The sequence below is a fragment of the Streptomyces sp. NPDC023527 genome (assembly GCF_055560115.1).
Window position 1 is genome coordinate 112,688 of the sequence record NZ_JBVHJJ010000008.1, and the last position, 227,540, is coordinate 340,227.

The window sequence follows — 227,540 nt, forward strand, 5'->3', positions numbered from 1 at the left end:
GCGTACCGCGCGTCGGCCATGGCGCGTACGTCCTCGGGGCCGGCCGCTCCCTTCACCCGCCGCCCGGCGTGGAGGGCGACGGCGTGCACCAGCAGGACGCGGGAGGAGTAGATCAGGTCACCGAAGTCGGGGTGGGCCAGGTCGACCGCGGTGTCGCGGCCCAGAGCCGTGTCCCGCAGGGCCCGCTCGATGCGCGCCGCGACCGGGTGGTGGCCTTGCACGTCGGCTGCCGAGAGCCATCGCCGGGCGCGGTCCACCGCCGCGGCGACGGCCCGGTGGGCACCGGCCGGGCCCTGGCACGCGGTCAGCGCGTGGCAGGCGAGGGCCGTCTCCAGGACCCTCGGATCCGGGGGCAGGGCCCAGCCCCCGGAACGGTCCTGCACCTCTATGCAATGGCCGACAGCCAGGTCGAGCACGGAAGCCAGACCCCTCGCGTCCCGCGTCTGCGTGTGCACCGGCGAGTCCCCCTCACCGCCACCCCGACGACCGCACCTTTGCGACCGTTCAGCCCTTGGCGGCGGAAAAGCTACTGGTGACCATGGTCCGCGGCAATGGTCGGGCTTCGACAGTGAGGGGAATAGTCAGCTTTTACGCTCGACAGTGCCGCTCAGGCACAGGAGACCGACGTACTAATCGCGTACTACCGCACGGTACGGCATGAGTGGGATCTGGCCGGTTCCGATTCGTCTGGGCCGGAAGTGGAAGGCGATCGCTCCACCCCCGGCCCGGAGCCCCGTCGTTACGGAGCCATCTCGTACGTCCCGGACAGCGCCTCGACGCGCTCCCAGACGCGTGCCGAGCGGGCGTCGTCGACGACCGGGCGGCGCACCGCGGCCAGCGCCCAGCCCTGCTGTGCGGCCGTGGCCGAGTCCTTGCCGTGCAGCTCGACGGCGTGCGCGGAGAAGTCGCGTACGAGAACGGCGAACAGCTCGTCCAGCACGTCCTCGTCGAGACCGGTCAGCCGGGCCTTCTCCAGGATCAGCTGGCCGTGCACGACGAGCGCGAACAGCTGGCCGACGGCCAGGAGGAGGTCGAGGTCACGGCTCTGCTCCTCGTCGGGGGCGGCGGTGGTGACGAACTCGCACAGGGCGTCCGCCTGCTCCCGGAAGCGGGCGACGTTGGGCACGGCGGCGTACGCGTCGTAGGCGGTGCGCCAGTCGTGGAAGCGGATGGCGCCGAGGCCGCGGGCCGGGCCCTGGCGGAAGAGGAAGTCGTCGTCGGCCGCGTCGAGGCGGGTCGGCACGGGCGCGTACTCGGCGGGGTTCAGCAGGTGGTTGCCCATGAACTTGAGGATCAGCGCGAGGTTGACGTGGACCGTGCCCTCCAGCTTCGGCAGGCCCCGGATCTCGGTGGCGGCCTGGGCGAAGTAGGTGTCCTTCTCGAAGCCCTTGGCGGCGATGACGTCCCACATCAGGTCGATGACCTTCTCGCCCTCCGTGGTCACCTTCATCTTCGTCATGGGGTTGAAGAGGAGGTAGCGGCGGTCGTCGGGGCCGGCGGAGCGGAAGTAGTCGACGGCGCGGTCGCTGAAGAGCTTCATGCCCACGAGGCGGACGTACGCGTCGGTCAGCTCGCGGCGCACGTGCGGGAAGGCGGTGACGGGGCGGCCGTACAGGACGCGGTTGTGCGCGTGGGTGACGGCCTCGTACATCGCGTGCTCGCAGATGCCGATCGAGGCGGTGCAGAGGTTGAACTTGCCGACGTTGACGGTGTTGAGGGCGGCGTCGAAGGCGGCGCGGCCGGTGTGCAGCACGTCCTCGGGAGCGACGGGGTAGTTCTCGAGGCGGAACTCGCTGACGTACTTCGAGGAGTCGACGACGTTCTTCACGAGGTGGTACGCCGTGTGGCGGCTGTCGGCGGCGAAGAAGACGTAGCCGTCGGGGCCCTCGACGTCGGTGCGGCGGCCGAAGACGGAGACGAGGCCGGCGGCGTTGCCGTTGCCTATGTAGTACTTCGAGCCGCTCGCCCGGAAGCCGCCGTGACCGTCGGGCTCCAGGAGCATGTCGGTGGAGTAGATGTCCGCGCCGTGGGTCTTCTCGGACAGGCCGAAGGCGAACACCTCGCCCTGGGAGAGGAGCTCCGCCGCGCGGCCGCGGGCGGCGGCGTTGTCGCTCTGCCAGACCGGGCCGAGACCGAGGATGGTGACCTGCCAGGCGTACCAGTAGTCGAGACCGTAGAAGCCGAAGATCTCGTTGAGGGCGGCGATCCGGGCGGTGTCCCAGCGCTTGTCGCCCTGCCCGTCGGCGGCGGAGGCGGGGGTGAGGAAGGTCGAGAACAGCCCTTCCTTGGCGGAGAACGCGAGGAAGTCCGCCAGCCATGCGCGGGAGCGGTAGTCCTCGATGAGCTTGCGCTTGCCGCGCGCCTCGAACCAGTCGACGGTGGCGCGCAGCAGCCTGCGGGTCTCGGGGTCGAAGTGCGCCGGGTCGTAGGTGCGCGGGTTGAAGAGGAGCGGGTCGGCCATGGGGTCCGCCTTTCCGGCTGGGGCTTGAGGATGGGGAGGTGTGGGGGCCGCACCGGCGCCGGGTTCAGCGCTCGGGGCGGAGCCGGTGGAGGGTGGCGAGTACGTCGTCGAGCCAGGCGAGGGTCATCCGCTCGTACGCGATGCCGCCGCGCAGGACGACGTGCTGCAGTTCCCGCCCGGCGTCGGGCGGGTCGGGCGCCTCGGGTCCGGTGAAGTCGCGCAGCTCGCCCGCGAGGTAGTGGGCGAGTCGTTCGGTGTGCGCGGCGTGGTGCCGTTCGACCTCGCGGATCAGCGCGGCCGGGTCGTCGAAGGCCGCGCCGCGGATCTTCACGGCGAGGTCGTGCCGGACGCTCTCGGGCTCGATCGGCTCGTGCAGCCACCGGGACAGCGTGTCCCGGCCGGGAGCGGCGACGGAGTACTCCTTCTTGTCCGGCCGGCCCTGCTGCGAGACCTCGCGCACGTCGATCCAGCCGTCGCCCTCCATGCGCTTGAGGACGCGGTAGATCTGCTGGTGCGTGGCGGCCCAGAAATACCCGATGGACCGCTCGAACCGCCGGGCCAGCTCATAGCCGGAGCCCGGCTTCTCCAGCAGAGAGACGAGGATCGCGTGCTCGAGCGCCATATCCCGATCCTTCTATGCAACTCGTTTCATAGACAAGTGGTACCGCGAGGGTGAGACGTGGCTCACCCATCGCTGTGGCCGGTGCCCGGCTCAGCTGCCGGGGCGGTCCGGGACCGCTTCGAGGGGCGTGCGGGGGTGCGGGATCACGGTCTCCCCGGTCTGCCCGGCCTCACCGGTCTCGCCGGTCTCACCGGTCCGCTGAAGGGAGACCGTCCGCGCCGGGGCGGGGATGCGGATGCCCTCCGCGCGGTACCGCTGGTGCAGGCGCTTGATGAACTCGTGCTTGATGCGGTACTTGTCGCTGTACTCGCCGACCCCGAGGATCACGGTGAAGCCGATCCGGGAGTCCCCGAAGGTGTGGAAGCGGACAGCCGGCTCATGGTCGGGGACGGCACCGGCGACGTCCTTCATCACGCTCTCGACGACCTCGTTGGTGATCCGTTCGACGTGTTCCAGGTCGCTGTCGTAGCCGACGCCCACCTGCACGGTGACCGACAGCTGCTGCTCGGGCCGGCTGAAGTTGGTCATGTTCGTCCCGGCGAGCTTGGCGTTCGGGATGATGACGAGGTTGTTGTTGAGCTGCTCCACCACCGTGATGCGCCAGTTGATGTCGCGGACGTAGCCTTCCTCGCCGCTGCTGAGCCGTATGTAGTCGCCGGGCTGGACCGTCTTCGACACGAGGATGTGCACGCCGGCGAAGAGGTTGGCCAGCGTGTCCTTCAGGGCCAGGGCGATCGCCAGACCGCCCACGCCGAGGGCGGTGAGCAGCGGGGCGATGGATATGCCGAGGGTCTGCAGGACGACGAGGAAGCCCATCGCCAGGAGCGTGACGCGCGCGATGTTGACGAAGATCGTGGCCGACGCGGCCACACCGGATCTGGACAGGGCCACGGACCGCACCAGCCCGCTGACGACCCGGGCGACGGTGAACGTCGCGGTCAGCATGATCAAGGCGATCAGCGTCTGGTTGACGGTGTGGCCGACGTGGCTCGTCAGCGGGAGGGCCGCGGCCGCGGCCGCCACACCGCCCGCCACGGTGGCCCAGGGAACGAGCGTGCGCAGCACGTCGACGATGATGTCGTCGCCGGCCCACTGGGTCCGGGCGGCCCGCTCGCCGAGCCAGCGCAGGACCACCCGCAGCACCAGGGCCACGGCCAGGCCGGCGGCCAGCGCGATGCCGGCGGCGATGATGTCGTGCAGCGTCAGATCCCGGTTCATCGGCGTCCTCCGTCCGTGACGGAGGACGGAGCGACGGCGTCGCACGCCGCCGGGGACCCGGAGTAATGATTCGTCACCTTGTACCTGCCTGTCCTGACGGATCGCGATCGCGCCGGACCACGGAAGTGACCCGGCGCGAAAGATCATCTTGCACCCGTCCGTTTTGCCCTCGCACGCCCGGGTGGCCCACGCGCTCGACGCCGGGCGGCAGGTGGTGCGGGCCCCGCTCGTGGCCGGGAGCCGTGCCTGCCGGCGGTTCGGCGCGTACCCATACGGCCGTCCCAGGACTGGCAGCCGAAATCCGGCACACGGATGCTTGAGCGTGCCGTACATGACGAAAGAGCGGGAGCGGGTACGTGAGGACACCGAGCGCGGGGCGCACCGCCGTGGAGCGCTGGTGCCTGCGCCACCTCCGGCTGCTGCCCGTCCTCCTGCTCCTGGGAGGGGCGCTCGTCGATTACCACACCTCGCCGCATTTCAGTTCCGAGGCGTTCTACACGGCCGCGCCCATGACGGCCGCCGCACTGCTGTCACTGCGCGCGACGGTCCTGGCCGGCATCGGCGCCTGTGCCGCGGATTTCGCGCTGCTCACGCACTTCGGCTTTCTGGGGGATTCCGGTGGGCGGAGCGAGCTGGCGGCGGTCGCGACCGTCTCCGCCCTCGCCGTCTTCGTCAACCGCCTCATGTACTACAGCGACGTGCGGCTGCAGTCCGCACGCGAGATCGCCCTCGCCGTGCAGCGCGCCGTGCTGCCGCAGCCGCCGGCCTCGATCGGGCCCCTGCGGATCGCCGTGCGCTACCAGTCGGCCGTGAAGGACGCCCAGATCGGGGGCGACCTCTACGGGGTGCAGGACACTCCGTACGGCGTGCGCTGCCTGGTCGGCGACGTGCGCGGGAAGGGCATGGAGGCGGTCAAGGCGGTGGATGTGGCGCTGGGGGTGTTCCGGGAGGCCGCCGACGAGGAGCCCACGCTCGTCGGGGTCGCGACCAGGCTGGAACGGGCGCTGCTGCGGGAGAAGGAGCGGCGGGAGGGACTGGAGCGGGACGAGGGGTTCGTCACCGGCGTTCTGGCCGAGATCCCGCCCTCCGGTGATGAGCTGCGGCTGGTCAACCGCGGCCATCCGGCGCCGCTGGTGCTGCTCGGCGGTGAGGTACGCGGCGTGGAGCCGTCCGAGCCGGCCCTCCCTCTCGGGCTGGCGGAGCCGGGCGCGGTCGAGGGTCGGATGGATACGGTGCCGTTCCCTCTGGGGGCGTCCCTCCTGCTGTACACCGATGGCCTCACCGAGGCGCGGGACCGCGCCGGGGTCTTCTACGACCCGTGCACCGGGCTGAGCGGGCGTGGCTTTCGCGAGCCGGACGCCCTGCTCGATGCCCTCCTCACCGATGTGCGCCGCCATACCGGCGGTCGCATCACCGATGACATGGCGCTGCTGGCGGTCACCCGGGGCGGGGACGGCGCGGAGCGCGTGTGAGCGTGTCGTCATCGGCGGGAGCGCTCCGGCATACGAGCCCGGGGACATCGGCTCGCCCGGTTCGCCAGCACTCGTTCGAGTGGCAGGCGGCGTCGGCCGGCGTAGCGGGTTGACGCGTGGGCATGGGCGGACCACCGGGCGGATCGCCGCTCGGAGAGGGAGCCGTGACCACGAAGGGTCCGCATGGAAGAAGATGACGTCTATGAGCCGCCCCTCGTGGTGGAGGTCGGCGATTTCCTCGACTTGACCCGTGGCGCGTGGCGGGGCACGTCGGGCGACTTCGGCGGCAGCCCGGGGGCTCCTCGTTGCTACGGACCGGCCGGCCAGGGCTGACAGCGCGTGACCGCCGAGGCGTGGTGCGCGGGGCCTGCACGGCACGGCTCCCGCGCCCGTCGACGGACACGGTGATCGATCACGCTGCGGGCGGCCGTGGCCTCTGGGCTCCCGGCCGTCAGCGCTTGGGCCAGTGCCACGCCGGCTCGTCCAGCGGGCCTTCGCGGCCCGCGACATCCGTCTGACCCAGGGCGTCCTTGACCAGGGCGATGGAGTTGACGTCGAGCCGGTGGCGTTCGGCGCCGCGGGTGAGGGCCTCGGCGAGCTCGGGCGCGTGGGTGACCACCACGATCTGGGTGTCGCGGTTCGCGGTGAGGATCAGCTCGGCCAGCGGAGCCAGCAAGTCCGGGTGGAGGCTGGACTCCGGCTCGTTGAGGACGAGCAGCGCGGGCGGACGGGGAGTGAGGAGCGCCGCCGTCCACAGCAGGTAGCGCAGCGTGCCGTCGGACAGCTCGGCCGCGCCGAGCGGGCGCAGCAGGCCCGGCTGGCGCAGCCGCAACTCGAACCGACCGCCCTCACTGACGATCTCCAGCTCACTGCCGGGGAAGGCCGCGTCCACGGCGGCGTCCAGGGCCTTGTGGTCGCCGATCTCGCGGATCGTCTGGAGCGCGGCCGCGAGATCCGAGCCGTCGTGGCCGAGCACGGGGGTGCGCGTGCCGATCTGGGCCCTGCGGGCGGGGGCGTGCGCGTCGGTGCGCACATGGTCGTAGAACCGCCAGGACCGCAGGTGCTCCCGTAGTCGCAGCAGGTCGGGGGCGAGCCGCGGGTCGGCGAGTTCGCCGAGCATGCTGTCGTACGGGCGGATGGCGTTCACGGTGCTGTGCCAGGTGCCGTCCGCGGCGCGGGTCCGCACGGCGGGGCCGGAACGGTCCGAGAGCAGCGCCGCCGGACGGAGCACGGGACCGGCCCATGTGCACTCCCGCTTGATCTCGGGGTCCCGGTCGAACATGGACGACCCACCCATGCCGCCCGAGGTCGGGACCGGGTGCCCGAAGTCGACCGCGTAACCGAACTCGTCCCCGGCGAAGCCGAGGCGGAGGCTGACGGCCGGGGAGCGGCCCGTGCCCCGCCGCTCCCCGGCCCACAGCGTGGAGGGCAGCCCACCCTCACGCGCCAACGCCGCGACCGCGCCGCCCCCGGCCGCGTCGGCGAGCAGCCGCAGCGCCCGGTACAGGCTGGACTTGCCGGTGCCGTTCGCGCCCGTGACCACGTTGAGCCGGTCCAGTGGGACGATCAGGCGGCGCAGGGAGCGGTAGTTCTCGACGGCGAGGGTGGTGAGCATCGGACCTCTCGGTGCATTGCCGTGGATCTTTCCCACAGTGTGCCAAGGGGGTCTGACATCGGCCGCGAGGTCCGGCGGCGGCAGTGGGCAGCGGCAAGCCTGCCGGGCGCGTCGGGCCGCGGTGACCGTGTTCACCCCACCGGCAGCTCCCTTCGGTCGCGGACCGGGCCGTGGAGGAGGAGCAGGGCGCACAGGGCGTTGCCTGTGTAGAGGGTCCATAGGGCGCCGCGGTCGCCCAGGGCGGTGGCGAGGGTGCCGCCCAGGAGGCTGCCGACCGGGACCGTTCCGTACATGATGAAGCGGATGCCGGCGCTGATCCGGCCGAGCATCTCGGGCGGGCAGTACGCCTGCCGGAAGCTGACGATGATGACGTTTCCGGCGACGATGCTCGCGGTGAGGCAGAAGTCCCCGACGAGGAAGGCCAGCAGACCCCCGCCGTCCGTGGTGAGCGGGATCAGCAGCCCGAACGGGCCGCCGCAGAAGGCGCAGAGCATGACGGCCCGGGCGGTGCCGACCTTGCGGGCCAGCAGGGGTGAGAGGACGGCGCCCAGCACCCCGCCGAGGCCGACGAGGGCGATCAGTACGCCGATGGTGGCGCCGTCGACGCCGACCGTGCGGCTCAGGAACACGATCGCGAGGGCCTGGGTGCCGGCGAGGAAGAGGTTCATGCCGGCGTCGCACAGCAGGATCGTCCGCAGGAAGGGGTCCCGGAGGAGGAAGGCGAAGCCTTCGCGGATCTCCGGGCCGAGGGCGGGTGTCCGGCGTCGCTCACCGCCCGGTGGGCCCTCGCGGGCCCGGATGCGGGTGAGCAGGAGCGCCGACGCCAGGAAGCTCAGCCCGTCCGCGAGGAACCCGAAGACCGCTCCCCCGGCCTGGACGAGCGCGCCGCCCGCGCTCGGGGCGACGACGTCGGCGGCCGATTCGCTGGTCTGGAGCTTGGCGTTGCCGTCCTCGAGGTCCTCGCGGGGCAGCAGGGCGGGGATGTAGGCGCTGTAGGCGGCGCGGAAGAAGACGTCGGCGGTGCCGGACAGGACGGCCACCATGAGGAGTTGGCCGACCGAGAGGACGTCCAGCCAGGCGGCCGCCCCCACGGACAGGAGCAGCACCGCCGAGACGGCGTTGCACACGATCATCACGGGGCGGCGGCGCATGCGGTCGACCCAGGCCCCGGCGGGCAGGCCGATCAGCAGCCAGGGCACCCACGCGGCGGCGTTCAGCACGCCCATGGTCATCGAGCTCGCGTGGAGGGTGCCCACGGCGATCAGTGGCAGCATCACGCGCGTCGCCGCGCTGCCGGCCTGGCTGATCGACTCCCCCGCCCACAGCAGCCGGAAGTCGCGGTGGCGCAGGGAGCCCTTCATCGGGCCGGCCTGTCCCGGAGGACCGCGCCGATCCGTGCGAGCGGCTCCTCGGCCATCATGTCGCCGTGGGCGCAGGCGAGGTCGTGCCGGTCGACGCGGCCCGTCACGTGGGGCCGCCACGCCTCGGGGCCGCCGTCGTCGGCGTCCGGGTCGAGTGCCGCCGTGAAGAGGGTGACGTCGCCGTGGAAGCGGCCCGGACGATGGTGGTCCGCGAGCGTGCCGTGGTGGCCGAACGCCTCGCCGACGGCCGCGATCACGTCCGTTCCGAGGCCGGCCAGCGGCCCGTCCGGGGCACCGGCCAGCCGGACGAACCCGGCCTCGTCGATGGCGGCGTCCTCCACCGGGCGGCCCAGGGACGCGAGGAGTTCGGCCCGCGTGTCCCCCTGGGGGCGTTCCGCCGCGTCCGCGTCGGCGGGGTAGCCGTCGAGCATCACCAGTTCGGCGACCTCCGCGCCCTGCCTTTGGAGATGGACCGCCATGGCGTGCGCGACGACCGCGCCGAACGACCAGCCGAGGAGGTGGTACGGGCCGGCCGGCTGGACCGTACGGATCAGGTCGGCGTAGTCCTCCGCCATGGCCTCGACGCTCACCGGCCGGGCGGCCGGGTCGCGCAACGCCCGTGTCTGGAGGGCGTACACCGGCCGGTCGGGGTCCAGGTGTCCGGGCAGCCCCGAGTACACCCAGCCGATCCCGGCCCCGGGGTGCACACAGAACAGCGGGGGCTTCCCACCGCCGGACCGGAGGGGGATCAGGGGCGCGAGCGAGTCGTGCGCGTCGTCCGCCGCGAGCCGCGCGGCCAGTCCGGCCGCGGTGGGCGCCTGGAAGAGGTCCTGGATGCCGAGCCCGGCCCCGAGCGCCGTCCGGGCGCGGGAGATGAGCCGGGCGGCGAGCAGGGAGTGGCCGCCGAGGTCGAAGAAGCTGTCGTCGACGCCGACTTCGCTCAGGCCCAGCACCTCGGCGAACAGGGCCGCCAGCGTCGCCTCCTCGGGCGTGCGGGGCGCGCGGGAGGGCGATCCTGGCGCGTGGTCGGGGCGCGGCAGCGCGGCCCGGTCCAGCTTGCCGTTCGGTGTCAGGGGGAAGGACTCCAGCACGGCGAACGCGGACGGCACCATGTGTTCCGGCAGCACGGACGCCAGTTCCCGGCGCAGGGTCGCCACGTCGACCGTACGGCCGCCCGCGGGTACGACGTGGGCGACGAGCCGCTTGCCACCGGGGCCGTCCTCGCGGACGCTCACCGCGGCCGCGGCCACTTCGGGGACCCGTACGAGAGCGGCCTCGATCTCACCGGGCTCGACGCGGAAGCCCCGGATCTTCACCTGGTCGTCCGCCCGGCCGAGGAACTCCAGGGCGCCGTCGCGGTCCCACCGCGCCAGGTCGCCCGTGCGGTACATCCGCTCGCCCGTGGCGAACGGGCACGCAACGAAACGCTCCGCCGTCAGGGCGGGCCGGTGGAGATAACCGCGGGCCAGTCCGGCGCCGGCGATGTAGAGCTCGCCGGGCACGCCGGGCGGCACGGGGCGCAGTGCCGCGTCGAGGACGTACGCCCGTGTGTTGGCGATCGGCCGGCCGACCAGGGGGTGGGCGCCGGCGGCCAGTTCCCACGACAGGGCGTCGACCGTGCACTCGGTCGGGCCGTAGAGGTTGACGCCGATCATGCCGTCCAGCTGCCGCAGCCGGTGCCACAGGGCGGGGCCGGCGGCCTCGCCGCCGAGCAGCAGGACCCTGGGGGGCCGGTCGGCCAGTCCTTCCTCCAGGAGTTGTTCGGCGTGGGTGGGCGTGACGTCGACGACGTCGATGCGGGCGTCGGCGATGTGGCGCACCAGGGCGCCCGCGTCCCTGCGGACGTCGTCGCCGATGAGGTGCAGTTCGTGGCCGGCGACCATCCAGAGCAGGTCGTCCCAGGAGGCGTCGAAGGACAGCGAGGTCGTCAGGGCCACGCGCAGCCGTCGGCCGCCGGTGGCTTCCTCGGCGCGGTCGATGATGCCGGCGCGGTGGAAGGCGTAGAGGTTGCGCAGTGCCGCGTGGTCGGTGACGACGCCCTTGGGTCGGCCGGTGGAGCCTGAGGTGTGGATGATGTACGCGGCGTTGCCGGGCAGCACCGCGCGTCCGAGGTCGCCCGGGGACTCGGCGGCGACGGCGGGGTCGTCCGCCAGTACCCGGGGGGTGTCGCCGAGCGGCAGGCGATCCGCCGTGGTGGTGTCCGTGACGACGAGGGCGGGAGCCGCGTCGGCCAGCAGGTGGGCGATGCGCTCCGCCGGGTAGCCGGTGTCGACGGGCAGGCAGGCGGCGCCGGACTTGAGGACGGCGAGCAGGGCCACCACCGATTCCTCGGACCTGGGCAGCGCCACCGCCACCACGTGTTCGGGCCCCGCGCCCACGCGCACCATGCGGCGGGCCAGCCGGTTGGCCCTGGCGTTGAGCTCGTGGAAGGTCAGCGCCGTCTTCCCGTGCACGACGGCCGTGGCCTGGGGTGTGCGTGCCGCCTGGGCCTCGAAGAGCTCCGGTACGGTCGCGTGGGGCACCGGCAGCCCGGTGTCGTTCCACCGCGCCAGCATCCGGTCGCGCTCCTCGGGCGACAGCGGGTCCGCCGCGCTCACCGGCCGCGCCGGGTCGGCGGCGAGGCCGCCCAGCACCCGCGCCAGGGCCGCGGCAAGGGCGCCCGCCGTCCGTGGGTCGAAGAGGTCGGCCGCGTAGTCGAGCGAACCGCTGATCCCGGCCGGCCCGCCCTCGGCGTCCCGCCGTTCCTGGACGTCGACGGTGAGGTCGAACTGCGCGGCGTCGAAGCGGAGGGGTTCGTCGCGCACGTCGAGGCCGGCGAGGGCCGGGGTGTCGTCGGCGGACTCCTGGAGCTGGAGCATGACCTGGAAGAGGGGGTGGCGGGCGAGGGAGCGGTCGGGGTTGAGGGCCTCGACGACACGCTCGAAGGGCACGTCCTGGTGCTCGTACGCCGCCAGATCCCCCTCCCGCACACGGGAGAGCAGGTCCACGAAGCTGGGGTCACCGGAGACATCCGTGCGCAGGACAAGGGTGTTGACGAAGAAGCCGACCAGATCGTCCAGCGCCTCATCCGCACGACCCGCCACCGGCGTACCGAGCGGGATGTCCGTACCGGCCCCGAGCCTCGACAACAGCACCGCCAGACCCGCCTGCAACACCATGAACAACGTACAGCCGCTCGACCGCGCCAACTCCACCAGCCGGCCATGCAGCGCGGCATCCAGCTCCACCGGCACCGAACCACCCGCATGACTCGCGACCACCGGGCGCGGCCGGTCGAGGGGCAGGGCCAGTTCGGCCGGAGCGCCCGCGAGTCGCTTCCGCCAGAAGTCGAGCTGCCGGGAGACGACGCTTTCCGGGTCGGACTCCTCGCCCAGCAGTTTTCGCTGCCACAGGGTGTAGTCCGCGTACTGCACCGGCAGCGGCTCCCACTCCGGGCCGCTTCCGCGCCGGCGGTCCTCGTACGCCCGCGCCAGGTCGTGGAAGAGCGGCCCCCACGACCAGCCGTCGAGCGCGATGTGGTGGACCACGAGGGCCAGTACGTGCTCGTCCTCGCCCAGCGCGAAGAGCGTGGCCCGTACCGGGGGCCGGTCGGCGAGGTCGAACTCCTCGGCGACCAGCCGCTCCAGGGCCTCGCCCGGCCCACCGTCCACGGCCTCGACGATGTCCAGCTCCACGGTGCCGGTGTCCGTCGGCAGCACCCGCTGGCACGGCTCGCCGTCGATCTCGGGGAAGACCGTGCGCAGGGCTTCGTGTCGGCCGGTGACGTCCGCGAGCGCCGCGCGCAGGGCGGCACGGTCCAGCGGGCCGCGCAGCCGCAGGGCGAACGGGCAGTTGTAGTTGACCCCCTGTCCCGTACGGCTCAGGAACCACAGGCGCCGCTGGGCGAACGACAGGGGCAGCACGGCCGGGCGGTCGGCGGCGCGCAGTGGCGGCCGGGCCGGGCCCGAGCGGTTCAGGCCGGTCGCCAGACCGGCGACGGTCGGGGTCTGGAAGAGGTCACGGATGCCGAGCTCCACGCCGAGCGCCGTCCGGGCGCGGGAGATGAGCCGGGTGGCGAGGAGCGAGTGGCCGCCGAGGTCGAAGAAGCTGTCCTCGGCGCCGACCTCGGGCAGCCCCAGGACCTCGGCGAACAGGCCCGCCAGAATGTCCTCGCGCGGTGTGCGCGGCGCACGGGAGCCCGCCCCCGCCGCGTAGTCGGGGCGCGGCAGTGCCTTGCGGTCCAGCTTCCCGTTCGGCGTCACCGGGAACGACTCCAGCACCACGAACGCCGACGGCACCATGTGGTCGGGCAGCGTCGCCGACAGCTCCCGGCGCAGACCGGCCGCCTCGACCGTACGGCCGGCCACCGGCACGACGTAGGCCACCAGCCGCTTCCCGCCGGGGCCGTCCTCGCGGGCCGTGACCGCCGCCTGCGCCACGCCCGGCATCCGGGACAGCGCCGCCTCGATCTCCACCGGCTCGACGCGGAAGCCCCGGATCTTCACCTGGTCGTCCGCCCGGCCGAGGAACTCCAGGGCGCCGTCGCGCCCCCACCGCACCAGGTCGCCCGTGCGGTACATCCGCTCCCCCACCGCGAACGGGCAGGCCACGAACCGCTCCGCCGTCAGGGCCGGCCGGTCGAGGTGGCCGCGGGCCAGGCTCACGCCGGCGATGTACAGCTCGCCCGCGACGCCGGGCGGCACGGGCCGCAGCGACGCGTCGAGTACGTGGACGCGCGTGTTGTCGAGGGGCAGGCCGACCAGCGGGGATTCGCTGCGGGCGGCGTCCCACCACAGGGCGTCGACCGAGCACTCCGTCGGACCGTAGAGGTTGTAGCAGAGCATGTCGTCGGCTTCCCGGACCCTCGTCCACAAGGTGGCTCCGGCGGCCTCGCCGCCGAGCAGGAAGACCCGGGGGCGGTGGGCGGGGTCGGCCAGCAGACCTTCCTCGACGAGCTGTTCGGCGTAGGTCGGCGTGACGTCGAGCACCTCGATGCCGACCTCGGCGATGTGCCGGGTCATCGCGCCCGCGTCGCGGCGGATGTCGTCGCCGATGACGTGCAGTTCATGCCCGGCGACCATCCACAACAGCCCTTCCCAGGACGTGTCGAAGGACAGCGAGGCCGTCAGCGCCACCCGCATGGGCCGGGGTCCGTACGTCTCCTCGGCGTGGGCCATGACGCCGGTGCGGTGGTGGGCGTAGAGGTTGCGCAGCCCGGCGTGGTCGATGAGGACGCCCTTGGGGCGGCCGGTGGAGCCGGAGGTGTAGATGACATAGGCGGCGTTCCCCGGCAGGACGTCGAGCCCGAGGTTCTCGTGCGGGCGCCGCGCCGTCGCCGGGTCGTCGACCAGCACCCGCTGGGCGCCGCCCGCCGCCGGGAGGGTCGCGGCGGTGGCCGAGTCGGTGACGACGAGCGCGGGGGCCGCGTCCTCCAGGAGGAGGGCGATGCGCTCGGCCGGGTATTCCAGGTCGACGGGGACGAACGCCGCGCCGGCCTTGAGCACGGCGAGCAGGGCCACCACCGATTCCTCGGACCTGGGCAGGGCGAGGGCGACGAGGCTCTCGGGCCGCGCGCCGTGCTCGACCAGGGCGCGGGCCAGGCGGTTGGCCCGCGCGTTGAGCTCGGCGAAGGTCAGCGCGGTGCCGCCGTGCACGACGGCCGTGGCGTCCGGCGTCCGCGCGGCGCGCTCCTCGAACAGCTGCGGGAGCGTCGCCTCGGGGACGGGGCGTGTGGTGTCGTTCCAGCCCACCAGGACCCGCTCGCGGTCCTCGTCGGACATCGGCTCGGTCGCGCCGACCGGGCGCAGCGGGTCGGCCGCCAGCTGGCGCAGCACCCGGGGGAGGCTAGCGGCCAGGCTCTCGGCGGTCTCCGGGTCGAAGAGGTCCGCCGCGTATTCGAGGGAGCCGGTGACGCCGGCCGGGGTGCCCTCGGCTGCCTGGTGCTCCTGGAAGTCGACGGTCAGGTCGAACTTGGCGATGTCCCAGCCGACCGGCTGCTCCTCGGCCACGACGCCGGGCAGGCTCAGGGCCGTGCCCGAGCCGTTCTCCAGCGTCATCATGACCTGGAAGAGGGGGTGGCGGGCGAGGGACCGGTCGGGGTTGAGGGCCTCGACGACACGCTCGAAGGGCACGTCCTGGTGCTCGTACGCCGCCAGATCCCCCTCCCGCACACGGGAGAGCAGCTCTACGAAGCTGGGGTCACCGGAGACGTCCGTGCGCAGGACGAGGGTGTTGACGAAGAAGCCGACCAGATCGTCCAGGGCCTCGTCCGCACGACCGGCCACCGGCGTACCGAGCGGGATGTCCGTACCGGCCCCGAGCCTCGACAACAGCACCGCCAGACCCGCCTGCAACACCATGAACAACGTACAGCCGCTCGACCGCGCCAACTCCACCAGCCGGCCATGCAGCGCGGCATCCAGCTCCACCGGCACCGAACCACCCGCGTAACTCGCCACCACCGGGCGCGGCCGGTCGTAGGGCAGGGTCAGTTCGGAGGGGACGCCCGCGAGTTCCTCCTGCCAGAAGTGGAGCTGCTGGGTGAGCACGCTGTCCGGGTCGTCCTCCGCGCCCAGCAGCTCGCGCTGCCAGAGCGTGTAGTCGACGTAGCGGACGGGCAGCGGCTCCCACAGCGGGGCGGTGCCGGAGCGCCGTGCCGCGTACGCCTGCGAGAGGTCGCCCAGCAGAGGCTCCCACGACCAGCCGTCGCAGGCGATGTGGTGGATGACGAGGGAGAGCACGTGCTCGTCGGCCGAGAGGGTGAAGAGCTCGGCGCGTACGGGCAGTTCGACGGTGAGGTCGAAGACGTGTCCGGCGGCCTCGGCGAGGGCGGTGGGCAGCAGGTCTCCGGTCGTCGCGACGGTCGCCAGGCGGGGCCGTCGGTCGAGGACGCGCTGCACCGGTTCGCCGTCGGACTCGGGGAAGACCGTCCGCAGGAGTTCGTGGCGGTCGGCGACGTCCTCCAGCGCGGCGGCGAGGGCGGCGCGGTCGAGCGGGCCGCGCAGGCGGACCGCCAGCGGGCAGTTGTAGGCGGCGCCCGTCTCGGCCATGCGGTTGAGGAACCACAGCCGGCGCTGGGCGAAGGACACAGGGAACACGGGATCTCCTTGGTGTGCGCGCACTCGACGGATCAGAGGGCCGAGCGGCGCAGCGCGGGGCGCGCCTTCGGTGCGGCGGTCAGGTGGGCGGCGACGCCGGCCGGGGTGGGGTGCTGGAAGACCTGGCGGATGCGCAGCTCCAGGCCGAGCTCCGCCCGGACCCGGCTGATGAGCCGGGTCACTTGGAGGGAGTGGCCGCCGAGGGCGAAGAAGTTGTCGTCGGGGGCGACGGAGTCGACCTCCAGCACTTCGGCGAAGAGTGCGCACAGCGCCTGCTCGGTGGAGCTGCCACCGGTGCGTTCGTCGGCGGCGGGAGCGGCGGCGGGCGCTTCTTCGGTGGTACGGGCGGCCGGGCGCGGGGCCGGCAGTCCGGTGAGGGCGCTGAACGGCCGGGTGGGGTCGGCGGCGACGGTGCCGAGCAGCAGTGCGAGGTCCTCGGCCAGGTGTCGTGCCGTGTCTGCGGTGAACAGCTCGGTGGCGTAGGTCAGTTCGCCGTGCAGCCCGTCCGGTGTCCCGTCGGCGCCGTGGCGTTCCGCCATGTCGAGGGTGAGGTCGAACTTGGCGACGCCGAAGGGAACCGGGTGGGGCGTGGCGGTCAGTCCGGGCAGCGTCAGGCCGTCGGCGGGCGTGTTCTGGAGCTGGAGCATGACCTGGAAGAGGGCGTGGCGGGCGAGGGACCGGTCGGGGTTGAGGGCCTCGACGACACGCTCGAAGGGCACGTCCTGGTGCTCGTACGCCGCCAGGTCCGCCTCCCGCACACGGGAGAGCAGCTCTACGAAGCTTGGGTCGCCGGACACATCCGTGCGGAGCACCAGGGTGTTGACGAAGAAGCCGACCAGGTCGTCCAGGGCCTCATCCGCACGACCGGCCACCGGCGTGCCGAGCGGGATGTCCGTACCGGCCCCGAGGCGTGACAGCAACACCGCCAGACCCGCCTGCAACACCATGAACAACGTGCAGCCATTCGACCGCGCGAGTTCCGACAAGCGCCCGTGGAGCTCAGGGCTCAGTTCCACCGGCACCGAACCGCCCGCGTAACTCGCGACCGCCGGGCGCGGCCGGTCGAAGGGCAGGGCCAGTTCGGCCGGAGCGCCGGCGAGCCGCTTCCGCCAGAAGTCGAGCTGCCGGGAAGCGACGCTTTCCGGGTCGGACTCCTCCCCGAGCAACTCCCGCTGCCACAGCGTGTAGTCCGCGTACCGCACCGGCAGCGGCTCCCACTCCGGGCCGCTCCCGCGCCGACGGTCCTCGTACGCCCGCGCCAGGTCGCGCAGCAGGGGTTCCATGGACCAGCCGTCGGAGGCGATGTGGTGCATCACCAGGAGCAGGACGTGCTCGTCCACGCCCAGGCGGTGCAGCCGTGCCTGGAGAGGTGGTTCGGCCGCCAGGTCGAAGCGGTGGGACGCCAGGGCCTCGGCGGCCCCGGCCAGCTCCGCCTCGGTGACGTCCGTGGTCCTGAGCTCGGGGCGGGCCTCGTCCGGGGACAGGACGCGCAGGGCCGGGCGGCCGTCCACCTCGGGGAACAGGGTGCGCAGTGTCTCGTGCCGGGCGACCACGTCGGCCAGTGCCGCGGAGAGCGCGGTGTCGTCCAGGGTGCCGTGCAGCCGGACGGCGAACGGCATGTTGTAGGTGGCGGCCTGTTCCTCGGCCTGGTGGACGAACCACAGGCGGTGCTGGGCGAAGGACAGCGGCGGGTTCTCCGGGTGCTGCCGGTGGGTCAGCGGCGGCCGGGCGTGTTCGGCGCCGTCGGCCAGTTCTGCGAGGGCGGCGGGGGTCCGGGCCCGGAACAGGTCGCGCAGGCCGATCTCCACGCCGAGCGCCGTACGGATCCGGCTGGTGAGCTTCGTCGCCAGCAGTGAGTGCCCGCCGAGGTCGAAGAAGCCGGCGTCGGCGCCGACGGTGTCGAGGCCGAGGACCTCGGCGAAGAGTCCGCAGAGGATCTCCTCGCGGGGTGTGCGGGGCGCGCGGCCGGTGGTGCCGGTCCGGTCGGGGGCGGGCAGGGCCCGGTAGTCGACCTTGCCGTTGGGTGTCAGCGGGAGCTCGGCGAGGGTGATGACGGTGGCGGGCACCATGTAGTCGGGAAGGGTCGCCGCGAGGCGGTCGCGCAGGTCGTCGGCCCGGAGGTGCTCGCCGACGGCGTAGGCGACGATCGCCTTGTCCCCGTCGGGGCTCTCGGGCGCGGTGACGACGGCCTGGCGGACGCCCGGGCAGCGGGCCAGCGCGGTCTCGACCTCGCCGGGTTCGACGCGGAAGCCGCGGATCTTCACCTGTTCGTCCGCCCGGCCGAGGAACTCCAGGAGGCCGTCGGGGCGTCGGCGCGCCAGGTCGCCGGTGCGGTACATGCGGCTGCCGGGCCGGCCGTGGGGGTCGGGGACGAAGCGTTCGGCGGTCAGGGCGGGCCGGCCGTGGTAGCCACGGGCCAGGCCGGCGCCGGCGAGGTGGAGTTCGCCGGTGGTGCCGGGCGGGACCGGCCGCAGGTGGTCGTCGAGGATGTAGACGCGGGTGTGGTCCAGGGGGCGGCCGATGGGGACGGGGCGTGTGGTGTCGTGGCTGTCGCGGTCCACGGTGTGGGTCGTGGCGCACAGGGTGATCTCGGTGGGGCCGTAGAGCTGGCGGATCGCGGTGTCGGGGCAGGCGTCGAGGACCCGCCGGACCGCGCCGGGGCTGACGACGTCGCCGCCGGTGAGGACCTCCCGCACGCCGGTGAACAGCTCGGGGCGCTCCTCGGCCACGACGCGGAACAGCCCGGCGGTGAGGTGGATCGCGGTGATGTCCTCCTCGTGGACGAGTCGGCTCAGTTCGGCGACGCCGAGGTCCCCGTCGGGGGCGACGACGACCTCCCTGCCGGAGAGCAGGGGCACCCACAGTTCGTAGTCGGAGATGTCGAAGGCGTGCGGCGCGTGGAAGAGGATCCGCTCGTGGCTGTCGTTCCGCCAGCAGGTGTCGGCCGCCAGGTCGAGGACGTCCTGGTGGGTGACGGCGACGCCCTTGGGGGTGCCGGTGGAGCCGGAGGTGTGCATGATGTACGCGAGTTGGGCGGTGAGCACGACGGGTGCCGGGGTGCCGTCGGCGGTGGGCGCGGGAGCGAGGTCGGCCCGTACGACGTGCGGGGCGTTCAGGCCGTCCGCGGCGGAGGGCTCGTCCACGAGGAGGACCGCGCAGCCGGTGGCGTCGAGGATGCCCTGCATGCGCGCGGCCGGGTAGCCGCCGTGCAGGGGTACGTAGACGCCGCCCGCCTTGAGGACGGCCAGCAGGGCGACCACGACGTGGGGCGAGCGCCTCATGTGCACGCCGACCGGGCTCTCGGCGGTGACGCCCAGTGCCCTCAGGTGGCGGGCGAGGCGGTCGGCGCGGGTGTCGAGCTGCCGGTAGGTGAGGGTGTCCGGGCCGGACCGGAGGGCGACGGCGTCCGGTGTCCGGGCGGCCTGTGCCTCGAAAGCGGCGGGGACGCCGCCGGGCCGGTGCACGGGCGTCCCGGTCGTCGGCAGCAGGTCGTCGCGCTCCTCGGGGGTGAGGATGTCGATGGTCGACAGCGGTCGGCGCGGCTGGTCGGCCGCCGCGCGGAGGATCCGCAGCAGCCGCCCGGTGAACGTCTCGACCGTGCCCGCGTCGAACAGCTCGGTGCTGTACTTCACGACGGTCCGCAGGCGGCCGTCCCGCTCGGTGAATTGGAAGGCGAGGTCGAACTCCGCGACGGCCACGTCGATTTCGGTGGTGGCGCAGTCCAGACCGGGCAGGGCGAGGTCCGGGCCGGGGCCGCGGTGCAGGGTGAGCATGACCTGGAAGAGGGGGTTGCGGGCCAGGGACCTTCGGGGGTTGACCTCCTCGACGACCCGCTCGAACGGCACGTCCTGGTGGGCGAACGCGGCCAGGTCCGTCTCGCGCACCCGGGCCAGCAGCTGGGTGAAGGCCGGGTCGCCGGAGACGTCGGTGCGCAGGACGAGGGTGTTCACGAAGAACCCGACGAGGTCGTCGACGGCCTCGTCGGTGCGGCCGGCGACGACGGTGCCGAGGGGGATGTCGGGCCCGCCGCCGAGCCGCGACAGCAGCACGGCGAGCGCGGCCTGGACGACCATGAACAGGGTGCAGCCATTGGCCTTGGCCAGCGCATCGAGGCGGTCGGCGAGTTCGGGGTCCAGGTCGGTGGTGTACGAGGCCCCGGTGTGGCCGGCGACGGCGGGGCGCGCCCGGTCGAGGGGCGGGGTGACCTCCTCGGGCAGCCCGGCGAGGGCCTCGCGCCAGTACGCCAGCTGGGTGCCGGCGAGGCTCTCGGAGGCGTCGTCGGCCAGGAGTTCGCGCTGCCACAGGGTGTAGTCCGCGTACTGCGCCGCCAGTGGCGCCCACCGCGGCGGGTGGCCCGCGCACCGGGCCTCGTAGGCCAGGGCGAGGTCGCGCAGCAGCGGTTCCCACGACCAGCCGTCGGTGGCGATGTGGTGGACGGCCAGGACGAGGCGGTGCTCGTCGGGGCCGGCCGTGAGCAGGGTGGCGCGTATGGGGGCCTCGACGGCCAGGTCGAAGGGGCGGGTGGCGGCGGAGGCGGCCGCGGTGGCGAGGTCCGGTTCGGGGCGGTCGACGACGAGGAGGTCGACACCGGTCGCGTGGGCGGGCAGGACGCTCTGGCGGGGTTCGCCGGAGACCTCCGGGTAGATCGTGCGCAAGGTCTCGTGGCGGGTGACGAGGTCGCCGAGCGCGGCGCGCAGGGCGCCGACGTCGAGGTCGCCGCGGAGTGTGGTCTCGACCATGCAGTGGTAGGCCGGGCTGGGGCCTTCGAGGCGGTTGAGGAACCACAGCCGGCGCTGGGCGAAGGACAGCGGCAGTTCCCCGGGCCGGTCGGTGCCGCGCAGGGGCCGCCGCGCCCGGCGGGCGCCGTCGGCGCGGGCGGCGAGTCCGGCGACGGTGGGGGTGGCGAACACCTCGCGGATGCCGAGCTCGACGCCGAGGGCGGTACGGGCCTGGGCGACGAGGCGCATGGCGAGGAGGGAGTTGCCGCCCAGAGCGAAGAAGTCGTCCTCGGCGCCGACCTCGGGCAGGCCCAGCACGGTGGCGAAGAGGCCCGCGAGGATCTCCTCGCGTCCGGTGCGCGGCCTGCGCCCGGTGCGGCCGGTGGTGTGGTCGGGGGCGGGCAGGGCCTTGCGGTCGAGCTTGCCGTTGGCGGTCACCGGCAGGGCGGCCATGACGACCACGGCGGACGGCACCATGTGTTCCGGCAGTCCTTCGGCCAGTTCGTCCCTGACCTGGGCGGGCCTGAGTTCGGCGCCGAGGGCGGGCACGGCGTAGGCGACCAGGCGCGGGTCGCCGGGCCGGTCCTCGCGGACGACGGCGGCGGCCCGGTCGACTCCGGTGCAGCGGGCGGTCGCGGACTCCACCTCGCCGAGTTCGATGCGGAAGCCCCGGATCTTGACCTGGTCGTCGGCGCGGCCGAGGTACTCCAGGGTGCCTTGTGCGGTCCAGCGCACGAGGTCGCCGGTGCGGTACATGCGGGTGCCCGGCTCGTAGGGGCAGGCGATGAATCGTTCCGCCGTCAGGGCCGGCCGGCCGAGGTAGCCGCGGGCCAGCTGGACGCCGCTCACGTAGAGCTCGCCGGTGACGCCGGGGGCGACCGGCCGCAGCAGGCCGTCGAGTACGTAGGCGCGGGTGTTGGCGGCGGGCCGGCCGATGGGGACGGTGGTGGCCTCGGGGTCGGGGCGGCAGGGCCACAGGGTCACGTCGACGGAGGTCTCGGTGGGCCCGTAGAGGTTGTGGAGCTCCACGCCGTCGAGGGTGCCGAAGAACGCGGCCTGGGTCTCGGGCGGGAGTGCCTCGCCGCTGCACATCACCCGGCGCAGCGCGGTCGCGGTCGCGGCGGCGGCCGGTTCCTGGAGGAAGGCGCTCAGCATCGAGGGGACGAAGTGGGCGGTGGTGACGGACTCGCGGCGGATGAGGTCGGCAAGGTAGGCGGGGTCCTTGTGGCCGTCCGGCTCGGCGACGACGAGTGCGGCTCCGGTGATCAGGGGCCAGAAGAACTCCCACACCGACACGTCGAAGCCGCACGGTGTCTTCTGCAGGACGCGGTCGTCGGCGGTGAGCGGGTACTCCTCCTGCATCCACAGCAGGCGGTTGACGATGCCGGCGTGGGTGATCTGGACGCCCTTGGGGCGGCCCGTGGAGCCGGAGGTGAAGATGACGTAGGCCGGGTGGTCGAGGGTGAGCGCGGTCGTGGGCGGGTGCGCGGGCAGGCCGGTGGTGGGGGCGTCGAGCGGGAGGACCGGTACGGCCGTGGCCGGCAGGTGCCCGGCGGCCTCGGTGGTGGTGAGCAGCAGGGCCGGCGCGGCGTCGGTGAGGAGGGCGTCGACGCGGCGTGCGGGCTGGCCGAGGTCGATGGGCAGGTAGGCGGCGCCGGCCTTGACCACGGCGTGCAGGGCGACGACGAGGTCGGCGGAGCGGGGGACGGCGACGGCGACGGTGTCCTCGGGGCCGACGCCGTGTGCGATGAGGCGGTGGGCGAGGCGGTTGGCCCGCTCCTCCAGTTGCCGGTAGGTCAGCCGCTCGTCGCGGAAGAGGACGGCGGGCGCTTCGGGGGTGCGGGCGGCCTGTGCGGTGAGCAGCTCGGGGAGGGTGGTGTGCGGTATGGGCCGGGTGGTGGCGTTCCAGTCGTGGAGGACCTGACGGCGCTCCGCCGGGCCGAGGGTGTCCAGGGCGCCGAGGGCGGTGTCGGGGGCCGCGGTCCACTGGTGGAGCAGCCGGGTCAGCCGGGCGGCGAGGGCGTCGGCGCGGGCGCGGTCGAGCAGCTCGGGGCGGTGGCTCAGGCGCAGTTCGAGGCGGGTGCCGGGCTCGACGACGAGGGTGAGCGGGAAGTGCGTGGTGTCGCGGAAGGTGATGTCCATGTCGGGGACGGAGCCCGGCAGGTCGAGGGTGTAGTCGTTCATCGGGAAGTTGTCGAAGACGATGTTGGTGTCGAACAGTGCCTGCGACGAGCCGACGAGGTGCTGGATGTCGGTGAGCCCGAGGTGGTCGTGGTCCATGAGGGAGGCGCGCTGGCGCTGGATGCTCTCGCACAGGGCGGTCAGGGACGCCCGGGGGTCGAGCCGGGCCCGGACGGGCACGGTGTTGATGAGCATGCCGATCATGGTGTCGGCGCCGGGTAGGTCGGCGGGGCGGCCGCCGACGGTGCAGCCGAAGACGACGTCGTCCTGGCCGGTGGCGCCGCCGAGGAGGACGGCCCAGGCGCCCTGGACGACGGTGTTGAGCAGCAGGCCGTGGGCGCGGGCCTGCCCGGTGAGGGCCGCCGTGGCCTCTTCGGTGAGGCGGACGGTGATGTCCTCGGGGGTGCTGCCGGCCGGTGCCGGTCCGGCGGGCGCGAGGTAGGTGGGTTCGCCGACCCCGTCCAGGGCGGCCCGCCAGGCGCGCTCGGCGGCGGGCCGGTCGCGCCGGCCCAGCCAGGCCAGGTAGTCGCGGTAGGGGTGGGCCGGAGGCCGCGCGGTGATCTCGCCCTGCCGGCCGTAGAGGGTGAACAGCTCGCGGAAGAGCAGGGCGAAGGACCAGCCGTCGAGGAGGATGTGATGGGCCGTCACCACGAGGCGGTGGCGTGCCGGGCCGAGGGCGATCGCGGTGAAGCGGAGCAGCGGCGGGCGCTGGATGTCGACGCCGCGGGCCCAGTCCTCGTCCGTGAGCTCGGTGGCGCGGGCCTCGGCCGCATCGAGGGTGAGGTCGGTGAGGTCGATGGTCTGCCAGGCCAGGGGCGCGTCCCGGCGGACGACCTGGATCGGCTCGCCGGTGCGGCGGTCGGTGAAGGTGGCCCGGAGGTTGGCGTGGCGGCGTACGACGGCGTCGGCGGACGCCTTCAGCCGTCCCGCGTCGAGGCTGCCGCGCAGGTCGACGGTGAACTGGGCGATGTAGAGGCTGCGGGCGTCGCGCTCGTACCGCGCGTGGAAGAGCATGCCTTCCTGCAAGGGTGTCAGCGGCAGGATGTCCTCGACGGCCGACCGGGTGTTCTTCATTGCTTCCCCACTCATCAGAATGCTTCCAGCGCGGCTTCGAGGTCGTCGATCTCGTCCTGACCGATGGAGGACAGGACGACATCGGAGGGCGTCAGCCCGCCGGCGTCCGGGCGGCGGGCGTGGGTGACGAGGGCGGTGAGCATGCGGAACCAGGACTCGGCCAGCTCGCGGACCGCCGCCTCGCCGAGCGCGCCCGGCGCCCAGGTCCAGTCGGCCCGCAACGCCGGTCCGTCCGGGGAATCCAGGGTGATGGCGCCGATCTCCACGGCGTGGGCCATGGGCATGCCGGGGGTGACGGAGTCCAGGCGGGCGCCGTACTCGGGCAGGATGTGCCAGTCGCGGTCGCGGTCCTCGGTGAAGCGGCCCAGGTAGTTGAAGCCGATCTCGGCGGCGTCCGCGCCGGCCAGCACCGGGCCGGAGGCCGGGTCGAGGTGGCGGAGCAGGCCGTATCCGATGCCCTTGTCGGCGATGCCGCGCAGGTGTTCCTTGACGCGCGCCAGCGCCTCCCCGACGGTGGGACCGCCGGCACGCACGTCGTGCGCGTCGAACCGGCCGAGGTCGAGGCGTACGGGGAAGACGCTGGTGAACCAGCCGACGGTGCGGGAGACGTCGGCGTCCTCGAAGAGCTCCTCGCGGCCGTGGCCCTCCAGGTCGACGAGGACGCCGGTCTCGCCGTCGGGCGCGTGGTGGTGGCGGTGTTCGGCCAGGGCGAGGGCGAGTCCGGTCAGGAGGATCTCGTTGACGTCGGCGTTCAGCCGCTCGGGCACCGTCGTCAGCAGGGGGCCGGTGGTGTCGACGGGGAGGGTGAGGGCGAGGTGGCCGGCCCGTTCCTCCAGGTCCTGTCCGGGGTCGAGCGGTCGGTCGGTGAGGCGGAGGGTGCCGGGCCGTACGGTGTCGGTCCAGCGCGGGAGTTCGCCGGCCCGCCGCGGTGTGGTCGCCTCCGCCGTGAGCAGGTCGGCCCAGCGGCGGAAGGACGTGGGGACGGGGTCGAGCCGCGGTGTGCGGCCGACCGACACGGCCTCCCAGGCGGTGGCGAGGTCGCCGGTCAGGACGCGCCAGGAGATGCCGTCCACGACCATGTGGTTGATCACCATCGCGAGACGACCGCACCGGTCGCGGCCGGCGTCGTACCAGACGGCCTGGAGTACGGTGCCGTCGCCGAGCGACAGCCGGTCCCTGGCCGCTTCGACCCCCCGCCGCACGAGGCGGGCGGTGTCGGCCTCGGTGAGCCCTTCGGTACTCATCCGGGTGAGGCCCGTATCGGCCCGCACGGCGCCGACGGGCTGGACCACCAGGTGATCGGTGAGGGCGCCGCCGGTCGCCGCGCGCCGCAGCCGCAGCGCGTCGTGGCGGTCGAGGAGGGCCTGGATCACCGTCAGCGCCCGCTCGTGGGTGAGTCCGGCGGGGGTGCGGACGACGACGTACTGGTGGTAGTGGTCGGCGGGGCCACCGCGCTCGCGCAGCCAGTGCATGATCGGGGTCGGCCGCAGCGGGCCGGCGCCGTCGTCGTCACCGGGGCCGGTGGCGGCCTTGGGGGCGGTCCTGGCCACGGCCGCCAGCGCGGCCACGTCGGGCTGGGTGAGGACGTCGCGCACGCCGATCCGCAGGCCCGCCTTGCGGGCTCCGCCGACCAGCTGGACGGCGATGATGCTGTCGCCGCCGAGCCGTACGAAGCTGTCGCCGGGGCCGACGGCGGGGACGCCGAACAGGTCGGCGAGCAGGCCGCACAGGATGGCTTCCCGGGGCGTCAGGGGCGTTGCCACAATGATCCGTTTCCTGTCTTCGATACGGGGATGTCGAGGCCGTCAGACCAGGTCCCGGAGCCTGGCCCGGTCGACCTTGCCGTTGGGGGTGACGGGCAGGGCGTCGAGCACGGTGAACCGCTTCGGCACCATGTACGCGGGCAGTTGGGCGGCGCAGGCGCGGATCAGGTCGTCGGTGCCGACGTCCGAACCGGCCTCGCGGAGGTAGGCGGCGGCCAGCTGGGTGGAGGCGGCGACCTTCACGCCGACGACGGCGGCGCGGCGGACGCCGGGGACGCCCGCGAGGACGGCCTCCACCTCGCCGGGCTCCACGCGGTGGCCGTTGACCTTGAGCTGGTCGTCGGCGCGGGCGAGGAAGTGGAAGGCGGTGCCGTCGAAGCGCACCAGGTCGCCGGTGAGGTAGCAGCGGCGCGTACCGCCGTCGCGGTGTGCGACCGTGCGGAACTTCCGTGCCGTCAGGTCGCCGTCGCCGAGGTAGCCCAGGGCCACGCAGTCACCGGCGATGACGAGTTCGCCCTCCTCGCCGGGGGCGAAGGGCCGCAGCCGGCCGTCGGCCAGGCGCAGCGGTTCCGCGTCGGCGACGGGGGTGCCGATGGGCGGGTGGTCGGGCCAGGAGGCGGGGTCGCCGGGCAGTCGGTGCTGGGTGACGACGTGGGTCTCGCTGGGGCCGTACTGGTTCACCAGGTCGACGGCTCCGTGGGCGCACAGCGCCCGGACCTCGTCGTTGACGACGAGCGGCTCGCCGGCCACGAGGATCTCGCGGAGGGTGGGCAGTTCCGCGTCCTCGACGGCGGCCGCCATCGCGAGTCCGTGCAGGCCGACGACCGGGAGGAAGGCGCGGGCCGCTCCGTGGTCGCGGATGATGTCGACGAGCGTGAAGGGGTCCTGTCGCTCTTCGTCTCCGACCACGATCAGCGCGGCTCCGGCGAGCCAAGTGGCGACGATCTCCTCGTAGCCGACGTCGAAGCCGACGGACGTGGTGTGCAGGGTGTGCGGGAGGCCGTTGTGACGCCAGTGGCGTACGTGCCACTGGCCGAGGTCGGCGAGGACGATCGGGGGCAGTGCCACGGCCTTGGGTTCGCCGGTCGAGCCGGAGGTGGAGATGACGTAGCAGAGCGGCCCGTCGGTGACCGGGTCGCGGCGGGGGCCGCGCACCTCGCCGATGGTGTGCTCGGGGAGGTCCCACGCGGCGGGGGGCAGGTCGTCGGTGCGCAGGACCAGGGCGCAGCCGGCGCCGTGCGCGACCTTGCGGGCCCTGGCCGGCGGCGTGCCGGGGTCGACGGACAGGACGCCCGCGCCGACGCGCCAGGCGCCCAGGAGCGCGGCGCAGCGCTCCCAGGAGCGGGTGGCCAGGACGCTTACGACGGCGCCGGGGCCGATGCCGCGCGCGGCGAGTCCGCCGGCGATCTCGGCGGAGGCGGCGTCGAGTTCGGCGTACGTGTGGTGCGTGCCGCCGTCGATCACGGCGACCGCGTCGCGGTGCGCGTGGGCGGCGCCGATGAGGCTCCGGATCAGGGAGGTGCCGTCGTTCATCGGCTCGGGCCGCCTTTCGTCAGGTCCATGCGCTCGGTGATCAGGGCGTGCAGCCGGTCCAGGCCCTCGCGAATCCGCTCCACCGTCAGCAGGGAGCAGGAGAGCCGGAGTTGGCGGCGGGCATGCTCGCCGGTGGTGAAGTGGCTCATGGGTGTCCACAGCACGCCGTGCCGGACGGCGGAGTGCTCCAGGAGCGCGTCGTCGACGGTGAAGGGCACGGTCAGGACGGCGAAGAAGCCGCCGTCGGGGGTGTTCCAGCGCACGCCGGGCACGGAGCCGAACCGCTCGCCCAGGCCCTGGATCAGGGCGTCGAGGTTGCGGGCGTACGTGGCGATCTGCCGCTCGTTGGCGCGTAGGAGGCTGCCGTCGTGCTCCAGCAGCATCCCGCCGACGAGGGCCTGGCTGACCGCCGAGGTGTTGACGGTGACCATGCTCTTGATCTTCGAGAGTTCGTCGGCGAACAGGCCCTGGCGGCCGTCGGCGAGGGCCACCGGCTGGTCGGCCACGGCGAAACCGACCCGGGCGCCGGGGAAGCAGCTCTTGGCCAGCGAGCCGAGGTAGACCACCTGGTGGGCGGTGTCGAGTGCCTTGAGCGTGGGCGGCCGGTCGCCGGAGGCGCGGAAGATCCCGTAAGGGTTGTCCTCCAGGATCAGCAGCCCCTCGTCGGCGGCGGTCCGCAACAGACCACGGCGGTTGTCGAGGGTCATCGTCGTGCCGGTGGGGTTGGAGAAGTCCGGGACGACGTACAGGGCGCGGGGCCGCTGTCCCGCCGCGCGGGCGGCCCGCAGCTGGGTGGTGAGGTCGTCGAGGTCGACGCCGTCGGGGCCCTCGGCGACGAAGCGCACCGGCATGTCGAGGAGCCGGGCGGCCCCGGTCAGCCCGACGTAGGTGGGGGCGACGGCGAGGACGACGTCGTCCGCGTCGGCCCGCAGGGCGCGCAGCACCAGCCACAGCGCCTCCTGCGCGCCGACGGTGACGACGAGGGACTCCGGGTCGGCGGTGACGCCCTCGTCGACGCTCAGGTGCCGGGCGATGAGGTCGTGGACGATGCCCTTGGTGCGCCCGTACTGGAAGAGGGCGCGCCGCACGCCGGCCTCGTCGTGGCCGCGTTCGTTCAGGAGGTGGTCGCGGTAGCGGTCGAGGTAGCGGTGGAGGTCCTCGACGGCGAAGGACTCCTCGCTGGGGCGGCCCGGTGCGAAGGAGACCGCGTCGGGGAAGCGGCCCGCCACCTCGTTGAGGAAGTTCATCGACAGCAGGGCCGGGTCGGTGAGGGAGCCGTGGAGGTCGGCGGGGTCGAGGACGAGGTGATCGGTCATGCGCGTGCTTCCTTCCAGCCGTCGGCGCGGCCGGTCGTGTGGAGGTCGCGGGCCGAGGCGGTGTCGGGGCAGCCCGACAGGGCCAGCGCGGAGCGCAGTTCGGCGGCCAGCAGCGCCAGGACGTCGCGTACGCCGTCGGCGCCGTCGGCGGCCAGGCCCCACAGGGCGGGGCGGCCGAGGAGGACGCCGTCAGCGCCGAGGGCGAGGGCCTTGAGGATGTCGGTGCCGGAGCGGATACCGCTGTCGAGGAGGAGTTGGCAGCGGCCGGCGACGGCGTCCACGGCCGCGGGGAGCATGTCGGCGGCGGCGACGGCGCCGTCGAGCTGGCGGCCGCCGTGGTTGGAGACGACGACGGCGGCCGCGCCGAGGGACGCGGCGCGCGCGGCGTCGCGGGGGTCGAGGATCCCCTTGACGATCAGGGGCAGGCGGGTGATGCCGCGCAGCCAGCGCAGGTCGTCCCAGTCCAGCCTGGGCGCGAACGCCTCCTTGGTGTGCTCGGCGACCGCCGACAGACCCGCCCGGCGCTCGTGCGCCCGGGTCGTGCCGGGCCCTTCGAGATGGGCGGCCACGACACCGGCGGGGAGGCTGAAGCCGTTGCGCAGGTCCCTCAGCCGGCGGGCCATCTCAGGTACGTCCACGGTCACCATCAGCGCGCCGCAGCCGGCGTCCTCGGCCCGGCGTACGAGCTCGACGACCGCGCCCCGGTCGCGCAGCCAGTACAGCTGGAACCACGTGACGCCGCCGGCGACGGTCAGTTCCTCGACGGGCACGCTGCTGAGCGTGCTGACGGTGAACGGCACCCCGGCCGCGGCGGCAGCGGCGGCGGTGGCGCGCTCGCCCTCGGGGTGGACCAGCCGCTGGTAGGCCATGGGCGCGATCGCCAGCGGCAGCGCGGCCCGCGATCCGGCGAGCCCGGTGCCGGTGGCGGGCTCGGCCGCGCCGGTGAGGACACGCGGGACGACGGCGACGCGGTCCAGGGCGGCGCGGTTGGCCGCCAGGGTCCGCTCGGCGCCGCTGCCGCCGTCGATGAAGTCCCACACCTCGCGCGGCAGCACCCGCTCGGCGACGGCCGCGTAGTCGGCCGGGGACACCGGCCCGGTCACGGCCGCGGCCCCTGGGGGGCGAGGCGCTCGGCCTCGACGGCCTCGTACAGGGCCTTGATGTTGCCGCTGCCGAAGGTGCGGGCGCCGAACCGCTCGATCACCTCGAAGAACAGCGTGCCCCGGGGGTGGGTGGAGCGGGTGAAGAGCTGGAAGAGCTGGCCGTCGTGGTCCTCGTCGACGAGGACGCCCAGCGCGCGGAGTTCGCCGGTGCTGTGCCGGGCGAGGTCGAGCCGCTCGCCGAGCAGGTCGTAGTACGCGCCCGGTACGGACAGGAACTCGACGCCGCAGTCGCCCAGTTCGGTGACGGCCCGGACGATGTCCGCCGAGCGGAACGCCACGTGCTGGACGCCGGCTCCGTCGTGCTCCTTGAGGAAGCCGTCGATCTGGCCGGGCTCGGCCGAGGTGTCGGGTTCGATGAGGGTCAGGGTGACGGTGCCGGAGGGGCTCTGGACGACCTGGGAGTCCATGGCCTGGGCGCCGACCGTGATCCGCTCCGTGAAGATCATCTCGAAGCCGAGGACGTGCGTGTAGAAGTCGACCGTGGGGGCGAGCCGCCCCGCTTCGAGGCAGACCGCGAAGTGGTCGAGCTCGGCGAGCGGTTGCCCCTCGCCGGGCCGGGGCCCGGTGTCGGGGAGGGCGGTGAAGCCCGGCGGCAGCGGGTTCTCGTGGGCCGGGTCGTGCTCGACGAAGGTGTGCGTGACGTCGCCGAAGCCGGCGACGGTCGCCGTCGTCCGCCCGTCGCGGTGGCGGCGGGGCGGGGCGACGGGGCGGGCGCCCCTGGCCACGGCGGCGGTGAAGGCGGCCGTGGCGTCCGGGGTGCTCAGGGCGATGTCGGCGACGCCGTCGCCGTGCCGCTGGACGTAGCCGCCCGCGGGGTGGTCGTCGCCGATCCCCTGGGTGAGCACGAGGGTGATCGCGCCCTGGCGCAGGGCGAGGGAGGCCGCGGCGGGCCCGTCGGCGGCGGGCTCGGAGCGGCCGACGGTCCGGAAGCCGTAGCGGGTCACGAACCCGTCGGCGGCCGCCGCGAGGTCCGTGACGTGGAACTCGACGTGGCTCAGCCCGAGGCCGGTGGGCGGGGAGGGGGTCGTCGTCATCACATGCGTCCGTTCGAAGGTGCGAGGGGTGCGGCGGCAGGGTGGAGCGCCGCGATGCGGTCCGGGAGGGTCCGCCAGATCCCGGGGGTGTAGAAGTGGCCGCCGGGCAGTACGTCGTGCCGGTGGGCGGCGGTCGTGAGACCGCCCCAGCGGGTTCCGGCGTCGTCGCCGACGACCGGGTCGTCCGCGCCGGAGAGGACCTGGAGGGGCACGGTGACCTTCGCCCCGCCGTAGGTGAAGGTGTCGCGGACCCGGATGTCGGCGCGCATCAGCTCCACGGCCATCTCCGTCAGGTCCTCGTCGCCGAGGACGTGCTCCGGCAGCAGCCCGTGGGTGCTCATCCACGTCAGGAGCTCGCCGTCCCCGTCGCGTTGGGCGGGGAACCGGTCGCGTGCGGTCAGCCCCTGGTCCGGGGCGTTGCAGGACGACACCACCAGGGCCTCGGGGGCCGGGTCGCCCGCCTTCTCCAGGCGGGTGGCGACGTCGAAGGCCATCCAGCCGCCCATGCTGTGCCCGAAGAGGACGTACGGGCCACCGGCCGCGGTGGCGGCGCGGACGGCGGCGGTGGCGTCCTCGGCGAGGGCTTCCCAGCTGTCGGCGAAGTCCTCGGCGAAGCGCCCCTCGCGGCCGGGGTAGCAGACGGCGAGGAGGTCGGTGGCGGCCGGCAGCGCCGCGGCCCACTCGTGGTAGGCCGCCGTGCCGCCGCCGCAGAAGCCGAGGCACACCAGCGTCCGCTCCGCGCCCTCGGTCCGCTTCAGCGCGACCACCGTGGTGGCCGGTGCGGCGCTCACGCCGTCCTCCCCGCGCGCAGCGACTCGGCGTGCCCGGCGAGGTCGCGCAGGCGCGGGTGCCGGTAGATGTCCTTCGTCGGCATGACCACGCCGATCCGTTTCTTGAGCCGGGAAACGACGCGCAGCGCCACCAGGGAGTGGCCGCCGAGCGCGAAGAAGTCGTCGTTCGGGTGGATGTCGTCGCGGCCGAGGACCTCCGACCACACGCCGGCGATCAGCTCCTCGATCTCGCCGTGGAGGCCGTCATGCCCGTCGGGTACGGGGCCGGGGCGTTCCGTCGCGGCTTCCGGCGCCGGCAGGGCGCGTACGTCGACCTTGCCGCTGACGGTCATCGGCAGGGCGTCCAGGGCGACGAACGCGGCCGGAACCATATAGCCGGGCAGGGCGGCCGCGGTGTGCGCCCGCAGCTCCCCGGGGGTGGGGCCCGCGCCGTCCGCCGGCACGTAGTGGGCGAGGAGTTCGGTCCCCTGGCGTACGGTCGCCACGGCGGCGGTGACGCCGGGGTGGGAGCGCAGCGCCGCCTCGACCTCGCCGAGCTCCACCCGGTGGCCGCGGACCTTGACCTGCCGGTCGGTGCGGCCGAGGAACTCCAGGGTGCCGTCGGCGCCTTGGCGGACCTCGTCGCCGCTGCGGTACATGCGCGTGCCGTCCGCGGCGAAGGGGTCGGCGACGAACCGTTCGGCGGTGAGCGCGGGCCGGTCGGTGTAGCCGTTGGCCAGGCCGGGTCCCGCCAGGTAGAGCTCGCCGGCGGTGCCGGTGGCGGCCGGGCGCAGGGCGCCGTCGAGGACGTACGCCCGTACCCGCGGCAAGGGGCTGCCCAGGTGCGGGCCCGGTCCCTTGATGCGGCAGGCGGTGGCGTCGACGGTGGTCTCGGTGGGCCCGTAGAGGTTGAACGCCTCGACGCGGCCCTCGGCTGACGCGTCGGCGAGCTCGCGCCACATGCGCGGCGGTACCGGCTCGCCGCCGATGAGCAGGCGCAGCATCCGCTCGGGGGGTGCCTGCGGCAGCAGGTGGGGAGCGAGGGCCTCCCAGTGGGAGGGGGTGAGGTCGAGGTCGGTCACCCGGTGCTCGGCGAGGAGGGCGGCCAGCCGGTGGGGGTCGGTGCGGTCCGCGTCGTCGAGGACGACCAGGGTGTCGCCCCGGCACACGCGGACCCACTGCTGGACGGAGGCGTCGAAGGACATGCTCGCGTTCCAGGCGACGACCCGGTGGCCGTCCGCGTACACGCCCCGCTGCTCCAGTCCGTCGATGAGCGCGGCGACGCCGCCCCGGCGGGCCTCGACGCCCTTGGGGGTGCCGGTGGAGCCGGAGGTGTGGATGACGTACGCCGGGTCCGAGGCGGCCGGTTCCCCGCGCGGCGGCGCGGTGGCGCCCGTGGGGCCGGGTCCGAGGACCGGCACGCCGGTGAGCCAGGTGGGTGCGGCGGTGTCCGTCACCAGGGCGCGCAGGCCGGCGTCGGCGGCGGCGCGGGCGAGCCGGGCCTCGGGGTGGGCCGGGTCGAGGGGGACGTACGCGGCGCCCGCGCGCCACACGGCGAGCGGTGCCACGACCCAGTCGACGCCCCGGGGCAGACCGACGCCGACCCGGTCGCCCGGGCCGATGCCCAGGGCGTTCAGGCGGCCGGCGAGGTCCGCGGTGCGGGTGTCGAGTTCGGCGAAGGTGAGGGTGCCGTCCGGTCCGCTGACGGCCGTGCGGTCCGGCATGGCCCGTACGGTCTGCCGGAAGCGGTCCACCGGGTCGGCGGGGAGCGGGAGTTCACGGGGGTCAGCCATGGGAGGTCACCGCCTCCGGCGCGGGGCGGGGCGCGTCGGCGGCGGGCTCGACGGTGGGCCGGCAGTCGGCGAGCGTCACGGGGGCGCCCATGGCGACCACGATCCGGCGGTCGCCGCGGAAGGGGTCGCGGCCGTGCGTGCTGAGGACGTTGTCGACGAGCAGCAGGTCGCCCGGTTCCCACGCCCGGCGGACGGTGGCCGCCTCGTAGGCGGCGTTGATGGTGTCGAGCTCGTCCCGGGTCAGCGGCAGGCCGTCGCCGAAGCCCGTGTTGAAGGGCAGGTCGTCGTGGCCGAGCTCGTCCACGAGGGTCTCGCGGACCTCCTCGTCCAGCGACCACTCGTTCCAGAACGCCAGGTGGTTGAACCACACCTCCTCGCCGGTCTCCGGGTGGTGGACGATGCCGGGGCGCAGCTGGCGGGTGCGGAGGGTGCCGTCCTCGTCCCAGGCGCAGGAGATGAGGTTCTCGGCGCAGTAGCGCTCGACCTCGGCTCGGGAGTCGGTGGCGAACGCGGACCGCCAGTCCACCGAGAGGTGGTCGGAGTAGGTGCGCCTGAGCAGCCAGCCGTGGTTCCGCGCCCGCTCCACGAGGTGCGGGGGGAGGTTGCGCAGCACGCTGCGGCAGTCGGCCACGGGGGTGGCGCCGCCCTGCTCGGGTGCGGTGAGGCAGCCGAAGAGCAGCAGTCCGGGGAAGGTGAGGGTGTAGCTGTTCTCGTTGTGCATCCTGATCGACTGGGCAGCCGGCAGGTCGGTGGAGGAGTAGACGTCACCGCCGAAGTCGCTGCGCGGCGTGGCCTTCTCGCGGTACGGGGTGCGCTGCGGTATGAGCACGTCCCGGACCCGCGCGAAGGTCTCCACGCTGTGCACGGGCAGGCCGCGTATGTACACGGCTCCGTACGCCCGCAGGCCGGTGCGCAGTTCGGTGTGCGTGTACTCCAGCCAGGCGAGCGCCTCGTCGACGCCGGCCAGGTGGGGGGCCACGAGGGTGGCGGGCCCGCCGGGCTCGACGGTCCAGTGGGCGATCACCGGCGGCCGTCCGTGGCGCGGTGGCGGATCTCCAGGGTGCAGCACTTGACGCTGCCGCCGCCCTTGAGGAGTTCGGACAGGTCGACGCCGATGGGCCGGAAGCCGCGGGCGGCGAGCCTGCCGGCGAGGGCGGTCGCGGCCTGCGGGAGGAGGACGTTGAGGCCGTCGGATACGGCGTTGAGGCCGAACACCTCGGCGTCCGCCTCGTCGGCGAGGATAGCGTCGGGGAACAGCTCCCGCAGCGTCCGCCGGCTCTCCTCCGAGAAGGCGTCCGGGTAGTACATGATCTCGTCGTCGTCGAGGACGGCGAGCGCGGTGTCGAGGTGGTAGAAGCGCGGGTCGACGAGCGTCAGGCTGATGACGGGGACGCCGAACAGCTCCTGCGCCTCGGCGTGCGCGGCGGGGTCGGTACGGAAGCCCGTGCCGGCCAGCACCCGGTCGCCGGCCACCAGGTAGTCGCCCTCGCCCTCGTTGGTGTGCTCGGCGGCCTTCACCTCGGCGTGGCCGGCGTTCTCGAACCACGCGCGGTAGGCGGGGGCCTCGGCGGCCCGCTGCTCGTAACGGAAGTTGGCGACCAGGACCCGGTCGTCGTGGACGGTGGCGCCGTTCGCGGAGTAGACCATGTCGGGCAGGCCGGGGACCGGCTCGATCAGCTCGACGGTGTGGCCGAGCTGCTGGTAGAGGTCGTACAGCCGCTCCCACTGGAGCACGGCCAGCGCGGTGTCGACCGGCTTGTCGGGGTCCATCCAGGGGTTGATGCGGTAGTCGACGGTGAAGTGCGTCGGACGGCACATCAGATAGTGCCGGGGACGGGCCGTACGGGTGGGCTGCTGCTGCGGATCGGGCATGGCGGATCTCCGGGTCGGGGGGGACGGGTGGGTGGGTACGGGTGCGGTGGAGCGGGGCGGTGTCCAGGCCCTGGTTGCGGCCGGGACTCGGCTTCGGGCTCGGGCCTAGGGCTCGCGGGTGAGGGCGATCAGGGAGGCCGGGCGCATGTCGGTCCAGGTCCGCTCGATGTGGTCGAGGCAGGCGGCCCTGGTGTCCTTGCCGTGGGCGACGGTCCATCCGGCGGGCACATCGATGCCCGCGGGCCAGAGCGAGTGCTGGTTCTCCTCGTTCGTCAGGACCAGGTACTCGCCGTCTTCGCCCTCGAAGGGGTTGGCCATGGGGAATTCCCTCTCTCGTGGATGGGTGGTGGTACGGGTTCCGGGTGCGGCGGCGCGCCGGCGCGGGGTGCGTGCCGGTGACCGACGACGGGTGGAAGGGGTGGCGGGTGGCGGCCATACGCGGGCGGGCGGCCGGTGACCGGCAGGTGGGTGAAGGTGGACGGGTGCCGGGCCACGCCGGTCCGACGGTCGGTGGCCGACCGGTGGAGGCAGGTGGGGGCCGGGCCTACGCGGGGCGGACGGCCCGGACGCTCCAGTCGCGCAGGAGGGGGGACATGGCCAGCGCGCGGCGGCAGATGCCGAGGGCGGCGGCCCCGGCGGCGGCCTCGGGGAGCACCGCGGTGAAGATCCCCAAGTGGAGGCGACCGGGGGCGCATCGGGTGCTGATGTGCTCCAGGCGGTCCTCGATGGCCGCCGCGGCCCACAGCACGGCCTCTACCTGCGCTCCGTCAAGGACCTGACGGGCACTGGTCCCGGTGGCGGCCAGGGTGATGACGGTCAGTCGCATGGTGGGTGGTACATCAGTCCCAGATCACAGCGGTCGCACCACCTGGGAGGTCGAGGGCTGCCGGGCGGCGGTGGCCGGGGCGGCCGGTCTGCCGGGGACGCGGGTGCGGACTGCCATGGGGAGTGCCTTTTCTGTTCGGGTCGATCAGGTCGATCGCGTTGATCAGGTCGATCGCGTTGATCAGGTCGATCGCGTTGATCAGGTGTCGGGCCGCTGGTGCGGCCGGGGCCGATCGGGAGGCCGGCCCATCCGCGCCGCCCCGGTGGAACACCATCTTGGTCATCGACCCTCGGCCCGGGAACCGGTTCAGGGCGGTCTAAACCGTCCAGGCCGGTTTGTGACACGGGCCCACGGAGGCGGCGTTCAATGCGCGTTGATCCGCTGTTGACCGCCTCCGCCCAGACTGTCCGGCACGGGGTACCAGCCACACAGAAAGGGGAACGCGTGTTCGTAGCACTCGGTCTGGAGACGACGGACGAGGCGGTCTACCGGGAAATGCTGGAATCCCCTGCCCTGGGGGTCGAGGAGATCGCGGCCCGCCTGGCGACCTGCCCCGAGCGCGTCCGCGCCTGCCTGGACAAGCTGTTCGAACTCCGGCTGATCCAGGAGTCCTTCGAGGCGCCCGGCCGCTTCCTGGCGGTGGAGCCGGCCATGGGCCTCCAACAGCTGCTGGCCCGGCAGCACGCCGAACTGATCGAGCGGCAGCGGCAGATAGCCGACAGTCAGGCCTCGTTCATCCGCATGCTCGCCGGCACGGGCGCCCGCACCCCCCGAAGCGACGGTGTCGAGCGGCTGGAGGGCATGGACGCGGTGCAGCGGCGGCTCCAGGAACTGGCCCGCGACGCGGTCCGCGAAGTGCTGACGTTCATGCCCGGAGGACCCCAGTCGGCGGCGGCCCTCCGGGCGGCGCGGCACAACGACGGACATGTCCTGGGACGCGGTGTGACGATCCGTACGATCGGCCTGGACGGGGTCCGCGAGGACGCCGCGACCCTGGACTACGCGCGTTGGCTGACCGAGCAGCGCGGCGAGTTCCGCACCGCGGCGAGCCTGCCGCCACGGATGATCCTGGTCGACGGGGCGTCGGCGCTGATCCCCATCGATCCGGGCGACACCCGCAGAGGCGCCCTGTGCCTGTCCGACCCGGCCATGCTGGCCCCCCTGCTCGCCCTCTTCGAGCAGACCTGGGAACGGTCCACCCCCCTCGGCACCGAACACACCCGCACCCTGTCCGACCATGAACGCGCCCTGCTCGCCTACATCGCCCAGGGTCATACGGACGAGTCCGCCGCCAAACAACTCCACGTCTCACCGCGCACCGCCCGCCGCACGATGGCCTCCATCATGGAGCGCCTCGGCGCCCGCAGCCGCTTCGAAGCGGGCCTGAAGGCAGCACGGCTGGGCTGGCTGTGAGAGCGGCGCCGGCAGCCCCACCGTGCGGAGGGCTGCCGGCGGGCCGGATGCGCGGGGGCGGTTCCCGGACCGCCCCGCCGGGGTCCACGCCGGGCACAGCGCCGAGATCGCCGACCGGGAGCGGCCGCGCGTGCCTTGCCGGACCCACGGCCCCTGCTCGACCACCCACCACTGACAGGAAACCCACCACCATGAGGCGCTTCACCGCTCTCCTCGCAGCCGCCCTGATCTCCACCGGCACCATCCTGACCACCTCAGCCGCCCCGGTCACCTCGACCACCCCGGCCACCCCGGCCACCGCCCAGGCAGCGCCCTGTCGCAGCGGCCACTCCTGCTCCCGGACGGACGCGCCTTCCGACAGCCAGAGGTACGGGCACGCCGGCGACGACCACCGGCGGCAGGGCGACACGTGGGAGCACGGCCCCTCCCGGGGCGCGCCACAGCCACCTCTCCGGACCGAACGCCCCCGACCACGCCAAGGCGCGCAAGGGGCACGAGCCGTTGGGACGTGTCACCATCCGCCCAGCTCCCGGGCAGGAAGTCGGTCACGCCCCGGGCGCGAACGACCGGGGCGGCACCCCCGGCAGATCGCCGCGCACTCCGCCTGCGGCAGCACCGTCGGCCACCCCGCACCGACGCGCGGTGGCGATTCGAAGTGACCGCACGGCGATCCGGTCGCCGGACCCGTCGATCTCGTACATCCGGACCACCCGGCCGCAGCCCCGGCCCCCTCAGCGCGCCGCGGCCCGAGCACGGACCCGGTCCGGATAGCGGGCCGTGAACATCGCGGGCAGGGCGAATCCGGCGACCTGGACCAGGGTGGACGCCCCGCCGCCGAGGCCGGTGGCGTCGAACGCGGCCAGGGCGGCGGCGGTCAGGGTGAAAGCACCGGCCCACGCGGCGGTGATCACGACGTTGATCCGGCGGAAGACCGGCGTGGCCCATACCTCGGGCGGCGCCTGCCGCTTGGCTATCCCGGTGGTGAAGGGCCGCCCGATGATCAGCGTGACCCAGGCGGTGAGGGCGAGCCAGCCCAGCGACAAGGCGCCGCCGTAGTGCCGCAGCCCGCTGTGCGGGAGGGCGAAGGCCAGCGCGGTGAGCGTGGCGAAGAAGACGACCGTGCTGCTCTCCAGGATCAGCGACTCGCCGGCCACCCCCGCCCTTCGGTCCTTGACCAGCAGCACGGCGCCGGCGATCAGCGCGGTGACCGCTCCCCACTGCCAGCCGCAGGGCGAGACGACCGCGAAGGCGATCCAGGGAATGAAGCCCCGCACGTAGTTCATGGAAATCTCCTCAGCCGAAGCGGTGCGCCCCCGATTGGCCGCGCCGACATTCCAACTATGACATGTCAGCTATGGAAGGTCCATCCTTGACGGGTCATTACTGGAAGGTAGTGTGGAGCCATGAGCCTGAGACACGCGTTGCTGGGACTGCTGGCCAACCAGCAGGCCAGCGGCTATGACCTGATGAAGCGGTTCGAGACCTCCCTCAGCAATGCCTGGCCTGCCACCCAGAGCCAGGTCTACGGCGAGCTGGGCAAGCTCGCGAAGAGCGGCCTGCTGGAGGTCGCGGCGGAGGGCCCCCGCGGCCGCAAGGAGTACGCCATCACCGAAGCGGGCCGCACCGAGCTGCACCGCTGGCTCACCGAGTCCGACCCGCAGCCGGTCCGCCGGAGCGAGGCGCTGCTGCGCGTGTTCTTCCTCAATCACCTCACGCCGCTGGAGGCGACGGCCTACCTCCTCGGCGAGGCGGACCGCGCCGCCAGGCAGCACGGCGTGCTGGAAGAGCTCGAGAAGAAGATCGACTGGGGCGACGACCCCCTGTCGGTGAACGGCCGACTGGCCATGGAGTACGGGCGGCGCTTCACCGCCATGCGCGAGGAGTGGGCCCGCTGGGCCGCCGACGAGATCAACGCGGCCGCCCGAAGCGACGATTGATCCAGGCGCCGACGCCCCCGGCCCCCGCCGTTCCGGCCGTATGCCTCACGCCGAGGGAGCGCCGTGGGTGATACTGGCTCTCGCCACGGGGAACCGAAGCGAGGTCGGTGGATGTGTCACATACGACAGGGGCGGCCGGAGGGCCGTCACGGCGGTGCGCTCTCGACATCCGCCCGCTGGTGGGCCGGTCCGGCGTGCGCGCCTCCGGTGAGATCGGCCTGACCACGCGAGCCCAGTGGGAGTACGCGCTGGAAGGGCTGCTCCAGCACGACGGGGACGCCTACCTGGAACTGTCGGCCGTCACGTTCGTCGATGTCGCCGGCACCTCCGCCCTGGCCCTGGCGGCCCAGCGGATGGGGGAAGCCGGGAGGCGGGTCGTCATAGACCACCCGCCGACCTCGCTGCGCCGCACGTTGGAGACGTTCTGGTCCGATCTGACAGCGATCGAGGTGACGGGGTGACGGGCATACCCGCCGTGGCCGAGGTGTTCGTCCACCCGGCACTGTTCTACCGGGACGAATGCGAGTATCTGGCCGGCACGGTGCCGTTCATCCAGGACGGGCTGGACGCCGGGGAGCCGGTGGCGGTGGCCGTTCCGGGACCGAACCTCGCCCTCCTGCGCGCCGCCCTGGGAGAGCGGGCCGCCGCGGTGCGTCTCATCGACATGGAGCAGGCCGGGCGCAACCCCGGCCGGATCATCCCCCGCGTACTGCGCGCGTTCGCCGACGCCCATCCGAGCGGCCATGTGCGGATCATCGGCGAGCCGATCTGGGCGGGCCGCACCCCGGCGGAGTACCCGGCCTGCGCCCAGCACGAGGCCCTGATCAACCACGCCTTCACCGGCCGTGACGTCACCATCCTCTGCCCCTACGACGCCGTCCGGCTGGACCCGGCCGTCCTCGCCGACGCCCACGCCACGCATCCCGTGATCATCGCCGCCGGCAAGGACCGGCCCAGCGACGCCTACGCTCCCGACCGCGTCGTCGCCGCGTACAACACACCCCTGCCCCTCCCCTCCGGCGCCGCCGCCTTCACCTTCGACGCGGACACCCTTCCGGACGCCCGGTACTTCGCCGCCCGGCTCGCCACCGGGCTCGGCCTGCCCCGGGACAGGCAGGACGACCTGGCCCTGTCCGTGGCGGAGCTGACCACCAACAGCGTCGTGCACGGTGGCGGTTCGGGCACCTTGCGGATCTGGTCCGAGGAGGGCCACGTGGTGTGCGAGGTCGAGGACGGCGGACACCTCGGCGACCCCCTGGCCGGCCGCCGCCCGCCCCCGCCCGGCCGTCTCGGCGGCCGCGGGCTCCTCCTCGTCCACTGCCTCACCGACCTGGTCCGTACGCACACCCGGGCCCAGGGCACCACCACCCGCTTCTACCTGCGGCAGTGAGCACGGCCTCCCTCAGACCGCCTGGACACCCACGAGGCACGTGTCGTCGTCCGTGTCGGCCTTGCTGTGGGTCAGCAGCCGGTCCAGTCGCTGCTCCAAGGTGACGGTCGGCACCTTCGCGGTGGCCATCAGGTGGTCCAGGGAGTCCTGGAGCAGGGAGCCCTTCCGCTCCACCAGCCCGTCGGTGAACATCAGCAGCGTGTCCCCGCTCGCCAGACCAGGGCGGCCTTCTCCTCCAGCTCCGCGTTGGACCGCTGGAGCTCCTCCTGCTGGACCTGTAGTTCCTGGGAGCGGGCCTGCAGCTCGGTGGCCAGCCGCTGGGACTCGCCCAGCAGTCCGTCGGTGCGGGCGTTGGCGAGGATGGTGTTGACGTTGACGCCGACCGTCTCCATGAGCTGGCCGACGAAGGCCCGGTGCACGGGGGTGAAGGGGGTGAAGGAGGCCAGCTCGATGACGTCGAGGACTTGATCCTCCGCGACGATGGGGAGCACGATCAGGCTGCCCGGGGAGCTCGGCGACGACGGCCAGGTCGCGGTGGCCCTGCATCAGGCCGGAGATGCGGGCGAGGTTGGACTTGAGCCAGTCCTGTTCCTGGTTGGCCAGGGTCGTCTCGCGCAGGGGCCCCACCATCGCGTTGATGTTGTCCTTGAGCTCGGCCACCTCGCCGGAGGCGTCCACGGTGATGGAGCGGGTCGGATCGCCCTCGGCGCCGGCGCCGGCGACCTCCGCGATGGCCCGCACCTGACGGGTGAGGTTGCCGGCGAGCTCGTTGACGTTCTCCGTCAGCCGCTTCCAGGTGCCCGAGACGCCTTCGACCCCGGCCTGGCCCCCAGGCGGCCCTCGCTGCCCACCTCCCGGGCCACGCGGGTGACTTCGGCGGCGAAGGAGGAGAGCTGGTCGACCATCGTGTTGATGGTGTTCTTGAGCTCCAGGATCTCGCCGCGCGCGTCCACGGTGGGGTACCGAGCCGTCGACCGTCGTGTCAGCCATGCCACCCTCGTTCCGCAAGGGCGCGGAGGCAGGTTGGCCCCGCTCACCGGGGGCGCGGTGACGGCCGTAGGTCCGACGGGCGGGCGTTCCGGCGCTCCCCGCCTCTCGTCCGGCACCGTTGGAAGCGGTGGTCGAAAATCGACCCTGTTACGCGCCATCTCGCCTCACACGCCCCCCAGTCGCCGCACCTCGGCGTAGGACCGTGCCCGCAGGTCCGCCGGCCGACCGTCCCGGATGGCGGTCGCGGTGGTCACATCCGGGTCCGACAGGCCCCCGGCACGAACGCCCTGTCCGCACCGGCCTGTTCGTAGAGCGCGAGACGGGTCGCGGTCTCCTCCTCCTGGCGGCCGAGCCAGTGGGTGTCGGTGCGCGCATTCGCGAACAGCGCGGGTACGGCGGCCTTGACGGCGGCCGCCCCGTCCGGCAGGCCGGCGGCCACGGCCACGGCCAGGCTGGTGGTGCCGCTGGTTGCCCCTGGGGTCGGTGGGGAGCACGATGGAGGAGGGGCGGAACTGCATGCGTGATCGGAGGAGATCGGAGGAGATCGGAGGAGGAAACCCTGACCGTCATCGGGGCGAGATCTTGCTTCTGCCGGACGGCCAGGCCGTACGGCCGGTGGACGACGGCATGAACAGTCAGTCGCCAGTCAGTCGGTAGGAGCGGCCCCCGCCGAGCCGCGACCGCCGCGCCGGCCTGTGAGCCGTGAGCGGTAGGAGCGCGTGGCCCCGGTGGGCGGCCCCGAGGCGGTACCGGATCCGCGGTGCGCCCGTTTCGGACGCATGTGCAGGGGCAGCCGCACCTATACAGGGCTCACTCGGCTACGAGCGGAGGACCCAATGTCCCTCATCACCATCATCATCATTGCCGTCGTGCTGGTGCTGCTCGTGTCCGCGGTGGCGGCATGGGCGGTCACGGCGCGCCGCCGGAAGCTGCGGGAGCGGTTCGGCCCGGAGTACGAGCGGACCGTGGAGGCCCAGGACAGCCGCCGAGCGGGCGAGCGGGAGCTGCGCGAGCGCCAGGAACGCCATGACGCGCTGGACATCAAACCGCTGCCGGCCCCTGTCCGGGACCGCTACACCCAGGACTGGACCCGGGTGCAGGAGGAGTTCGTCGACCGGCCCGACGACGCGGTCCACGAGGCGGACCGGCTCGTGACCACGCTCATGAGCGAGCGAGGGTACCCGACCGAGGGCTACGAGCAGCAGCTGAAGGACCTGTCGGTCGAACACGGGCGCACCCTGGAGCACTACCGCGCCGCCCATGAGGTCAACGCCCGCAGCAGCCGCCATCAGGCGACGACGGAAGAGCTGCGGGGCGCGATGGTGCACTACCGCGCGCTGTTCGAGGAACTGCTCCACAACGGCGACCGGCCGCGGCGCGAGAGCCAGGCGTGAGCCCGCGGCCGACGACGTGACGACGAGCGGCCCGGTCGGCACCCAGTCGCCGCCCGGCCGGAACACGTGACGGACGGAAGTGAAGAGATGCGTAACCAAGACACACCCCAGCCGGACGAGGGCGCTCTGTCCACGGAGGACCTGGCCGGTGCCCGGCAGGGCGCCGGAGAAGAGGCACCGGGCTCGGCCGACGCCCCGCCGCAGTTCCCCGGGGAGGCCACCACCATCGGCGGCGAGGACCGGGAAGGCGGCGGCCGGTCGGCCACCGGTGAACCCCGGGAGGCGGAGCTGGCCGAGGAGAACGAACCCCTGCTCGGCGAGGAACAGGAGGACTTCCGCGCCAGGTGGCAGAAGATCCAGAGTGAGTTCGTCGACGACCCGCAGGACGCCGTCAACGCGGCCGACCAGCTCGTCGCCGAGACGATGCAGGCACTGGCCACGACCTTCTCGGACCACAAGCGAGGTCTCGAAAACCAGTGGCAGCAAGGTGAGGAGGTGGCGACCGAGGATCTGCGCGTCGCACTCCAGCGCTACCGCTCGTTCTTCAACCGCCTGCTCAGCACCTGAGACCCCTCTCCCACCCACAGGAGGACGCTCGGTCCCGCCTTCGGGCCGTTCGGCCTGGTCGTCACCGGTGACGACCAGGCCGCGTGGCGGGCGGGATCATCCGTACCCGCCTCCAGCCGCTCGGTGACAGCGGCGTCGCCGCCGAGCCCGTACCGGAGGTCGGCGACCGCTACTCCTCGGCGGTGACCAGGGCAAACGCCCCGTCCCGGATGTCCGGGCGAGGGTGGCCGCGCAGTGCGCGCAGCCGCTCGCGCCAGTGCGCCGCCCACTCGGTGCGACGGCCGCCGGCGGCCGTGAGGGCGACGGCGAACAGCCCGGCGGCGTGGCCGCCGTCCTCGGACAGGGCACGGGCGGCGTGCCCGAACGCCCCGTCGTCGCCGTCGCGGGAGAACCGCAGCCGCTGGTCGAGCGCGTCGGCGGTACGGACCGCGAGCGCGGGCCTGCCCTCGTGGAGGTGGGCCAGGCGCGTCAGTTCCGCCGCCAGCGCGTCCGGCGCCGCGTCCAGGTCGAGGGTGTGGACGGACAGTTCCGCCGCGTCCGCGACGAAGTCCCCTGATGCGGCGAGGAGTTCGGTGGCCGCGTGGGCCACGGGCAGCGTGGCACGGCGGCTCCACCGGCTGTCCTGGACCAGTACGGCGACGATGTGCCGGACTCGTCGGCGGGCGGGCCGGTCGCGGCCGGGCTCCGCGTCGGGCGTTCCGCCGCGCGCGTCGGCGGCGATCAGCGTGGTGAGGGCGCGGGCCAGGGGCGTGACGTCCGGGGTGCCGGACGGGCCGGTGGCGACGACGCGGCACAGTGCGCCGGACGCGGCCTGCCAACCGGTGCGGTTCTCCAGGTCGACGACGACGTCCACGAGCGTGTCGGCGGCCTCCGGAACCCAGCGCGCCCAGTGTTCGAGCGCCCTGTAACCGGCTTCCGCGACCTCGGGGTCGTCCGCGCGGCACACGGCGTGGATCAAGTGCGCGTAGCGCGGGCGGTGCTCCTCCGGCAGCTCATAGGGCGAGGTACCGAGCACCGCCGACCGCGGCTCGCGCCGCCCGGTCACCGCGGTCTCCAGCAGCGTCCATGCCTCCTCGCAGCCCAGCAGGTCGGTCGTGACCGCCACACAGGCGGCCTGGACGTCATGGTGCTGCCCCGGTCGGGCGCAGGTCTCGGCGAGCAGGGCCGCCGCCTCCCGTACCGGCAGCGCACCGGCGGCGAGCCGGGCCGCTTCCTTGCGGCTGGTCACCTTCACGCCGCGCTCGGCGAGCAGCAGTCCGCGCAGCGCCCCGGCCAGGCGGGACGGCGCGACGAGGCGGCTCACGCGGGCCGCCGTGTGGACCGCGACGCCGGCGCGGTCCCCGCCGGCGTGGGCGAGCAGCTCCTCCAGGTGTTCCGCCGGGCGCTCCGCGTGCGCCATCGCGGCGAGCGCGGCTTCCGCGAGCGGCACCTCCGCGGAGTCGGCGTAGCGCCGCAGGAGCTCGGTGCCGTGCCCGGGAATCGCCGCGGACCGCCGGATCGCCTCGACGCGCTGGTGGGTCTTGAGCGAGGCGTCCGCCGCGGCGCGGGCCAGCAGCCGTGCGGCAGCGGCCTGTTGGCGTGGCGGCCAGCCGGCCGTGTGGGGGCCGACGGGCGGCAGCCAGTGGCTGCCGCGGGCCAGGAAACGCCCGTACGGCGGGGTGTCGCCCAGCGCGACGTCGAGCAGGTCCGTGCGCCGCCAGGCGAGGGTCCGGGAGACGAGGGGGTGCGTGGCGGACGAGGCGTCCAGGGCGAGGAGCGCGGGCACGCGGTCGCCCCGGGTCCCGGGGTCGTCCAGCCACAGCCACACGGCCTCGTACGCGGTCCTGTCCGCGCCGTGCCGGATCGCCCGCCACAGGAGGTCCTGCAGCTCGGGCAGGTCGCGTGCGCGCGGGCCGAGCGAACGGGCGAAGTCGAGCGCCGGCTGGTGGTCGGCTTTGTCCGCGGCCGCTTCGAGCGACGGCAGCACCGCGTCGAGCAGCTCGCGCTCCTGCCCGCGCCGCAGCGCTCCGGTCCACGAGCGGCGGGCGTCGGGGAACCGGTCGAAGGTGCGCAGCGCCCAGGCCCGCAGCCGGCGTTCGCTGCCGGGTGCGTACGCGCGCAGCACCGCCTGGGCCAGGCCGCACAGGGCCTGACGGCCGCCCGGGGAGAGGTCGCGGGCGGCGAGCGCGTCCGTCGTGATCCGCTCCAGGTGGGGTGCGGCCGCGTCCGTGAACAGCGACGGGTGGACGCGGGCGAGGGCGGTCAGCGCCGGGGTGCGTACCGGGTCCTGTTCGTTGCGCAGCCGGCCCAGGTCTTCCGCAAGGAGCGCGGTGACGGCGGCCGCCTCGCGCGAGCGGGCGGCGTTGCGCAGCAGCAGCTGGTAGGCGTACGCCCGGTCCTCGGCCGCGGAGCGGCGGGTGGCGGCGAGCAGCTCGGGCCGCGCTTCGTCCACCGGCAGGAACGAGACGGCGGAGAGGACCTTCTGCCAGGGGTCCCCGACCTCGCGGGCCTGCGCGGCCATCCGCCGCGCCTCGGCCTCGCGCCGCGCCCGCGGCAGCACGTCGAGGAGGTCCTCCGACAACACGGCGCGGTCGGTGGCGCGGCCGGTCATGGCGGCGTCGTAGCAGGCGGCGCGCCGGGAGGGGGCCAGCTCGCGCAGCAGGTGCGTCAGCGCGCGCTCGTCGGCGCCCAGCGCCCGGGCCAGCTCGGCGAGTTCGGGAGGGTCGTGGCGCACGAGCCTGCGGAGCACGGGTGGGCCGAGCCGGTGGAGATGCGCCGTGCCGCGTTCGGGTGCGAGCAGCAGCCGGATCGTGCGGCCCGGGTCGGCGGCCGCCAGACGGCCGATACGGTGCTGGATCCGCAGGGGCAGTTCCTCGTGGCACAGCCGCTCCAGCAGGTCGAGCACCCGCGGGGGCTCGGCCTCGACGGCGGCCGCCACGCTCGCCGCGTTCGCCTGCCACCAGCCGCGCCGCGCCGCCCGCGGGAGAGCGGTGAGCCGGCTCTCGGCCGTGTCGAGGATCGCGGTGGCGTGGTGGCGGGCGAGCCCGGTCCAGCCGGTGACGGCGTGGAAGAGGCCGGGCAGCAGCTCCGCGACGGTGCCGGTGCCGCAGCCGGGCAGCAGCCTGGCCGCCTCCGCGTCGCCCCAGCGCGCGCGGACGGGCCCGACGAGGGAGTCGGCGAGAGCGGTGCGCCGGCCGACGACGACGGCGTGCGTCAGCGCGCGCCGTACGACGGCCGGGGCGTCGTGCATCGCGGCCGTCACGGTGGCATCCGATATGTGCCCCCGCCGGACGGCGGAGAGGGCATGGTGCCGCACGATCGGGTCGGGGTCGGTCAGGCGCCCCTCCAGCCAGGCGAAGTCGTGGCCGGCTTCGGCGGCCAGCGCCGCGAGCCCCCGCCCGTACGCCCCGCGCCGCGCCAGCTCGGCCACCACCGCGCGCAGCTCCCCACTGGCGCGCAGTTCCCGGGCGTGGGCGGCCGTGTGGTTCAGGCGCCGGGGGTGCGGCATCGGGTCGAGGGTGGCGAGCAACTCGTCGACGAGCACGACCGGGGACTTCTGGATCATGCGGGGGATTCTCGCCGACGTTCTTCCCTTCGGCCGAATCCTTATCGAGGGCGCTATCGGGGGCGCTACGATCCGGCGCCGGTTCGGCCGGCCGGGCAGCCTGTGCCGGGTCTGGCCGGATCCCTACTCGAACATATTTCACTATAAGTGCTGAATCGATTACCTTTCGTAGGATCTCCTTCGGTGGGCCCACATCGGACCGTCGCGGGGTACGGACCCGTGTCCGCGCCCCGCGGCGGTCTCCGTCGCGAAGGACACGAAGGAGAAGACATGCGCACATGGAGGACGGCGGCCACCGCCGCGTCGATGGCGGTCCTGGCGCTCCTCGGCGGCACCTCTCCTGCCGCGGCCGGAGCAGCGGACGGGGACCCGTCCGCTCCGCCCGCCGCGTCCGCGGGGCGCGGAGCGGACACCGTGGAGGCCGGGAAGGCCGGCTCGGGCGCGGACGCCTCGGCGGTGATCCGTTGTGAGGGCCAGGTGCAGCGCCCGCACAACTCCACCCACGTGCCCGGCACGGTGAACGTCGTCGTGACCGTCTCGTGCACGGCGCCCGTGCCGCAGATCACCACGCGGGCAGCCCTGTACAAGAACGGGCAGCTCGTCAACCAGTCGTCGCTGCGGACCCAGACGAACACCCGCTCGGCGCAGAACAACGCGGCCGTGCGCTGCAGCCCGGGCAACTACCGCGGCTGGATGTACTTCAAGGTCGTCTTCCCGCCCGGTTACCAGCCGCCGACCGCCTCCGCCAACGGCCTCGGCCAGGAAGTGCGCATCGCCTGCTGACCCACTGCCACCGGAACGGCACCACCACGTTGCACGGGGGCGCCGCCGGGGAAGGAGTTCCGACGTGCGCCCCACCCCCGCCCGGATCCTGCGCCGGAGAGTGACGGACCTCGACGCGGCGGCGGACCCGGCCGCCGGCTCCGACGCGTGGCTGCGTCATTTCACCGCGGTCATGCCGCTGTGGACCGAGCCGGAAATGGCGGCCGCGGCCGGTGGCCCCGCCGTCGTCGACCCGTCCGAAGCGGACGGGATCGTGGAGAGCTGCCTGCTGCTGCGCCACCTCGCACGCGAGGAGGAAAGCCTCGTACGGGGCCCACTGGAACGGACGCGCCAGCACTGGATCGGCGCCGGCCCGCACGAACTGATGCCCTCCCGGCAGCCCGTCCTGGACCGGGCACGGTTCGTCGCACCCCTCGGGGACCCGATTCCGCCCAGCACGAAGCCGTTCCACCTGGGGCTCTACACCTCCACGGCGCGGCGCGGCGGCCCGAGCATGTGGCGGATGTACCTCGACCAGGGTTCGAGCCTCCACCCCTTGCCCTGGTACACATGGGAGTTGCGGGTCACGGACCCCACGGCCGAGGTCCTCGAGATCAGCGGCGCGAGCACCTGGGCGGCCTTCGTCGGGCGCTACCCCCTCGTGCACGACGGCTCCCTCTTCCCCGACTGGCGGAAGGTGGCCCAGGACTACGCCGGGGTGCACATGACGTTGCGCGCGATCGTCGCCACCCAGGGGTTCCGGATCCCCGTCGGGGTCGGCCTGGCCGCTGCCCCGTACTGGGACCTCGAATCGACCCTCTGGCTGCGCTGGTGCTTCGCCGACCCGCACCTGATCGAGACCCGCACCTGATCGAGACCGCACCACCGTCTCAGGGCCTCGCCGGCGCCGCCGGGGAGTGACCACCGGCAACGGTGCGGGAAACGTCTCGCGACCGCCGGGTCCAAGAGGCACAGGGATCAGTGTTTGAAGGCGTCCTTGGCCTTCTCGCCGGACTGCTTCAGGTTGCCTGCGACCCGGTCCGTCTTCCCTTCGGTCTGCAGCCGCCGGTTCCTGGTGGCCCGGCCGAGGCTTTGCTTGATCCTGCCGTGGAGTACCTGCTTCTTGTCCCTGATCTTCTTTGCGAGGTTCATGGCGGTCCCTTCTCTCGTCCGTCGGGTTCGGCTTCCTCATGCGTGCTCTCCGCGCAGGCCGCCCTTCCCGCAAGGGGGGCGGAGTCCGCCCGGTGCGGACTACCGGCGGTTCCCGGCGTACCGGCGTCCGCCGCCCTGGCGGCCACGACGGTGACGGGCGAAGCCCAGGATCCAGACGATCAGCACGACGACCGCGGCGGTCCACAGCAGGTGCATGCCGAAGCCGAACCCGAACAGAACCAGGGCCAGCAGGAGAAGGACGATCAACATGATCACGCCGGGCCTCCGGATGGGCCAGGGAGGATTCCCTGAGTTCCGCAGGGTCCGGGCGAAGCTGGACGGGGGCGCCGCCCCGGAGGATGCCGGAGCGTCGTAGCCCTATGCCGTGGTGTTCAGTCAACGCCCGGTTCCACTGCCTGTCAACAAGCTGGTGATACTGGCGTGTTCCGGCTCCGGGACGGGGACCGGCGGGGTTCGCGAGGACCCTTCGGCGGCAGTCTCCGCCGGGTCGGCCGGTGGCAGGACGTGGTCCTCCCACCAAGACAGGCCCATGACGGTCGCGAGCAGGACGAAGGGGGTCAGAGTGGAGATGATCAGCGCGTACATGAGTGCCGCCTGCCATCGGATGCGCGTGACACGGACGAGCGGCGGAATGCTGCCCGCGAGGGGCGCACCGAGGCCGTGCCGGGGTCGTGTGGCGACGGCAAGCGGGGGCCGGCCCCGATCGGGGAGGCTCCGGCACCGATGCGCAGCGTGCGCCCCGCAGGGGCGCGGTCAGTGCTCGCTGCTGCCGGGGTCCCGGGCGGCACCGTGCAGGTTAGTCCTCCCCGCATCATCCGAACAGGCGTATGGGATCGGCCTGTTCAAGTCCTGTCCGCGGTGGGCGGGCAGGACTACGCTGTGCGGTGAGGCCCCGGTCCCCGGCAGCGTGAGATCCCTTCCGCTCCGAGGAGGCCCATGGTGCATACAGGTGCCGGAATCTCCCGCACCACCCTCGGATGCCTTCCCTTCCGCGAGGGTCGCTGCCCGCGCCTCCGCCTCGTGCCACCGGCCCTGGTTTCCCGTCCCGGGTCCCTGCCAGGCGCCGGCGGCATGAGCCGCCCTTGACGCGCGAAAAGTGCCCGCGGGCCACAGGGCCGAAGCGGCACAAGACCGGCGAGTTCCCGAACAGCCACCGTCTCGATGAAGGAGCCTTCATGAATGACGTCTGGGGCTATCAGTCCAGTGCCGGCTACACGGCGGGCATCGACTTGACCGGATTCAAGGTCGAGGCCAGCGACGGCAGCATCGGCAAGGTCGACAAGCACTCCGACGATGTGGGCGCGGCCTGCATCGTCGTCGACACCGGCATATGGATCTTCGGCAAGCACGTCCTCATCCCGGCCGGCATCGTCACCAGGGTGGACAACGCCCAGCACACGATCCACGTCTCGCGAACGAAGGAAGAGATCAAGAACTCCCCGGAGTTCGACAAGGACAAGCACCTCGGCGACACCGACTACCACCGCAACGTCGGCTCCTACTACCAGCGCCCACGCGGCTGATAGCGCCCTCGCACCGCGCGGGGCGGCCGCGTGGCGGCAAGGACGGTGGGCGCAGACCGGGAACGCACCCGGTCTGCGCCCACCGCGTCCCCTCCCCCGTCCCCAGCTGCATCGGATGACACCACCCCACCACGAGAGCGACAACAAGACTGGGCCGCCCGCTGCCGACGCAGGCGGCCCAGCCAGAGGGCATCGTCCGGCCACTGGTCGCCGTCACCTCATCCCGGGGTCCATGGCGTCCGCTGCACGGGGCCGCTCGGTGTCCGCGTTGTGCGCCAGGCCGTCCGGCTTCGCCGCGCTCCGCTCGCCGATGGGAAGGACCAGTACCCGCAGCACGGTGGGGCCGGGCGGCCGGCGGAACTCTCCGATGTCCTGCCACCCCCAGGACCGGAAGGCAGCGCAGGCCGCTTGATCGGCCCGATCCACCAAGGTGGCCCCGAGCGATGCCTGATGGCTGGTGAGCAGCCGCTCCTGAAGGTGACCGGCGAGACCACGGTCGCGCTCATGCGGATGGATCACGATCTCGGTGATCGCGAAGACGTGCCCGGACGCGGTGAGCTGCTCGACGTCCTGCGGGAGCGCCCCGGAGAACCCCTGCCACCAGGCGCCGTCACGCCGCACGGGAAACCCGAAGGCACACCCCACCAAGGCCGGCGCCTGCCCTGCCTGCGTGGCTTCCGCGATCATCATGTCGAACCCGGGCCGTCGGACGTCATCGGCAAGGCGCCGCAGGAAGCTCTCGCGGCTGCGGTACTCCTCGCCGGGCTCGGTGTCGGCGGACTCCACGTACAGATCCGCCAGGTCCTCACGCTGGTCCTCGGCCTGCCAGCGGCTCAGCCCACGCACGTACACCCCGCCCTCCGCCGACGGTGCGTAGCCCTCCAGCTTCTGGGCCTGCCCCGGCCCGGAACGGGCCGTCACAGCACACCACCCGAGAGAGCGGGCATCAGGACACCGGACGGTCCGATGGCCCCGTACGTGCGAGAAGACTGTGGTGCCGGAAGGCTTCCGGCTGATCCTTCCGGGCAAGGAGGTGTCATGGCAGGGTCCGGGAGGTCGAGGAGCAGGGGACCGGCGCCGGTGAAGCTGAGGATCCGGGTCAGCGTAGGAGGCGGGTAGTGCAGGCGCAGGGACCCTCCGGCCGCGATGGTGTGGTGCGAGGCGCGGAGGAAGGCGTTGAGGCCGCTGCAGTCGCAGAAGGTGACAGGGGTGAGGTCGACGTCGATGGTGCGGATGCCCTCGCCCAGGCACCGCTCCAGTGTCTCGCTCACCAAGGGCGCCGAGACCTGGTCGATCTCACCGGCCAGGGTGATCAGCGCCCGGTTCTCCTTGTCGTGCCGGTAGACGTTCAGCATCTGAAGGGCGGGCATGGTGCCTCGGTTCAGGAGACTGGCCGGGGCATTGCCAGGTGAGGTGCCGGGCTTCGGCACTTCCTGCTGTGCTCCCGGTGCATGACTTTCGGGCAAGCAGGCGAACCACTGACCCAGCGGGCCGTGTTCCAGGGCCGAGGGCCCCAGCTGGTTCCCTGCGGGGATGCACTGAGCGAAGGGACGAACAGTCCGCTCCCCACAGGCACCGTGTGCCAAGAAACAGCATGCCGTCGGGGTCTGGGACGTCCACTCAGCAGCATAGACCCCGGTCCGACCCCAGGAGACGGCCGCAAGCCGACAAGTTTTCAAGACTGCGCAGTTCGTCCGCCCGCAGCTTGACAGCTCTGTCCGCCTCGTCAAAAGGACTGCGCCCGTCTAGCGGCCTCACTGCCGGCCGAAGTGAACGAATGAGTACTCCAACGCCGCCACATGCAATGACAGGCACTACGCGACGCCAACGTAGCCACGCACACGGGCGACCTGTCCGGCGCACGCCGTGCCCTGAGCCGCGCGGTCAGCCACCAGGGGCGCGCCCACGCTGACGCGGAGGTGCCGCGCTGGGCTCAGTTCGTCGGGCCGTTCGAGGTCGACTACGCCACGGCCGACATGTACGTACGAGCCGAGCAGCCCAAACGCGCCGTGCCGTTCCTGCGCGCAGCCGTGCGCGACATCGACGGCGACCTCGCGCGCAAACAACGCGTCGTACCGCGTCAAACTCGCGAGTGTGCTGCTTGCTGCCGGGGAAGTCGATGAAGCATGCGCGGAGATGAGCGCCGTACTCGACGTCTACAGCGGTATCTCCTCGCCACGTCTGGCGGGCAAGGTACAGGACTTCTGGCATGCCGTAGCCCGCATCGACAGCGTGACTGCCCGTGACTGCGCGGCGCGTATTCGCGAGACAGTACGAGGGACTGCCGTATGACAGAGCACGAGACAGTCACGGTTGAGCAGTTGGACGGTCCGGCCGCAGCGGAGGCCGAGGACTCGTTCCGTCTGGTCTACGCCGAGGCGTTCGCCGAACCGCCCTACAACGAGACGGGGGCCGACGTCGCGGCCGCCTTCCGCCGATTCCGCTCCCAGACCCGCAAAAGCAGCTTCCGCGGCGCCCTCGCCCACACGGACGACCGCGAGCCGGTCGGCATCGCCTATGGGTACTCTCTCGGACCCGACACCGGCTGGTGGGACCAGCTCGTCACACCCGTACCCGACGACATGCGGCGCGAGGACGGACACCGCACCTTCGGCTTGATGGAGCTTGCCACGCGCGGACCGTGGCGGAGGCGAGGTATTGCTCGCCGACTGCACAACGCCTTGCTCGAAAGCGCTGAGGCCGAACGTGTACTGCTCAACGTCCATCCGGACAGCAAGGCGGCACAAGCTGCCTACCGATCGTGGGGGTACCAGAAGGTAGGCGAAGCTCGCCCCTGGCCCGGCGCAGATCTCCACGACGTGATGCTATTCAGCCGGCGGTGACCACCCACTGAGCGCTACCACCGAGGAGGACCCAGCCAACTCGCGACACAAGCAGCGTATTTCGCCAATCGTTCACGTTCCTCCGAAGATTTCTTTCTTACACAGGCGGTTCACAGCGAAAGTGCAGGCGAGGCGGCGTTGCTACGCCGCGTGCGGCTGCACGACCTGCGCCATGGGCGGGCGTATTAAAAGTCCGTTGCCAGCCGGGAGTGAAGTTCGACGTCATAGCGGACGCCGTCGTATGCGAGCTTCTGGCGTTGCCGCCCCTCCACGGTGAATCCCGCGGCACGAGCCACCGCGCACGAGGCGGGGTTGTTCACCCGGTGTCCCAGCTCCAGCCGGAAGAGATCCGCGTCGTGGAAAGCCCAATGGGCGAGGGCACGGCAGGCCGAAGAGGCTGTGCCTCTGCCTCTTGCCGGCGCCGTGGTCCAGTACGACACCCATCCGACGGAGTGCCGCCGGTTCACCGCACCGACGGACACATGTCCGAGCACCGTGCCCTGGCCGTCGGCCACGGCGAAGGCGAAGGCCGAGCCCGCAGCCCACTGGTCGCCACGATCGGCAATCCAGCGCTCGGCAGCCCGCGCCGAGTCCACCGGCTCGTCGGCCTGCCCCCGCATGAGGGGATCCGCGAATGCGGCCATCACCGATGCGGCATCCCCGGATGTCCATCTACGCAGCACCAGGCCTGAAGAAGCTTCGACACGATCACGCACGACGCGAGTCTTCCTCCCGGGCGCCGCAGCTGTCACGCCGTTTTCCCCAGCGGCCTGGCACCGTGAGACGCAGGGGCGGCGACGCGCGTCCCCCGAAGGGGCCGCCCCGCCCCGGCTCCACGCCGGGGCCGCCGTTACCGTACATACGCGATCTTGAGGCCGGTACCAGCACGGGGCCGGGGCGGAAAGGAAACCATGCGCGCGGCAGCCGAGGACGAGGCACACGACGAGTTCTTCCCGCTCGTCCCGGCGCCGGAGGACGGCAGCCGCTGGCAGGCGCCCACCGACCTCGAACAACACCTGTACAAGCTGAGCCGGAAGGACGACGGCTACGCCTACTTGCGCACCCTCGCGATCGAGGGCGTGTACTACCCCGTACGCCTCGACCAGGCGCGGGCGGCCGGCGAGGACTCGTACCCCATGCTGACCACCGAGACGCCCGACGGGCGCGTCGTGGCGCAGGTCTACACGGCGGGCCTGCTGCCCCGGCCGCACCCCTTTCTCGTGTACGAGTACACGACCCTCGGCGCGCTCGCGCACATCCTCGCCGACGAGGTGGACGTCCTCGCCGTCAACCCGGCCACGCCCTGCGAGCACTACTTCCCGACCGACGACGACGAACGGGAAGTCTGGCTGGACCTGCACCACGAGCTGTTCTCGTCGGACGCGCTGATGGACCGGGTGGTGACCCGGCGGACCGGGGCGCCCGCGCCCGGCCCGTTGCTGCACGGCCTGGCCTGCGGCGCGCACCTGTGCTTCACCAACGGCGACGCGTGGAACACCGCGCACTGGCATGGCATGGGCTACCGCGGCGAGACCGAGCGGATCGCGGACGACTGGGGTGTGCACGGCCGTGAGGACTGGCTCGCGACGCAGGAGCGGCTGCTCGGCCAGGAGGTGAGCCCCTGGTACTGGGACTTCGTCCTCGGCGCGCGGACCGCGCTGATCCGTGCCCGGGGCGGTCGCGTCGACCCCGAGCGGTGGCGGGACACCGTCGAGTCGACGCTGCGCGCCCGCGCCCAGGAGAGCGACGCCGCGACCGACGACCCCGAGTTCGGCGAGTTCGTGGCGCATCTGCGCTCCCTGGTGGGCAAGGTGCTGCGCTACGAGGCCCGCTTCCGCGCCGATGGGCTCCTGCCGCCCGACGGTTTCGTACGCACGATCGCCGCCTGGGACATCGGCCGCGGCTCGAAGATGGCCCGCTGGGGTCGGGGAGCCCGCTATGCCACGGAGTCCGAGATGCACACGGCGATCGAACGCGCGGCCACGGCCGCGCAGGCCGCGTACGACTCCTGGGAGGAGTTCTCCGCCGGCTACGTACTCGGCCGCTGCCTGCACTTCGACGAGGAGGAGTTCGGCCCCTGGTACACCACGGTCCTCGACGCCCACCGGGCACTGACCACCGACCCGGACAGCCCCTGGCTGACGGTGCCGTTCACCGGTCACGCCTGAGCGCGGGCCCGGTACGCGACGGCCGTGCCCGCGGGGGGCTCCGCCGAAGCCGGTGGGCCGGCCACCCTCGCCGCCGCGACGGCGGGGGGCCGGACCGGCTCACACGTCGAGATCGGCGAAGACGGCGGCGTGGTCGGATGCCTGGTCGCCCTTCGAGGTGACGGTGTCGAACGACTTGCCGGGCCTGAAGATCCCGCGCCGCTCCACGTCCACCGCCTCCACCGTGTCGAACAGCTCGGGCGAGAACATCAGGTAGTCGATTTTGTCGGAGAGCGACGTGCCAGGGCCGTGGGTTCCGGGATCCCCCGTGAAACTGGGGTGGCTCATCGCGTCCTGCAACCCGGTGGCCAGGAGGGCCGCGAGCGGCTCACTGTCCGGCGTGTCGTTGAGGTCTCCGGCGACCACCACCCGCGCGGAGCGGTGGAGAGCCTCCTTGTAGATCGCCGCGACCCGCTCGGCCTGCCGATTGCGCTTGCGGAGGGTGTCGGCCGGGTTGCCGATCTTGCTCTTGAAGTGGTTCCCGAGGATCCACAGCGGCGCCGCGCCATCGAGCTGGATCTCGAATTCCGGGCAGTCCCGGCTGAAGATCTGCTTTCCGTCCTTGGTGTCGAAGATGTGCGAGCGTATCGAGTTGATGGGGTGACGGCTGAGCAGGCCGACATCGATGCCGCGACTGTCGTTGCCGTCGATCAGCAGGTTGAACGGATACGGCTGCGCACCCAATTGCCCTCCCAGCACTTGGTGGTTGAAGCGGTCCAGGGTGAGCCGGTCCTCGACCTCGACCGTCAGCAGCACGTCGGCGTTCACCTCGGCGATCACCCGGGCGGTGTTCTTGACGGCTTGCAGGTTGAGATCGTCACGGACCATCTCGGCCCAGCCCACCCAGTCCGGCCGTCCCTTGGCCTTGACCTCGACGGCGCTGCCCTGCCCCTTCAGCAGTTTCGCGCCACCGCGGGGCTCGATCACCGCGATCGTCTGGGTGGAGACCGCTTGGGCGCTGTCGATGCTGTGCGCCTTGAGTATCTCGACGATGTCCGCCTTGTCCTGCGACGTGTACTCGACGTGGCCGAGGAGTTCGACGAGCTTCTTGAAGGCGTCGAGGGCGCCTTGTCGTTCGGTGTCGTCCGCGATGCCGAAGACGGCCGGCCGCCGGAAAAGGTTCTCGGCGTTGAAGGTTGCGATGCGGATGGTCATAGCGCCTCCTCACGCGGCGCGGATACACGCTGCCGACGCAGCAGGCGCCGCCGAGGTCACTGCTCGCCGACACTTCATATTCTCCGAGGGTGGGAAACGCCTGTCCAACGGGGGGCGGACCGCTATCCGGGGGCGGCGCACGCGGGCAGAAATATGCCTGAGGCATCATGTTGCGGGCCGCTGAGCGAGGGCGGAAACTGACTACATAACACGAACACACCTGGATCGCATCCCAGTCGGACGATTCACGCGTTTCACCAGGTGGAACTGTTCGGCTTCGGCTTACGTGAAGATCTCTCCTCGTTCACCGGCTCCGGGTTCCGCCCACGACACCATCTCCATTTCCTCAGGAGCACCGTCATGACGGACTCTCCTTTCGGCACCGGCGCGACCCGCGCCTCGAACACCTCGTGGTGCGCGATCGTGCCGCCGTATCTGCTCACCAAGCTCGCCCAGTCCGGTGATCTGGACGTCAGACGGCGGGCCCGCCGTACCTTGGCGCTGGACACGGCAGAGCGGGTCCAGCGGCGGCTGACGACGGAACTCGGCCTTCTGGCCGCCCCGCCGACAGGTCCCGCCGACCGCCCCGACCGCACCGTCTACGATGCCGAGCGGGGCTCCGAGCTTCCCGGCACACCCGTGCGCAAGGAGGGGAGCAGCGACGTACAGGACGCCGCGGTGAACAACGCCTATCGCGGCCTGGGAGCGACTTTCGACTTCTACCTGAAGGTCTTCTCCCGCTCCTCCATCGACGGAGAAGGGCTCCCGCTCGACGCCAGCGTCCACTACGGCGTCGAGTTCGGAAACGCCCTGTGGAACGGCGAACAGATGATCTTCGGAGACGGGGACGACCTCATCGGCAATTTCACCGAATCCCAGACGGTCGCCAGCCACGAGCACACCCACGGAGTGACCCAGTTCACCGCCAATCTGGAGTACTTCGGCCAGTCCGGAGCCCTCAACGAGCACGTCTCCGATGTCTTCGGTTCCCTGGTCGACCAGTACATCAAGCACCAGACCGTGGCCGAGGCCAATTGGCTGATCGGAGAGGAAGTCCTGCGTCCCGGAGTCACGGGAGTCGCACTGCGCTCGATGAAGGCACCGGGAACCGCGTACAACGACGACGAGCTGGGCAAGGACCCCCAGCCGGCCCACATGGACCAATTCGTCAGGACGTTCCGTGACAGCGGCGGAGTGCATTCCAACTCCGGCATCCCCAACCACGCCTTCTATCTGGCGGCATCGAGACTCGGCGGTTACGCCTGGGAGCAGCCCGGCCGCATCTGGTACGACGCGCTCACCAGCGGGAGACTCGGCCCCCGAGCCGACTTCGCGGCATTCGCCCAGCTGACCGCGGAGATCGCCGAGGACTACGGACCGAGGGAAGGCGAAGAGGTGCGCCGGGCGTGGGCCGAGGTCGGCGTACCGACCACGGCCGGCTGAGGCGCGGCCACTCAGTCGAGGCAGAACTCGTTGCCCTCGATGTCCCGCATCCCGAGGCACGACTCGTCGACGCCATCGGCAAGCAGTAGTCGCTCGCGTACCGCGCCGAGCGCGACCAGCCGTGCGCATTCGGCCTCGAGTGCGGCCACGCGCTCTTCACCCACGAGCCCAGTGCCGACCCGCACGTCAAGATGCACCCGATTCTTGACGACCTTGCCTTCGGGAACGCGCTGGAAGAACAGTCGCGGGCCCACTCCCGAGGGATCGACGCATGCGAACTCCGAACCCTGACGCTCAGGCGGCAGGGCGCGATCGTAATCGTCCCAAGTAGCGAACCCCTCCGGTGGCGGCGGTACGACATACCCCAACACCTCGCACCAGAAACGAGCGACGCGCTCAGGTTCCGCGCAGTCGAAAGTGATTTGGACCTGCTTGATCGACGCCATCGGTCCATCGTAGAGGCGGGGTCATTCACCGTCTCCACGGGTCCGCCCTTGGCCCGGGGCGGCGTTTCCGAGGCCGGGGACGGGTCCGGGCTGGAGGTGCGCGTGGTTCCTCGCGCGTGCCCGGTCCGTCCCCGGTTGCGGTGTCGCGTACCCGTTCCGCTTGTCCCGACTCCGTTTCGCCGGGCCCGGCCCGGGACGGAACGGATTCGCCGGGCCCGGCCCGGGACGGAACAGAAGGGGCCCGGCCCGATCACGTGGATCGGGCCGGGCCCCTGGGTGTCGCGAGGCGTCAGGTCACCATCGATACCAGCGGCCACGGCTGCCACCGGCGCTCGTGGAGCGCATGAGGAAGCCGAGGAGCCAGATCACCAGAACGGCGACGGCGACCCACCACAGGATCTTCACCGCGAAACCGGCACCGAAAAGGATCAGTGCGAGGAGCAGTACGAGAAGCAGGGGAACCATAGTCATCAACCTCCGAACCGACGTATGCCCTGCGTTCTCCCTTTCACACCCACTCTGTTTCAGGGACGATTTTCGTGCGACAAAAGGCGGGTTCACGACCTTTCAGGTCGTGAACCCGCCTTCTGATGATTCGCCTGTTCTCCTACGAACTCCCCCGGCAGGCGGATCCGTCAGTCCTCGGCGGTCATGCCGGTACGGAGTTTGGCGAGAATTCGGGTGAGGAGGCGGGAGACGTGCATCTGCGAGAGGCCGAGCTCTTCCCCGATCCGGGACTGGGTCATCTCCTGGCCGAACCGCATGGCGACGATGCGGCGTTCGCGCTCGTCGAGCTGTTTCAGCAGGGGTGCGAGAGCGTGGAGGTTCTCCACGGTTTCCATGGCGGGGTCGAGTCCGCCCAGCGCCTCGGCGAATGTGCGCCCGGTCTTGCCCGCCGGGCTGTCGTTTCCGGAATCGCTGGGAATGTCGAGGGATCCGGCGGTGTAGCCATTGGCGGCGACAATGCCCTCGACGACCTCGTCCTCCCTGAGTTCCAGATGCGCGGCGAGTTCCGTGACGGTGGGTTCCCGGTCCAGGGCGGTGGAGAGGTACGCCTGGGCCTTGGCGAGTTCGACCCGCAGTTCCTGCAGGCGCCGGGGGACATGGACGGCCCAGCTGGTGTCGCGGAAGTGCCGCTTGATCTCCCCGACGATGTAGGGGACCGCGAAGGTGGTGAACACGACTTCGCGCGAGAGGTCGAACCGGTCGATGGCCTTGATCAGGCCGATGGTGCCGACCTGGACGATGTCCTCCATCTCGTCCGCGCCACGGTTACGGAAGCGGCTCGCGGCGAACCGGACCAGGGACAGGTTCATCTCGATGAGGGTGTTGCGCGCGTACTGGTACTCCGGCGTGCCCTCTTCCAGGACCTGAAGCCGGGCGAAGAACAGCTTCGAGAGCTCCCGGGCGTCCGTGGGGGCGACGCTTCCGGCATCCTCCACCCACGGCAGGCCCCCGGCCCGGGCCGGCGCGGCCGCCGACGCCACCGCCGACAGCTCCGCCTCCGGCGTACACACCGATTCCGCTGTCATCGGATCCGCCCTCCGTGGTAGTCGGCCGGTCACTGAACGCGTCTTCCCCGGGACGGCCCGTTCATTCCTCCGGTCCACCCGCACCGTGCGATCCGCCCTGCGGGCCGCGTCGTGCAAGTCCGGGGGCGGGCCGGTCACCAGCTGGTGACCGGCCCGCCCCGGGCGAAGGAAGCGACCGGCTCGGAAGGAATCGACCGGCTCAGAGGATGGGGAAGCCGCCGTAATATCCGCCGACCTGCTGGTGATAGTCCTTGTCGCCGTCGTGCCTGTCCCTGTCGAACTCGGGGGCGTCCTTGATCTCGGCCTTTGTCCGGCCCACGTAGATCTTCTCCTCCGAGGTATCGACACGAGTGATGGTTCCCACCGGAAGAAGCACGTGCTTGCCGAAGATCCATACTCCGGTGTCCACCACGATGTATGCCGAACCGGCTTCGTCCGAGTGCTTGTCGACCTTGCCGATATGACCATCCGTCGCCTCGACCTTGTATCCGGCCAGGCTGGTGCCCGCGACGTAGTTCGCGTTCGACTGGTAACCCCAGATGTTGTCACTCAACTGCTTGCTCCTTCATCCGTTCGGAAGTCACGAGAGGAGCACCTTCGACGAAATCCATCGGGATCCCGTGATCTCTTCTCATCGCCGCCGAGGTGCCCGGCTGCTCTACGGGACCGGCTTCCCGGGTCCGCGGAGAGCAAACCCCCGCCTCCTCCGGGAACGCCTTTTGGAAGGGGCGTCCGTGGGCAGGCGATTGGGTGACTCCGGCCGCGAAAATACCGGCGACCGAGAAGCGGGCATCAGACGCGGAAATGGGCCGGCGACGAAGAACGAAGGCAGGTGAGCGAGCGTGACCACACTTGGGAAGACGGAGCAGGGCGCGGCACAGCGGGTGGGTGTGCGGGCCTATACGGATGTCGAGCTGGCGAACAGGATCCTCGCGGCCCCGGACGCGGGACACAACCACTCGTCCCAGTTCTCTGTCGGTGCGTCGGCCGCTTATCAGTGGGCCGTCGGCCGCGCCGATCGATCGCCGGTCACCGGCGCGAGCACCCAAGGCGTACCCGACCTCGGCTCGCTGACCGCCGAAGTGGACTCGGCGGTGGTCCAATTGGCCGATCTCACCAGCCAGGGCGGGACCAGGGACTACATCCTGGGCGCACACGACGCTCTCGCGTGGGTCTGCGGATACAGCGACCAGCTTCCCTGACCCGCGTCCGCCCCGCGGCGGCCGGGCGACGGCGGCTGTTCGAGCTCAGGCGGCGGGCGTGGCACCGAAGGCGGTAGCGATGTCGCGGGCCGCACTTCCCCGCGGGCCCCATCCGGGACAGGGTGAGCCCTTCATGTGGCCCGGTGGCCGGCCGGTCCGCCGTCAGGCGGCCCGGGCCTGGCGGCGGTACCCGCCGGGGGCCTGGCCGTACTCGCGCTTGAACGCTTTCGCGAAGGCGAACTCGGAGCCGTATCCGGCCTGCGCGGCGACCGTGGTCAGCGGGGCGTCGGACTCACGCAGCAGCCGGGCCGCGGTCGTCATGCGCCAGCGGGTCAGATAGGCCATGGGCGGCTCCCCGACCAGCGCCGCGAACCGCCGGGCGAAGGCCGCGCGGGAGAGCCCGGCCCGCTCGGCCAGCGACTCGACGGTCCACTGGGCCGAGGGATCCTCGTGGATGGCCGCGAGCGCCGGGGCGACCGCCGAGTCGCCGAGCGCGGCGGCCCAGCCGTGGGCGGCCGCCGGAGGCTGGGCTTCCAGCCAGGCGCGCAGGATGTAGAGCAGCAGTGAGTCGATCAGCGTGGGGACGATGCCGGCCGAGCCGATGCGCGGGTTCTCCAGCTCCGCGCCGAGCAGTTGGACGGCGGCGCCGAGCTCGGGGTGGGAGCCGTGTCTCGTCCGCAGGTGGATCACCTCGGGAAGCTGCCGCACCAACGGGTGCGGCCGCCCCTGGTCCAAGTGGTAGTTGCCGCACAGCAGGCTGGTCAGCGCGCCGTCGCCGCCCACCCTCACCGAGCCGATCGGCGTTCCCGGGTGGAACTGCTCGGGCCGCTCCACCTCGGCCGGGGTGGACGGGTGGTCGGCGAGGATGTGGCCCCGGCCGTCGCGCAGGAAGACCACATCACCCGGGCTCAGCGCGATCGGCTCCGCCCCGCCGGGGGCGTCCTCCAACGGCACCAGCCAGCACGTGCCGTACAGCACCACATGGAAGCCCGCCCCGGCGACGGGCGGGAGCCGGAGCCCCCAGGGGGCTCGGCCGTCGGTGCGGACGGACGTGGGAAGCCCGGTCCGCATCGAGCTCAGCGCCTCGGTCAGGATGTCCACGCCGCTCACCCTACGGTCAGCACGACCTTGCCCTGCACCCGCCCGGAACCGACCAGTTCGTGCGCCTTGCCCGCCTCTTCGAGCGGGAACGTCTCCTGTACGTGGGGCCGGATCCGTCCCTCGTCGATCAGCTCGGCGATCGCCTCCAGGGAGGCGTAGTCGGGCTCGACCGACACCCCCGCGAAGTGCCGTCCGGCCGCCTCGGCCTCGGCCGCCAGCTCCTGGTTCCAGTGCTCCATGATGCTCACCAGCGTGCCGCCCCGCCGCAGCACGCTCAGCGAACGCGAGCCCTCGGCGCTCGAATCGAAGACGACGTCGAGGTCGCGCACCGCGTCCGTGAAGTCGGTGACCCGGTAGTCGATCACCTCGTCCGCCCCGAGGCTCCGTACGAACTCGTGCCGCGCCTCACTGGCCAGCGCGATCACATGCGCCCCGCGCGCCTTCGCCATCTGCACCGCGAAGTGGCCGACTCCCCCGGCGGCGCGGTGGATCAGCACGCGGTCGCCGGCCTTCACCCGCGCCGCGTCCACCAGCCCCTGCCACGCCGTCAGCGCGGCCAGCGGCACGGCGGCGGCCTGCACATGGTCGAGCGAGGCGGGCTTACGGGCGACCTGCCGCGAGGGCGCGGCGACGTACTCGGCGTACCCGGTCGCGGCGCGCGGGAAGAACGGCATCCCGTAGACCTCGTCCCCCACCTTGAACCGGGCTCCCGGGCCGGCCTCCTCCACGACGCCGGAGATGTCCCATCCCACTCCGAAGCTCGGCTCGCCCAGCAGCGGGTAGGCGCCCGACCTGACGGCGACGTCCACGGGGTTCACGCCGCTCGCCCGAACCCGGATGAGCACCTCGCCGCCGAGGGGCTCGGGCCGGTCGATCTCGACGGTCTCCAGGACCTCGGGGCCGCCGAAGGAATTCTGGACAACAGCACGCACGGGAGCTCTCCCTTGTCGTTCGGGCTTCTTGATGCACCCAACGTTAGAGAGATCGAATGAGCCGCGTAATGGCCTGCCGTCTTCGAAACATGTCCCATCGTCTTCCGGCCCGGTGCTCTCGGCCGTCCTCGCGAGGCGTCCGGCCGATCGGCGGCGCCTCGCGCCCCGGTGCGGGGATGTCGCCGAAGCGGACGAGCCCATACTGACCGCATGGCATTGAGCTGGAAACTGGTCATCGACAGCACGGACGCGGCCGCCCTCGCGGACTTCTGGGCCGCCGCCTTGGACTACGAGGTGGAGGATCCCAGCCCCCTCGTCGAGGGTTTGCTGGCCGCCGGCCGGATCGGCGAGGACGCGGTCGTCGAGCACCGCGGCCGCAAGACCTTCCGCGGCTACGCGGCGATCCGCCACCCCGAGGATCCGTTCGACGGGACCAGCGGCATCGGCCGCGGCCGACGGCTGCTCTTCCAGGACGTACCGGAGCACAAGTCCGGCAAGAACCGCCTGCACCTCGACGTCCACAGCGAGCCCGGCGACCGCGACAAGCTGGTGGCCCGGCTGGAAGCCCTGGGGGCGACCCGCGTCCGCGAGGTCGACAAGGGCCCGGCCGGGCACTGGTGGATCATGCGGGACCCGGAAGGCAACGAGTTCTGCGTGGCGTAGGACGGGACCGCTGGGAGCCGGTTAGCCACGGATCAGGTCCGCGCCAGGTGGTCGGCGGCCGACTCCGCCAAGGTGCGGATCGCCGGGTGCCAGGGGCGGGCACTCGGTCCGGTCAGTACGAGGCGGCGCGAGGTCCGGGGCTCCAGCGGCAGCAGGACGAGGTCGGGGGGAATGACGGAGCGGGAGACCTCGGACAGCACGGTCACGCCGATTCCGGCCTGCACCATGCTGATCAGGGTCGCCAGGTCCCGTACCCGGTGAGTGGGTGCGAAGCGCAGCCCGGCCAGGCTGTGGATCGTACGGATGCGGGTTTCGCAGCTGTTGGGTGAGATCAGGAACTGGTCGTCCTCCAGGTCGCGGATGTCGACGTGCGGTTCGCCCGCCAAGGGGTGGTCCCGGGGCAGCAGGGCCCGGTAGGAGTCCGTGGCGAGCTGGATGCCGGGGCCGGGCGGCGGGTCGATCAGTACGGCGGCGTCGGCCGTCCCGTCCCGCAGCCACGCCGAGACTTCGCCGCTGTCGCCCTCGAAGACCCGCACGGTGACCCGTGGTTGCTCCGCGCGCCAGTGCCGGAGCAGGCCGGGGATCAGCCCGTGGCAGACCGTCGGTGTGGCGGCCAGCCGCACGGTGCCGGTCATGGTCTCGGCGGCTTCTGCCGCGATCCGCTCCACGGAGCGGGCCGCCGACAGCGCGATGCGGGCGTGCGGCAGGACCCGCTCCCCGAGCGCGGTGGTCCGCACCGGGGTGGCGCGGACCAACAGCGGGGCGGCCAGCTCGCGTTCCAGGGAGGCGACGGCGTGCGACACCGCCGACTGGCTCAGGCCCAGTTCGGCGGCGGCCGCACTGAAACCGCCCGCGTCGACGACGGCGAGGAAAGCCCTCAGCTGGGGAAGATTCACGGTCATGCGTCGGCCTCATATACCTATGACACGTATGCGTTGGATCTATGGTGCCAGGTCGGTGACGCTTGCCCGGTGCCGCCGACTCCGGCGGCGACAACCCCCAGCGTGCCGAGGAGAGCCATGCCGTACTTCCGGGTCACCGTGACCGACACCGACCTCTCTGCCGACGTCCAGCGCGACCTCGCCGAGGGCCTGACCGGGCTGGCGGTCTCCGTGTTGCGCAAGGCGGCCGCGCGGACCATCGTCCACATCGACGTGGTTCCGCCCGGCAGCTATTACATCGACGGCCGCCCCCTGGCCGGCGGACGCGACGCGCACATCGAGGCGAGCATCACCGCCGGCACGAACAGCGCCGCGGAGAAGTCCGCCTTCATCGCCAGGGCCGGTGAGCTGCTGTCGGACGTGCTCGGCCCGCTTCCCCGGGCCGGCGTCGCCCTGCACGAGCTGCACCCCGAGAGCTACGGCTACAACGGGGTGACCCAATTCGACTACTACCGCCGGTCCGGGGACGTCCCGGCCGTCCCGGCCGCCGGCTGAGCCGCGCCGACTCGGACGGGCACTACGGCCACGCCACCCACCGGCATCCGACGCGTGGGCGGGGAGAGGGCGGATGACCCATGTGCCTGGGTCATCGGGGGGTCGAAGCTCTGGTTGTCCGGATCCGGCGGGCAGCGGTCGGCACCGCGGCCTCGCCGGGTCCCATCCACCGAGGAAGGAAACACCCATGAAGAGCAAGCGCGTCTCCCTCGCCGTCGTCGGACTCGCGGCCGTCGCGGCCTCGATGACGGGCGCCGGCATCTCCCAGGCCGTCGAAGGCGGCGCCCACGCGTCGCGGTCGGTCGCGGCCGTCGTCTCGCACGTGAACCAGGCGCCCGCCGACCTGCCGGTCCACCGGGGGAAGTACTGGACCCGCGGGGGCTGCATGGAGGCCGGCCAGGAAGGGGTCGACCGCGGTCACTGGTCGCAGTTCCAGTGCGCCAACGGTCCGGTCTTCTGGAATCTGTGGACCGACCGCTGAGGGTGGGATGACGAGCCGTCCTGCCCGAGGGGGATGACAGAGCGGGGGCGGCCTTTCGGCAGGCGTGTGTCGCCTGCCGAAAGGCCGGGGCTCTCCCCCGGGCGCGCGGCTCAGCCCGTTCCCAGGCCCGCGTCGCGGGCCCGCACGATCGCCGTGGCGCGGTCGTGGACCTGGAGCTTGGCGAAGATCGAGCCGACGTGGTTGCGTACGGTTTTGTCCGCCACGAACAGCCGCTGCGCGATCTGCCGGTAGCTCAGCCCGGCGGCCAGGAGGTCGAGGATCTCGCGTTCCCTGGCCGTGAGCGTCGGGAACGCCTCCTTGGCGGAGGCGCTGCCGAACGCGGCGAACAGGGCCCCGAGCCGTTCGGCCATCCGGGGGCTGAAGACGGCCCCTCCCCGGCCGACGGTGTGCAGCGCGTGCAGGATCTCCTCGCGGACGGCGCCCTTGAGGAGGTAACCGCGCGCCCCGGCCCGCATGGCCGCCAGCAGGTTGTCGTCGTCCTCGGACATCGTCATGACCAGGACGCGCAGGTCGGGGTGGCGTCCGCGGAGCTGTCGGGTGGTCTCGATCCCGGACTGCCCCGGCAGTCCGAGGTCCATGACGACAAGGTCGGGAGTGGTACGGGCGGCTTCGGTGAGGGCTTCCTCGCCGGTGGCGGCCTGGGCCACCACCGTGAAGCCCTCGTCCAGGTCGACCGCGGCCGCGAGACCTTCCCGGAAGAGGGGATGGTCGTCGACCAGCAGCACACGCCAGGGGCGCTCCTTGTCGGCACCGTCAGTCGCTTCGCTCATCGTCATCCTTCTGGGTCGTCGGGCCGGGGTGCGATGGGCAGGGTGGCGCCGACCGTCGTGCCGTCCGGGCCGCTGGTGATGGTGGTGGTGCCGCCGATCTCCTCGGCGCGTTCGACGACCGAGGCCAGGCCGGTGCCGGGCACGACGGCGGTGTCGAATCCCGAGCCGTCGTCGGTGACCGTGACCGTCAGCGCCGTCGGAACGGCGTCGAAGGCGACCGCCACGCGGCGGGCCCTGGCGTGACGGACGGCGTTGGTCACCGCCTCGGCGGCGATGCGGTAGGCGGCGGTCTCCACGCCGGGCGCCAGGGCGGGCAGCGGAGTGCGCGGCCCGGTCACCGTCACGCGTACGTCTTCGGTGGTGAGCCGGTGCGCGAGCGTCCGGGTGGCGTCGAGGAGGCCGTGCTCCACCAGCGCCGCGGGCGTCAGTCCCGCCGTGATGCGCCGCACTTCGGCCAGCGCCTCACCGAGACCTTCGGCGGCCATACGCAAGTGCGCCGTGGCCGCGGAGGACGGCGGGCCGCACGCCTGGGCGGTGCCCAGCCACAGCTGTGCGGCCGCCAGTTGGGGGCCGAGGCCGTCGTGGATCTCACGGCGCAGCCGGCGGCGCTCCTCCTCGCGGGCGAGCACCAGGCGTTCGCGGGCCGCCTGCGCCTCCTCGCCCAGGCGCAGGGCTGCCAGCGCCGGGCCGGCCTGGTCGGCGAGCAGCGACAGCAGGTCGCCGTCGCGTTCGGCGGGTGTGCTCGTACCGCCGCGTGCCACCTCCAGGCGGCCCACCACCTGGCCGTGGTGGCGCAGGACGAAGACCTGCTTCGGGTCGGTCACGGGGGCGCCGACGGCGGCGAGCCACCGGGGCCCCGAGCGGGTGTCGACGCCGATGGTCGCGCCGGCCAGCCCCAGGTCCTCCACCGCGCTGCGGCAGATCTGTTCGGGTACGTGGCCGGGGTGCGGGGCCTGTCGCAGCCGTACGGCCAGGGCCCGCATGGCCTCGTACGGCCGGGCGCGCGGTCCGTAGAAGGCCCGCTCCACCGCCAGGGAGGTGCGCAGTACGACGGGCCGTACGGTCCAGCCGGCCACCAGCGCGATCCCCGCGGCGACGACCACCGTCACGCTGCGGGCCGCCGGCAGGGTCGCCCACGCGGCCACGGCGGCGCAGACGGCCGCGGCGGCCAGGGCGGTGAGCACGAACGCGCCGGCCAGCCGGTGGCTGGTGACACGCTCCAGCCTCCACATGCCACCGCGGGCCGCCGCCAGGCAGATCACGGCGACCCACACCGCGCTGCCCGCCGCACGGGCCGCGACGGTCCAGCTCTCGCCCCACACGTCCGACAACAGCAGGCAGACACAGGCCGGGTAGGCCACGGCCAGCAGCGCCCACACGCGCCGGCCGTCCCCGGCGGGCTCCCGGAGGGCGCGGCGGACGAGGCCGGCCGTCACCACCAGGGTCACGGCCCGGCTCACCCAGTCCACGGCCTCCTCGCTCGGGTCCAGCAACCCCATGGCCCACTCGCTGGCGGGCGTCCCGGACCACGGGCTGGGAAACGGGTGCGAGCCGGGTGTGCCCAGCGCCCACAGCGCTCCGTATCCCAGGCAGACGGCTCCGGCGCCCACGATGACGCCCCATCGGCCCCGGCGGGACGTCGCGTCGTGGAGGAAGCACAGGGGCATGAGCAGCACGGTCAGGGGGTGGCCGGCGATCCCGGTGGCCGCCAGCAGGATCATGGCGGCGGCGACCGGCACCGGTTCGCTGCCGAGGAACGCGAACAGGTCGAACACGGCGGACGGCACGAGCCACACCGCCCCCGCCGCCAGCAGCAGTCCGCCCATCCGATGCCCGGAGGGGTCGGCGAGCAGCAGCACCGCGACCACGCAGAGGGGAAGGCCGACGACCAGGCGGGTCACCTCCGCGGACGCCTGTGGCGCGGAGTAGTTGACGGCGAGCCACTGGTCTCCGGCCAGGAACAGCACGACGGTGAGCTTCACCAGCAGGACGGCGAACAGCAGGGCCGCGGCCGTGCCCGCCACGCGCACCGCCCGGCCGTGCGACCGGACGGCGACCGCGACCGGGTCCGGGCTCATCGCACCCAGAGGTCGTAGGGGTCGACTCCGAGCCAGCTGGAGGGAAGGCACCGGTACTGCGCCCACCGCTTGGCGCGCCTGCCGTCCTCACCCGCCTCTTGGCAGCCCTGCTTCGAGTGGTGGGTGGCGATGTACTTCCAGGATCCGTCGTACGTCAGGGACCGCCGGGAGCCCTCGTACGTCCGGCCGTCGCTCGCCGCGGCCTCCCCCACCAGCAGGACCACCACCGCCACGGCGGCGGCCAGCACCGCCAGGGAGACCCGGAACCGTCCAGGTGAACAGCGCATTCTCTCTCCTCGATCGGACAGGTGGCGGCTCCGGTGAGCATCACCTGAGCCGCCACCTGTGACACGCGCTGGTCAACGAGTCGGTGATCCCCCTCGTTGCGGGTCGCCGGGGCGGTCGGGCCGCCGGAGCGCCGGTGGCAACCGCGGCGCGGCCGCCGGATCCCGCGTGGGGTTGCGGGTGCTCAGGAGGTGGGAACCTGCTGAGCACGGGCGCTACGGGCGCCGCGCGCGTCGCGGAGGTAGAGCAGTCCCGCGCAGACGATGATCCATGCGGCCAGGACGGCGATGCCGCGCCCCAGGCCGTCGTTGTGGAAGTACGCCAGTCCCTGGACGGCGCGCACACCGGCGCCGACGGGCAGGACTCCGGAGAGCGGGTGCAGCCAGCCGGGCAGGTAGGGGGCGGGCATGACGCCGCCGCTGGTGGCGTTGCCGAGGGTCAGCAGAACGACCGAGGCCAGTCCGGCGCCCGCCGATCCGGCCCACCTGATGAACACCATGGTCGCGCCGCCCGCCGCCATGGCCATCAGCGCGGTGATCCCGGCGATGCCGACGAAGGAGCCGGGCAGGGCGCCGAATCCGGTGCTGCCCGCGAGGAGGGCGATGATGATCCCGCCCAGGACGCCGAAGAGCGCGAGGCTGGCCATGCGCTGCCGGAAGCGCAGGGCGGGAGCGGCCTGGTAGGTCATCATGCCGAAGAGGTAGCCGGCGAGGACCAGTCCGAAGGCCGCGTAGAAGATCGACAGGCCGCGGGTGTCACCGGAGGACGCCGGGAGGACGTCCTCCTGGGCGAGCCGGTGCCCGCTCGCCCCGGCGGCGTGGCCGAAGGCTCCGGTGAGGGTGCCGGTGACGGAGGGCCCGTTGGCGCCCGCGTACAGCAGCTTCGGGGCGTCGTGGCCGTGGCCGGTGAGGTAGGCGGCGTAGACGTGGCGGTGTTCGACGGCGTCCCGGGCGGCGTTCTCGTCCGCGTAGGGCCGTACGTCGAAGCCTCCGGAAAGGGCGGATTCCAGCCCCTCCTCGACCCGGTGGGTCTCCTGCTGCGTGCCCACGACGGCGACGGGAAGGTCGTGCGGTCGGGGGGCGTGGAACGCGGCGAGGTAGACGCTCACGAAGATCGTGCCGATGGCGAGGACGACGGCCACCGGGAGGAGGACGCCCTTCAGGCCGCCCTTCGGGTGCTGTGGCGGTGCGGGATCCGGTATGTCGGGGTGCGAGGAGACCGGCCGCGGCCGGGTGGGGGTCGAGGAGGTGGGGAGTGACATGAGGACCATCCAAACTTGTAAGCTGCCTTACAACAGTAGCAGCAGTCATAAGGCGCCTTACAAGTGGTGGTCCCCATGAATGATCCGTTCTCCTACACCGGCTACCTCGCGTGGCAGTTCTCCCAGGCCATGGGCGCCCGCCTGGAGAAGGAGCTCCGCGCCCTGGACCTGACCCTGGCGCAGCACAACGTGCTGCGGAGCGCCCTCCGCGAGCCCGGCATCTCCAGCGCCGAGGCCGCCCGCCGCGCCGGCATCACGGCCCAGTCCATGGGGGCCGCGGTGAACGGGCTGGTCGACCGGGGGCTGATGGAGCGCCGCCCGCACGCCACCAACCGCCGCGTGCTGCGCCTGTACGTCACCGACGACGGCCGGGGCGTGGCGGAGCAGGCGACGACCGTCGTCGCCCGGGTGAACGACGACGCCCTGACCGTCCTCTCCCCCGAGGAACGGGCGACCGCGCACAGCCTCCTGCGCCGCCTGGTCGAACACCTCAACCCGGACGCCCTGCCGCCTTCGCCCTGACGCCGGGGCATGCGCGGTGCCAGCGCTGGGTGGCCAGGTCGAGCTGGGTCTGCTGCAACCGCGCCAGGTGGCGCAGACCGGCGATGGCTCTGGCGCAGGTGACCCAGCGCGTCAGGTTCCTGGAGACGGCGACCTTCGGGGCGCGGATAGAGCTGATGCCGCTGGGCGTCGGGCGGCTGGCGCACCACGCCGGTCACCATCCCGCCCTGTCCGACGGCTCCGCCGCGTCCGGCGAGTCCGCCGAGTCCGGTCGGCACGTGCTCTTCCTGCGGATCGGCGCCTTCATCGTCGAGCACCTGCGGGACCCCGCCCTCGGCCCGGAAGCCATCGCCTCGGCCCACCGCATCTCCCTCCGGTACCTGCACCGCGTCTTCCAGCAGAACGGCACCACGCCCAGGGCCTCCATCAGGCGGCAGCGGCTGGACCGCTGCCGCAAGGACCTGGCCGATCCCGGTCCGGACCACCTCACGATCCGCACCATCGCCACGCGCTGGGGGTATCCCCAGCCCGACAGCTTCTCCCGCGCCTTCCGCACGGACACAGGCATGTCCCCCAGCGAATACCGCGCCACCATGCGCGGGGCGTGACGCACGCGGCACCGCACGGGTTATCCGGGTGCGACGTCGAAGCGGGCCGCGCAACGCCTCCCCCGCCCCCAGCACGTCATGCCGCCCCCGGACAACAGCACATCCCTCTGGAGCACTGAGCAGCAGATGAGCAGCGACCCCGCCGACCCGCCGACTCCCCCGCCCACCGCTTCCCCCGACGGGCCGGCCGTCTCCCGCGCCGAGTTCGACTCGCTCTTCGCGACGCTCCGTACGTGGGGCCGCTGGGCGGCCGCCGACCGGGGTGCCTGGAACCGGGTGACCGCGGACCATGTCCGGCGGGCCGCCGCCCTGGTCCGGTCCGGGACCGTCGTCCCGATGGCGCGACCGTGGGACACCACGCCCGCAGCGGACAACAACAAGCCCGCCCTGCGCTACATGTCCGACCTCGGCGACGTCGAGGCGCCCGAGCCCTCCACCCACAAGGACTTCATCGGCGTCGACTACCACGGCAAAGGCGTCAGCCACCTGGACGCCCTGTCCCATATCGCCTACCGCGGGCAGCTCTACGACGGCGGTACGGCGCGGGAGCTCGTCGGGGCCGGCGGTGCCCGCTTCGGCGCCGTCTCGGCGCTCGGCCCGCTGGTGACCAAAGGCGTGCTCCTCGACCTCCCCGCCGTGCTGGGGCACCCCTGGCTGGAGCCCGGACAGGCTGTGCACGCCGCGGATGTCGCGACCGCGGAGACCGCGCTCGACGTCGAGATCGGTGAGGGGGACGCGGTGCTGCTGCGGGTCGGCCGGTTCCGCCGCCGCCGGGAGCTGGGCGCCTGGGACCTCGACGCGGCGAGCGCGGGCCTCCACGTGGACGCCATGCCCCTGCTGGCCGAGCGCGGCATCGCCCTGCTCGGCGGCGACGGCGACAACGACGTACGGCCCTCGCCGGTCGAGGGCGTGCACTCCCCGGTCCACGCGCTCGCCATCGCCGCGATGGGAGTGCCGCTGCTGGACAACCTGGACCTGGAAGCGCTCTCCGCCGCCTGCGCCGGGACGGGCCGTTACGAGTTCCTGCTCCTCGTAGCCCCCTTGAACGTACCGGGCGGTACGGGATCGCCCGTCACCCCGGTCGCGGTCCTGTGACGGTCACACCACCCGGGGCCACGTGAACCACGTACGGTACCGAACCGCCACCGTCGGCAATCGACACCGCTATGTCGACAAAGTTCTAAACTGAGAACGACAGTGCGGCCGCTCCGACCCGCGGCCGGCCATAGCCGCACGTACCCGCACGTACCCGCGAGGGAAGTGATCCGGATGGGGCTCGTGGCAGAGGACATCGGCCCCGCGCTCGCCCGTGAGCGATTCCTCCGCGACGGGTCGGTCGAGGGGTCCGTGCGAAGCCCGATCCTGAACTCCTGGCAGCGCAGCCGAGCGCTGGGGCTCTCACCGGATGGAAGCGAGCTTCCCTTCACGGAGGACCTCGATCTGGACGGCCGTCTCGTCCGCGCGGCCGGGCCGGTACTGGACCGGCTCGAGTCCGTGTTCGCGGGCAAGAACATGAACGTGTGCCTGGCGGACGGGCACGGTGCGGTGCTGCAACGCCGTTTCGGCAAAGCCTCCATGGTCAGGCAGCTGGCCCCGATCCAGACCGTCCCGGGCTTCGTGTTCGCCGAGAGGTTCGCCGGGACCAACGGCATCGGCCTGGCACTCGCGGAGAGGCAGCTGATCAATGTCTACGGCGCCGAGCACTTCGCCGAGCGCGCCCAGTCGAACGCCTGCGCGGCGATTCCCCTCCGGGATCTGCTCAGCGGGCGCATAGAGGGGGTCCTCTGCTTCGGATATCCGCGCACCGACGCGGATGTGGCGCTGAACGCCGTGATCCGCAGGGCGGCCGGGGCCATCGAACGGCGGCTGCTGGAACAGAGCTCGGCGCGCGAGCGCGCCCTGCTCCAGGCGTACCTCGATACCAGGCGCCACATGCCGGCCGGCGAAACGACCGGCGATGCGAGCGGCAACGGCCAGATGGGCGAGCTCGCCGCGAGCGGCCTGGACTGGCGTGACCGGATGGTCCTGGAGGAGAAGGCCACCGAGCTGATCTCCTCGGCCCAGCGGGCCGCCGTCGAGGTGTCCCTCCCCGGCGGTCGGCGGGTCACGCTGCTGAGCCGCCCGCTGACGAGCTCCTCCGGGGTGGAGGGCATCGCCATCGAGGCGGTCCTGCCCTCACGGCATCAACGCCTCGCCGTCCCCATCGAAGCCGCCGCGTCCGCCGAAGCCGGCGCGTCCCCCGAAACCGGTGCGTCCCCCGGCCTCCTGGAGCAGCGGACCTTCGCCCCCATCGCCCCGCCCCTCACCCCGCCGCCCGGGCACCTCCCCGGCACCGTACGCACCGCACCCACCCGAGCCGCCACCACGGCCCCCTCACCTGGCACACCCACCGTCCCCGGCACCCCTGGCCCCACCGACGACGGCGCGACCAGCGGGCTGGTGCTGCTGGGCGAGCCGGGCGTGGGGAGGTACGCGGTGGCGGCCCGGCGGCGCCTGGAGCTGTTGTCGGAGGCGAGCACCCGCATCGGCACCACCTTGGACGTGAGCCGCACCGCCCTCGAACTCGCCGAGATGGCCGTCCCGCGCCTGGCCGACTACGTCACCATCGACCTGCCCGCGGCGGTCCTGCGCGGTGACGAGCCGACCGACCCCCGCAAGGACCTGCACCGGACGGTGGTCCACGGCATCGACGAGGACTGCCCGTTCTACCCCGCCGGTGAGCGGGTCGACCTCAAGGCGACCACACCACAGCTCCGCTGTCTGACGGGCGGGGAGACCGTACTGGAGCCCGACCTGAGGGCTGCCTCCGGCTGGATCTCCCAGGATGCCGTGCGCGCCGAGCGCCTCCTCGCGCACGGCGTCCACTCCCTCATCACCGTCCCGCTCCTCGCCCGGGGCATCGTCCTGGGCATAGCGAGCTTCTACCGCGCGCGGGACCCCGCCCCGTTCGGGGACGACGACCGTTCGCTGGCCCAGGAACTCGCCACACGCGCTGCCATCTGCGTCGACAACGCCCGCCGGTACACCCGCGAACACGCCATGGTCCTCGCCCTCCAGCACAGTCTGCTGCCGCAGGGCTTCCCCGAGCAGAGCGCCGTCGACGTGGCGCACCTCTATATGCCCGCCGAATCAGGCGTCGGCGGGGACTGGTTCGACGTCATTCCCCTCTCCAGCACCCGCGTCGCCCTCGTGGTCGGCGATGTCGTCGGCCATGGGCTGCACGCCGCCGCCACCATGGGCCGGTTGCGTACCGCCGCGCGCAACTTCGCCGAGCTGGACCTCCCCCCGGACGAAGTCCTCACGCACCTCGACAATCTCGTGGGGCGCCTCGACCGGGAGGAATGCGGCGAGGACGCCTCCGCCGGCATGACCGGCATCATCGGTGCCACCTGCCTGTACGCCATCTACGACCCCACCTCCCAGCAGTGCGTCATGGCCCGGGCCGGCCACTGCCCACCCGCGCTGGTCCACCCCGACGGCACGGTCGTCTTCCCCGATCTGCCCGCCGGCCCGCCGCTGGGGCTGGGCGGCCTCCCCTTCGAGACCGCCGAATTCCACCTCGCCGAAGGCAGTCAGCTGGTCCTCTACACCGACGGGCTCATCGAGGACCGCCGCCGCGACTTCGACACGGCCGTGCAACAACTGCGCGAGGCCCTGTCCCACCCGAACCGCCCACCCGAGGAGACCTGCCAGGCGGTTCTGCGGAGCGTGGTGCCCGACCACCCTTCCGACGACATCGCCCTGCTCGTCGCCCGTACCCACACCCTGGACCCGGACCGGATCGCCACCTGGACCCTGCCCGCCGACCCGGCGGTGGTCTCCTCCCTCCGCCGCTCCGTCACCGAGCGGCTGGCCGAGTGGGGGCTGGACGAAGTCGGCTTCTCCACCGAGCTGCTGCTCAGCGAGCTGGTCACCAACGCGATCCGGTACGGCAGCGGTCCCATTCGGGTACGCCTGCTCCACGACCGCACGCTGACCTGCGAGGTCGCCGACGCCAGCAGCACCTCCCCGCATCTGCGCCACGCCGCCACCACCGACGAGGGCGGCCGCGGCCTGTTCCTCGTCGCCCAGCTCTCGCAGTCCTGGGGTACGCGCTACACCGCCGACGGCAAGGTCATCTGGGCCGAGTGCGTTCTGGAGGTGCCCGGAGGAAAGCTCGCCGCGGTCGAGGGTTATCCGAGTGTCGACGACATCGACGACATTCCCGCGATCTGACGGCTCATCCGGCATAGCGGTCGAAACGGGTCGTAGCATGACGGAAACGCGGTAGCCGGTCCTGACAGGTCCCGGAGAAGTCTGTGCACGACACTCCTGAAATCCCTCCTCCCCCGGGCCGTGGCTCACCGCCTCTCGTCCGCGTACGCGGTCTGGGCAAGCGGTTCGGCGGCACCCTCGCGCTGGACGCGGTCGACCTCGACATCGACTCCGGCAGCGTCCTGGCCATGCTCGGTCCCAACGGGGCCGGGAAGTCCACCCTCATCAAGGTGCTCGCGGGCGTCCACCACGCGGACGAGGGCGAGGTGACCGTCGCCGGACATCCGCTCGGCAGCGAAGCGGCCTCCCGCGCCATGTCCTTCATCCACCAGGACCTGGGGCTGGTCGGGTGGATGACGGTCGCCGAGAACGTCGCCCTGGGCACCGGATATCCGCGCCGCGCGGGACTGATCTCCTGGCGCCGTACCCGCCGGCGATGCGCCGAGGCCCTCGGCATCGTCGCCGCGCACCTCGACCCGGACGCCGTCGTCGCCGACCTCACGCGAGCCGAGCGCTCCCTGGTGGCCATCGCCCGCGCGCTGTGCACGCGAGCCGAACTGATCGTCCTGGACGAGCCGACCGCCAGCCTCCCGGCGGCGGACTGCGCCCGGCTCTTCGACGTCCTGCACACCCTGCGCGACCGCGGTCACGCCATCGTCTTCGTCACCCACCGGCTCGACGAGGTGTACAAGGTCGCCGACGCCTTCGCCGTCCTGCGCGACGGCCGCCTCATCAGCCGCGGCCCACTCGCCGGCCACGGCCCCGCCCGGCTGGTGCACGACATCGTGGGTTACGAACCGGGCGGCCACGGGATCGTGACCCCCGCCGCGGGGTCGACCGTCCTGAGCCTCGACGGCGTACGGACCGAGAACGCGGGACCGGTCGGCCTGCGCCTGCGCGCCGGCGAGATCCTCGCCATGGTGGGCCTCACCGGCGCCGGGCACATGGAACTGGGCCGTGCCCTCGCCGGCGCCCGGCCGATCCTCGACGGACGGGTCCTGCTGGACGGCCGGCCGTACCGGCCGGGCACGGTCGCGGCCGCCGTCGACGCCGGCGTCGGCTTCGTGACCAGCGACCGCCAGGAAGAGGGCTGTGCGGCCGAACTGACCGTACGGGAGAACTTCCTGGCCAACCCCCGGGCAGGAGGGCTGCGGGGCGCGCACTGGATCAGCCCCGGACGCGAGCGGGCCGAGGCCACCGCCCTGATCGAGCGGTTCTCGGTGCATCCACGGGACAGCGAGGCGCCGATCGCCACCCTGTCCGGAGGGAACCAGCAGAAAATCATGATCGGCCGGTGGCTCGGGCTGAGCAGGCGCCTGCTGATCCTGGAGGAACCCACCGCCGGAGTGGACGTCGGCGCCAAGGCGGCGATCCACCACCTGCTCCAGGACGCGCTGGCCGGCGGTCTCGCCGTCCTGCTCGTCTCCACCGACTTCGAGGAGGTCGCCAACGTGTGCCACCGAGCCCTGGTGTTCGTCCGCGGAACCCCGGCGGTGGAGCTGAGCGGCGAAGCCCTCACCGTCACCGCACTCGCCCGGGCCGCCTCCGACATGGACGCCCTCACCGGGACGCCGGGACGATGAGCCCCAGGCCCTCCCCCTCGCACCGTCCTCCGCCGGGCCGCCGCTTCGGCCACCTCATCGGTGCCTACGGCCTCCTGGCCCTGACCGCCCTGCTGTTCCTGGCCTTCTCCCTCGCGCTGCCGGACACCTTTCCCACCTTGGACAACATCTCCGCCGTCCTGTCCAACCATTCCATCCCCGCCATGCTCGCGCTCGGCGCGACGATCCCGATCGCCACCGGCAAGTTCGACCTGTCCATCGGCTACGGCCTCGGCCTCGCACACGTCATGACGATGCAGCTCATCGTCGTCGAAGGGTGGTCCTGGCCGCTCGCCTGCCTCGTGGTGGTCCTCGGTGGGGCGGTCGTGGGTGTCGTCAACGGCGCCGTCGTCGAATTCGCGAGGATCGACTCCTTCATCGCCACCCTCGGCACCGGCAGCGTCATGTACGCCTTCACCGGCTGGATCACCGACGGGGCCCGGATCGTCCCCGGCCCGCACGGCCTGCCGGCGGCCTTCACCGCCCTCTACGACTCCAGGTTCCTCGGCCTGCCGGTCTCCGCCTTCTACGTCCTCGCCCTCGCCGCCGTCCTGTGGCTGCTCCTCGAACGGCTGCCGCTGGGCCGGTATCTGTACGTCATCGGGTCCAACCCCCGCGCCGCCGAACTGGTGGGCATTCCCACCCGGCGCCACGTCGTGTACGCCTTCGCCGGATCGGGCCTGGTCGTCGGCGTCGCCGGCGTCCTGCTCGCCGCGCAGCAACAGATCGGCAACCCCAGCGTGGGCATCGACTACCTGCTGCCCGCCTTCGTCGGCGCGCTGCTCGGCTCCACCGCCATCAGACCCGGCCGCGCCAACGCCCTGGGCACCCTCGTCGCCGTCACCGTCCTCGCCATCGGCCTCGCCGGCATCGGCCAGCTCGGTGCCCAGTTCTGGGTCACCCCGCTGTTCAACGGCAGCACCCTGCTCATCGCCGTCGGGCTGGCCGGCTATGCCGCGCGCCGACAGCTGCGCCAAGGCCGTACGGAACCCTCCCGTACGCCCCATGAGGCGTCCGGAGTCACCCCGTGACGTCCGACTACCGCAAGACCACCCTGGGGAGCGCGGTCGCCCTGGTGGTGGCGGCCGCCGTCACCGTCGGCTGCGAGCGCGGTTCGTCGACGGGCGGCGCCGCGTCCCTCCCGCCCCCGTCGGCGGCCGGCTGCCCCACCGCTCTGGCCAGGGCCGAAGCGGCCGTTCGACAGGCGCAGAAGACCGACACCGCGTGGAACGGCCCCACCAGCGGCCCTGCGGCGATCCCGGGCAAGACCATCGTCTACGTCGCGCAGACCATGACCAACCCCGGCGTCGCGGGCACCGCCAAGGGCGTGCGGGAAGCCGCGAAGGTCATCGGCTGGAACGTCCGGGTGATCGACGGCCAGGGCACCCCCGCCGGGATCCAGGCGGCGTTCGGCCAGGCCATCGCCCTCCACCCCGCCGGCATCGTCATCGGCGGCTTCGACCCCCACCTGACCTCTCAGCAGGTCGCGCGGGCCGACGCGGAACACATCCCGCTCATCGGCTGGCACGCGGTCGACTCCCCCGGCCCGAGCGAGGACCCGAAGCTCTTCAGCAACATCACCACCAGGGTCGAGGACGTCGCGAGGATCAGTGCGGACTGGATCACCGCGCACTCCCGCGGCAACGCCGGAGTCGTCGTGTTCACGGACGCGTCGATCCCGTTCGCCAAGAACAAGTCCGAGCTCATCAAGAAGGAACTCGCCACCTGCTCCGGTGTGAAGCTCCTGGCGGAGGAGAACATCCCGATCTCGGACACGAGCAGCCGAACGCCCCAGGAGGCCTCCGGGCTCCTCTCCCGATTGGGGGAGAAGTGGACCCACTCCGTCGCCATCAACGACGTCTACTTCGCCGACGCCGCCCCGGCCCTGCGCGCGGCCCGCAAGAAGGGTGCCGGTCCCCCCTACAACATCGGTGCGGGCGACGGCGACCCGTCCGCCTTCCAACGCATCAACAGCGGCCAGTTCCAGACGGCCACCGTCCCCGAGGCCCTCACCGAACAGGGCTGGCAGATCATCGACGAGTTCAACCGCGCCTTCGCCGGCGACCCCGCCAGCGGATACGTCGCCCCCGTACACATCACCACGGCCGCCAACAGCGGCGGAGCCACCGCCTGGGACCCACCCGGGTATCGCGCGGCGTACCGAAAGATCTGGGCAAGTGAGCCCGCGTGAACAACGCTACGGGACAACACAGCTAGAGGGCGTGTCCGGTGGGTCGAGTGGCTGGACCCACCGGACAGGCCCTCGCCAAGGCGCCCGCGCTGTGGCTGAAAGACTCAGCTCAAGGGCAGCCGACGAGCACGAACCCACATCACCACAGTCGTGATCGCGGCGAAGTACGCCGTGCCCGCCACAAAAATCACGTCTTGGACGTACTGCTCGTAGCCTTCCGCGCGCAACTGAAACGCGAAGGATACAAGCGCAGTCCCGAGCACTGCGAGCGCAGCGAACATGACGCCAAACGGGACCTTTTTCATTCCATAACCTCCCAACGGTGAAACGACCTGGCCACCACCGACTCTACGTGTGCGCCGTCTCCGCACAACCGCCTGGTTCGGCGTCACCTCCTGTTGCCGAGGCCACCGTTGTATCCACAACCACCAGGCCGATCGCGCCACGCCCGCTCGACCAACCAGCCTGGGCACGCGCCAACCGACCTGTCGGAGTGTTGCCTTGGTCTTGTTGCCGCCACCGAACTGGGTGACGTAAGTGCCCTCTCGCCCGGCACGCCCTCTATTCGGGTCGCGGAGAAGCAGAACCCGGCGACCTCGCCGTATGAGTCGGGCAGCCGCTCACCGGTCCATTTCGCCGACGATTCCGCCCTGACTGGCGGCGGAGGGTTCTTCCCTCGGCCACCGGTTCGCCCGCCGCCTGCCCGGTCGGCAGACCGCCGCGCGCATCTCCCTCGGGGTACGCGGTCCAGGCACCGCCGCGGCTGCCCGGACGGTCAGGACCAGGTCGAGGCGTCTGGTCCAGTTCGAACCGGCCGTAGGGGTTCACGTGGGTCCGGAACAGCGGGGACAGCGCCCGCTGGCCGGCTTCGGTGAGGGTGTTCGGCCCACCTCGGCTCGGCGAGGACCTGCTGCACCAGCAAGGTGTTGACGTGGACCAGGGCGGACTGGAGCAGGTGGAGAGCGAGTATGGACACCTCCTGGGACTGCCGGTACCCCAGCTTCCGGCTGCCGCCCTTCCCTGGGTTCCAGCCCGCGCCGATCGCCAGGCCGACGCCGACGATCCGCATCCGCAGCCTCCGGTACTGTTGGTCATCCTGATCGGCGACATCACCTACCGGAGACAAGCTCGGCCAAGTGGCGCAGCGAGTTGGTGAGATGCTCAGGGCCGAACGGCGGGAACCGGAGGTACTCCCGGATGAACTGCGGCACCGCCGACCAGTCGTAGGTGAGCGTGACCTCGGTCTCGGACGGACCGAGCGGCGCAAGGTCGTAACGCCAGATCCAGCCGCCGAACTCCAGGTGACCGTCGCCCTTCTCCTGCCCCGTCAGCCAGCCAATGGCGTACGGCGGGTCGAAGACCTGGACCTTGTTGGCCACCCGGTAGTCACCGTTGGGATGGTCGGCGTGATACATCTCCATCCGGAAGACCTGCCCCGCCTCGGTCAGCGGCGCCCGGTCGACAGCTTCCTGAACCCAGCCGGTGCCGTCGATCGCGGAATGGGTCGTCGGGTCCGCCAGCACCGCGAATACCCTCGCGGCGGGCACGGCGACAGTCAGGGTGGCGCTCACGTTCTCCTGGTCCACGGTGTGCACGCTCCTTGTCATCTCGGCTCGGGCCTCCCGCAGGCGCGGAAGGGTGACGTCCCCAACATGAACATGCGGACGACGCGGCGAGGCGGAACTCATCGGTCGTGTGGGCGGAACCCGCACCCGTGCCACCAATGGCGGGCTTGTACGGGTCAAGTTTCGAGGGCCGGGGAGGCAGGGCCCTCCTCGCACACCCGGCGATGGCGGCCGGTGCTGGTACCGCTCGGTGCCGGTTCCGGCTCGGAGGGATGCGCTGCCGCGCGGCGGGGGAGCAGCAGCGGGGTCGTCAGCAGGAGCACGCCGGCCAGGCCGACGGCCGTACGCGGGCCGAGCAGGCCGCCCAGCACACCCCAGACGGCCGTCAGGAGCGCGGTCGTGCCCTTGGTCGTCACCGCCCATGCGGACAGTGTGCGGGTGACCCGGTCGGGTGCGGTGCGTTCGAGGCGGTAAGTGGTGTAGACGGGGTTGAAGACTCCGCAGCAGAAGATGAGTCCGAGCTCGACTCCCATCACCAGCAGCAGCCCGCCGGTGCCCGGCCCGAGGAAGGCCAGGCCGACGGGCCAGATCGCGCGCAGCGTCCCGGCCACGATGAGGACCTGGTGCTGCCCGAACCGGGTGACGAGCGGTCGGGCCAGCCGCGAACCGAGCAGCCCGCCGATCGAGGGCACGGCGAAGGCGAGGCCGTACTGCCACGGTGTGAACCCGAGTCGGCCGAGCATCATGACGGCCAGCAGTGGCTGGGCGGCCATCACCAGGCCGTTGAACAAGGCGGTGTTGAAGAACAGCGGACGCAGCGTCGCGTCGGCGAGGATGTACCGCCAACCGTCGAGCAGGTCCCCGGCCCGCATGCGCGCGGCCTCCCGGCGCTCGGGCGGCGGCTCGTGTCCGCCCGTCGCGCGGATGCCCAAGGCCGAGAGCAGGTAGCTGACCGCGTCGGCCACCACCGTCGCCACCGGACCGAGGAGCCCGATCGCTGCGCCGCCCAGCGGCGGCCCGATGATCGTGGTCGTCCAGGCCGTGGACTCGAATCGGGCGTTGGCGACGAGCAGGTCCTCGGCCGGCAGCAGCGTCTTCAGGTACGCGCCGGAGGCGGCGCGGAAGGTGATGTCGGCCGCCGCGACGACGACCGAGACCAGCAGGAGCTGAAGGAAGGTGAGGACGCCGAGCGCGAACGCGGTGGGGATCGTCAGCAGCGCCGCGAACCGCACCAGGTCCGTCGCGATCAGCACGGGCCGCTTACGGCGGAACTCCACCCACGGGCCGAGCGGAACCGCCACGGCCGCGCCCACCGCGGACCCCACGCAGGAGAGCGCGGCGACCTCGGCCGGTCCGGCGTACAGCACCCGGATGGCGATCAGCTCGAACGCGCCGAAGGCGAGCCACGTGCCGAGGGCGCTGGTCCCGTACGCTCCCCACAGCCACCCGAACCGCCGCCCCAGCCGGTGTCCGGGCAGATGACCCGGCCGGTGCCCGCTCCTCATGCCCGACGCCCCTCGCACTCACCCTGCACAACCGATCCGCGATCGGAAGCATCAAAGCGAGCACCACCACCAGGAATCAAACAACCACAGAGGCGACGGCCACAACCATCGGTTGTACCCGTACGGTATCGGCATGGACCTCGACACCGTCCGGACGTTCGTCGCCGCCGCCGACGCGGGGCAGTTCCAGGAGGCCGCCGCCGAGCTGGCGGTCACCCAGCAGGCCGTCTCCAAGCGCATCGCCACGCTGGAGCGCGACCTCGGCGTACGGCTGTTCACCCGCACCCCGCGCGGCGCCGAGCTCACCATCGACGGGCAGGCTTTCCTGCCCCACGCGCGCGATCTGCTGCGCGTCGCCGAGCGCGCGGTCGCGTCCGTGCGCACCGGCCGCCGTCCGCTGCGCGTCGATGTGATCGCCTCGCGCGTCGCGCCGTCGGGGCTGATGCGCGGCTTCCACCGCGCGCACCCCGAGATCGACCTCGACGTGGTGATGCTGTTCGACGTCGAGACGGCCGTCGCCGCCATCCGGTCCGGTGCGATCGACGCGTCCTTCCGCGCCGTCGCCGTGCCCGGCCGGCCCCTTCCCGAGGACATCGAGTCCGTCCGGGTGCTCGACGAGCCGCTCCAGCTCCTCACCGGCCCCGCCCACGCGCTGGCCGGCGCCCGGTCGGTGACCGTCGCCCAGCTGGCCGGGCACCGGATCTGGATGCCCGGCATCGTTCCCGGTACCGAGTGGGCCGCCTACTACGACGACCTCGTCGCCGAGTTCGGCCTCACCATCGAGGCGACCGGCCCCAACTTCGGCTCCGACGCGCTCCTCGACACCATCGCCGACACCCCGGCCCTGGCCACCTTCATGGGCGAGCGGACCAGTCTCGTATGGCCCGCCGGCCACGGCCTGCGCCGCATCCCGGTGACCGACCCGACGCCCGTCTACCCGCACTCGCTCCTCTGGCACCGCGACAACCCCCACCCAGCGCTGACCACCCTCCGCGCCCACCTCGCCGCCACAGCGACCGGCCACGACACCACCGGGACCTGGGCGCCGGGCTGGGTGGTTCCGCGCTGAACGCCGCCGCGTCCGCGATCATCCTGGCCGTCTCTACGGACGGCGGCTCCGGGGGCGGACGTGGCCATCGGCACACTCCGGCTCTCCCCTCCGCACCCCTCACGGTGTAACCGTCGACCGTAGGTCCGGGACGGCGCGGCGATCCCGCTGGGCTCGTACGACCCAGGTGTTCACGACGGCTCCCTTCATATGGCCGCTCCCCGCGGCCTGCGCCGAGGATGAGATACCCCTGGGGGGTATGAAGTCAACCACTCTGAAGCCTTGCCCAAGGATACGGGTAGGGGGTATACCTGAGACAGGCAGCTGCATACCCCCCTCGGGTATCTGACCTGATCGCCGCCTTCACCGGCAACTGCCTGGCAGTCCCGCACCCCCATGTCCCGGGGCCCGGCCGATCGCCGGGTCCCGGCGCCCCGCCCCCCCCCCAGTCCGAGGAGCAGCAATGTCCACCGCAACCACCAGGACCGTCGGCACCGCCGAGGTCGAACTCGCCATCGGCGGGATGACCTGCGCCTCGTGTGCCGCCCGTATCGAGAAGAAACTCAACCGCATGGACGGTGTGGAGGCGACCGTCAACTACGCCACCGAGAAGGCCAAGGTCAGCTACACCGGCGACATCGCGATGGCCGACCTGATCGCCACGGTCGAGGCCACGGGCTACACGGCCGCGCCGCCCGCGCCGCCGCGTGAGCCCGAGGCGGGTACGGACGCCGTGGGGGCGGACGACGAGCTGCGTCCGCTGCGGGAGCGGCTGGTCACCGCCGTGACGCTGGCCGTCCCCGTGGTCCTCCTGGCGATGGTGCCGGCCTGGCAGTTCGAGTACTGGCAGTGGCTGTCGCTGACCCTGACCGCACCCGTCGTCACGTACGCGGCCTGGCCCTTCCACAAGGCGGCGTTCACCAACGCCCGCCATGGCGCGGCCACGATGGACACCCTCATCTCGGTCGGCACCTCGGCCGCATTCCTGTGGTCGCTGTGGGCCCTGTTCTTCGGTGACGCCGGCATGCCCGGCATGACGCACGCCTTCGAGCTCACCATCGCCCGTAGCGACGGCGCCGGGAACATCTACCTCGAAGCCGCCGCCGGGGTCACCGCCTTCATCCTGGCCGGGCGCTACTTCGAGGCCCGCTCCAAGCGCAAGGCCGGCGCCGCCCTCAAGGCACTCCTGGAACTGGGCGCCAAGGAGGTCACCGTCCTGCGCGGCGGCCGCGAGGAGCTGGTCCCCACCTCCGAGCTGGCGGTCGGCGACCGCTTCCTGGTCCGCCCGGGCGAGAAGATCGCCACCGACGGTGTCGTCGTCGAGGGCGCCTCCGCCGTCGACGCCTCCATGCTCACCGGCGAATCCGTGCCCGTCGAGGTCGGGGCCGGCGACGGCGTCACCGGCGCCACCCTCAACGCCGGCGGCCGCCTCGTCGTCGAAGCCACCCGCATCGGCTCCGACACCCAACTCGCCCGCATGGCCCGGCTCGTCGAGAAGGCCCAGAACGGGAAGGCCGCCGCCCAGCGCCTCGCCGACAAGATCTCAGCCGTCTTCGTCCCCGTCGTGATCGCCCTGGCCCTCGGCACCCTCGGCTTCTGGCTCGGCAACGGCTCGGGCCTGACCGCCGCGTTCACCGCCGCCGTCGCCGTACTGATCATCGCCTGCCCCTGCGCCCTGGGCCTCGCCACCCCCACCGCCCTCATGGTCGGCACCGGCCGCGGCGCCCAGTTGGGCATCCTCATCAAGGGCCCCGAAGTTCTGGAGACCACCCGCAAGGTCGACACCATCGTCCTGGACAAGACCGGCACCGTCACCACCGGCCGCATGACCCTCCTCCGTACGCACACCGTGAGCGGCACGAACGAGACCGACGTCCTGCGCCTGGCCGGCGCCCTGGAACACGCCTCCGAGCACCCCATCGCCCAGGCCGTGGCCACCGGCGCCGCCGACAAGGTCGGCACCCTGCCCACACCCGAGGACTTCGCCAACATCCCCGGCCTCGGCGTCCAAGGCGTCGTCGACGGTCACGCCGTCCTCGTCGGCCGCGAGCGGCTCCTCACCGAGTGGGCCATGGACCTGCCCGCAGAACTGGCCCGGGCCAAGTCCCGGGCCGAGGCGGCCGGTCGTACCGCCATCGCCGTGGCCTGGGACGGCGAAGCGCGCGCCGTCCTGGAGGTCGCCGACGCGGTCAAGGACACCAGCGCCGAGGCCATCGAGCGGCTACGGGCCCTCGGCCTCACCCCGATCCTGCTCACCGGCGACAACAAGGCCGTCGCCGAAGCCGTCGCCGCCGAGGTCGGCATCGAGACGGTCATCGCCGAGGTCATGCCCCAGGACAAGGTCGACGTCGTCAAGCGCCTCCAGGCCGAAGGCCGTTCGGTCGCCATGGTCGGCGACGGCGTCAACGACGCCGCCGCCCTCGCCCAGGCCGACCTCGGACTCGCCATGGGCACCGGCACCGACGCCGCCATCGAGGCCGGCGACCTCACCCTCGTCCGCGGTGACCTGCGAGCCGCCGCCGACGCGATCCGCCTCTCCCGCAAGACCCTGGGCACCATCAAGTCCAACCTCTTCTGGGCCTTCGCCTACAACGTCGCCGCCCTCCCCCTCGCCGCGACCGGCCTCCTCAACCCCATGATCGCCGGGGCCGCCATGGCCTTCTCCTCCGTCTTCGTCGTCGGCAACAGCCTCCGCCTCCGCCGCTTCCACGCCGACGCCTGACGCCTGACGCCTGACGCCTCGGACCGTGCAGGACGGAGCAACGGCCGAATCCTGCTTTTCGCCGCGGCGTGGGGCGCTCCCCCTCGGCCACTCCCTCGGCAGCGCACTTATGAGAAGTCTTCTTATCTCTGCCGACTATGAACTCCTCATGCGATCCCTCACTTCACGTCACACCACCCGCACCGTGGCGACAGCCCTGGTCGCGTCTCTGTCCTGCCTCACTCTCGTCGCGTGCGAGCCGGCCCAGCCGCAGCTGGAGAACACGGCCGGTGTCGTCCGCGGCGACCTCGTCGACATTCCCGTGAAGGGCGGTACGGCCAGCGTCGACACCACCTCGCTGAAGGTCACCGCCCGCACGGGGAGTGGTCGCGGTGTCCTGCTCTCCGCCCCCGCCGCCCAGGCCCCCGGCGTGCCCGGCAAGCCGGTCGGCACGGCCAACGGCGCCAAGTGGTCGTACCCGGGCAAGGGCCTGACAGCCGAGGCGCGTTCGGAGCGCGGACGGCTGGTGATCACCTTGACCGCTGATGCGAACACGTCCGTGCAGTGGCCGGTGACCGGCACCGACCCGGACACCTCGGCCCTGCAACTCCCGCGGGGCGAAGGTCTGTCCATACCGGTCGGCGACCGGTTCTGGAACTCGGCCGACGGCGGCCTGGTGGGCGAGGAGCACGACGTGAGCTCCGCGCTCAGCATGCCGCTGTGGGGGCACTCGCTGGGCACCGCCGGGGTGGGCGTGAGCTATCTCGCCCCCACCGACATCGGGACCTCGCTGACTTTCGCCTCCTCCGGTGGCCGGCTGCGCGCCACGGCCAAGCACGAGTTCTCACAGGGGAACGACACCCGCACCTACACCGTCGCCTTCTCCCTCACCGACGGCTCCCCGGTCGCGCCGGCCGTCGACTACCGCGACTGGCTGTCCGAGCACGGGCAACTCGGCAGCCTGACCGAGAAGATCAGGAAGAACCCGGAGGCCGGGAAACTGCTGGGCGCGTTCCACGCCTACGCCTGGGCGGGCGCCCGCAAGGCGCCGTACATCCAGCAGCTACGCAAGCTGGGTGTCTCCAAGCTGTGGCTGGGCTACGACGCCGACGAATCGCCGATGAAGAGCGAGGACGTCAAGGCCGCCAAGGACGCCGGGTATCTGGTGGGCCCGTACGACTCCTACGCCAACGGCCGGGAGAAGTCCGCCGAGGCCCCGCCCAACTCCCAGTGGCCGACCGGCGTGTACCCGGAGTTCTGTGTGCGCAAGGCCGACGGCAAGCCGCAGCCGGGATTCCACAAGCAGGGCTGCTACCTCAGCACCCAGGCGTTCGAGAAGGCCGAGAAGGACAAGCACTACCTGGGCGACCGTACCCGCTCGCTGGTCGCCAACGGCGCCAGCAGCTACTTCCTGGACGTGGACGCGGCCGGTGAGCTCTTCCGCGACTTCGACACCAAGCACCCGATGACCATGGCCCAGGACCGGGCCAACCGCCTGGCCCGGATGAAGCGCCTGGCGGACGGCACCTACGACCCCACAGGAAAGGGGCGCCATCCGCTGGTCATGGGCTCGGAAAGTGCCGTCTCCTGGGCCAATCAGGTGCTGACCTACAACCACGGCTCCGCCACCCCGGTGGACAGCCGCCTGTGGCCCATGGAGACCGGTCACTTCGACACCAAGTCCGACCAGCCCAAGGACGACGACGCCTGGGGCGGCTACGCCCCGGAGGGCGCCGCCGACACCTTCTTCAAGCCCGTACGCCCCGACGACTTCAAGCCCGAGCACCGGGCGAAGGCGGCGGCCGCCCTCAAGGCCATGTACGACCCGGCCTACCGGGTGCCGCTCTACGAGACGGCCCTGCACGGCTCGCTGGTCAACGCCGAGCGCTGGGAACTTCCCTTCAGCAAGCTGCCCGAGCAGAAGCGGAACCGCGCCCTGCTGGCGATGCTCTACAACACCCCGCTGAACTTCGTGCTCAGTGACAAGGACAAGAACAACGAGCAGAACCTGCGCGAACTCGCCGCCCTGCAGAAGTACTTCGCTCCCCTGCACCAGGCGGCCGGCACCAAGGCCATGACCGGCTTCCGCGACCTGACCGGAGACCGGTCCGTCCAGCGCACCGTCTTCGGCGACGGCACCCTCACCGTCACCGCCAACTTCGGCACCAAGTCGTACAAGGGCCTGCCGGGCGGCTGCGTCGACGCCTCCCTGAAGAACGACAAGAAGCCGCGCCGCCTGTGCCCGGCCACGCTGCGGTAAGCAGCGCGCCACGCTGAACGGGCTGCGAGCAGGCACTCCCTCGGCGGCCCCCGACACCATGTACTCCGCAGCACCCGCCGGACCTCCGTCCGGCGGGTCGCTCTCGACCCCTGATTGGCAGCGAGGAACAGCGAATGGCACTGCCGCACACGCAAGCGACGGAACGCCCGCCAAGCGGTCCGCCGGCCGGGGGTCGCGAACCCGAGCCGGCCGGGTCGCGAGTCCGTCGCCTGATCGACCCATGGCGGAACGACCGGGACATCTGGCGGCGCGGCATCGTACTGGCAGGCGCTTCGGTACTGCTGGCCCTGACCTTGGCCTTCCCCGCGCAGATGCCCAACACCGTGGGCAACCTCGGCAGCCTGCTGGAGACTTTCCAGCCGTGGCTGGGGCTGTTCATCCCCATACTTCTCGCACTCGCGCTCCTCCGGCGCTCGGCCACCGCGCTGCTGGCCGCGCTCCTCCCGATCATCGTCTGGCTCGGCCTCTTCGGCGGAGTGGTCTTCACCGACAACTCCGGGCACCGTGGCGACCTCACTTTCGTCACCCACAACGTCAACGCGGACAACCCCGACCCGGCGGCCACCGCGCGCCGCCTGGCCGCCTCCGGAGCGGATGTGGTGGCTCTGGAGGAGCTGCGCGGCGCGGTGGTGCCCCAGTACGAGCGGGCGCTGGCAGGCACCTACCGCTACCACACCGTCCAGGGAACGGTCGGTGTGTGGAGCAAGCACCCCCTGCGCGACAGCCGCCCGGTGAACATCAAAATGGGCTGGACGCGTGCACTGCGCACCACCGTCGGCACCCCCCAGGGCGACGTCGGCGTCTACGTGGCGCACCTGCCGTCAGTACGGGTCAGGCTCGACGCCGGCTTCACCGCCGGCCGGCGCGACACCAGCGCCCAAGCCCTGGGCCGGGCCATCGCCGAGGAACGGCTCGACCACGTCATCCTCATGGGCGACCTGAACGGCACCATGAACGACCGCGCGCTCGCCCCCATCACCTCGCAGCTGCGCTCCGCGCAGGGCGCGGCCGGCGACGGCTTCGGCTTCACCTGGCCGGCGGGCTTCCCGATGGCCCGCATCGACCAGATCATGGTGCGCGGCATGCGACCGGTCTCCGCCTGGAACCTGCCCCGGACGAGCAGCGACCACCTACCGGTGGCGGCGTCGGTGAGCCTCCCACCGGTTCGACACTGATCGGCCGGAGCCTCAGCTGTCGGCCAGGGTGCGGGCGAGGAGGGGGAGCAGGCGGTCCCAGTGACGCCGCAGTGCCGAGGAGTTGAAGGCGTCGGTGTCGGACATGGTGAAGCCGTGGATGGTGTCGGGGTAGATCTCGGTGGTGTAGCCGACACCCGCGGCATCCAGGGCCTGGTTGAGCTCGCTGATGGTCTCGGGCGTCATGTCGTTTTCGGCGAGGCCGAGGTGGACCTGGGCGGTGAGCTCGGGAATGTGGCGGTGCGGGCTGTCGGGCGCGTCGGTGACCAGGAATCCGGGGTGGAATCCGGCGACGGCGGCCACCTGGTCGGGGTGGGCCGTCGCGGTGCGCATCGCCAAGGCGGCGCCCATGCAGTAGCCGATCACGGCGACCGGTCCGGCGCCGACCTCGGGCCGGGTGGTGAGGAACCTCAGGTAGGCCTCGGCGTCGCGCAGGGCACGTTCGGTGGTGTGCGCCTCGATCAAGGGCATCAGCTGGGCGATGACCGCGGGCCGGGCCTCTTCTCCGATGTGCTCGGGAAGTTCGATCACCGGTGCCGGGCCGTGCCGGTAGTAGAGGTTGGGGACGAGCACGTAGTACCCGTGCTCGGCCAGTTCGCGGGCCATCTCCTCCAGCACGGGCCGCACGCCGAAGGCGTCCGGGTACAGCAGCACTCCCGGGTGCCGCTCGCCGTCGTCGGGGAAGGCGGCGAAAGCTTCGGCCTGGCCGTCCGTGGTGGGTATTCGCAGAGTCTTGGTGGGCATGGCTGATCATCCTTGCTCGGACTCATGCCCGTGCACAAGGCTCTCTGCTTCCCAAGCCGCCGCGAAGCGACAGCCGGTCAGTGCGCGGGCAGTTGGTCGGCCGAATCCGTGGCGGTGGTACGCAGGGTCTGGCTGGCCGCCAGCTCCCGGTAGGTGGCGTTCCGGGTGAGGAGTTCCTCGTGTCGGCCGCGGGCGATGACGTGGCCGGCGTCGAGCACGACGATCTGGTCGGCGTGCTGGACGGTGGACAACCGGTGCGCGATCACGAGGAGCGCGCATTCCTGGGTGATGTCCTTCAGTACGCGGCTCAGCGCGGCCTCGTTGATGGCGTCGAGGTGTGAGGTGGGTTCGTCCAGCAGGAGCAGCGAGGGCCGGGTGAGGAGGGCTCGGGCCAGGGCGACGCGCTGCCGCTCTCCGGCTGAGAGGGTGCCGCCTCTCTCGCCCAGCATGCCGGTCAGCCCGCCGGGGAGGCGGTCGACCACTTGGTGGAGGTTGGCGAGTTCGATGACGCGCTGCACGTCGGCCGGGCTCGCGGCGGGGGCGGCGTAGGTGAGGTTGTCCCAGAGCGAGCCGTGGACGACGTAGGTGTTCTGGTCGACGACGGCGATGCGGGCCCGGCATTGCGCGCGGCTCAGTTCGGCTGCCGGCCGGCCGTCGAACAGCAGCGTTCCGGAGTCCGCTTCGTAGAAGCGGGCGGCCAGGGCGAAGATCGTGCTCTTGCCGGCGCCCGAGCTGCCGACCAGGGCGACTTGTCGCCGGTGCGGCACGGTCAGGGAGACGCCTTGCAGGACCGGCCGGTCGGGGTCGTAGCCGAACCGCACGTTTTCCAGGGCGAGGGCGGGTTCCTCACCGCCGTCCGGCGGCGGTGCCTTCCTCGCTACGGGGGGCGTGGTCCGGCGTGGGGACGAGCCCTCGGCTTGTCCGGTCGGGGGTTCGAGCGCAGGCGTCGGCTTCGCTTGCGCGGGTCCCGTGGGTTCCGCCTGGAGCGCCAGTGCTTCCTCGACGCGCTGGAAGGCGCCCATCCCCCGTTGGACGAGGCCGACGGCGCGGAAGACCGACGACAGGGGCACCACCAGGTAGGTGGCGTAGAGCAGGAAGGCCACCAGGTCGCCGAGGGAGTTGGCGTGGCCGTTGACCCGCATGCCCCCGATGACCAGAACGAGCAGGAAGGAGCCGTGCACCGCGAGTTCGACGGCCGGGCTCATCACCGATGCCAGTCGCGCGGTCCGGACCCCGGCTTCGTAGGCCGTGTCGACGCACTGTCCGATGCGCGCGGCTTCCCGCTCCTCGGCGCGGTGGACCCGCACCATGGGCAGTGCGCCGAGGGCCCGTTCGAGGTCGGCGGCGATGTCCCCCACGGCTTGCTGCATGCGCTCGGCGGCGGCGCGTATCCCGGTCAGCAGGAAGGTGACGATCGCCGCCGCCGCGACGACGGTCAGCGTCACCAGGATCAGCAGCAGGGGGTCGATCCAGATCATCAGGGCGACGGCTCCCACGGCGACGAGGGAGCCCGTCACCAGGTCGACCAGCGCCTGGGAGACGACCTCGCGCAGCAGGGAGGTGTCGGCGGTGACCCGGGATATGAGGTCACCGGTGCGGTGCTTGTCGTACTCCCGCATCTCCAGTCGCAGCAGGTGGCCCACCAGGCTGCGGCGGAGTCCGCGGACGATCCTCTCCCCCATGCGTTCCAGCACGAAGCGGCCCACCGCGCCTGTCGCCGCCTCGGCCAGGAAGAGGCAGGCCAGGAGCAGGAGCGGCCAGGCGATGCGGCCGCTTCCCGTCGCGTCCACGATCTTCTTGGCGAGCAGCGGCTGGGCCAGCCCCAGGGCGGACCCCACGAGGGTGAGCACGGTGGCGACGGCCATGGAGGAGCGGTGGCCGGCGGTGAGCCGGAACATCGTGGCGACGGCGCCCCGTGCGGAACGGTCGCCCTCGTTCCGTGTCTTCCTGTCCACCTCGCTCCCGGGGTTCGTCACGGGGCCGCCCGTTCCGTGGGCGGCACGGTGATGAGGCGGCTGAAGTAGTCGTCCGGTACGCCTTCGTCGACCGGGTGGCCGTCGATCTCGACCCAGGCGTGCGCGGTGAAGGGCGGCACCACGCGCACTCCGGTGCACCAGGTCGGCCAGGTGCCCAGCAAACGGCAGAGCAGGGCGGTGGCCAGGGAGCGCGGGAGGCAGCCGCGCGGGCCGGCGCAGAACAGGCTGACCGCGCAGACCGCCTCTCTGGCGGACCTCGTCTGCTCGGCGGAGGCCGGCACGGCTCCGCGGCGCACCAGGAAGAGCACGGTCCGGATCCGGCGCGGTGGCAGGAGCGACAGGGCGAAGGCCGCCGTCAGGACCAGCCGGGCTCCCAGCCGCCGTCCGAGAGGAACACCGGTCGGCCGGTGCAACGCGCTCGGAGTTGTCATAGGACGACCAACCCCGCCTGCCGCAACTGGCCGATGAGGGCGGAGACGTCCTGGGCGGCCCGGGGCCGGTCGATCGCGAATTCCGCGACGACCGCGTCGACCGCGTCCGCTTCCCCGCCCCCCTCCATCAGGGTCCGCACCACCAGGGTGCCGGTGGGGTTGAGTTCCCAATACTGGCCGCTGCGCTGGTCGAGCAGGACCGTGCCGTAATCGGTTTTCGCAGTGGAGACATCCTTGGCGAAGCGCACTGCCATGAAGCGTTTCCCTTTCCGCGAGGCACCGGTTCCGCGAGGCACCGGGGGATTTCGTCCCGTCAGAAGCCGATGGCTTTCTGCTGCGGCAGATTCCGCAGCCATACTTCGCAGGCGATCGTGGAATAGAGGATGGCGTCCTGGAGTCCCGGCGTCGAAGGTCTTTGAGCCAGCGCCCGCAGAGCCCCGGCGTCCACCAGTCCCCTACGGGCCAGGTGGGAGTCCTCCCACAATGCCATCAGGTCGCCCCGGTGCTCGCGCAGCCCGTTGGAGGCGTCCATCGAGGCATGTGCCTTGTTGGAGCGCTCCAGGCACACGTCCGGAACGACCCCGCGCATGGCGGTGGCCAGCAGGGGCTTGTACGTCCAGGGGGTGACGCGCTCGGCGGGATCGACCGCCAGGCATTCCTCGATCACCCGGTCGTCGAAGAACGGTGAGGCCATCGGTACCCCTGCCCGGGCGGCCATCCTGTCCCACTGGCGGACGATCCGCGTGCAGATCCGGATCTGCTCAAGGTCACCGTGCATGCCACGGTCGGAGTGAAGTGGCACGGCGTCCCGGGCGGCCTCGCGCAGGACGCGCGTCACCGTGTGTGCCGCCTCGGGCGTGACCCAGTCGAACAGGCGCGGCGGCGTTCCCCAGCCCAGGGCGCCACTGGCTCCTGGCGGCAGCGGGTCGCGCAACCGCCTGCCCGAGGAAGCGAGCCACTGGCCGTACGGGCGGGAGTCGGCCAGGACCCGTGCGGTGTCGCCCAGCGGCCACTGGAAGAGGGTTCTGAAACCGCGCAACTGCCGCAGGGCGAACAGCGGGCGGGTACGTATCAGGCGGTGGTAGTACGCCTCGGAGCACCAGGCCACGTGGTCGCCGCCGATGCCGGTCAGATGCAGTCGGCTGCCGCGCCGGGCGAGCCCCGGCAGGTGGTGGAGGGCCCGCGCCCGGTCCATCACGCCGATGGACGGCTCGTCCATGAGGTCGTCGATACCGAGCAGGTCGGTGTAGACCAGCGGGGCTTCGTCGGGGTCCCAGACGACGTGCTCGACGTCGGGGAGGAAGCCGGCGGCCTTCCGGGCCCAGTAGAGGTCGCTGTCCGCGGGGTCGCGTCCCGGCCAGGTGCTGGCCACCACGTGGGCGGGTGAGGCGGCCGCCAGGAAGCAGACCGAGGTGGAGTCGAGGCCGCCGGAGAGGTCGCAGCTGACCACTCCCCCTCCGCGCGTGCGGGCCTGGACGGCCTCCGTCAGCGCCTGCCGCACTCGAGGGGCCCCCTGGGCCAAGGAGCGTGTCGGTTCGGGCGGCGTCCACCAGCGCGTACGCCTGGCCGTCCGCCCGTCAGGGGCGATGACCAGCGCTTCCTCCGGGGGGACGGCTGTGACGTCGCGCCACAGCGACGTCTCGAACAGCGGGTAGGGGACGGGCCACATCAGCCGGGTGGCCAGCTGTTCCTCGTCCAGCTCCGACCCGATCGCGGCGGCGAGGACGTCGGCTCGGGTCGCGGCCGTCCGAACACCGCCGACCAGGGCGTGGAAGACCAGGCGCAGGCCGGACGCGGCCCCTTGCACGCGTAACCGGCCGTCGAGCGTCGCCACGAGATGGAAGCTGCCGGTCAATCGCCGGGCCAGCGTGTCGAGATCGGCGAGGTCGCGCATCCGGGCCGCGTGTCGCTCCAGCTCGGTGGGGTCGACCGGGCAGCAGCCCACGACCGCGATCGCGGCCCGGCCCGCACGCGCCGTGACGATCTCCTGGTCGCTCCACCGGCCGATCAGCCAGGGACGACCCGAGGCGTGATCGAGGGTTCGGGAGCCGGTTCGGGGGAAGGAGCGGGCCGCGGCGAGCGCGTCCGCGCAGTCCGGAAGGACCACGAAGTGCGCGTCACCGGGGCCCACTCCCCCCGTCTCAGAGGACGGTTGCATGGCGTCGAATCAGCCTGCCGACGCTCAGTTCTTGCTGAGGATCAGACGGTCGTTACCGCTGGACCGCAGCAGCCCGGTCTTCTTGCGGAAGGTGCCGAGCTGGACGAGCGTCGGTGCTTCGTACGCCTTCTTCATGACGTCTCCTCAGAGTCGGTGAACCTGTAGCCCTGATCGATTGAGGGGACCGACGTACCGACCCCCGAATCAATGAAACTCGCACTATTTGATCCGCGAGCCAGGGCGTTGAACGTATGAACATACTAACCGCACCCCTGAGAGGCACCGCAACCCCTGTCAGGAATTCGCCTCCTCAGAAAGTCCGAGCAACCTCCTTGGCGGATACGGCTGTTGCCAGAGCGATTTCCGGTCACTCACGGGATGGAAATGCTCGTACACCAGTACAGAGAGAAGCGGACGCGCATTCATTTCTGGATAACTTTTCGACATATTCGCGGCCACGCCTGGCCCGCCCCCGCGCGCGGCGCGCGGGAAGGGCGCCGCGGATCCGGGGCATGCACTGATCAGGAGGGGCGCTTCCGCGCGGTGACGTAGCTGAACGGCTCGGAGACTCCCGCGCTGTGGTGGCCGGCGGCCGCGAGAGCCAGGGCCAGCCGCCTACGAGGGTCGAGGCCCAGGCCCGCGGTGGCGTGCAGAGCGCCGAGTGCGAGTTCGTCGCCGCACCCCACGGCCGCGTATCCGTCGGCGGGCTCGGCTATCTGGTAGTCCTCGTAGACGGTGAACAGGCGGCCGTGCACACCGACGAGGAACGTCCCGGCCCGCTCCTGCTCGCAGTCCTTGCGCGACCAGCCGCCGTCCTTGAGACAGGTGCGCAGCTTGTCGACGAAGACGGTGGTCATGAACCGGTCCAAGTCCCCTTTTGGCTTGGGCGCCTTGAACGCGTGGTGCAGCAGCTGGCCCATGCGGAAGCTGGTGGTGAAGCCCATGGCGTAGGGGCCGTTGCGGAAGAGCTTCGGATCCCGGCGGACGGTGAGACTGAGGCCGGAGACACCGGCCGAGTCCCCGCCCAGATGCACCCGCGCGTTGTGTACGAGCCCGACGATCACGGTCATGATCTCCCCCTCCGCTGCGCCACCCTTCTCGATACTGCGCCCGAGGAGACGGACGGAAACCGGGCGGCGGAAGGCGGGAAGCGGCGAGGCTTCCCGCTTCCTCAGCGTCAGGCCCCTGCGGGCCCGGCGGCGAGACAGTCGGGGTGGCCCCATCCCCGCGGCCCCTTGGCGATCGCCTCCTTGGCGGCGTAGGACCGTCCGCAGTGGCACCGTCCGGCGAACTTCGCCTTGATGACTCCCCCTGTCGCGCGCCGGGCCTTCGGTGTCCTGTTCGCGGACCGGGGCGAGGACTGGGCGGCGCGGTCGGGGACGGGCAGCGCCAGGTCGCCGTGTGCCGTACCGGCCGCCTGCTGCGTGGAGGCGGCGTCGCTGGCGGCCCGGTCCGCGAGCGCGTTGAGGAGGTCGCCGTCCACGCGGTGCGCCGGGACGTACACGAACTCCACGGCGCGGGCGGCCAGGAGGGCGTCGATGCGCATGACGAGGTCCTGGTTGGCGACGGGCTTGCCCGCCGCGGTCCTCCATCCGTTGCGCTTCCAGCCGGGCAGCCACTTGGTGACCGCGTTCATGGCGTACTGCGAGTCCATCCGCACCTCGAGCGGCACGGTGGGATCGGTGGCTTCCAGCAGCTGCTCCAAGGCGGTCAGCTCGGCAACATTGTTCGTCGCCTTCCCCAGAGGTCCGGACTCCCAGCGCTGCGGGACCTCGTGGGCGTCGGCGACCACGTACGCCCAGCCCGCTGCCCCGGGGTTCCCCTTGCTCGCGCCGTCACACGCGGCGATCATGCGTTCAGACATCCTCCGATCATGCCAGGGCCGGCCTGCCGTCGCCGCGGCCCCGCCAAGGCGCCCTGTCAGCAGCCGCCCGACGCGGCCGGTGCGCCGAGCCCGATCCGGAGGGTGGCCGGTGCCGCGCAGCAGCCGGCACCGTCGGCCTGGTCGGCTTCGGGCTCGTCGAAGAGGCCGGCTCGGCCGCACACGCCGGTCTCGGGGAGGGTCAGCTCGACGCGTTCGGCGGCCGCGGTGTCCCCGGCGAGGTGGGCGGCGATGGAGCGGACCTGCTCGTAGCCGGTCATGGCCAGGAACGTCGGCGCGCGGCCGTAGGACTTCATGCCGACCAGATAGACGCCCTGTTCGGGGTGGGAGAGCTCGCGCACGCCGCGGGGGTGAACCGTGCCGCAGGAGTGCTGGTTGGGGTCGATCAGCGGGGCGAGCCCGGCGGGGGCCTGGAGGCGTTCGTCGAGGCCGAGGCGGACCTCGGACAGGAAGGCGAGGCCGGGCCGGAAACCCGTGAGCACGATGACCTCGTCGACCGCGTCGAGGCGGCGGCCGTCCTCGGCGACCAGGACCAGCCGCTCGCCGTCGCGTTCGACGGCGGTGGTACGGAAGCCGGTCACGGCGGAGGCGTGCCCGGCTTCGACGGCGGCCTTGGCACGCGGGCCGAGAGCGCCGCGGGCGGGGAGCTGGTCGGCTTCGACGCCGCCGAACGTGCTGCCGCTGATGCCTCGCCGCAGGACCCAGGCGGCATGCGTGCCCGGAGCGTCCTCGGCGAGGTCGGCGAGATGGGCGAGGGCGGTGAACGCGGAGGCGCCGGAGCCGATCACGGCCGTGCGCTTGCCCGCGTACCGGGCGCGGACGACCGGGTCGGTCGGGTCGGGGACGCGGTGGGTGATGCGGTCGGCGGCGCTCGTCTCGCCGAGGGCGGGCAGTCCGTCGCCGCCGAGCGGGCCGGGAGTGTTCCAGGTGCCGGAGGCGTCGATGACCGCGCGGGCGGTGATCCGCTCCTCGGCGCCGTCGATCGTGGTGAGGTGGACGTTCACCCGGCGGCTTCGGCCGACTCCCGGGTGGTGAACTTCCGCCGCCAGGCCAGGGAGACGTACACCAGGGCCACGAGGACGGGGACCTCGATGAGGGGGCCTACGACGCCGGAGAGCGCCTGCCCGGAAGTGACGCCGAAGGTGGCGATGGCGACCGCGATGGCCAGCTCGAAGTTGTTGCCCGCCGCCGTGAACGCCAGGGTCGCGGTGCGGTCGTAGGCCAGGCCGATGGCCTTGCCCAGGGCGAAGGTGCCGAACCACGTGATCGCGAAGTAGGCCAGCAGCGGCAGCGCGATCCGCGCGACGTCCCCGGGCCGGGAGGTGATCGTCTTCCCTTGGAGGGCGAAGAGGATCACGATCGTGAACAGCAGTCCGTACAGGGCCCACGGACCGATCTTCGGCAGGAACGCCGACTCGTAGCCGTCGCGGCCCATCCTCTTCTCACCGATGCGGCGGGTGAGGAAGCCGGCCAGCAGCGGGACGCCGAGGAAGATGACGACGTTGAGGGCGATCTTCCCCATGGAGATGTCGAGGTGCTCGCCGTTGCCGAAGCCGAGCCAACCGGGCAGCAGGTCGAGGTAGAGCCAGCCGAGCAGGCCGAAGGCGAGCACCTGGAAGACGGAGTTCAGCGCGACGAGGACGGCGGCGGCCTCGCGGTCGCCGCAGGCGAGGTCGTTCCAGATGACGACCATGGCGATGCAGCGGGCGAGGCCGACGATGATCAGGCCGGTGCGGTGTTCCGGCAGGTCCGACAGGAAGATCCACGCCAGGGCGAACATCACCGCGGGCCCGAGGATCCAGTTGATGACCAGCGAGGAGACCATCAACTTGCGGTCGCCGGTGACCGCGTCGAGCTTGTCGTAACGGACCTTGGCCAGCACCGGATACATCATGATCAGCAGGCCGACCGCGATCGGCAGCGAGATCCCGCCGATCTCCACCTTGGCCAGGGCGTCGTTCAGCCCGGGGATCAGGCGGCCCAGGCCCAGGCCGAGTCCCATGGCGATGAGGATCCACACCGCGAGGAATCGGTCGAGGGTGGAGAGCTTCGCGACGACCGAGGCTTCCTCCACGGCGGCGGAGGCTTCGGTGCGGGTCACGGGCAGGACCTCTTCCTGTCGGCGGCGGTACGGGCGTGCTCGGCCAGCTCGGTGAACTGCCCGGCAAGGGCGGCGATGACCTCGGGCTTCAGCTTGTAGTAGGTGAACCGCCCGCAGGGCTCGGTCTCCACGACGCCCGCCTCCCGCAGCACCTTCAGGTGGTTGGAGAGGTTGGTCTGCCGTGCGCCGGTCTCCTCGACCAAGTGCGTGGTGCACAGGGTCTCGTGGGCGAGCAGGGTCACGATCCTCAGCCTGAGCGGGTCCGCCAGCACCCGGATCAGATCAGTGTCGACTGATGTCATCATGGACTGATACTCTCACATCAGCCGCAGCTGAAATCAGTGGATACTGATCCCACACTTCCCTTCCCGCTGTGAGACAAGAGAGACCCCGATGTCCGAGAAGCCCTCCGTTCTCTTCGTCTGTGTCCACAACGCGGGCCGTTCCCAGATGGCCGCCGCGTGGCTGACCCATCTGGCGGGCGACCGCGTCGAGGTGCGCTCCGCGGGCTCCGCCCCGGCCGACAGCGTCAACCCGGCGGTCGTCGAGGCCATGCGCGAGGTCGGCATCGACATCACCTCTCGGACCCCCGAGGTCCTGACCGTCGACGCCGTACGGGCCTCCGATGTGTGCGTCACCATGGGCTGCGGCGACGTCTGCCCGGTCTTCCCCGGCAAGAGGTACCTGGACTGGAAGCTCGAGGACCCGGCCGGCCAGGGCGTCGAGGCCGTCCGCCCCATCCGTGATCGGATCAAGGTTCTGATCGAGGGCCTGATCGCCGAGATCGCCCCTGGGAAGACCCCGTGAGCGAGGACCTCCGCGACTCGTCGTCATAGGCGCCGGCCCTGCGCGACGGCCGCCCGCGCCTCGCCAGGCCCCAGGATCTTCCGGTGCGAGCGCGGCTGTTCTGGCGCGTAGTACTAACCGCGCCTCTTCGCCGCCGGTCTACTCCGGAGCCGCCTGCCGCAACGTCGATACGCACCCGGGCCACCCGCGTACGGGCTCGGTCGGGGGCAGAGCCACCCGGTCGGCGGCCGCCGCGTTTTCGACGATCGTGTAGGCGAGCCCGGCGTCCAGGCCGTCGGCGCCGAGCCCCGGCAGGGGGATACGGACCACCACCACATCCTCGCGGGAGACGCGGCCGACAGTGACCGTCGCGGTGTCCTGGCCGTCGGTGCCGACGTGCAGGAGTTCCACCGGCTCGGGCAGGTACGCGTACCAGGCGTCGCTGCGGCGGCCCAGTTCGTCCAGCAGCCAGGCGTGGCTGAGCAAGGGCGTACCGTCCGCTCCGCCAGGTGCCCAGAACTCGGTGTCGTGGTCCGTCGGCGCGTTGTGGGCGGGCCCCGCGCCGGTGATGTGACGGAGCAGAGCGGCGCGGTCGGCCTCCGGGGCCGGCCGGAAGGTCGTGTCGGTGCCGTCGGGCCAGTCGACGGTCACCGCGGCGCGCTCCGCGGAGAGGTCGACGGCCCGGACGCGGAGGCCCAGCGGCGCGCTGCCCCGCTGGACGGCCGCCAGGTCGACGAGGAGCGGGGCCCACCACTCGGCGGCGGGGAGCCCGGGGGCCGGCCGACGGGGACGAGACGTCATCGGGGGTGCCTTTCGGGAGAGCGCCGCTGTGCCGCCCGCCTCCGCGAACAGGCGGGCGGCACGGCCGGGTGCGTGCCGGGTCAGATGTTGATGGCCTTCCTGACCCAGTCGGGGCACCGTCCCGGAGTGTTCTCGCAGAACGCGGTGATGACGCCCTTGGACTTGCCGTCACCGCCCGGCGGGATACGGAAGTCCACGCCGGCGCGGATGGTCTTCACCTCGACGACCCGGCAGGTCCGGAAGATCCACCAGCCACTGCACTTCACGTGCAGGACTTCGGTGCGGTAATTGTAGGTGGTCTGTGACCCGGCGAGCGGTTCCTTGCCCGTGGGGCCGGGGCGCGGGTATTTCGTCGTCGCCTTGACGGCGCCGAGGCTGAGGTTGTGCTTCTGGTCGACCTTGGTGAGGCCGAAACCCTTGTCCGTCGTGGGGTCGTAGTAACCCCGGCGCATGACGGTGTTCCAGCCGTCCCTTTCCTTCCACTCACCCACCACGTCGTCCGGCCCCACCTGCGCCTGCTGCGACGCGGCTTGCGGACGGGCCTGCCGGCCGGCGGCGAGGTCCTCGATCGCGGATTTCGAGATGCCCTGCCGGCCCAGGTCGGCCAGCTGGAACGTCGAGCCCTCCGACATGCCGGCGCCTCTGTCGAACAGCGAGAACTCGACGTCCCCGCTCGAGCCCCGGGCCGCCGGTGCCGCCTCGGCCGCCGACGCCGGAGCCGCCGCCAGCAGCCCGGCCGTGGCCGCCAGGGCCGCGGCCAGAGCACCCCACTGTGCGTGTGTCCTACTCATGTTCCCCCTTGGAATGGCGATGGTGGAACTGTTCGGCCGGACGGAGGACGACCGGAGCGATGAGTGTTTCCGGCCGTTCGTCCGGCCTCAGCAAGCTAGGGGGCGGTTGATGGCGCCGTCGAGTCCCGGGAGTGCCGAACCGGCCATTCCGACGTCTCGGGCGGCCACCTGGTCAGCGGCGGATCGCGCCTGCCGCCGGGGCCGTCCGGCCACGGAGGGAGAGCCTCGCCGTTCCCCCGCCCACCGGTCTTCGGCCACAGCTCACCCGACTGCGGCCGCGCGGACCGGTGCGTCCGCTTCCGGTACGGCCCTTGGTCCCGATGTGGTCCGAAAGCACACCGCATTCCGAGCAACCAGCCCTCGACACACGCCAATTGGGACTCCGGAGTCCCATTTTCGGTAACCCGTATCCCGTTTCGGGGCAGCGCTGTTAGCTTGGCAGGGTGAGCGACTCAGCCCGTTCCTCCCTTCTCGGTCCCGCCTCGGGCGGTGCGCGGACCCGGACCCGGCGGACCATCCTCGGCGCCGCCGCTTCCGTACTCGCCCGCGACCGCGGGGCGACCCTGGCGGACATCGCCAAGGCCGCCGGCGTCGGCCGCAGCACGCTGCACCGGCACTTCCCCGACCGCCAGGAGCTGCTGGCGGCGACGGTCGAGGACGCCTGCGCGGCACTCGACCGAGCGGTCCTCGACGCGGCCCCCGACCGCGGGACGGTTCCCGCGGCGATGCGGCGGCTGATCGCCGGATTCGTGGGGGTCGGCGACCAACTGGTGTTCGTGTACGGCGACCCGGCCATCGTGGCGGGCCTCGGACAGGACGACGCTCACAATCCCGCCTACCGAGCGGTCATCGATCTGATCGAACGCGGCCGCGCCGAGGGCGTGTTCGACGCCGAGTTCGACCGGGAGTGGATCGAGCAAGTGCTCTGGGCGCTCGTCTACGCGGGCTGCGAGGCGGCCGCCAAGGGCGTACTCCCGAAGCATGGCGTCACCGACACGGTGGTGCGCACGTTCGAGAACGGCATTCACGCCCCGCGTCCACTACGCGGGGACCACCACGCCCGGCGGCGACCGGGTCCGTCCGTCGACGAAACGAGGGAATACACATGACCACTGTGGTGACAGGAGCGACCGGCAACGTCGGCAGGTCCCTGGTCGATCAGCTTCTGGCGGCCGGTGAGGAGGTACGGGCGGTGACCCGCCGCCCGCGAGAGGCCCGGCTCCCGGCGGAGGCGCGGGTCTTCCCCGGAGACCTGACGGAACCCGAGTCCCTGTTACCGGCGCTGCGCGGCGCCGACCGCCTGCACCTCTTCCCGGAGCCCAGCACCGTGCGTCAGGTCGTCGACCTGGCGAAACGGGCCGGTGTGCGCCGGGTGACCGTCCTGTCGTCCGGCGCTGTCGCCGCCGGCCTGGACACCGACTTCCAGCTGCCGGTCGAGCAGGCGGTGGAGGCGTCCGGCCTGGAGTGGACGCACCTGCACCCCGGTCAGTTCGCGGCCAACCTGCTGCACCTGTGGGCCCCGATGATCCGGGCCGGACGCGTGGTCCGGTACCCGGATCCGGACGCCATCGAACTGCCCATCCACGAGGCGGACATCGCCGCCGTCGCGGCCGTCGCCCTGCTGAACGACGGGCACGCCGGCAAGGCGTACCAGATGACGGGCCCGGAGCAGGTCACCCGCCGCCAGCAGGTGCTGGCTCTCGCGGAGGCGATCGGCGAGGAGATCCGCTACGAGGAGGTGACGCCCCGCGAGGCCCTGGACATCCTCAAGCGCCAGGGAGGCTGGGCCGCCGCCAACGCCGACTTCCTGCTGGATTTCGAGCCGTACTCGGAAGGGGCGCGGGAGTACACGGACGAGGAGCGGTCGGCCTGGCTGGTGCCCGTGCCCGAGGCGGTGGAGACGGTCACCGGACGGCCCGCCCGTACGTTCGCCGAGTGGGCCCGCGACCACGCGGCCGACTTCCGCTGAACCGCGCGTCCCCGGCGGGATCCGGCCGGGGACGCCGCCGCGCATCGCGCGTGACCTCCGCAAGCGGCTGGAGCAGCCGGTTCAGGATTGGTGGGTCGGCTCGATCAGCGTCGCGATGCCGGCGCAGAGCAGCCGTACGCTGCGGGCGAATTTCTCGTCCTCGTCGTAGGCGGAGGCGGCGGCCACCGTCATCGGGAAGCGCTCGTGGACCTCGGCGGCCTGCTGGGCGCTGACGGGGAGGGCGGGGGACTCGCTCTGCTCCTGGAGCACGAATCCGGTGATGTGGCTGAGCAGCGCGTCCGCGGCGACGCCGCGGTGCTCGTCGGGCACCCCGGCGTCGCTCAGGGTGTGCAGCAGCCGTTCCATCAGCGACAGCGCACCGCCGCTCAGCACTTTGGGGCTGTCGGCGAACATGACCGCTCCGCCCGGATGGCGCCGGATGCTCTGCCGCAGCGTGACCGCCTGAACCTCGACCCTGGCCTGCCAGCCCGCACCTTCGGGCAGTGCGGCCAGGGCGGCGCTGCCCGTGTCGTACGCCTGCCGGGCCACCCGATCCGCCATCAGCTGGAGCAGCGCTCCCTTGCTGGGCACGTGGTAGTAGAGGCTCCCGGCGTGCGCGTCGAGGCGCTCGGCCACTCGTCGCATGGACAGTCCGTGGTATCCGGATTCGGCGAACACGGCCATGCCCGCGTCGATGATCCGCTCTGCGGTCAGCTTCATGGAGCCAACCCTAGCCGCAGTTTTCAAACAGCGTTTGAAAACTGCGGTCACTGAGGCTAGTGTCACCATCAGCAAATTCAAACGCGGTTCGAAGGGGGGTGGTGACGATGGGCGGACTGCTGTTCAACGTGACCACGGCAGTACTGATGATGCTGATGCTCAACGGGGGTCTGGCCCTGATCGGTCAGGACACCGTGGGCCGGCGCCGGATCCCCTGGACCGCGGCCGGGCTGACCGCGCTCGCGCTCGCCGGGGTGGTGACGCAGCTCTGCTGGTCGGGCGCGATGGCCGCCTTCGACAGCGACCCCGGCAAGTCGGGTTGGTGGCGCGTCTTCACGTCGGTCTTCATGCAGAACGGGGGCTTCCTCGGGGCGGCGTGGAACATCGCCACCCTCGCCGTCGTCGCCGCTCTCGCGGAGTGGTTCTGGGGCGCGCCGCTGATGGCGGGCCTGTTCGTGGCGGGCATCCTCCTGCCCCAGTACATCGACTCCCTCTTCGGGCAGACGAGCCACAGCACCGACCCCCGCAACTTCGCCGGAAGCTCGGGAGCGACCTACTTCCTCGCCGCGACACTGGCCGCCGGCCTCCTGCTGCGTGGCGGTGACCCGAAGGCGAACCCGAAGGACATGCTCCTCGCGCTCAGCGCGCCGGTGCTCGGCCTGGCCGTGTGGTTCGCGCAGGCCAACGGGCATGGTCTGGTGACGGTTTACGGGTTCGCCCTGGGCGCCCTCGTCCGCCTCCTGGCCCGGCCGGTGCTCCACCCCGACCGCGACCTGGAGCGTCCGGCCCGCACGACCATGGCCTCGCTGGCATCGCTCGTCGGCAAGCGCCGCGCCCGGCAGGCCGGCTAGGACTCACCTCGGGTCGTGATCACGAAGCGGGGCGAGAATCCGGAGACGGATCACCGCCCCGCTCCGTGATCATTCGTGGTTCAGTGCGGGTGGGGGCTTCGGCGGCGGCTTTGAGGTCGCGCAGCCATGCTTCGAGGCCCTGGCGGAGGATCCGGGTCGCGGTGGGGACGTCCGCTTCCACCTCGGCACCGGTGTGGGTCTCTTCGGTGCTCACGCGGACGCCGCCCTTGACCTTGGTGAGGTTCCATACATGGACGCCGTCGATGCGCAGCCCTTCGCCGACCGCGGGGCCGGTCCAGCGGATGCAGGAGTTGTGCTTGAGCTGCTCGACGGTCGAGGTGATCTCCAGGCTGGTGGCGGGAGTCGTGGGGTTGGGAGGTATCGGGTCGTCCACCGAAACGCCGAACCCGTGCGGAACGGGCCGTGGTCGAGGCGCGAGCGCGTGTTCGCTGTCGGATGGGCGTCGGCCGTCGGGTGGGTGCTGGGCCGTCAGGCAGGTGCACGGCCGGAGCCGGGCCGGGCGTCAGTCTCATCCCCGTCGAGGCGTCACACTGAACAGATGAGTGTGGTGATCGACGTCTCGGACGTGCCCCTGGATCGCATCTCCTTCGCGATTTCTCCGCTTGCCGAGTTGGGGGCGGTGCTGCATGTCCTGGCCGAGCCGTCCCACCACCCCGGTCTCCTCGATTGGGCCGCGGAGACCAGGGGCGCCCTGCCTCCGGATCTGGCCGACAGGCTGTACGAGGCGGACATCCTCTGGCGCTCCACACGATCGGATCTGTTTCTGCCCGGTGTCGCGGCGGCTGACCTCAAGGAGGAACTGGACGCGTGGGACCGGCTGGACGACGACGCGTTCGTCGTCGCCGCGGTGGAGATCTCCTGCGCCACCTCGTTCGCCACTCCCCGGCCGTCCCCCCTGCACCGCGAGGAGGACCGCCGACGAGCCCGGGAGCTCGCCGCCGCGCGTGGCCTCCGGCAAGCGGCGTTCGCCGATCGGCTGCTGGAGGATCCGCAGAAGGTACGGGCCTGGCTTCGCCGGCTCCTGGAGGAATGCGACCAGGCGTTCTTCGGCGAGGTCTGGCAGCGGGTCCGCCCACAACTGGCTGCCGACGCCCGCCACAAGAACGAACTGCTCAAGCACCGCGGCCTGGAGCAGGCTGTCGCCGCGGTGTCCCCCGCCGTCACGCTGGACAGCGCGCACGGCCGCCTCGTGGTCGACAAGCTGCAGGACGGCTGGGTGAAGGGCTCCGACGCCGGATTCGTCCTCCTGCCCACGGCCTTCGGATGGCCGCACCTCGTCGTCCGGGACGCCCACCGCGACCGGCCGGTTCTCCAATACCCCGTCGCCGTCCCCGAGCTGCCGCCGGCCCTGTCACTGGCAACGGTCCAGCGGCGCTTGGAAGCCGTGGCCCATCCCCTTCGGCTGCGCCTGTGCCGCACTCTTGCCCGCGGACCCCACTCGACCACGGAACTCGCGGACGCCAACGGCCTCACCGCGCCGGAGGTGTCCCGCCACCTCGGCGTCCTGAAAGGGGCCGGTCTCACCCGCACCCGACGAGAAGGGCGATACGTCTTCCACGAACTCGACATCGAGCTGATCGGCCGCCTCGGCGCCGACCTGCTGGGGAACGCGCTGCGGTAGACCTGCCCAGCGGGTCACGTGTGAAGCCGGCACCATGTCGTCGCCGACTGCGGCTCTTCGAAGGGGCGTCGCCCGGCGCGGCGGACCGCTCATCGGCCCACGCCGCGTCCCCGACGCGCCCGATGTGAAACTCACGCGGCGTGAGGATGCATCGTTGACCCATGACCGCATCCGCGACCTGGAAAGTAGGTCCGCTCGCCGAGGCCAGTGGACTGACCGTACGCACGCTGCACCACTGGGACACCATTGGTCTGCTCAGCCCCTCCCGACGCACCGCTGGTGGACACAGGGAGTACACCGAGGATGACCTCGTCCGCCTGTATCAGGTGCTGGCCCTGCGTGGTCTCGGGCTGAGTCTGGAGACCATCGGCGCCTGCCTGGACACCGGAATCGACCCGGCGCGGCTGGTCCAGGACCACCTGGCGGGCGTGGAGGCTTCCATCGCCGCGCTCGACGCCGTGCGGCAGCGGCTCGTGCGGCTCGGCAGCGAGCTGGATTCCGGTCGGGCCCCGACGACTTCGATGCTGCTCGACGCGTTGCGGGCGATCGGCCGCACCGGGCCGGAGAGCGAGGAAGCGCTCCGTGATCACCTGGACGCCGACCAGACGCGGACCTTGCGGACACGCGCCGCGGGCCTGGGGCCCGCGATGCACTATCTGCTGGAGGTCGAATGGCCGGAGCTGTACCGCAGGGCCGACCGGCTCCGCGCGGCCGGGACTTCTCCCACTCATCCGAAGGTCCGGCGGCTGGTGGCTCGCATGGATGAGCTGAGCGCACTGTTCACCGGCGGCGATGCCGGCATCTCCACCGGGGTACGGAGCGCCTGGCATGACGATCCGGCCGCCATGTCCGGTGACCCCGGCGCCGCGGCCGACGACTGGCGGGAGCTGGCCGACTATCTGGACCTCGCCCGCCGAAGCCCGGCCTGACCGGGCTCCGCTGTCCTCCCTCGTCATCCACCGCATTCGCCCAAGGAGCCCGGCCATGGATCGCCGAACCCGTACCCGTACCGCCCTGAACTCAACGTTTCCCACCCTGCTCGCCGTTCCCGCCTGCTGCCTCCTGGCCGTGGTCGGCGCGGCGCCGTGGGACATCCTCCTCGCCCTGCCCGTCGCGCTCGTTGTGCACGCCGTCGTCAACTTCGTCCGGCTGCGGCCCGAGCTCCGACGCTGATTCCCGCACCAATTCCCGCGGCCGGTCGGACCGGTCGTCCCACCCGGCCCCACCGCCGGGCGCGTCACAGCCTCCACGCCCGGCGGCCAGGTGTGTTGCCCGGAGGGGACGGCGGGGCTCAGGCGTGGATGATGATCTGGGCGATCAGCGCTATCCACCACGCCAGGGGAATGATGGCCACCAGGGCGGCGGGGCGGCCGGTCATCGGCTTTCCCGGGTTGAACTGCGGTCCGGGCTGGCCGGGGGCGGGCTCCGGCAGCTTGTTGATCTTCGCTCGGGCGGCGAGGTTGACGCAGATGGTTATCGGGTTGAGCAGCACCAGGGAGAACGGGCTCCACCACCCCTGCCACAGGGTCTTGGTGGTCATGTCGCGGAAGACGGCGGTGCCGCACGTGCGGCAGTACGGCCCCTCCAGGCTGGAGAAGCGCATCAGCAGGACGAGGCCCTGGTGGCTGCGGATGGTCGTGCTGACGGCGGGGAAGGCGCCGCAGAACCGGCAGTGGGGATGCGGTCCGGCCGCATGCGTCGGCGCGGGGGCGACCGGCTGTCCGTACCCCTGGGGCGGGTAGGGGGACTGCTGAGCCGCCGACTGCCCGTAGGGGCTCGCCTGCGGGTAGGCCTGCGGCTGTCCGTAGGCCGGGGCGGCCGGCCCGGTGGGGTGGTTGCCGGGAACGGGCGGGGTGGGTGTCGTCACGAGTTTTCCTTGTTGCACGAGCGTCGGACGTTGGGCTGAGTGAGAGAAGTTACATGGTCAGGGCTGGTTCCACCGCCCTGAGGGGTGGCGGAGCCCGCCGGCCGGCCTGGAGTGGGTCGCCCCGCCCGGAGTTGACGGCGACCGCCGGACGGGCGTCGGGAAGCCGTGAGCACGGCGGCGGTCGCCGCTATCGCGCCGGGCGGATGGAGAGGGCGTGGCGGAACTCGTCGCGGGGGTCCCAGCGGGTCTTGATCCGTTGCAGGCGGGGGTAGTTGTCCTTGTAGTAGAGGGTGTGCCACGGAGTGCCGGAGGTGTTGAGCGCGGGGTCGGCGAGGTCGGTGTCCGGGTAGTTGATGAAGGAGCCGTCGCTCGCCTCGCCCGGGACGGGCACGCCGCCGCTGTCGGCGTACATGGACCGGTAGAAGTCGCGCACCCACGCGAGGCGCGGTGCGGGGTCGTCCTGCGGGGCCTCCCAGCCGGTCATGTAGATCGCCTTGAGGATGGAGTCCCGCTGCGCGACGGCCGTCGCGTCGGGCGGGGTCGTATTGACCTTTCCGCCGTAGGAGACCAGCCACAGCGATCCGTCGATTTCGGCGCCCGCCTTGCCGGACAGCCGACCGTGGACGACGTCGATCTGTCGGTCGGTGAAGCGCTTGCGGAGATAACCGGATTTGATTTTGAAGGGCGCCGGGGGCGTCTCCTGTACGTTCGCCGCGGCCTGGAGCCACGGTTGGCTCTCGTGCCCGCGAGTGGGCCGTGCCCCGACTCCCCGGCCGACCGCGGCGACGTAGTCGTCCATCAGCCGCAGCGCGCCGGGCCCGGTGGAGTCCAGGTGGCCGACCAGGGAGATGGTGCCGGTCTTGCGGGTGTTGAGCATCAGGACGCTGATGCCGCGAAGCCGACGCCGTCGCGGAGGGCGGGGGGTCAGGCGGAGGAGCAACCACCGCTGCTGCAACTGGAGCTGGAGCACGAGCTGCCGGAGGAGCAGCTCGAACCGGAGCAGCTTGTGCCGGAACAGCTGTAACCGCTCGAACAACTGGAGTGGCCGGCCCCGACGGTGGCATGGTTCGAGGAGCGCCTGCCACGACCGCGGCGGGAGGCCCCGCTCGAGCGCGTTCGGGCGGCTTTCCTGAGCTTCTGCCGCAGCAGTCCGTCGGGCAGGGCATCGACCCCCGACACGGCGATCACCCCCGCGGTCCCCGCCGGGTGGAGCTCCGGGGAGAGCACGCTCCAGGGGCCGTCCTTCCTGATGTCGCGGGCGAACTGCTCGCCCTGACGCGTCCGGTCGTCCCGCCGGGCCCGGGGGCGCCACTTGACCTGCCCGACCACTCCGGCGGCGACCAGCGCGAGCAGGAGGAACGGCGCGGGGTACGAGCGGGGCTGGAACAGCAGCACGAGCGCGGTGACGGCGGCGATCGCCAGGCCCACGATCTGAAGGTCGGCGGCGCGCCGCCAGCGGGTCCTGGCCGTCGGCGACATGAGCAGGCCCTGGCCGGCCAGCGAGGCTTCGACCGCGTCCACGGCGTCGTCGAACTGCAGCGACGTCCGCAGCCTGCGCAGGGAAACGGCCCAGTCGCCGCCGCAGCGCGCCAGAAGGGCGCGCTCCATGCCGTTGTGGGCGATGGCGCCGACCACTCCGATCCGCCCCTGCGGGTCCAGGGATATCCGCCCGTCCTCGTGCATGACGGCGATCACGGTGTCCGCGAGCCGACCGCGGCCGCCCAGCAGATAGGCGGTCTCCAGCAGGCCCGGTTCACCGCCCGGGGGTACGGGCGTGCCGGGGCCGTGGACTCGGCGGCGGGCGGTGAGCAACCACGCCGAGGAGGCGAGCAGGGACAGGAGTGCCACGACGATGGCGACGAACATGGGTCAGCCTTTCCGGTCACGCGTGAGGCGAACGCCGCGGAGTGCCGCCACGACGCGGCCGAGGACACCGGGCGCGGCAGGTGTCGCGGGCGCCGTGCGGTCGGCCAGCCAGCGGGCCAGCCGGCGCCGGTGCTCGGGAGGGATCTCGGGAGGGGTCGAGGCGTCGCCGGCCAGCAGGTGCCGGACGAAGTCCAGGGTGTCCTGGTGATAGCCGTCGGCCATGGGGCGATCCCGGGCGTAGGCGAGGAACAGGGGCCGGAAGTCCTCACCGAGGATGTCCGCCGGCTCCGGTGCCACCTTGGCGGCGACGTCGGCGCGCTTGGTGAGCAGTGCCCGCCGCTGGACCAACAGCCGTTGCCGGTCGAAGCCCTCGGGCGGCGGGGAGCCGGCGACGAGGGTGGAGAGCAGGGCGTGCTGGGCGAGGGCGAGCCGCTGCCGAGCAGCATCTGCGGTGGTGGGGAGGGCGTCAGACACGCTGCGCCCCGACGACCGTACGGATCGCGTCGAGTTCGGCGGCCAGCTCACCCGCCGTGGGGAAGTGGTCGTCGCGTTCGAGCAGGACGCCGGGCGGGGTGACGCGGGAGCAGAGCAGGTCGAGTACGTCGAGGACGGGCGGGCCCACGGGGTGGGCATGGCTGTCGTGCCAGAGCCCGTCGCGCTCGAAGCCGCCGGCCACATGGACGTAGGCGATGGCCTCGACCGGCAGCTCCGCCAGGGCGGTCTCCGGGTCCTCGCCCCGGTTGACGTGGTTCGTGTGGAGGTTGGCCACGTCGACGAGCAGCCGCACCCCCGTCCGCTCGACCAGCTCGGCGAGGAACCGCCCTTCGGTGAGCTCCTCGCCGGGCCAGGTCAGGAACGCGGCGATGTTCTCCAGGGCGAGCGGTACGGGCAGCAGGTCCTGGGCGATACGGACGTTCTCGCACAGCACGTCGAGGGCGTCGCGGGTGCGGGGCACCGGCAGCAGGTGCCCGGCCTCGACACGCGGGGAACCGGTGAGCGGGCCGCCCGCCCGTACGAAGGCGATGTGCTCGCTGACCAGGGGCGCGCCGAGTGCCTCGGCCTTCTCGGCGAGGGCCACCAGCCGGCCGAGATCGGGGCGGTCGGCGCCGCCGAGGCCGAGCGAGACACCGTGCGGGATCACGGTCGTACCGCGGTCCCGCAGGCGCTGGAGGGCGTCGGGGAGGTGGCCGGGGCAGATGTTCTCCGCCACGACCTCCACCCAGTCGACGCCGGGCAGGCGGGCGATGTCGTCGGCGATCTCCGGTCGCCAGCCGATACCTGTCCCAAGAGCGTGCATGGCCCCGTCCCCCCGTGCTCAATCCGTGGCCGTGTCTTCGATGGGCAGGTGATTCCCGCCGTGCACCTTGCAAAACCTTGATCGGCAGATCTAGGGGAGAGATCAGGGTTCAGGTCGTCCCACAGGCAGGGGAAGGGGCCGGGCAGCGCCGCTCACGCACTCGAACCGGTGGAGTCCGCCACTCGTAAGGGCGAGATCGCGTGACGGCCGGGCGCGGCGGCGCCACCCTCTCCCTGTGCACGCCCGTCACCGCGGGCCTCGCACCCCGACCGTGCCGGATCGTGCCCGACCTCTTCGACAAGGAGTCTTCCCATCAACGTTCGCCGTTCCCTGACCGCCGCCTTCGGCGCCCTCGCCCTCACCGCCGGGCTGTCCGCCGCGGCGTCGGCGGCCCCCGCCGCCGAGCGGATCTGCGGCTTCTACAAGACCGCCGGCGACGCGTACTACAACCACTGCACGCACGACGGCTCACGTGTGGTCATCAAGGTGAGGGCGGCTCACGCACCCGACTACGAGAGGTGCGTCGGTCCCGGCCGCTCCTGGCTGGGGAAGGCCGGCCGGATCCAGGGCGCGCACTACGCCGACCGCACCTGCTGACCCCGACCGCGACGCATCGATGCGCCACCCCCGAAGGGAGCGGCGCATCGATTCTTCTTAGGCCGTACGAGTGAGGGGACGGGTTTCCGAGGACGCGGCGGGCATGCAGACCTTCCGGGTCATCACGCCCCAGGAGGCTGAGATGAGACGCATCCGCTCGCGCACCCACATCCCTGTCCTGGCCGCCGCCGTACTGCTCACCATCGGCATGACGGCAGGAGTGGCACAGCTCCCCGACAGATCGACCGCACACGAACCGGCCCAGGCCGCCGCGCCGTTGGACGGCACCGGGCTCCGGGCCTCGTCGTGATCGCCCCGCCGTATGAGACCGCCGGCGGGAGGTGAGTCGCCCGGTCGGGCAGGGACCCGGCGCACGCGGCCCCGCGCCCGGTCCTCAGCCGCCCGGCCGGCAGCGACGGCGGTAGTAGGAGTAGGTCAGAGCCAGGACCAAAGGGCCCCACAGGACGAACAGGCCGCTGACCGTGACGGCCAGCATCTGCCACCACACGCTGCCGTACGCACCGTCGGAGAAGCCTGCGAGGTGGAACGTACAGAGGAACCAGTCGACCAGCAGACCGGTGAAGAAGAGACCGCCGAGCGTGCCGGGCACGATCACCGCGAAGGGCGGGACGCGCCTGCCACGGAGCACCGGCACCCAGCGGGGCACGATCTCGCCCCACTCGCGCACCAGGACGAGGCAGAGCAGCGCGAAGGTCTCGGACAGCAGACTGAGTCCGGCGACGTAGGACACATTGGCCCACCGTCCCCACGTCATGTGCGGACCGTCGATGCCCATCATGAAGTCGAACCCGATGGGCAGTCGCCACAGACATACAGGGAGGGCCAGCAGGGGCATGAGGCGGACCGCACGCACCGCCCAAGGCGGCACAGGCCGCTCGGTCCCTGTCGCCACCGTCGTCGCACTCATCTCGCTGATCGCCATGTGATCACTCTTGCGGGTCCCCGGCTCCCGAGGATCACGCGCGGGGACGAGCCACCTCCCCCGCGCGGTGGAGACCCGGCTCACCCGGCCGTCGCGGTGACGAGCACGTCTTGCGCACCCCTCCCCCGCAGCTGTGAAGGTGTGGCGGAGGAAGGGCCGTTCGGAGGTGAAGTGAGCGGTATCCGGACAGCCGCGGCCCTTCCTGTCCGCTCACCGCTCAACGGGGCGTCCTCGCCGGACGCGCCCGTTGACGAGGGCGACCATCGGAGCGCCCGCGGACACGGAACCCGGGCGGCCGGTCCGCATCCACGACCGAATGTCGCTCTTGAACACCGTCCGAACCCGTCGCGACACTGAGCGGTGATTGACATGGACGCGACCGACTCATCGGCGTCCCTCTCGCGCCCGTGCCCCCACCTCATCACACGGACGTCCACATCTCGCGTACGCCCTCCACGCCCGGACATGATGTCACCGGGCACTCCCCCACAGGAGGTCACGAGTGATCCACTCACGCATTCCCGCACGCCTTACGGTCCTGACCGGTACGGCTGCCGCGCTCCTGGCGACGGCGGCGCTCACGCTGCCGAGCGCCCACGCGGCGCCCGTGCCCGCCCCGCACCCGCTCTCCGCCACCCAGGCGGCCGAGCTCGGGCAGCGACTCACCGCGGATCTCGGCGCGGACGTCACAGCCGGCTCGTACTACGACGCCGCGGCGCGCAAGCTCGTCGTCGGCGTCCTCGGCGAGGCGGCCGCCGCGAAGGTACGGGCCGCGGGTGCCGAGGCCAGGACGGTCGCGCACTCGGCGGCCGAGCTCGCCTCGGCGCGCGACACCCTGAAGGAGAAGGCCTCCATCCCCGGGACCACCTGGGCGGTCGACCCGAAGAGCGACAAGGTCGTCGTCACCGCGGACAGCACGGTCGAGGGGGCCGGGCTGACGCGACTGGAGAAGGTCGTCGCGGGCCTGGGCGACAAGGCCACGCTCAAGAGGACGGCCGGTAAGCTCCGTCCGCTCATCGCCGGCGGCGACGCCATCTGGGGCAGCCGGGTGCGCTGCTCGCTCGGCTTCAACGTCACCAAGGACGGCAAGCCGTACTTCCTGACCGCCGGGCACTGCGGCAACGCGTCGCCGGACTGGTCCGCCTCCCAGGGCGGCGCGAAGATCGGCTCGACCGAGAGCTCCACCTTCCCCGGTCACGACTACGCGATCGTGCGCTACACCGCCGAGGTCGAGCACCCCAGCGCGGTGGACCTCTATGGCGGCACCCAGAACATCGCCCGGGCGGCCGAGGCGACCGTCGGCGAACGGGTGCGGCGCAGCGGCAGCACCACGCAGGTCCACGACGGCGTGGTCACCGCTCTCGACGTCACCGTCAATTACCAGGAGGGTGCCGTCGAGGGCATGATCGGCACCACGGTCTGCGCCGAGCCGGGCGACAGCGGCGGAGCGCTCTTCGACGGCGACGCCGCCCTCGGTCTCACCTCCGGTGGCAGCGGCAACTGCTCGTCCGGCGGTGAAACGTTCTTCCAGCCGGTACCGGCCGCCCTCCAGGCGCTCCAGGCCCAACTTCCCTGACACGCGGACAGCCTGGCCTCCCTGACGCGCGCCGACACCAGCACACGGCCCCCGCCGCCCGTCTCCGGGCAGCGGGGGCCGTGTCCGCGCGTACGGGCCTCGTGGTGCGGGGCCCGGGGCGCCGGGCGTCAGTTGACGCGCCCGTACCAGACGCCGCTCGTCCAGATCTTCTCCAGCCGGACGGACGCGCCGGGCTTGGGCGAGTGCCAGATCTTGTTGTCGCCGGCGTAGATGCCCACGTGGTAGACGTTGCTGCCGGAGTGGAAGAAGACGAGGTCTCCGGCCTGGCGGGAGCCGGCGGACAGGTGCCGGGTCTTGTTGTACTGCTGGGCCGCGGTGCGCGGCAGCGTCTTGCCGACCTTCTTGAAGGAGTAGAGCGTCAGGCCCGAGCAGTCGAACCGGTTGGGGCCCGCGGCGCCGTACTGGTAGGGCGAGCCCTTCTTGGAGGCCGCGACCTTCAGGGCGGCCTGGCCCGCGGTGGCCGCCTGCGCGTCACCGGACAGGCCGGGCAGCAGCATCGAGGCGGTCACGGTGGCGGCGGTGAGAACCGACGCGGCTCCGGCCCGGGAAACGAGCGCGGGTATGCGAGGGAACGCAGACATGACAAAACCCTTCGTCATCCGCCTGCGAAAGATGACCTGTCGGGTTCGGGCTGTCGAAGTTGCCCGGCCATGGATATGGCTTCACCCCAAGGACCACCGCGATCGTGGTCCGTCGTGCTTGGGTCTCCCGCTCCTGCCGATCCATTCGAATCTGCTCCGCACCCGTGCGGCGGCAGGACTCGGCGTCCGCCCGGGTCGCCCGCCTCGGTGACGGGATCTTGTGTTCGATCCAAGATCCTGCATCACGAAGTGCCGGAATCAGGCGTTCAGATGCCCTTCTGTGAACTTCTTCACTTCACGGCCATTCCCGGAACCGGGGTGCGCATTCACACCGCACGGATCGACTGAATCCTTTATTCGCAGCGGAGTTGGGAGATCTCCGCAGGCCGTCGCGCGGAGATCCTCGTAAGTCCTTCGAGAGATCTTCATGGCGACTGAAATCGAGTCACATGGCTTCACGGAAGACGGGTACGCGCAGGGGTGCGCGGCGTCTTTGCGTCAGAAACGGGCGGCGGGCGCGTCGGCGCGGTTCGCCGGAACGGCGTGGGGGTAGCCCTACGGCATGCTCACCCTAGGGATCGAGGAGGAGTATCTTCTGCTCGACCCGGCCACCGCCCTGCCCGTACCGATGGCAGAGCAGGTCTGTGCGGCGCTGGACCTGGAGCCGGTCGTATGCGAGCGGGAGATACAGGCGGAGCTGTTGCAGGCCCAGGTGGAAGTCGCCACCCCGGTCTGTGCGGACCTGGCCGAAGCGAGCAGGCACCTGCTGCGGCTGCGCCACGCGGTGAGCTCCGCCGCCAAGCGGACCGGTTGCCGGATCGCCGCGAGCGGGACGTCACCGCGCGCGGGCCTGGTGCCCGTCCCCGTGACGCGCAGCCCGCGCTATCTGGCCATGCACAGCAAGGCCCCGCAGCTGGTCGACGAGCAGTTGGTCAACGGGATGCATGTGCATATCGCCATCCCCGACCGCGAAATGGGCGTCGGCGTCCTGAACCGGGTCCGGCCGTGGCTGCCCGTCCTGGTCGCCATGGCGGCGAATTCCCCCATGTGGCACGGCCAGGACACCGGGTTCGCCAGCTGGCGCACCGTGGTCTACAGCCGCTGGCCCGTCTGCGGACCGCCCCCGCACTTCGCCGGCCTGGCCGACTACGAGGAGCGGATCGAGGCGCTGTTCGTCGCCGGGGCGATCACCGACCGGGGGCAGCTGTACTGGCAGGCCCGGCTGTCCGACCGGTATCCCACCATCGAGGTCCGGTGTCTGGACGTACAGCTGCGGGTCGACGACGCCGTCATGCTGGCCGGGGTCGTCCGGGCGCTGGTGGCGACCGCCATCCGTGAGGAGAAGGCCGGTCCGCTGACCTCGCACTGCAGCCCGGAGCTGCTGAACGCGGCGAACTGGCATGCGGCCCGGCACGGTCTCGACGGGGTGCTAGTGGACCCCGAGGGCAAGCGGCGCGACGCCGACGACGTCGTGTGCACCCTCCTCGGCCACATAGGGCAGGCGTTGGAGGAGGCGGGCGACACCCAGCAGGTGAACGCGCTGGTCCACCGGCTTCTGCGGCGCGGCACCCCGGCGGACCGGCAGCGCCGGGTGCTGGCCAAGGAGGGCCTGCGGGCGCTCACCGACCTCATCACCGAACCGTGAGCCGGCGGTAGGCATCACCTTCGGGCCCCACCAGGGACCCGGGGCTCATAACGCCGCTCTCGGCAGCTGCCTGCGGATGTTCCCCACCCACTGGGCGCCCGGACGGTCGGTCAGTGAACGAATGGTCCCTCTCCTTCGGCAGCCATTCGGCCCACGGTGACGTTGGCCAGGTCAGCGGCACCCCCGTGACTGCTGACCCGTTCCTCGATCATGCAGTAAGGATGCGATCATTTCTGCCGGGAACTTTTCACTGGAAAAAGTTGCCTATGAAATCGGCTTCCTCTGGCGGTGCCGGTCGTGATATTGGGGGAACACCGTTGGACAAGGAAGCGTTGCAGGCTCTGCTCCGTGAACGACGGGCGCACATCGCCCCGGAGGACCACGGGCTGGCCCGCCCCTCGCGCCAGGGCCGGCGGGCGCCGGGTCTGAGCCAGAGCCAGATCGACCAGCTGTTGCACCGCACCCACGGCACCTACAACCGGCTGGAGACGGGCTCGTACCCCAATCCGCCGGAGGACCTGCTGCGGGACGTCGCGCGGCTGCTGGCCTTCACCGAGCACGAGTGGACGTCGCTGTGGCTCTACGCCGTGCACCGCGACCCCCCGTACCCGCTGCACCAGCGGTCGGGGACGGAGATACCCCGGGCGTGGCAGGACGTCGTCGACGGGCTGTCCCACATGGCCTATCTCAACGACCAGTCCTGGCGCGTGATCGCGCACAACGACGCGTTCGCGGAGATGTTCCCGCGCGGCGAGGTGCCGGAGAACACCATGCGGTGGATGACGCTCCACCCCGAGGCCCGCACGGTGCTCACGAGCTGGCGCGAGCACTGGGTGCCGATGATCCTCCCTCAGATGCGGGCCGCGGTGGCCGCGCTGCCGCACGACGAGACCCTCGCCGAACTGGAGGCGGACATCCTCGCCGACCCGGTGGTCGGACCGCTGTACGAGGCGGGCGGGCGCGCGTACGTCCATCCCGACGGCGACGAACGTCCCCTGCTGCACACGACGAAGGGCCCCGGCTGGGTGTCGCTGTGCAGCGCCGAGCCCCTGGCGTCGCCCCGCGCGCGCCTGATGGTGCTGGTCTTCCGCCCCGGCGAGCGGGCCGCCCCCACCCGCCGGGCCATGCTCCACGCGTGATGACCTGATAGGAAGGCGGCGCCCGCACCCCGCGCACAGGCCGCCTGCCCTACTCAGTGGAGCCCTTCCGTGACACCGCACATATCCCGCCCCGCCATCGCACTGCCGAGCCACAGAGTCTCCACCGACGACATCTGTGACGACATACGGGCTCAGCATTCCCGCCACCCCCGCCTGGAGTCGATGGTGCGGGTGGCCCGGGCGACCGGGGTGCGGACCCGCCGCTTCACCCGGCCGCTGCACTCCCCCACCGTCTCCGGCACCGCGGCGATCGAGGAGCGCAACCGGGTGGCGTTCGCCGACTCGGCCCGCCTGGCCGAGCAGGCCGCGCGCACCGCGCTGGCCGGGGCGGGGCTGGAGCCGTCCGCGATCGACTGCGTCGTCACCAGCCACACCACGTCATGGGCCGTGCCCGGGCTGGACATCCACCTCATGGGCGCACTGGGTCTGCGCCCCGACGTCCGCCGGATCCCGATGTCCTCGCTGGGCTGCGTCGGGGGCGCGCAGGCCCTCGTCCGCGCCGCCGACCACGTCCGGGCGCACCCGGGCAGCCGGGTCCTGGTGGTCGTCGCGGAGACCATCAGCACCCTCTACAACCACCGGAACACCACCTTCGAGTCGATGATCTACAAGGCGCTGTTCGGCGACGGCGCGGGCGCCTGCCTGGTCACCGACGCGCCCCTGGGCCCCGGTCTGCGGGTCGAGGACACCTGGGAGTACCTGCTGCCCGACAGCCACGACTGCTACTGGGGCCGGCTGGACGGCGACGGGCTGCACTTCGACTCCACCCGCGCGGCGACGGAGGCCGCCGGCGGTGTGATGCCGGCGCTGCGCGGCTGGCTGGACCCGGAAGAGACGGCCGGCGAGCCGGCGTGGGCGATCGTCCACCCGGGCGGGCCGCGCGTCCTCGACGACTCCGCGCGCGGCCTCGGCCTCGACGACGAGACCCTGCGGCACTCCTGGAGCAGCCTGCGGGAGAACGGGAACCTGGGTGGGGTCGCGGTGCTGGACGTCCTCGCCCGTACGCATGACGACCCGCCCGCCGAAGGCGCGTCGGGGGTGCTCCTCGCCTTCGGGCCGGGCTTCATGGCCGCCGCGTGCCGGGGCACCTGGTGCGCCTGACGGGCCCGCCCGCCGTGCGCGTGGTCAGTGGGCGGAGTCTGCCCTGAAGCCGCCCGGCACCAGCACGACCGCCAGGACGACGGCCGCCGCCACGATGCCCACCGACACCAGGGCGGCGACGGACAGGGCGTCGTCGAACGCCGACCTCGCCGTCCGCAGGACGGCCCGGCCCGACTCGCTGTCGTGGCCGAGGGACCGGGCCACCTGGTCGGCGCCGCCCACCGATTCGCGCGCGCTGTCCAGGTCGGCGCCGCGCACCCGGTCCGGCAGGCCGGTCATCCGCGAGCGGTAGAGCGTGCCGTGGACGCTGCCGAGCAGGGCGACGCCGAAGCCGATGCCCAGTTCGTACGCGCTCTCGGAGACCGCGCCCGCCTGCCCGGCGCGCTCCGGGCGGACGGCCGCCACCAGCACCGCGGCCGAGGCGGTGATCGCCATGCCGTCGCCGAGGCCGAAGGTGACCAGGGCGACGGCGACCACCGGGTAGCCGAGGGGCTGCGGTGCGGCGGCCAGCAGGACGAAGCCGCAGAGCAGGGCGGTCAGACCCGCCGTCAGTACGGGCCTGACGCCCGTCCGGCGCAGCAGCCACGGCGTCAGCAAGGAGGAGGCGAGCGCCGCGAGGGCCACCGGCAACGTCCGCACCCCCGCCGCCAGGGCGCTGTAGCCGTGGACGTACTGCAGCCACAGGGAGATCAGGAAGAGGGCGGCGCCGATGGCCATCATGGCGATCAGCGTGGCCAGCGCGGCGGCCAGGAAGGTCCGGTCGGCGAACAGGCGGACGTCCAGCAACGGGTCCGCGCTGTCCAGCTGGCGGCGTACGAACCAGGTCAGCGCGGCCAGTCCGACCAGCAGCACCGCCAGGTCGGCCGGGCGGAATCCGCCGGCGAGGTGCTTGATGCCCCAGGCGGTGGCGATGACCCCGGCCACGGAGAGCACCGCGGAGGGGAAGTCGAGGGCGTGGTGGGAGGGGCTGCGGTACTCCGGCAGCAGCAGGACGGCCGCGACGAGGGTCACGGCCACCACGGGGACGTTCACCCAGAACGCCGCCGACCAGGAGTAGGCGCTCACCAGCACGCCGCCCACCAGCGGGCCGATCGCCGCGCCCGCCCCGGCCACGGCGGCCCAGATCCCGATGGCCAGGGTTCGCTCGTGGGCGTCGGTGAAGATGGTGCGGATCAGCGACAGGGTGGACGGCATGACCATCGCCCCGCCGATGGCGAGGAGGACCCGGCCGGCGATCAGTTGCAGGACGCTGTCGGTGAGACCGGCGGTGGCGGCGAGCACCGACGCCGCCCCGAACACGGCGAAGCCGAGGACGAACAGCAGCCTTCGGCCCAGCCGGTCGCCCACCGCGCCGGCGGTGACGAGCAGTCCGCCCAGCACCAGACCGTAGATATCGATGATCCACAACTGTTCCAGGGCGTCCGGCCGCATCTCCTTGATGAGCGACGGCAGGGCCACGTTGAGGATCGTGGCGTCCATGGCGACCAGCAGGAGGCTGGCGCACAGGACGGCGAGCATCGCCCAGCGCGCGGAGCCGGCCGGGTGCGGGTCGGCGGGGCCTGCTGCGGGGACGGGGTCCACGAGGGGGAACGTAACCCGCGCCCCGGTGGGTCGCATCCCGTGCACCGGGGGCTTCGCGCCACTGTCGGCCGGCGGGGTTCCGGTGCGCGGCCCGCTGGGCAGGGTGCTTCACGGCTCTACAGCCTCTGGGGGTGCGGTGGGACGGGATGTGGTCGTCATCGGCGCCGGTGTGGCCGGCACCAGTGTCTTCGTGCAGTTGGTACGGGGCCTCCCGGGCGCGCGGACGCCCTGTCCGGTCCGTTCCCTCCGGCTGGTGGACCCTCATGAGCCGGGGTGGGGGCTGGCCTTCGGGGACCGCGACCCGCTGCTGCTGTGCAACTCCGCCGCCGGGATCAACTCCCTGCTGCCGGACCGGCCCGACGACTTCGTCGCCCACCTGCGCGAGCACGGCTGGACGGGCGGCGGGCAGGACTGCGTGCCGCGGGCGCGGATGGCCGAGTACTGCCACGACCGGTACGTCCGGGCCCGGGAGCGGGCGGCGGCGCTCGGCGTCGAGGCGGGGCATGTGCGGGCCGCGGCCGAGTCGGTCGGCACCGGCGGCGATGGGTACCGGGTGCGGCTGGACGACGGCCGGGAGCTGCGCGCCGACGACGTCGTCGTCTGTGTCGGGGTGCACCGGCCGCGTGTCCCGGACGGCTTCGCCGCGTTCGTGGACCACCCGCGCTATCTGGACAGTCCCTATCCGGCCGCCCGGCTCCGCCGCCGGCTGCGGCCGGGCGGCCGGGTGCTGGTGCTCGGCAGCCACCAGTCGGCCGTCGACGCGGCGCTGCTGCTGTGCCGCGACGGTCATGAGACCACCCTGACCTCGCCGTCGGGCCTGCTGCCCGCGGTGCGGGTGTCGCTGGCGGCGCCCGTACGCGACTTCCCGCCGCTGGAGCGGATCGCCCGGCTCGACCCGGCCGATCCGCTCCTGGCGGAGCGGTTGCTGCGCTGCGCGGTGGAGTCGGTGCGGCTGCTGAGCCGGCTGCCGCTGCGCCGGCAGTCCTCCCGCGCGGCCGACCCCCTCCAGCGCCTGCGGGAGGAGACGGCGCTGGTGGAGGAGGGCCTCCTGGGGTGGCCGGGCGTCATGGTGCCGCTGATGGAGGCGTTCATCGCCCTCGGGCCGACGCTTCCCGCCGCTCGCCGCCGGGCGCTGATGGAGCGTTTCGCTCCGCTGATCGGGCGCTATGTCACGGCGTTGACCGTGGTCAACGCCCGGCGGCTGCTGGCGCACGCCGAGTCCGGCGCGCTGCGCCTGGCGCGCTCGTACCCCTCGGCCGTGGCCTTCGAGGAGGGTGCCTGGCGGGTGGAGCGGCCCGGGGCCGCGCCGGAGCGCTTCGACCACGTCGTCAACGCCACCGGTTTCCTCCCGCCGGTCCTGCGCTGGGACCGCGACGGCACCGCCCTGCACCTCACCGACCCACCCGGGGCGGGGGCGGCCGTCGACCATCTGGAGGCCGATCTACGGGTGCGGCGCCGGCCCGGAGCGGCGCCGGAGCGGATCCGGGTGGTGGGCGTCGGTACGCACGTACGCGTCCCGTTCGCGAATCATCTGCGCAATGTGGTGCGTCAGGCCGGGGAGGTCGCGGGCCGGTTGGCCGCCCCCGAGTGAGCGGTCGGCCCCGGGGTCACTCCAGCAGGCCGCGCCGCATGCCTTCCGCGACGGCGGCGGCACGGTCGGACACCCCGAGCTTCTCGTACAGCCGCTGTGTGTGCGTCTTCACGGTGCTGGCGCCCAGATAGAGCTCGGCGGCCAGCTGCGGAATGCTCTTGCCCTCGGCGAACCCGCGCAGCACCTGGCGTTCGCGTTCGGAAAGGATCGTAGGGTCGCGGTCGGCGCGCATCCGGATCTCGTCCACCAGCCCGCCGGTCAGCTCCTCCGAGACCACCTGCCCGCCGCTCGCGACCTTCAGCACGGCGTCCACGATCTCGGACCGCCGGGCGTCCTTGGCGAGGTAGCCGGCGGCCCCTTCCTGTACGGCGCGGTAGACCACGGCGGCGTCGGTCGTGGCCGACAGCAGCAGGATCCGGGTGGGCGCGTGGTCCCGTACGAGGGCGTGGATGACGGCGATTCCGTCCATGGAGGGGAGGCGGTAGTCGATGAGGGCGACCTGTGGTTCCAGCTCGCGGATCACCCGCAGGGCCTCGGCGCCGTCCTCGACCTCGGCGAGCACCTCGATGCGGCCGCTGAGCCCGAGCCCGCGGGCGATGCCCTCGCGGTAGACGGGGTGGTCGTCCGCCACCACCACGGTCACCCGCGCACCGGAATCGGACACCGTGGAACCGTCTCCTCCCTGCGCGTCGCCCGCCCGGCGGCGCTGCTCATGGGCACCACGATAGGTCGCTTCGGCCCGGACGGCCGCTCCACGGGCCCGGGCCGGCAACGACCCCGCCGTACGAACGGCCGTTCCCCCGATCGGCGCCCTCGGCCTCCTCCGGGGCTCCCCCGGCGGGCGGATTCCCCTGGTGGTGGGCGGTGCCCAGCGTCGGGGGGAAACGCCCGGCTCCGGAGGAGAGGTGAGGGGAGATGTCCGAGATGGTGCGGCGCGTGGTCGTCGGGCCGGCACTGTCCGAGGCACGCTCGCTGTCCGGTGCTCGTCGTCCCCACCGAGGAGGAGCCCGAGGAGGCGGGCGGATCGCCGGAACATCCGCGGGCCCGGGGCCGGCCGCCTTTCGTGGTGCCGGTCGGGCCCCCGGACGCCCGGGATCCCTACCTGGGCGGCTGAGGCCCGGGCACGGGTTCGGGGGTGGAGTCGGCGGTGGCCGGCAGTCCGACCTCGATCGTCGTGCCGCCGGGCGCGCTGTCCACGGTGAACCGGCCGCCCGCGCTCTCCACCCGCACATAGTGGCTGGCCAGCCCGATATGGCCTTCCTTGACGCGGCGTTGGACGACGCGGGGGTCGAAGCCGACTCCGTCGTCGCGGACGGTCAGGACGGTCGCGCCGTCCTCGTCGGCGAGCCGGACCCATACGTGCGAGGCCCGGGCGTGCTTGACGACGTTGCTCAGCAGCTCCCGGGCCGCCGAGTAGAGCAGGGCCTCGTGGCCTGCGCGGCCCGGCAGCCGCAGGTCGTAGTGGATGGCGAAGCCGCCGCGACGGGCGAAGCGGTCCCCCGCCGCCTCCAGGGCGGCGGCCAGCCCGGCCGTCGCCAGGATGTGCGGATGCAGATCGAAGATGATCTCCCGCATCTCCTTGACCGTCCTGCGCACCTCCGTCTCCGCGCGGCGCAGCGCGGCCGAAGCGTCCGGGCCGTCCGGGCCGTCCGGTGATTCCGCCTCCTCCAGGTCGTGGAGGGCGGCGAGCAGGGTCTGCACGGCGCCGTCGTGCAGGGCGTCGGCGAGGTCCGAGCGCTCGCGGGTCTCCGCGGCGAGGGCGTCGTCGAGCAGCAGCTCGCGGGTGTCGAGGAGGTCGGAGACCGCGCGTGTGCGCCGGCCGAGCAGGAGCGCGATCAGGGTGCACACGCCCGTGATCCACAGGACGTAGACCTCGTCCACGACGATCGCCCAGGTGTCCCGGGTGCGGTCGTCCAGCAGGTGCGGCAGCGACATCCCCGCGTAGGCCACCATGCAGACCAGGCCGAGCGCGGCGGTGACCTTCGGCATCTGCCACAGGACGGTGGCCAGGGGCCAGATGAAGTAGGCGTAGCGGGCCGGGGAGTCCTGGCCGCCGGCGGTCTGCGCGAGGGCGCTGATGATCAGGAGGTCGACGATCAGCGTGGCCACCGCGCCGCGGACCCCGGTCACCGGCCGTCGGTGGACCCACAGCAGCCTGGTGAGCGACCAGAGGAGATACACGCCGAGCAGAAGGTTGAACCAGAAACGGTGGACGTATTCGACCGTCGTCTGCTGCCCCGCCATGAAGAGCGGGATGAAGAAGGGAAGACGGCTCCAGGCGACATAGCGCGAGGATTGCGCGACCATCTCGCCGATCTGCTGCTCACGCCACCGTGTGGTCATCGTTTCGACATTACCCGGGGCCCGGCGGTGCCCGGTGTGGGCCGATCGGTGGAAAAGGAATTCCCCCACTCCGTGGGCCGGTCGAGGGATTTCCCGTGGCGGCCCACGCGTCCAGCATGAAGGGGCACGGGATCGAAGAGCGGGAAAGGAGCAGGAAATGAACCGGGGAATGAACCGCGCCGTACGGCGTGTCGTGGTCGGGGTCGACGGTTCGGCCGGGAGCCTGGTCGCGCTGCGGCGGGCCGCCGGCGAAGCCCGCCGGCACCGCGCCGAGCTGCGCCCGGTCCTCGTCTACTCCTCTCCCCGGGGCGACTACGTCGACACGCTGTGGCCGCCGGACCCGGAGGAGGCCCGGGAGCTGGACGGTCGGGCGCACGACACGCTGGTGTGCGCCTGTGAGCGGGCGCTGGGCGGCCTCCCCCGCGACGTGGCCTGCGCTCCCGTCGTCGCTCGGGGGCAGGCGGGGCCGCTGCTGGTGGAGGCCGCCGACGGGGACGGCGATCTGCTGGTGGTGGGCGGTGGCTCGCACGGTGCGCTGCACCGCTTCCTGTCGGGTTCGGTGAGCCGTTACTGCGTGCGGCACGCGCCCGGCCCGGTCCTGGTCGTCCCGCCGGAGAGCGCCGCCGGGCACGACGACTTGGGCGGGCCGGCCGCGCGCCTCAGCAGCCCAGAGGGAACGGGATGACCCGCTTGGTGGGGCCGGTGTTGCGGCACAGGCCGTAGCCCTGGCCCTTGAGGTCGTCGATGATGCCGGGCAGGGCGTCGGGGAAGCGGCTGAAGAGGTGGCCGAGGACGACGCCGCCGCGCTTGTCCGCCGCCGGCGCGTTCCGGACGCTCGCGCGGATCGCCTCGGGGCTGCGGTAACTCCCGCCGGTGCGTTCCCAGTCGAGGGTGTCGACGGTCCAGGTGCAGATGCGCTGGCCGAGTTCGGCGGCGATGCGGATCTCCCGGTCGCCGAAGTCGCCGTAGGGCGGACGCAGCAGGGTGCTGGAGAGGCCGCGCCGGATCTCCGTACGGGCGTCCTCCTCCGAGAGGCTTCGCAGGTGGGGGTGGGAGTAGGTGTGGTTGCCGACCCAGTGGCCCTGGGCGCGCAGGGTGTCGACGATGCGCGGGTACTGGGAGGCGTACTGGTTGATGAGGAAGAACGCGGCGCGGACACCGCGCTTCTTGAGGTCCGCGCCCACCCGGACGGTCCGCTCGGGGTCGCCTTCGGGCCAGTCGTCGAGGGTGAGCAGCACCCTGCTGGAGGTGTTGCCGCAGCGCTGGCGGTCGTACTCGGCCGGCTTGCGCGGTTTCGCCGGCTGTCCCGGTCCCGCCGTCGCGGCCGTCGCCGGGGCGAGGGCGAGGAGCAGGGCGGCCAGGGCCGCGGCCAGTGGGGTCAGGGTTCTCTTCCGGGATCCGGACATGCGCGAACTCCTCCTGTGGTCACCGTCCGGTCCGATCATCGTCGCGCCCGGCCCGGAGCGCGCGACCTGTCGGGCCGGTCGGGGTGATGTGGCACACACCCGCACCGGCGGTGCGGCCGTCGCCATCAGGTTCTTTGCGTACGGTGCAAGGGTTCCTTGAGCATTTCGCACTGGAGTGGGACGCGGCGGGCGCACAGGATGCGGGCTGTGAACACCGAACGAGACCATGACCTGCTGGCCGTAGTGAGCCAGTCCGGACCGACCGTCACCTTCTTCGACGCCGTCACCCATGAGCGGCTGGACGTCCTCGATGTGCCCGCCGAGCCGCACGAGTTGTGCTTCGACCCGGACCGGCGGCTGCTGTACTGCGCCACCACGTACGTCTCCGGTTACTACCACGCCCATCAGGGCCGCGCCAGGCTGATCAGCGTCATCGACGTGGACGCCCGCAAGGTCGTCGGCACCCTCGACCTCGGCCCGGACCACGCGCCGCACGGACTGGCCCTGGACCGGGAGCGGGGCCGGCTGTACATCAGCGTCGAGGCGACGGCGACCGGGCCGGGCGGCGTGGTCGTCCTCGACGCCCGGACGCACGAGCGGATCGGCAGGATTCCGGTGATGGCCGACGGTCCGCACTGGTTCGCGATCGCCCCGGACGGGCGCCGCGGGTGGTCCACCAACAAGGAGGCGCCGTTCGTGTCCGTCGTCGACCTGGAGCGCGATGAGTTCGCCGGGCGGATCCCGGTGCCGGGCAGCGAGGGGCTGGACGTCTCGCCGGACGGCCGCTATGTCTATGTCGCCACGCCGAAGGGTGACTTCGGGGATCCGGCCACCGCGCCGGTGGGCGTTCGGGTGATCGAGGCCGCGACGGGCGAGGTGGTGCGGGTCCTGCCGACCGGCGGTGTGGTCTTCCCCGTGCACACCACCGTCACGGGTGCGGTGCTCGCGGGTGAGCTGCGGATGGCGGAGACGGCCGACGGCGCGCTGGGCACGCACGCCGACGGGGTCCTGACGGTGTTCTCCCCGGACACCTTCGAGGTGGTGGGGCGGGTGCCGGTCGGCCGGTTCCCGCTGACCATCACCTCCTCGTCGGACGGTGCGACGGGCTATGTCTCCAACGTCGTGTCCAGCACCGTGACCGTGGTGGACCTGCGGGAGATGCGCGTGGTGACCACCCTGGAGGTGGACCGGGCGGGCGAGCCGGGCGCGCACGGGCTGGCGTACATCCCGGCGGCCGGCGGCCGGCTGACGGCTGACGGCTGACGGCTGACGGCTCAGTCGCTCCGGACCGTGGTCTCCCCCGCCCGGCGGGCGAGCGTGTCCATGACCTGCGCGTCGGCATGGAGGCCGAGTTCCCGGTACCGGGCGGCCGCCCGGCCCAGATGGTCCGCGGCCTCCTCGTGCCCGCCGCCGGCGCTCAGTGCCCGGCCGAGCGCTTCGTGGCTGCGGGCCATGAGGAGGTTCTCCTCGGTGAGCCGGGCGCCGTCGAGGGCGCGCCGTGCGTGGTCGAGGGCGGCCGCGGTGTCCCCGGCGGCCGTCAGCGTCTCGGAGAGCCGGTAGAGGCACTCGGTCTCGATACGGGTGTGGCCGCTGGTACGGGCGCGTTCGAGCACGCGGGTGTACAGCTGGACGGCGGCGGCGTGCCGGCCGTCGTAGGAGTGGCTGAGCGCCTCGGTCATCATCGCCGTGATCAGCCACTCGCGGTCCTCCTCGCCGGTGAAGACCTCCGCCAGGGCCCGGCATTCGGCGCCGATCCGGGCCAGTTCCGTACGGCGGCCGGGGTCGCGCACCTCGACCTGGAGGAGGACCGTGCGGCGCCGGGCGGTCAGCCGCCGGTCGCCGGTCGCCTCGGCGAGGGCGACGGACCGCTCGGCGAAGTCGCGGGCCGAGACGTGGTCCCCGCATTCGAGGGAGAGTTCGGCCAGCATCGACAGGGCGAACAGCACGGCGAGGAAGCGCCGGGTGCCGTCGGTGAGGGAGGGCGCGTCGCCGAAGAGCTCCAGCACTTTCAGCAGGTGGGCCCGGGACTCCTCGGAGGAGGAGTGCTTGCGGTGGATGACGCCGGCCGCGTAGTGGGCGGTGCCGATGGTGTCCTCGTCGCAGCCGGCGTGGGCGGCGGGCACCAGGTCGGTGGCCGCCCGTACGAGCGAGGCCAGCGGAAGCGACTCCTCGAAGCAGGGCATGAGGGCGAGGATGTCCACGCCGAGGGCCACGGCGTCCGGATCGCCCGTGGCGGCCGCCTGCTCGACGAGGGCGGTGAGCGCGGGCAGGGCGTCGCGCACCCAGATCACGGCGTCGGGGCCGGTGCCGACACCGGCGCCGGCCGTGCGCCGGGGGTGGGCCTGGCGGGTGAGCGGTTTGCCGAGCGGCTGGGTCGCCTCCACCGTGGAGATGACGCTCGCGCACATGAAGTCGACGGCCAGCAGGACCGCCTCGCGGCGCTGCCGCTCGGTCAGCTCCGTGCGGCCCTTGGCGCGCGCGTAGACCCCGACCAGGTCGTGGAAGCGGTAGCGGCCCGCCGCCCAGGTCTCCAGGAGGGCGGCGTCGACCAGTGCCTCCAGGATGTCCTCGGTGTCCTGCTCGGCGAGGTCCAGGACGGCGGAGGCGGCCGGTACGTCCCATTCGGCGCGGTGCGGGATCGACAGGAGCATGAACGCTCGGGCGTGTTCGGGGCCGAGCTGGGAGAACGACAGCTCGAAGGCGGCCTCGACGGCCAGGTCACCGGCGCGCAGCTCGCCCAGCAGCCGGGCCTCGTCCGACATCCGGGCCAGCAGCGCGGCGACGGTCCAGGCCGGGCGGGCGGCGAGGCGGGCCGCGGTGACGCGCAGCGCGAGCGGCAGGTGCCCGCAGGCGGCCGCCAGCGCCGAGACGGCCTCCCGCTCGTCCGCCAGGCGCCGGGGACCGGCTATGCGGCCGATCAGCTCGACGGCGTCGCGGTGGCCGAGCCCGTCGAGGGGCAGGGTGAAGGTGGCGGGCATGGCGGTCAGGGCGCGGGCGGTGATCAGCACCGCGCACCGCGGCTCGCCCGGCAGCAGCGACTGGAGCTGGGCGACGCCGACCGCGTTGTCGAGTACGACGAGCACGGCGCGGCCGGAGAGCGCGGAGCGGAAGAGGGCCGCGCGGTCGGCGAGCCGGGCCGGTATCCGGGCGGGCGGCACACCGAGGGCGGCGAGGAATCCGCTGAGGATGTCGGCCGGATCGGCGGGGTCGCCGTCGGCGCCGCGCAGTTCGGCGTAGAGCTGGCCGTCGGGGAAGGAGTCGGCGACATCGTGGGCCGTGCGCAGGGCGAGGGAGGTCTTGCCGACGCCGCCCATGCCGGTGACGACGGCGACGGCGTGGGTGCCCTCGGCGGTGAGCGCGGCGGCGAGGGCGGCCGCCTGGTCGTGACGGCCGGTGAAGTCGGCGGGCGGTGCGGGCAGTTGCGCGGGGACGCTCACGGAGTGGGCCGGGGCCGGCACCATGTCCGCGGGTAAGGACGCAGGTGTCGGGGGCGCCGTGACCCGGTCGCCGGCCAGTATCGCGGCGTGGGCGGCCTTGAGCGCGGGCCCGGTGTCGATGCCCAGCTCCTCCTTGAGCACTCTGCGGGCCCGGTCGTAGGCGGCGAGGGCGTCGGCGGTCCGCCCGGACCGGAACAGGGCGTGCATCAGCGCGCAGTGCAGCCGCTCCCGGTAGGGGTGCATGTCGAGGGCGCGCAGGATCCCGGGAATGGCATCGGCGTGCCGGCCGCACTCCAGGAGCAGTTCCAGGTAGTGCTCGACGGCGGAGGCGTGCTGTTCGGTGAGGGTGTGGCGCTGGGCTTCGGCGAACGGGCCGGAGAGCCCGGCCAGCGCGGGGCCGCGCCACATGCCGAGCGCCTCCTCCAGCACGGTCACGGCGACCGCGGGGGCGTCGGCGGCGGCGACGCGCGCCTGGGCGGCGAGGCGGCCGAAGCGCAGGGCGTCGACGGAGTCCGGGGGGAGCCGCAGGATGTAGCCGCCGACGGCCGATTCGATGACCAGCGGCGCGGTGGCCGGGGCGCCGCCCGCGCCGGGGGTGCGGTCGGGGGTCAGCCGGGAGCGCAGTCGGTGGACGTAGTTGACGACGACCCGCCGGGCGGAGGGTGGCGGCTCGTCGGCGTAGAGGCCGTCGACGAGCTGACCGGTGGTCACCAGGCTGCCGGCGCGCAGCGCCAGTGCCGCCAGCACCGCTTGGGGGCCGGGGGCGCCGGGAGAGAGCGCGGTCCCCTCCTCCACGGCGCACCGGACGGGACCGAGCAACTGGATCCGGATCCCACTGTTCAGAACGCCCAACGGTGAAATCTCCCCGCATATCGACTGATGAGTGGACCGGCATCATAGGCGAGCCTTCGTCCCCCGGACCAGGGCCGTCCGGTACGCGGGCACGGACGAGGCACAATCGGGGGGTGTCCAGAAACAAAGCGAACCGGCGGCCCGCCGTCACCGCCACCTCTCCCTGCCCCTGCGGGCTCGACGCCGCCTACGGCGACTGCTGCGGCAGCCTCCACGAGGGAACGAGGACGGCGTCCACGGCCGAGCGGCTGATGCGCTCCCGGTACAGCGCCTTCGCCGTCCACGACGCCGATTACCTGCTGCGCACGTGGCACCCCTCGACCCGGCCGGACGGCATCGACTTCGACCCGCGGCAGCGGTGGACCCGGCTGGAGATCCTCGGTACGCGGGACGGCACGCCGTTCCACTCCGAGGGCACGGTCGAATTCCGCGCGCACTACACCGTGCGCGGGCAGGCGGACTCCCAGCACGAGAACAGCCGCTTCGTGCGCGTCGACGGGCACTGGGTGTATCTGGACGCGCTGGACTGAGGGGGGCGTCGGGCCCCGGCCGGGCTCGCGAGGTTCAGCGGTGTTGTGCCGGCGCGGGTGCTGTCCGGGTCAGCAGGGCTGTCGCCACGCGTCCAGTTCGAGGCGTTTCCGCATCGAACTGAGGCCCAGCTTCCCGGCGGTGGCGCAGAAGTCCCCCGGCTTCAGTTCGTACTCGACGTGGAAGACGGCCTTCTTCGCCCGTACGAAGGGCGTCAGCCGCTCGCATTCGCCGTACTGCGCGCACTGCTCGTTCACGGCGAAGTCGAAGTCGGACACCAGCTGCGGGATCTGTTCGAGGTCGTTCTTCAGGCCGATGGACAGGCCCCGGTCGTGGGCGAGCCGGACGAGCATCCGGTTGAAGGCGAGCTGGTGGGCGGCGGTCAGGGGGAAGCCGGTGCGGTTGCGGAAGCCTTCGGTGAGGTCCGGTTCGACGGCGTCGAAGCCCTTCTTCCGGCACATGTCGAAACGGGCCGCCATGAGCGGTCGGAGGGCGTCGAGGCGGCGGATGTCCAGCCACTTCTCGCCGTCCCAGCCCTTGTTCCGCTCGCCGAGCAGCGCTTTGGGGAACGCGTCGTGGTCGGGGCGGAAGTCCTCCCAGGCACCGGCGTTGATGTAGCAGATGACCTTCCGGCCGCGGGCGTGGAGGCGCGCGACGGTCTCGGCGGAGTTCTCGAAGCCGTCGATGTCGTAGACGGGGACGTCCACGGAGGTGTCGACCCGGCCGTCGAGCTGCCACTGCCAGCGCGTTCCGGGACGCGGCTGCCAGCGGTCGCCCGACCGCGGGCCCTCCGACCGTGTGCCCTCCGGCTCGGGGCCCGCTTCCGGCTCCGTCTCCCCGGCATCCGTCGAGGAACATCCCGCGAGCACCAGCAGCAGCGTCGCCGCCAGCCCCGCGGCCGCGCGCCGCGCCCTCACCGTGTCTCCCCCCGCACCCCGGCCGTCCACGGGGCGCTCCGCCAAGGATTCTCCCCCACCCCGGGCACCGCGCAGTGCACTCCGGCACCCCGCCCGTCGGCGGTACGGGCCACCTGGCCGGCGTGCTCGGACGGCACTCCGTAGACGAGGTGGCAGAAGCGTCCCGGCGGGTGGTCGGCCGTCCAGGCGGGGACGCCGGCGCGCCGGTACTCCTCCCAGGTGCCCTCGAAGGTGACCAGGAGATCGGCGACGCGGGCGTAGCCGGGGTCGGGGTGGGTGCCGGGGTTGAGGACGGTCGTCCGCGCGCCCAGCGCCCGGGCGAGCCCGGCCAGCCGCCGGTAGTGGGGCAGCGGTCCGGCGTGGGCGGGCACCTGGTCGAGGAAGACGCCGTCGACCTCGTACCACCTGCGGTGCCTGCGGATGTCGCCGACGATCTCGCGGGCCGGGCGGCGGCCGTAGCCGGTGTCGACGTAGCCGAGCAGCGGCACGCCCGCGGAGCGCAGCCGCGCCGCGGCCTCGCCGAAGGCGGGGTCGGGCGCTCGGCCGGGGCCGTCCGCGACGTTGAGCACCACCCCGCGCAGGACGGGCGCGGCCGCCTCCAGCGCTGTCCACGCGCCGGGGTCGGCCGCCGGGTGGACGTACAGCGGTACGAGGAGGCGGGCTCCGGCGGCCGCGGCCGTGCGGGTCATCGCGCGGGCTCCTCGGGGCGGGCGAGGGTCTCGGCCCACAGGTCGGTGAGGGACTCGGCGAGGTCCCGGCGCGGGATCCAGTCCAGGGTGCGGGCGGCGAGGGAGATGTCGGCCTGCTGCCAGGGCACGGCGGCCGACCGCGGGGAGTCGCCGCCGTCCTCGTCGAGCCGGCCGCGGAAGCCGGCCGCCCGGATCAGTCCGTCGGCGATGTGCCGGGCCGGGCGGGCCGTGCCGCCGGCGATGTTGAGGACGGGTGGCAGCGGGCAGGGCGTGGTGACGGCGCGTGCGATGGCGTCGGCGACGTCGCGGGCGTCGACGAAGTCGCGTTGCGCGGTGAGGTCGCCGACGCGGATCCGGCCGTCGGTGCCGGCCCGGCGCAGTTCGGCGGCCAGTCGGCCGGGCAGGGAGGCCGGTGACGCGCCGGGGCCGACGGGGTTGAACACCCGCAGGACGACGGCGTCGAGGCCGGAACCGGTCACCGCGAGGGTGCCGGCGAGTTTGGTGGCGCCGTAGAGGCCCATGGGCCGGGTGGGGTCGGTCTCGGTGAGGGGGTGGTCGGTGGCGCCGTACTCCGCGGCGGAGCCGAGGTGGACCAGGCGGGCGCCGGGGGCGGCCTCGCGGAGGGCCTCGCACAGGACGGCGGGGCCGCGAGTGTTGGCGCCGGCGAGGGCCACCGCGCTGCCACCGACCGCGCCGGCGCAGTTGACGACGGCGTGCGGTGCGGCCTCGCGCAGTGCGGCGGCCAGTCGGCCGGTGTCCGCGGTGGCCAGGTCGACGGGGAGCGCGGCGCCGGGCGCCCGGCCGCCGTCGAGCACCCGCGCGCCCGGCAGGGCGCGCAGGCTCTCGACGGCGTGCCGGCCCAGGAAGCCGGTCGTGCCCAGGACGAGAATGCGCATGCGGACCGGTCACGCTCCCTTGATAAGCATGTCGCGGTGCATCGAGAACTCCCGGTTGGCCCGGTCGTAGTCGTCGGGACGGCCGATGTCGAGCCAGTAGCCGTCGAACTCATAGGCGTTCGGCGGGCAATTGTCCGCCAGCATGTCCAGGACCAGTTCGTCGAAGCCGAGGGGCAGGCCGGGGGTGTAGCGGGTCAGGGCGGAGCGGGAGACGCCGTAGACGCCCATGGACACGCGGTAGTCCATGCTGGGCTTCTCGGCGAAGCCGACGACTCTGCCGGAGTCGGTGGTCAGCACCCCGAAGTCGATGTTGACCTGGCGTGCGTAGGTGGCGATGGTCAGGGCCGATCCCGAGGTGACGTGGGTGCGGTAGAGGTCGCCGAAGTCCAGGTCGGTGAGGATGTCGCCGTTCATCGCCAGGAAGTGTTCGGGCAGCCTGTCGAGCATGGTGAGCATCGGGCCCATGGTGCCCAGCGGGCTCTCCTCGGTGGCGTAGTCGACCTCCATGCCCCACTGGGATCCGTCGCCGACGTAGGCGCGGATGATGTGGCCGAGGTGTCCTATGGCCAGGGTGCAGCTGGTGAATCCGGCGCCGGCCAGCTGACGCATCACGATCTCCAGGATCGCGTGCTCCTCGCCGATGGGCACCAGCGGCTTGGGCAGTGCCGTGGTGTACGGCCGAAGCCTGACGCCCTTGCCTCCGGCAAGTATGACTGCGTGCATGGTGCCGTCCTCTCTGCGTGGGTGACGCGGGGCGAGCGGTGCCGCCGCGTCAGACGTTGTAGATGCCCGCCTTGTACCGGGCGAGGTTCTGCGGATCGCGGAAGAAGGCGACGGTGTGGGCGAGTCCCTGTTCGAGGGTGTGGGCCGGTGCCCAGCCGGTGGCGTCGCGCAGCCGGGAGGCGTCGCAGACCAGCCGCATCACCTCGGAGGCGGCGGGCCGGATGCGCTCGGGGTCGGCGCGGACGTCGAGGTCGGCGTCCATGAGCTTGCCGATCAGGGTGACGAGGTCGCCGATGGAGATCTCCTCGCCGGTGCCGGCGTTGAAGGTGCGGCCGACGACGTCGTCGGCGGGCGCGGTGCCGACGGCGAGGAAGGCGGCGACGGTGTCCTTGACGTAGCTGAAGTCGCGGGTGGGGCGCAGGTCCCCGAGGGTGATCTCGCGCTGTCCGGCGGCGACTTGGCCGATGACGGTGGGGATGACGGCACGCATGGACTGCCGGGGTCCGAAGGTGTTGAAGGGCCGCAGGGTGACCACGGGGAGGCCGAAGCTGGCGTGGTAGCTGTCGGCGAGGCGGTCGCCGCCGGCCTTGGAGGCGGCGTACGGCGACTGGGTGTTGATGGGGTGGTCCTCGTTGATCGGCACGGTCTGCGCGGTGCCGTAGGTCTCGCTGGTGGAGGTGTGGACCAGGCGCGGTATGCCCTGGTGGCGTACGGCTTCGAGGACGTTGAGGGTGCCGGTGACGTTGGTCTCCACATAGCTGTGCGGCGCGCGGTAGGAGTACGGGATCGCGATCAGCGCGGCGAGGTGGTAGACCGCCTCGGCGCCGGCCACCAGGCCGTTCACCGAGCCGGGGTCGCGTACGTCACCGAGGACGACGTCGACCTGGGACATCACCTCTTCGTCGAGGGTCTCCAGCCAGCCGTAGGACGAGAAGGAGTTGTACTGCACCAGCGCGCGGACCCGGCGGCCCGAGGCGACGAGCGCCTCGACCAGGTGCGAGCCGATGAATCCCTCCGCGCCGGTGACGGCGACGGGTGCGGATGCGGGCATGGGAGATCTCCCTCGGGGTACGGGCGGTGCGTGAGCGGGTGCGGTGCGGGCGGTGCGTCAGCGGTGGGTCGTGAGCCGTCCGAGCTGGGCGGTGGCGACGGCGAGCAGAGTGGCCGCCGTTCCCGCGCAGACGAGGAGTTGAACGGTGGCGGGGGCGGAGATCCCCAGGGCGAGCGCGGCGGTCTCGGTCCCGGCCGCGGTCAGGCAGAGCGCCGCGGGTGCCCAGGCGGCGCCGAAGGCTTGCAGCAGCAGTCCGGTCCACATGACCGCTCCCAGCGCCAGCAGCGCGGCGAGCCGTGAGGCGGTCTGGGGCGGGTCATCCTGCCACAACACACCGGTGGCCAGGGCCAGAACGGCGAGTGCGCCGAGATATCCGGCCATGCACAGGGCGAGCACGCGGGTGACCGCGAGCAGCAGTCCGCCGGTGGTCGTGGTGCGGGCGAGTGCCTTGAGCGCCATGCTCCGGCAGCGGTAGAGCAGCCATTCGGCGGCTCCCATGCTGAGGGTGAGCGCGATGACGGCGGCGCCCGCGGTGGTGGCGCCCGGGCTGCGGCGCAGGATGTCGCCGAGCGCGGCCAACGTCGTCAGGACGCCGCAGCCCAGGCCGAACAGGGCGTACGGGAGCGAGGCGAGCGGCGCGAGGGCGGGCGGCGCGGCGCCGTGGTCGCCGTCCTCGCGGGTGCGCAGGATCTGGAGGGCCGCCGTACCGAGCACGCCGCCCAGGGTGGCGAGCAGCAGCAGAATCCTTACGGCGGGCGGTGGTTGGACGAAGAGGAGCAGGGCTCCTCCGACCGCGGTGGGGACCAGGGTGAGCAGCAGGAGCCGCTCGCGGCCCAGGACCAGCAGCACGGTGGCCGCCGCCAGGTACAGCGCCTGGCCCGCCGCGAAGAGCGTGACGCCTCCGACGCCGGGGGCCAGGAGCGCGGCGACGGTGGCGAGGAGCGCGCCGAGCGGGGCGCCGCCACGCAGGCAGCGTCCCGCCGCGGCCCGGCCGCCCGACGCCAGGCGCACATAGGCGCGGTGGGCCAGCCCCTGGTTCCAGGCCCAGGCCACGAGCGCGGAGACGACGAGCCCGCCGGTGCCCGTGGGCAGGCCGTAGCCGTCCCGGGCGCCGGTCATCAGCGGTGCGCCGAGGGCGTAGCCGCAGCCGGGCAGGGTGAAGACCAGCGCCCTGAGGGCGGACCGGGCGGGGTGCGCCTTCCAAGGGTCGGGCCGGGGGGCCGGTTCGGGGTGGCTGCGGGGCACGCGTGCGTACAGCTCCGCCGCCAGCTCGAACGCGTCGCCACGGCCGTAGCGCTCGGTGATCTGCTCGCCGGTCAGGCCGTCGGCCTCCAGGACGGCCGCGATCTCGTCGGGGTGCACGGCGACCGCGCACACCTCGGCGAGCTCCTCGGCGAGCGCGTCGATCGGATCCGCCGCCCATTGCGGCCTGGGCCGGGGGCGGGCCGCCACCGGGGCGGCGGCGAGATCGTGGGCGGGTTCGGGTTCGTCCGGTACGAGACGCAGTAAGCCGCTCATCCGGCACCGCCCGCGGCCATGGCCATGACGGGTGCGTCCGCCCGTTGTTGCGCCTGCTGCCGACGGCGCCAGGGACGCTCGACGGCCGGCTGCCGCCTGCTGTCCGCGAGGTCGCGGTAGATGTCCCGGAAGGCGCTGATCGTCTGCCGGAGGGTGAACTGTTCGATCACCCGGAGCCGGGCCTCCTCGCCCATGCGGGCGCGCGTCGCGGGGTCGTTGAGGAGGGTCAGGGCGGCCTTGGCCATGCTCTCGGGGTCGCGCGGCGGTACGACCAGCCCGCTGTCGCCGACCGCCTCGCGCACGCCGCCCACGTCGGTGGAGACCGTGGCGCGCCCGCAGGACATGGCTTCGATGAGGGTGAAGGGGAAGCCTTCGCTGATGCTGGAGAGCATCACGATGTTGCCCGCCGCGTAGGCGTCGCGGATGTCCTCGACCCGGCCCTCGAAGACGACGGCCTCGGCCACGCCGAGTTCGGCGGCGAGCTTCTCACAGGCCGTGCGGTAGCCCTCGCCGCCGCGCGGGGTGCCGCCGAAGAGCCGCAGCCGGGCGGCGGGGATCTCCGCCCGTACGAGCGCGAAGGCCCTGATCAGGGTCTCCAGGCCCTTGATCGGGTCCACGCGCCCGGCCCAGCTGAGCGTGGGGATCTCCGGCTCCGGCCCGGCGGGCGGGAACGCCGCCGGGTCGACGCCGTTGTAGACGGTGCGGATGCGGTCGGGCGGTGTGCCGCCGTGCTCCTCCCAGCGCCGGTTGTAGCGGTTGCCGGGGGTGACGAGCGCGGCGACCCGGTAGCTCTCCACGGCGAGCATCCGGAAGAACCCCAGCATCAGGGCCTTGACCGGCCAGCGGTACGGCTCGGCACGGAAGCCGAGGTAGCGCTCGCGGAGATAGATGCCGTGTTCGGTGAGCAGGAACGGGGTGCCGTGGCGGTGGTGGGCGATCAGGCCGGGCAGCGCCGCGAGCCCCCCGCTCACCGCGTGGGTGACCCCGTCGGCGGGCGGGTCGGCGGCGAGCGGGCGCAGCGCGTGCTCCAGCAGGTCGGTGGCCAGCAGCGCGTCGTGGAGCGTGGGGCGGGCGGCGGCCGTGGCGAGACCGGGCCGCCGCCACAGGCGTACGAGCGTGCGGGCGGCGGCCTCGCTGCGGAGCGCCGGGGCGAGGGTGCCGGCCGCGGCGTACTCGGCCAGCCGGTAGAAGGCCCGGGGGAAGTGGTGCTCCTGGGCCGGGTCGAGGAGGGTCAGCAGGAAGAGTTCGTAGGCGGTGAGGAGGGCGCGCAGGTCACGGCCGCGCGGGGTCCGCCCCTCGGGCGGCGGCCCCCACAGCGGGTGACATGTCACGCTCCGGACGTGGGGCGGCAGGTCCCAGGCGAGCGGTTCCCGGCCGGTTCCGGTCACCGCGATGATCCGGAAGTCGACGTCGGGCATGCCCTGGACCAGCTGGTCGCACCAGACGCTCACTCCGCCGTGGCTGTGCGGGTAGGTCCCCTCGGTGAGCAGGGTCACCGAGGAGGTGTCGAATCCCGTTTCGGCAAGCGGTCCGTGCATGAAATTCGGTTCTCTCCAAAGAGGGCGCGGCTTGGGGTGGTGCGCGGAGTGAGCGGTGCCGGGGTCATGGGCGTGCGGTCGCGGTCGGCCCGTAGGGGACGCGGTGGGCGACGCCCTTGGGTACGGGCAGCGAGGCGGCCGGTGCCTGGACCGGGGCGGTGCGCGCCGGGAGCGAACGGGCGGCGGACGTGGCGTCCGCCGGGAGCGTGAGGGCGAGCTGCGTCTGGCCGGCGGCGGGTGCGGCCCAGCCGGAGCGGGCTCCGGCGTAGGCGGTGCCGAAGTCGCCGGTGGAGCCGGTGCGCACGGTGCCGTTGGGCGCGGTCACGGCGGCCTGGGTGCCGCCCGGCGCGGTGACGGTGACGGCGGTGCCGACGCGGTAGGCGGTGACGTTGCCGGCGGTGAGCGCGGCCTTCCAGGCGGTCCGCTTGCCCATCTCGGTGCCGATGTCCCGCATGCGGAGGTTGACCAGCGGGGTGTTGTCGGCGAAGAGGCCCTTGTACTCGTCCAGGACCTTCTCCAGGACCGTGTAACCGATCCGCTCCTCGGAGAGGTTCGACTGGTGCATGAAGTGCGGGCGCGGGTCGTTGGCGAGGACGTGACCGAGCGCGATGCGGGTCTCAAGGGGCGCGATGTAGGTGGCGAAGCCGGTGTTGACGTTCAGCGGGGCCTTGAGGCAGGTGGTCGTCGTGGAGTTCTCGCAGGTGCCGCTGCCGCCGTCGGCCTTCTTGGTGTAGAGCCAGTTGTACTCGTCGGTCTGCTCGGCGGCCCTGCCCACGTTGTAGTAGACGTTCATGGGGTAGCGGGGCACGGTCAGGGCGGTGCCGACCGGGCGCTGCTGGGGCTCGCGGGAGTTGTCGCTGGCGATCCAGGCGACGCCGCTCTCGGCGAGGACGGGTGCGAGCTCGGGGTTGTCGCTCGGCTGTTGCGGCGTGGTCCGCAGACCGGAGTGCTCGCCGGTCACCAGCTCGTCCTTGTCCAGGGTCAGGCCCTGGCGGGCCGCCCAGACGAGGTTGTCGTTGACCTGGCGGCTGATCGTCTGGCGGGGGACCCACTGGGTGCGGCCGAGGAAGTCGGTGGCGCACTTCCAGGGGACGGCGGTGGTGTTCTGCACGCAGCCCAGGAAGGCGTGCGTGTAGGTGTGGTTGATCCAGCGGTAGGACTTCTGGTCGGCGGTGAGCTGCTGGAGGAGCGGGTCGGGCGCGCCGCCGTGCTCGGCCCGGTACTCCTCGCTGCCGACGCCGTTGTAGGCGAAGTCCAGGGGGAGGCCATGGCTCTGGGACCACTGCTTGGCGTAGGCCGCGTCGGCGGCGGTCATCCGGATCGACGGCTTGTCGGGGTCGGGGTTGCCGGGGCAGTCGACGTCGCCGGGGGTGCACTTGAGCTTGGTGTCCCAGCGGTCGTCGGCGGCGAAGACGTCGTCGACGTGCACCCCGAAGTAATTGCGCGCGGCGCCCAGGTGGACGCCCTGGGTCACCCACTCCACGATGCCGCGGGAGACCAGCCGGAACTGTGTCTGGTATTGGTTGGCGACGAAGGTGACGACCAGCTCGCTGCGGCCGTCGTGGTCGTACTGGCCGATGAGCGACCCGCGGGCGGTGCCGCCGGGGATGGGGGCGTCGAGGAGGCTGGTGTACTTCGCACCGTCCGCCTGCTTCTCCAGGGGCGTGGCGAGGTAGCCGTAACTCTCGTTGACCGAGGTGTCGTTGTCCTCGAAGGGAACGTTTCTCCTCAGGTAGCCGAACGGCGCGGTGGCGCCCTGCGGGGTCACCTGCGCGGTCTTGCCGTCCAGGGGGCCGCTGTAGCCGGCGTCCTGCGGGGTGTTGAGGCCGACGGCCGGGCGGGCGTAGGTGTAGGCGTCGACCTGCCGGACGCCGAAGCGCTTCTCGTACGAGGCCAGGGCCGCCATCTCGGGCGAACCAGCCCCGAAGGGGTTGTCGTTGGGCAGCACGACGCCCTGGAACTTCGCCCGGGGTCTGCCGTCCACGGTGTCGCTGAGGAACGCCTCGTCGACGCGCGGACGTCCGGACTCGGTGAGGTCGACCCTGGTGTACGGGGTGCCGGCCTCGTCGAGTTCGGCGCGTATCGCCTCGGTGGCGGGGCCGCCGTCGTCGACGACCAGCAGCCTCAGGTCGATCCTCGGTGGCGCATCGGCGGCCTGCGCGCCGCTGATCGGCACGGCCATCGCGAGCAGGACTCCGGCGGCGCAGGCCGCGGCAAGACGGGTCGTACGACCCATAGGATTCTCCCCCCAGAACGGCACGGCGCACGAGGTGCGCCGCCGTCCGGTCATGACGTGTACGAGCGCCGCCGGATCCGGCGGCCGCTCCGTACATCGAATGGTCCCCACAACACGGCCCCCAGCACGATCGCGCCTCCCCACGCGACCGTCCGCTCCCCCCGGATGCGTACACCGATGTCCGCACCCGAACCGTACGGCCGGAGCCGGGACCGCACGACGGTATTCGGGCGGCCCGGGCACGGCTGTGCCTCGGCTCCGGGAGACACCGCTGCCTCTCGACCGCCCAGCCATATAGTGCGCCATGCCCGGAGGTCTCGCTGGCTCACTGCCCAGTAGCCCGGGCGCTGTTCACCGCGTCCTGGCCTGAATTGACCGCGCCATGACGAGGCCGTCGGCGGCGTCCGCCCCCGTACGGTCGTGGACGCCGCTGTCGCCATCCGCGCGATGACCTGTGGCGACCTCGGGGGATGCCGGCGCCGGGGGCGAACCGCCCGCTCGAAACCACAGGAGCCACTCGAAGAACGGGCCGTCCGGAGATCGGCCTGATGACGGCTGTCCGGCTTGCCTGTTGCATCCCCTCATCACTGGATACATCACCCACCCCCGGCCCGCGGCCGTCGCCCCCTCGGCGACCGCCGCCCGGACCGCGACGCAACCGGAACCAACGGACTCCCCTCTAAGTAAGGTTGTCCTCGTTTCCGCGCGGGAGCGGTGACCGTTCCCGCCGCCGGTTGTCCGCTGTCGGCGATTCCGCCCAGAGCGTGGGGCGCTTCCCCAAGTGTGGGTCAGGGGGCAAGGTTTCCGGCATGAGGCTCTTGATATTGGGTGGCACGGAATTCGTGGGGTACGCCGTCACGGAGGAGGCGCTGGCGCGCGGCTGGGAGGTGACGGTCTTCCACCGCGGGCACCACGCCCCGCCCGCGGGCACGGCCGTCCTGCACGGCGACCGGACGACGGAGGACGGGCTCGCGGCGCTGGCCACGGGCGAGTGGGACGCCGTCGTCGACACCTGGTCGGGAGCGCCCTCGGCCGTACGGGACGCGGCCCGGGTGCTGGCCGGGCGGGCCGGGCGGTACGCGTACGTCTCCAGCGGATCGGTGTACGCCTATCCCTCGCCGGCCGGGCACGCCGAGGACCACCCCGTGGTGGACGGCTCGCCCGACGCCGGCGAGGTGGAGTACGCGCAGGCCAAGCACGGCGGCGAACTGGCCGCGGTCGACGCCTTCGGCGACCGGGCGCTGCTGGTGCGGGCGGGGCTGATCCTCGGCCCCCGGGAGAACATCGGGCGTCTGCCGTGGTGGCTGAACCGGATCGCCCGCGGCGGCCCGGTTCTCGCCCCCGGGCCGCGTGACCTGGGTCTTCAGTACATCGATTCCCGGGACCTGGCCGTCTGGACCCTGGACGCCCTGGAGAAGGGGCTCGGCGGCCCGTACAACCTCATCAGCCCGCCCGGGCACACCACGACGGGCCAGTTCCTGGAGACCTGCGTACGCGTCACCGGCTCCGACGCCGAGCTGCGCTGGACCGACCCGGAGCGGATCCTCGCGGCGGGTGTCCAGCCGTGGATGGACCTGCCGGTCTGGGTTCCGCCGGGCGAGCTGTACGACACGTTGCACCAGGGCGCGGTGGACAAGGCGCTGGCGAGCGGGCTGCGTTGCCGCCCCGTCGCGGAGACGGTGGCCGACACCTGGGCATGGCTGGGCGAACTGGGCGGCGTGGCTCCCCGGCGGCCGGACCGGCCCGCGCTCGGTCTGGATCCCGAGATCGAGGGGAAGTTGCTCGGGGGTGAGGGGTAACGTGTGTGGGCCACGTGGAAATAGGGGGAAATGGCGCATCAAAGCAATAAACCCATGACGGCCGGTTCCCGTCTCCTGGGGAAAGTATCCCCAAGGGAGTGAACCGCCGTGGGCCTTACGTCCCAGACGTTCCTGATGTTCCTCGTACTCGTCGCCATCGCGGTGAGCGCTCTGACGCTGTGGCTGTGGCCACGCGCCGCGAGGAAGGGACCTCTCGCGTGGGCCTCCCGCCTCGGGCTGCTCGTACTGACCCAGATCGGCGTGCTGTCCGTGCTGCTGGTCGCGGCGAACAACGAATTCGGCTTCTACTCCACGTGGAACGAGCTTCTCGGCCGCGCGTCCAGCCACCAGGAGTTGCGTGAGGGCGGGTCGGACGGCGAACGTCCGCCCGCCCTCACGGTGAAGGGCCAGGAGGAGTCCATCGGCCTGAAGGGCACCAGGGAAAAGGCCGGCCAGGTCGACCGGATCGAGATACGGGGGCCGGTCAGCGGATTGGGCATGGAGGGCTATGCCTATCTGCCGCCGCAGTATTTCCAGAAGGGGCACGAGAAGGAGAGGTTCCCGGTGGTGGTCGCGATCACCGGGCAGCCGGGGGTGTCGAAGAACCTCATCACCCAGCTGAAGGTCCCGCAGGCCGCGTCCGCCGCCATCATGGCGAAGGAGATCAGACCGACCATCTATCTGCTGGTGCGGCCCTCGGTCGTCGCCGACCGCGACACCAACTGCACGGACGTGCCCGGCGGTCCGCAGGCCCTGACCTTCTTCAACCAGGACCTGCCGCTGGCCGTCTCCGAGCACTACCGGGCGGCCGACGCCCCGGGGAGCTGGGGCGCCGTGGGCAATTCCACCGGTGGCTATTGCGCGTTGAAGCTCGCCATGACCAATCCCGCGCGGTACGGCGCGGGGGCGGGGCTGTCCGCCGACTACTTCGCGCGGCAGGACGGCAAAACCGGCGATCTCTACGCCGGCAGCAAGCAGTACAAGAACGAGAACGACCTGATCTGGCGCATGGAGCACATGCCCCGGCCGCCCGTTTCCCTGTTGCTGTCGACCAGCAAGTCGGGCGAGGAGAACTACCGGCCCACGTTGAGGTTCGCGGACGGCGCCAAGTCCCCGACCAAGGTCGGCAAGCTCGTCCGCGACGAGGGCGGCCACAACTTCCAGACGTGGCGCGAGGAGTACCCGGTCGTACTGCGCTGGCTGGACAAGGAGCTGGCCGCGAAGAAATGAGCGGCCGACCGCGACGGACAGGCCCTCCGACCGCGGGCCCACGAGGGGCATTCGCCCTGGCCATGACAACGATGGGATCTCAACTGGGCATCATTACGGTGGCCCAGGGCCCGCGGACCCGCCTCGGGCCACTGGGATGGGACCCCGTTGCTCCGGTGTGAGCCGTTATGCGCCCTGCTCAGGCGCTCCAGGGTGTGCGGATAATGGGGGCGCCGCTCCGGCGGCCGGGGCCTTCACGGGCAGGGGGCCGGCGGAGCGGCGGAGTACGAGACACCCAAGAGCACCTAGTGGGAGCGTGGATGAACGACCATCTGAAGCACGACGCGCGGCAGGGCCGCCGACAGACGGGGGCGACGGCGCCCGTCCGCCGGCGCCGGACCCGTCGGGCAGCGGTCCTCGCCGTGCTGGCCATGGCCGCGGCGCTGCTGGTGTCGCCGGCGGTGGCGGCCGAGGGCCCGGCCCGGCCGGCCGCCGCCACCGGTCAGGTGGAGGTGGCCGCCGGCACCGCCGCCACAGGGACCGTGGCGGCGGACAGCGCCGAGGCGGAGCAGGTCCTGGCCTCCTCGCACCACCAGCGGGCCGACAAGGACCGCAAGACCATGGCGGCGAAGCCGAAGAAGAAAAAGAAGAAGAAGGGCTTCTTCAAGAAGCTCGGAGTCTTCCTGATCGTGGTGATCATCCTGGTCGTCGTGTTCGTGCTGGTGCTGATCGCGCTGGCGATCCACTTCGTGCGGAAGGCCCTCAGGCGCCGCCGGTCCTGAACCGGAGGGCGGCCGGCGCCCCGTGAGCGGTCAGCCGCTCTTGCGGCGGAACGAGCGCTGGCCGCCCGCCTTGCCGTGGGTGCCGTGGATCTTGGAGCCGTCACGGCCCCGGTCGGCGGCGCCCCCGTCGGCCGACTGACCGCGCTTGCGCTCCAGGGCCTCCCGGAACTTCCGCTTCACGTCGTCCTCGGCGTCCTGGGTGTCGTTCTCGGGCACGTCCTGGGACGCGGTGCTGTCCGTCATCGGATACCTCCTGGTCATGGCGGCTGTCCGCCCCAGCTTCGCACGGTCGCGCGGCCGCAGAAACCAGTTATGCGGTCAGCCGCGCACGGTCTCAGGTCACCGTGATGTCCCCGTCGGGCAGGTCCTCGACCGTCACCGCCGCCCGGGGCCGCCCCAGCCCGTCCGCCACGGCCCGCGCGATCCCCTCCGGGTCGGAACCGGTGGGGAACGGCACGCTCTCGCCGTCCCCGTAGCTCTCGACGGCCTTCACGAAATAGCCGGGGTGCCAGGCGCCGACCGCGCCCCTGACCTCGACGGCGCTCACCGGCCGGTCGCCCACGCGGCGCCCCAGAGCGGCGAGGATCTCGTCGGACCGGTACTCGCCGGGCACCTGGAACAGGCTGGCGTGGGCTCCGACCTTGCCGCCGTCGCGCAGGCGTACGGTCACGGTCAGGCAGCTGGTCACGCTCGGGTAGTGGATCGTGCCGCCCGGCGCGACCTCCCGGACCTGTCCTTCGGTGATCCTCACCACGGCGGTCGCCTCGCCCGGGGCGGCGGCCACCGTCCGGGGCCGGGCCTCGGCCACGGCCCCGAGCTGCGGGGTGAGCAGGACGGCCACCGCGGCACACGACAGCAGCAGGGCACCGGGCAGAGCGCCCGATATGATCTTGGAGTTCATGCGGGGATCATCCCGCCGTCGGCGCCTCCGGACCAAAACGGCTGCGTACCGCGGTCTGCACCTCGACCTCCTCCGCCGGATCGGCGGCGAGTCGGCGCAGCCGCTCCACCACCCGGGCGTCGGCCGTGGCGGCGTGGTGGGCGGCGAGCTCGCGGGTGGTCTCCTCACAGTCCCACAGGCACTCGACGGCGAAGCCGCGGGCGAACGAGGGGTCCGTCGCGGCCAGCGCCCGCGCCGTGCGGCCGCGCAGGTGCGAGGAGGACGTCTCGCGGTAGATGTGCCGCAGTACGGGCGCGGCACAGCCGATCGACAGGCGTCCGGCGCCGGGGACGAGGTCCCACAGCACGGGCGCGTCGGGCCCCTCGGCCCGTACGGTCCGGCGCAGGGCGCTCAGGACGAGCGCGGAGTCGTACAGCCCGCCCCGGCAGGCGAGCATCCCGGCCGCGGCGGCGCCGAGGGCGTCGGCGCGGTGGATCCAGGCGCGGGCCCGTTCCAGGGCGGCCGTGGAGCGCATGCGCTCGAAGGCGGTGACGGCGGCCTCCGCGACCAGCCGGTCGGGGTCGCCGGCGGCCGCCTCGATGAGGTCGAGTGCCTGCGGGTCGTGGTGCTCGGCGAGATAGCGCAGCGCGGTGGCGCGGGCGGCCTCGGGGCCGGCGGTGGCGGCCTGGATGATCTCCAGACGGTCCTCGGGGCCGGCGACGGCGGTCAGGCAGCGGGTCGCGGGGACGTGGCGCAGCTGGGTGGGGTGCAGGGCGAGGCCCTGCTGGGCCCAGTCCAGGACCTCGCGCACGCTCCAGCCGGGCCGGGGGCCCGAGGGGCGCAGCTGGCGCTGCCAGCGGTCGAAGGAGCCCTGTTCCTGTGCGGCGAGCACGCGGGCCGCGGTCGCGGGGGACTGCTGCTCGTCGGCCCACAGCCGCCACGGGCGGGGCTCGAAGGCGTCGCGCACGGCGGCGGCGAGGGCGCTCTCGCCCTCCGGGGTGCGCGGGAAGCGGGCGAGGACGCTCTCGCCGAGGCCCAGCAGGCCGGTGTCGTCGTCGCGCAGGGCGAGCTCGTCGAGGGCCCAGGCCCAGTTCGCGCCGGATATGGCGTAGCGGCGCAGCAGCAGGAGGGCGTCCTCCCTGCCGTAGGAGGCGAGGTGGCCGAGGACCGCCAGGGCCAGGCCGGTGCGCTCCTCGGCGGTGTCGAGGAGGTCGTCGGAGGCGAAGAGGTGCTCGGCGATCTCGTCGAGCTCGGCGTCGAGGTCCAGACACAGGCGGGCGTAATAGAGCGAGCGGTTCTCGACCTGCCAGTCCCGCCTGGGGTCGTGCAGCACGCAGTGGTACAGCGCGGCGAGCGCCTCCGCCCGCGGCGCCGCGAGGGCATGCAGGGTCCCGTCGCCGCGGCCTCGCTGAAGGAGGCCGAGCAGGGTGCCGCTGGGCGCTATGTCTGGATCGAACATGGGGTCAGCATCCGGTGCGGGGAGTCGGCTGGCAACGGGATTTCCGTCGTCCGGCATTCTTGCCGGTGTCCATGGGGCTATGCCGGGTGAACAGGGGTAACTCGATGTCGTCCGAGCGCCCGCAGCCTACCTGGAGTGAAGCATTCCGCCGAGTCGTGCCCGAATTGCCCGCTCCGGCCCTCGCCCCACGCCGGAGGCAGCCTCCTTCTGGACCCCGGAAATACCGCCCGTCCCATGCCGAAGGCATGTGCCCTCGACACCACCGGATCGTGTGTTGCCAAACCACTTACGAGCCCTCGCTCACTGTGCAACAGTCGTTACCGGCCCTTTCCCCGGACCCAGGAGCCGGCCGCGCCGCGCCGGTATCGGAGTACGACATGCCGTCCCCTCTGCACGCTGACCGTTCCGCCGCTCGGCCCCCCGAGCACGGCACAGTCGACGCGCTCATTTCCCAGACGCGACGGCTGCGCGGCGGCGTCGACGCCGTACGCCGTGAGACGGCGGGCGAAGAGCTGTCGGAGGATCCGCAGCTGCGCTGGCAGCGCGCCCTGTGCGATCTCGCCGTGCACCACCTCGACAATCTCGGCGAGCACCTGGGACAGCTCCGCGAGGGCATGCCGGGCGCCGCCGATCCGTACGGGTCCGACGAGGTCCTCGTCGCCCCGGCCGGCGCCGTCGGCCCCGCGGACGCCCCCGGCGTCGGCCCGGACGCCGACGCGTCGCCCGGTCGGGTGGGCAGCGCCGAGTGGAATTTCCTCACCGACGACGTCACCTGGTCGGATGAACTCTTCGCACTCTTCGGCCGCCGTCCCGAGGACGGTGCCCTGACCCTCGACGAGCTCCCGTCCTGCCTCCTGGAGGAGGACCGGGGGCTGTTGACCGCGATGGTCACCGACTGCCTCGTGGACGGCAAGCCGATCGACGGGGAGTTCCGCGTCGTGCGCGGCGGCGACGGCGCCACGCGCACCGTGCACATGATGGGCCAGCCGGTGCTCGACACCGATGGCGCCACCGCCTCCATGTGGGCCGTCTTACGTGACGTCACCGAGGAGCGGCGCGGCGCGCGGGCGGTGCACGAGTCGTGCGACTCGCTGCACCGCCACCGGCACATCGTGCGCACCGAGCGCCGGCTGGCGGTCGAGCTCCAGGAGGCCGTGCTGCCGCCGTGGCGTGGCTCCCTGCGCTTCCCGCAGAGCGCCGGCGGTTCGGCCGGTGCCCTCGGCAGCCTCGACCTGGCCGCGCATTACCTCCCTTCCGCCAGCAGCGCCCTCATCGGCGGTGACTGGTTCGACGCCCTGCAGCTACCCGACGGGCGGACGCTGCTGAGCGTCGGCGGCCTCACCGGGCACGGTGTGACCGCCACGTCGACCATGGCCATGCTGCTCGGCGCGCTGCGCGGCATGGCCGTCACCGGAGCCGACCCGGGCCCGCTGATGGGCTGGCTCAACCACCTCCTCGACGCCTCCGCGCAGCCCGCCCTGGGCAGCGCGGTCTGCTGCCGGTACGACCCCGCCACCCGCGTCCTCAGCTGGTCGCAGGCGGGCCATCCCCCGCCGCTCCTCTTCCGCGCCGGGCGGGGCCGGGCCCTGCGACCGCCCGAGGGCGTGCTGCTGGGAGCGGTCTCCGATGTCACCTACGCGCAGGCGGAGGAGCCCCTGGAGCCCGGCGATGTGCTCCTTCTGCACACCGAGGGCCTGGTGCCGCACAGCGCGGAGCCTGGCATCGACACGGGCACCGAGCGGCTGCTGGGCTTCGCACCGCGGATCGCCACGGCCAGGAGTGCCCAGGAGTGCGTACGGGCCGTGCTGGAGGAGTTCGGCGCCAAGGAGCGCGAGGACGACGGCTGCGTCCTGATCGCCCGGGTCCCTTCCTGAGGACGACGGTCCTCGGACCTGCCGGAAGCGCGCCCCGGCCGCTCAGACCGCCGCGCTTCCGCCCTTACCCGCGCCGCCGCTCCTGCTGGCGGCGCTCTTGGGTGCCTTGGGCATCGCCCGCTGGATCTCCTCCCGCAGATCCCCGATCCGGACGTAGTCGGCGTACCTCCCCGTGAGCCGGTACATCTCACGCAGCCGGTCCCAGGTGCGGTGCGAGGAGGTCTCGCCGATCGACACCAGCGCAAGCCGGGCATAGGTGTCCGCCTGCTCGGGGTCGTTGCCGATGAAGCAGGCCGAGGCCATGGAGATGTAGTCGAAGATCTTCGACCGCAGGGTGTCGTTCCCCCTGAACTCCAGCGCCTTCTTGGCGTGCTGCTGGGCCATGGCGGCGGCCTTGGGGTCGTGCTCCGCGAGGGTGCGGTAGGCCAGCGCCTGCATGCCGTGGAGCTCCCCCTCGTGGAACACCTGCATCCAGCTCGGCGCCGGCACATCGCCCCGGTCCGACACGAACAGCTCCTCGGCCTCGCCGAGGGTGCGCCGCATGGCCTGGCCGCGACCCAGCGACGCCTGCGCCCAGGCCTCGATCGTGCAGAGCATGGCGCGGGTGCGCGGCAGGGTCTCGTCACCGGAGCCGGACTTGGCGAGATTCATCAGATCGAGCGCGTCGTCCGGGCGGCCCAGGTGGACCATCTGGCGGGCGGCGCGGGAGAGCGCCTCCCCGGCCCGGGGACGGTCGCCGCCCTCGCGGGCCGCGTGCGCGGCGATGACGAAGTACTTCTGGGCGGTGGGTTCCAGGCCCACGTCGTGGGACATCCAGCCGGCGAGCACCGCGAGATTCGCGGCGACCCCCCACAGCCTGCGCTGGAGGTGTTCGGGGTGGTGGTAGGCGAGCATTCCGCCCACCTCGTTGAGCTGGCCGACCACCGCCTTGCGCTGGAGCCCGCCGCCGCGGGCGGCGTCCCAGCGGCGGAAGACCTCGACCGAGTGCTCCAGGGCGTCGATCTCGGTGGAGCCCACGGGCGCCGCTTCATAGCGGTCGAGCCCGGCGGGGTCGGCATGTGCGGTGTCCATCCGCAGGTCGTCGAAACGGGGGGCGTCGGAGGCGAGAGCCGGATCGGTGTGCAGCCAGTCGCGCATCGCGCCGCTGAGTGCTGAGCCTGCGGCGAGCGCGGCGCCCGCGCCCACCAAGCCGCGTCGGTTGAGCATGAGGTCCATTCCCGTGAATTCGGTGAGGACCGCGGCGGTCCGCTCGGGCGGCCAGGGCAGTCCGTCCGCGGACTGCCCTTTACCCGCGCGCCCTCGCCGGCCGAACCCGAGGTCCTCGATGGTCACGACACGACCGAGTCGCTCGGTGAAGAGGGCTGCCAGCACCTTGGGCACGGGATCGCGGGGTGACTCCCCCATGTCGATCCAACGCCGTACCCGCGAGGTGTCGGTCGCCAGCTGTGGATGGCCCATGACGGCCGCCTGCCGGTTCACGAGTCTCGCGAGTTCGCCCTTGGACCAGCCGGCCAGGCCGAAGAGGTCCGCCAGGCGGGTGTTGGGTTCCCTTGTCACGTCAAGCCCCCAGGTTCTCGGCTGACTTGAAGGTATCGGGCCGACATGGGCCAAGCGAGTATTCGCCAGGGTTCGCCAGGGTGCGCCAGATGGTGTGCCACCCGCGGCCGGGTGTGATGTAGGAACGCGCCACCCCGGCCACCCGGCCGCCGGACCGCATTCCCCAGGGTGCTCCACTGCCGGGGGACCGGGGAGCGCGGCAATTCGTCGGCACACGAAGGGATCTGTACCGCCCATGTATGCAGCCTCGTCCTCCGTGTCCGCCCCGCCCCGGCCGCTCCGTCCGCAGCACGCCGGCGGCGGGCCGTACCTCGACCCCTCCCACGCCGCGGGAGCGGCCTTCGGGAGCGGGCGGGCCCGGCGGGCCCCGGGGGTCGGCGGCCAACCCCTCAGCGGGAGAATCGACTTGTCCGGCCCTCAGGGCGCGCAGCTGCGTACGGCGATCGCCGCCGTCCATCGCATCTGCCCGGAGTTCAACCCCGTCCAGGTGCTGCGGCACAGCGGGCGCTCGGCCCTGCTGGTCGGTTCCACCGGCCGCAGCACAGCCGTGGCCAAGTGTTTACTGGACCATTCGCCCGCGTGGGCCGAGCGGTTCCGCCACGAAATAGCTACGTACCGGGCGTTTGTCCGGCATCGCCCCCCGGTGCGGGTGCCGCGACTGATCGCCGCGGACCCCGACAACTGCACTCTGGTCATCGAGCGGATGCCGGGCCGCCCGGCGGCCGGCCGGCGCCACCCCGTGGACACCCCGCCCCGGGCGGACGTCCGGGCGGCGCTGGGCGCGATCTGCCGGGTCAACCTCTGGCGGCCCCCGGCCGGCATGTTCGACATGCCGCTCGACTACGGCAAGCGCATCGCCCGCTATCACGAGCTCGGCCTGCTCACCGACCGTGACCTGGGCGACCTCCAGAAGCTGCTGCACGGGCTGGCCCATGTCCAGGGTCAGTTCTGCCACGGCGACGCGCTGCTCTCCAATGTCCTCCTCTCCCCCGCCGGCCCGGTGCTGGTCGACTGGGACCAGGCCGGCTGGTATCTCCCGGGCTACGACCTGGCGACCCTGTGGACCGTCCTCGGCGACGCCCCCGTGGCGCGGCGCCAGATCAGCCAGCACGCCCAGGCCGCCGGACCCGCCTCCCGTGACGCCTTTCTGGTGAATCTGATGCTCGTCCTCACCCGCGAGATCCGTACGTACGAGACGGCGGTCCAGCGCTCCATGCACGACTCGGCGCCGACTCCCCCGGGCGCCGCCGAGACCGGCGAGGAGCAGCGGTTGCTGCTGCGCCGACTGCACGACGACTGCGCGCTCGCCAGGCGTGCCGTGCGAGCCGCGGTCGGCACCCGCTGACCGACGCCCGGTCCACCCCGACGCGCCGCGCCCCCAGCGCGGCGCGTCGCCGTGTCACCGGTACGGCCCAATGACTCTCCTCCGGCCGAACATCCGCGCGGCAATTTATCCGGGCGCGGGCGCTGACATGCGCGATACGCAGGGCACGAGCATGATTGACGGATCGTCATCCAGCGGATACCTCTGGTACGTCCGGTCCCGCACGCCCGATCGCGCACCGACCATCCCAGCGCGAGGCACTGCCGTCCCGAGGAGGCCGCATTGCGAGGATCCGCTTCCCACCCCCGGACCAGTCCCCCGAGAGCGGTGCGAAGAAGCCGCCGCACACGGGTGGCGGGCGCCGTCGCATCGGCCGCCCTGGTCGCGCCCCTGATCGCGGCCGGGCCGACGGCGACGGCCGGGCAGCCGCGCTCCGCCGCGCTCCAGCAGGCGTTCACGGACGCCTCGGCGAAGTACCACGTCCCCCAGAGCGTGCTGCTGGGGGTCTCCTATCTCCAGTCCCGTTGGGACGCCCACAACGGCACCCCCAGCGTGACCGGCGGTTACGGCCCGATGCACCTCACCGACGCCGCCACCGCCCTCGCCGCGTCCCCGCACCACGGCGACAGCCGCGAGGACCCCCGCGGCGACGGCGCCCGGCCGCTCACGGGCGCCCGTTCCGCCCGTACGACCGCCCCGCCCACCCCTGCCGAGCTCCCCCCGCGGCTGCGCACCCTGGAGCGGGCGGCGGCGCTCTCCGGCCTGTCCCCCACGGCGCTGCGCCGGGACCCCGCGGCCAATGTCCGCGGTGGCGCGGCCCTGCTCGCCGCCGAGCAGAAACGTCTTGGCCTGCCGCTGAGCGACGATCCGGCCGACTGGTACGGCGCGGTGGCGGGCTATCCGGGCGCCTCGGACAGCGCGACGGCGGCCACCTTCGCCAAGGACGTCTACGACGTGATCCGCGGCGGCGAGCGACGCGTCACCGACGCGGGCCAGGAGATCACCCTCCCGGGGGACCCCGGCCTCGCGGCCCGTACGGACCAGGTGCGCCGCCTGGGGCTCCCGACGCCGCCGGACGACGGTGTGGAGTGCCCCGCCTCGGTGGCGTGCGAGTCGATCCCGGCGCCGTACCAGCAGCTGGAGGGCGCCGACTACGGCAATCACGACCTCGGCAGCCGGCCGACGGGGCAGAAGGCCGACTTCATCGTCATCCACGACACCGAGGGTTCGTGGGAGACGACGATCAAGCTGATCAAGGATCCGACGTACGTCTCCTGGAACTACACCGTGCGCTCCGCTGACGGCCACATCGCGCAGCACGTGCCCACCAAGGACGTCGCCTGGCACGCGGGCAACTGGTACGTGAACGCCAAGTCGGTCGGCATCGAGCACGAGGGGTTCCTCGCCCAGCCGGACGCCTGGTACACGGAGGAGATGTACCGCACGTCGGCGCGGCTGGTGCGGCATCTGGCGGAGAAGCTGAAGATCCCGCTGGACCGGCAGCACATCCTGGGCCATGACAACGTCCCGGGCACGACGCCGGCGACCATCCGGGGCATGCACACCGACCCCGGCCCGTACTGGGACTGGGCGCACTACTTCGAGCTGATGGGCAAGCCCCTCCGCGCGACGGGCGGCATCTTCGGTGGCATGGTCACCATCCGGCCCGACTACGACTCCCACACGCCCGCCTACACCGGCTGCGCGGAGCCGGCGAAGCCCTGCGACGCGCACGGCTCGGGCGCGGTCCGGCTGTACACCTCACCCAGTGAGACGGCGCCGCTGGTGAAGGACATCGGGCTGCGCCCGGACGGCAGCGCCTCGACGATCGACGTCAACGACACGGGTGCCCGCGCCTCCACGGGGCAGCAGTTCGCGCTCGCCGACCGGCAGGGTTCCTGGACGGCGATCTGGTACCTGGGCCAGAAGGCCTGGTTCAAGAACCCCTGGTGGAAGCCGACCGCGGTCAACGCCTATGGGTGGGTGGTCACCCCGAAGGACGATGTGAACGACGTCCCGGTGTACGGGCGCGCCTACCCGGAGAAGGAGGCGTATCCGGCGGAGGTGCCGGTGCAGGCCGTGACGCCGCTGCCGTACAAGCTGCTCGCCGGGCAGAAGTACGTGGCCGGTCACCGGCTGCCGAGCGAGTATCTGTGGGCGAAGACCTTCGACCCGGCCGGTCACAAGGTCGTCCGGGGCAAGGACGTCTATTACGAGATCCAGTTCGGGCACCGGGTGGCCTTCGTCAGGGCGGCGGATGTCACCGTGGCCCCGTCGAATCGGTAGTCCGGACGTGCGAAGAGCCCGGTACGGCCGTCCGTACCGGGCTCCTGGGTGTACGAGGGTCAGACCTGCTGGAACATCTCGGCGGGCAGCGGCTTGAGGAGCTGGTAGAGCTCGTCGGTGATGGGCCGGTCCCAGCTGGCGATGGTGACGAGGACGCCGTCGCTGCGGTCGAACTGGGTGCAGGAGATGCGGCCCTCGGAGCACTTCACGCGCCGCACGATCAGGAGATTGTCCTCGTGCATGACCGGGATGTCCTCGGTCTCCAGGACGTGCACGGGCTCTTCGTTGCCGAGCGCCAGGAGGAGCTGGGCCACCTCGAAGGGCACCTGTCCCTCGTCCACCTCGCGCGCCGGGGAGCCCTCGGGAAGGTTGCCGATGATCATCGCCGGGCCGCGCCCGCCGAACAGGTCATAGCGGAGGAAGACGCCCTGACAGCTGCCGTCGGGGGCGGGCAGCAGCCCGGCCCCGAGGTCTCCCGGCCAGTCCCCCGGGTCCATGGCGAGGACGTCGAAGTCCGGCCCGATGGGCGTGGCAGCGCTGCGGCGGCGGAGGAACGACATGCCCACATCGTACGTGCCCGCCGCCGCCGTGTGACGTCGGGGAGAGCGGTGGGGCGGCGGCGGGTCAGGCGGGTGCCCGGAGGGTTTCCAGGTGGTGGAGGAGCAGCCGCCGGAGCTCCTGCGGGGGGTAGCCGTCCGGGCGCAGTACGGCCTGGAAGGAGAGGCCCTCGACCAGGGCGGACAGCCGGCGGCTCTCGGTGTCGAGGTCGAGGTCGGCGCGCAGGCCGCCGGTCAGCTGCCCGCCGCGCAGCACGTGCTCCATCAGGACCAGCTGGTTCTCCTGCAACTCGACGGCGCAGGGGCGCAGTCCGGGGCGGACGCGGGCGGCGGTGGCGAAGGCGATCCACAGGACGGCCTCCTCGTGGCGCGCCTCGTCCAGCGGGAGGAACTCGGTGAGCAGTTCCTCGGCGCGGGACCGGCGGTCGCCGTCGGGGCCGGGGTCGCGGAGGTAGTCGATATGGGCGCGGACCCGGCGGTCGATGCGGCGGACCAGTTCCTCCATCGCGAAGATCACCAGTGCGTCGTGGTCGCTGAAGTAGTGCCGGATCGAGCCGATGGCCAGGCCGGCCTCGTCGGCGACATTGCGCAGGGACGCGGCCTCCAGGCCGTCCCGGCCGACGACACGGAGAACGGCTTCGGCCACGGCCCGGCGGCGGGCTTCCGGGTCCACGATCTTCGGCATGTCGACTTTATAGCACGCCCGCGCTAATATCTTTTTGGCACGTCCGTGCCATAAAGTTTTGGCGCAGCCGCGCCACAAACGGGGAGGTAGCAGGCGATGAACGGCTGGCTGCTCGCGGCGATCATCGCCGTCGTGGTGATCGTCGTGGTGATCAAGCGGCTGAAGGGTGAGCCCCTCAACGCCCGCGACCTGCTGATACCGCCGGTCGTCCTGATCTGCGTCGGCGTCTCGGCCCTGACCCACGCCGAAGACCTGACGGGCACGGATCTCGCGTGGGTGATCGGGGGCGCGGCCCTGGGGGTCGCGCTCGGCGCACTGCGAGGTGTGACCGTCACGGTCTTCGAGCGGGACGGAGTGCTCTGGCAGCGCTACACCGGCCGGACCTTCCTCGTGATGACGGCGTCGCTGGCGATCACGGCCGGCTACGGCTTCCTCGCCGCGAAGGCGGGCATGCACCACGACGCGCGGCCGACGCAGCTGAACATCGGCGTGAGCTTCCTGGGCGAGGCCCTGGCGGTCGGCTTCCGGGGCTGGGCGACGGGGGTGCCGTTCGCGCCCGAGCGGGGACGGCGCTGACCCTCGACGACCCACCGGGCGGCGGACGGCGGAAGCCCGCCCGGACGCGGCTTGTGGGGGCGCTCTCCGGGCGGGCCGACGGCTCATGAACTCCGCCGCGCCCCGCACGCTACCAGCCGAAAAGCGCTCCTTCCGGTGGTGTCACCCGAATGCGCGCCAATAGCGGAGATATCGCCCGTAGAGCTGCCGACACTCCCGGTGATTTTCCGACCGGTGGCGCAATGGCGCAAATGAGTGAATGCCCGAAACTTCTGCAAATGGGGTCGAGTTACTCAGGTCGCTTCCTTGAGAAGAGGCGCTAATCGATCGAAAGGCACAGACGTGCTCAAGAAGGTACTCGCCACGGCCGCTCTGACGGCTTCCGCGGTCGGCACCGTCGCCGGCCCCGCGATGGCGATCGACAACAACCAGGACGTCGCCAACGGCAACGCCGCGAAGACTGGCTACGGCAACACCAAGACCGGTGGCAAGCAGAGCCCGCAGATGAGCCTGATCCAGGGCACGCTGAACAAGCCGTGCCTGGGCATCGGCAAGGTCGGCATCCAGTCGCTGATCGGCGTCCTCAACATCGGCCTGCAGGACGTGCCGATCCTCACGTCGCAGCAGCAGCAGCAGTGCGTCGACAACTCGACGATCAACGACGGCGACGACCCGCTGTCGCACATCCTCGACGAGATCCCGATCCTGTCGGGCAACGGTTCGGGCAACCGCGGTCTGGGTGCCTCGCACACGCACCTGCACCACCACAGTGAGCACCGTGGGCACCACGACGGTGGGCACCGTGGCCACCACGACGGCGACCACCGTGGCCACCACGACGGTCACGACGGGTGGCACGGGCACGACGGCGACCACGGCCACTGACGGTCGTAGCGCCGGCCGGAATTCCCCTCTCCTCGGGTGCACGGGCCCCGGGGAGGGGGGATTTTCCTGTGCTCGGGGGACCGGCGGAGCCCCGGTGCGGGGGGCTGCCGCGGACGGTTCCGGGCCGGGTCGTATACGATGTCGAGGTGACCATGCTCGTGAAACGCCGCCACGTGGACCTCCTCCGCGTCACCAGCATGTCCTGTCGCCGACACGGCTGACCCTCACCGCGCCCTGCCCTTTCTGTCCGGCAGCGGCCAGCGATCTTCGCTTTTCTGCTTTTTCTGCTTTTTTCCTGCCGCTTCCCGGTACCCGCACTGCCGCATACCCTGCCCAGCGGTGCGGGCCGTCCGGCGCATCGCCGTACGGAATTCCGGGCCTCACGCTGTGGACATCTCATGAGCAACAAGCTTCCCGTCCTCGACCTCTCCGCCGCCGCCGGTGACCCCGCCGCCCGTGCCCGCTTCCACCAGGAGCTGCATTCCGCCGCACGCGACGTCGGGTTCTTCCACCTGACCGGCCACGGCATCACCGAGGCCGAGACCGCCGACCTGATGCGCACCCTCCGCGCTTTCTTCGCCCTGCCCGAGGCGGAGCGGATGTCCATCAGCAACCTCAACTCGCCCCACTTCCGCGGCTACACCCGCATAGGCGACGAGCGCACCGGCGGCAACCGCGACTGGCGCGACCAGATCGACATCGGCGCCGAGCGCGCCCCCCACGTGCCCGGCCCGGACGAGCCCGGCTACTGGTGGCTGGAGGGCCCGAACCAGTGGCCGGCCGCCCTCCCCGAGCTCCGCACCGCCGCGCTGCACTGGATCGACCGGCTCAGCTCGGTGGCCCAGCGGCTGCTGCACGAGCTGCTCGCCGCGATCGGCGCGCCGCCCGCCTTCTACGACGACGCCTTCGCCGACCGCCCCCACCTGCACCTGAAGCTCGTCCGCTACCCCGGCAGCGCGCCCGACGGTGCCGCGCAGGGCGTGGGCGCCCACAAGGACTACGGCTTCCTGACCCTGCTGCTCCAGGACGAGGTCGGCGGGCTCCAGGTCGAGGGCCCGGACGGCACGTTCCTGGATGTGCCGCCGGTGCCGGGCGCGTTCGTGGTCAACCTCGGTGAGCTGCTGGAGGTGGCCACCAACGGCTACCTCAAGGCGACCAACCACCGGGTGGTCAGCCCGCCCGGCAACCGGGAGCGGTACTCCGTGCCGTTCTTCTACAACCCCCGGCTGGACGCGCGGATCGAGCCGGTGCCGTTCGCTCACACGGACCGGGCGCCGGGTGTCACTCAGGACTCGGCGAATCCGCTGTTCGCGGAGTACGGGCGCAATGAGATCAAGGGGTGGCTGCGGGCCCATCCCGGGGTTGCCCGCCGGTACCACGCGGGCTTGCTGAACGAGGGCGTCGCCGCGGTCTGACGCACGGGGCTCCGCCCCGGACCCCGGTGCCGCGAACCCACCGGCCGGCCCTACGTCAGGTCGAACTCGCCCTCGCGCGCGCCCAGTACGAACGCGCGCCACTCCGCGGGGGTGAAGACCAGGGCCGGCCGGTCCGGGCGGCGGCCGTGGCGCATGGCGATGAAGCCCTCCACGAAGGCGATCTGGACGTCGCCGATCCCCTGCGTACCGGACTGCCAGGCGGCGTTCGCCAGGTCGAGCTCGGGTGTCGCATCGCCCACCAGTCGTTCCGTCGTGCTCTCCGCCACGTCGTAGCTCCTCCCGGCTCGTCGTCCCGGCACCCCACACTAGCGACCGCGGCGGGTGCCGGACAGGCCGCGTCATCCGCCGTCAGGAGGTGGGCGGTTCGCTGCCCACCAGCCACATGGAGAAGAACTGCGCTCCCCCGCCGTAGGCGTGGCCCAGCGCCTTGGCCGCGCCCTCGACCTGGTGCTCGCCCGCCCGGCCGCGCACCTGGAGCGCGGCCTCGGCGAAGCGGAGCAGGCCCGAGGCGCCGATGGGGTTGGTGGACAGGACGCCGCCGGAGGGGTTGACGGGCAGGTCGCCGTCGAGTGCGGTGGCTCCCGACTCGGTGAGCTTCCAGCCCTCGCCCTCCGCCGCGAAGCCGAGGTTCTCCAGCCACATCGGCTCGTACCAGCTGAAGGGCACGTACAGTTCGGCGACGTCGATCTCCCGGCGCGGGTCGGTGATCCCGGCCTGGTGGTAGACGTCGGCCGCGCAGTCCCTGCCCGCGCGGGGCGAGACGAAGTCCTTGCCCGCGAAGAGCGTCGGCTCGCTGCGCATGGCCCCGCCGTGCATCCAGGCGGGGCGGTGGGGGGAACGGGCCGCGCCCGCGCGGTCGGTGAGGATCAGCGCGCAGGCCCCGTCGGAGGACGGGCACGTCTCGGAGTAGCGGATCGGGTCCCACAACATGGGTGAGGAGCGCACCTTCTCCAGGGTGAGGTCGTGTTCGTGGAGGTGCGCGTAGGGGTTCTTCAGGGCGTTGCGGCGGTCCTTGTGGGCGACGAGGGCGCCGATGCCGTCGGGTGCGCCGGTGCGGCGCATATAGGCCCGTACGTGCGGGGCGAAGAAGCCTCCGGCGCCGGCCAGCAGGGGCTGCTGGAAGGGGACGGGCAGGGACAGGGCCCACATGGCGTTCGACTCGGACTGCTTTTCGAAGGCCAGGGCGAGGACGGTGCGTTGGACCCGGGCGGCGACGAGGTTCGCGGCGACGAGGGCGGTGGAGCCGCCGACGGATCCGGCGGTGTGCACGCGCAGGATCGGTTTGCCGACCGCGCCGAGGGCGTCGGCGAGGTAGAGCTCGGGCATCATCACGCCCTCGAAGAAGTCCGGTGCCTTGCCGATGACGACGGCGTCGATGTCGGCCCAGGTCAGCTCCGCGTCGTCGAGCGCGCGCCGGGCCGCCTCGCGGACGAGCCCGGCGATCGAGACGTCCCGCCGGGCGGCGGCGTGCCGGGTCTGGCCGATCCCTACGACGGCCACGGGCTCCTTGTTCACCGGGTCTCCTCCTGAGGGTTCCGGCTGTCCGAGGTGCTCGACCGCTCCCCTTCCAGCACCGCGACCAGGTTCTGTTGCAGGCAGGGCCCCGAGGTCGCGTGGGCCAGCGCCCTGTCGGCCTCTCCTCGGTGGATGCGGGCGGCGGCCTCGCCGAGGCGGATCAGGCCCGCGGCCATGAGCGGGTTGGCGGCCAGTGCGCCGCCAGAGGAGTTGACCAGCACCTCGTCGCCCAGGCGCAGCGCCTTGCGCAGGATCACCTCCTGCGAGGTGAACGGCGCGTGGAGCTCGGCCACCTCGACGGGCGCGTCGAAGGCTCCGGCGCGCTCGGCGGCCAGCCGGGTGGAGGGCGAGTCGGTCAGGTCGCGGACGCCCAGGGCGTGCGGCTCGGTGCGGTGGTCGATGCCGCGGATCCAGGCGGGCCGGGCGCACATGCGGCGGGCGGTGTCCCCGGCGGCGAGGACGACGGCCGCGGCGCCGTCGCCGATGGGCGGGCAGTCGCCGGTGCGCAGCGGCTGCACGAGGTGGTCGCCGGGCGGTACCGGGCCGCGCAGTTGGGCGTACGGGTTGGTGTGCGCGGCGGCGCGGCTGCGGGCGGCGATGTGGGCGAGGGCGGTCTCGTCGGTCTCGCCCGCGTCGATGAGCGCCCGGGCCTGGAGCGCGGCCAGGGCGATGGGGTCGGGCCACAGCGGCGCGGTGAAGTAGGGGTCGAGCTGCCGGGTGAGGACGTCGCGGACGTCACCGGCCGAGGAGGTGCCGTAGGAATGGACGAGGGCGGTGTCGGCCTCGCCGGTGAGGAGCTTCACCCATGCCTCGTACAGGGCCCAGGCGCCGTCCATCTCGACGTGGGACTCGGCGATGGGCGGCCAGGCGCCGACGGTGTCAAGGGTCATGGTGAAGGAGAAGGGCCGGCCGGCGAGGTAGTCGCTGGATCCGGAGCAGGTGAATTCGGCCTCGCCGGGGCGCAGTCCGGCCCGGTCGAGGACCTCGGTCAGAACGGGCAGCAGCATTTCGGTCTCGGACAGCCCGGCGGTGGAGCGGCGGTGGTGGCTCTGGGCGAAGGCGACGATCGCCACGTCCCGCGGATACCGCGTCACAGCAGCTCCTTGTACGTGTCGTAGGCGGCGTCCGGCTCGCCGGTGGGCCGGTAGTGGTCGGGGTGGCGGCCGTCCTCGGTCCAGACGGGTTCGACACGCAGTCCCATGCGCACCTGGTCGTAGGGGATGCCGGCGATGCGTCCGTGGAGGGCGAGGCCGGCGCCGTCGAGGGCGATGTGGGCGTAGACGTAGGGCACGTCGATGGTGGTGTTCTTGGCCTTGATGTTGACGACGCAGTAGGTGGTGACGGTGCCGCGCGGGCCGACCTCGACCTGTTCGCCGGTGGCGACCGCGCAGGTGGGGCAGGTGCCGCGGGGCGGGACGTAGACCTTGCGGCAGGACGGGCAGCGTTCGCCGACGACGCGGTGGTGGGCGAGGGCGTCGAGGTGGCGGTTCAGGGCGCGGCCGGGTGAGTAGGTGTAGTCGAGGCGGGCGGGGGTGGTGATCCTGGTGACGGGTTCAGGGAAGGCGCCGTCGTGCGGGGCGGCGGGGCGGCCGGTGGGCGGGCTGTCGTGGGGTTCGAAGCAGGCGATGTCGGTGATCGCGCCCGTCCGCTCGCGGGCCCAGCGGACGCGGACGCGCATGCCGGTGCGTACGGCGTCGGGGCCGGGGGCGTCGAGGGTGTGCAGGAGGGCGGTGTCGGCGCCGTCGAGGCGGACCAGGACCCAGGCGAAGGGGGTGTGCAGTGGTTGGCCGCGGCGGGGGGCGGGGTTCCAGGCCCAGGTGGTGACGGTGCCGGTGGCCGCGACCTCGACGAGCTCGTGGAGGTCCTCGGCGGTGGTGGGGTCGTATTCGACGGGCGGCACGAGGACGCGGCCGTCGCCGGTGCGTACGCCGAGGACGACGCGTTCGCGCAGGCCGGTGAGGAAGGCGCTCTGCACGGGGCCGAGGGAGCGGGTGAAGGGGAATTCGACCACCAGGGGCGCGGTGCGGATGTCCGGCATGGTCGGTGGGTCTCCCTCGGTCAGGCGCGCCGGAAGACGGGCGGGCGCTTCTCGGCGAAGGCGCGGGTGCCTTCCTTGGCGTCGGCGGTGTCGAAGACGCGCATGCCGCGTTCGAGTTCGAGCGCGAGGCCGTCGGCCTCGGTCATCCCGGCGGTGTCGTAGGCGCTGGCCTTGACGGCCTCGACGGCGAGGGGGCCGTTGGAGTTGATGAGTTCGGCGGTCTCCAGGGCCCGTTCGAGGGCGGTGCCGTCGCGTACGACGTGGCCGACGAGGCCGATGCGCTCGGCTTCGCGGGCGGTGTACGGGCGTCCGGTGAGCAGCATCTCCAGGGCGTGGGTGCGGGGGATCTGGCGGGCTAGGCGGACGGTGGAGCCGCCGACGGGGAAGAGGCCGCGCCGTACCTCGAAGAGGCCGAAGGTGGCGCTCTCGCCGGCGACGCGCAGGTCGGTGCCCTGGAGGATCTCGGTGCCGCCGGCGACGCAGGGACCCTCGACGGCGGCGATGACGGGTTTGCGCGGGCGGTGGTGGCGGAGCATGGCCTTCCAGTGCAGGTCCGGGTCGGCCTCGAACCGCTTCCGGCAGGCGTCGTCGGTGGCCGTGCCGTGGCCCGCCAGCGCCTTGAGGTCCATGCCGGAGCAGAAGGCTCCGCCGGCGCCGGTGAGCACGATCGAGCGGACGGAGTCGTCCTCGTCGGCCTCGGTCCAGCCGTCGTGGAGTCCGACGAGCATCGGCAGCGAGAGGGCGTTCTTCGCCTCCGGCCGGTTCAGGGTGAGCACGAGTGTGGCGCCGGCGCGCTCCACGGTCAGGTGTTCGGTGCCGCCCATGGCAGTCCTCCCGTCGTGAGACACAACAGGGTGCAGGAGGCGCGGGTGCGGTTCAATAGCTTTCTGACAACCCGTCAGTTTTCTTCGAGCCCGGCCCTTCCCACCTCCGTGCGACGGCGCTGTAATGACGCCGTGGACTACAATCTCGCGGATCTGTTCGAGTCGGTCGTCGACACCGTGCCCGGCCGGGAGGCCCTGGTCCACCTCGACCACCCGGGCACCGGCGCCGAGCGCCGGCTGACGTACGCCGGGCTCGACGCGGCGGCCAACCGGCTGGCCCACCACCTCGTCGGCGTCGGCGTCCGGCCCGGTGACCACGTCGGGCTGCACCTCTACAACGGGGTCGAGTACCTCCAGACGCTCTGGGCCTGCCTGAAGATCCGGGCCGTGCCGGTCAACGTCAACTACCGCTACGTGGCGGGCGAGCTGGCCTATCTCTACCGGGACGCCGATCTGGTGGCGCTGGTCTTCGACGCGGAGTTCAGCGGGCGCGTGGCCGCCGCGCTGCCCCGGGCCGGGGACACCCTGCGCCATCTCGTGCGGGTCGGCACCCCCGCCGAGGGCCCCGCACCCCGCATCGAGCCCGTCCCGTTCACGGAGGCCGAGGCGTCCGGCGCGCCCTGGCGCGACTTCCGGCCCCGGTCCGGTGACGACCGGATCATCGTCTACACCGGTGGCACCACCGGCATGCCCAAGGGGGTCGTATGGCGGCAGGAGGACCTGTTCTTCTCCGGGCTGGGCGGGGGCGCGCCCACCGGTGAGCCGGTGAAGCGGCCGGAGGAGCTGGCCGAGCGGGTCGCGGCGGGCGGCGAGGGGCTGGTGTTCTTCCCCACCGCGCCGCTGATGCACGGCACGTCCACGCTCACGGCCCTCATCGCCTTCGACTTCGGCCAGAAGGTCGTGCTGCACCGCAAGTTCGCGCCCGAGGACGTGCTGCGCACGGTCGCCCGGGAGAGAGTCACCAGCGTCTCGCTGGTCGGCGACGCGATGCTGCGGCCGCTGGTGGACGCGCTGGAGGGTCCGCTGCGGGGCGTCGACTGCTCCTCGCTGCTGAGCGTCAGCAGCTCGGGCGCCATTCTCTCGGACACGGTACGAGAGCAGTTCACGGCGCTCCTGCCGCGGGTGGCGCTGCTGAACAACTTCGGGTCGTCGGAGTCCGGCTTCAACGGCACCGCCACGGACGACCGCGGCAGGGGCTTCCGGCTGCGGGTCAACGACCGTACGGCCGTGGTCGACCCGGTGACACACGCGCCCGTGCCGCCCGGCGGGACCGGTCGCGTCGCCCAGCGCGGGCACGTACCGCTGGGCTACTACAACGACCCGGCGAAGACGGCGGAGACCTTCTTCCGGGCGGGCGGCGAGCGGTGGGTGCTGCTCGGCGACATGGCGACGGCCGGCGCGGACGGGGTGATCACGGTCCTCGGGCGCGGCTCGCAGTGCATCAACACCGGCGGCGAGAAGGTGTACCCGGAGGAGGTCGAACAGGCGCTCAAGGCTCACCCGGACGTGTACGACGCGCTGGTCGCGGGCGTGCCGGACGCCCGGTGGGGGCAGCGCGTGGCGGCCGTCGTCCAGGTGCGGGAGGGCGCGGCGCCGCTGACGCCCGACGCGATCCGGGCCCACTGCCGCACCCGGCTGGCCGGTTACAAGGTGCCGCGCAGCGTCGTCCTCACCGAGCGCGTGCGGCGTTCACCCAGCGGCAAGGCGGACTACCGCTGGGCACGGGCGGTGGCCGGTGGAGGCGACGAAGAGGTCTTGACGTCCGGTTCCGACTGCTGATTACGTGACCGCCTAAACATCTACCGAATGATCGGTCGGTCGACGAGGCGGTGGCGGCATGGCGGGACCGGGCGTTGTCCTGGACGCGGCGGAGCGGATGTCGGGCGAGGAGCTCGCGGCGCTCCAGCTGGAGCGCCTGCGGGCGACCCTGCGGCACGCCTACGAGCACGTGGACTTCTACCGGAGGTCGTTCGACGCCGCCGGGGTGCGCCCCGAGGACTGCCGGTCCCTGGCCGACCTCGGCCGGTTCCCCTTCACCACCAAGGCCGACCTGCGCGACCACTACCCCTTCGGGATGTTCGCCGTGCCCGAGGGCGAGGTGCGGCGCCTGCACGCCTCCAGCGGCACCACGGGCACCCCGACCGTGGTCGGCTACACCGAGCGCGACCTCGACACCTGGGCCGATGTCGTCGCCCGTTCCATCCGGGCGGCCGGTGGCCGGCCGGGCCACAAGGTCCATGTGGCGTACGGCTACGGCCTGTTCACCGGCGGTCTGGGCGCGCACTACGGCGCCGAGCGGCTGGGCTGCACGGTGATCCCCGCCTCCGGCGGCATGACCGCCCGCCAGGTCAAGCTGATCCAGGACTTCCGCCCCGAGATCATCATGGTCACGCCCACCTACATGCTCACCCTCCTCGACGAGTTCGAGCGCCAGGGCGTCGACCCCCGGTCCACCTCCCTGCGGGTGGGCATCTTCGGCGCCGAACCCTGGACCGACGCCATGCGCCGGGAGATCGAGGAGCGCTTCGCCCTCGACGCCGTCGACATATACGGGCTCTCGGAGGTCATGGGGCCGGGTGTGGCGCAGGAGTGTGTGGAGACCAAGGACGGGCCGCACATCTGGGAGGACCACTTCTACCCCGAGATCGTGGACCCGGTCACCGGCGAGGTGCTGCCCGAGGGCGCCCACGGCGAGCTGGTGTTCACCTCGCTCACCAAGGAGGCCATGCCCGTCGTCCGCTACCGCACGCGCGACCTCACCCGACTGCTGCCCGGCACCGCGCGCCCCGCGTTCCGGCGGATGGCGAGGATCAGCGGCCGCAGCGACGACATGGTCATCCTGCGCGGCGTCAATCTCTTCCCGGCGCAGGTCGAGGAGGTCGTGCTGGGCGTCCCCGGCGTCGCGCCCCACTTCCAGCTGCGGCTGACCCGCGAGGGGCGGATGGACCACCTCACCGTGCGGGCCGAGGCGCGTCCGGAGGCCGGGCACCACCAACGGGCGGCGGCCGCCGGGGAGATCGCCGGACGGGTGAAGGACACCATCGGGGTGTCGGTGGGCGTCGAGATCGTGGATCCGGGGACGCTCGAACGGTCGATGGGCAAGCTCAAGCGGATCGTGGATCTGCGGGGTGCGCGCGACCCCGCCCCGGGCGACGCGCGATAGCAGAGGCTGTCAACTCAACCGTGCGCTCCCGGCGTCCTCTTCACCGCAGTCGACTTCTCTCATCCACTGTCGCACGGGGAGCCACATTGCCTCTTCGCCATAGATGGCGCGCTCTGACAGGCGCCTTCCTCGCGTCACTGACGTTACTGGCCGGCGCGGCCACGCTGCCCGGCCAGGCGGCCGCCGCCGCGCCGGACCGCGCGGACCGCCCGTCCGGGAGCGGGCTGTCCGCCACCATCAGATACACCGAGTACGGCATTCCGCACATCGTGGCCGACGACTATCCGGATCTGGGCTTCGGCAGCGGCTGGGCCCAGGCCGCCGACCAGGTGTGCAATCTCGCCGACGGATTCGTCACCCTGCGCGGCGAGCGCTCGCGCCGCTTCAGTGCCGACGCCGCTCCCGACGGTTCGCTCTCGTCCGCCACCACCAACCTCTCCAGCGATCTGTACTTCCGCGGGGTGAACGGGGCGCGGACGGTAGAGAAGCTCCTCGACCGGCCCGCCCCCGCCGGGCCCAGCCGGCAGGCCAAGGAGCTGATGCGCGGCTGGGCGGCCGGGTACAACGCCTGGCTGAAGCAGAACCGGATCACCGACCCGGCCTGCCGCGGCGCGGACTGGGTCACCCCGGTGACGGCCCTGGACGTGGCGCGCCGCGGTTACGCCATCACCGTGCTGGGTGGCCAGGGCCTCGCCGCGGACGGCATCACCGAAGGCCGGCAGACCCCGGCGGCTCGTACGGCCACGGCGGAGGATCCCGCGGCCGCCGCCCGTAAGGTCTTCGACCGGCGGGACGCCGACATGGGTTCCAACGCGGTCGCCTTCGCGGGCTCCACCACGGCCAACGGTCGGGGCCTGCTGCTCGGGAACCCGCACTACCCGTGGCAGGGCGGCCGCCGCTTCTGGCAGTTCCAGCAGACCATCCCCGGCGAACTGAACGTCTCGGGCGGGTCGTTGCTGGGTGTCCCGATCGTCGAGATCGGCCACAACGACCGCGTCGCCTGGAGCCACACGGTCGCCACCGGCGTGCCGACGAACCTGTACGAGCTGCGGACCGCGCCCGGTGACGCGTACAGCTATCTCGTGGACGGCAAGCGCGAGCGGATGACGGAGCGCAAGGTCACCGTGCCCGTACGGGGCAAGGACGGCCGCACTTCCCAGGTCACCCGCAGCCAGTGGTGGACCCGGTACGGGCCGGTCGTCACCTCCCTCGACGACCTGAAGCTGCCCTGGGCGGACGGCAAGGCGTACGCCATGGTCGACCCCAACGCACAGAGCCTGCGGTTCACCGACACCTCGCTCGCGCTGAGCAGGTCCGGCAGTGTGCGCGGGATCCAGGACGCGCTGCGCCGCACCCAGGGCCTGCCGTGGGTGAACACCGTCGCCGCCGACTCCGGCGGGCACACTCTGTTCACCCAGTCGCAGGTGCTGCCGCGGGTCACCGACGACCTCGCGAAGCGCTGCTCCACCGACCTGGGGCGGCAGACCTTCCCGGCCGCGGGCCTGGCGGTGCTGGACGGCTCCCGCGGCGCCTGCGCGCTCGGGAAGGACGCCGACGCCATCCAGCCGGGGATCTTCGGCCCGTCCGCGATGCCGACCCTCGTCGACGCCCCGTACGCCGAGAACTCCAAGATCCCCCACAGAGTCAAGCTCAGCGCGGGCAGGGCAGCGCCATTCCACGCGTCCGACACGAGAACCGGACGCGGAGGGAGGGGACTGGCTGGCCGGCCGTCGACCTGGTGAATTTGCTCGGGCCTGCGGCCCGTCAGTAGTACCGCGGTCCGGAGTCGGTGGCCCGCACGGGCTGCCCGTAGCCGGACGGCTTCTTCCCCTTGTCGACCACCTCGCAGACGTACTTGGACTGGGTACCAAGGGGCGCCAACACGGCCTTGGGGATGTTGTTGCAGAGGGCGTAGTCGATGTAGTCGCGGTAGTTGCCGTAGAGCAGGCGGGCGACACCGTCGCGGGTAAGGATCCCCTGGTGTGGGGTCGCCTTGTACTCCACCGTGTTGAAGACGGACTTCTCGCCGATGGTCACATCCCACTCCACCTCCAGGCCCTCGTAGGTGGTCTTGCAGGACACCTTCGTCCCACTCTTCGAGGAAACGTCCGCCGGGCACTCGGCGGTGATCTTGCCCGGCGCGTCGGCCATGTCCTGGGTCCTGCGGCGCAACTCGTACTGCAGATTTTCGCTGAACGGGACATCGGCGGCCGGGGACGGCTGCAGCTTCTCGTCGGGCATGGCCGACGGCTTCTCCAGCCTCTGCGGCAGCACGGTGACCGACGGCTTGGGCTTGGCGCTACCGCCTTCCCCGCTGGACTTCTCGCTCCCGCATCCCGCGGCGAGCAGGCACGCCGAACCGGCTATGAGCACTGACACGATCTTCGATTTCACAGCGCCACCCTAGCCAGACCCTGCCTGCGCCGGCCTCGCCCCTCATCGCCTACGGGCGAGTGGCATCCAAGAACCGAGGCCGCTGCATTGAGGGTTGCTTGACAGAGTTCGGCGCGCACCAGCGCAGCTTCGTGCCGTACGCCGGGGCGTTGGGAACGATGTCCAGGCGCCCGGTATCCGGGTCGAGCTTCACGGCCTGGACGTGCCCTGCGAGCCAGGCGAGACCGCGGCGAGGATGGTGTCGAACTCAGCAAGGACGTTGCCGCCAGTGGCCGGGACGGCCAGTCCGCGCTCAGTCATCATCATGCTGATCGCGACGCCGCCGGCGACCACGCGCGGCGCGTCTACCGGCACCGATGGTTCGTACGCCCCCACCCGGCGAATCCGTACTACCCCTCCACGGGGGAGAACAAGAGGATCTGGCGCGGCCCGCACCTCGCCGTCCCACCCGGCTGCGAGAACGCACCGATCCTGGGAGGCGACCGCGTCAACATCCTCCGCCGCTGAAGCGCCGGCGCAGACCGTGCCGGGTCGGGAGTCCTTGCTGCGGTTGGTGCGCGGCACTGCACCGGGGTCTTGGTGCGCTCGATATCCTGCGCCCCGCGCCTGCGACCTGGGTGTGAAGGAGCCCGCCGGTGGCGGCAGCTCGATGCGCACCTGGGAGGTAGTGGGTCGGTGGAGATGAGTCGTGCGGAGGCTGTTGCACTCGTGCAGCGGATCTTGGCTGTGGATTACGCCTCCGAGGAGGAGGCGGACAGGTGGCTGGACGTGCTCGACAGGGCCCTGGCCTGTCCGTCCGGTTACGTCGGCGACTTGATCTTCTGGCCGCCTGAGCGGGAGCTCTCGGCTGATGAGGTGGTCGCTCGGGCCCTCGCGTATCAGGCGATCGCGTTGTGAAACGTGGGCGCTCGGTGGCGTTTGCTACTGGTACCAGCCGTCGTCTTCGTCGGCGAGGGATCGGGTGAGGTAGTCCCGCAGGTCGCGGGCAGCCCACCGTCGGCTGTCGGTTTCGTGTTCCCACACGAAGATGTCGGCTCGGGCAGGGGTTCGGATGAAGGCGAATTGGTCGCCGGCCCCGTTGTCGCCGAAGAAGAGCAGCGGCTCGAACGGCATGTACAGGGTGGCGAGGGCACGGTCCGACCGGAAGTGGAGGTTGTCCTCGACGATCCGCTCCAGGGGCCAGATCGTGTCGACCCCGCAGGGTCCCACGATGCCGTCGGTCTCCTGGAGCAGGCTTACGAGCTCGGGCGGCAGATTGTGACCCAGCCGTTCCTGCGCGCCGGTCACCGCGGCCAGGTCGACGGGTCCGCTGAACTCGGCCTTGGTAAACGCCTGGCCTGCGATGTCTCTATGCGTGCGTGCATGGGAAGGGTGGGTCACCGGGTCGATCTCCTCGCTACGGGAGCAGATCGTAGCCTGGTGCCCCCGCGCCGCATCGGGGTCGGCCAGAGCCTCCCGGGCGGTGGGTGGCGGCAAGGAAGAGCCTGGCCGGACGTTCCGGGCGGCGCCGAACAGGCACCATCCCACGGTCAGCTCGGGCAGGCGGCTGATTGCGGTGTAGAGCACGAGACGGGGTCGTCGAATCCGCTGGTCTCGTACAGGTCGGCTTCGAAGTGGGCGGCGCGTCGGACGGAAGTTGTGGCGATCGAGGCGTTGGCTGGTGCCGTCTGGAGGAGGGATCTGGTCCTCAGTCGGACCGAGGGGAAGATCGATGGGGAGAACCGGCGGCGTATCCGGAGGATGGTCGCCCTCATGGACCGCCAGGATTCGGACCTGCTGTGGTGCGGGGTTGAGGTGACCATCCGGCCGGACGGCAGCGAGGAGGTCACGGTGCTCGCGGCCAACCGCTGACGACCGCCCCGCACCGCCCGCCCACAACCGCTCAATGTCGGGTAGCAGACCCAGCGGAAATGTGACTGGATTGCGAGCGGTTCGTTCTCTGGGGGGCCGGTCCTCACGGGTCATTTCTTCAGGGAGCGTCATGCCCGCCTCACGTACAGCTCGTCGTCTCACCGTGGTCACCGGGGTGGTCGCCGCCGGCGTCGCTGGCGCGGTGGGATCCGCCGCGGCCAGCGAGAACATTGTGGGCATCGGTAACGCTGCCTTCGGCAACACCATGATCAACGTGCACAGGGAGGTCACAGCCGTGGCTCGCACCACAGGGGGCTCCGGAGTGCTGAGCAACCTCGTCCAGCTGCCTCTGGACATGCCGCGGAACGGTGGAGCCGGAGGCGGCATGATGCCTGTCATGCCGGTCAACAACTGGGGGGCCGTGTGAGGTGGCTCCGTAAGCAGGGATTCCAGGCCCACCGCGCCCAGTTCGAGCTTGAGCGCGGCCAGCAAGGCGGTCCCCGCTTCGTTGTGCTCGGCCACCAGGGACAACAACCGAGCCGTGCCCGCCTCGCCCAGGCGGCCGATCGTGCGGTGGTCGAGCGCAGGTGCGCGACGGCGTCGGTGGACGAGTCGCCGACCAGTTCCGCAACCTCCCGCAGACCGAAGCCCAGCCGCCGGTAGGCCAGCACCTCCCGCAGCCGCTCCACGTCGCCCGCCGAGTAGGCCCGGTACCCGGCCGCGGTCCGCCCCGAAGGACGCACGAGCCCGATCTGGTCATAGTGACGCAGCGTGCGGACGCTCACGCCGGCCAACTCGGCCACGCGTCCCACGGTCCAGTGATCCTCCACGGCACCGACTATGCAACCTGACGTCACGTGAGGTCACGAGCCGCACTCATGACAGCAAGAGCCGAGGCGGAGGCCGTAGTCGCACGCCCACGATGGAGCTGTCCCGGCGGCCGCCCGGCTCTTTCCACGACGCGGACTCCTGTGAGCGCGGCTACGAGATCACCAGGCAGCAGGCCGGGCCGCGCGCATCGGCGCCGGGCTGCTGCCGCGGGATGAGGCCGACACCCTGCGCTGGGCACCTGGCCGGGTCAGCCGCGGCCGCGGCGCTGTCTGCCTCAGCGGACCATCCGGGGCGACACCGTCGGGCAGGGCGGCGGATGGCGCGGCCAGCGCGGACGTCGAGAACCTCGCCGGGCCTCCCTTGTGATGAACCGCGAGGCCGGCCTGGAACAGGTCGTCGTGGGGGGGGGGATCTAGCGGTGCGCCCCGAGCCACATGGCTCGGGGCGCACCGTCAAAAGGGGGGTGAAGCCGCCTTGAGTGAGGGGCGGCTTCGGTTTACCGGTCAGTGTCCGCGGTGGCCCCAGGACTCGGTGTCGATGACGCGGTCATGGTCGTTGCGGAGGGTGGCGGTGTCGTGGACACCAAGTCCTGGGGGCGCGGACACTGAATCGTGAGGTGACTCCACCCGCCTCAGGCAGGTGGAGACAGAGCAGTGCGTCATGGGGCCTGATCATCCTGTGGCACACTGCTGCGCTTAGCCCCGTGCCCACCGCACCCCTCTACATCGCATCGCCGGGCGTGTCTGGAGTACTGGGTCCTGCGAGGCCTTGCAGGCAGGGCGAATGCCTTCCTCGTCGAGGATCATTCGCACTTCCTTCGCTTGCCGTTTAACCTCTGCCGCCAGAGTTCCTTACCGTCAGTGACGGCACCGCAAGCATCTTTGACATCGTGGGCGTCATGAGCGAGTTGGTGGATCGTGTGGACGAGCAGGACCGGGTGCTGGGGATTGTCGACCGGGGTGAAGCCATCCGCAGGAAGTGGCTGCACCGGGTGGCGACGATTGTGTGCCGTGACGCTGAGGGCCGGATACTGGTGCACCGGCGGGCGGGGAACGTTTCGCGGTTCCCGGGCCAGTACAACTGGCTGCTCGGTGGCGCGGTGAACGCGGGCGAGACCTACGAGAGTGCTGCTGTCCGGGAACTGTCGGAAGAACTCGGTGTCCGTGCCCCGGCCCGGCTTGCCTTCACGTTCCTCTGCCACGGAGCGATCAGTCCGTACTGGCTCGGTGTGCACGAAGCCGTTATTGACGGGCCCCTGGCACCGGATCCGTCAGAGATCGCCTGGCACAGCTGGCTGCCCGAACCCGCTCTCCGGGACGCTCTGCAGCAGTGGCCGTTCGTCCCCGACTGTCAGGAAGTCTTCACGAAGTACGCCGCCCTGTGACCCTGCCAAGGCAGGCCTGGGTGGTCGAATGATCCCTCGAACTTGATCACTCGCGGAGGCAACCGCCGGACGTGAGGGCGGCCTTCGTTTGATCCTTTGCTCCGTCACAGAGGCATGGGATCAACCGAAGGCCGTATCAATGAGTGTGCTGCAACAGTCGGACCAGTGTGAGGCGTTCGCGACGGATGGCGTCCCACGGAGTGGTGTAACAGATCTTGGCTGGGAAGTGCGCCGCTTGTGTGCCCTCGCGTGCATCGACTGCTGGTGAATGCTCCCTAAAACGGGGCAGGCCGCCGTGCAACTGTCCTTGGTGAACTGCCAGTTCGTTCCAAGGGGGTGCCCGGTGGCCTTGTCCCAAGCATGACCTACTTCGCCTGTGCGACTGCCGCATGATCGTCCGCCGACGCGCATTGGCATTTTCTGTAGTAGAGGCCGCCACCAGTGCGCCCCACCGGTGAACCGTGCACGGCGCGCAGGTCGATGGTGCCGGCTCGGACGGCGTGACAGCGGCGTCGAGAAGCGCATTGTCCTGGTTGGCCTTCGGCTGGCCACGGGCCCATAGATCCGTCGATCAGATGTAGCCCCAGGCCGTGCAGCCGCACGGCCGCAGTGTCCCGCATCTTCGAGACTGTCGGGCGGTGCGGATAGGATCGTAGGTATGGGAATTGACTGGGAAAACATCCTCGGCACAAGCGGGAACGGCCTCAACGAGGCATACGACAGGGCGGTCTCCTCGGTCGTCTATAGCGAGACCCTGGAGGGCGACCACCAGCCACTCCCGGTCGGCGAAGAGTTCGACGACACAGATGGCCTGCGCTGACCTGAGAGCGCACACAGAAACTGCCCGACGAGCCGGGGTCTTTGTTGGGCTCGGTCCGCTTTGACGGGCATTGGAGATCAGAGGCTTCTGCCCCGGAGTGAACCGGTGGTCAAGCATGACATTGGATGGCGTCCCACGGAGTGATGTAACAGATCTTGGCTGGGAAGTGCGCCGCTTGTGTGCCCTCGCGTGCATCGACTGCTGGTGAATGCTCCCTGAAACGGGGCAGGCCACCGTGCAACTGTCCTTGGTGAACTGCCAGTTCGTTCCAAGGGGGTGCCCGGTGGCTTGCCCCAGCATGACCTACTTCGCCTGCTCGAGTCACTACGTTCAGCGGATGGTCTTGAACTCGTCCGCGAAGTCGCCGAAAGGCTGCTCCAGGAACTGATCGAGGCCGAGGCCACCGCCCGGATCGGTGCGGAGTGGGGCGAGCGGACCGACACCCGCACCACCTGGCGCAACGGGCACCGGGAGAAGGCCGTGACCACGCAGGCCGGAGACCTGGAACTCGCGATCCCCAAGCTGCGGGCCGGGAGCTTCTTCCCCAGCCTGCTGGAACGCCGACGCCGCATCGACCAGGCGCTTTACGCGGTCGTCATGGAAGCCTACGTTCACGGGGTGTCGACCCGCTCGGTCGACGACCTGGTGAAAGCCCTCGGCTCGGATACCGGCATATCGAAGAGCGAGGTCTCCCGGATCTGCGCCGGCCTCGACGAACAGCTCGACGCGTTCAGGGCCCGTCCCCTTGATCACACCCGGTTTCCGTACGTCTTCCTCGACGCCACCTACCTCAAGGCCCGCGTCGACCATCAGATCGTGTCCCAGGCCGTCGTCATCGCGACCGGTGTCACCGAGGACGGCGGCCGTGAAATCCTCGGTGTCATGGTCGGCGACAGCGAGACGGAGGCATTCTGGACCGAGTTTCTTCGCTCGCTGCGTGAACGCGGCCTGAACGGTGTCCGCCTGGTGATCTCCGACAGTCACAGCGGCCTGGTCAAAGCGATCCGCAGAGTCATGATCGGGGCCGGCTGGCAACGGTGCCGCGTTCACTTCGTGCGCAACGTGTTCTCCGTCATCCCGAAGGGGTCCGCGGAGATGGTCGCCGCCACGATCCGCACGGTCTTCGCCCAGCCCACCGCCGATGCGGTCCGGGCCCAGCTCGATACCGTCGCGGACATGCTCGGCCGCCAGTTCCCCAAGGTCAAGGAGATGCTGCTGGGGGCGAAGGAGGACCTGACCGCGTTCGCGGACTTCCCCAACCAGCATTGGAAGAAAATCCAGTCGACCAACCCGCTCGAACGTCTGAACCGGGAGATCAAACGACGATCAGATGTCGTCCAGGTTTTCCCGAACACCGCCGCCGTCACCCGCCTGGCCACGGCCGTCCTCGTCGAACTCCACGACGAGTGGATCGCCTTTCCCCGGCGCTACCTCTCCATCGAAAACATGGACAACCTCTATTCAGACAACGCCACCTGCCTGCCCGGCACTGCCGAATGATCCGTTACACCACACCAAGGGACATGACCTCGTCTTGGAACGGAGGCTCAGACAGGCCCACCGCACGGCCCGAGTAGGCCGCATGGCTGCCGGACTCCGGCGCTTGCAGGGTCGTCGCCGAGTACCGCCGGCGGCACCGCGATCCGTGATCTGCTGGCACCGATCACTCATCCGACCACCATGACCACGCTCGCCGCCGAACTAGCCTGCCGGTGACGCTGCGCGGCAGTTGTGACAGCGGCCCCCATCCACGTCACCCTCACCGGAAACACCTCACCGCGTACGGCGCAATGTTCGCCTCGGACGACCACACGGCCACCCGGATGCAGGCCCCGGGGCCGGATGCGCCAGGCCCACACCGTAGGCGGCCGGTTGGGTAAGAACAGGTGTCGTACCTCTGGATAAAGGCGGTTCTGCAGTAGCTGTCAGACATCCCATGAGCTGGCGTGTCAAACGGCGAGTGCGTGGCGCGGCGGGACCAGCCGGTCGCCTCGTCGCACAGTTGCCGGTCGCTCAGCCCGGACGTCACCGGCCCGTCGGCGCACAGCACCGACCGTCTCGGCGCGAGCTGAGCGTGGCTCAGGCCCTACTCCTGGCGGACCAGCCGGACCAGCCGGACCAGGCTCTCGGATCGTGGGGGGCTCGGTGACGCTGGATGCGCTTTTCGTGGTCGGCCACTACCACGCTATCCCGCGTTGCGCGGCGACAGCCGCCGTGTAATCCGGTCGAACAGCTCCGTCAGCGGCTCGCCGACGTCCCGACCGAACTCGGTCAGCCCGTAGGTGACCTGGGGCGGGGTCGTCGGCTCGACCTCCCGCCAGACCAGGCCGTCCTGGACCAGCGCGCGCAGGGTCTGGGCGAGCATCTTCTCGCTGACGCCCTGGATGCTCTTGCGCAGCTCGTAGAACCGGAGGTCGTTGCTCCGCAAGGAGATCAACACCCAGATGCCCCACCTGCTGGTCACGTGGTCGACCACATCGCGCGCAGGGCAGTCGGTGTGAAACACCTCATACCGTTCCCTCGCCTCGGCCCGTATGTGCTGCGCGCTTCCCGTCACGTGATGAGCTTACCTAAAGGTATGTCCTTACCAAGAGTTAGCCCGGCTCCTACCGTGAAGGCCACAAAGGACATCGGACAAGGAGCTGTACATGATCGTGGTGACCGGGGCTACCGGGAATGTAGGCCGGCCGTTGACGCGGGCGTTGGCCGAGGCGGGCCAGCAGGTGACGGCGGTGTCACGTCACGCGGCGGTGCCGGACGGTGTCCGCCACGTGGCGGCCGACCTGGCCGAGCCGGCCAGCCTTGAGCCCGCGCTGGCCGGAGCGGAAGCGCTTTTCCTGCTGCTGTCCGGCGACATGCACGCCGCCGGAGCCAGCCCGGCCGACATCATCGGCGCAGCCGAGGCCAGCGGGGTCCGCCGGGTCGTTCTGCTCTCCACGCAGGGCGTGGCGACCAGGCCCTTTGGCGCAACGCGGATCGCGATGCGCGCGCTGGAGGACGTGTTGCGGGAGTCCGGCCTGGAGTGGGCCATCCTGCGGCCGGGCGGCTTCGCCTCCAACGCCCTGTGGTGGGCCGAGTCCATCCGCGCGCAGCGGGTCGTCGCCGCGCCCTTCGGCGACGTCGGGGTGCCGATCATCGACCCGGCGGACATCGCCGAGGTCGCAGCGGCCTGCCTGCTGGATGACCGGCACACCGGCGGCGTCTACGAGCTGACCGGCCCGGAGGTGATCACGCCGCGCCAGCAGGCGCAGGCCATCGCCGCCGCGCTGGGCTCGCCAGTGAGGTTTCACGACCTCAGCCGCGACGAGGCCAAGGCTGGCATGGCCCAGAGCATGCCGGCGGAGCTCGCCGAGGACACCCTGGACATCCTCGGTTCCCCGAGCCCGGCCGAGCTGCGCGTCAGCCCGGACGTCCAGCGGGTCCTCGGCCGCGCCCCGCGCCCGTTCGCCGACTGGGCCGCGCGCAATATCGCCGCGTTCCGCTGAAACAGGTCAGCGCCGCTGGAACTGCTCGGCGTGCTCGGCGATCCACTCCTGACAGTCGAGGAAGCTGATCCGAAGCTGACGTTGGCGCAATGCCCGGGACTGACACTCCAGATAAGTGACTTCATGCGCTTCAGAGGCTCTGGCAGTAGAGGGGTTAAGCCAGGAGCAATTCGCGGCAACACCGTTACCGATCCAAGAGGAACGGCCCTACCCATGAGCTGGAGTGTCAAGCGGCGAGTGCGTGGGCTCGGTGGGACCAGGCGGTCGCCTCGTCGTACGGTGTGCCGGTTTTGAGGCAGCCGTGCAGAATGCCGACGAGCCGGTTGGCGAGTTGGCGCAGGGCGGCGTTGAATTCGATGCCGCGGGCGCGTTGCTTCTCGTAGTAGGCCCTGGCGCCTGGGGAGACCCGCAGCGCGGAGAAGGCCTGGGCGATCAGGGCGTCGATGAGCCGGTCGTTGCGGACGTGCCGCGCGGTCACGACCTTCTTCTTGCCGGAGGCGCGGGTGATCGGGCTGGTGCCGGCGTAGTTCTTGCGGGCCTTGGCGCTGGCGTAGCGGTGAGGGTCATCGCCGAATTCCGCGAGTACCCGGGCGCTGAGCATCGGTCCCAGCCCGGGCTGGGACCGGATGATCTCAGCGTCCGGGTGCTGGCCAAAATAGGCCTCGACCTGTCCGTGCAGGAAGTTGACCTGCTCGTTCAGAGTGACCAGCATCGCGATGAGCGCGCGTATAGAGACAGCGTAGGCCGCAGTCACAGCGGGGTGCTGGCCCAGGTGCTTGGCGCGCAGGACGGCTTGGATCTTGGAAGCCTTGTCGGGGATGTTGCGCCGGCGGGCGCGCTTGAGGGCCGCGCTGATCTGTGTGGTCCTCAGCTTCGCCGCGGCCACCGGATCAGGTGCCTTGGCCAGCAGTTCCAGGTTGTCGGGAGCGTCGAACGCCTCCAAGGCTGCGGGGAAGTAGTCGAGCAGGGCGTGCCGCAGCCGCTGCGTGGTGCGGGTGCGTTCCCAGATCAGGGTCTTATGGGCACGCGTCACGACCTTGACCGCTTCGGCGTTGGCGGTGTCCCCGGAGATCGGGCGGAGCTGGTGGGAATCGGTGCGCACCATGTCAGCGAGCATGTGCGCGTCGGCCCCGTCGCTCTTGGCCCCCGAGACCGCCAGGCGTTCCCGATACCGGGAGGCCTGCAGCGGATTGACCGCGTACACCGTGTAGCCGGCGGCGATCAGCGCCTGCACCCACGGGCCCCGATCGGTCTCGATCCCGATCACGACTTCGTTCTTGCTGTCGTCGCCGAGCTCCGCACCGATCATCGAGTGCAATCGTTCGATTCCCGCCACGCCCTCCGGCAGTCGAGCCTTGGACAGCCGACGGCCCGCCGCATCCATCAACTCGACGTCGTGGTGGTCCTGGGCCCAGTCGTCCCCAACGAACAGCAACTCGTCCTCCGTCATCGACCTCGATCGGCAGTAGCCCGCAGGAGAACCATCAGCGACCTAATAAGGCTGTGCTCACGCCGCAACCGGGCGGGCACGACATCCCATCAGCGATTTCGCTCCTGGCCGACCAGCAGGGGCGCGATCTGTCAACAGGACTCGGGGTCCAGGGAAGAAAGAGTGCTCACCTGCTGGCGGCTACCAGGCACCGAGTCTGCCGGATAGAGCTTCGGTAGGTCTTATTAGGGAAGGACACCGGGGCCATTTCCTTATGTGCCGATGTTCCGCAGCATCGGGGAGATCAGGCCGAGAGGGCCGCTTCCTCTTCCTCGGCGCCACTCTTGGCCCCCGTACGATCTTCTTGAGGCGCGGGGTGCCGGGAGGATTGCGGTGTCTGTGCCGCCGAGCGCCGCTGAGCCCACGTTGTGGGGAGCTGCACCGCGTGGTGTCTCAGCTGCGCGAGGATCTGCGCGGCGACATCGCACGGCTTGCGGCCCGTTTGGATCAGGAGGTTACGGAGGACGTGTACCGGGCTGATCAGCGGGCGGTGGAGCAGCGCATCAGCCAGGTTGAGGCGGGGTTGTCGCATCTGCGTGGGGATCATGAGCAGATGGTTGAGCGCGCCGGGCAGCAGCGCAGCGAGGATCAAACGCAGGCGGCGGCGACGCGCCGGCTGGTGTTGAGTTCGTTCGTGGCGCCGTTGCTGGTGATGGTCGTGCAGCTGTGGCTTGCGTCGAAGGGAACGGCTTCTTGATCCGCGCCGCCTCTGGTTGAGGGGTTCCGCCGTGGGGGCGAAGAGGCACATGAGTTTGGGCGCGGGGAGTTTGAGAGCACCTGGTGGCGACACCACTGAATCCCGACCGTCTGGTCGCGGCCCTTCGCGAGGAGGGCGTGCATGTTGTGGAGCGTCCGGGCTGGCGGACACACAACCGCAATGGCAAGGGCCCGTGGGGCCCGGTGAACGGGATCATCGTTCACCACACGGTGACCACGGGCACGGACGCGTCGGTCAGCATCTGCGAGAACGGGTACAGCGAGCTGCCTGGCCCGCTGTGCCACGGGGTGATCGATAAGGACGGCACGGTCTACCTGATCGGCAACGGTCGCGCGAACCACGCTGGGCGTGGCGACGGCGCCGTGCTGCGGGCGGTGATCGCCGAGGAGGCCCTGCCGGACCCCGACGACAACGACACCGACGGCAACACCCACTTCTACGGCTTCGAGTGCGTCAATCTCAGTGACGGCGAGGACCCGTGGCCCAAGGCACAGCTCGATGCGATCGAGCGCACGAGCGCAGCGATCTGCCGGGCCCACGAGTGGGGTGCGGACAGCGTCATCGGCCACAAGGAGTGGACGGACACCAAGATCGACCCCAAGGGCTTCGAGATGGGCGACATGCGTCGCCGGATCGCGGCCCGTCTGAAGGGCAAGCCGTCCGGCCCGGTGTCCGGTGGTGGTTCCACCGGCGGTTCTACCGGCGGCTCGTCGTCGTACACGCCGCCGCCGTTCCCCGCGGGCCTCGCCCCGGGCCGGAGCAACCCGTCGGCGAACCCGCTTCAGGAAGCCCTGAAGCGGACCGGCTGGCTTGACCCGTCGATTCCCGCCACGGACGCCTACGGTCCGGCAACGCAGAAGGCCGTGGCCGGCTTCAACCGCAAGCACGGTCTCTGCACGACCGGCCAGTCCTACGACCCGGCGATCGGCCGCCGTGGCTGGGACCTGCTCCACAAGCTCGCCTACGGAAGCTAAGTGGTCGGCTTCGGAAGTCCTTCGGGGGTTGCCCTTGGAGCTGGTTGTGTGTATTGGATCGTCAGAGGTCTGGGGCAGGAGGTGGAGTTATCTCGGGTGCCGGAACTCTTCTGTCATATGAGCCAGGTGCGGCATTCCGAACTGCCTCGCTGGTATCTGATGGTCATTCAGACGCGTTTGGCATGTGCGGGACGTCTGGGTCTCGGCCGCGCGGACCTGAGCGGACGCCGAGGTGGGAGTCCGCTCTCTGACCTGCCCGAAGAGCCACGACACCGTTAAGTAGCGGACGCTTCCGGCACCGTCACTCCTGCCGGGGGCCCGAACCAGTGGTGCAGGGCTCCGCGCAACTGCTGGGCAGTGGTGCGGTGGGATGCCGAGGGTGTTCCTGCCCAGGCAGCGTGACCGTCCGGGCGGACGAGTATCGCGGGCGTACCTGGCAGGCCGTCAGGCCGCGCCGACACCACTGTCACCCGGTCCGTCCACGGCCTTGCCGCCTCGCGCAGCGAGTCCGCCCCTGTGCTCTCGTCTACCAGCAGCGCTCCGCCACCCGTGAGGGCCAGCAGCGGCAGCAGCCTGTCTCGTTTCAGCGGGACGTCCGGCACCATCATCCCCTCCCAGGGATGGCCGGAGCCGTGGTGAACCGGATAGCGGGTGCCGACGCCGGTGATCGCCTCGGCAAGGTATCCGGCCGTCTCCTCGGCCTGCGCCAGCTCGCCGAGCAGTTCGCGCACCGGTGCCAGCCGCTCACCCTCCGCGGCAACCAGCATCTGTGCCTGGGTGTTGCGCAGCAGCCTGGTACCGGCCGCATGCCGCTCGGTGTGGTAGGTGTTCAGGAGGCTGTCGGGGGCTTGTCCGCGCGCCACGAGACCGAGCTTCCAGCCGAGGTTCATCGCGTCGTCGATGGCCGCGTTGACGCCGATGGCGCCGGCAGGGGGATGGATGTGCGCGGCGTCGCCTACCAGCAGCACCCGGCCGTGTCGCAGTTGTTCGGCCAGCCGGGCCGCGTCCCCGAACCGGGTCAGCCAGTGGGCTTCGGCTATCTCCACATGCCGCCCCAGCGCACGGTCCAGCATGTCCTGGAAGCCGGAAAGTGTCACCGGCTCGTCCCGGTTGTCCGGCGGCTGAGGGTCGTGGGTGATCAGCCGCACATAGCCGGGCCGTGGGATGGCGAACACCGTGCCGTTCGCGCCGGCCGTCACCCCGAACGGGATCGCCTGCGGGTCCGCCAGGACCACGTCCCCGAGCAGGGTGAAGCGGCGTGCGGGCGTGCCGGGGAAACCGATGCCGGCCAGCTTGCGTACCGTGCTGCGACCGCCGTCGCAGCCGACCAGCCAGCCTGAGCGCAGCAGCATCCGCCCGTCCGGGGAGTCGACCTCAGCGCGCACCCCGCTGTCGTCCTGGTGCAGTCCGGTCAGTCGGTGACCGCGCAGGATGCGCACGCCCAGTTCCATGGCTCGCTCAGCGAGGATCTCCTCCACTCTGGTCTGCGCGATCCCCAGTACGTAGGGGTGTTCGGTGCGCATGGCGGCCAGGTTGAGCTGGGCCGCTCCGGCGAACGCGGTGGTCGGCACGGTGGGGCCCTCTGCGAGGAAGCGATCAGCGAGGCCGCGGCGGTCGAGCAGCTCCAGGCTGCGGGCGTTGAGGTTGTAGCCGCGGCAGAAGCCGGGCGGGGCCGGATGCCGCTCAAGCACCACGGTGCGCACCTTGCCCAGCCCCAACTCGCAGGCCAGCATCAACCCGGCGGGCCCGGCTCCCACCACCAGGACGTCTGCGTCGCCGTCCGATGTGTCTGTCGGCGGCGACGGTATCGGGGATTGCAAGGCGGTCGGCGGGCCGCTGGATATCAGCGCGTTGGGTGAGTGCTGCCCAGCCCGTTCTGTCGCGGGCACAGTTGTGTCAGGCATTGTGGGAGACCTCCGGCCATTCCAGGGTGCCCTGCTCGATCTCCTCGGCTGTGCACAGTGCCCACTGCATCTCCGCTTGCAGCATCGCTTGGGCGTACTCCGCCTCGATCACAAACAGCCGTGGCGCCTTGTGCTTCTCCCTGGCGGCCCGATACGCCTGCTCGCCTTCTGAGATCCGGGCCTTCAAGGCCGTCGCCCGTTCACGCAGCGCCTGCGCCGCCCGCTGCTGTCCCAGTACGCCCAGGTAGCTGACGGCGGACAGGAACTTGGGGTACTCCCGGGACGGCTCGCGGATAATTTCGTCCAGCCACTCGGTGAAGCACCGCTGCCCCTCGCGGGTGTGCCGATAGACGGTGCGCGTCGGGCGGCCGCCCACCTGCTCGGTGTCGGTCGCCTCAATCCAGCCGTCTCGGGCCAGGGCGCGCACCGTGTCGTACAGCGACCCGGTGGTCAGTTTGAAGGCCAGGTCCATCTGCCGCTCCCGGAGTGCGGTCGCTATGGCGTGGGGGTACATGGGCTGCTCCAGCAGCAAGCCCAACACGGCGAGAGCCAAGGGGTTGGCGGGTCGTTTGGCGGTCATCTCACTCCACAGTCAGGCTTGGGATCGCAGATAGTCGGATCCTACTACTCGGATCCGAGTTTCGCCTCGGAGTTGTTCATAGCCGCTGCCGCACTGGCGGCGCTCCGCTGATAACAGGGACCTCGGCGGCGACGCCAACGACTGGGCTGCAAACCGGACCGCGGCGGCAAACCGACTCGACACGGCCGAGGCCGCCGTACCGACGGGCTCCCGTACCTCGGCGAGCAACGTCCGGTCACGGCAGGCTGCGACCCGTCGTGATCCACTTCTCCCGATCGGCCCGCCTGCCATGCCCGTTGCCCCGGCCTGCCCGATAGTTGCGACCGCCTCCGAGCGCAAGCGGTTGAAGAAGATGGCCTACGGCCACAAGACCGAGCACCGGCTGCGGGTACGCGCACAGATCGTCCTGCACGCGGCACGGGGGCGCTCCAACGCGCGCATCGCCCACGAGACGGGCCTACACCTGGACACGGTTCGCGCCTGGCGCGGCCGATTCGCCCACGGAGGCCTGCCGGCCCTGGCCGACCGCAAGCGCTCCGGGCGCCCCCCCCGTTTCACCCCCGTGCAGGTCGCCGAAGCCAAGGCGCTGGCCTGCCAACTACCCGCCGAGACCGGCGTACCGCTGTCGCGCTGGTCCTGCCCTGAGCTGGCCGCCGAGCTGACCGCGCGCGGGATCACCGAGACCGTCTCCGCGTCCACGGTGCGCCGCTGGCTGCACCAGGACGCGCTCAAGCCCTGGCAGTACCGGTCCTGGATCTTCATCCGCGACCCGGACTTCCGCGCCAAGGCCCAGCGCGTCCTGGACCTCTACGCCCGCACGTTCGAGGGTGCCCCGCTGGACCAGGACGAGTACGTCCTCTCCAGCGACGAGAAGACCTCCATCCAGGCCCGCTGCCGCTGCCACCCGACCCTGGCCGCGCCCGGGCGATGCGCGTCAACCACGAGTACGGCCGCGGCGGCGCGCTGGCCTATCTGGCCGCCTACGACGTCCACCGCGCGAAGGTCTTCGGCCACTGCGAGCCCAAGACCGGCATCGTCCCCTTCATGAACCTGGTCACCCAGGTCATGACCACCGAGCCCTACGCGAGTGCCAGACGCGTCTTTTGGGTCGTCGACAACGGCTCCTCCCACCGGGGGAGGAAGGCCATCGACCGTCTGACCAGGGCGTTTCCGAACGCGTTCATGGTCCATACCCCCGTCCACGCCTCCTGGACGAACCAGATCGAGATCTTCTTCTCCATCGTTCAGCGCAAGGTCGTCCAACCCAACGACTTCACGGACCTCACCCAGGTCCAGGATCGGCTCCGAGCATTCGAAGACCGCTACAACGCCACAGCACAGCCGTTCCAGTGGAAGTTCACCGCCGCCGACCTGGACGATCTGCTGGCCCGGCTCGACCGACACACATCCGCCGACCGACAAGAAGAATCCTCCGTCGCCCTGGCAGCCTGATCAACCCCCGAAGGACTTCCGGAACGGACCACTGAGGAATCATGGGCACTTTTATCCACGTACACAGCACCCGCCTGTACGCCATCGTCGCGGCGGCCATCGCGCTCGTCGCCCACTACGTCGATGACCTTCCGCAGGCCCTGATTCTGGGCCTGGCTGCGGCCGTCCTGGGGACCGGTGAGGTCGTCCAGCGCGTTGAGGACGGCAAGACGAAGGCTGCGGCGGTACCGTCTGCGGCATCGCCGCTTACAGCGGTCGAGTAACCCCGACAGGCCCCCTCACCCGCGCCCGGACGCTGTTGGTTAATCCGGGGGACTGCTCTCCTCGGCCCTGCCGAGCCTCGGCTCGGTGGGGCCGAGTGCTGCGAAGTGGCTGGTGCGAGTACGGGCTCGGGGTGTGCCGATGAGGTGCGCGTCGATCCGGGCGAGGTTGATCGCGGCACCGGTGAGCTGGTGCCGCAGGGCAACCTTGGCCAAGCCGTGGTAGCGGGATCGGCGCAGGCCACAGCGGTGGACAGCCTGGGAAATGGTGCCCTCGACGCCCGCGCGGGTGTTGTATCGCTGCTTCCAGGTGTCGGTGTCCTGATCGGCGCGGGCCTGGCGGAGGGCTTCGTGCTCCTCGCGAGGCCGCAGTGTCAGTCGTCGGCCGACGGACGAGGTGGTGCACTGTTCACGGACGAGACACGGGCGGCAATGCCCGCTGTTGAACCGAACCCGGATGACGGGGTTACCCGTCTGGGAGCGGTCAGGGTTCCAACGGGTGGTGGTTCTGCCGCCAGGGCAGGTGGCCTGCTGGTTGTCCCAGTCGATGGCGAAGTCGTCGCTGGTGAAACCACCGTCTGCCGTTCCCTGGGGGCTGCTGCCGGCAGTGGCTGGGCCGGTGAGGATCGTGCCGTACTCGCGTCGGGTGCTGACCAGCAGATGCGCGTCGATATATCCGGCGTCGACCAAATGCTCGCGGGGTAGACGGCCCGATTCGGCGAGCCGGGCGTGGATGGCCCCAGTCATCGACACGTCGGCAACCGTCGCGAGAGTCGTGGCCACATTCGTGATCAGGTTCGGGGCATCCGGCTCGCAGGTCTCGGTGAAGTGGACCTTGTATCCGGCCCAGACGGTGTCCCGCTTAACGCCGTTGCGCGTCTCAGGATCGTAGGGACTGACCAGGCATCTCACCCCCGGTGGCCGGTCTTTTGGGTCCCGCCGCCTGACCTCGCCCTCCACTTGGTGGAAGTTCTGCACCCACATCCGGCGCAGGTGCTCAACCTGCGGAAGCTTCCGCAGCTCCTGCGGTGCCTGCCCGGACCAGAGGGCCTGAAGAAGACGCGTCCCGTCCCGGCCGATCCGCAGTCCCATGCCGTCCCGCTGGGCCAGCCAGTCGGGAGCCGCCTTGGCCAGCGCCTTCAAGGCCGACCGCAGGGTTTCTGCCACCCGCTCCAGCCAGCACACGTCCCGGGCCGCCGACAGCACATGGATTGAGTCGGTCCTTGCCCGGCCTGCCGTCTTCAGCAGCCCTCTCTCCCCGGCCGAAGCCAGGATGCCGTCCAGTACCCGCCGCCCCGCATCCGCCTCCACCAGCCGGTCCCTGAACTCTGACAGCACCGAAAAGTCGAACCCGCAATCGCCCAGTTCCAGTCCGAGGGCGTACTTGAAGTCGATCCGTGCCCGCACGGCCTCCGCAGCCTGCCGATCGGTGAGCCCCTCCACGAACTGCAACACGAGCACGAGCGCCAGCCGGCCCGGTGACCAGGCAGGCTTTCCCCGCGAGGGGAACAGGTCCGCAAACTCCTCGTCGCGGAACAACGGCCCCAACTCGTCCCGGACCCGGATCGCCGGGCTTCCCTTCGGGAACGCGGCCCGCGCCACCCGCACCGTCTCCGCCGGGATCTCGCCCGGCCCGCTCAGCTGCATCGACACCCGCACCCACCCCATACGACAACGTCGGCCTTCAAGACCACAACCGGGACTTGAAGGCCGACGTCACGCGAGCCCCCGGATTAACCAACAGCGTCCACACGCCCGGTGAGGGGGCCTTCGTCATGAGGGAGGGCTCCCTCCTAGCGTTCCGCGAGCGATCGCCGGACCGCTTCCACCGGCACATTGACGTTGTACAGCGGCGTGGCGAAGAGGGGCCGGCGGCGGCTCGGCCGGTGCTCCAACTCGTGAAGCCTGTGCGCCGCGGCGGCCGGCAGGGGAATGGGCCGCCGTGGAGCGATCTGCGGATGGGGAGCCGTGCTCGTCCCCCTTGGAGCCCACTGCTGGACGTCGCCCCAGGTGATTTCCTCCAGCGGCTTGTCGGCCAGGGCGCCGGGGGCCGTCCTGATCAGTGCGGCCAGTAGCGCGATCATGCCTCCGGTGCTCTCTGCGCCCGAGCAGGGCCCGCGCCTCATCGAGCAGCACTGCGCCCACCGGGGTGAGCGTGACGCCGGCAGGCGAGCGGGCGAAGAGCAGGGCACCGACCTCGGCCTCCAGTTGTTTGATCGCCCGGCTCAGCGGCGGCTGGCTCATGGCAGTCGAGTGGCGGCCCGGCCGAAGTGGAGTTCCTCAGCGACCGCCACGAAGTAGCACAGGGTACGTAGCTCCACGCTGCGACGATACCCACCAGGTATCGGCATCGCGGAATGAATCTTGGACAGTCGCAGGGCCCTGGCGGTGCACTCGGAGCATGACCGACGAAGCCAAGACCTGCGCACCGCAGGCCGACCCCGCCGTATCGGTGGTCGGCCCGGACGACGGCGAGACGATCGACCTGGGCACCACGCGCATGCGCGTCCTCGAAGACGGCAGCCATACCGGGCACCGCCTCGCTGTCGCCGAGTCCGTCCTCGCCCCGGGCACCCCCGGACCGCCACAGCACCGCCACGCCCGGCACGACGAGGGTTTCTACATCGTCTCCGGCACGGTGCGGTTCACCGTCGGGGACAAGGACTACGACGCCACCACGGGCACGCTCGTGATGGTCCCGCCCGGCGTCCCCCACACGTTCGCCAACCTGACCGACCAACCCGCCGTCATGCTCAGCACATTCACCCCCGACCTGTACATGCAGTACTTCCGCGACCTCCAGAACGTGATCGCCGACGGTCGGCCGCTGACGCCACAGGCCGGCATCCACGTGATGAGCCGCTACGCGACCGAGCCCGCCACCGACCTCACCTGAAGCCGGCGGGATGCCCCACCCCCACCTGAACAGCGCAGCCGGGGCGCTCAGACCTCGGACGCGCTGGGCCCGTTGAACCTCGACGTGCCGGACTGAAACGTCACACCCCACCGTGCCTCGGGACGGTGGCGGCGCTCCGGTTCTGCCAAGGGGGGCCGGGGACGGGTGGGGGGGTGGGGGCGTCCTATCGTGTGACCCACATCACGGGAACCCGTACCTCCTACCGGACATATCAAGACGTGACGTCAATACACACCCGCATCAGGGACGGCGACCCGGACTCATTCCGCCATCTCTTCCGCTCACACGCCCAGATCGTCCACCGCTACGCCATCCGCGCCACCGGCGACCGGTCCACCGCCGAGGACATCGTCTCGCTCACGTTCCTGGAGGCCTGGCGCCTCCGCGCCAAGCTCCCCGAGGAGCCGGACGGCGCTAAGGCCTGGCTGATGGGCATCGCGGTGAACGTCCAGCGCAACACCAGCCGTGCCGCCCGTCGCCACGAGAAGGCCCTGGCCCGCATGCCCGCCAAGGAAGCCGTGCCGGACATCGCGGGTGAAGTGGTGGGCAGGATGGCGGACGCCGAACAGCTCACCGCCGCGAAGAACGCCCTGGAGAAGCTGCGCCGGTCGGAGCGCGAGGCCGTCACCCTCTGCGTCTGGTCCGGCCTGAGCTATGCGGAAGCGGCCGAGGCCCTGGGCGTGGCTGTCGGCACCGTACGGTCGCGGCTGTTCCGGGCCCGCGAGCGCCTGCGCAAGCTCACCGAACAGGAGCTCCGGCAACACGCTGACAAGACGGCGGCCCGGCGGCTCGAGCACCTCCACCTGCACCTGCACCTGAACCTGAACCGGCCGAACGAGAAGTGGAACCGATGATGCGTATCTCCCGGCGGCCCCAAGAGCCGCTCGACCACGGTGACTTCGACCTCCTGCTCCCCCGACAGGACGAGACCGCCCTGCCCAAGGCCCGGCAGGACCTGCTCGAAGAGGCCCTGTGGGCCGAGGCGCACCGGACTGCCCCGTGCGCACCGCGCTCCCGTGCGCACCGCACGGCCTGGATCGCGCTGCCGGCCGCCACAGCCGTGATAGCGGGTGCCGTGATCGTTGCCCCGGACAGCTCGGGTACCTCGGGTACGGACACCCGCCCACCGAAGGCCGGTGCGAAGCTGCAACCCGGCACCACCAAAGGACTGTCGGCGACCGTCGACCGCATCTCGCTCGCGGCGGCACGGCAGCCGGCCCTGGAGCCCCGGCAGGACCAGTACATCTACGTGGAGAGCAAGGTGACGGGCGGGCGGGTCGACAAGGCGGGCGGCAAGGAGAAGCTCGTGGTGACTCCGCTGCGCTCGCGCCAGGTCTGGCACTCGCCCGACGGCCTCAAGAGCTTCATCTATGAGCCCGGCCATGAATTCATGGACAAGAACGGCGAGGACCTCGACCTCGAGCGTGCCGATGACGTCACCGACCGGGGCTCCTACAACAGCGTCAAGGCGCTCCCCACCGACCCCGACGTCCTGCTCAAGCGCCTCTACCAGGGGGGCAGGATGGGTAACCCGCAGGCCGACTGGACGGCGTTCGGGGAGATAGGCCAGCTGTTGGAGGAGCAGATCGCGGCGCCGAAGATCAGCGCTGCACTGTTCAAGGCGGCTGCCAAGATCCCGGGCGTCACGCTCGTGGACAAGGCTGCCGACGCGACCGGCCGACCCGGCGTCGCAATCACTTGCACCGGCCCCCACAGCCGTCAGGAGTGGATCTTCGACAGGAACACCTATGCGTACCTCGGCCAGCGTGACGTGCTGGTCAAGCCGTATCGGGGGCTCGAACCCGGCGCCGTCACCTACGAGACCGTGGTCATCAAGCGAGCCGTGGTGGACGCGAAGAAGGAACTCCCCGACGGCACGACGCTCTGAGCCGATCCGGACCTCGAGCATCCGGATCAGCAGCCGCACCTGCCCGAGGGGCCTCGCTCGCCCCGGCGGTTCCGGGCCAGCTACCGGTCCACTGTGCGGTCACCGAATGCGGTCCACGGGCGCCAGCCGCTGCCGGGCTGAGCCTGTACACGGGTGCGTATCCGCCCTTGGGTGGTGACGGCGAAGACGTGAAACCGTCCGGTGGCATCGGCCGTGGCCGTGGCCGGGCGGCGAGCTGGACGCCGGGCTCGCCGAGTCAAGTCGTCAGCAGCATCCCAGCTGCCGCCGGGGGTGGCCTGCCGGCGGTGGCTGAGCCGGGCGCCGCCAGGAGACAGGGCGAAGGCGTCGAGCCTGCCGTCGGCGTCGGCGACGAGCGCCGGGGCCGTGGCGGTCCAGCCGAACATCGGTTGCCGGTCGTCCCAGCGGCAGCACATCCGGGACCTCCTCCATGACCACCCACTCCGGCTGCCCGGCCTGGCGCAGAGCGTGGAGGTAGCGTATGGGTTCGGCGGCCAGCAGCGACCGCTCATCCCGGCACGCACCCACCAGCTTCGCCCGGGTGTCGCGTCCTTGGGCAAGATCGGCGCTGGCCTGGTGGACCAGTGGCTGGTCGATCAGCCCGAGCCGTCTACCGGCTCGCGACCACACCTGACATGGCGGGGAAGCGAGCAGGGCAGAGGTCGAGGACGGTCATGCGGCCGGCCCGAGGCCGTCCTGCGTGAGGCTGTCGGGCCGGCATGTCCACGGTGAACTGCCCGGCCTGGTGGCCTTCATCCGGGAGCATCTCCCCGTCGGTGATGAGCGGAGAGTCCACGTTGAGGAGATCTCGCTGGCAGCCCGGAAGGGCGGTGATCTCGACCAGGGACAGCGCGAAGTGCTCGTTGACGCGGTGGCCACAGCCCGGCAAGCGCATCTGAAAGAGAACCTGCGGGTCCGCAGCTTCACGTACATCGTCTACGGGGTAGCCATCGCCCTGGCGGTCATTGTCGTTCTGGTCGCCGTATTCGGCAGTCTGTGGCCGAATACCGTGCCCTTGCGTTTCCAGCCCGAAGGGATCGGAGTCGCCTGCCCGACGGCGAGCGACATGTCCGACCAGAGCCGTGAGACCCGACCGGCTGGAGCATGGAACTCACAGGCCATCATTCCGACGGAGCTCCTTGCCGCGCGGCGTGTACGGTCCTGTGCTTCTCTGAGAGGGCCAGAGCGAGCGCCCGCGGCGGCAAGCTCATGACCTGCCATGGCGCACGCCATTGCCATGTCGCTGTCACGTTCATCGCTGTATGACCGCGTTCACGCCCACACAGAAGAGGAACTCGTCATGCCCGCCACGGACAGTCAGCCTTGCAACTTCACCATCAGCCGCCCGACGCTCAAGCGCGGTTCGACGGGGGAGGCGGTCAAGCAGGCGCAGTGCTACCTGAACCTGTCGATGCAGGGGGACAGGCTGCTCGAGGACGGATCCTTCGGTCCGGTCACCGAGGCCGCGACCAAGAGATTCCAGAAGTGCGCCGAGATTACGGTCGACGGCATCGTCGCCGCACAGACGTGGTCGTTCCTTACCTTCTGGGCCAATTCACCCGACTTCGTCTGCTGAGTGGGAGCGTCTGCGCGCTGCGAACCCGTCAGCAGACGGCAACGATTGGGCCGCAACCGCCGCCGAAGCACTCTCGTCAGGCCGCCATCGGCGCCGATTTGGCGACGATCAGTTGCTGCCCGACCTTGATGAAGTCCGGGTCAGGAATGTTGCTCCACTTGACGAGCTGCTCGACCGTCGTCCCGAACCTGGCGGCCGGGGCCTTCGCCCAACGCAGTGGTCTGACTTCCAGCGCGTTGCGGTTCTATGCCGACTCCGGGCTGTTGCCCCCTGCCGAAGTCAATCCGGTCTCGGGCTACCGCTACTACAGCACTGACCAGGTGGCTCGGGCGACCGTGCTGCGTCAGCTCCGCGAACTCGCTATGCCCCTGGCCGCTGTCGAGGCTGTACTTGATTCCGGGGCTGACGAGGCTTCCCGGCTACTCGATGAGCATGTCGCAAAGGTCGTTGGGGATGCGGCGGCCGTGCAGCAGAAGGCCGCTGCCATCAAGTCTGTGCTCGACGACGTGCCAGGTCTTCCCATTGCTGCGGTGAAGGGTCCCGTGCTGGCGGATGCGGTCGAACAGGTCCTGACCGCGACCGCGCATGAGCCCGGGATACCAGCACTCGCCGGCCTACGCATCGAGGCACGCCATGAGGCAGTCACCCTGACCGCGACGAACCGATACCGGCTCTCCACTGGGCCCTGTCCGATGGGTCGTGTGACCGGGGCGGCAGTCGCATCGTTCCGGCTGGTGTGGGGCGGGGTGATCTGTCGGATCGGAAGTGGGCTCGGCTTGAGCCGCACTTGCCCAACAACGTGGGACGTGGCGGTCGTTGGAAGAGCCATCGCAGGGTGATCAATGGCATCCTCTTCCGGCAGCGGACCGGTGTTCCGTGGCGTGATCTGCCGACGCGGTTCGGGAAGTGGAAGACGGTGCACGACAGACACCGAAGATGGTCGGCGGACGGCACCTGGGAGAGGATCCTTCGGGCCGTCCAGGCCGACGCCGACGCGGAAGGCCGGATCGACTGGAGCATGGTCAGTGTGGACTCGACCTCCTGCCGTGCCCATCAGCATGCTGCGGGCGCCCGCACTGGCGCGGCACGTATCCCCGGACGGCGGAGCCAGCCTGTTCACCATCGTTCGGATGAGGCCCTGGGCCGCTCCCGTGGCGGGTGTGATGACGAACGCGAGCGGACGCCCGCCGCCTGGGTCTTCCTTGGCGAGGATGGTTGCCGCGGGAGCGCTGCAGCCGGATGCCCCAGGCGTTGCAGCCGAGCCAAGCGCCTTGAGAGTGCTGTCCACACGGAGATGCCGGCGGTGCGCTCTCTCAGACGGATTGGTCAGTCAAGTCTGGTGGGACGCGGCGCCTCGCCGGGTCGCGTTTCGGGTGGTCCGAACCCGGTGAGTGCGCTGGCCGAAAAGTCCTCGGGTGAGAGCTGCGGGGCCGGCGGCGGACTCACGCAGGTGGTGTGCGGCTGGACCGGGCTGCTGCCGAAGCGGCACGCGACGGCGGTCAGCTTGATGCTGATGAAGTCGGCGATCTGTCCGCCGAACTCGATGGCCTTTCCGCCGATGGTGATGTCGCCGACGGTGAAGTTCTTCTCCGGCGGCACTTCGTAGACCGCCCGGACGGGCTGGGTGGCCGCACCACGTGTGTAGGTCCAGTAGTCCTTGGGATTGGATCCGTCAGGCGTGTGCCAGCCATCGGTGGACAGATCGTTGAAGTAGAGCCCGACCGGATCGGCGAGCGCCACGTCGGCCTTCTGGCGTGCCACGGAGTTCACGACCTCGCCTATGTGCGGATCGCTGTTGCGTTCCGCGACTCCGTACCGGGAACAATTGATGAGCTCTTGGGCGGTGGCGAGTTCATGGCCGTCGATGAGGCGGCGGACTGTCGCGGCCGCGGCGAGCTCTATTTCGGCGCTGAGCGTGTTGGCGTCCTGGATGAGATGCATAGCCCCGTGTGTCGTGGAGTCGTTCCACTTGTTACGTGGTCGATAGCGCCCGTTGGCTGTGAACAGATCCTTCTTCTGCACATCGGGGCTGACGTGCTCGTGATACAGAGCGAGGAGGGTGTCCGGCCGGTTCTGAGCGAGGGCCTGCCAGTATTCCGGGCCCTCGCAGGTGAAAGTGACGCTGGTGATCTTCCCATTGTTCCGGGTGATGCTCCACTCGCAGTACTCGTCCTGAACGTCGCGACTCGCGTCGGCGCGGCGCCATCGCTGCACGTCACCCAGGGATGTCACCTGGACGACAAGCTGGTACCCGGCATGTATTCGTAGTGGGCGGTATTCGGGGTACCAGGATCATGGCCGCAAAAGCAATGGATACAGCCGACCTGCGGTGCTGTGGCTACTCGGCAGGTTGCGCAGGCTGGGGAAGCCGAAGCCCCAGTGGGCCAGCGTCCTCGGCGGGCGGCATCCGTCACCGGTGTGGCTCCTGCCGGGGTGCGCTGCCGGCTCTGTCAGGGCACAAAGGAGGGGCCGGATCGGCAGCCCGCTGGACAGGGCGCCGCAGGACGTTCTGGTGCGCCGCTACATCATCTTCGACTTCTGCTTCGCCGCGCCCACAAAGAAGCTGCCGATCGCCGAAAAGACCCTCCCGACGCCGCTGAAGACGCTGCCGATCGCCGCCTCGGTGGGAGCATTCTTGTTCGCTTTCTCCCAATCCTTATGGGTAGAAGAGACTCCCGCCGGCGCCAGGCCGCTGCCCCCGCCGTCACCGTTGCCCCCTAGGCCCAGCACCCCCATGGCGGAGTTGGCGGGGCCGACACTCGGCGACTTCTTCAGGATTTCGTTCAGGTCGTCCAGGGTGAATGTCGTGCTTCCCCCGTTGTCGGCCTTTTCTTGTGCACCGCTCTGAACCGACTTCATGACCTCGGTCGCGTTATTGATGTCGTCCAGCGACATCGTGGATCCATCCATCCCAACCGGGTTGATGTCTGTCATGTTCACTCTCCTGTCCGCTCGTGTGATGCTTGATCGTTGTCCGTGGGCGTGGGTACCCGCACGCCCACGTCTCGAAGTCATCCATCAGCGGAGGCACCCGAAACGAGTGAGGCGGATGACCCAGGCGGGTTACCCCTGTGAGGCGTCAGCCGGTCAAGTCTGCGCCGCCGGGGCGAGAAGCAGACAGCCGGGCGATGACCGTCGCCGCGATCCGACTGTGGCTGCGGCCGTGATCATCACGGCTGGCACCGAAATCGCCACACCTGTGAGGCTGCGCCGCTGACCACCAGTTCCAGCCATCAGGACGCTGAACCACCTCCGCGGCGGCCTTGGCAGGCCATGATCTTCGGGGCCCGCGACGCGCGGAACCGATCTGCCACCACCACGAGAAGGACTCATGTCTTCGTCCACGGGCATCACTGTCGATCCGGGCGCTGCCAATGATTTCGCGAGTCTGACGGATCGCAAGATCAACACTCTGGTCCTGGAAATCGACATGGAACGAAAGACGGTCGTCACCGCACGCAAGGCCGAGGCGGGCACCTACGACGAGTTCGCATCGTCGTTCTCACAAGACGAACCGTGCTACGCCATCCGTGTCCTCGAAGGCGAGACCGACGGCAAGAAGTGGAACGTAACGGTCCTGATCGTCTGGGGCCCTGAGGCGGCAACGGTGAGGTCGAAGATGGTCTACTCCACCTCGGCCTCAGAGGTCCGCAGCGCATTCCCCACAGACCATTACATGTCGGCAACCGGGACGGAGGAACTGGAGTACAGCAGTCTGCTTGCCCGGATCGCCCGCTGAGAAGCCGGTCCGATCAGTGCCACCCGGTGAGCCGTGCCGGCCGCAGCCATGCGCTCGCACAGCGAGTTGCTGCGGTCGGCTGCGGTGATTCATGCCTTCGACGGAGGTGTAGGCGAACTCGCGCACCGTCGGCAGCGCGTCTTTGGGCATGAGGCGTGCCTTACATGCCTTCAGAAGCCTCAAGCATCTGACCAGTCGCAACAGTTGACAGGTGCAGATAAGGCCCGCTGTAGATAGCGAGTTCGGCAAGTGGTACCGGAATGGCAAGAGCGACAACTGTGACGATCGGCGCGCTCGTTCAAGCCGCGGCTCTCGGACAGTGCATTCTCGGCCCCCAGCCCACCTTCCGTGCACGCAGCGAGAGTACGAGACGGGGTGGGCGGGCAGGTGGTGGCGGCGGAGTTTGGCGGCCAGGGCTGCCGGGGAGCGGTGGCTGCCAGCGGCGTAGCCGGGAAAGATCCAGGCGGTTCGAGGGGTGGAGCGGCCGATGGCTGATTCATGGCGGGCTCGGTCTGCTTGGTGTCGTAGGAGGCGGTGGACGGCTGGCGGCAGGGCCGTGGGGTGTGCGCCGAGGATCAGGGCTGGCTCGTCGCCGTCGATGAGGCGGTCGGTGGTGAGTTCGGTGATGCGAGAGACCGGCATCCCGTAGAGGAGCATGAGGGCCCCCGCTGCCCTCACGTCCAGGGGGAGGTCCTCCTCGCGCAGGCAGCGTTGCAGATGGGCCCAGTGTTCCTGGTCGCTCCACCAGGTGTGCGCGTCACCTCTTAGCCGGGGGCGGACATCGTGTTCGCCGGTGAGGTGGCGTTGGTGGGCCCAGCGCAGGAAGGGACGGACGTGACGGCGTTCGAGGGGGCCGGTCAACCACTGGTCGACGTGGCCTTGTGTGAGGTCCGCCAGGGTGAGCTGGTGATCATCCAGCCAGGTGAGGAAGGCGCCGGCGCAGCGGATGGTGTTGCGGGCGCGGGTGGCGCTGGCGGAGGTGAAGCGGCGGCGTGCGGCGCGTCGGCGGGCCTGGTGCAGGACCGACCATTGGGCGTAGGCATGGATGGTGCTGCGGTGTTGTGGGGGCAAGGCGGTCAGGGTGCGTTCGAGCCAGGGCCGCAGGGCGGCGAGGGGTTCGTGACGGGGCGGGAGGATCCCCAGGTGGACCAGGGTGGCGCGGAGACCGGCTTGGCTCTGCCCGGGATCGAGGGCATCGAGGGTCTGGTGGGTGATGTCGACGCCGGATTGCACAAGCTTTCGCAGGAGGGCGGCGCCGCTGTGGGGCTTGTTCAGCCAGACCAGGGCTGATCGTGCCCGCGGTACGCGCAGCAGTGCGTCATTGAGCGGCGTGAGGGAGGCGGGAACCGTGCCGTGGGCGTCGGCGAACTCGGTGGTCAGGCGGTGCCGGAGGACGCAACGGGCACAGTGGGGGCCGCGGTCGGTTTCTCTCCCGCTGCCGCAGGCCAGGCACAGGTAGGGGTTGCGGGCGCCGGAGCAGATGCCGCAGGTCCCGCGCCCGTCAGGGGTGCGGCCGCAGGCGGCGCAGGGCCGGGGATGCGAGCGGACGTAGTGGTAGCAGGCGGTGCACACGCCGCCCATAGGCCAGCGGGCATTGCGACGTCGGTCCTGCCCGCAGCGTGCGCAGGGGCCCGTTGCGACGGTGCGGCAGCCGCACTTGAGTCCTACGGGCGGGCGCGGCACGAGGCAGCTCTGATGCTGCTGGGCCGGCTACCTGTCTTGCTGGAGGCCCTGCGTGACGCTCTTCACTGACTTCATGACCCCCATGGCCGTCGTAGCTCTGTACGTGCACACACCACCGGATCTCCGTGCCAGGCTCCCCTGGTCGACGGCAGGCAAACCTCGTGTGCGGCGAGCCAGACGCCGCACACGGAAGAGCGGCAAGCCGATCACGTTCCGCTGCCGTCAAAGTGACTCTTCGGCGTGTGACCGGCGACAGGTGATCTCATAGCCGCCCGCGGTGATGGCGATACGACCACTCACTGAGGGCCGCCCTTCGGCTCGATGAGCACAGAGGCCGGGTTGAAGTAGCCCTGGCCTCTGCGAGGTGCTGCACGGCTCCAGCTACATCCAGGCGGTCGGCTTCGACCGCGGCCCCTGCCCGCAGGCCCGTACGCTCCTGACGTACGGCCAGTCCTCCGACCCCACGTCGGCGCACTACAGCGACCAGACCGAGCTGTTCTCGGCGGAGCGCATGGTGCGGGGACGGTTCTGCGAGAAGGACATCCTCGCGTCGCCGAAGCTGAAGGTGGTGCGGGTGAGCGAGCGGTGAACCCGGTGGTGCGCACCACGCGAGCGCGGTGCGCACCACGACGCCGGGGGTCGGACGTCGAGCTTCCGCAGGCGTCGCGCGTCCGTCAGAGGGCGCGGTTCCGGCCCTTCCAGTGCGGTTCCCTCAGACGGCGCTTGTAGAGCTTGCCGTTGGGGTCGCGAGGCATGGTGGCGATGAACTCGACGGACCTCGGGCGTTTGTAGCCCGCGAGCTCGCGGGCGCAGTGGGCGAGGAGCGCCTCGGCCAGGGGCGCGCCCGGCGCGTGGCCCTCGGCCGGTTCGACGACGGCCTTGACCTCCTCGCCCCAGTCGTCGTGGGGGACGCCGAAGACGGCGGCGTCGGCGACGGCGGGGTGGGCGAGCAGGACGGATTCGATCTCGGCGGGGTAGATGTTGACGCCGCCGGAGATGATCAGGTCGATCTTGCGGTCGCGCAGGAAGAGATAGCCGTCCTCGTCGAGGAAGCCGAGGTCCCCGACGGTGAAGAAGTCACCGATGCGGTTCTCGCGCGTCTTGCCGGCGTCCTTGTGGTAGGCGAAGCCGCCGGTGGTCATCTTCATGTAGACGGTGCCCAGCCGGCCCGCGGGCAGGCGTTCGCCCTCGTCGTCGAAGACCGCGAGTTCGCTGATGGGCCAGGCCCTGCCGACCGTACCGGGCTTCTTCAGCCAGTCCTCGGCGGTGGCGAACGCGCCGCCGCCCTCGCTGGCCGCGTAGTACTCCTCGACGCAGCTCCCCCACCACTCGATCATCGCCCGCTTGACGTGGTCGGGGCAGGGCGCGGCGCCGTGGATGGCGTGGCGCATGGACGACACGTCGTAGGCGGCCCGGGTCCGCTCCGGCAGCCCCAGCAGCCGCTGGAACTGGGTGGGGACCATGTGGGTGTGGGTGCAGCGGTGGGTGTCGATGAGCCGGAGCATCTCCTCGGGTGTCCACTTGTCCATCACCACCACGCGGTGGCCGATGTGCAGGGACGCGGCGGCGAACTGGAGGACGGCCGTGTGGTAGAGCGGCGAGCACACCAGGTGGGTGTTGCCGTCGAACGGCTTGATGCCGAAGATGGCGAGGAAGCCGCCGAGATGGGCCTCCTCGGGCGGCTTCCCCGGCAGCGGGCGGCGGATGCCGCGGGGCCGGCCGGTGGTGCCGGAGGTGTAGTTCATGACCCAGCCGAGGGTGCGGTCGGGTGGTGGTGTGCCGGGGTGGCCGTCGAGGAGCGCGGCGTACGGGCGGAAGCCGGGGATGTCCCCGACGGCGTAGCGGCGGGCGGCGGGCGTGTGCGCCTCGTCGGCGGCGGCGGCCGCGGCGGGGCCGAAGCGCTGGTGGGCGATGAGGGCCTTGGCACCGGAGTCGGCGAGGATCCAGGCGATCTCGGGTCCGACGAGGTGGTGGTTGACGGGTACGAGGTAGAGGCCGGCCTGGGTGGCGGCGAGGTGGGCGGTGAGGAGCTCGACGCCGTTGGGCAGGACGGCGGCGAAGGCGTCGCCGGTCCGCAGCCCGGCGGCGCGCAGACCGCGCACGAGCCGGTTGGCGTCCGCGTGCAGGCGGCCCCCGGTCCACTCCTCGCCGTCCGGCGCGATCAGGACGACGCGGTCGGGGTCGGCGGCGGCCTGGGCCCAGAAGCCGTTGGGCGGTTGCGGCATGGGGTGTGCTCCTCGTCGGGTGGTGGTCCTTCGATGTCGTCGGGTGGTGGTCCTTCGGTGCGGGCGGGGAGGAAGGCCGGGCCCGTTCAGCCCGGTGCTCCCCTCGTTCGGCCCGCGATCCGGTTCACGCGGTCGACGGCGCGCTCGAAGCCGGCCGTCAGTTCGTCGAAGACGGCCCGCACGCTGCGCCGGGAGTCCATGCGGCCGACGATCTGGCCGACCGGTGTGCCCAGCAGCGGCTCGACCTCGTACTTCTGGATGCGGGAGAGCGCCTCGGCGACGAGCAGCCCTTGCAGCGGCATCGGGAGCGGGCCGGGGCCGGCCGGGTCGTCCCAGGCGTCGGTCCAGGCGGTGCGCAGCTGGCGGGCGGGCTTGCCGGTGAGGGCACGGGAGCGCACGGTGTCGCCGGAGCCCGCGGCGAGGAGCTTGGCGGTCAGGGCCGGCGAGGTGAGGTCGGCCTCCTCGGTGGTGAGCCAGAGGGAGCCGAGCCAGACGCCCTGGGCGCCGAGCGCGAGGCCGGCGGCGATCTGTTCGCCGCTGCCGATGCCGCCGGCGGCCAGGACGGGCAGCGGGTCGACGGCGCGGACGATCTCGGGGGTGAGGACCATGGTGGCGATCTCGCCGGTGTGGCCGCCGGCCTCGTAGCCCTGGGCGACGACGATGTCGATGCCGGCGTCGGCGTGGTGGACGGCGTGCCGGGCGCTGCCGGCGAGCGCGGCGACGAGCGTGCCGTGGTCGTGGGCGCGCCGGACGACGTCGGGGGGCGGCGAGCCGAGGGCGTTGGCGAGGAGGGCGATCGGGTAGTCGAAGGCGACGTCGAGCTGGGTGCGGGCGACGGCCTCCATCCATCCCGTGATGCGCCATCCGGAGCGTTCGCCGACGGCGAGTTCGGGCACGCCGTGCCGGGCGAGCGTCTCGGTCACGAACCGGCGGTGCCCGGCGGGGATCATGGCCTCGACGTCGGCCTCGGTCACCCCCTCGACCTTCTTCGCGGGCATGACGACGTCGAGTCCGTACGGCAGGCCGTCGGTGTGCTCCTGCATCCAGTCCAGGTCGCGGCGGAGCGCGTCGGGGTCGGTGTAGCGTACGGCGCCGAGTACGCCGAGTCCTCCGGCGCGGGTGATGGCCGCGGCCACCGCGGGGAAGGGGGTGAAGCCGAAGACGGCGTACTCGATCCCCAGCTGCTGGCTCAGCTCCGTCTGCATGGGCGGCAGGATGCCGCAGCGGGCCGGGCGAGGGAAGAGGTTTTCTGATGCTGCGTCAGTTGGCGGGGCTCGCGGCCCGTCATCTGCCGCGCGGCCGGCCGCGGGTCGCGCGGGTCTGGCGCAGCGCCGCGACCTGGCGGTGCAGTTCGACGGCCTCGGTGGAGCGGCCGAGCTGCTCCAGGCAGTGGGCCTCGTCGTTGCGGCTGGTGAGGGCGTCGGGGTGGTCGGCGCCCAGCACCTTCTGGCGGGCCTGTGCGACCTCCCGGTACACCGCGAGCGCCTCGGTCCAGCGGCCGAGCCAGCCGAGGGACACGGCGATCTCGCGGCGGCTGACGAGGGTCTCGGGGTGGTCGGCGCCCAGGGCCTCCTCGCGGCTCGCGCACACATCGCGCGCCTCGGCGAGCGCCTCCTCCCAGCGGCCGAGCCGGCCCAGGTTGACGCCGAGGCAGTGCCGGGCGCGCAGGGTGTCGGGGTGGGCCGGGCCCTGGGCCTGGGTGCGCTCGTCGACGAGTTCGCGGAAGAGCTGGAGCGCCTCGGCGCTGCGGCCGAGGCGGCCCAGGCAGATGCCCGCCTCGTAGCGGGCGGCGAGGGTGTCCGGGTGCTCGGCGCCGAGCACGCGCTGGCGGGCGGCGGCGACCTCGCGGTAGGTCTGGAGGGCGTCGGGCCAGCGGCCCAGCTGGCCCAGGGCGTAGCCGACCTCGTAGCGGGTGACGAGCGTCTCGGGGTGGCTCGGGCCCAGCACGCGGGCGCGGGCGGCGGCCACGTCGTGGGCCATGCGGTACGACTCCTCCAGGCGCCCCAGCCGGCCCAGGTTGAAGGCGAGGTTGTGGCGGCAGCGCAAGGTGTCCGGGTGGTCGGGCCCCATGACGCGCTCGCGGGCGGCGAGCACGGCGGCGTACACCTCGTGCGCCTCGACGTGCCGGCCGAGCTGCCCGAGGACGTACGCGGTCTCCTGGCGCGCGGCGAGGGTCTCGGGGTGCTCGGGGCCCAGGACGCGTTGCCGCCCGGACGCGGCGCGGGCGTACTCCCGCAGCGCCTCGTCGGGCCGCCCTCGCAGGCTGAGGGTGAACGCGGCCTCGTACCGGCTGGCGAGCGTGTCGGGGTGATCCGGCCCCAGGACGCGCTCGCGCTGCGCCGCGACGGCACGGTGCGCGTCCCCGGCCTCGTCCCACCGCCCGAGCCGCCCGAGCCGCAGGGCTTCTTGATGGCGGCCGGCGAGGTCGGCGAGGACATCGGAGGACGTGTGGGGCGACGTTCCGGGTGACGTGCCCGTCGGGGTGCCGGTGGGTACGCCTGTGGAACCGGGCGACGCGCCGGTGGGCGTGCCCGTCGGCGTGCTTGTGGGAGCACCGACCATGCCGGTTCTCGGGCCCGTCCAGGCGCCCGTGAGTTCCGTGGCCGGGCTCGGGGGTGGGGGTGGCAGGAGGCCGGGGCCGGTGGCCTTGGAACCGGTGGTCATGTTCCTGGCCCAGCCGGGGAGCCGGGGCGGCTCCGGGAGCCGGACCGAGGCGCGCAGGGGCCGCGGCCGGCTCTCGGGGAGCGTGCGCGGCACCGCGCCGACGTGGTCGGCCAGCACGATCTCCAGCAGCCGGTCGTGCAGCTCGGCCGCGTCGGGCGGCCGGTCGTCGGGGTCCTTGGCGAGCAGGTCGAGGACGATCCGTTCGAAGGGCTCGGGGAGCGCGGGGCGGTGCTCGCGCGGCGGCCGGGGCGCGGTGTCGCGGTGGCCGACGAGGACGGCCCAGGCGTCGTCCATGTCGAAGGGCGGGGCGCCGGTGGCCAGTTCGTAGAGGACGCAGCCCAGCGAGTACAGGTCGCTGCGGTGGTCGATGTGGCCGCCGCCGATCTGCTCCGGTGACATGTAGTGCGGGGTGCCCATGGCGATGCCCGTACCGGTGAGGCGGGCGGAGAACGTGGAGTAGCCGATGTCGTGGCCGAGGCGGGCGATCCCGAAGTCGCAGATCTTCACGGCACCGTCGGTGAGCCGCATCATGTTGGCGGGCTTGAGGTCGCGGTGGACGACGCCCTGCCGGTGGGTGTAGGCGAGGGCGGCCGCGACCTGTTCGGCGATGTCGACGACCTCGGCCACGGGAAGAGGGCGCTGCTCGTTGTCGTCGAGCAGCTCACTGAGGTTGCGGCCGTCGAGCAGTTCCATGACGAGGAACAGCACGCCGTCGGACTCGCCGAAGTCGTGGACGACCGTGATGCCCCGGTGCTGGAGGGCGGCCGCGACCCGCGCCTCGCGCCGGAACCGCTCCCGCAGCACCCGCAGATACGACTGCTCGTGCTGCGGCCCCATCGGCTTGAGGCACTTGACGGCCACATGTCGGCCCAGCGACTCGTCGCGGGCCCGCCACACCTCGCCCATGCCGCCCCGCCCGATCCGGTCGAGCAGCACGTACCGGTCCTGGATCAGCCTGGATTCCGCCATCCTCCGCCGCCGCCCCCGTCGCTTCGCTGTGCCTCCCCCGGCCCGTCCAGTATGGCGGCCCGTCTGTGCAGGTTGTAGGCGGAGGGACGGGTGCCGGAAGCGGTCCGGGCGAGGGTGCGGGCCGTGCGCCGGGGCGGGAGTGGCGGCCGTGCGGCGGCGGGGGCGGCGCGCGGCACGGTGCCCACGGAGGGCGGGCGACGGGACGAGCACGACGGCATGGCGTCTCCTGACGTCGGATCAGCGGCGCACCCTCGGCATGCCCAGGCCGATCCAGGAGATGATCTCCCGCTGGATCTCGTTGTTGCCGCCGCCGAAGGTGAAGATGACGGCGCTGCGGTAGCCGCGTTCCAGTTCGCCGTGGAGGACCGCGCCGGCCGAACCCTCCTTCAGCGGACCGGCCGCGGCGAGGACCTCCATCAGCCAGGCGTAGGCGTCGCGGCGGGCCTCGGAGCCGTAGACCTTGACGGCCGAGGCGTCCTGGGGGGTGAGGGTGGAGCGGCGCAGGGCGTCGACCATTTGCCAGTTGAGGAGCTTCATCGCGTCGAGCCTGAGGTGGGTACGGGCGAGGCGGCCGCGCACCCAGCCCAGGTCGATGACGCGGCGGCCGTCGGCGGTCTTGGTGGCCGAGGCCCAGCGCTGGACGTCGCGCAGGGCGCTGATGGCGGTGGTGCCGTGCGCGGCGAGGGTGACGCGCTCGTGGTTGAGCTGGGTGGTGATCAGGCGCCAGCCCTTGTTCTCCTCGCCGACGAGGTGGGTCACGGGGACGCGGACGTCGTCGTAGTAGCCGGCGGTGGTGCCGTGGGAGGCGAGGGTGTCGATGGGGGTCCAGGAGTAGCCGGGCGCGCTGGTGGGGACGAGGAGGATGCTGATGCCCCGGTGGGGCGGCACACCGTCGGTGACGGGTGTGGTGCGTACCGCCAGCCAGATCCAGTCGGCGGTGTCGCCGTTGGTGGTCCAGATCTTCCGTCCGTTGACGACGTAGTCGTCGCCGTCGCGCACCGCGCGCGTGCGGAGCGAGGCGAGGTCCGTGCCGGCGTCGGGCTCGCTGTAGCCGATGGCGAAGTCGAGTTCGCCGGAGAGGATGCGCGGCAGGAAGTACGCCTTCTGTTCCTCGGTGCCGAACTGCATGATCGTGGGGCCGACGGTGTTGAGCGCCATGAGCGGTAGCGGCACGCCCGCCTGGGCGGCCTCGTCGAAGAAGATGAACTGCTCCATGGGGGTCATCCCGCTGCCGCCGTACTCCTTCGGCCAGCCCACGCCGAGGCGCCCGTCGGCACCGAGCCGGCGGATGGTGCGGCGGTAGAAGCGCTTCTGCTCGGCGGGGTCGAAGTGGCGGGCGTAGGCGTTGTCGGGCACCAGCTCGGCGAAGTAGCTCCGCAGCTCGTCGCGGAACCGTCGTTGTCGCGGGGTGTATTCGAGGTCCACGGGCCCTCCAGGGTCTCGCCGTCCGCGCGGATGACGGCGCACACAGTAGAACGCGTTCCAGGAATAGGGAATACGGACGCGGCCCGGCGGCCGGGAACGCGGAAGGGCGGTACGGATGTCCCGTACCGCCCTTCCGCGCGTGCTGTGCGTGCCGCGCCCGTGGGGTCAGCGGCCCGCGTGCTTGCGGTGGCGTCCCGGGGCCGCGGGCGCGCCGCCGGCGCGGCGGCGGCCACCGGGCACGGGCCCGTGGTGCGCGCCCTGTGCCGCCTCCAGCTCCGCCCGCTCCTGGGCCAGCCCGAAGCGCTCCATCAGCGGCAGCCGGTGCAGCAGGCTCGGCTCGATCCACACGTGCCAGATGCCCGTGACGAACGTGATCGCGGAGCCGGCGATGAGCACGGAGCCGAAGGTGTCGGTCGGGTAGTGGGCGCCGACGTACATCCGGGAGAAGGCGACGAGCAGGACCGCGAGGGGGCCGAGGATCAGGACGGTGCGGCGGTGCCGGGTCCCGCGCAGGAGGAAGTACGCGGCGACGACAGCCGAGACGGTGAAGGCGGTGTGCCCGCTGGGGAAGCTGTTGGAGCCGATCTCCGGGTCGAGCATGAATTCCCGCGGCGGCCGGGGGCGGGCCACGATGGCCTTCGCGATCTGGGTGCTGTTCCAGCCGATCGCGACGACGAGGAAGGTCGCCACCGCGCTCGTCGGCCGGCGCCGTACGAACAGCAGCCAGCCGCTCCAGACCACGAGGATCAACAGGCCGGCGACGGGCGAGGCCAGGGCGCTGACGCCCTCCATGACGTGGTTCAGCCAGCCGGCGCGGGTGTTGGTCTGGATCGTGCGGTCCAGCTGGAGGTCGTGCGGCTGGATCAGGTGGGTGTGCGCGGCGACCAGCCCGAGCGTGATGGCGAGCGCGAACAGCAGGATGGAGTTGCGCAACCAGTGGCGCACGTACGGCATCGGTAGGGCGTCCTTTGTACGGTATGGCGGTACCGGCACGGCAGTACACGCGAAGGTGACGAATACATGCCGTACGGATGTCACCGGCACGGCTGTACGGCAAAGCTACACGCGCCGCCTGTGCGCGCCTCGCGGGCGCCGATCATCGGACGTCGACGGGAACGGTGCGTGAGGGGTTCATACCTGAACGTCACCGGTGCGCCGGGGTCGGGGCGGCGTTTCAGCCGATCGCCGCCGGGGCGCACCTGCCCGGCGCGCTCACCCCTCTTCCTCTTGCCCGGGACGTGCGGGGGTCCGGGTCATGGCCGTCCGCGCGGCACGTCGGCGCAGCTCCGCCGCGCCCTCGCCGGAGAGCCGGTCCAGGACGGCGGTGCGGCCGGTGAGGGTCAGCAGGATCGCGCCGATCGGCCCCTCGGCGTCCCTGCCCTCCCCCGCCGCCCACACGGCGTCCGTCGCGGCGAACCGCAGCCCGCGGAAGCGCTTGCGGGCGCGGAAGGGGTAGCCCATCGTCCAGACGCGGGTGGCGGCGACGGCCGCCGCCTGCGGGGGCATCTCCCGGGGGCGGCCGAGCGGCAGCGCGATGTCCTGGCCGTGGACCAGCACGTCCAGGAGCGGCTCGACGTGGGTCGCGCCCACGGCGTGCCGGCGCGACCCGGCCATGGCGCGCAGCTCCGCGGCCAGCGCCGGGGCGGGCCGTCGCGCCGCGTACCGGCGGGCCGCGTCGCGCACCATGCGGTCGAAGCTGCCCCGTGCCCGCGCCAGCCCGATCAGCGCCGCGCCGGGGCCGGTGCGGCAGAGGGCGAGGTGCGCCGCGACGTCGCGCACCCGCCAGCCGGCGCAGAGGGAGGGCTTCTCCCATTCCTCGTCGGCGAGCTCGTCGAGCAGGTCGGCGAGGCTCAGTCGCTCGATGTCGGTCGTCCGCCATACCTCGTCGGTGTCCATGGGCTCACCCCCGCGGCGCATCGCACGATGGACTGTCCATTTTAGCCGGTTACCGACCGGCTTCGGCCAGCCCCGGCAGGATGACGCGGCCTGCGCCCCCTGGGTGGCCGGAACGCGCCCCTGTCACTCAACTGTGCTCAACTCTCCGGCGGGTTGACGGAGTCCTGCCCCGCGTACACATCCGACGCACCGGAGGGGCAGCACCACATGAAGATACGCACGCTTCGCAGAGCCATGCTGGGAGCGCTGGCCACGGCCGTGGTGAGCGCGACGGCTCTCACAGCACCCGCCTCGGCCGCCGGCGGCCAGGGGCACGACCCGCACGCCGCGACCCGCGCGGCCATGGAGGCCCAGGTCGCGGCCGGTGCCCCGGGGCTGCTCGGGCAGGTTCAGGACAAGTCGGGGACCTGGAAGGCGTCGGCCGGGGTCGCCGACCTCACCACGAACCGGCCCCGACAGGCGCAGGACCGCTTCCGGGCCGGCAGCATCAACAAGGCGTTCGTCTCCGTCGTCCTCCTCCAGCAGGAGGCCGAGGGCAGGCTGAGCCTGGACGACAAGGTCGACCGCTGGCTGCCGGGCGTGGTCCGGGGCCACGGCCACGACGGCCGGGAGATGACCGTTCGCCAACTCCTCAACCACACCAGCGGGATCTTCAACTACACCGCCGACCCCGACTTCCAGAAGACGATCACCACGGGCTTCCTGGAGCACCGCTACGACACCTACACACCGGGCGATCTGGTGAACATGGCCATGGCCCACGAACCCGACTTCCGGCCGGGGAAGAGCTGGCGCTACTCCAACACCAACTACATCCTCGCCGGCATGATCGTGGAGAAGGTCTCCGGCCGCTCGTACGCCGCCGAGATCACCCAGCGCGTGATCAAGCCCCTGGGCCTGCGCGCCACCGTGCTGCCCGGCACCTCGCCGCGGATGCCCGCTCCGCACGGCCGGGCGTACAGCAAGCTGACCGACGACCCCGACGCGAAGATCCACGACGTCACCGAGCTCAATCCGTCCTGGGGCGGCGCCGCCGGCGAGATCATCTCCACGACCGGCGACCTGAACCGGTTCTACCGGGCGCTGCTGGGCGGGGAGCTCCTGCCGCGGGCCCAGCAGCGGGAGCTGCTCACCACGGTGTCCACCGAGGGCCGGCTCGGCAACGGCCGCTACGGCCTGGGCGTCTACACCACGACGCTGTCGTGCGGGAAGAGCGTCTGGCTGCACACGGGTGGCATCCACGGCTCCATCTCGCTGGCGACCGCCTCGTCCGACGGGCGTCATACCTCCGCGTTCAACTACAACGGGGACTGGGTCGGTGACCCGGACAAGCTGGTCGAGGCCGAGTACTGCGGGACCTCGCCGGACCGGCCCGCCGCCGGTGCCGGTGCCGGGGTGTCGGCCCTGGCATCGATGACCACCGTGCGCTGAACCGCTGAAGCGCGGGAAAAGCCGAAGCTCCCGCCGGCCGTCCCTTACGGGTGGTCGGCGGGAGCCGTCATGACGTGGTGCGGATCAACCCGTCGTGCGGATCAGCCCTGGCAGACGCCGCGCTCGTAGTCGAACGTGGCACCGGCCTTGGAGTACTGCCACTGCGGGGCGAGCAGCTTCGCGTCGAGCTGCTTGGCCGCGTCAGGGCTCTCCACCATGTAGCCGAAGTCCTGGAGCCAGGACGGGTACAGGTTCTTCGAGCCGATGTAGAAGGCGGAACCGTCCACCGAGACCAGCTTGTGGTGCTGCGCGTAGGGGTGCCCGTCGGCCCACTTGGGGTTGTCGGAGCTGCGGAACGTCGCCAGCTGGAGGGTGGAGCACATGGCGCTCTTCGCGGACTTCTGGTCGCCGGTCACCAGGGCGAGGCGGCTGCGGAGCGTGTCGCTGATCTCGGACAGGGACTTGATCTGCGAGTAGCCGCCGCTGCCGACCGCGCCGCGGTTGGCCGGGTCGCTGACGACGATACGGACCTTCACGCCGGCCGCCATCTTCGCGGCGAGGGCGTCGTAGAGCCGGATGTCGTAGCGCGGGAGCGGCGGGCAGGTGGCGTTGAGGTCCTGCTGGGAGATCTCGATGTGGCCGCTCGCGCTGGAGACCAGCGCCCGCAGCGCGCTCTCCTCGGGGTTGACCGTGTCGTAGTCGCGGTCGGCGTTGGTGTTGTCGTGCAGGCCGACGACGCACTTGGTGTCGGACGCGGTCGGCAGGGTCGGCCGGAACGTCGACGAGGGGTCCTTGTCCTTGATGCCGACGCCGAGGCCACCGACAGCGATCACGGGGACGTCGCCGGTGGGCCGGGCGGCGCCGGCGTTCTCGTCCTTCTCCATCGACGGCATGCAGCCGGCGCCGTTGGACGAGGCGAACCAGACGCTGGCGATGTTGCTCTTGTTCTGGCAGGTCCAGGCCCAGAGGGTGTCCAGGTACTTGCCGGCCGAACCGGCGGCGGGGCCGGTGAGCGCGAGGTCGACGTCCGACACCGGGTGCGCGGTGTCGAGGTAGTCGTCCTTCCAGCTGTTGATGCCGCCGGTGACGGCCGACTGGCCGTCGACGACGAGCAGCTTGGAGTGGTTCCACGAGAACGCGGTCTTGGACGTGGTCATCGACGCGACGTTCAGCGTGACGTTCTCCGCGGCCTTGCCGAGCTTGGACGTCAGCTCGTCACGGTACTTCGACGGCAGCACGTTCAGGTGGTAGACCGGCGCGGCCCCGACCAGGACGCGGACCTTCAGCTTGTGCCCGGACTCGGCCGAGGCCTTGAGGCCGGCGACGATCGCGTCCTGGAACGCGCCGTTGGGGAACGGTGCCAGGGTGGATATGTCGACCGTGCGGTTCGCCTTGGAGATGTTCTCGGTCATCTTCGCGAGCAGCCGCTTGGTACCGGGACGCTCGGCGCACTTGTCGTCGCCCCAGCAACCGGGGGTCTGGAGCAGCCAGTCGGCCGGGTCGGCGGCGGAGGCGTCGAGCTTGTTACCGCTCGTACGCTCCCACACATCGCCCTCGAGGCCGGGCGAGACCTGACGCAGCGTCCGCTCGACGGCGTCGAGGTGCGGGGTGGCGGAGCCGGAGTCGGCGAGCGCCGGGGAGGCCGGCAGCACGGCGAGGACGACGGCCGAGGCCGCCGCGCAGCCTGCGAGACGGTGTAAACGGCTGAGCCGGGAACGGGCCAATTTCGCATCCTTATCGAGGTGTCGAGACATCGAGCTGTCAAGACGTCGAGGTGTCGGGGAAGGGACGGCGGGGAGAACCGCCGCGATCCACGCGCGGCGGCCCTGGGACCGCGCGGCGCGCAAGATCAACTCACTGAAGTTACCAGCCTCCCGGGGGCGCCCCGCCACCAAGGGCCGGGAGCGCCCGGACCCCGACGCGAGGAGGGGAATCCCGTACATCTCGCGGATGATCTTTGCCCCGGGCGCCGGTCCACAGATGTACGGCACTCCGGCTCTTCGGTTGATTACTTCCGTACTGGTCCCGCCATAGCTTCGAGATCACCGATGGAGCGCCACCGTTCCCCCGAGCGATACCGAAGTGAGGCACCAACGATGTACGGCAAGGCATTCGCACCTGAATACCGGGGATCCCTGGGCGATCTGTCGGTGAACGCGTCGCTGGAGGAGGTGCTGGCCAAGGCCGTCGAGCAGCGGCGCCTGGCCGACGAGAGCGGCAGCGCGCTGGAGTCGGCGCACGCGGGGCTCGCCGTGGCCGAGGCGAGCCGGCGGCTGGGTCGTGTCGCGGATGCCGAGCGGGCGTGGAAGGACAGTTACCGGGCCGCGCGGCGCGCCGGTGATCAGGGCGCGATGGCGTGGGCGGTGTGGAGCGGTGGCACCCTGGCCCGCCAGCGCGGCGACCTCGCCCTGGCCCGGCGGTGGCTCTCCATAGCCGCCGAGCTCGCCGAGCGCGGCGACGACATCGTCGCCCGCGGGTACTCGCTCGCCGGGCTCGCCGAGACCGGCCGCATCCAGGGCGACTACCAGGCCGTCGGCGAGCTGCACGAGAAGCTGCTGGCGGAGGCGCGCAAGCGCGGTGAGGCCCGGCACACGGTGTGGGCGCTGGAGGGCATCGCGCAGATGCACCGCAACACCGGCGCGTACGACACCGCCCTCGCCATGTTCGAGGAGGCGGCCGTGATCGCGGACGAGGCCGACGACGCCCGGGGCCGGGCGTGGGCGCTGCGGGGCATCGCCGATGTGCTGTCCCTGCGGGGCGAGACGGAGCGGGCGCTGGAGCTGCTGTCCGGGGCGGAGGCCACCTGCCGCCGGATGCGGCTGGTCAGCGCGCTGGCCTACAACCACAAGATGCGCGGCAACGTGCTCTTCCGCGCGGGCCGTTACCCGGAGGCCGAGGAGTGCTACAGCGGCGCCCTGGAGGAGTTCCGGGCCATGGGCGAGCCCCGCGGTGAGGCGCTCGCGCGGCTCGGACTGGTCAAGTCCCGGGCCCGGCTGGGGCAGGACCGCGCGGAGACCGCGGCGGAACTCGACGACCTGCACCGCGTGCTCGGCGGGATCGGTCTGATCCATGCCCGGGAGATGGTCGACAAGGCGCGTGCGGAGCTGGGCATCGTGCCCGCCGACGCCCACTCGGGCCGCTGAGGCCGCCCTCGCTCCGGCCACTCCCCCCTTTCCGCTCCTCTGCCTGCCTCCGCGCACGCCCGCCCACGCCTACCGACAAGGAAAAGAAGCCCATGACGTCGCAGACCGGTCTGCAGGTGCCCGCACCCCACGCGCTCGTCCGCTGCCGGGATCTGGTCGAGCCCGCCCTGAGAACGGCCGTGGGGAGCCTGCATCCGCTGCCGCGCCGGATGGCGTCCTTCTCCCTCGGCTGGTGCGACGCCGACGGCACGCCGAGCGCCGTGCCCGGCGGCAAGGGCGTCCGGCAGGCCCTCGCCGTCCTGGGCGCGGAGGCGGTGGGCGCGCCCGGGGACATCGCGGTGCCCGCCGCCGTGGCCGTCGAGCTCGTCCACACCTTCTCGCTGGTGCACGACGACATCATGGACGGCGACGAGCGGCGGCGGCACCGGGACACCGCGTGGAAGGCGTTCGGCACCGGTCCCGCGGTCCTGACGGGTGACGCGTTGTTCGCGCTCGGCGTCCGGACCCTGGCCGGGGCCGGCGGCGATCACTGCGGCGTGGCCGTACGGCACCTCGCCGAGGCCCTGGGCGAGCTGGTCCACGGGCAGGCCGACGACCTGCTGTTCGAGGGCCGGCCGTGGCTGGGGCCGGAGGCCGTCGGCATACCCGAGTACCAGGCGATGGCGGCTCGTAAGACGGGCTCCCTGCTGGCCTGTGCCACGGCCCTGGGCCCCGTTCTGGCGGGTGCCCCGCCGCTGCTGGTGGGCGCTCTGTCGGAGGCCGGGCGGCGGTTGGGGCTGGCGTTCCAGGCCGTCGACGATCTGCTGGGGATCTGGGGTGACCCCGGGACGACCGGCAAGCCGGTCCACAGCGATCTGCGGCGGCGGAAGAAGACGCTGCCGGTCCTCGCCGCCATGGCCTCGGACCCGGCGGCCGCCCGCCGGCTGGCCGGTCTGCTCGGCTCGGACGCCCCGGTGGAGGAGGCCGCCGCCCACCGCGCGGCGGAGCTCGTCGAGGCGGCCGGGGGCCGGGCCTTCGCCCTGGAGGAGGCCCGGCGCCACGCGGCGGCCGCGCACGAGTGCCTGCGCCGCGTGCCGCTCGCGGAGCGCGCCGCCGACGAACTCGTCGAGCTCTCCCAATACCTGCTGGAGCGGCAGCTGTGACTAGCGCTTCCCGGCGGGTATCGGCAGGGGACCGGCCTCGCATGTGGTGTCGTGCGCGGGGAGCGCGCCCTTGAGGAGGTAGTCGTCGACGATGCCGTCCACGCAGGTGTTGCCGCCCAGGTACTGGACGTGGTCACCGCCGCCGGCCGTGACCAGGCGCGAGCCGCGCAGGGCGCGGTGGGCGCTCAGCGCGCCCTCGTAGTGGGTGGCCGGGTCGCGCAGGGAGTTGACCATCAGGACGGGCGGGAGGCCCTTGCCGGTGACCTTGATCCTCGGGGCCTTGCTGGCGGGCCAGTTGGCGCAGACAGCGGTGTACGAGAGTTCGCGGGCGCCGGCGAGGGGGTACTTCGCGGTGTCCTCGGCACCCTGCCGCACCCAGTGGTCGGTGTCGCGGTTCCACGGGGTGTCGCTGCACGTCACGGAGAAGAACTGGGCGAAGAAGTCCGCGCTGGGCGCCTGGCCGAAGGCGCCCTCGACGAGCTTGCGCTCCTCGGGGGTCGCGCGGTCCCAGTGGTCCAGCGCGGCGAGCGTCCTTCCCAGGTCGGGGAAGTTCCTCGCCCCGTACATCGCCCCGACGGCGGCGCTGTCGAGCCCGTTGGGGTCGACCGTCCTCCCTCCGCCGATCGGCAGCGAGTGGTCCCGGAGGGCGCCGCGGAGCTTCTCCCACTTCGCCTCCGCCTCGGCGGCCGTGCGCCCGAAGTGGTAGACGTCGTCCTTGGCGGCGAGCCAGGGCAGGAAGTCCTGCGCGAACCGGCGCTGGAAGCTCAGCGGCTGGCCGAGCATGAACTTCTCCCAGGTGCCGTCGAAGCCTATGTTGCTGTCGAGGACGACCCGTTCGACGCGCTGCGGAAACTCCGTCGCGTAGTAGGCGCCGATCATCGTGGCGTAGGAGGGGCCGTAGTACGAGACTTGCCGTTCGCCGAGCAGCGAGCGGTAGAGGTCCATGTCGCGGACGGTCTGGTCGGTGGTGATGTAGTTCATCAGGTCGCCGCTGCGGTCGCGGCAGCTGTCCACGAACTTCCGGGCGTTGTCCAAGGTGCGCCGGATCGCGGCGGGCGAGCGGTCCCGGGAGTCGCCCGAGAAGTAGTCCCGGAACTCCGCGTCGGTCTGGCACCGCACACGGGTGCTGCGCCCGACACCCCGCTGGTCGAAGCCCACGATGTCGTAGACGGCGCTCACCTTGGGCGCCTTCTCGGCCAGCGTCGCGGGCCGCAGCAGTCCCTTGCCGCCCGGCCCGCCCGCCGCCATCATCAGCACCCCGCGCCGCCTTGCCGGGTCGCCCGCCCGCTGCCGGGACACGGCCACGGTCAGGTCCTCGCCCACACCGGGGTGGTGCCAGTCGCGCGGGACGGTCATCTCGGCGCACTCCAGCGAGGCGCCGGGCTCGCAGGGCTTCCAGGCGAGTGTCTGTGCGGCGTAGCGGTCGGGGACGGGCGTGGGGGCGGCGGGCCGGGCGGCGGCCGCGGTCGCCGGCACCGCCGCGGCCGCGATCGCCGTCGCCACCGCGCCGGTCACGGCGGAGCGGGCCCACCGCGACTTCGTGAACTCGAACATCGATCCTCCTGGAGCGTTTTCCGGACTCCTTCGATGTTCCTGTCCACGAAGATCACGGTCGATATCGCTGGTATCCGTGTCGGGGGTGGTACCAGCTATACCCCTACGGCATGCGAGGGGCCGTCACTTGACGAAGGTGACCTCCGGGTAGGCCGCGGAGGGCCGGTCGAGGAGCGGGCTCGGCCGGCCGCGCAGGTGCCGGTCGAAGAAGGCGGCCACGTAGCCCCTGGTCAGTGCGGTCGCGCGGTCGGCGCGCAGGGTGCCCAGCGCGCCCTCGACCTGCTCCGGCGGTACCGAGACGGGGCCGCCGAAGCGGTCCACGACCCAGGGGCCGTCGGTGAACGTCCAGTGCCCGCCGTCGGGCACGTCGAGCCAGCGCTTCCAGCCGGTCATGTGCTTCCAGGTGTCGTTCCAGTTGTCCTGGGGATCGGCGGGCCGGCCGCGCTGGGCGCCGAGCAGCAGGACCGGCCGGTCGACGCCGTCGGCGGGCGGCGCGGGGAAGAAGTCGCCATCGAGGTTGACCGCGGCGTCCACGCGCCGGTCGTCGCGCATGACCTCCACCGCGCTCGCACCACCGATGGAGTGCCCGGCGACGCCTATCCGCCGGGCGTCCACATGCAGTTCGCTGCGGGGGCCAGTCAGCCGGTCGAGGACGAACCGGAGGTCCTTGGAGCGGTTGCGTACGACGGCACCGGTGTCCGGCTTCTCACAGATCAGGCACTTCTCCAGGCGGCCGCCGGGGAATTCGACCGACGCCTCGTAGGTGTGGTCGACCGCGGCGACCGCGTAACCGCGCGACGCCAGGTCCTCGCCGAGCGCGGTGAGCGTGACGCGGCTCATGCCGAAGCCCGGCGACAGGACGACCAGCGGCCGGGGCGCGGGGGCGGGGCGCGCCTCGGTGACGGCATGGGTCCGCACGCCTGCAAGCGCGTCGCTGCCGAGGATCTCCTTCGACATCGCCTTCGAGGTGTAGGGCGCCTTGGCGGCCCGCGAGGGCAGGGCCGGATACCAGAGGGTGACCATGAGTTCGCGGTTGCCGGCCGCCGGCTTCCAGGGGTCGGGGCGCGAGGCGTCGACCAGGTGGAGTGTCTTGGTGCCGATCGGAGCCTTGGTCGTGGGCGCGGGCACCTCGGCCGGGGCGGGCGGAGCGGACGCCGCGACAGCGGCCGGCACCTGGGGGACGGCGAGGGCCGTCAGCAGGGCGGCGGCCACGAAGGACCGCCGGGATGTCTTCCTCGTTTTCCAGAGCATGATCATTACCGTAGTCAGGACGCCTGACCTGCGGCATCCACCCCAGGGCGGAGAAGCGCGCGGGGGCGTACGCCGTGCGGGGCGCACGCGCCGTCCTCGTAGCGGAACGCGGGCTCCATGACGTACGGGCGTGGGGCGCGACCTGAACACGGGTACGTGAGGGCGGTTCACCCGCGGGGCAACTTCCGAACGAGCATCACCCTCCGCGACAGCAACGGCGCCGTCGTGGGCAGGACGCGGCTCGCCCTCGGGGCGGGCCGGCTGCCTTGGGACTTCCCCAACTGCTGCTGACCGAGTGTTCCGCCCTCTGGATCGTGTGTGATCCCATGGTCAGCTGCCGCGCCGGTTCGGGGTGGTTCGTGAACCCATGGGTTCCCGGGGGCCGCCGGACGAGGTGGACAGGGACAGCGGGCGCGGGCGCTCTATCCGTGGACCGTGCCGTACGAGCCCAGGGCTATCGCCGCGTAGTTGCGCAGGGATTCCGTGCCGGGGGTGAAGTAGGCCGAGTGGCCGTGGGCGCCGGTCGAGGAGACCGGGCGGGCGCCGAACGAGGGCGAGGTGGGGTCCGGTCCGTGGCCCAGACCGAGGAAGCGGGTGTGGGGGACGTCGGCTATCCAGTCGGCGTCGTTGCGGCGCGACGCCCAGACGCGGGCGCCGGTGCGGAGCGCGGCGGCCGAGTCGGCCCGTACGCCGGGGCTGCCGAGCATGACCAGGTCGGCGGCCTCGGAGCCGTCGATGGTGTGGGCGGCCAGGCCGCAGACGACCGAGCCGTAGCTGTGGCAGAAGACCGCCGGGGCGTGCGGGGCGCCGAGTCCGGCGAGGAGGCGTTCCAGGCGCGGGGCGCCCGCCTGGGCGAGCCGGCCCGTGGCGGCGTCCAGGCCGATGCCGACGGGAGTGGTGTAACCGGCCCAGGCGATTACGGCGTTGGGGGTGCCCGGCGCCTGGCGGGTCATCTCGGCCCGCAGCGCCCGAGCCATGCCCGCCGGGGCACCGTAGGGGTCGTTCTCACGGTCGAAGGTGGCGAGGTCGATGTCCGAGCCGGGCACGACGACGGCGGTGCGGCGGGCGGTGGACCAGTCGCCGTACACCTCGGCGAGCTGGCCGCGGCCACGCGGGTCGAAGGCGAGGATCTGGCGGCCCGGCGCGAGGAGAGCGGTGTAGCGGTCGGCCCGCTCGCGGGCGGCCAGTCGCTCGGCGCGCGGCAGCCGCGCGTCGTCGGCGCGGGCCCGCTCGGTGGCGCGCTCGGCGGCGATCGCCCGGGCGTTGGCCTCGTACCGCAGGGGGACGGGCGTGCCGTCGAGGTTGCCCACGACGAGGGGGTGGCGGGCGGCCAGGTCATGGCGCCGGGGCTCGGAGAGGCCGGCGAAGAAGGCGGTGACGTCGGCGGGGGCGGCGGTGGCCGGGTCCGGCAGGTCGCGGTGGAGGGAGTGGTCGGCGCGCCAGGCCGCGGTGCCGGCCGGCGGGCCGGTGACGGCGGTCTGCTCGTTGCCGGTGGCCCAGCCCGCCGTACCCGCGATGACGGTGGTCGCCAGCGCCGCGGCGACCAGCGTGCGCTTGAAGCGGCGCATGGATGTCTCTCCCTCGTCCAGTGGTGTGACGGAGGGAAAGGTAGGGAGGGGGTGGGTGAGCGGGCGTCACACCACGGGCGCCATTCGGAGGTGATACCGGGGTAGGGGGTGGGTCACCCCGGGTGGGTCACCCCGGCCGTCTCCCCCGCCCGTTCACGCCAGCTCGAAGTCCGTGAAGTCGAAGCCCGGGGCGACCACGCAGGTCACCAGGGCCGGCTCGGCACCGGCGGGCTCGGCGGACTGCCAGGTGCCCGCGGGGACGAGGAACTGGGGCCGCTCCCCGCGCTCGACGCCGTCGCCGACCGTCACCTCGGTCGTCCCGGTGTCGTCCGGGGCGTCGCCGGTTCCGCCGAGCCGCATCCGGAGGGGGCCGCCCCGGTGCCAGAGCCAGAGCTCGTCCGAGCGCACGCGGTGCCAGCGGGACACCTCGCCGGGGTGGAGCAGGAAGTAGATGCCGGTCGCGAAGGCCCTCGGGCCCTCGTATCCGTCGGGGAGCGCCTCGCCGGTGGTCTTCCACGTCTCCCGGTACCAGCCGCCCTCCACGTGGGGGCGCAGATCCAGGAGGGTGACCAGCTCGGACGGGTGCGCGGTGTTCGGGTTGTCCGTCATGGACGCACATCCTCGCGCACGGCCGTCGGGCCCGTCAGGCGCCCCGGCACCTCCGGGTCCGGCCGAACGGCTGGGCCCGCTCCTCCCAAAGTCTTCGACCGTGCGACTTTGGTAGCTGGACGCCACTCGACCCGACCGCGGAGATCGACGAGTCAGTAGATTGCTCGTCATGGACGGGGAACGAGCGGATGAGGGTCGGGCGGGGGCGCCGGCCGGTCGAACGAGGGTGCCGCGCGGCATGCGCGACTGGCTCGTGGACATCGTCTGCATCGCCCTCGCCGCGGTCGTCGGCCTGCTGACAGTGGAGTCCCTGCGCGGCGACCCCGACACCTCAGGCGCGGTGCTGGTCGTCGACCAGATCGTGGGCGCCGCGGCGTGCGCGGCGCTGTGGACGCGACGGCGGTGGCCGACCGCCCTGGCCGTGGTGCTGGTGGTGGTGGGCACCGTGACCCCGTGCGCGGCGGGGGCGATGCTGGTGGCGATGTTCACGGTGGCGTTGCACCGGCCGTTCCGGGTGGTGGCGTGGGTGGGGTCCCTCGCGCTGGTCGCCTCGCCCGCGCAAGCCGCGCTCCGGCCGGACCCCGGCATGGCGTTCATGGCGTCGACCGTGCTCGGTGTGCTGCTGGTCCTCACCGTGACCGGCTGGGGCATGTTCATGCGGTCCCGCCGTCAGCTGGTGCTGGAGCTGCGCGAGCGGGCCCTGCGCGCCGAGTCCGAGGCGGCGCTGCGGGCCGAGCGGGCCCAGCGTCTGGCCAGGGAGCGCATCGCCCGGGAGATGCACGATGTACTCGCCCACCGGTTGTCCTTGTTGTGCGTGCACGCGGGGGCGCTGGAGTTCCGGGCGGACGCGTCGCCGACCGATGTCGCCCGGGCGGCGGGGGTGATCCGCGACAGCGCGCATCACGCCTTGCAGGAGCTGCGCGACGTGATCGGAGTGCTCCGCGCCCCCGAGAGCACGGCGGCGACCGCCCCTCCCCCGGACGGCTTCCGGAAGGAGGCGCCCGGTGCCACCGCCCGGCCGCAGCCCACGCTGAAGGTGCTGGAGGAGCTGGTCGGGGAGTCCCGGCAGGCGGGGACGCGCGTCGCTCTCGACCAGCGGATCGCCGACCCGGGGTCGGTGCCCGACGCCACGGGCCGCAACGCCTACCGCATCGTGCAGGAGGCGCTGACCAATGCCCGTAAGCACGCCCCCGGGGCAGAAGTTCGGGTCATGGTCGAGGGTTCACCGGACGAGGGACTCACCGTGCTGGTCGCCAACACGGCGGGACCGGGCGAGGGCGCGGACGGGCCCGGTCCAGCCGTGCCGGGGGCCGGACAGGGGCTGATAGGGCTCGCCGAGCGCGCGGCACTCGCCGGTGGCCGTCTGGATCACGGCCCGATACCCGAGGGCGGCTTCCAGGTCCTCGGCTGGCTACCGTGGCCGTCATGAACGCGCCACAGACCCCGCCGATCCGTGTCCTGCTCGTCGACGACGACCCGCTCGTACGGGCCGGGCTGTCGTTCATGCTGGGGGGTCTGTCCGACATCCGCATCGTCGGTGAGGCGGCCGACGGCGGCGAGGTGGCCGAGCTGGTCGACCGGGTCGCCCCGGACGTGGTGCTGATGGACATCCGCATGCCGTCGATGGACGGTCTGACCGCCACCGAGCGGCTGCGCGGTCGCGAGGACGCCCCGGAGGTCATCGTCCTGACGACCTTCCACGCCGATGAGCACGTGCTGCGCGCCCTGCGGGCGGGAGCGGCCGGTTTCGTCCTCAAGGACACCCCGCCCGCGGAGATCGTCGACGCCGTGCGGCGGGTGGCGGCGGGCGCGCCCGTCCTCTCCCCCACCGTGACGCGTCAGCTCATCGCGCAGGTGACGGACCGGGAGCGGGACACCCGGGGCAGCAGGGCGCGGGCGCTGCTGGACGCGCTCAACGACCGCGAGCGCGAGGTCGCGGTCGCCGTGGGGCGCGGGCAGTCCAACGCGGAGATCGCCGCGGGCCTCTATATGGGAGTGGCGACGGTCAAGACGCACGTCTCCCGCATCCTGACCAAGCTCGGCCTCAACAACCGGGTGCAGATCGCCCTGCTCGTCCATGACGCCGGCCGGGCGGACACCCAGGCGTAGCCCCGCGCGCGGAGGCGGCGAAAACCGCCGTCGCGAACCGGCTCCGCGACCGGCACGCGACCCTCGGTAACCGGTTTTGCAAACGGCGGGTCATGTTGCCGAACCGCCTTGGAACCTACATCCGGCCGACGTACGGCTGTTACAAAACAGCAGGGAAACAGCAGGTTGCAGGTCATAGGATCGAACTCATGATCGGCGGGCGATTAGTTCTAATCGCCCCTTTCGTTTTGCTCGTATCACTACCGCGCTCGCTCGGCGCAGGAGAGTAGGGGGACACCTGTGCCAGGGCACATACCGCGTCGCCGCGTGCTTCAGGTCGCCGGTGGCGGGATCGTCGTCGGAACGGGCGCGGTGGGTGCCTGGCAGTGGCTGGCCCCGGACTCGAAGAAGGGCTCCAAGGGTGCTCCGGCGCGGAACGCCAAGGCGGTGACGTCCGAGTCGTTCGTGCACGTCATCGCGCATCCCGACGACTCGCTCTACTTCATGAACCCGGAGCTGGAGCAGTCGATCCGCAGCGGTGCCCCGTCCGTGACGGTCTGCCTCACCGGCGGCGAGTCCGACGGCCGCAATGAACTGTCGGGGGCGCGGAACTACCGCAAACTGCCCGAGAAGCGGCCGGAGTTCGTACGCGCCCGGGTCAACGGCTTCCGCGAGGCGACGGCCCGGATGGCGACCGGTGACTCGCTGAGCCCCTGGGACGTGGAGACGCTCAAGCTGGTGCCCGGCTACGAGGTCGAGGTGCAGACGCTGCGCGCGGCCCCCCAGGTCCAGTTGATCTTCCTGGAGCTGATCGAGGCGCGGACGCTCAGGAATCCGCGCAAGGAGAGCCTGCGCGGTCTGTGGCTCGGGGCGACCCCCAAGCTGACGACGCTGCGGCCGGCCGGTACCCCGGTCTCGCGCACCTTCCAGTACGGGCGCCAGCAGCTGATCGACACGCTCGTGGCGGTCTTCGAGCGCTACCAGCCGACCGTGGTCCGCACCCTCGACCCGAACCCCTCGCACCTGCCGAAGCAGCCGGAGTTCCCGAACACCCCGCCCGTCCTGCACGGCATAGCGAAGTACGACCACCAGGACCACACGACGTCGGCGTTCTTCTCCCAGGCCGCGCTCGCCGAGTACTGGGGCCGCAAGCACGCCCGCCCGACGGCCGTGGACAGCTACGTCGGCTACGAGGTCGCCCACCTCCCCAGCAACCTCGACAAGGCCACCACCGACCACAAGCTGAAGTTCCTCGACACCTACGGCTGGGCCGACGGCAAGGACTGCGGCGAGGCCGCGGGCTGCGGCGACCGGAAGGTGGGCCGCACGTCCGGGACCAAGTACCGCGGCTGGTCGAGCAACTGCCGCCACCGCGCCCCGGGCACGATGCGCTGGGTGCAGCCGCTCCCCGACGGACGCCTCGCGGCCTTCGCGCTCCTCAACGGCGCAGCGCAGTGCTGGACCGAGACCCGGGCCGGCAGCGGCACCTGGTCCGCGCCCGCCTCGGTCGGCGGTTCGATGCTGGAGGGCCAGGTGCAGGCGGTGCGCCACGCCAACGGCACGCTCCAGCTGTTCTCCATACGCACGGTCCTGCCGGGCCGGGACGCGGGGGACAAGGGGCGCAAGGGCGACAAGGGCGAGAGGGACGATCGGGAGCACCGGCGCGAGGTCGTCACCGCCCTCCAGACCGGGAAGGGTTCCGGCACCCCCGCCTTCGGCCCCTGGGAGTCCCTCGGTTCGCCCGAGACGGACCCCCAGCGCTCGATGGAGGTCGGCTACCCGGTCGCGGTGGCCGCCAAGGACGGCACGGTCCACGTCTTCGTCCGGAACTTCGACGGCGGGGTGAGCTTCCGCAGCGGCGCCGGTGGCAAGGACTGGTCGGAGTGGGAGTCGCTGTCCACGGCCGGCTCCCCGGTGAACGTCCACGACGGCATCGACGCGGCCCTCGACGGCCAGGGGCGGATCCACGTCGTGGCCGCCGACACCAAGACCGTGCACCACTGGATGTCCGAGGGCCCCGGCGGGGCCCCGCAGCCGGCCGAGCCGACCCGGCTGCCCGCGGTCACCGGCCCGCTCACCCTCGTGGCGCTTTCCGGCGGTGGCATGCGCGTCGCCATGCGCCAGCCCGAGACGTCCCGCGTGCTGGTCGCCGACCGGCCGGCTGACAGCGGCGGCTGGCGGGTGTCGGCCCAGTGCGAGCCGCTCGGCGGCTACGGACGGGTCTCCATCGCGCAGGCCGGGAACACCGCCGTGCTCGCCGACCGTGACGACAAGGGCCACGTCCGGCTGTCCGCCGGCTCCGGCCGCCCCGGCCCCTGGCAGGGCGTGGGCATCGCGCACCGCGGCACGCCCGGCATGGTCCAGGACGCCCAGGACCGCACGGTCACGGTCGTCATCGGCATGGACGGGACGCTGAGCACCGCCCGCCACCAGGGATCGGGCACGTCGCCCTTCACGGCCTGGGTCGCCCACGACGGCAAGGCCCGCACGGACGTCGCCTCGTAGCGGCGGCCGGATCGGGACGGCCGGTCAGAACGGCCGCCAGGAACAGCGGGACCCGAGGAACGGACACAGCGAAACGGCCCTCCACCCGGCATGAGCCGGGTGGAGGGCCGGTCCTGTGTTCCAGACCACCCACGTGCCGTCGGGCCGCGGTCGCGGGACCGCGGCCCGGACGTGACGTCAGCCCGTCGCGGTGGTCTTCCGCACCCGGCCCGCGACGTGACGTCAGCCCGCCGCGGCTGCCCGCAGCCGGTCCGTTATCAGCCGGTTGATCTCCCTCTGGTGGGACGCCAGGAAGAAGTGGCCGCCCGGGAAGACGTGGAAGTCGAAGGCGCCGTCGGTGTGGTCGCCCCACGCCTTGGCCTCCGCCACGGTGACCTTGGGGTCGTCGTCGCCGGTCAGGCCGACGATCGGGCAGCGCAGCGGCTCCCCGGGCTCGTACGTGTAGGTCTCGGCGGCCCGGTAGTCGGCGCGGATGGCCGGTAGGACCATGCGCAGGACCTCCTCGTCCCCGAGGATCTGGGTGTCGGTGCCGCTGAGGCTCTTCAGCTCCCGCAGGATGCCCTCGTCGTCGCGCTGGTGCACGGTCTCGTGGCGGTGGGCCGAGGGGGCGCGGCGGCCGGAGGCGAAGACGCCGGCGAGGACGGTGTCCCGCTCCTTCTCGAAGCGCCGGGCGATCTCGAAGGCGAGCGTGGCGCCCATGCTGTGCCCGAAGAGCGCCAACGGCTTGTCGGCCCAGGGCAGCAGGGCGTCGAAGACCCGGTCGGCGAGGTCGGGGATGTTGTCGATGAGCGGTTCCTTGCGGCGGTCCTGGCGCCCGGGGTACTGCACGCACAGGACCTCGACGGACTCCGGCATCGCCTGGGACACCGGGAAGAAGAAGCTCGCGGAACCGCCGGCGTGCGGCAGGCAGACCAGTCGGACGTCGCTGTCCGGGCGCGGGTGGAACCTGCGGATCCACAGGCCGTTGTCCTCGGAGACGGCGGCCCGGCCGGTCCTGTCGGTGTTGTCGATCACGAACGGTGTTTCCTTCCAATGAATTTCACGACGCGTGGAGGCGCGTGGATACGCGTGGATACGCGTGGAGAAGAAGAACGGTGGGTGTGCGGCGGGGCCCTCGTCGGGGGCCCCGCCGCACACCCGTTTCACACCGTACTCACTCCCCCACGGTGCGCAGCTTGGTCAGCCACTCGTCGACGGCGGCCGCGGCGGACTCCGCGTACCGCTCCATCATCGTGTAGTGGTTGCCGGGCACTTCGGTGACCGTCGTCGCGTGCTCCGGCGGGGCCGGGCGGTCGTCGGCGCCGGCCGTGCCGTCGGCCATCCACTCGGCGGCGCGCACGACCAGGGTCGGCGCGTCGATCTCGGGGGCCTCCCAGCCGTCGTAGATGCGCAGGTAACCCCCCATCGCCGTCAGCTGGGTGCCGGGCGCGGAGACGAACTCGAAGCGGGCGGTCGACTCCTGGGCCACCGCGGTCTGGAAGCGGTCGGCCATGTTCTCCCGGCGGGTGAAGCTGTCGAGCATCGCGACGCCCCGTACGGGCCGGCCCAGTGCCTGGAGCCGGGCGGCCACGGCGTGCGCGACCCATCCGCCGGAGGAGTAGCCGACGAGCACCAGCGGCTCGTCGCCCACGCACCGCTCGATGGCCTCGGTGTGCACCTGGGCGAGCGCGTCGACATCGGCGGGGAGCAGCTCCCCGGGGGCGAAGCCGGGCTCGGGCATCGCCCAGATGCTGCGCCGGCCGGCGAATCCGGCGGCGAACCGGGCGTACTGGTGCACGCCCGAGGGTGCCATGTACGGGCCGAAGCAGACCAGGTGCGGGTCGGCGGCGCCCGCCGCGAGGCGGACCGGGGTGGGCTGGTGCGCCGCGGTCCCGGTCACGTCGAAGAGGGGGCGCAGGCGTGAGGCGCTCGCCACCATCTCGAAGGCCTCGGCGAACCTGCCCTGTCGGCCGGCTTCCTGATAGAGGGTGACGATGATGTCCTCCGGCTCGGCCGGGGCCGCGTCCGTGCCGGGCGCCGCCTGTGTGCGGTGGCCCTCCGCGAGCATCCCCCGGAGCCGCTCGCCGACCTCGGCCGGCGTGGGGTGGTCGAAGACCAGGGTGCTCGGCAGCCGCAGGCCGGTGGCCCGGCCGAGGCGCTTGCCGAGTTCGACCGCGGTGAGCGAGTCGAAGCCCAGCTCCAGGAAGACGTGCCGGTCCAGGACCGCGTCCTTGGAGGCGTGGCCGAGGACGGCCGCGGCTTCCGCCCGTACGAACTCCACGATCGCCGCGCCGTGTTCGGCGGGCTCCAGGCCGGCCAGCCGGCGGACCAGCGGCGGGTCGCCGCCGGTGTCCTCCGCGCTCTCGCCCTCCTGCTCGGCGAGGAAGCGGACGACCTCGGGGAGGTCGCCGATGAGGGGGCTGGTGCGGGCCACGGTGAAGCCGGGCACGAACCGCTCCCAGTCGACGTCGGCGACGACCAGCGCCGTCTCGTCGCGCTCCACCGCGCGGCGCAGCGCCAGGACGCCCGCCTCGGGGCTCATGGCGTCCAGGCCGCGCAGTCGCAGCCGTTCCTCGGCGGTGGCGTCGACCATGCCACCGCCGCCCCACAGGCCCCAGGAGATGGAGGTGGCGGCGAGGCCGCGGGAGCGCCGGTGCTCGGCGAGGGCGTCGAGCGAGGCGTTGGCGGCCGCGTAGGCGGACTGTCCGCCGCTGCCCCAGGCGGCGGCCCCGGAGGAGAACAGCACGAAGGCGTCCAACGGCCGGTCGCCCAGCAGCTCGTCCAGGTGTGCCGCGCCGGCCGCCTTCGCGCCGAGCACGTCGGCGAACTCGGCCACGTCGGTGTCCATGAGCATCGCCGGGGTGCCGACGCCTGCCGCGTGCACCACGGCGGTCAGCGGCGGCAGGTCCGCGAGGGAGCCGAGGAGCGTGGCCACCGCGTCCCGGTCGGCCATGTCGCAGGCGGCCAGGGTCACCCGGGCGCCGAGGGCCTCCAGCTCGGCCTTCAGCTCCTCGGCGCCGGCGGCGGCCGCGCCGCGGCGGCCGGTCAGCACCAGGTGTTCGGCGCCGGCGCCGGCCAGCCAGCGGGCGACCTGCCCGCCGATGTAGCCGGTGCCGCCGGTGACCAGGACGGTGCCGCGCGGCTCCCACGGCCGCTCGGTGCCCGCCGGGTTCTCGCCGCGTGCCAGGCGGCGGGCGTACGTGCCGTGGTCGCGGACCGCGATCTGGTCCTCGCCCGTGGCGCCGGACAGCGCGGCGGCGAGCCGGCGGGACGTCCGCCCGTCCGAGGGCTCCACGCTCCCGGGCAGGTCGACGAAGCCGCCCCACAGCGCGGGGTGTTCCAGGGCCACGACCCGGCCCAGCGCCCACACCTGGGCCTGCCGGGTGCCGCCCGGCACGTCGGCGGTCCCGGTGGTGACGGCGCCCCGGGTGACGCACCACAGCGGGGCGTCCAGGGTCGCGTCGCCGAGCGCCTGCACCAGGGTCAGGGTCGCGGCGAGGCCACCGGGCACCACCGGGTGGTCCGGGTGCGGCCGGTCGTCGAGCGCGAGCAGCGACAGGACGCCGGCGAAGCCGTCCCCGGCCTCGCGCAGCCGCCCGGCCAGGGCCTCGCGGCTCTCGGTGACGTCCACGGCCAGCTCGACGGCCTGGGCGCCGTGCTCGGTGAGGGAGTGCAGGGCCGCCTCCACGGCCGGGTCGGCGGCGGCGCCGCACGGTACGGCGACCAGCCAGGTGCCGGTGAGCGCGGGCCGGGCGGGCTCGGGCACGGGCTTCCAGGTGACGCGGTAGCGCCACCGGTCGACCTGGGACTCGTCCTGGCGGCGCCGGTGCCACGCCGACAGCGCCGGGAGCACCGACCGCAGGGGCGCGTCCTCGTCCATGCCGAACCCGCCGGCCAGCGTGCCCAGGTCGCCGCTCTCGACGGCTTCCCAGAACTCCGCGTCCACGGCCGACATCGCGATGTCCTCCTGGCCGGCCTGCGCGCCTTCGGAGGAGTTGAGCCAGTACCGCTGCCGCTGGAAGGGATAGGTGGGCAGCCCCACCGTCCGTGCGTCCCAGCCGGTGAACACCGCGCTCCAGTCGACCGGAACGCCGTGCGCGTGGGCCTCGCCCAGCGACGTCAGGAAGCGGCGGGTGCCGCCGTCGCCGCGCCGCAGCGTCGGCACGACGACCTCCCGGCCGCTGTCGGGGACGGCGGCGTCGACGGTCTCCTGGAGGCCGTACGCCAGCACGGGGTGCGGGCTGATCTCGATGAACACCTGGTGGCCGTCGGCCAGCAGCTGCCGGGTGGCCTGCTCGAACCGTACGGTCTGCCGCAGGTTGCGGTACCAGTACGCGGCGTCCAGCGGTGTGTCCACCATCGTGCCGGTCACCGTGGAGCAGAACGGCACCTGGGGGGCGCCTGGGTTCATCTCGGCGAGTACCTCGGCGAGTTCGTCCCGGATGACCTCGACCTGGACGCAGTGCGAGGGGCAGTCGACCTTGAGGCGCTTGGCGTTCACGCCCTCCGCCTCGCAGAGCTCCAGCAGTTCCTCCAGGGCGTCGAGATCACCGGCGACCACGACCGTGCGGGGCCCGTTGACGGCGGCCACGCTCAGCCGCCCGTCCCAGCGGGTCAGCCGCTCGGTGACCTCCGCCTCGGTCTCCGGCATGGACACCATGCCGCCCAGTCCCGAGAGCCTGCTGAGGAGCCGGCTGCGGCGCACCACGAGCCGGGCCCCGTCGTCGAGGGTGAGGGCGCCGGCGACGCAGGCCGCCGCGATCTCGCCCTGCGAGTGCCCGACGACCGCGGCGGGCCGTACGCCGCAGGCGCGCCACAGTTCCGCGAGGGAGACCATGACCGCCCACAGCACGGGCTGGATGTCGTCGACCCGCTCCAGGGTGGGCGCGCCGGCGGTCTCCCGCAGCACGTCCTCCAGCGTCCAGTCGACGAACGGCTTCAGCGCCTGCCCGCAGGCGTCCATCCACCGCCGGAACACCGCGGAGGTGTCGAGCAGTTCCACGGCCATGCCGGCCCACTGCGAGCCCTGGCCGGGGAAGACGAAGACGGGTTGCCGGCTCGACGTGGCCGAGCCCCGGGCGGTCCGCTCGTCGGGCAGGCCCGTCGCGAGGGCCTCCAGCGACTCCGCCAGTCCGGTGGCGTCCGCGCCCACGACCACGGCCCGCTGGTCGAAGACGGTGCGGGTGGTGGCGAGCGAGTGCGCGATGTCGTGCGGGCGGGTGCCGGGCTCGGCGCGCAGCAGCTCCGCGAGCCGGCCCGCCTGCTCCTCCAGTGCCTGCGCCGACCGGGCGGACAGCACCAGCGGTACGGTCACGGGGTCGACGATCGGCGCTTCCCGTGGGGCGGCCTGGACGGGCGCTTCGTCGGCGGGAGCCTCCTCGATGATGACGTGGGCGTTGGTGCCGCTCACGCCGAAGCCGGAGACGCCGGCCCGCCGGGGGCGGCCGTTCGGCGACCAGGCCACGGGTTCGGTCAGCAGCCGGACGGCCCCCGAGGCCCAGTCGACGTGCGAGGTCGGCTCGGCGACGTGCAGGGTCCGGGGCAGGACGCGGTGGTGGAGGGCCTGCACCATCTTGATGATGCCGCCGGCGCCAGCCGCCGCCTGCGTGTGACCGATGTTGGACTTCAGCGAACCCAGCCACAGCGGCCGGTCGCCGTCGCGCTCCTGCCCGTACGTGGCCAGCAGCGCGTTCGCCTCGATGGGGTCGCCCAGCGAGGTGCCCGTGCCGTGCGCCTCGACGACGTCCACGTCGGCCGCCGACAGCCCGGCGTTGGCGAGGGCCTGGCGGATCACCCGCTGCTGGGCGCGGCCGCTCGGGGCGGTCAGGCCGTTCGACGCGCCGTCCTGGTTGATCGCGCTGCCGCGGACGACGGCGAGGACCTGGTGGCCCTTGCGGCGGGCGTCGGAGAGCCGCTCGACGAGCAGCAGCGCCGCGCCCTCGCTGAAGGACGTGCCGTTGGCGTCGGTGGAGAACGCCTTGCAGCGCCCGTCCGCGGACAGCGCCCGCTGCCGGCTGAACTCCACGAAGGCGCCGGAGCTGGACATGACGGTCACACCGCCGGCCAGCGCCATGTCGCACTCGCCCTGCCGCAGCGCGGTGACGGCCATGTGCAGGGCCACCAGCGACGCCGAGCAGGCCGTGTCGACCGTCACGGCCGGGCCTTCGAGGCCGAGGGTGTAGGAGATGCGGCCGGAGATGACGCTGGCGGCGTTGCCGGTGCCGAGGTAGCCCTCGACGCCGTCGGGCACCTGGAGGTGACGGCGGACGTAGTCCTGGTAGCCGGAGCCGACGAACACGCCGGTGCGGCTGCCCCGTACGGTCGTCGGGTCGATCCCGGCCCGCTCGAACGCCTCCCAGGAGGTCTCCAGCAGCAGTCGCTGCTGCGGGTCCATGGCGATGGCCTCGCGCGGCGAGATGCCGAAGAAGGCGGGGTCGAACTCGGGAAGGTCGTAGAGGAATCCGGCCTCCCGCGCGTACGTCGTGCCCTCGTGGTCGGGGTCGGGGTGGTAGAGGCTCTCCAGGTCCCAGCCGCGGTTGGTGGGGAAGGGCCCCATCGCGTCGGTGCCCTCGTCGACGAGCCGCCACAGTTCCTCGGGCGACCGCACGCCGCCGGGCAGCCGGCAGCTCATCGCCACGATCGCGATGGGCTCGTCCTGGACGGCGGCGACCGCCGCCTCGGGGGCGGCGTCCGCGTCGGCGCCCAGCAGCTCGTCGAGCAGCCACTCGCCGAGGGCCAGGGCCGTCGGGTAGTCGAAGACGAGCGTCGAGGGGAGGCGGGCGCCGGTGACCTGGCTCAGCCGGTTGCGGAGCTCGACCGCGGTCAGCGAGTCGAAGCCCAGCTCGCGGAAGGCCCGGCCGGGCTCGATCCGTTCGGGGCCGCTGTGGCCGAGCACGGCGGCCGCCTCGGCGCGTACGAGCTCCACGAGGGTGCGCGAGCGCTCCTCGGGGTCGGCGGCCGCGAGCGTACGGCGCAGGGTCGCGGCGGCGTCCGACAGGTCGTCGCCGGCCGGGCGCGCGGCGTCCCGGAGCTCGGGCAGGTCGCCCAGCAGGGGGCTGGGCCGGCTCACGGTGAACGTGGGCGCGAACCGCTCCCAGTCCACGTCGGCGACCGTCACCGCGGTGTCGTCGCGCGTCAGCGCCTGGGCGAGAGCGGAGACCGCCGACGCGGCGGGCATCAGCCGCAGGCCGCGGCGGGCCAGGCTCTCGGCGACGCCCTCACCACCGGCCATGCCTCCGTCGCCCCACGGGCCCCAGGACACGGCCGTCGCCGTCACTCCGCGCGCCCGGCGGGCGGCGGCGAGGGCGTCGAGGAAGGCGTTGGCCGCCGAGTACGCGGCCTGCCCGCCGCCGCCCCAGATGCCGGCGATGGAGGAGAAGAGGACGAAGGCGTCCAACTGCCGGTCGCCCAGCAGCTCGTCCAGGTGCACGGCGCCGTCGACCTTCGCCGACAGCACCTCGGCGAACCGCGCCGGGTCGGTGTCGGCGAGCATGCCGGGCGTCTCCACACCGGCCGTGTGCACGACAGCGGTCAGCTCCGGCAGGGTGTCGAGCAGAGCGGACACGGCGTCCCGGTCGGCGACATCACAGGCGGCGATGGTCACCCGGGCACCGAGCGCCTCCA

Annotated in this window: 194 protein-coding genes, 12 pseudogenes and 1 riboswitch (2 of these 207 running past the window's edge); of the genes and pseudogenes, 87 read left to right on the forward strand and 119 right to left on the reverse strand. The window is 71.9% G+C overall.

What is annotated here, in order from left to right; genetic code table 11:
• The 4 genes from ACZ303_RS17635 to ACZ303_RS17650 form a co-directional block, all read right to left on the reverse strand.
• Nucleotides 1-416, reverse strand: partial view of a prenyltransferase/squalene oxidase repeat-containing protein gene (locus tag ACZ303_RS17635; protein WP_467339846.1) — the 5' end (the start) only. 1,117 nt of this gene lie to the left of the window's left edge; 416 of the gene's 1,533 nt are visible here — the first part of the coding sequence; the start codon lies at nt 414-416; its stop codon lies off the left edge, out of view.
• Between the two features lie 323 nt (nt 417-739).
• Complete coding sequence (locus ACZ303_RS17640; RefSeq protein ID WP_467339848.1) at nt 740-2,461, reverse strand: acyl-CoA dehydrogenase family protein; 1,722 nt, start codon at nt 2,459-2,461, stop codon at nt 740-742.
• Between the two features lie 64 nt (nt 2,462-2,525).
• Nucleotides 2,526-3,083 (reverse strand): PadR family transcriptional regulator, encoded by a 558-nt coding sequence (locus ACZ303_RS17645; RefSeq protein WP_467339850.1) that lies wholly within the window; start codon nt 3,081-3,083, stop codon nt 2,526-2,528.
• 90 nt (nt 3,084-3,173) lie between these two features.
• The gene (locus tag ACZ303_RS17650) at nt 3,174-4,301 is read right to left on the reverse strand and encodes a mechanosensitive ion channel family protein (RefSeq protein ID WP_467339852.1); all 1,128 of its coding nucleotides are present in this window, start codon (nt 4,299-4,301) and stop codon (nt 3,174-3,176) included.
• Nucleotides 4,302-4,657: 356 nt separating this feature from the next.
• Here ACZ303_RS17650 and ACZ303_RS17655 point away from each other — a divergent pair, with 356 nt between their 5' ends.
• Complete coding sequence (locus ACZ303_RS17655; protein WP_467339854.1) at nt 4,658-5,773, forward strand: PP2C family protein-serine/threonine phosphatase; 1,116 nt, start codon at nt 4,658-4,660, stop codon at nt 5,771-5,773.
• 183 nt (nt 5,774-5,956) lie between these two features.
• The gene (locus ACZ303_RS17660) at nt 5,957-6,106 is read left to right on the forward strand and encodes a lasso RiPP family leader peptide-containing protein (protein ID WP_467339856.1); all 150 of its coding nucleotides are present in this window, start codon (nt 5,957-5,959) and stop codon (nt 6,104-6,106) included.
• Between the two features lie 118 nt (nt 6,107-6,224).
• Here ACZ303_RS17660 and ACZ303_RS17665 read toward each other — a convergent pair whose 3' ends face one another.
• The 16 genes from ACZ303_RS17665 to ACZ303_RS17740 form a co-directional block, all read right to left on the reverse strand.
• Nucleotides 6,225-7,388, reverse strand: coding sequence for an AAA family ATPase (locus ACZ303_RS17665; RefSeq protein WP_467339858.1), 1,164 nt, complete (start codon nt 7,386-7,388; stop codon nt 6,225-6,227).
• 131 nt (nt 7,389-7,519) lie between these two features.
• Nucleotides 7,520-8,749, reverse strand: a complete 1,230-nt coding sequence (locus ACZ303_RS17670) for an MFS transporter (protein WP_467339860.1) — start codon at nt 8,747-8,749, stop codon at nt 7,520-7,522.
• A complete protein-coding gene (locus tag ACZ303_RS17675; RefSeq protein WP_467339862.1) occupies nt 8,746-15,825 on the reverse strand; it encodes an amino acid adenylation domain-containing protein in 7,080 nt (2,359 codons plus the stop codon). The genes ACZ303_RS17670 and ACZ303_RS17675 overlap by 4 nt, the downstream gene beginning before the upstream one ends.
• Nucleotides 15,826-15,857: 32 nt before the next feature.
• A complete protein-coding gene (locus ACZ303_RS17680; RefSeq protein WP_467339864.1) occupies nt 15,858-23,798 on the reverse strand; it encodes an amino acid adenylation domain-containing protein in 7,941 nt (2,646 codons plus the stop codon).
• 14 nt (nt 23,799-23,812) lie between these two features.
• Nucleotides 23,813-25,561, reverse strand: a complete 1,749-nt coding sequence (locus tag ACZ303_RS17685) for a condensation domain-containing protein (protein ID WP_467339866.1) — start codon at nt 25,559-25,561, stop codon at nt 23,813-23,815.
• 42 nt (nt 25,562-25,603) lie between these two features.
• Nucleotides 25,604-27,094, reverse strand: coding sequence for an AMP-binding protein (locus ACZ303_RS17690; RefSeq protein ID WP_467339868.1), 1,491 nt, complete (start codon nt 27,092-27,094; stop codon nt 25,604-25,606).
• Entirely contained in the window at nt 27,091-28,410 is a 1,320-nt protein-coding gene (locus ACZ303_RS17695; RefSeq protein ID WP_467339870.1) for an aminotransferase-like domain-containing protein, read from the reverse strand. The genes ACZ303_RS17690 and ACZ303_RS17695 overlap by 4 nt, the downstream gene beginning before the upstream one ends.
• The gene (locus ACZ303_RS17700) at nt 28,407-29,513 is read right to left on the reverse strand and encodes an alpha-hydroxy acid oxidase (protein WP_467339872.1); all 1,107 of its coding nucleotides are present in this window, start codon (nt 29,511-29,513) and stop codon (nt 28,407-28,409) included. Before ACZ303_RS17700 ends, ACZ303_RS17695 begins: the two co-directional genes overlap by 4 nt.
• Nucleotides 29,510-30,607 carry a 4-hydroxyphenylpyruvate dioxygenase gene (gene hppD, locus ACZ303_RS17705; RefSeq protein ID WP_467339874.1) on the reverse strand — a complete coding sequence of 366 codons (1,098 nt, stop codon included), beginning with the start codon at nt 30,605-30,607 and terminating at the stop codon, nt 29,510-29,512. Before hppD ends, ACZ303_RS17700 begins: the two co-directional genes overlap by 4 nt.
• Entirely contained in the window at nt 30,607-31,398 is a 792-nt protein-coding gene (locus ACZ303_RS17710) for a thioesterase II family protein (RefSeq protein WP_467339876.1), read from the reverse strand. Before ACZ303_RS17710 ends, hppD begins: the two co-directional genes overlap by 1 nt.
• Nucleotides 31,395-33,170 carry a non-ribosomal peptide synthetase gene (locus ACZ303_RS17715; RefSeq protein ID WP_467339878.1) on the reverse strand — a complete coding sequence of 592 codons (1,776 nt, stop codon included), beginning with the start codon at nt 33,168-33,170 and terminating at the stop codon, nt 31,395-31,397. The genes ACZ303_RS17710 and ACZ303_RS17715 overlap by 4 nt, the downstream gene beginning before the upstream one ends.
• A complete protein-coding gene (locus tag ACZ303_RS17720; RefSeq protein WP_467339880.1) occupies nt 33,163-34,194 on the reverse strand; it encodes a TauD/TfdA family dioxygenase in 1,032 nt (343 codons plus the stop codon). The genes ACZ303_RS17715 and ACZ303_RS17720 overlap by 8 nt, the downstream gene beginning before the upstream one ends.
• Nucleotides 34,191-35,042, reverse strand: coding sequence for a dimethylargininase (gene ddaH / locus ACZ303_RS17725; RefSeq protein ID WP_467339882.1), 852 nt, complete (start codon nt 35,040-35,042; stop codon nt 34,191-34,193). The genes ACZ303_RS17720 and ddaH overlap by 4 nt, the downstream gene beginning before the upstream one ends.
• A 105-nt stretch (nt 35,043-35,147) precedes the next feature.
• Complete coding sequence (locus ACZ303_RS17730) at nt 35,148-35,360, reverse strand: MbtH family protein (protein WP_467339884.1); 213 nt, start codon at nt 35,358-35,360, stop codon at nt 35,148-35,150.
• A 226-nt stretch (nt 35,361-35,586) separates the two neighbouring features.
• Nucleotides 35,587-35,868, reverse strand: coding sequence for a hypothetical protein (locus ACZ303_RS17735; protein ID WP_467339886.1), 282 nt, complete (start codon nt 35,866-35,868; stop codon nt 35,587-35,589).
• A gap of 13 nt (nt 35,869-35,881) precedes the next feature.
• Complete coding sequence (locus ACZ303_RS17740) at nt 35,882-36,151, reverse strand: hypothetical protein (RefSeq protein ID WP_467339887.1); 270 nt, start codon at nt 36,149-36,151, stop codon at nt 35,882-35,884.
• Between the two features lie 161 nt (nt 36,152-36,312).
• Here ACZ303_RS17740 and ACZ303_RS17745 point away from each other — a divergent pair, with 161 nt between their 5' ends.
• Nucleotides 36,313-37,281 (forward strand): helix-turn-helix transcriptional regulator, encoded by a 969-nt coding sequence (locus ACZ303_RS17745; RefSeq protein ID WP_467339889.1) that lies wholly within the window; start codon nt 36,313-36,315, stop codon nt 37,279-37,281.
• 731 nt (nt 37,282-38,012) lie between these two features.
• Here ACZ303_RS17745 and ACZ303_RS17750 read toward each other — a convergent pair.
• Nucleotides 38,013-38,564 carry a hypothetical protein gene (locus ACZ303_RS17750; RefSeq protein ID WP_467339891.1) on the reverse strand — a complete coding sequence of 184 codons (552 nt, stop codon included), beginning with the start codon at nt 38,562-38,564 and terminating at the stop codon, nt 38,013-38,015.
• A 120-nt stretch (nt 38,565-38,684) separates the two neighbouring features.
• On the opposite strand from ACZ303_RS17750, the gene ACZ303_RS17755 reads away from it, so the two are divergent.
• The 3 genes from ACZ303_RS17755 (at nt 38,685) to ACZ303_RS17765 (ending at nt 40,608) form a co-directional block, all read left to right on the forward strand.
• Complete coding sequence (locus ACZ303_RS17755) at nt 38,685-39,218, forward strand: PadR family transcriptional regulator (RefSeq protein WP_467339893.1); 534 nt, start codon at nt 38,685-38,687, stop codon at nt 39,216-39,218.
• 179 nt (nt 39,219-39,397) lie between these two features.
• Nucleotides 39,398-39,679, forward strand: a complete 282-nt coding sequence (locus ACZ303_RS17760; RefSeq protein WP_467339895.1) for an STAS domain-containing protein — start codon at nt 39,398-39,400, stop codon at nt 39,677-39,679.
• Nucleotides 39,676-40,608 carry an anti-sigma factor RsbA family regulatory protein gene (locus tag ACZ303_RS17765; protein WP_467339897.1) on the forward strand — a complete coding sequence of 311 codons (933 nt, stop codon included), beginning with the start codon at nt 39,676-39,678 and terminating at the stop codon, nt 40,606-40,608. The genes ACZ303_RS17760 and ACZ303_RS17765 overlap by 4 nt, the downstream gene beginning before the upstream one ends.
• A gap of 12 nt (nt 40,609-40,620) precedes the next feature.
• Here the strand turns inward: ACZ303_RS17765 and ACZ303_RS17770 are convergent, their stop codons facing one another.
• From ACZ303_RS17770 to ACZ303_RS17780, 3 genes and pseudogenes are all read right to left on the reverse strand, one after another.
• Complete coding sequence (locus ACZ303_RS17770) at nt 40,621-40,800, reverse strand: hypothetical protein (RefSeq protein ID WP_467339899.1); 180 nt, start codon at nt 40,798-40,800, stop codon at nt 40,621-40,623.
• Between the two features lie 23 nt (nt 40,801-40,823).
• Nucleotides 40,824-41,561 (reverse strand): annotated as a pseudogene (locus tag ACZ303_RS17775) (HAMP domain-containing protein); the annotation flags it as partial.
• A gap of 287 nt (nt 41,562-41,848) precedes the next feature.
• Nucleotides 41,849-42,043 (reverse strand): isocitrate lyase/phosphoenolpyruvate mutase family protein, encoded by a 195-nt coding sequence (locus ACZ303_RS17780; RefSeq protein ID WP_467339901.1) that lies wholly within the window; start codon nt 42,041-42,043, stop codon nt 41,849-41,851.
• Nucleotides 42,044-42,434: 391 nt separating this feature from the next.
• On the opposite strand from ACZ303_RS17780, the gene ACZ303_RS17785 reads away from it, so the two are divergent.
• Entirely contained in the window at nt 42,435-42,992 is a 558-nt protein-coding gene (locus tag ACZ303_RS17785) for a hypothetical protein (RefSeq protein WP_467339903.1), read from the forward strand.
• 87 nt (nt 42,993-43,079) lie between these two features.
• Entirely contained in the window at nt 43,080-43,559 is a 480-nt protein-coding gene (locus ACZ303_RS17790) for a hypothetical protein (RefSeq protein WP_467339905.1), read from the forward strand.
• Nucleotides 43,560-43,728: 169 nt separating this feature from the next.
• On the opposite strand, the gene ACZ303_RS17795 is transcribed toward ACZ303_RS17790, so the two are convergent.
• Nucleotides 43,729-47,103 (reverse strand): hypothetical protein, encoded by a 3,375-nt coding sequence (locus ACZ303_RS17795; RefSeq protein ID WP_467339907.1) that lies wholly within the window; start codon nt 47,101-47,103, stop codon nt 43,729-43,731.
• Nucleotides 47,104-47,373: 270 nt separating this feature from the next.
• Here ACZ303_RS17795 and ACZ303_RS17800 point away from each other — a divergent pair, with 270 nt between their 5' ends.
• Together ACZ303_RS17800 and ACZ303_RS17805 are read left to right on the forward strand one after the other, a co-directional pair.
• Nucleotides 47,374-47,886 carry a hypothetical protein gene (locus tag ACZ303_RS17800; protein WP_467339909.1) on the forward strand — a complete coding sequence of 171 codons (513 nt, stop codon included), beginning with the start codon at nt 47,374-47,376 and terminating at the stop codon, nt 47,884-47,886.
• Between the two features lie 64 nt (nt 47,887-47,950).
• Nucleotides 47,951-48,736: a hypothetical protein gene (locus ACZ303_RS17805; protein WP_467339910.1), complete on the forward strand. Its 786-nt coding sequence runs from the start codon at nt 47,951-47,953 to the stop codon at nt 48,734-48,736.
• Nucleotides 48,737-48,843: 107 nt separating this feature from the next.
• Here the strand turns inward: ACZ303_RS17805 and ACZ303_RS17810 are convergent, their stop codons facing one another.
• Nucleotides 48,844-49,017 carry a CsbD family protein gene (locus ACZ303_RS17810; RefSeq protein WP_311607103.1) on the reverse strand — a complete coding sequence of 58 codons (174 nt, stop codon included), beginning with the start codon at nt 49,015-49,017 and terminating at the stop codon, nt 48,844-48,846.
• Nucleotides 49,018-49,116: 99 nt separating this feature from the next.
• Complete coding sequence (locus ACZ303_RS17815) at nt 49,117-49,287, reverse strand: DUF5670 family protein (protein ID WP_467340193.1); 171 nt, start codon at nt 49,285-49,287, stop codon at nt 49,117-49,119.
• A gap of 926 nt (nt 49,288-50,213) precedes the next feature.
• On the opposite strand from ACZ303_RS17815, the gene ACZ303_RS17820 reads away from it, so the two are divergent.
• Nucleotides 50,214-50,561, forward strand: a complete 348-nt coding sequence (locus ACZ303_RS17820) for a PRC-barrel domain containing protein (protein ID WP_467339914.1) — start codon at nt 50,214-50,216, stop codon at nt 50,559-50,561.
• Between the two features lie 213 nt (nt 50,562-50,774).
• On the opposite strand, the gene ACZ303_RS17825 is transcribed toward ACZ303_RS17820, so the two are convergent.
• The 3 genes from ACZ303_RS17825 to ACZ303_RS17835 form a co-directional block, all read right to left on the reverse strand.
• On the reverse strand, nt 50,775-51,482 hold the full coding sequence (locus ACZ303_RS17825) for a hypothetical protein (RefSeq protein WP_467339915.1): 708 nt from the start codon (nt 51,480-51,482) through the stop codon (nt 50,775-50,777).
• A complete protein-coding gene (locus ACZ303_RS17830; RefSeq protein WP_467339917.1) occupies nt 51,479-51,931 on the reverse strand; it encodes an STAS domain-containing protein in 453 nt (150 codons plus the stop codon). Before ACZ303_RS17830 ends, ACZ303_RS17825 begins: the two co-directional genes overlap by 4 nt.
• Nucleotides 51,932-52,375: 444 nt before the next feature.
• Entirely contained in the window at nt 52,376-52,645 is a 270-nt protein-coding gene (locus tag ACZ303_RS17835; RefSeq protein ID WP_467339919.1) for a hypothetical protein, read from the reverse strand.
• 10 nt (nt 52,646-52,655) lie between these two features.
• Between ACZ303_RS17835 and ACZ303_RS17840 the strand changes: the two genes are divergently transcribed.
• Together ACZ303_RS17840 and ACZ303_RS17845 are read left to right on the forward strand one after the other, a co-directional pair.
• On the forward strand, nt 52,656-52,853 hold the full coding sequence (locus tag ACZ303_RS17840; RefSeq protein ID WP_467339921.1) for a hypothetical protein: 198 nt from the start codon (nt 52,656-52,658) through the stop codon (nt 52,851-52,853).
• Entirely contained in the window at nt 52,850-53,404 is a 555-nt protein-coding gene (locus ACZ303_RS17845; protein ID WP_467339923.1) for a GNAT family N-acetyltransferase, read from the forward strand. The genes ACZ303_RS17840 and ACZ303_RS17845 overlap by 4 nt, the downstream gene beginning before the upstream one ends.
• A 185-nt stretch (nt 53,405-53,589) precedes the next feature.
• Here the strand turns inward: ACZ303_RS17845 and ACZ303_RS17850 are convergent, their stop codons facing one another.
• Nucleotides 53,590-54,120 (reverse strand): GNAT family N-acetyltransferase, encoded by a 531-nt coding sequence (locus tag ACZ303_RS17850; RefSeq protein ID WP_467339925.1) that lies wholly within the window; start codon nt 54,118-54,120, stop codon nt 53,590-53,592.
• A 195-nt stretch (nt 54,121-54,315) separates the two neighbouring features.
• On the opposite strand from ACZ303_RS17850, the gene ACZ303_RS17855 reads away from it, so the two are divergent.
• On the forward strand, nt 54,316-55,572 hold the full coding sequence (locus tag ACZ303_RS17855) for a DUF1266 domain-containing protein (protein WP_467339927.1): 1,257 nt from the start codon (nt 54,316-54,318) through the stop codon (nt 55,570-55,572).
• A 99-nt stretch (nt 55,573-55,671) separates the two neighbouring features.
• Here the strand turns inward: ACZ303_RS17855 and ACZ303_RS17860 are convergent, their stop codons facing one another.
• The gene (locus ACZ303_RS17860; protein WP_467339929.1) at nt 55,672-56,766 is read right to left on the reverse strand and encodes an endonuclease/exonuclease/phosphatase family protein; all 1,095 of its coding nucleotides are present in this window, start codon (nt 56,764-56,766) and stop codon (nt 55,672-55,674) included.
• A 360-nt stretch (nt 56,767-57,126) separates the two neighbouring features.
• On the opposite strand from ACZ303_RS17860, the gene ACZ303_RS17865 reads away from it, so the two are divergent.
• Nucleotides 57,127-58,209: a M4 family metallopeptidase gene (locus tag ACZ303_RS17865; protein WP_467339931.1), complete on the forward strand. Its 1,083-nt coding sequence runs from the start codon at nt 57,127-57,129 to the stop codon at nt 58,207-58,209.
• Between the two features lie 11 nt (nt 58,210-58,220).
• Here the strand turns inward: ACZ303_RS17865 and ACZ303_RS17870 are convergent, their stop codons facing one another.
• The 4 genes from ACZ303_RS17870 to ACZ303_RS17885 all read right to left on the reverse strand — a co-directional run bounded on the left by ACZ303_RS17870 (nt 58,221) and on the right by ACZ303_RS17885 (nt 60,740).
• The gene (locus tag ACZ303_RS17870; RefSeq protein WP_467339933.1) at nt 58,221-58,655 is read right to left on the reverse strand and encodes a VOC family protein; all 435 of its coding nucleotides are present in this window, start codon (nt 58,653-58,655) and stop codon (nt 58,221-58,223) included.
• A gap of 294 nt (nt 58,656-58,949) precedes the next feature.
• Entirely contained in the window at nt 58,950-59,120 is a 171-nt protein-coding gene (locus ACZ303_RS17875) for a hydrophobic protein (protein WP_467340188.1), read from the reverse strand.
• 170 nt (nt 59,121-59,290) lie between these two features.
• On the reverse strand, nt 59,291-60,187 hold the full coding sequence (locus ACZ303_RS17880) for an RNA polymerase sigma factor SigF (RefSeq protein ID WP_467339935.1): 897 nt from the start codon (nt 60,185-60,187) through the stop codon (nt 59,291-59,293).
• Between the two features lie 199 nt (nt 60,188-60,386).
• Entirely contained in the window at nt 60,387-60,740 is a 354-nt protein-coding gene (locus ACZ303_RS17885; protein ID WP_467339937.1) for a PRC-barrel domain containing protein, read from the reverse strand.
• 289 nt (nt 60,741-61,029) lie between these two features.
• On the opposite strand from ACZ303_RS17885, the gene ACZ303_RS17890 reads away from it, so the two are divergent.
• A complete protein-coding gene (locus tag ACZ303_RS17890) occupies nt 61,030-61,389 on the forward strand; it encodes a hypothetical protein (RefSeq protein ID WP_467339939.1) in 360 nt (119 codons plus the stop codon).
• Between the two features lie 162 nt (nt 61,390-61,551).
• Here ACZ303_RS17890 and ACZ303_RS17895 read toward each other — a convergent pair whose 3' ends face one another.
• Complete coding sequence (locus ACZ303_RS17895) at nt 61,552-62,490, reverse strand: AraC family transcriptional regulator (protein WP_467339941.1); 939 nt, start codon at nt 62,488-62,490, stop codon at nt 61,552-61,554.
• 5 nt (nt 62,491-62,495) lie between these two features.
• The gene (locus ACZ303_RS17900) at nt 62,496-63,422 is read right to left on the reverse strand and encodes an NADP-dependent oxidoreductase (RefSeq protein WP_467339943.1); all 927 of its coding nucleotides are present in this window, start codon (nt 63,420-63,422) and stop codon (nt 62,496-62,498) included.
• 210 nt (nt 63,423-63,632) lie between these two features.
• On the opposite strand from ACZ303_RS17900, the gene ACZ303_RS17905 reads away from it, so the two are divergent.
• Nucleotides 63,633-64,085: a VOC family protein gene (locus ACZ303_RS17905; RefSeq protein ID WP_467339944.1), complete on the forward strand. Its 453-nt coding sequence runs from the start codon at nt 63,633-63,635 to the stop codon at nt 64,083-64,085.
• A 32-nt stretch (nt 64,086-64,117) separates the two neighbouring features.
• On the opposite strand, the gene ACZ303_RS17910 is transcribed toward ACZ303_RS17905, so the two are convergent.
• A complete protein-coding gene (locus ACZ303_RS17910) occupies nt 64,118-64,987 on the reverse strand; it encodes a LysR family transcriptional regulator (protein WP_467339946.1) in 870 nt (289 codons plus the stop codon).
• 117 nt (nt 64,988-65,104) lie between these two features.
• On the opposite strand from ACZ303_RS17910, the gene ACZ303_RS17915 reads away from it, so the two are divergent.
• Together ACZ303_RS17915 and ACZ303_RS17920 are read left to right on the forward strand one after the other, a co-directional pair.
• Nucleotides 65,105-65,521, forward strand: coding sequence for a tautomerase family protein (locus ACZ303_RS17915; RefSeq protein ID WP_467339948.1), 417 nt, complete (start codon nt 65,105-65,107; stop codon nt 65,519-65,521).
• A gap of 187 nt (nt 65,522-65,708) precedes the next feature.
• On the forward strand, nt 65,709-66,002 hold the full coding sequence (locus ACZ303_RS17920; RefSeq protein WP_467339950.1) for a hypothetical protein: 294 nt from the start codon (nt 65,709-65,711) through the stop codon (nt 66,000-66,002).
• 110 nt (nt 66,003-66,112) lie between these two features.
• On the opposite strand, the gene ACZ303_RS17925 is transcribed toward ACZ303_RS17920, so the two are convergent.
• From ACZ303_RS17925 to ACZ303_RS17940, 4 genes are all read right to left on the reverse strand, one after another.
• On the reverse strand, nt 66,113-66,793 hold the full coding sequence (locus tag ACZ303_RS17925; RefSeq protein ID WP_467339951.1) for a response regulator: 681 nt from the start codon (nt 66,791-66,793) through the stop codon (nt 66,113-66,115).
• A gap of 2 nt (nt 66,794-66,795) precedes the next feature.
• A complete protein-coding gene (locus ACZ303_RS17930) occupies nt 66,796-68,871 on the reverse strand; it encodes a histidine kinase (protein ID WP_467339953.1) in 2,076 nt (691 codons plus the stop codon).
• The gene (locus ACZ303_RS17935; RefSeq protein WP_467339955.1) at nt 68,868-69,158 is read right to left on the reverse strand and encodes a hypothetical protein; all 291 of its coding nucleotides are present in this window, start codon (nt 69,156-69,158) and stop codon (nt 68,868-68,870) included. The genes ACZ303_RS17930 and ACZ303_RS17935 overlap by 4 nt, the downstream gene beginning before the upstream one ends.
• Nucleotides 69,159-69,340: 182 nt before the next feature.
• Nucleotides 69,341-70,417, reverse strand: coding sequence for an ABC transporter permease (locus ACZ303_RS17940; protein ID WP_467339957.1), 1,077 nt, complete (start codon nt 70,415-70,417; stop codon nt 69,341-69,343).
• A 75-nt stretch (nt 70,418-70,492) separates the two neighbouring features.
• Between ACZ303_RS17940 and ACZ303_RS17945 the strand changes: the two genes are divergently transcribed.
• From ACZ303_RS17945 to ACZ303_RS17975, 7 genes are all read left to right on the forward strand, one after another.
• Nucleotides 70,493-70,939, forward strand: a complete 447-nt coding sequence (locus ACZ303_RS17945) for a MarR family winged helix-turn-helix transcriptional regulator (protein WP_467339959.1) — start codon at nt 70,493-70,495, stop codon at nt 70,937-70,939.
• Between the two features lie 83 nt (nt 70,940-71,022).
• Nucleotides 71,023-71,526: a helix-turn-helix transcriptional regulator gene (locus tag ACZ303_RS17950; RefSeq protein WP_467339961.1), complete on the forward strand. Its 504-nt coding sequence runs from the start codon at nt 71,023-71,025 to the stop codon at nt 71,524-71,526.
• Between the two features lie 126 nt (nt 71,527-71,652).
• Nucleotides 71,653-72,621, forward strand: coding sequence for a cyclase family protein (locus ACZ303_RS17955; RefSeq protein ID WP_467339963.1), 969 nt, complete (start codon nt 71,653-71,655; stop codon nt 72,619-72,621).
• A gap of 174 nt (nt 72,622-72,795) precedes the next feature.
• Nucleotides 72,796-75,741 carry a SpoIIE family protein phosphatase gene (locus tag ACZ303_RS17960; RefSeq protein WP_467339964.1) on the forward strand — a complete coding sequence of 982 codons (2,946 nt, stop codon included), beginning with the start codon at nt 72,796-72,798 and terminating at the stop codon, nt 75,739-75,741.
• 83 nt (nt 75,742-75,824) lie between these two features.
• Nucleotides 75,825-77,363: a sugar ABC transporter ATP-binding protein gene (locus ACZ303_RS17965; RefSeq protein ID WP_467339966.1), complete on the forward strand. Its 1,539-nt coding sequence runs from the start codon at nt 75,825-75,827 to the stop codon at nt 77,361-77,363.
• Nucleotides 77,360-78,412 carry an ABC transporter permease gene (locus tag ACZ303_RS17970; protein WP_467339967.1) on the forward strand — a complete coding sequence of 351 codons (1,053 nt, stop codon included), beginning with the start codon at nt 77,360-77,362 and terminating at the stop codon, nt 78,410-78,412. The genes ACZ303_RS17965 and ACZ303_RS17970 overlap by 4 nt, the downstream gene beginning before the upstream one ends.
• Nucleotides 78,409-79,572 carry a substrate-binding domain-containing protein gene (locus ACZ303_RS17975; protein ID WP_467339969.1) on the forward strand — a complete coding sequence of 388 codons (1,164 nt, stop codon included), beginning with the start codon at nt 78,409-78,411 and terminating at the stop codon, nt 79,570-79,572. The genes ACZ303_RS17970 and ACZ303_RS17975 overlap by 4 nt, the downstream gene beginning before the upstream one ends.
• Nucleotides 79,573-79,676: 104 nt before the next feature.
• On the opposite strand, the gene ACZ303_RS17980 is transcribed toward ACZ303_RS17975, so the two are convergent.
• From ACZ303_RS17980 to ACZ303_RS17990, 3 genes are all read right to left on the reverse strand, one after another.
• Nucleotides 79,677-79,877 carry an SCO3870 family protein gene (locus tag ACZ303_RS17980; RefSeq protein ID WP_467339971.1) on the reverse strand — a complete coding sequence of 67 codons (201 nt, stop codon included), beginning with the start codon at nt 79,875-79,877 and terminating at the stop codon, nt 79,677-79,679.
• 804 nt (nt 79,878-80,681) lie between these two features.
• Nucleotides 80,682-81,158, reverse strand: coding sequence for an SRPBCC family protein (locus tag ACZ303_RS17985; protein WP_467339973.1), 477 nt, complete (start codon nt 81,156-81,158; stop codon nt 80,682-80,684).
• Between the two features lie 155 nt (nt 81,159-81,313).
• Nucleotides 81,314-82,642 carry an MFS transporter gene (locus ACZ303_RS17990; protein WP_467339976.1) on the reverse strand — a complete coding sequence of 443 codons (1,329 nt, stop codon included), beginning with the start codon at nt 82,640-82,642 and terminating at the stop codon, nt 81,314-81,316.
• Nucleotides 82,643-82,775: 133 nt separating this feature from the next.
• Here ACZ303_RS17990 and ACZ303_RS17995 point away from each other — a divergent pair, with 133 nt between their 5' ends.
• The 4 genes from ACZ303_RS17995 (at nt 82,776) to ACZ303_RS18010 (ending at nt 89,847) form a co-directional block, all read left to right on the forward strand.
• Nucleotides 82,776-83,711 (forward strand): LysR family transcriptional regulator, encoded by a 936-nt coding sequence (locus ACZ303_RS17995; protein WP_467339978.1) that lies wholly within the window; start codon nt 82,776-82,778, stop codon nt 83,709-83,711.
• Between the two features lie 442 nt (nt 83,712-84,153).
• Nucleotides 84,154-86,412, forward strand: coding sequence for a heavy metal translocating P-type ATPase (locus ACZ303_RS18000; RefSeq protein ID WP_467339980.1), 2,259 nt, complete (start codon nt 84,154-84,156; stop codon nt 86,410-86,412).
• 148 nt (nt 86,413-86,560) lie between these two features.
• Nucleotides 86,561-88,651 carry a glycoside hydrolase gene (locus tag ACZ303_RS18005; RefSeq protein WP_467339982.1) on the forward strand — a complete coding sequence of 697 codons (2,091 nt, stop codon included), beginning with the start codon at nt 86,561-86,563 and terminating at the stop codon, nt 88,649-88,651.
• 134 nt (nt 88,652-88,785) lie between these two features.
• Complete coding sequence (locus ACZ303_RS18010) at nt 88,786-89,847, forward strand: endonuclease/exonuclease/phosphatase family protein (RefSeq protein WP_467339984.1); 1,062 nt, start codon at nt 88,786-88,788, stop codon at nt 89,845-89,847.
• A 12-nt stretch (nt 89,848-89,859) separates the two neighbouring features.
• Here the strand turns inward: ACZ303_RS18010 and ACZ303_RS18015 are convergent, their stop codons facing one another.
• The 11 genes and pseudogenes from ACZ303_RS18015 to ACZ303_RS18065 form a co-directional block, all read right to left on the reverse strand.
• The gene (locus tag ACZ303_RS18015; RefSeq protein ID WP_467339986.1) at nt 89,860-90,609 is read right to left on the reverse strand and encodes a dienelactone hydrolase family protein; all 750 of its coding nucleotides are present in this window, start codon (nt 90,607-90,609) and stop codon (nt 89,860-89,862) included.
• Nucleotides 90,610-90,686: 77 nt separating this feature from the next.
• Nucleotides 90,687-92,507 carry an ABC transporter ATP-binding protein gene (locus ACZ303_RS18020; protein WP_467340194.1) on the reverse strand — a complete coding sequence of 607 codons (1,821 nt, stop codon included), beginning with the start codon at nt 92,505-92,507 and terminating at the stop codon, nt 90,687-90,689.
• Between the two features lie 74 nt (nt 92,508-92,581).
• A complete protein-coding gene (locus ACZ303_RS18025; protein ID WP_467339988.1) occupies nt 92,582-93,016 on the reverse strand; it encodes a lasso peptide biosynthesis B2 protein in 435 nt (144 codons plus the stop codon).
• Nucleotides 93,013-93,270 carry a lasso peptide biosynthesis PqqD family chaperone gene (locus ACZ303_RS18030; RefSeq protein WP_467339990.1) on the reverse strand — a complete coding sequence of 86 codons (258 nt, stop codon included), beginning with the start codon at nt 93,268-93,270 and terminating at the stop codon, nt 93,013-93,015. The genes ACZ303_RS18025 and ACZ303_RS18030 overlap by 4 nt, the downstream gene beginning before the upstream one ends.
• A 59-nt stretch (nt 93,271-93,329) precedes the next feature.
• Nucleotides 93,330-95,174: a lasso peptide isopeptide bond-forming cyclase gene (locus ACZ303_RS18035; RefSeq protein ID WP_467339992.1), complete on the reverse strand. Its 1,845-nt coding sequence runs from the start codon at nt 95,172-95,174 to the stop codon at nt 93,330-93,332.
• A gap of 24 nt (nt 95,175-95,198) precedes the next feature.
• On the reverse strand, nt 95,199-95,309 hold the full coding sequence (locus ACZ303_RS18040; RefSeq protein ID WP_130876455.1) for a keywimysin-related RiPP: 111 nt from the start codon (nt 95,307-95,309) through the stop codon (nt 95,199-95,201).
• Nucleotides 95,310-95,695: 386 nt separating this feature from the next.
• Entirely contained in the window at nt 95,696-96,244 is a 549-nt protein-coding gene (locus ACZ303_RS18045; protein WP_467339995.1) for a hypothetical protein, read from the reverse strand.
• A gap of 107 nt (nt 96,245-96,351) precedes the next feature.
• On the reverse strand, nt 96,352-97,038 hold the full coding sequence (locus tag ACZ303_RS18050; protein WP_467339997.1) for a ribonuclease H family protein: 687 nt from the start codon (nt 97,036-97,038) through the stop codon (nt 96,352-96,354).
• A gap of 56 nt (nt 97,039-97,094) precedes the next feature.
• Nucleotides 97,095-98,036: pseudogene (locus ACZ303_RS18055) on the reverse strand (NAD(P)/FAD-dependent oxidoreductase); the annotation flags it as partial.
• Between the two features lie 20 nt (nt 98,037-98,056).
• Entirely contained in the window at nt 98,057-99,157 is a 1,101-nt protein-coding gene (arsB, locus tag ACZ303_RS18060) for an ACR3 family arsenite efflux transporter (RefSeq protein WP_467339999.1), read from the reverse strand.
• Nucleotides 99,154-99,462: an ArsR/SmtB family transcription factor gene (locus ACZ303_RS18065; protein ID WP_467340001.1), complete on the reverse strand. Its 309-nt coding sequence runs from the start codon at nt 99,460-99,462 to the stop codon at nt 99,154-99,156. Before ACZ303_RS18065 ends, arsB begins: the two co-directional genes overlap by 4 nt.
• Nucleotides 99,463-99,550: 88 nt before the next feature.
• Here ACZ303_RS18065 and ACZ303_RS18070 point away from each other — a divergent pair, with 88 nt between their 5' ends.
• Nucleotides 99,551-99,964 (forward strand): arsenate reductase ArsC, encoded by a 414-nt coding sequence (locus tag ACZ303_RS18070; RefSeq protein WP_467340003.1) that lies wholly within the window; start codon nt 99,551-99,553, stop codon nt 99,962-99,964.
• Between the two features lie 138 nt (nt 99,965-100,102).
• On the opposite strand, the gene ACZ303_RS18075 is transcribed toward ACZ303_RS18070, so the two are convergent.
• Entirely contained in the window at nt 100,103-100,744 is a 642-nt protein-coding gene (locus tag ACZ303_RS18075) for a hypothetical protein (protein ID WP_467340005.1), read from the reverse strand.
• An 80-nt stretch (nt 100,745-100,824) separates the two neighbouring features.
• On the reverse strand, nt 100,825-101,535 hold the full coding sequence (locus tag ACZ303_RS18080) for a hypothetical protein (protein WP_467340007.1): 711 nt from the start codon (nt 101,533-101,535) through the stop codon (nt 100,825-100,827).
• Nucleotides 101,536-101,978: 443 nt separating this feature from the next.
• Between ACZ303_RS18080 and ACZ303_RS18085 the strand changes: the two genes are divergently transcribed.
• Both ACZ303_RS18085 and ACZ303_RS18090 read left to right on the forward strand, forming a co-directional pair.
• Nucleotides 101,979-102,644: a TetR/AcrR family transcriptional regulator gene (locus ACZ303_RS18085; RefSeq protein WP_467340009.1), complete on the forward strand. Its 666-nt coding sequence runs from the start codon at nt 101,979-101,981 to the stop codon at nt 102,642-102,644.
• Nucleotides 102,641-103,504, forward strand: coding sequence for an NAD(P)H-binding protein (locus ACZ303_RS18090; RefSeq protein WP_467340011.1), 864 nt, complete (start codon nt 102,641-102,643; stop codon nt 103,502-103,504). The genes ACZ303_RS18085 and ACZ303_RS18090 overlap by 4 nt, the downstream gene beginning before the upstream one ends.
• 81 nt (nt 103,505-103,585) lie before the next feature.
• Here ACZ303_RS18090 and ACZ303_RS18095 read toward each other — a convergent pair whose 3' ends face one another.
• The gene (locus tag ACZ303_RS18095) at nt 103,586-104,224 is read right to left on the reverse strand and encodes a TetR/AcrR family transcriptional regulator (protein ID WP_467340013.1); all 639 of its coding nucleotides are present in this window, start codon (nt 104,222-104,224) and stop codon (nt 103,586-103,588) included.
• A 107-nt stretch (nt 104,225-104,331) separates the two neighbouring features.
• On the opposite strand from ACZ303_RS18095, the gene ACZ303_RS18100 reads away from it, so the two are divergent.
• Nucleotides 104,332-105,075, forward strand: a complete 744-nt coding sequence (locus ACZ303_RS18100) for a hypothetical protein (RefSeq protein ID WP_467340014.1) — start codon at nt 104,332-104,334, stop codon at nt 105,073-105,075.
• A 19-nt stretch (nt 105,076-105,094) separates the two neighbouring features.
• Here ACZ303_RS18100 and ACZ303_RS18105 read toward each other — a convergent pair.
• A pseudogene (locus tag ACZ303_RS18105) lies at nt 105,095-105,519 on the reverse strand (SRPBCC family protein); the annotation flags it as partial.
• Nucleotides 105,520-105,634: 115 nt separating this feature from the next.
• Here ACZ303_RS18105 and ACZ303_RS18110 point away from each other — a divergent pair.
• The 3 genes from ACZ303_RS18110 (at nt 105,635) to ACZ303_RS18120 (ending at nt 107,890) form a co-directional block, all read left to right on the forward strand.
• Entirely contained in the window at nt 105,635-106,717 is a 1,083-nt protein-coding gene (locus ACZ303_RS18110; protein WP_467340016.1) for a DUF5937 family protein, read from the forward strand.
• A 161-nt stretch (nt 106,718-106,878) separates the two neighbouring features.
• Nucleotides 106,879-107,646 (forward strand): MerR family transcriptional regulator, encoded by a 768-nt coding sequence (locus tag ACZ303_RS18115; RefSeq protein WP_467340018.1) that lies wholly within the window; start codon nt 106,879-106,881, stop codon nt 107,644-107,646.
• Between the two features lie 55 nt (nt 107,647-107,701).
• Complete coding sequence (locus tag ACZ303_RS18120) at nt 107,702-107,890, forward strand: hypothetical protein (RefSeq protein ID WP_467340020.1); 189 nt, start codon at nt 107,702-107,704, stop codon at nt 107,888-107,890.
• A gap of 118 nt (nt 107,891-108,008) precedes the next feature.
• Here ACZ303_RS18120 and ACZ303_RS18125 read toward each other — a convergent pair whose 3' ends face one another.
• The 4 genes and pseudogenes from ACZ303_RS18125 to ACZ303_RS18140 all read right to left on the reverse strand — a co-directional run bounded on the left by ACZ303_RS18125 (nt 108,009) and on the right by ACZ303_RS18140 (nt 111,747).
• Nucleotides 108,009-108,584 (reverse strand): hypothetical protein, encoded by a 576-nt coding sequence (locus ACZ303_RS18125; RefSeq protein ID WP_467340022.1) that lies wholly within the window; start codon nt 108,582-108,584, stop codon nt 108,009-108,011.
• Nucleotides 108,585-108,771: 187 nt separating this feature from the next.
• Complete coding sequence (locus ACZ303_RS18130) at nt 108,772-109,461, reverse strand: BBE domain-containing protein (protein ID WP_467340024.1); 690 nt, start codon at nt 109,459-109,461, stop codon at nt 108,772-108,774.
• A 47-nt stretch (nt 109,462-109,508) separates the two neighbouring features.
• On the reverse strand, nt 109,509-110,450 hold the full coding sequence (locus ACZ303_RS18135; protein WP_467340026.1) for a TIGR04222 domain-containing membrane protein: 942 nt from the start codon (nt 110,448-110,450) through the stop codon (nt 109,509-109,511).
• 3 nt (nt 110,451-110,453) lie between these two features.
• Nucleotides 110,454-111,747 (reverse strand): annotated as a pseudogene (locus ACZ303_RS18140) (MbnB/TglH/ChrH family RiPP precursor modification enzyme).
• Nucleotides 111,748-112,155: 408 nt separating this feature from the next.
• On the opposite strand from ACZ303_RS18140, the gene ACZ303_RS18145 reads away from it, so the two are divergent.
• On the forward strand, nt 112,156-112,344 hold the full coding sequence (locus ACZ303_RS18145; RefSeq protein WP_467340196.1) for a DUF6355 family natural product biosynthesis protein: 189 nt from the start codon (nt 112,156-112,158) through the stop codon (nt 112,342-112,344).
• Nucleotides 112,345-112,486: 142 nt separating this feature from the next.
• The gene (locus ACZ303_RS18150) at nt 112,487-112,654 is read left to right on the forward strand and encodes a hypothetical protein (protein WP_467340028.1); all 168 of its coding nucleotides are present in this window, start codon (nt 112,487-112,489) and stop codon (nt 112,652-112,654) included.
• 84 nt (nt 112,655-112,738) lie between these two features.
• On the opposite strand, the gene ACZ303_RS18155 is transcribed toward ACZ303_RS18150, so the two are convergent.
• Entirely contained in the window at nt 112,739-113,287 is a 549-nt protein-coding gene (locus tag ACZ303_RS18155; RefSeq protein ID WP_467340030.1) for a hypothetical protein, read from the reverse strand.
• Between the two features lie 502 nt (nt 113,288-113,789).
• Here ACZ303_RS18155 and ACZ303_RS18160 point away from each other — a divergent pair.
• Nucleotides 113,790-114,863 carry a S1 family peptidase gene (locus ACZ303_RS18160; protein ID WP_467340032.1) on the forward strand — a complete coding sequence of 358 codons (1,074 nt, stop codon included), beginning with the start codon at nt 113,790-113,792 and terminating at the stop codon, nt 114,861-114,863.
• Between the two features lie 128 nt (nt 114,864-114,991).
• Here ACZ303_RS18160 and ACZ303_RS18165 read toward each other — a convergent pair whose 3' ends face one another.
• Nucleotides 114,992-115,465 carry a C40 family peptidase gene (locus ACZ303_RS18165; protein WP_467340034.1) on the reverse strand — a complete coding sequence of 158 codons (474 nt, stop codon included), beginning with the start codon at nt 115,463-115,465 and terminating at the stop codon, nt 114,992-114,994.
• Nucleotides 115,466-115,469: 4 nt separating this feature from the next.
• Nucleotides 115,470-115,631: riboswitch (cyclic di-AMP (ydaO/yuaA leader) on the reverse strand.
• A 396-nt stretch (nt 115,632-116,027) separates the two neighbouring features.
• Here ACZ303_RS18165 and ACZ303_RS18170 point away from each other — a divergent pair.
• The 3 genes from ACZ303_RS18170 to ACZ303_RS18180 all read left to right on the forward strand — a co-directional run bounded on the left by ACZ303_RS18170 (nt 116,028) and on the right by ACZ303_RS18180 (nt 119,371).
• The gene (locus ACZ303_RS18170; RefSeq protein ID WP_467340036.1) at nt 116,028-117,110 is read left to right on the forward strand and encodes a carboxylate-amine ligase; all 1,083 of its coding nucleotides are present in this window, start codon (nt 116,028-116,030) and stop codon (nt 117,108-117,110) included.
• Between the two features lie 317 nt (nt 117,111-117,427).
• Nucleotides 117,428-118,249 carry an MmyB family transcriptional regulator gene (locus ACZ303_RS18175; protein ID WP_467340038.1) on the forward strand — a complete coding sequence of 274 codons (822 nt, stop codon included), beginning with the start codon at nt 117,428-117,430 and terminating at the stop codon, nt 118,247-118,249.
• A 69-nt stretch (nt 118,250-118,318) separates the two neighbouring features.
• Entirely contained in the window at nt 118,319-119,371 is a 1,053-nt protein-coding gene (locus tag ACZ303_RS18180; RefSeq protein WP_467340040.1) for a type III polyketide synthase, read from the forward strand.
• 24 nt (nt 119,372-119,395) lie between these two features.
• Here the strand turns inward: ACZ303_RS18180 and ACZ303_RS18185 are convergent, their stop codons facing one another.
• On the reverse strand, nt 119,396-120,952 hold the full coding sequence (locus ACZ303_RS18185) for an MFS transporter (protein ID WP_467340042.1): 1,557 nt from the start codon (nt 120,950-120,952) through the stop codon (nt 119,396-119,398).
• Between the two features lie 136 nt (nt 120,953-121,088).
• Between ACZ303_RS18185 and ACZ303_RS18190 the strand changes: the two genes are divergently transcribed.
• Nucleotides 121,089-122,543: an FAD/NAD(P)-binding protein gene (locus ACZ303_RS18190; RefSeq protein WP_467340044.1), complete on the forward strand. Its 1,455-nt coding sequence runs from the start codon at nt 121,089-121,091 to the stop codon at nt 122,541-122,543.
• A 16-nt stretch (nt 122,544-122,559) separates the two neighbouring features.
• On the opposite strand, the gene ACZ303_RS18195 is transcribed toward ACZ303_RS18190, so the two are convergent.
• Both ACZ303_RS18195 and ACZ303_RS18200 read right to left on the reverse strand, forming a co-directional pair.
• Nucleotides 122,560-123,207, reverse strand: coding sequence for a response regulator transcription factor (locus ACZ303_RS18195; protein ID WP_467340046.1), 648 nt, complete (start codon nt 123,205-123,207; stop codon nt 122,560-122,562).
• Between the two features lie 434 nt (nt 123,208-123,641).
• Complete coding sequence (locus tag ACZ303_RS18200) at nt 123,642-124,886, reverse strand: sensor histidine kinase (RefSeq protein WP_467340048.1); 1,245 nt, start codon at nt 124,884-124,886, stop codon at nt 123,642-123,644.
• Nucleotides 124,887-125,043: 157 nt separating this feature from the next.
• Between ACZ303_RS18200 and ACZ303_RS18205 the strand changes: the two genes are divergently transcribed.
• Nucleotides 125,044-125,571, forward strand: a complete 528-nt coding sequence (locus ACZ303_RS18205) for a universal stress protein (RefSeq protein WP_467340050.1) — start codon at nt 125,044-125,046, stop codon at nt 125,569-125,571.
• On the opposite strand, the gene ACZ303_RS18210 is transcribed toward ACZ303_RS18205, so the two are convergent.
• Entirely contained in the window at nt 125,546-126,292 is a 747-nt protein-coding gene (locus tag ACZ303_RS18210; RefSeq protein WP_467340052.1) for a polysaccharide deacetylase family protein, read from the reverse strand. The genes ACZ303_RS18205 and ACZ303_RS18210 overlap by 26 nt on opposite strands.
• A gap of 207 nt (nt 126,293-126,499) precedes the next feature.
• On the opposite strand from ACZ303_RS18210, the gene ACZ303_RS18215 reads away from it, so the two are divergent.
• Complete coding sequence (locus tag ACZ303_RS18215) at nt 126,500-127,555, forward strand: YncE family protein (RefSeq protein ID WP_467340054.1); 1,056 nt, start codon at nt 126,500-126,502, stop codon at nt 127,553-127,555.
• 11 nt (nt 127,556-127,566) lie between these two features.
• Here ACZ303_RS18215 and ACZ303_RS18220 read toward each other — a convergent pair whose 3' ends face one another.
• Nucleotides 127,567-130,581, reverse strand: a complete 3,015-nt coding sequence (locus ACZ303_RS18220) for an AfsR/SARP family transcriptional regulator (RefSeq protein WP_467340056.1) — start codon at nt 130,579-130,581, stop codon at nt 127,567-127,569.
• 113 nt (nt 130,582-130,694) lie between these two features.
• Here ACZ303_RS18220 and ACZ303_RS18225 point away from each other — a divergent pair, with 113 nt between their 5' ends.
• Nucleotides 130,695-131,111, forward strand: coding sequence for a YchJ family protein (locus ACZ303_RS18225; protein ID WP_467340058.1), 417 nt, complete (start codon nt 130,695-130,697; stop codon nt 131,109-131,111).
• 69 nt (nt 131,112-131,180) lie between these two features.
• Here the strand turns inward: ACZ303_RS18225 and ACZ303_RS18230 are convergent, their stop codons facing one another.
• The 8 genes from ACZ303_RS18230 to ACZ303_RS18265 form a co-directional block, all read right to left on the reverse strand.
• Nucleotides 131,181-132,026: an endo alpha-1,4 polygalactosaminidase gene (locus tag ACZ303_RS18230; RefSeq protein WP_467340060.1), complete on the reverse strand. Its 846-nt coding sequence runs from the start codon at nt 132,024-132,026 to the stop codon at nt 131,181-131,183.
• Nucleotides 132,023-132,715: a spherulation-specific family 4 protein gene (locus tag ACZ303_RS18235; RefSeq protein ID WP_467340062.1), complete on the reverse strand. Its 693-nt coding sequence runs from the start codon at nt 132,713-132,715 to the stop codon at nt 132,023-132,025. The genes ACZ303_RS18230 and ACZ303_RS18235 overlap by 4 nt, the downstream gene beginning before the upstream one ends.
• Entirely contained in the window at nt 132,712-133,611 is a 900-nt protein-coding gene (locus ACZ303_RS18240) for an NAD-dependent epimerase/dehydratase family protein (protein WP_467340063.1), read from the reverse strand. The genes ACZ303_RS18235 and ACZ303_RS18240 overlap by 4 nt, the downstream gene beginning before the upstream one ends.
• Nucleotides 133,612-133,620: 9 nt before the next feature.
• Nucleotides 133,621-134,334, reverse strand: a complete 714-nt coding sequence (locus ACZ303_RS18245) for a nucleotidyltransferase family protein (protein ID WP_467340064.1) — start codon at nt 134,332-134,334, stop codon at nt 133,621-133,623.
• A gap of 49 nt (nt 134,335-134,383) precedes the next feature.
• The gene (locus ACZ303_RS18250; RefSeq protein WP_467340066.1) at nt 134,384-135,385 is read right to left on the reverse strand and encodes an SDR family NAD(P)-dependent oxidoreductase; all 1,002 of its coding nucleotides are present in this window, start codon (nt 135,383-135,385) and stop codon (nt 134,384-134,386) included.
• A 57-nt stretch (nt 135,386-135,442) separates the two neighbouring features.
• Nucleotides 135,443-136,903 (reverse strand): hypothetical protein, encoded by a 1,461-nt coding sequence (locus ACZ303_RS18255; protein ID WP_467340068.1) that lies wholly within the window; start codon nt 136,901-136,903, stop codon nt 135,443-135,445.
• The gene (gene pelF / locus ACZ303_RS18260) at nt 136,900-138,441 is read right to left on the reverse strand and encodes a GT4 family glycosyltransferase PelF (protein ID WP_467340070.1); all 1,542 of its coding nucleotides are present in this window, start codon (nt 138,439-138,441) and stop codon (nt 136,900-136,902) included. Before pelF ends, ACZ303_RS18255 begins: the two co-directional genes overlap by 4 nt.
• A 64-nt stretch (nt 138,442-138,505) precedes the next feature.
• Nucleotides 138,506-140,677 carry a hypothetical protein gene (locus tag ACZ303_RS18265; protein ID WP_467340072.1) on the reverse strand — a complete coding sequence of 724 codons (2,172 nt, stop codon included), beginning with the start codon at nt 140,675-140,677 and terminating at the stop codon, nt 138,506-138,508.
• Between the two features lie 809 nt (nt 140,678-141,486).
• Between ACZ303_RS18265 and ACZ303_RS18270 the strand changes: the two genes are divergently transcribed.
• The 3 genes from ACZ303_RS18270 to ACZ303_RS18280 all read left to right on the forward strand — a co-directional run bounded on the left by ACZ303_RS18270 (nt 141,487) and on the right by ACZ303_RS18280 (nt 144,467).
• Entirely contained in the window at nt 141,487-142,476 is a 990-nt protein-coding gene (locus tag ACZ303_RS18270) for an NAD-dependent epimerase/dehydratase family protein (protein ID WP_467340074.1), read from the forward strand.
• A gap of 108 nt (nt 142,477-142,584) precedes the next feature.
• Nucleotides 142,585-143,706: an alpha/beta hydrolase gene (locus tag ACZ303_RS18275; RefSeq protein ID WP_467340076.1), complete on the forward strand. Its 1,122-nt coding sequence runs from the start codon at nt 142,585-142,587 to the stop codon at nt 143,704-143,706.
• A gap of 299 nt (nt 143,707-144,005) precedes the next feature.
• On the forward strand, nt 144,006-144,467 hold the full coding sequence (locus ACZ303_RS18280; RefSeq protein ID WP_467340078.1) for a hypothetical protein: 462 nt from the start codon (nt 144,006-144,008) through the stop codon (nt 144,465-144,467).
• A 30-nt stretch (nt 144,468-144,497) separates the two neighbouring features.
• On the opposite strand, the gene ACZ303_RS18285 is transcribed toward ACZ303_RS18280, so the two are convergent.
• The 3 genes from ACZ303_RS18285 to ACZ303_RS18295 form a co-directional block, all read right to left on the reverse strand.
• Complete coding sequence (locus tag ACZ303_RS18285) at nt 144,498-144,710, reverse strand: DUF5302 domain-containing protein (RefSeq protein WP_467340080.1); 213 nt, start codon at nt 144,708-144,710, stop codon at nt 144,498-144,500.
• 91 nt (nt 144,711-144,801) lie between these two features.
• Nucleotides 144,802-145,368, reverse strand: coding sequence for a hypothetical protein (locus tag ACZ303_RS18290; protein ID WP_467340082.1), 567 nt, complete (start codon nt 145,366-145,368; stop codon nt 144,802-144,804).
• 7 nt (nt 145,369-145,375) lie between these two features.
• On the reverse strand, nt 145,376-146,806 hold the full coding sequence (locus ACZ303_RS18295; RefSeq protein WP_467340084.1) for a HEAT repeat domain-containing protein: 1,431 nt from the start codon (nt 146,804-146,806) through the stop codon (nt 145,376-145,378).
• A gap of 377 nt (nt 146,807-147,183) precedes the next feature.
• On the opposite strand from ACZ303_RS18295, the gene ACZ303_RS18300 reads away from it, so the two are divergent.
• On the forward strand, nt 147,184-148,680 hold the full coding sequence (locus ACZ303_RS18300; protein WP_467340086.1) for a PP2C family protein-serine/threonine phosphatase: 1,497 nt from the start codon (nt 147,184-147,186) through the stop codon (nt 148,678-148,680).
• Between the two features lie 42 nt (nt 148,681-148,722).
• Here the strand turns inward: ACZ303_RS18300 and ACZ303_RS18305 are convergent, their stop codons facing one another.
• Nucleotides 148,723-150,237, reverse strand: a complete 1,515-nt coding sequence (locus tag ACZ303_RS18305; protein ID WP_467340088.1) for a DNA-binding protein NsdB — start codon at nt 150,235-150,237, stop codon at nt 148,723-148,725.
• 235 nt (nt 150,238-150,472) lie between these two features.
• Here ACZ303_RS18305 and ACZ303_RS18310 point away from each other — a divergent pair, with 235 nt between their 5' ends.
• Together ACZ303_RS18310 and ACZ303_RS18315 are read left to right on the forward strand one after the other, a co-directional pair.
• Nucleotides 150,473-151,582, forward strand: coding sequence for an aminoglycoside phosphotransferase family protein (locus ACZ303_RS18310; protein WP_467340090.1), 1,110 nt, complete (start codon nt 150,473-150,475; stop codon nt 151,580-151,582).
• Between the two features lie 261 nt (nt 151,583-151,843).
• Nucleotides 151,844-153,847, forward strand: a complete 2,004-nt coding sequence (locus ACZ303_RS18315; protein WP_467340092.1) for an N-acetylmuramoyl-L-alanine amidase — start codon at nt 151,844-151,846, stop codon at nt 153,845-153,847.
• Between the two features lie 59 nt (nt 153,848-153,906).
• On the opposite strand, the gene ACZ303_RS18320 is transcribed toward ACZ303_RS18315, so the two are convergent.
• Nucleotides 153,907-154,407 carry a hypothetical protein gene (locus tag ACZ303_RS18320; RefSeq protein ID WP_467340094.1) on the reverse strand — a complete coding sequence of 167 codons (501 nt, stop codon included), beginning with the start codon at nt 154,405-154,407 and terminating at the stop codon, nt 153,907-153,909.
• A 64-nt stretch (nt 154,408-154,471) separates the two neighbouring features.
• Entirely contained in the window at nt 154,472-155,089 is a 618-nt protein-coding gene (locus tag ACZ303_RS18325) for a TetR/AcrR family transcriptional regulator (protein WP_467340096.1), read from the reverse strand.
• A 96-nt stretch (nt 155,090-155,185) separates the two neighbouring features.
• On the opposite strand from ACZ303_RS18325, the gene ACZ303_RS18330 reads away from it, so the two are divergent.
• The 4 genes and pseudogenes from ACZ303_RS18330 (at nt 155,186) to ACZ303_RS18345 (ending at nt 157,944) form a co-directional block, all read left to right on the forward strand.
• On the forward strand, nt 155,186-155,665 hold the full coding sequence (locus ACZ303_RS18330) for a DUF1453 domain-containing protein (protein WP_467340098.1): 480 nt from the start codon (nt 155,186-155,188) through the stop codon (nt 155,663-155,665).
• A gap of 321 nt (nt 155,666-155,986) precedes the next feature.
• Nucleotides 155,987-156,373, forward strand: a pseudogene (locus ACZ303_RS18335) (rodlin); the annotation flags it as partial.
• A gap of 302 nt (nt 156,374-156,675) precedes the next feature.
• Nucleotides 156,676-156,750 carry a putative leader peptide gene (locus ACZ303_RS18340; RefSeq protein ID WP_374223821.1) on the forward strand — a complete coding sequence of 25 codons (75 nt, stop codon included), beginning with the start codon at nt 156,676-156,678 and terminating at the stop codon, nt 156,748-156,750.
• Between the two features lie 177 nt (nt 156,751-156,927).
• Nucleotides 156,928-157,944 carry an isopenicillin N synthase family dioxygenase gene (locus ACZ303_RS18345; protein WP_467340100.1) on the forward strand — a complete coding sequence of 339 codons (1,017 nt, stop codon included), beginning with the start codon at nt 156,928-156,930 and terminating at the stop codon, nt 157,942-157,944.
• Between the two features lie 50 nt (nt 157,945-157,994).
• Here ACZ303_RS18345 and ACZ303_RS18350 read toward each other — a convergent pair whose 3' ends face one another.
• From ACZ303_RS18350 to ACZ303_RS18370, 5 genes are all read right to left on the reverse strand, one after another.
• The gene (locus ACZ303_RS18350) at nt 157,995-158,231 is read right to left on the reverse strand and encodes a DUF397 domain-containing protein (RefSeq protein WP_467340101.1); all 237 of its coding nucleotides are present in this window, start codon (nt 158,229-158,231) and stop codon (nt 157,995-157,997) included.
• Between the two features lie 82 nt (nt 158,232-158,313).
• Entirely contained in the window at nt 158,314-159,480 is a 1,167-nt protein-coding gene (locus tag ACZ303_RS18355) for a thiolase domain-containing protein (RefSeq protein WP_467340103.1), read from the reverse strand.
• Nucleotides 159,477-160,574, reverse strand: a complete 1,098-nt coding sequence (locus ACZ303_RS18360; protein WP_467340105.1) for a thiolase domain-containing protein — start codon at nt 160,572-160,574, stop codon at nt 159,477-159,479. Before ACZ303_RS18360 ends, ACZ303_RS18355 begins: the two co-directional genes overlap by 4 nt.
• Nucleotides 160,571-161,518, reverse strand: a complete 948-nt coding sequence (locus ACZ303_RS18365; RefSeq protein WP_467340107.1) for a Zn-ribbon domain-containing OB-fold protein — start codon at nt 161,516-161,518, stop codon at nt 160,571-160,573. Before ACZ303_RS18365 ends, ACZ303_RS18360 begins: the two co-directional genes overlap by 4 nt.
• Before the next feature lie 20 nt (nt 161,519-161,538).
• Nucleotides 161,539-162,342, reverse strand: coding sequence for a crotonase/enoyl-CoA hydratase family protein (locus ACZ303_RS18370; protein WP_467340108.1), 804 nt, complete (start codon nt 162,340-162,342; stop codon nt 161,539-161,541).
• Between the two features lie 132 nt (nt 162,343-162,474).
• Between ACZ303_RS18370 and ACZ303_RS18375 the strand changes: the two genes are divergently transcribed.
• The 3 genes and pseudogenes from ACZ303_RS18375 to ACZ303_RS18385 all read left to right on the forward strand — a co-directional run.
• Complete coding sequence (locus ACZ303_RS18375; protein WP_467340109.1) at nt 162,475-164,121, forward strand: acyl-CoA synthetase; 1,647 nt, start codon at nt 162,475-162,477, stop codon at nt 164,119-164,121.
• 58 nt (nt 164,122-164,179) lie between these two features.
• Nucleotides 164,180-165,505 carry a phenylacetate--CoA ligase PaaK gene (gene paaK, locus ACZ303_RS18380; RefSeq protein WP_467340110.1) on the forward strand — a complete coding sequence of 442 codons (1,326 nt, stop codon included), beginning with the start codon at nt 164,180-164,182 and terminating at the stop codon, nt 165,503-165,505.
• Between the two features lie 86 nt (nt 165,506-165,591).
• A pseudogene (locus ACZ303_RS18385) lies at nt 165,592-167,133 on the forward strand (penicillin acylase family protein); the annotation flags it as partial.
• Nucleotides 167,134-167,269: 136 nt separating this feature from the next.
• Here ACZ303_RS18385 and ACZ303_RS18390 read toward each other — a convergent pair.
• Complete coding sequence (locus tag ACZ303_RS18390; protein WP_467340111.1) at nt 167,270-167,899, reverse strand: hypothetical protein; 630 nt, start codon at nt 167,897-167,899, stop codon at nt 167,270-167,272.
• A 189-nt stretch (nt 167,900-168,088) separates the two neighbouring features.
• A complete protein-coding gene (locus tag ACZ303_RS18395) occupies nt 168,089-168,253 on the reverse strand; it encodes a hypothetical protein (protein WP_467340112.1) in 165 nt (54 codons plus the stop codon).
• Nucleotides 168,254-168,580: 327 nt separating this feature from the next.
• Between ACZ303_RS18395 and ACZ303_RS18400 the strand changes: the two genes are divergently transcribed.
• Nucleotides 168,581-168,796: an e9imm peptide gene (locus ACZ303_RS18400; protein ID WP_467340199.1), complete on the forward strand. Its 216-nt coding sequence runs from the start codon at nt 168,581-168,583 to the stop codon at nt 168,794-168,796.
• 24 nt (nt 168,797-168,820) lie between these two features.
• On the opposite strand, the gene ACZ303_RS18405 is transcribed toward ACZ303_RS18400, so the two are convergent.
• Nucleotides 168,821-169,465: an SMI1/KNR4 family protein gene (locus ACZ303_RS18405; RefSeq protein ID WP_467340113.1), complete on the reverse strand. Its 645-nt coding sequence runs from the start codon at nt 169,463-169,465 to the stop codon at nt 168,821-168,823.
• A gap of 415 nt (nt 169,466-169,880) precedes the next feature.
• Here ACZ303_RS18405 and ACZ303_RS18410 point away from each other — a divergent pair, with 415 nt between their 5' ends.
• On the forward strand, nt 169,881-170,177 hold the full coding sequence (locus ACZ303_RS18410; protein ID WP_467340114.1) for a chaplin family protein: 297 nt from the start codon (nt 169,881-169,883) through the stop codon (nt 170,175-170,177).
• Between the two features lie 154 nt (nt 170,178-170,331).
• Here the strand turns inward: ACZ303_RS18410 and ACZ303_RS18415 are convergent.
• Nucleotides 170,332-170,562, reverse strand: a pseudogene (locus ACZ303_RS18415) (MerR family transcriptional regulator); the annotation flags it as partial.
• Nucleotides 170,563-171,479: 917 nt separating this feature from the next.
• On the opposite strand from ACZ303_RS18415, the gene ACZ303_RS18420 reads away from it, so the two are divergent.
• The 3 genes from ACZ303_RS18420 to ACZ303_RS18430 all read left to right on the forward strand — a co-directional run bounded on the left by ACZ303_RS18420 (nt 171,480) and on the right by ACZ303_RS18430 (nt 174,285).
• Nucleotides 171,480-171,965, forward strand: coding sequence for an NUDIX hydrolase (locus ACZ303_RS18420; protein WP_467340115.1), 486 nt, complete (start codon nt 171,480-171,482; stop codon nt 171,963-171,965).
• A gap of 658 nt (nt 171,966-172,623) precedes the next feature.
• Nucleotides 172,624-172,785 (forward strand): hypothetical protein, encoded by a 162-nt coding sequence (locus tag ACZ303_RS18425; RefSeq protein WP_467340116.1) that lies wholly within the window; start codon nt 172,624-172,626, stop codon nt 172,783-172,785.
• A gap of 288 nt (nt 172,786-173,073) precedes the next feature.
• Nucleotides 173,074-174,285: an IS256 family transposase gene (locus ACZ303_RS18430; protein WP_467340117.1), complete on the forward strand. Its 1,212-nt coding sequence runs from the start codon at nt 173,074-173,076 to the stop codon at nt 174,283-174,285.
• A gap of 685 nt (nt 174,286-174,970) precedes the next feature.
• Here ACZ303_RS18430 and ACZ303_RS18435 read toward each other — a convergent pair.
• Nucleotides 174,971-175,291 carry a winged helix-turn-helix transcriptional regulator gene (locus ACZ303_RS18435; RefSeq protein ID WP_467340201.1) on the reverse strand — a complete coding sequence of 107 codons (321 nt, stop codon included), beginning with the start codon at nt 175,289-175,291 and terminating at the stop codon, nt 174,971-174,973.
• 142 nt (nt 175,292-175,433) lie between these two features.
• Here ACZ303_RS18435 and ACZ303_RS18440 point away from each other — a divergent pair, with 142 nt between their 5' ends.
• On the forward strand, nt 175,434-176,270 hold the full coding sequence (locus tag ACZ303_RS18440) for an SDR family oxidoreductase (protein ID WP_467340118.1): 837 nt from the start codon (nt 175,434-175,436) through the stop codon (nt 176,268-176,270).
• Between the two features lie 226 nt (nt 176,271-176,496).
• Here ACZ303_RS18440 and ACZ303_RS18445 read toward each other — a convergent pair whose 3' ends face one another.
• Nucleotides 176,497-177,705 carry an IS110 family RNA-guided transposase gene (locus ACZ303_RS18445; RefSeq protein ID WP_467340203.1) on the reverse strand — a complete coding sequence of 403 codons (1,209 nt, stop codon included), beginning with the start codon at nt 177,703-177,705 and terminating at the stop codon, nt 176,497-176,499.
• 439 nt (nt 177,706-178,144) lie between these two features.
• Here ACZ303_RS18445 and ACZ303_RS18450 point away from each other — a divergent pair, with 439 nt between their 5' ends.
• Nucleotides 178,145-178,456, forward strand: coding sequence for a hypothetical protein (locus ACZ303_RS18450; RefSeq protein ID WP_467340120.1), 312 nt, complete (start codon nt 178,145-178,147; stop codon nt 178,454-178,456).
• Nucleotides 178,457-178,539: 83 nt separating this feature from the next.
• Complete coding sequence (locus ACZ303_RS18455) at nt 178,540-179,451, forward strand: N-acetylmuramoyl-L-alanine amidase (protein WP_467340122.1); 912 nt, start codon at nt 178,540-178,542, stop codon at nt 179,449-179,451.
• 275 nt (nt 179,452-179,726) lie between these two features.
• Here the strand turns inward: ACZ303_RS18455 and ACZ303_RS18460 are convergent, their stop codons facing one another.
• Together ACZ303_RS18460 and ACZ303_RS18465 are read right to left on the reverse strand one after the other, a co-directional pair.
• Nucleotides 179,727-181,355 (reverse strand): FAD-dependent monooxygenase, encoded by a 1,629-nt coding sequence (locus ACZ303_RS18460; protein WP_467340123.1) that lies wholly within the window; start codon nt 181,353-181,355, stop codon nt 179,727-179,729.
• Entirely contained in the window at nt 181,348-181,935 is a 588-nt protein-coding gene (locus ACZ303_RS18465; protein ID WP_467340124.1) for a PadR family transcriptional regulator, read from the reverse strand. Before ACZ303_RS18465 ends, ACZ303_RS18460 begins: the two co-directional genes overlap by 8 nt.
• Nucleotides 181,936-182,224: 289 nt before the next feature.
• Between ACZ303_RS18465 and ACZ303_RS18470 the strand changes: the two genes are divergently transcribed.
• From ACZ303_RS18470 to ACZ303_RS18480, 3 genes are read left to right on the forward strand one after another with little or no spacing between them, the layout of a single operon-like run.
• A complete protein-coding gene (locus ACZ303_RS18470; RefSeq protein ID WP_467340125.1) occupies nt 182,225-182,983 on the forward strand; it encodes a helix-turn-helix domain-containing protein in 759 nt (252 codons plus the stop codon).
• A complete protein-coding gene (locus tag ACZ303_RS18475; RefSeq protein WP_467340205.1) occupies nt 182,908-183,387 on the forward strand; it encodes a transposase in 480 nt (159 codons plus the stop codon). Before ACZ303_RS18470 ends, ACZ303_RS18475 begins: the two co-directional genes overlap by 76 nt.
• A 41-nt stretch (nt 183,388-183,428) precedes the next feature.
• Nucleotides 183,429-183,650, forward strand: coding sequence for a hypothetical protein (locus tag ACZ303_RS18480; protein ID WP_467340127.1), 222 nt, complete (start codon nt 183,429-183,431; stop codon nt 183,648-183,650).
• A gap of 39 nt (nt 183,651-183,689) precedes the next feature.
• Here the strand turns inward: ACZ303_RS18480 and ACZ303_RS18485 are convergent, their stop codons facing one another.
• The 3 genes and pseudogenes from ACZ303_RS18485 to ACZ303_RS18495 all read right to left on the reverse strand — a co-directional run.
• A complete protein-coding gene (locus ACZ303_RS18485) occupies nt 183,690-185,300 on the reverse strand; it encodes an IS1182 family transposase (RefSeq protein WP_467340128.1) in 1,611 nt (536 codons plus the stop codon).
• Nucleotides 185,301-185,440: 140 nt separating this feature from the next.
• A complete protein-coding gene (locus tag ACZ303_RS18490) occupies nt 185,441-185,731 on the reverse strand; it encodes a hypothetical protein (RefSeq protein WP_467340209.1) in 291 nt (96 codons plus the stop codon).
• A gap of 1 nt (nt 185,732) precedes the next feature.
• Nucleotides 185,733-185,968 (reverse strand): annotated as a pseudogene (locus ACZ303_RS18495) (LysR family transcriptional regulator); the annotation flags it as partial.
• Between the two features lie 80 nt (nt 185,969-186,048).
• Between ACZ303_RS18495 and ACZ303_RS18500 the strand changes: the two are divergent.
• From ACZ303_RS18500 to ACZ303_RS18510, 3 genes are all read left to right on the forward strand, one after another.
• Entirely contained in the window at nt 186,049-186,543 is a 495-nt protein-coding gene (locus ACZ303_RS18500) for a cupin domain-containing protein (RefSeq protein WP_467340129.1), read from the forward strand.
• Nucleotides 186,544-186,782: 239 nt separating this feature from the next.
• A complete protein-coding gene (locus ACZ303_RS18505) occupies nt 186,783-187,418 on the forward strand; it encodes an RNA polymerase sigma factor (protein WP_467340130.1) in 636 nt (211 codons plus the stop codon).
• Entirely contained in the window at nt 187,415-188,452 is a 1,038-nt protein-coding gene (locus tag ACZ303_RS18510; protein ID WP_467340132.1) for a CU044_5270 family protein, read from the forward strand. The genes ACZ303_RS18505 and ACZ303_RS18510 overlap by 4 nt, the downstream gene beginning before the upstream one ends.
• 80 nt (nt 188,453-188,532) lie before the next feature.
• Here the strand turns inward: ACZ303_RS18510 and ACZ303_RS18515 are convergent, their stop codons facing one another.
• The gene (locus ACZ303_RS18515; RefSeq protein WP_467340133.1) at nt 188,533-188,982 is read right to left on the reverse strand and encodes a DUF8189 domain-containing protein; all 450 of its coding nucleotides are present in this window, start codon (nt 188,980-188,982) and stop codon (nt 188,533-188,535) included.
• Nucleotides 188,873-189,124, reverse strand: a pseudogene (locus ACZ303_RS18520) (DNA cytosine methyltransferase); the annotation flags it as partial. The pseudogene ACZ303_RS18520 and the gene ACZ303_RS18515, both read right to left, overlap by 110 nt.
• A gap of 46 nt (nt 189,125-189,170) precedes the next feature.
• Between ACZ303_RS18520 and ACZ303_RS18525 the strand changes: the two are divergent.
• The 4 genes and pseudogenes from ACZ303_RS18525 to ACZ303_RS18540 all read left to right on the forward strand — a co-directional run.
• Nucleotides 189,171-189,683 carry a hypothetical protein gene (locus tag ACZ303_RS18525; RefSeq protein ID WP_467340134.1) on the forward strand — a complete coding sequence of 171 codons (513 nt, stop codon included), beginning with the start codon at nt 189,171-189,173 and terminating at the stop codon, nt 189,681-189,683.
• Nucleotides 189,684-189,689: 6 nt separating this feature from the next.
• Complete coding sequence (locus tag ACZ303_RS18530; protein WP_467340136.1) at nt 189,690-190,046, forward strand: peptidoglycan-binding domain-containing protein; 357 nt, start codon at nt 189,690-189,692, stop codon at nt 190,044-190,046.
• Between the two features lie 146 nt (nt 190,047-190,192).
• A pseudogene (locus ACZ303_RS18535) lies at nt 190,193-190,726 on the forward strand (MerR family transcriptional regulator); the annotation flags it as partial.
• 56 nt (nt 190,727-190,782) lie between these two features.
• Nucleotides 190,783-191,205: pseudogene (locus tag ACZ303_RS18540) on the forward strand (IS5 family transposase); the annotation flags it as partial.
• A 167-nt stretch (nt 191,206-191,372) separates the two neighbouring features.
• Here ACZ303_RS18540 and ACZ303_RS18545 read toward each other — a convergent pair.
• Together ACZ303_RS18545 and ACZ303_RS18550 are read right to left on the reverse strand one after the other, a co-directional pair.
• Nucleotides 191,373-192,278, reverse strand: coding sequence for a hypothetical protein (locus ACZ303_RS18545; RefSeq protein ID WP_467340137.1), 906 nt, complete (start codon nt 192,276-192,278; stop codon nt 191,373-191,375).
• 288 nt (nt 192,279-192,566) lie between these two features.
• A complete protein-coding gene (locus ACZ303_RS18550) occupies nt 192,567-192,980 on the reverse strand; it encodes a hypothetical protein (protein WP_467340138.1) in 414 nt (137 codons plus the stop codon).
• Between the two features lie 397 nt (nt 192,981-193,377).
• Between ACZ303_RS18550 and ACZ303_RS18555 the strand changes: the two genes are divergently transcribed.
• The 3 genes and pseudogenes from ACZ303_RS18555 to ACZ303_RS18565 form a co-directional block, all read left to right on the forward strand.
• Nucleotides 193,378-193,785: an actin depolymerization factor/cofilin- and gelsolin-like domain-containing protein gene (locus ACZ303_RS18555; RefSeq protein ID WP_467340139.1), complete on the forward strand. Its 408-nt coding sequence runs from the start codon at nt 193,378-193,380 to the stop codon at nt 193,783-193,785.
• A gap of 834 nt (nt 193,786-194,619) precedes the next feature.
• Nucleotides 194,620-195,075: a hypothetical protein gene (locus ACZ303_RS18560; RefSeq protein WP_467340140.1), complete on the forward strand. Its 456-nt coding sequence runs from the start codon at nt 194,620-194,622 to the stop codon at nt 195,073-195,075.
• A gap of 745 nt (nt 195,076-195,820) precedes the next feature.
• Nucleotides 195,821-196,057, forward strand: a pseudogene (locus ACZ303_RS18565) (penicillin acylase family protein); the annotation flags it as partial.
• A gap of 85 nt (nt 196,058-196,142) precedes the next feature.
• On the opposite strand, the gene ACZ303_RS18570 reads toward ACZ303_RS18565, so the two are convergent.
• The 6 genes from ACZ303_RS18570 to ACZ303_RS18595 all read right to left on the reverse strand — a co-directional run bounded on the left by ACZ303_RS18570 (nt 196,143) and on the right by ACZ303_RS18595 (nt 204,647).
• Complete coding sequence (locus ACZ303_RS18570) at nt 196,143-197,693, reverse strand: acyl-CoA synthetase (RefSeq protein ID WP_467340142.1); 1,551 nt, start codon at nt 197,691-197,693, stop codon at nt 196,143-196,145.
• Nucleotides 197,694-197,779: 86 nt separating this feature from the next.
• Nucleotides 197,780-198,898: an NAD(P)H-dependent flavin oxidoreductase gene (locus tag ACZ303_RS18575; protein WP_467340144.1), complete on the reverse strand. Its 1,119-nt coding sequence runs from the start codon at nt 198,896-198,898 to the stop codon at nt 197,780-197,782.
• Nucleotides 198,899-198,977: 79 nt separating this feature from the next.
• Entirely contained in the window at nt 198,978-201,326 is a 2,349-nt protein-coding gene (locus ACZ303_RS18580; RefSeq protein ID WP_467340146.1) for a serine/threonine-protein kinase, read from the reverse strand.
• 237 nt (nt 201,327-201,563) lie between these two features.
• Complete coding sequence (locus ACZ303_RS18585; RefSeq protein ID WP_467340148.1) at nt 201,564-202,751, reverse strand: acyl-CoA dehydrogenase family protein; 1,188 nt, start codon at nt 202,749-202,751, stop codon at nt 201,564-201,566.
• 165 nt (nt 202,752-202,916) lie between these two features.
• Nucleotides 202,917-203,705, reverse strand: a complete 789-nt coding sequence (locus tag ACZ303_RS18590) for a phosphatase PAP2 family protein (protein ID WP_467340150.1) — start codon at nt 203,703-203,705, stop codon at nt 202,917-202,919.
• A 258-nt stretch (nt 203,706-203,963) separates the two neighbouring features.
• Nucleotides 203,964-204,647, reverse strand: a complete 684-nt coding sequence (locus tag ACZ303_RS18595; RefSeq protein WP_467340152.1) for a maleylpyruvate isomerase family mycothiol-dependent enzyme — start codon at nt 204,645-204,647, stop codon at nt 203,964-203,966.
• Between the two features lie 207 nt (nt 204,648-204,854).
• Here ACZ303_RS18595 and ACZ303_RS18600 point away from each other — a divergent pair, with 207 nt between their 5' ends.
• On the forward strand, nt 204,855-206,078 hold the full coding sequence (locus ACZ303_RS18600; protein ID WP_467340154.1) for a serine hydrolase domain-containing protein: 1,224 nt from the start codon (nt 204,855-204,857) through the stop codon (nt 206,076-206,078).
• Between the two features lie 101 nt (nt 206,079-206,179).
• Here ACZ303_RS18600 and ACZ303_RS18605 read toward each other — a convergent pair whose 3' ends face one another.
• Nucleotides 206,180-207,730 (reverse strand): phospholipase D-like domain-containing protein, encoded by a 1,551-nt coding sequence (locus ACZ303_RS18605; protein ID WP_467340156.1) that lies wholly within the window; start codon nt 207,728-207,730, stop codon nt 206,180-206,182.
• A gap of 444 nt (nt 207,731-208,174) precedes the next feature.
• Here ACZ303_RS18605 and ACZ303_RS18610 point away from each other — a divergent pair, with 444 nt between their 5' ends.
• Nucleotides 208,175-209,221 carry a tetratricopeptide repeat protein gene (locus ACZ303_RS18610; RefSeq protein ID WP_467340158.1) on the forward strand — a complete coding sequence of 349 codons (1,047 nt, stop codon included), beginning with the start codon at nt 208,175-208,177 and terminating at the stop codon, nt 209,219-209,221.
• Between the two features lie 92 nt (nt 209,222-209,313).
• The gene (locus tag ACZ303_RS18615) at nt 209,314-210,363 is read left to right on the forward strand and encodes a polyprenyl synthetase family protein (protein WP_467340160.1); all 1,050 of its coding nucleotides are present in this window, start codon (nt 209,314-209,316) and stop codon (nt 210,361-210,363) included.
• Here the strand turns inward: ACZ303_RS18615 and ACZ303_RS18620 are convergent, their stop codons facing one another.
• The 4 genes from ACZ303_RS18620 to ACZ303_RS18635 all read right to left on the reverse strand — a co-directional run bounded on the left by ACZ303_RS18620 (nt 210,364) and on the right by ACZ303_RS18635 (nt 215,345).
• Nucleotides 210,364-211,917: an alpha/beta hydrolase gene (locus tag ACZ303_RS18620; RefSeq protein WP_467340162.1), complete on the reverse strand. Its 1,554-nt coding sequence runs from the start codon at nt 211,915-211,917 to the stop codon at nt 210,364-210,366. It lies immediately after the preceding gene.
• A gap of 123 nt (nt 211,918-212,040) precedes the next feature.
• Nucleotides 212,041-213,168, reverse strand: a complete 1,128-nt coding sequence (locus ACZ303_RS18625; RefSeq protein WP_467340164.1) for an alpha/beta hydrolase family protein — start codon at nt 213,166-213,168, stop codon at nt 212,041-212,043.
• 422 nt (nt 213,169-213,590) lie between these two features.
• The gene (locus ACZ303_RS18630; RefSeq protein WP_467340166.1) at nt 213,591-214,736 is read right to left on the reverse strand and encodes an alpha/beta hydrolase; all 1,146 of its coding nucleotides are present in this window, start codon (nt 214,734-214,736) and stop codon (nt 213,591-213,593) included.
• A gap of 153 nt (nt 214,737-214,889) precedes the next feature.
• A complete protein-coding gene (locus ACZ303_RS18635) occupies nt 214,890-215,345 on the reverse strand; it encodes a cupin domain-containing protein (protein ID WP_467340168.1) in 456 nt (151 codons plus the stop codon).
• A 169-nt stretch (nt 215,346-215,514) separates the two neighbouring features.
• Here ACZ303_RS18635 and ACZ303_RS18640 point away from each other — a divergent pair, with 169 nt between their 5' ends.
• The 3 genes from ACZ303_RS18640 (at nt 215,515) to ACZ303_RS18650 (ending at nt 219,938) form a co-directional block, all read left to right on the forward strand.
• Nucleotides 215,515-216,774, forward strand: a complete 1,260-nt coding sequence (locus ACZ303_RS18640) for a sensor histidine kinase (protein ID WP_467340170.1) — start codon at nt 215,515-215,517, stop codon at nt 216,772-216,774.
• Nucleotides 216,771-217,454: a response regulator gene (locus ACZ303_RS18645; protein ID WP_467340172.1), complete on the forward strand. Its 684-nt coding sequence runs from the start codon at nt 216,771-216,773 to the stop codon at nt 217,452-217,454. The genes ACZ303_RS18640 and ACZ303_RS18645 overlap by 4 nt, the downstream gene beginning before the upstream one ends.
• 306 nt (nt 217,455-217,760) lie before the next feature.
• Nucleotides 217,761-219,938, forward strand: a complete 2,178-nt coding sequence (locus ACZ303_RS18650) for a PIG-L family deacetylase (protein ID WP_467340174.1) — start codon at nt 217,761-217,763, stop codon at nt 219,936-219,938.
• A 222-nt stretch (nt 219,939-220,160) separates the two neighbouring features.
• Here the strand turns inward: ACZ303_RS18650 and ACZ303_RS18655 are convergent, their stop codons facing one another.
• A complete protein-coding gene (locus tag ACZ303_RS18655; protein ID WP_467340176.1) occupies nt 220,161-220,952 on the reverse strand; it encodes a thioesterase II family protein in 792 nt (263 codons plus the stop codon).
• Nucleotides 220,953-221,091: 139 nt separating this feature from the next.
• Nucleotides 221,092-227,540, reverse strand: the 3' portion of a protein-coding gene (locus ACZ303_RS18660) for a type I polyketide synthase (RefSeq protein ID WP_467340178.1). The gene runs 8,209 nt beyond the window's last position; the window shows 6,449 of its 14,658 coding nt (coding positions 8,210-14,658); the start codon falls outside the window, past its right edge; its stop codon occupies nt 221,092-221,094.

Bases quoted from the DNA above. Each gene is read 5' to 3' on its own strand.
- ACZ303_RS18600 (WP_467340154.1), top strand. From the start codon at position 204,855: ATGAAGATACGCACGCTTCGCAGAGCCATGCTGGGAGCGCTGGCCACG.
- ACZ303_RS18165 (WP_467340034.1), bottom strand. From the start codon at position 115,465: ATGTCTGCGTTCCCTCGCATACCCGCGCTCGTTTCCCGGGCCGGAGCC.
- ACZ303_RS18490 (WP_467340209.1), bottom strand. From the start codon at position 185,731: ATGATCGCGCTACTGGCCGCACTGATCAGGACGGCCCCCGGCGCCCTG.
- ACZ303_RS18250 (WP_467340066.1), bottom strand. From the start codon at position 135,385: ATGCCCGCATCCGCACCCGTCGCCGTCACCGGCGCGGAGGGATTCATC.
- ACZ303_RS18015 (WP_467339986.1), bottom strand. From the start codon at position 90,609: ATGCCCACCAAGACTCTGCGAATACCCACCACGGACGGCCAGGCCGAA.
- ACZ303_RS18290 (WP_467340082.1), bottom strand. From the start codon at position 145,368: ATGAACTCCAAGATCATATCGGGCGCTCTGCCCGGTGCCCTGCTGCTG.
- ACZ303_RS18345 (WP_467340100.1), top strand. From the start codon at position 156,928: ATGAGCAACAAGCTTCCCGTCCTCGACCTCTCCGCCGCCGCCGGTGAC.
- ACZ303_RS17935 (WP_467339955.1), bottom strand. From the start codon at position 69,158: ATGCGCTGTTCACCTGGACGGTTCCGGGTCTCCCTGGCGGTGCTGGCC.
- ACZ303_RS18645 (WP_467340172.1), top strand. From the start codon at position 216,771: ATGAACGCGCCACAGACCCCGCCGATCCGTGTCCTGCTCGTCGACGAC.
- ACZ303_RS17670 (WP_467339860.1), bottom strand. From the start codon at position 8,749: ATGAAGGGCTCCCTGCGCCACCGCGACTTCCGGCTGCTGTGGGCGGGG.
- ACZ303_RS18155 (WP_467340030.1), bottom strand. From the start codon at position 113,287: ATGGCGATCAGCGAGATGAGTGCGACGACGGTGGCGACAGGGACCGAG.
- ACZ303_RS17915 (WP_467339948.1), top strand. From the start codon at position 65,105: ATGCCGTACTTCCGGGTCACCGTGACCGACACCGACCTCTCTGCCGAC.
- ACZ303_RS18245 (WP_467340064.1), bottom strand. From the start codon at position 134,334: ATGCACGCAGTCATACTTGCCGGAGGCAAGGGCGTCAGGCTTCGGCCG.
- ACZ303_RS17640 (WP_467339848.1), bottom strand. From the start codon at position 2,461: ATGGCCGACCCGCTCCTCTTCAACCCGCGCACCTACGACCCGGCGCAC.
- ACZ303_RS17950 (WP_467339961.1), top strand. From the start codon at position 71,023: ATGGCTCTGGCGCAGGTGACCCAGCGCGTCAGGTTCCTGGAGACGGCG.
- ACZ303_RS18615 (WP_467340160.1), top strand. From the start codon at position 209,314: ATGACGTCGCAGACCGGTCTGCAGGTGCCCGCACCCCACGCGCTCGTC.
- ACZ303_RS17735 (WP_467339886.1), bottom strand. From the start codon at position 35,868: ATGCGACTGACCGTCATCACCCTGGCCGCCACCGGGACCAGTGCCCGT.
- ACZ303_RS18025 (WP_467339988.1), bottom strand. From the start codon at position 93,016: ATGACAACTCCGAGCGCGTTGCACCGGCCGACCGGTGTTCCTCTCGGA.
- ACZ303_RS18170 (WP_467340036.1), top strand. From the start codon at position 116,028: ATGCTCACCCTAGGGATCGAGGAGGAGTATCTTCTGCTCGACCCGGCC.
- ACZ303_RS17750 (WP_467339891.1), bottom strand. From the start codon at position 38,564: ATGAACTACGTGCGGGGCTTCATTCCCTGGATCGCCTTCGCGGTCGTC.
- ACZ303_RS18425 (WP_467340116.1), top strand. From the start codon at position 172,624: ATGGGAATTGACTGGGAAAACATCCTCGGCACAAGCGGGAACGGCCTC.
- ACZ303_RS18030 (WP_467339990.1), bottom strand. From the start codon at position 93,270: ATGGCAGTGCGCTTCGCCAAGGATGTCTCCACTGCGAAAACCGATTAC.
- ACZ303_RS18135 (WP_467340026.1), bottom strand. From the start codon at position 110,450: ATGTTCGTCGCCATCGTCGTGGCACTCCTGTCCCTGCTCGCCTCCTCG.
- ACZ303_RS17870 (WP_467339933.1), bottom strand. From the start codon at position 58,655: ATGGCGTCGATCAAGCAGGTCCAAATCACTTTCGACTGCGCGGAACCT.
- ACZ303_RS17970 (WP_467339967.1), top strand. From the start codon at position 77,360: ATGAGCCCCAGGCCCTCCCCCTCGCACCGTCCTCCGCCGGGCCGCCGC.
- ACZ303_RS18610 (WP_467340158.1), top strand. From the start codon at position 208,175: ATGTACGGCAAGGCATTCGCACCTGAATACCGGGGATCCCTGGGCGAT.
- ACZ303_RS18200 (WP_467340048.1), bottom strand. From the start codon at position 124,886: ATGACCACACGGTGGCGTGAGCAGCAGATCGGCGAGATGGTCGCGCAA.
- ACZ303_RS18235 (WP_467340062.1), bottom strand. From the start codon at position 132,715: ATGACCCGCACGGCCGCGGCCGCCGGAGCCCGCCTCCTCGTACCGCTG.
- ACZ303_RS17940 (WP_467339957.1), bottom strand. From the start codon at position 70,417: ATGTCACTCCCCACCTCCTCGACCCCCACCCGGCCGCGGCCGGTCTCC.
- ACZ303_RS18300 (WP_467340086.1), top strand. From the start codon at position 147,184: ATGCCGTCCCCTCTGCACGCTGACCGTTCCGCCGCTCGGCCCCCCGAG.
- ACZ303_RS17810 (WP_311607103.1), bottom strand. From the start codon at position 49,017: ATGAACCTCGCAAAGAAGATCAGGGACAAGAAGCAGGTACTCCACGGC.
- ACZ303_RS18530 (WP_467340136.1), top strand. From the start codon at position 189,690: ATGGCGCACGCCATTGCCATGTCGCTGTCACGTTCATCGCTGTATGAC.
- ACZ303_RS18265 (WP_467340072.1), bottom strand. From the start codon at position 140,677: ATGGGTCGTACGACCCGTCTTGCCGCGGCCTGCGCCGCCGGAGTCCTG.
- ACZ303_RS18045 (WP_467339995.1), bottom strand. From the start codon at position 96,244: ATGACCGTGATCGTCGGGCTCGTACACAACGCGCGGGTGCATCTGGGC.
- ACZ303_RS18080 (WP_467340007.1), bottom strand. From the start codon at position 101,535: ATGAGTAGGACACACGCACAGTGGGGTGCTCTGGCCGCGGCCCTGGCG.
- ACZ303_RS18070 (WP_467340003.1), top strand. From the start codon at position 99,551: ATGTCCGAGAAGCCCTCCGTTCTCTTCGTCTGTGTCCACAACGCGGGC.
- ACZ303_RS18005 (WP_467339982.1), top strand. From the start codon at position 86,561: ATGCGATCCCTCACTTCACGTCACACCACCCGCACCGTGGCGACAGCC.
- ACZ303_RS17925 (WP_467339951.1), bottom strand. From the start codon at position 66,793: ATGAGCGAAGCGACTGACGGTGCCGACAAGGAGCGCCCCTGGCGTGTG.
- ACZ303_RS17695 (WP_467339870.1), bottom strand. From the start codon at position 28,410: ATGACCGATCACCTCGTCCTCGACCCCGCCGACCTCCACGGCTCCCTC.
- ACZ303_RS17905 (WP_467339944.1), top strand. From the start codon at position 63,633: ATGGCATTGAGCTGGAAACTGGTCATCGACAGCACGGACGCGGCCGCC.
- ACZ303_RS17945 (WP_467339959.1), top strand. From the start codon at position 70,493: ATGAATGATCCGTTCTCCTACACCGGCTACCTCGCGTGGCAGTTCTCC.
- ACZ303_RS17820 (WP_467339914.1), top strand. From the start codon at position 50,214: ATGAATGACGTCTGGGGCTATCAGTCCAGTGCCGGCTACACGGCGGGC.
- ACZ303_RS17875 (WP_467340188.1), bottom strand. From the start codon at position 59,120: ATGGTTCCCCTGCTTCTCGTACTGCTCCTCGCACTGATCCTTTTCGGT.
- ACZ303_RS18440 (WP_467340118.1), top strand. From the start codon at position 175,434: ATGATCGTGGTGACCGGGGCTACCGGGAATGTAGGCCGGCCGTTGACG.
- ACZ303_RS18570 (WP_467340142.1), bottom strand. From the start codon at position 197,693: ATGCCGCAACCGCCCAACGGCTTCTGGGCCCAGGCCGCCGCCGACCCC.
- ACZ303_RS18480 (WP_467340127.1), top strand. From the start codon at position 183,429: ATGGGCACTTTTATCCACGTACACAGCACCCGCCTGTACGCCATCGTC.
- ACZ303_RS17740 (WP_467339887.1), bottom strand. From the start codon at position 36,151: ATGACCAAGATGGTGTTCCACCGGGGCGGCGCGGATGGGCCGGCCTCC.
- ACZ303_RS18280 (WP_467340078.1), top strand. From the start codon at position 144,006: ATGAACGACCATCTGAAGCACGACGCGCGGCAGGGCCGCCGACAGACG.
- ACZ303_RS18115 (WP_467340018.1), top strand. From the start codon at position 106,879: ATGACCGCATCCGCGACCTGGAAAGTAGGTCCGCTCGCCGAGGCCAGT.
- ACZ303_RS18325 (WP_467340096.1), bottom strand. From the start codon at position 155,089: ATGCCGAAGATCGTGGACCCGGAAGCCCGCCGCCGGGCCGTGGCCGAA.
- ACZ303_RS18465 (WP_467340124.1), bottom strand. From the start codon at position 181,935: ATGACCGCCAAACGACCCGCCAACCCCTTGGCTCTCGCCGTGTTGGGC.
- ACZ303_RS18640 (WP_467340170.1), top strand. From the start codon at position 215,515: ATGGACGGGGAACGAGCGGATGAGGGTCGGGCGGGGGCGCCGGCCGGT.
- ACZ303_RS17815 (WP_467340193.1), bottom strand. From the start codon at position 49,287: ATGTTGATCGTCCTTCTCCTGCTGGCCCTGGTTCTGTTCGGGTTCGGC.
- ACZ303_RS18410 (WP_467340114.1), top strand. From the start codon at position 169,881: ATGCCCGCCTCACGTACAGCTCGTCGTCTCACCGTGGTCACCGGGGTG.
- ACZ303_RS18635 (WP_467340168.1), bottom strand. From the start codon at position 215,345: ATGACGGACAACCCGAACACCGCGCACCCGTCCGAGCTGGTCACCCTC.
- ACZ303_RS17770 (WP_467339899.1), bottom strand. From the start codon at position 40,800: ATGTTCACCGACGGGCTGGTGGAGCGGAAGGGCTCCCTGCTCCAGGAC.
- ACZ303_RS17785 (WP_467339903.1), top strand. From the start codon at position 42,435: ATGTCCCTCATCACCATCATCATCATTGCCGTCGTGCTGGTGCTGCTC.
- ACZ303_RS17855 (WP_467339927.1), top strand. From the start codon at position 54,316: ATGCGCGCGGCAGCCGAGGACGAGGCACACGACGAGTTCTTCCCGCTC.
- ACZ303_RS18370 (WP_467340108.1), bottom strand. From the start codon at position 162,342: ATGGGCGGCACCGAACACCTGACCGTGGAGCGCGCCGGCGCCACACTC.
- ACZ303_RS17845 (WP_467339923.1), top strand. From the start codon at position 52,850: ATGACAGAGCACGAGACAGTCACGGTTGAGCAGTTGGACGGTCCGGCC.
- ACZ303_RS17790 (WP_467339905.1), top strand. From the start codon at position 43,080: ATGCGTAACCAAGACACACCCCAGCCGGACGAGGGCGCTCTGTCCACG.
- pelF (WP_467340070.1), bottom strand. From the start codon at position 138,441: ATGCACGGACCGCTTGCCGAAACGGGATTCGACACCTCCTCGGTGACC.
- ACZ303_RS18460 (WP_467340123.1), bottom strand. From the start codon at position 181,355: ATGCCTGACACAACTGTGCCCGCGACAGAACGGGCTGGGCAGCACTCA.
- ddaH (WP_467339882.1), bottom strand. From the start codon at position 35,042: ATGCCCGATCCGCAGCAGCAGCCCACCCGTACGGCCCGTCCCCGGCAC.
- hppD (WP_467339874.1), bottom strand. From the start codon at position 30,607: ATGACGACGACCCCCTCCCCGCCCACCGGCCTCGGGCTGAGCCACGTC.
- ACZ303_RS18040 (WP_130876455.1), bottom strand. From the start codon at position 95,309: ATGAAGAAGGCGTACGAAGCACCGACGCTCGTCCAGCTCGGCACCTTC.
- ACZ303_RS18400 (WP_467340199.1), top strand. From the start codon at position 168,581: ATGAGTCGTGCGGAGGCTGTTGCACTCGTGCAGCGGATCTTGGCTGTG.
- ACZ303_RS18330 (WP_467340098.1), top strand. From the start codon at position 155,186: ATGAACGGCTGGCTGCTCGCGGCGATCATCGCCGTCGTGGTGATCGTC.
- ACZ303_RS18630 (WP_467340166.1), bottom strand. From the start codon at position 214,736: ATGCGCCGCTTCAAGCGCACGCTGGTCGCCGCGGCGCTGGCGACCACC.
- ACZ303_RS18620 (WP_467340162.1), bottom strand. From the start codon at position 211,917: ATGTTCGAGTTCACGAAGTCGCGGTGGGCCCGCTCCGCCGTGACCGGC.
- ACZ303_RS17865 (WP_467339931.1), top strand. From the start codon at position 57,127: ATGACGGACTCTCCTTTCGGCACCGGCGCGACCCGCGCCTCGAACACC.
- ACZ303_RS18035 (WP_467339992.1), bottom strand. From the start codon at position 95,174: ATGCAACCGTCCTCTGAGACGGGGGGAGTGGGCCCCGGTGACGCGCAC.
- ACZ303_RS17715 (WP_467339878.1), bottom strand. From the start codon at position 33,170: ATGGCTGACCCCCGTGAACTCCCGCTCCCCGCCGACCCGGTGGACCGC.
- ACZ303_RS18020 (WP_467340194.1), bottom strand. From the start codon at position 92,507: ATGTTCCGGCTCACCGCCGGCCACCGCTCCTCCATGGCCGTCGCCACC.
- ACZ303_RS18120 (WP_467340020.1), top strand. From the start codon at position 107,702: ATGGATCGCCGAACCCGTACCCGTACCGCCCTGAACTCAACGTTTCCC.
- ACZ303_RS18580 (WP_467340146.1), bottom strand. From the start codon at position 201,326: ATGGCGGAATCCAGGCTGATCCAGGACCGGTACGTGCTGCTCGACCGG.
- ACZ303_RS17930 (WP_467339953.1), bottom strand. From the start codon at position 68,871: ATGAGCCCGGACCCGGTCGCGGTCGCCGTCCGGTCGCACGGCCGGGCG.
- ACZ303_RS18210 (WP_467340052.1), bottom strand. From the start codon at position 126,292: ATGTCCGGATCCCGGAAGAGAACCCTGACCCCACTGGCCGCGGCCCTG.
- ACZ303_RS17990 (WP_467339976.1), bottom strand. From the start codon at position 82,642: ATGAGGAGCGGGCACCGGCCGGGTCATCTGCCCGGACACCGGCTGGGG.
- ACZ303_RS18625 (WP_467340164.1), bottom strand. From the start codon at position 213,168: ATGCTCTGGAAAACGAGGAAGACATCCCGGCGGTCCTTCGTGGCCGCC.
- ACZ303_RS18090 (WP_467340011.1), top strand. From the start codon at position 102,641: ATGACCACTGTGGTGACAGGAGCGACCGGCAACGTCGGCAGGTCCCTG.
- ACZ303_RS18050 (WP_467339997.1), bottom strand. From the start codon at position 97,038: ATGTCTGAACGCATGATCGCCGCGTGTGACGGCGCGAGCAAGGGGAAC.
- ACZ303_RS17980 (WP_467339971.1), bottom strand. From the start codon at position 79,877: ATGAAAAAGGTCCCGTTTGGCGTCATGTTCGCTGCGCTCGCAGTGCTC.
- ACZ303_RS18595 (WP_467340152.1), bottom strand. From the start codon at position 204,647: ATGGACACCGACGAGGTATGGCGGACGACCGACATCGAGCGACTGAGC.
- ACZ303_RS18550 (WP_467340138.1), bottom strand. From the start codon at position 192,980: ATGACAGACATCAACCCGGTTGGGATGGATGGATCCACGATGTCGCTG.
- ACZ303_RS17800 (WP_467339909.1), top strand. From the start codon at position 47,374: ATGCGCACATGGAGGACGGCGGCCACCGCCGCGTCGATGGCGGTCCTG.
- ACZ303_RS18255 (WP_467340068.1), bottom strand. From the start codon at position 136,903: ATGAGCGGCTTACTGCGTCTCGTACCGGACGAACCCGAACCCGCCCAC.
- ACZ303_RS18270 (WP_467340074.1), top strand. From the start codon at position 141,487: ATGAGGCTCTTGATATTGGGTGGCACGGAATTCGTGGGGTACGCCGTC.
- paaK (WP_467340110.1), top strand. From the start codon at position 164,180: ATGGCGGGACCGGGCGTTGTCCTGGACGCGGCGGAGCGGATGTCGGGC.
- ACZ303_RS18095 (WP_467340013.1), bottom strand. From the start codon at position 104,224: ATGAAGCTGACCGCAGAGCGGATCATCGACGCGGGCATGGCCGTGTTC.
- ACZ303_RS17910 (WP_467339946.1), bottom strand. From the start codon at position 64,987: ATGACCGTGAATCTTCCCCAGCTGAGGGCTTTCCTCGCCGTCGTCGAC.
- ACZ303_RS17955 (WP_467339963.1), top strand. From the start codon at position 71,653: ATGAGCAGCGACCCCGCCGACCCGCCGACTCCCCCGCCCACCGCTTCC.
- ACZ303_RS18310 (WP_467340090.1), top strand. From the start codon at position 150,473: ATGTATGCAGCCTCGTCCTCCGTGTCCGCCCCGCCCCGGCCGCTCCGT.
- ACZ303_RS18285 (WP_467340080.1), bottom strand. From the start codon at position 144,710: ATGACGGACAGCACCGCGTCCCAGGACGTGCCCGAGAACGACACCCAG.
- ACZ303_RS17995 (WP_467339978.1), top strand. From the start codon at position 82,776: ATGGACCTCGACACCGTCCGGACGTTCGTCGCCGCCGCCGACGCGGGG.
- ACZ303_RS17920 (WP_467339950.1), top strand. From the start codon at position 65,709: ATGAAGAGCAAGCGCGTCTCCCTCGCCGTCGTCGGACTCGCGGCCGTC.
- ACZ303_RS17795 (WP_467339907.1), bottom strand. From the start codon at position 47,103: ATGATCCAGAAGTCCCCGGTCGTGCTCGTCGACGAGTTGCTCGCCACC.
- ACZ303_RS17830 (WP_467339917.1), bottom strand. From the start codon at position 51,931: ATGCCCGCCCTTCAGATGCTGAACGTCTACCGGCACGACAAGGAGAAC.
- ACZ303_RS18205 (WP_467340050.1), top strand. From the start codon at position 125,044: ATGAACCGGGGAATGAACCGCGCCGTACGGCGTGTCGTGGTCGGGGTC.
- ACZ303_RS17880 (WP_467339935.1), bottom strand. From the start codon at position 60,187: ATGACAGCGGAATCGGTGTGTACGCCGGAGGCGGAGCTGTCGGCGGTG.
- ACZ303_RS17960 (WP_467339964.1), top strand. From the start codon at position 72,796: ATGGGGCTCGTGGCAGAGGACATCGGCCCCGCGCTCGCCCGTGAGCGA.
- ACZ303_RS17690 (WP_467339868.1), bottom strand. From the start codon at position 27,094: ATGAACGACGGCACCTCCCTGATCCGGAGCCTCATCGGCGCCGCCCAC.
- ACZ303_RS18510 (WP_467340132.1), top strand. From the start codon at position 187,415: ATGATGCGTATCTCCCGGCGGCCCCAAGAGCCGCTCGACCACGGTGAC.
- ACZ303_RS18420 (WP_467340115.1), top strand. From the start codon at position 171,480: ATGAGCGAGTTGGTGGATCGTGTGGACGAGCAGGACCGGGTGCTGGGG.
- ACZ303_RS17730 (WP_467339884.1), bottom strand. From the start codon at position 35,360: ATGGCCAACCCCTTCGAGGGCGAAGACGGCGAGTACCTGGTCCTGACG.
- ACZ303_RS18065 (WP_467340001.1), bottom strand. From the start codon at position 99,462: ATGATGACATCAGTCGACACTGATCTGATCCGGGTGCTGGCGGACCCG.
- ACZ303_RS17665 (WP_467339858.1), bottom strand. From the start codon at position 7,388: ATGCTCACCACCCTCGCCGTCGAGAACTACCGCTCCCTGCGCCGCCTG.
- ACZ303_RS18365 (WP_467340107.1), bottom strand. From the start codon at position 161,518: ATGCCGGACATCCGCACCGCGCCCCTGGTGGTCGAATTCCCCTTCACC.
- ACZ303_RS18240 (WP_467340063.1), bottom strand. From the start codon at position 133,611: ATGCGCATTCTCGTCCTGGGCACGACCGGCTTCCTGGGCCGGCACGCC.
- ACZ303_RS18555 (WP_467340139.1), top strand. From the start codon at position 193,378: ATGTCTTCGTCCACGGGCATCACTGTCGATCCGGGCGCTGCCAATGAT.
- ACZ303_RS17860 (WP_467339929.1), bottom strand. From the start codon at position 56,766: ATGACCATCCGCATCGCAACCTTCAACGCCGAGAACCTTTTCCGGCGG.
- ACZ303_RS17755 (WP_467339893.1), top strand. From the start codon at position 38,685: ATGAGCCTGAGACACGCGTTGCTGGGACTGCTGGCCAACCAGCAGGCC.
- ACZ303_RS17660 (WP_467339856.1), top strand. From the start codon at position 5,957: ATGGAAGAAGATGACGTCTATGAGCCGCCCCTCGTGGTGGAGGTCGGC.
- ACZ303_RS17645 (WP_467339850.1), bottom strand. From the start codon at position 3,083: ATGGCGCTCGAGCACGCGATCCTCGTCTCTCTGCTGGAGAAGCCGGGC.
- ACZ303_RS18295 (WP_467340084.1), bottom strand. From the start codon at position 146,806: ATGTTCGATCCAGACATAGCGCCCAGCGGCACCCTGCTCGGCCTCCTT.
- ACZ303_RS18575 (WP_467340144.1), bottom strand. From the start codon at position 198,898: ATGCAGACGGAGCTGAGCCAGCAGCTGGGGATCGAGTACGCCGTCTTC.
- ACZ303_RS18000 (WP_467339980.1), top strand. From the start codon at position 84,154: ATGTCCACCGCAACCACCAGGACCGTCGGCACCGCCGAGGTCGAACTC.
- ACZ303_RS18150 (WP_467340028.1), top strand. From the start codon at position 112,487: ATGAGACGCATCCGCTCGCGCACCCACATCCCTGTCCTGGCCGCCGCC.
- ACZ303_RS18100 (WP_467340014.1), top strand. From the start codon at position 104,332: ATGGGCGGACTGCTGTTCAACGTGACCACGGCAGTACTGATGATGCTG.
- ACZ303_RS18590 (WP_467340150.1), bottom strand. From the start codon at position 203,705: ATGCCGTACGTGCGCCACTGGTTGCGCAACTCCATCCTGCTGTTCGCG.
- ACZ303_RS18110 (WP_467340016.1), top strand. From the start codon at position 105,635: ATGAGTGTGGTGATCGACGTCTCGGACGTGCCCCTGGATCGCATCTCC.
- ACZ303_RS18320 (WP_467340094.1), bottom strand. From the start codon at position 154,407: ATGTCGTTCCTCCGCCGCCGCAGCGCTGCCACGCCCATCGGGCCGGAC.
- ACZ303_RS18130 (WP_467340024.1), bottom strand. From the start codon at position 109,461: ATGCTCAACACCCGCAAGACCGGCACCATCTCCCTGGTCGGCCACCTG.
- ACZ303_RS18500 (WP_467340129.1), top strand. From the start codon at position 186,049: ATGACCGACGAAGCCAAGACCTGCGCACCGCAGGCCGACCCCGCCGTA.
- ACZ303_RS18515 (WP_467340133.1), bottom strand. From the start codon at position 188,982: ATGAGCGGTCGCTGCTGGCCGCCGAACCCATACGCTACCTCCACGCTC.
- ACZ303_RS18010 (WP_467339984.1), top strand. From the start codon at position 88,786: ATGGCACTGCCGCACACGCAAGCGACGGAACGCCCGCCAAGCGGTCCG.
- ACZ303_RS17680 (WP_467339864.1), bottom strand. From the start codon at position 23,798: ATGAAGAACACCCGGTCGGCCGTCGAGGACATCCTGCCGCTGACACCC.
- ACZ303_RS17650 (WP_467339852.1), bottom strand. From the start codon at position 4,301: ATGAACCGGGATCTGACGCTGCACGACATCATCGCCGCCGGCATCGCG.
- ACZ303_RS18470 (WP_467340125.1), top strand. From the start codon at position 182,225: ATGCCCGTTGCCCCGGCCTGCCCGATAGTTGCGACCGCCTCCGAGCGC.
- ACZ303_RS18075 (WP_467340005.1), bottom strand. From the start codon at position 100,744: ATGACGTCTCGTCCCCGTCGGCCGGCCCCCGGGCTCCCCGCCGCCGAG.